Raw genomic sequence first — 229,797 nt, forward strand, 5'->3', positions numbered from 1 at the left:
GTACGTTATCGGGCGTAATAAACTTGTTGCGATAGCGGATCCAGGCACCGTTAGGCCCCGGCGCAGGTGTGTAGCTCGGCGCCTGACGATCCATCAGCCGCAGCACATAATCCAGTCGCTTAGCCTGACCGATGATGTTGTGCAGCTGCTCACGATCAAAGTCATGCTTCTCCACCATCTTATCGATAAATTGCTCTGCTGCCGGATTACCTGCGAAGTCGCCGAACATCGCCTGTCCGCTGTGAGACGGCTGCAGTAAAAAACCGCCCTGTGGTGCAGCCAGCATCTTCTGCTGGGACGGAACTTCAGGTTTGCTGCTGCAGGAGGCCAGAAGCGGGATGAACGCAAGGAGGGCTAACTTGAGACGCATCGGTTATCCATAAACGAGGGGTAAATTCAGATGCGGTAATAGTAGTCGTTCAGCGCAGTGACATACAGTCCGGAATGTTAAAAAAACGTCAACGCCGCAGTGGATCAGACAGGGCGGCGGGGCGGTATCTCCCCCGCAGCCATCGGGCGTTTAGCGGCGGTTTCTCACCAGCTGATAACGACGGGTCAGATACTCAACCGGCGCGCTCCAGATATGCACCAGTCGGCAGAACGGGAACAGCAGGAACAGCGTCATACCCAGCACCATGTGCACGCGGTAGATAAACGCCACGCCTTCCAGATGCTGCGACGCGCCACCGTGGAAGGTCACCACTGCCTGAGCCCAGCCCACCAGCTTCATCATCTCACTGCCGTCCATATGCTGAGCGGAGAACGGAATGGTCAGCAGGCCCAGCGTGGCCTGAGCCACCAGCAGTGTCAGGATCAGAATGTCGCCGACGCTACTGGTGGCCCGCACCCGAGGATTGGTCAGACGGCGCTTCAGCAATAGCGCGCCACCCGCCAGCGTCAATGCACCAAACAGGCCTCCGGCTATCATCGCCAGCTTCTGCTTCACGTCGATTGGCAGGAACGATTCATACATCCAGTGCGGCGTCAGCATCCCGACGATATGGCCGAAGAAGATACCGATGATGCCGATATGGAACAGGTTAGAGGCAAGACGCATTCCTTTTTTGTCCAGCATCTGACTGGAGCCGGCCCGCCAGCTGTACTGCCCATAGTCATAGCGCAGCCAGCTCCCCACCAGGAAGACCGTTCCGGCAAGATAGGGGTAAATATCGAAGAAAAAAGTGTTAATAAAATTCATGCTGATTCTCCCGTGCTGCGCGCCGTCGCCGCGGCAATATCCAGATACTGCGGCGCAACCGCATCGGCGAAGCGACGCTGATGCATCGCCTGCTGCGCCGAGGCGCAACCCTGTTCGCCGAGAAATTTAATCTGCTCCTCTTCCCAGACCGCATCCAGTGCTGTCGGGGTATCGTCCCGCGCTTCCTGCGCCACCTGGGGCTTGAGGGCCGCAGGATCGACCGCGCTACCGGATAGCGTCAGTAACACCCTGAAAAGGTCAGCATAAGGACTCTGACGCGCTTCCAGCCGCGCAGCCAGCAAAGCCAGGATCGGCACGATGTCATCCAGCCCCTGACGCGCGGCTTCATCGCTTTTACAGGCGAGATATTCCAGGTAAAGCGGCAGATAATCGGGCAACTCTTTGCTGTCCAGCTCCAGACCGTCGGCCCGGTACTGTTCAAGCAGATCGACCATCGCCTGACCGCGATCGCGGGATTCCCCGTGTACATGTTCAAACAGCAGCAGCGAGGTGGCGCGGCCACGATCAAACAGCTCGCAGTAATCAGCCTGCACATCCAGTATTGGCCGGGCGCAGAGCTCATGGATAAAGCGCACCAGCCGTGCGCTCTGCTGCAGGTTAAGTTCACTGGCCTCTTCCAGTGCCGCAATCAGGTCGGGATAGTGCGTAAACAACGCCTCGTCCGGGTAGTCCAGCAGGCGTGACAGAACACGCAGCGTCATCATGAGGCCTCCTCGGGACGGCTGGTTTTTTTGCTGACATCGATGGCATCAATACGCCGGCTGTTGAACAGATTGAATTTGGTGTCACTGCCGTGGCAGCCATCGCCAAAGCTAAAACCGCAGCCTTTGCTTTCCGGGAAGGCTTCACGCGCCAGTTCGCGGTGGCTGGAGGGCACCACAAAGCGATCTTCATAGTTTGCGATCGCCAGATAGCGGTACATCTCCTGCGCCTGCGCTTCGGTCAGAGCGACCTGCTCCAGCGCCCGGATATCATGCTCACCGTCCACACTTTCTGCGCGCTTGTAATGGCGCATCGCCAGCATGCGTTTCAGCGCCAGCAACACCGGTGCGGTGTCACCTGCGGTCAGCAGGTTCGCCAGGTACTCAACCGGAATGCGCAGGCTTTCCACATCCGGCAGCACGCCGGTGTGCGCCAGCGCCCCACCATCCACCACCGACTGAATCGGTGACAACGGCGGCACATACCAGACCATCGGCAACGTGCGGTATTCAGGGTGAAGCGGCAGCGCCAGCTTCCACTCCATCGCCATTTTATAAACCGGGGATCGCTGTGCTGCGTCGATCACGCTCTGCGCGACGCCATCTTTCAGCGCCTGCGCAATCACCACGGGATCATTAGGATCAAGGAAAATATCCAGCTGGCTCTGATAGAGATCTTTCTCGTTTTCTGCGGCGGCAGCCTCTTCAATGCGGTCAGCGTCATAGAGCAGCACGCCGAGGTAGCGAATACGGCCAACACAGGTTTCTGAGCAGACGGTGGGCTGACCCGCTTCGATACGTGGATAACAGAAAATACATTTTTCTGACTTGCCGCTTTTCCAGTTGAAGTAGATCTTCTTGTACGGACAGCCGGTCAGGCACATGCGCCAGCCGCGACATTTATCCTGGTCGATCAGCACGATGCCATCTTCGCCGCGCTTGTAGATCGCGCCGCTAGGACAGGTCGCCACACATGCCGGATTAAGGCAGTGCTCACACAGGCGTGGCAGATACATCATGAAGGTGTGTTCAAACTGGCCGTAAATCTCCTTCTGGATGTTATCGAAGTTTTTATCCTGCGCGCGTTTGGCAAACTCGCCGCCGAGGATCTCTTCCCAGTTCGGGCCGTTTTCGATCTTTTTCATCCGCTTACCGGTGATCAGCGAACGCGGACGTGCGATCGGCTGATGTTTACCGGCCGGCGCAGTGTGCAGATGCTGATAATCGAAATCGAACGGCTCGTAATAATCATCCAGCGCCGGCACATCCGGGTTGGCGAAGATCTTCGACAGCAGGCCGACGCGACTGCCCATGCGCGGTTCCAGCTTGCCGTTGATCTTACGGATCCAGCCGCCCTTCCACTTCTGCTGATCTTCCCAGGCGTGCGGATAGCCGACGCCAGGTTTGCTTTCGACGTTGTTGAACCAGGCGTATTCCATGCCCTCGCGGCTGGTCCAGACATTTTTACAGGTCACCGAGCAGGTGTGGCAGCCGATACATTTGTCGAGGTTCAGCACCATGCCGACCTGTGAACGAATTTTCATGGTTTTACCTCCTGCTGGCTGCCCTGGCAGGCATCGTTGCCTTCCCCATCTAACCAGTTAACGTTGTTCATTTTTCTCACCACCACGAATTCATCACGGTTGGAGCCGACAGTGCCGTAGTAGTTAAAGCCCCAGGAGAGCTGCGCATAGCCGCCGATCATATGGGTCGGTTTCGGGCAGGTTCGCGTCACCGAGTTATGAATACCGCCGCGCTGGCTGGTGATCTCCGAGCCGGGGATATTCACGATGCGCTCCTGGGCATGGTACATCATGGTCATACCGGCCGGGATGCGCTGGCTCACGACCGCACGCGCAGTCAGCGCGCCGTTGGCGTTGAACGCCTCGATCCAGTCGTTATCCACAATGCCCAGCTCGCGGGCGTCATCTTCACTCATCCAGACGATGGGTCCGCCACGTGACAGCGTCAGCATCAGCAGGTTGTCGCTGTAGGTTGAGTGAATGCCCCACTTCTGGTGTGGCGTAAGGAAGTTCAGCGCCTTCTCCGGATTACCGTTGGGCTTGCTGTTCAGCAACGGCTTCGCCGCGCGGGTATCAATGGGCGGACGATAGACCATCAGGCTTTCCCCGAAGGCGCGCATCCACTCATGATCCTGATAAAGCTGCTGACGGCCGCTCAGGGTGCGCCACGGGATCAGCTCATGAACGTTGGTGTAGCAGGCGTTGTAAGAAACGTGTTCATCTTCAAGACCTGACCAGGTCGGGCTGGAGATAATTTTGCGCGGCTGCGCCTGGATATCGCGGAAGCGGATTTTCTCGTCTTCTTTGTTGAGTGCCAGATGCGTGTGGTCACGACCCGTAATAGCGCCCAGAGCCTGCCAGGCTTTCACCGCCACCTGACCATTGGTTTCCGGTGCCAGCGCCAGGATCACTTCTGCTGCATCGATCGCCGTATCAATATTCGGCCGTCCTGCCGCCGGGCCATCCGCTTTGACGTAGTTCAGCTGTTTGAGGAAATCGACTTCTTTGCTGGTGTTCCAGCTGATGCCTTTGCCACCGTTACCCAGGCTATCCAGCAACGGTCCCAGCGAGGTAAAACGCGCCCAGGTCGCCGGATAGTCGCGTTCCACCACCATAATGTGTGGCGCGGTTTTGCCTGGAATCAGGTCGCACTCCCCTTTTTTCCAGTCTTTAGTCTCAAATGGCTGCGCCAGTTCGGCTGGCGAATCATGCAACACCGGCAGCGTAACCACGTCAGTTTCAACGCCTAAATGGCCAGGACAGAGATCGGAGAAAGCTTTGGCAATGCCTTTGTAGATCTCCCAGTCGCTTTTTGAATCCCAGGCAGGATCGACAGCGGCCGAAAGCGGATGAATAAACGGATGCATATCCGAGGTATTCATATCGTCTTTTTCATACCAGGTGGCGGTAGGCAACACCACGTCGGAATAGAGACAGGTGCTCGACATGCGGAAGTCGAGTGTGACCACCAGATCCAGTTTGCCTTCGGCGCCCTGGTCCAGCCATTCAACTTCTTCGGGCTTCACGCAGCCCTGCTGGCCCAAATCTTTGCCCTGAATACCGTTTTCGGTACCCAGCAGGTATTTCAGCATGTACTCATGCCCTTTACCGGAAGAGCCAAGCAGATTGGACCGCCAGACAAACAGGTTGCGCGGGAAGTTCTGCGGGTCGTCCGGCTGTTCAGCGGCGAACCGCATGGTGCCCTGCTTCAGGCTCTCCACGGTATAATCCAGCGGTGACTGACCGGCGGCTTTCGCCTGTGCCGCGATGTGCAGCGGGTTGACGTTAAGCTGAGGCGCAGACGGCAGCCAGCCCATACGTTCGGACCGCACGTTAAGGTCGATCAGGCTGCCGCTGTAGCGGCTTTTGTCCGCCAGCGGTGACAGCAGTTCGCTGGTGGCCAGGGTTTCATAACGCCACTGACTGGAGTGGCTATAGAAGAAGGAGGTGCTGTTCATCTGACGTGGCGGACGCTGCCAGTCGAGTCCAAAGGCCAGCGGGGCCCAGCCGGTCTGCGGACGGAGTTTTTCCTGGCCGACATAGTGCGCCCAGCCACCTCCGCTCTGACCCACGCAGCCGCAGAAAATCAGCATGTTCATCAGGCTACGGTAGTTCATGTCCATGTGATACCAGTGGTTCATACCGGCACCGACGATGATCATTGAACGGCCACGGGTTTTCTCGGCGTTTTCGGCAAACTCGCGGGCAATGCGGATGATGTTCTGACGGGAAACGCCCGTAATCTGTTCCGCCCAGGCCGGGCTATAGGCCTTGATCTCATCATAGTTTTGCGCGCAGTTGGCATCGTCCAGACCGCGATCCAGACCATAGTTTGCCAGGGTCAGGTCGTAAACGCTGGTGACCAGCGCTTCGCTGCCATCGGCCAGCTGCAGGCGTTTCACCGGCAGTTTGTGCAGCAGGATCTCATCCAGCGCGACGCTGTTGAAATGCTCACTGGTGATGCCGCCAAAGTAAGGGAAACCGACCTCAACCACCTCATCGTGGCTGCCGAGCAGGCTAAGCTGCAGTTCCACATCTTTTTGTGACAGACCGTCGCGCTGCTCCAGGTTCCATTTGCCTTTTTCGCCCCAGCGGAAGCCGATAGATCCCTGCGGCGCGGTAAGCTCGCCGGTCGCCTCGTTGATTGCGACGGTTTTCCATTCCGGGTTATTTTCCTGACCCAGACCATCCACCAGATCGCTGGCGCGCAGCTGACGGCCTGCCGCGAAGTAGCCGCCCTCGCGCGGTTCCAGCATGACCAGCATCGGCATATCGGTATAACGTCGCACGTAGTCGCGGAAATAGCCAACCTCGCGATCAAGATGAAACTCTTTCAGCATCACATGGCCCATTGCCAGCGCCATCGCGCTGTCGGTGCCCTGCTTCGGACTCAGCCACTGATCGCACAGCTTCGCGACTTCAGCGTAGTCCGGGGTGATCGCCACGGTTTTCGTTCCCTTATAACGGACTTCGGTAAAGAAGTGGGCGTCCGGGGTGCGGGTCTGCGGCACGTTAGAGCCCCAGGCGATGATGTAAGAGGAGTTGTACCAGTCAGCCGATTCCGGCACGTCGGTCTGCTCGCCCCAGGTCATCGGTGACGCTGGCGGCAGGTCACAATACCAGTCGTAAAAGCTCAGGCAGGTGCCACCAATCAGCGACAGGTAACGTGCGCCTGCCGCATAAGAGACCATCGACATTGCCGGAATCGGCGAGAATCCGACAATGCGGTCAGGGCCGTAAGTTTTCGCGGTGCAGATGTTCGCAGCGGCGATCATCTCATTGACTTCCTGCCAGCTGGAACGAACAAAGCCCCCGCGGCCACGCGCCTGCTTATAACTTTTTGCTTTTTCCGGATTGCTGATGATGGATGCCCAGGCCTCCACCGGATCGCTGTGCTGCGCTTTCGCGTCGCGCCACAACTGAATCAGCTTCTTGCGCATCAGCGGATATTTCAGGCGATTAGCGCTGTAGAGATACCAGGAGTAGCTTGCACCGCGTGGACAACCGCGCGGCTCATGGTTGGGCAGATCGGGACGGGTACGTGGATAGTCGGCCTGCTGGGTCTCCCAGGTGACCAGACCGTTTTTCACGTAGATTTTCCAGCTGCATGAGCCGGTACAGTTAACACCGTGGGTGGAGCGCACGATTTTATCGTGCTGCCAGCGGCTGCGATAGCCATCTTCCCAGTCGCGGTTGCTGTTTAAGGTCTGGCCATGCTGGCCGGAAAACGGCTCGGCCAGCTGTTTAAAATAACGAAATCGATCAAGAAACTTGCTCATCCGGAATACTCCTGAAGGCGTTGTATGACATTGCTGACTCTGCATCTGTCGTGACACAGAAAGGAAAATTTTGCCGGTGTGCCACACCGGCTTTATCGTTATCAGGCGCGGGCTTTTCGTCCGTAAACCAGCCAGGTCACTGCGATACAGCAGAGGTAAAAGACCAGGAAGATTTTCATCGCGCCAGCGGGTGAACCGGTCATCGCGAGCGACAGGCCAAAGGTCTGCGGAATAAAGAAGCCGCCCAGCGCGCCAATGGCGGAGATAAAGCCGAGCGCAGCCGAGGTTTCCGTTCCAGCTTCACGCTGCGCATGCGCATCGTCGCCGCCTTCAGCTTTGATACGTTCCAGCGTCAGCTTGCGGAAGAGCACCGCAATCATCTGGTAGGTAGAGCCGCTGCCCAGACCGGAGGTCAGGAACAGGCCCATAAATACGGCGAAGAAGGCGATAAATGAGCCGTCATGTCCGTCACCCGGCAGGGTGAGGAACAGCAGCGCGGTAAACAGCGCCATCAGGATGTAGTTGACCAGCGTGACGCGGGTGCCGCCGAGACGGTCAGAGATGATGCCACCTGCTGAACGGGCCAGCGCGCCAATCAGCGGGCCGAAAAAGGCGTAATGCATGATCACAACATCAGGGAATTGAGTCTTCGCCAGCATGGCAAAACCGGCCGAGAACCCAATAAATGAACCGAAGGTCGCCAGATAGAGCAATGCCATAACCCACAGGTGTGGGCGTTTCAGCACCGGCAACTGTTCACGCAGCGAGGATTTCGCCGCTGCCAGGTCGTTCATGCCGAACCAGGCCGCCAGCGTGCCGAGTGCCAGAAACGGCACCCATATCCAGGCCGCATTTTCCAGCCAGATGCTGTCGCCGGTGACGGTGGTATGGCCTGTATCCGCAAAACCAAAAATGGCGCAGGAGATGGCCAGCGGTGCAACAAACTGCATCACGCTGACGCCAAGATTACCCAGACCGCCGTTGATGCCCAGCGCGCCGCCCTGACGGGCTTTGGGGAAGAAGAAGCTGATGTTGCCCATGCTTGAAGCGAAGTTAGCACCGCCAAAACCGCACAGCAGAGCAATCACCATAAAAGTGGTGAATGAAGTCTGGCTGTCCTGTACAGCAAAACCAAGCCACAGACAGGGAATGATCAGGATGCCAGTGCTGAAGGCTGTCCAGCGGCGTCCGCCAAAGATGGGAATAACAAAAGAGTAAGGAACACGCAGCAAGGCGCCAGAAACCGACGGCAGTGCGGTCAGTAAAAAGAGCTGTTCGGTGCTGAAGTTAAAGCCCACTTTATTGAGGTTAACCGCGACGGTGCTGAACAACATCCAGACACAGAAACCCTGCAACAGGCAGAAAACAGAAATCCACAGGTTACGGCTGGCGATACGCTTACCGCGCGCCTGCCAGAACGCCTCGTTTTCCGGCTGCCAGTCCTGAATTAATGCGCCGCGCATCGGAGTTTGCAAAGGAGCGGATTGGGTCATAAATTTCTCATCAGCAGAATAATAATTGTGCATATCCTGCGTATCCGGCCTGGCGGCTTGCTTGATACAAATCAACGGCAAGGCAGGTTACAAAGGCGCGGCAATCCCTGACCATCCCGGTTAAGTAGTTAGCTGGCTGCTTATAACCCTTATAAATCATGCGGTTTAATGGCAGCCGCAAGCGCCGTCAGCAAAGGGATGTCTGAATGGAAATAAAGGAGTAGTCCATAAGGGGTATATAGCGACCGGACTTCCCCGTTAAGATAGGCATTGTCGCCCGCCGGGGCTGACGCAGATGACAGGAACAGGAGCCATAGTGACGGACGGGAAATTTACGCTTTTACTGATCGATGACCATCCCATGCTGCGTAGTGGACTTAAGCAGCTGATTGCGCTGGATGAGCGACTGCAGGTCGTTGCCGAAGCAGGTAATGGCATTGATGGCCTGACGCTGGCACAGCTGCACGATCCCGATCTGATCCTGCTTGATCTCAATATGCCAGGCCTGAACGGACTGGATACGCTAACCCAGCTGCGTGAAATCGCCCTCTCTGGCCGGGTGGTGGTATTCAGCGTTTCAGATAATGAAGAGGATGTGATCAGCGCGCTGAAACGCGGTGCTGATGGTTATCTGCTGAAAGATATGGAACCGGAAGACCTGCTGAAAGCGCTGCATCAGGCGGCTGCCGGACAGATCGTGCTGAGCGAAGCGTTGACACCGATTCTGGTTGCCCGATTACGCGAAGCGCAGCCTGGTCAGACGCGCGACATTAATCAGCTGACCCGCCGTGAACGCGAGATCCTGCAACTGATCAGCGACGGCATGACCAACAAAGCCATCGCCCGCAAACTGGACATCAGTGAAAGTACGGTCAAGGTCCACGTCAAATATCTGCTGAAGAAAATGAACCTTAAGTCGCGACTTGAAGCCGCCGTCTGGGCGCTGCAAAACGGGCTGCACTGATCTGCAACACGCCCTGATGCGGCGTGTTGCCGCCCTGCCCGCCGAAAGCTGTCGCAGAAACCGCGAGCTGTCTCGCAGCCCCACATCAGAATCAGGAAACCAGGTACTTTTCTGTCGCCAGCGGCCGCCACATTTGTCAGGATGCCAGCCAGGTTATACCCGGTCAGGAGCGGGGTGATTATCAGGCTGGCATATGCACTGCCCTATTCGTTATCATCTGATCATCCAGCGCGCCTGGAATCCTTTCGGTTTCATGGGCGTTGATCGCCAGAAATTTACCGCATTAAAGATGAGCTAAAACCTTATGCAAGAGCCAACCGAAAAGGACTTTCCTTCTCACACACCCATGATGCAGCAGTACCTGCGCCTCAAGGCAGAGCATCCTGACATTCTGCTGTTTTACCGTATGGGTGACTTCTACGAGCTGTTTTATGACGACGCAAAGCGCGCCTCTCAGCTGCTGGAGATTTCACTCACCAAACGCGGTGCGTCAGCGGGTGAACCGATCCCGATGGCTGGCGTGCCCTATCATGCGGTTGAAGGTTATCTGGCAAAACTGGTGCAGTTGGGCGAGTCCGTGGCCATCTGTGAGCAGATAGGCGATCCGGCACTAAGCAAAGGCCCGGTTGAGCGCAAAGTGGTGCGAATCGTCACGCCAGGCACCATCAGTGATGAGGCGCTGCTGCAGGAGCGGCACGACAACCTGCTGGCTGCAATCGTGCAAAGTCCGCGCGGTTTTGGCTACGCCACGCTGGATATCAGTTCAGGCCGTTTCCGCTTAAGTGAACCAGCTGATGCAGAAACCATGGCGGCAGAGCTGCAACGCACCAATCCCGCTGAACTGCTCTACCCCGAAGATTTTCAGGCGATGTCGCTGATTGATCAGCGACGTGGCCTGCGCCGCCGTCCGCTGTGGGAGTTTGAAATCGACACCGCGCGTCAGCAGCTGAACCTGCAATTTGGCACCCGCGATCTCAATGGCTTCGGCGTGGAGAATGCGCACCTCGGACTGAGTGCGGCGGGCTGCCTGCTGCAATATGTCAAAGATACCCAGCGCACTACGCTGCCCCATATCCGCTCGCTGAGCATGGAGCGGCAGCAGGACAGCATCATCATGGATGCCGCCACCCGCCGTAATCTGGAGATCACCCAGAACCTGGCCGGCGGCACCGACAACACCTTAGCGGCCGTGCTGGATAAAACCGTCACACCGATGGGCAGCCGGATGCTGAAGCGCTGGCTGCATATGCCGCTGCGCGATGCGCGCATCATCAACCAGCGTCAGGAGTCGATTGCTGAGCTGCAAAATCTCAGCGACGTATTGCAGCCAGTGCTGCGTCAGGTCGGCGATCTTGAGCGAATCCTGGCCCGCCTGGCGCTGCGTACAGCCCGTCCGCGCGATCTGGCCCGCATGCGTCATGCGTTTCAGCAACTGCCAGAACTGAACCAGCTGCTGGCCGATGTTGAAGCACCGCAGCTGCAGAAACTGCGCGTGCAGATGGGCGAGTTCACCGCGTTACGTGAGCTGCTGGAGCAGGCGGTGATTGAGTCACCGCCTGTGCTGATCCGTGACGGCGGAGTAATTGCGCCCGGTTATAACGCAGAGCTGGATGAGTGGCGCGCGCTGGCCGATGGCGCAACCGACTATCTCGACCGGCTTGAAATTCGCGAACGCGAAAAGCTGGGACTGGATACCCTTAAAGTCGGCTTTAACGGTGTGCATGGCTACTACATCCAGGTCAGCCGAGGACAGAGTCATCAGGTTCCGATGCACTATGTCCGTCGTCAGACGCTGAAAAACGCTGAACGCTACATCATTCCGGAACTGAAAGAGTACGAAGACAAGGTCCTCACCTCGAAGGGCAAAGCGCTGTCGCTGGAGAAAAGCCTGTATGAGGCACTGTTCGACCAGTTGCTGCCGCACCTTGAAGCACTGCAGCTGAGTGCTGCCGCGCTGGCAGAGCTGGATGTGTTGAGCAACCTGGCGGAACGGGCCTGGTCACTGAACTATTGCCGTCCGGTCTTGCAGGAAAAAGCCGGGATTAAAATCAGCGGGGGTCGCCATCCGGTGGTGGAACAGGTTCTGAAAGAGCCGTTTATTGCCAACCCGCTGTCGCTGGCACCCCAGCGCAGGATGTTAATCATTACCGGCCCAAACATGGGCGGTAAGAGTACCTATATGCGGCAGGCAGCACTGATTGCGCTGATGGCATGGATCGGCAGTTTTGTTCCCGCTGATGAGACGCTGATTGGTCCGCTGGATCGCATCTTTACCCGTGTTGGTGCCGCAGACGATCTCGCCTCCGGGCGCTCGACCTTTATGGTTGAAATGACCGAAACCGCCAACATCCTGCACAACGCCACCGAAAACAGCCTGGTGCTGATGGATGAGATTGGACGCGGAACCTCCACCTACGACGGTTTATCGCTGGCCTGGGCCTGCGCCGAAAACCTGGCGAATCGCATCAAGGCAATGACGCTGTTTGCTACCCATTACTTTGAGCTGACCACCCTGCCGGAAAAAATGGAAGGCGTGGTCAACGTCCATCTGGATGCGGTTGAGCACGGTGACACTATCGCCTTTATGCACAGCGTGCAGGAAGGAGCCGCGAGTAAGAGTTACGGTCTGGCGGTAGCAGCGCTGGCGGGCGTGCCTAAAGAGGTGATTAAGCGGGCGCGCAATAAGCTCAAAGAACTTGAGAACGTTTCAAACCATTCGGCTTCATCGACGGTCGATGGTTCTCAGTTGCCGCTGCTGGTTGAAGAGACCTCGCCTGCCGTGGAGGCGCTTGAGGCGCTGGATCCGGATACGCTGACACCGCGCCAGGCGCTCGACTGGATTTATCGTCTTAAATCGCTGGTCTGACAGTGTGGCGCACCGCGTTATTGCGCGGTGCGCCGTTAATCAACAGCAAAAATTTTCTGCAGACATAAAAAAAGCGATGGTTTTCACCATCGCTTTTTGCATTCTTACTCAGACCATCTTAAATACGATTATTCACGAAACAGTGCTTCAATGCTGAGGCCCTGCGCCTGCAGGATTTCGCGCAGACGGCGCAAACCTTCAACCTGAATCTGGCGTACACGCTCGCGGGTTAAGCCGATTTCACGACCTACATCCTCAAGTGTTGCCGCTTCATAGCCCAACAGGCCGAAACGACGCGCCAGCACTTCACGCTGCTTGGCGTTCAGTTCGAACAGCCATTTGACGATGCTTTGTTTCATATCATCGTCCTGCGTGGTGTCTTCCGGGCCGTTGTCTTTTTCATCGGCCAGAATGTCCAGCAGCGCTTTTTCAGAATCACCGCCTAATGGCGTATCAACCGAGGTAATGCGTTCGTTAAGACGTAACATGCGGCTTACGTCATCAACCGGCTTATCCAGCTGTTCGGCGATCTCTTCCGCACTTGGCTCATGGTCGAGCTTGTGGGAAAGTTCACGCGCTGTACGCAGATAAACATTCAGTTCTTTTACAATGTGAATCGGCAGACGGATGGTACGGGTTTGATTCATGATCGCCCGTTCAATTGTCTGACGAATCCACCAGGTGGCGTACGTTGAGAAACGGAACCCGCGCTCCGGGTCAAATTTCTCTACGGCGCGAATCAGGCCGAGGTTACCTTCTTCAATCAGGTCCAGCAGAGCTAAACCACGATTGCTGTAACGACGGGCGATTTTCACCACCAAACGTAAGTTACTTTCGATCATACGGCGACGGGAAGGGATATCACCCCGCAATGCACGGCGAGCGAAGAAAACTTCTTCCTCTGCCGTTAACAACGGAGAATAGCCAATCTCCCCGAGATAGAGCTGCGTCGCATCTAATACACGCTGCGTCGCACCCTGTGAAAGCAACTCTTCTTCCGCTACGTCGCTATCACTGGCTTCGTTTTCAACGAGTGCCTTCTCGTCAAAAATTTCAGCTCCGTTCTCATCGAATTCCGCGTTCTCATGTAACTCGTTTACTTTCAGCGTATTCTGGCTCATAAGCGGCTCCTACCCGTGATTCCAGGGCAGAACATACATCTGTTTTGTTCTGCCGGATTATCGCTGCGGCAAATAACGCAACGGGTTTACGGATTTCCCCTTGTAACGAATTTCAAAGTGTAATCTGACTGAACTGGTTCCGGTGCTACCCATGGTAGCGATTTTTTGCCCCGCCTTAACTTCCTGTTGTTCCCGAACCAGCATTGTATCGTTGTGGGCGTAGGCGCTCAGGTAATCATCATTGTGTTTGATGATGATTAAATTACCGTAACCCCGGAGTGCGTTACCTGCGTAAACCACTCGTCCTGAAGCAGTGGCGACAACAGATTGTCCGCGCGTCCCGGCGATATCGATACCTTTATTGCCACCTTCGGCGGCAGAGAAGTTATCGATAATCTTCCCGTCAGTCGGCCAGCGCCAGCTTCCGACCGGCGTTGAACTGTTAGTTGTACTGCTAACCGTTGGGGGTGCGGTAACTACTGGAGCTGTTGTCGTTGCAACATTTGCTCCTTTCGAAGGCAACAATTTGCTGCCACCCGAATTACCCGAATCATCAGAATACGTAATAACAGGTTGCTGTGCAACAACAGGCGATTTAATTTGTGGTGCCACAGGGACCCCGCCCTGTGTTGCATCAGCAACGGTAATGGGATTGCCACCGGTAATCGGCTGACCCGACCCATTTCCAATCTGTAAAGTCTGGCCGACATTCAGGCTATAAGGCGCGGGAACGTTGTTGCGCTGGGCTAAGTCACGGAAATCATTGCCGGTAATCCAGGCAATATAAAATAACGTGTCGCCACGCTTAACGGTATATGTTTCACCGGAATAGCTACCCTTAGGAATATTCTGGTAACTGCGGTTGTACACTATCCGGCCATTCTGCGTCTCAACATTACTGCTGGTACTAATCATTCCACCATTGCTGGGGGTAGATGATGAATTTCTGCTTAACATTTGTCCCTGAGACGGCGCGGCTGGAATGCCACCAGAAACCTGGCCTCCTCCCGCCTGACTGTTCATCATGCCGCCCTCATCGCCAACGCGACTGATAGGTGCCTGAGAATTGTCGCTGGAGCTGCAGCCTGCCAGCCAAAAACCTACCAGTGAAAGCGCCGCCAGACGGCGTAACTGAAAAAGTGTGCTTCCCGTGCTCATTAATCCCCCGTGATGGCAACTCTGATCTATCTGCTTCACTGTACCTGTCAGCAGAATGCTCTGCGTGGCGCGATAATTTCTGCATTTTTGTTGAATAAACTGGATAGTAACAACATCAGGTACGTGGTGCCATGAAACAGTTGTGAAGAAATACGAAGAGCGTCAGGCCAGATCGCCCTGTACCAGCGGAACAAAACGCACCGGCTCGATGATCTCCTCGATAACCTCCTCGCCCTGACGACGCAGCCGCTTGAGTACCTGCTGCTCTTCGCCAACCGGCAGCACCATAATGCCGCCTTCTGCCAGTTGTGCTATCAGCGCAATCGGAATTTCCGGAGGTGCGGCAGTGACAATAATGGCGTCGAACGGCCCCCGTGAAGGCCAGCCCTCCCAGCCATCGCCATGACGGGTAGAGACATTGTGCAGATCCAGCTGCTTCAGGCGGCGTTTAGCCTGCCATTGCAGGCCTTTGATGCGTTCCACTGAATAAACATGGTCCACCAGATGGGCAAGAATCGCCGTCTGGTAACCAGAACCTGTGCCAATCTCCAGCACACGCGAATGCGGATTAAGCCCGAGCAGCGCGGTCATCCGCGCGACCATGTAAGGCTGTGATATCGTCTGACCGGAGCCGATAGGTAAGGCAACATTGTCCCAGGCTTTATGCTCAAACGCCTCGTCGATAAAGCGTTCACGCGGCACCTCGCTAATGGCTTTCAGCAGGTTTTCATCATCAATGCCCTGCTGACGCAGTTGTGACAGCAATGTCTCAATACGCCGATTCACCATGCCAGGTTCACCTCAGCTTTTGCCAGCCAGTCGCTGAGCATGTTCTGCGCGCTGTGCGCCGTTAAATCAACATGCAGCGCGGTGACAGAAACGTAGCCCTGATCAACGGCAGCGAAATCTGTATCCGGGCCTGCATCGAGTTTTTCGCCCGGTGGACCTATCCAGTAGAGGGTATTGCCGCGTGGATCCTGTTGCGCGATCACCTGATCAGCCGGATGGCGACTGCCACAGCGCGTCACGCGGATACCTTTCAGCTCGGAGAGTGGCAGATCGGGGACATTGATATTGAGAATGCGGCCAGTGCGCAGGGGTTCATGCGTCAGCGCCCGGAGAAGCGCGCAGGTCACTGCCGCTGCGGTCGCGTAGTGCTGATGGCCATTGAGCGACACAGCGATTGCAGGCAGGCCAAGATGCCGCCCTTCCATCGCTGCTGCCACCGTACCGGAATAGATCACATCATCGCCCAGATTGGGACCGGCATTAATGCCTGACACCACAATGTCAGGGCGTGGCTGCATCAGCGCATTCACCCCCAGATAGACGCAATCGGTCGGCGTTCCCATCTGAACCGCGATATCGCCGTTTTCATGGGTAAAGGTACGCAGAGGTGTTTCCAGCGTTAATGAGTTAGAGGCACCGCTTCGGTTACGATCGGGGGCAACAACCTGCACGTCAGCAATCTGCCGCAGGGCTTTCGCCAGAGTCTGAATACCCGGTGCATGAATGCCGTCATCGTTGCTGAGCAATATCCGCATTTCGTTCTGACCTTTTTTATTCGACTGGTCGCCGTGACTGAACCTGTTTTAACGGCATGGCAACAGGTGAGGAATGGACAGCGATTTTTGCATTCTAACGAGGCGCGCAAGGAAGTGGTAGGCGTAAATCACACAGCGGTGGGGGTTTGCCGCAACATTACCCACACTGCGGGTAATGTTGCAGCGAAGATTACTCATCAATCTGATCGAGCGAGTCTGCGGAGGTCAGCAGCTCCCGGACCACGCTGGTCGCAAAGCTCCCCGCGGGCAGCCAGAATGTCAGTTCCAGCGTGACGTCATCCCACCAGCGCCACTGCATATCCCGTGGCACCACCAGCATGGCGCGGCGGGCTGCATCGACCTTCTCACGTTCAATGAGGCTCAGCAGCGGCGTATCATTAGCCAGCGTCTGCTGTTCAAACGCCAGCGCATCAGCCTGCGTGCCAGCGTCCCCGCGTCCCGGCAGCGGCGCGGTAATCCGCAGCTCATGGTGATCAACCCGCCGCTGTGAGTCGGCCAGTTCTTCAGGCTGTGCCACAAACCAGCTGCCTCGACCGGTCAGCTGCAATGCATCGCCGTTGAGCACCTGAGTCAGACTGCCCTGCTGCTGCAGACGTGCACTGGTCACCTGATTAAACAGCGCACTGCGCGCGGCAGAGAGCATCAGGCTGCGCTTGTTGCGGTCACGGACAATGATCTCATTGCGCGCCCACTTTTCTGCCATCACCAGGTTATTGCCGCCGCGACCAAAACGCTGCTCACCAAAATAGTTGGGCGCGCCCGCATCGCGGATCTGCGCCAGACGCGCTTCAACCGCATCACGATCGCTGATCTGACGTATGACCAGCCGGAACGCATTTCCGGCCAGTGCGCCGATGCGCAGCTTACGCTTGTGGCGCACCGCCTGCAGAATCTCAACCCCTTCCAGCGTAAAACCGCGCAGGTCGGGCATCGCATTGCCCGGCAGGCGAAAACAGAGGGTCTGTTCCGTCACCGCATGGCGATCTTTCATTCCGGCATAACTCATGTCGCGCGGATGAATACCCAGGTACTTAGCCAGCGCTTCTGCCACAAAACGGGTATTCGCACCTGTTTTACGGATCCGCACCAGCAGATGCTCACCTTCACCATCCGCGCCATAGCCGAGATCTTCAACCACCACGAAATCTTCGGGACTGGCTTTGATCACGCCAGAGGCCACAGGAGTGCCGTGCAGGTAATTCAGACTCATTGGCTGTCAGCTTTCAGGACTAACGCGACCGCTTCACAGGCAATGCCTTCACCGCGCCCGGTAAAGCCGAGTTTCTCGGTGGTGGTCGCTTTGACGTTGACCGCATCCATATGGCAGCCCAGATCTTCTGCGATGTTGATGCGCATCTGTGGCACATGCGGCAGCATTTTCGGTGCCTGAGCAATAATTGTGACGTCGACATTACCGATGCGATAGCCTTTGGCTTCGATACGACGCCAGGCCTCACGCAGCAGGCCGCGGCTGTCCGCCCCTTTAAAGGCCGGATCGGTGTCGGGGAATAACTTGCCGATATCGCCCATCGCCACAGCGCCCAGCAGCGCGTCAGTCAGCGCATGCAGCGCCACATCGCCATCCGAATGGGCGATAAAACCGTGTTCAAATGGGATCCGCACACCGCCAATCACTAACGGACCCTCTCCGCCAAAGGCGTGAACGTCAAAACCGTGACCGATACGCATCATGCGCTCTCCTTTAATTGAATCTGACTCAGATAAAAAGCCGCCAGCGCCAGATCTTCTGGCCGGGTGACTTTGATGTTATCACTGCGTCCGCTGACCAGCAGCGGATGATAGCCGCAATACTCCAGCGCCGATGCTTCATCGGTGATGGTTGCGCCTTCTGTCAGCGCCCGCGTCAGGCAGGCAGTGAGCAGCGCATGCGGGAAAAATTGCGGCGTTAAGGCGTGCCAGAGATCGTCGCGTTCCACGGTATGGGCCACTGCGGCTTTGCCCGGCTCGCCCCGTTTCATGGTGTCGCGCACTGGCGCAGCCAGAATTCCGCCCACGTGGCTCTGTTCACGCACGTTAAGCAGTTTCTGAAGATCGTCGGGATGCAGACAGGGACGCGCAGCATCATGGACCAGCACCCAGGCCGAACCCTGTGCGGCCTGTAATCCGGCCAGCACCGATTCAGCGCGGGTCTCGCCGCCTGTGACCCTGAGCACACGCGGATCGCGTGTCAGCGGCAATGAAGCGAAGTGCTGGTCATCGGGACTGAGGGCGACAATCACCTGTCTGATGGCTGGATGGGAAAACAGACGTGCAATGCTGTGTTCCAGAAGGGTGTGCTGACCAATCGTCAGATACTGCTTCGGACAGGTTGCCTGCATGCGGCTGCCGATTCCGGCAGCGGGCACCACGGCAATCACATCCGCAAGGGAGGCCAGAGTGTTCATGTTTTATCGTTGTAGGTTTTGCGCTGATTGTTGCGCGTTACGTTTGTTCTGGTCAGGCACCAGACGATAGAAGGTCTCACCGGGCTTAATCATGCCCAGTTCATTGCGTGCACGCTCCTCGATCGCTTCCGAGCCGCCATTGAGATCGTCAATTTCGGCAAACAGCTGATCGTTTCGCGATTTAAGTTTGGCATTGTTTGCCTGTTGTACCGCGACATCATCATTGACGCGCGTATAGTCATGGATGCCATTTTTCCCCAGCCACAATGAATATTGCAGCCAGCCAAGCAGCACCAATAACAGTAACGTCAGTTTTCCCATCCCGCCCCCTAAAAACGGCCCAATCATCCCATAACTTTGCACAGGACTCCACACCAGCAGCGAAAATGGCGCGCTTTGCTGCGCCTCTGCGCAATCAGTACCGATTCTGACGGGAAAAGTTTTGTAACCTGCCGATGCGTTTGCACATCAGCACGGACGCCGTTAAGGCTTACCAGCCGGAAAGAAAGGAGAACATTAACCAGAAGAGAGTCACCACCATAATGACTGTGGCGAGGGCGGCCCAAATCCAGTGTCCGCTCAGCAGCGTATTCAGTGCGATGCCCGTGACCACGGCAACCGGCAGCAGCGCCAGAAAGAATGGCCAGGTATAGAGAAAGAAGAACAGCGTGTTAGAGCCGAACAGCAGGAAAGGAAGCGCCAGCGCACACCAGTAAGCGAGTAAGCCGATAACACCGCCCGGCAGCAATGAGCGTGGCTCATCCTGGGAGGAGTCATCTTTACGAGCGAGCATGGGTGTGATGTTCTGCATAGGCATCCTGTTGTTGCGAGGGCGGCAAACCCGAAGCGATTTGCCGCTGTCTCTTCAGGATCTGATGATATCGCGGTCGCGCAGCACGTCTAACAATTGGGCGGCCAGTTTTGTAACCAATTGTTCGCCATCCAGCTGGATTTCCGGGCTGTCGGGCGCTTCATAGACGCTGTCAATACCGGTGAAATTACGCAGTTCACCGGCACGTGCTTTGCGGTATAACCCTTTCGGATCGCGTGCTTCACACACCGCCAGCGGCGTATCGACAAACACTTCGATAAACTGACCCGGCTCCAGCAGGTCGCGCACCATCTGGCGCTCGGCGCGATGCGGTGAAATAAAGGCAGTGAGCACCACGAGCCCGGCATCCACCATCAGTTTCGCCACTTCGCCGACCCGGCGGATATTCTCTTTGCGGTCATCGTCGCTGAAGCCGAGGTCACGACAGAGGCCGTGACGCACATTGTCACCATCCAGCAGATAGGTACTGACGCCAATACGGTGCAGCGCCTGCTCCAGCGCGCCTGCGACTGTGGATTTCCCCGAGCCCGAAAGCCCGGTGAACCACAGCACCACGCCCTGATGGCCATGCTGCTGTTCGCGTGAAGCACGAGTTACCGGATGGTCATGCCACACCACGTTATCATCGTGCTGAGCCATTATTGACCGCCCAGCAGGTCGCGCGCGTTCCAGTGTGGGAAGTGACGGCGCACCAGTGCATTCAGTTCCAGCTCAAACGCGCTGAACTCGCCGGTATTAACCGGAGCGTCATGGTTTGGCTGATGGATCATGCCGGCACCCACGGTCACGTTGGTCAGTCGATCGATAAAGATCATGCCGCCGGTCACCGGATTCTGCTGATAGCTGTCGAGCACCATCGGTTCGTCAAAGGTTAATTCAATGCGACCAATACCGTTTAGCGGCAGCGCATCGACCTGACGTGTCTCCAGCGAGTTAATCTCCACCTGATGCAGGACTTTCTCTACCCGTCCACGGGTTTTCTTACCGGCGATTTTCAGATCATAGCTCTGACCGGCCTGCAGAGGCTGTTCTGCCATCCAGACCACGTCAACGCTGGCAGACTGAACCGCAGCCAGCGTTTCGCTGGCATCAACCAGCAGATCGCCACGACTGATATCAATCTCATCCTGCAGCACCAGGGTGATCGCTTCACCTGCGCCCGCTTCCTGCAGATCGCCATCAAAGGTCACTATGCGGGCAATAGTCGACTCTACGCCAGACGGCAGCACTTTAACGCGCTGGCCCACCTGCACGCTGCCTGACGCCAGGGTACCGGCATAGCCACGGAAATCCAGGTTAGGACGGTTAACATACTGCACCGGGAAACGCATCGGCTGGTGATCCACCACGCGGTTCAGTTCCACTGTTTCCAGGACATCCAGCAGCGTCGGGCCGCTGTACCATGGCATGGTCTGACTGGCGGATGCTACGTTATCCCCTTCCAGCGCCGACATCGGCACAAAGCGGATATCGAGGTCATCCGGTAACTGGCCTGCAAAGTCCAGGTAATCCTGTTTGATCTGCTCGTAGCGCGCCTGATCGTACTCAACCAGATCCATCTTATTAATCGCCACGACCAGATGTTTGATCCCCAGCAGCGTCGAAATAAAGCTGTGACGGCGGGTCTGATCCAGAACGCCTTTACGCGCATCGATCAGCAGAATCGCCAGGTCACAGGTTGATGCACCGGTCGCCATATTGCGGGTGTACTGCTCATGGCCCGGCGTATCGGCGATGATAAATTTACGCTTTTCAGTCGAGAAATAGCGGTAGGCCACATCAATGGTAATGCCCTGCTCACGCTCAGCCTGCAGACCATCCACCAGCAGCGCCAGATCGAGTTTCTCGCCCTGGGTGCCATGACGTTTGCTGTCGTTATGCAGCGATGAAAGCTGATCTTCGTAGATCTGACGGGTGTCATGTAGCAGACGCCCAATCAGGGTACTTTTTCCGTCGTCAACGCTGCCGCAGGTCAGAAAACGCAGCAGGCTCTTATGCTGTTGCGCGGTCAGCCAGGCTTCAACGCCGCCCTGGTCGGCAATCTGTTGTGCAATTACGGTATTCATCTGGCGTCTCCTTAGAAATAACCCTGACGTTTTTTCAGTTCCATCGAACCGGATTGATCGCGGTCGATCATGCGGCCCTGACGCTCACTGGTTGTAGAGACCAGCATCTCTTCGATGATCTCAGGCAGCGTCTGCGCGTCGGACTCTACCGCGCCGGTCAGCGGCCAGCAGCCGAGCGTGCGGAAGCGAACCATCCGTTGGGTGATCTCTTCACCCGGCTGCAGGTTGATGCGATCGTCATCGATCATCATCAGCATGCCATCACGCTCCAGCACCGGACGCGGCGCGGCGAGGTAGAGCGGCACGATCTCGATGTTTTCCAGGAAGATGTACTGCCAGATATCCAGTTCAGTCCAGTTCGACAGCGGGAAGACGCGGATGCTCTCGCCCTTGTTGATCTGGCCGTTGTAGTTGTGCCACAGCTCAGGACGCTGGTTTTTCGGGTCCCAGCGATGGAAGCGGTCGCGGAAAGAGTAGATACGCTCTTTGGCGCGAGACTTCTCTTCATCACGACGTGCGCCGCCAAAGGCCGCATCAAAACCATATTTATTCAGCGCCTGCTTCAGCCCTTCGGTTTTCATGATGTCAGTGTGTTTGGTACTGCCGTGGACAAACGGGTTAATCCCCATCGCCACGCCTTCCGGGTTGCGGTGAACCAGCAACTCTGCGCCCATCGCTTTCACGGTGCGGTCGCGAAACTCGTACATTTCACGGAATTTCCAGCCGGTATCCACATGCAGCAACGGGAACGGCAGCGTGCCAGGATAAAAGGCTTTACGCGCCAGATGCAGCATTACCGAGGAGTCTTTACCGATGGAGTACATCATCACCGGATTGCTGAACTCGGCCGCGACTTCGCGAATGATGTGGATACTCTCCGCCTCCAGCTGACGCAGATGAGTGAGTCGTTTTTGGTCCATGATTTTCCCTCAAGCCAGATTGACAACGGCGGACTCGCGAGCCCCCTGCTGTGCCGAATGTTTAAACCAGGCGAGTTGCCCGTGCAGATTAACCACCTCTCCGATCACCAGTAGCGCCGGAGTAGGTGCCGAGGCGGCCAGCGCCTCAAGTTGTTCTAAGGTGCCGGTCAGCACCTGTTGATCCTGACGGGTGCCGCGACTGATCACCGCCACCGGCGTTGATGGCGCGCGACCATGCTGAATCAGCGCCGCGCTAATGGCAGCCGCTTTAACCGTTCCCATGTAGATCGCCAGCGTCTGACGCGCACGCGCCAGTGATGGCCAGTCAATGTCATCCCCATCGGGACGGCAGTGACCGGTAATAAACATTACGCTCTGCGCGTAATCGCGGTGGGTCAGCGGAATCCCGGCATAGGCCGTTGCACCGGCAGCCGCGGTAACGCCCGGCACCACCTGGAACGGAATGCCTGCCTGCTGAGCCGCCTGCAGCTCTTCGCCGCCACGGCCGAAGATAAAGGGATCGCCGCCCTTGAGGCGGACAACGCGCTTGCCTTTCAGCGCCAGTGAAACCAGCAACTGATTAATCTCTTCCTGCGGCAACGTGTGCGCGCTGGCTCGTTTGCCGACGCAGATGCGGTCGGCATCGCGGCGCACCAGGTCCAGCACCTCTTCACTGACCAGATGGTCGTAAAGCACCACATCCGCTAACTGCATCACCTGCAGGCCGCGCAGCGTCAGCAGGCCGCTGTCGCCCGGTCCGGCACCCACCAGGAAAATCTCGCCCTGACGGGTTGGCTCTTCCTGCAGTTCACGGTCCAGGGTACGTTTCGCCTCTTCGACGTTACCGGCTGACATCTCACTGGCGAACCGGCCATCGAAAGCGCGTTCCCAGAAGCGTCGACGGTCAGACATGCGGCTGAAGCGTGCTTTAACTTTATCGCGCCAGAGTCCGGCCACCTCAGCCATCTGGCCGAGACTGGCAGGCAACAGCGTTTCGATTTTTTCGCGCAGCATACGTGCCAGCACCGGTGCGGTGCCGCTGGAGGAGATCGCCACCACCAGAGGTGAGCGGTCAACAATCGAGGGGAAGATAAAGGTGCATTTTGGCTGGTCATCAACCACGTTAACCAGCTTCTGCCGCGCGTTTGCAGCATCAAAGACCTGGGTGTTGAGATGGTTGTCGTCGGTCGCGGCGATCACCAGGAAAACCCCATCCAGCTGGGCCGGGTCAAATTCAGTCGCCAGCCACTCCAGCTCCTGCTTTTCCAGCAGTGCCTGCAGTTCAGGGCAGAGTTCACGCGAGGCGATCAGAACGCGCGCACGCGCACGGCGCAGTAGTTCAATTTTTCGCGCCGCAATATCTCCACCGCCGACAACCAGAACCGGGCGGCCAGAGAGATCGGCAAAAAGAGGCAAATAGTCCACGTTAACCCTGATGTTTTAACTTTGTATTAACGCGACTATACGTCGCCGGGTTTATGCAGTTGAAATTACGAATTGGAATGAGTAGTTACCGAATGGAATAAAGACTTCGCAAAGCACAGAACAATTTGGTCTTAGCAGATGAAATATAATGGCTTTTTCGTGAACAGGTTCACAGATTCGCCTCTGTGCCTGTAACTGTAAAAGCAGATAAGTGCCAGCAATAAACACGCGTTACCCCATTATGTTAAGGCAGCAACTTATTCCGTTAACCAGGTCGCAGAACAAAGAGGGTATAATACGCGCGGCATGACTGACTCAGGTCCGCATGTTGAATGCCTATCGAATAATGAAAAAAGGACGCATTATGTTTTGTTCCCTCCGCCTGAGGGTAGCGACAGTTTTGTTTAGCGCACTCATTTCCCCGCTGGTTTTAGCCACGCCGACAGGTCAGTTTGCCGAACAGCAGGTCCGGCACATCGCCACTTATTTTCCTGGCCGCATGAGCGGCAGTCCGGCTGAATTGATGGCCACGGACTATCTGCAGCAACAATTTACCGCGCTGGGTTATAAAACCGATACCCGCCAGTTCAACACGGGCTACAAATGGCAGGAAGATGACGGCACGCAGCGCTGGCATAAACTGACGGCAACCTCCGTCATTGCTGCGCGCGCAGGCAGCGTGCCACAGGAGATTCTGATCGTGGCGCACCTGGATACCTGGACGCCGCAAAACAGCAACCAGGTCCATCACAATCTGGGCGGCTTACGCCTGCAGGGTGTTGATGACAATGCGTCAGGTCTTGGCGTGATGCTGGAACTGGCGCAGCAACTGAGTCGCAAACCGCTTCACTATGGCATTCGCTTTGTGGCGCTGAGCGCCGGAGAAGCGGATCTGCACGGCCTGGATGATTATGTTGAGCGAATGAGCACCCGTGAGAAGAAGAACACGCTGCTGGTCATCAATCTGAATAGCCTGATAACCGGCGATCATCTCTATTTCAACAGCGGCATGAACACGCCCCGGGCGGTGCGCAAACAGACCAGCGATCGCGCCCTGCTACTGGCGCGTCAGCAAGGCATTCCCGCTGCCAGTCATCAGCTGAATCGCAAGGACTTCAATGGCCTCAATGCCTTTGACAAGGCAGGCTTTCCGCTGCTGAATGTTACTGCCAGTAACTGGTCGCTGGGTAACAAAGATGGCGCACTACAGCGTCATCGTAGCCCGCACTTTCCTGATGGCGTGACCCGTCATCAGACTGACCTGGATAATCTGAACTATCTCGACCGCTGGCTGCCGGGCCAGATAGCCCTGCGCACCCGCGACAGTATCCGCGTGCTGCTGCCGCTGATCAGCGAACTGACCAATCCCAAAGTGTGAGGATCTGACATGTACGTGGTCTTTCTGAATTACGTTCGTCCGATAGAAGAGGTTGAGGCGCTGCTGGCAGGCCATATTGAATGGCTTGACCGCTATTTTGAGGCAGGCAGTTTTATTGCCGCAGGACGTAAAGATCCACGCACAGGTGGCATGCTGCTGGTCAGGGAGATGGCGCGTGAAGCGCTGGATGCGATCTTAGCGGAAGATCCGTTTGTGACGGTGGCAGAGTATGAGGTGACGAAAGTGAATGTGACCCGTGCAGCGGAGGCGTTTGCCGGATTAAAAGGCGTTTAACTTTCCGCCTGAGCGTCAAGAAGCACTTCTCTCCCTGATTTCAGGGAGAGAAGCTCGGTATTACCCTTCGTGCAGACCACACTCGCGCTTGAGACCGAAGAAGCGTGTCTCTTCTTCTGCCATACCCGGCTCCCACTTGCGGGTGGTGTGGGTATCGCCCACTGAAAGATAGCCTTCATCCCACAGCGGATGGTACTTAAGCTTGTGCTGCTCCAGGTACTGATGAATCTGGCGGTTATCCCAGTCGATAATCGGCAGCAGCTTAAAGACGCCACGCTGTACACCCAGCACCGGCAGATTCGCCCGGCTGCCTGACTGGTCGCGGCGCAGGCCAGCAAACCAGGTCTGCGCGCCCAGGGTTTCGATGGCGCGGTTCATCGGCTCGACTTTGTTAATCTCGTTATATTTCTCAATCCCCTCGACGCCCTGCTCCCACAGTTTGCCGTAACGCGCTTCCTGCCAGGCCGGTGAGGTTTCGGCGCGAAACACTTTGAGGTTGAGATTGAGCTGGTCCGCCAGCTCATCAATAAAACGATAGGTCTCCGGGAACAGATAGCCGGTGTCGGTCAGGATCACCGGAATATCGGGCTGCTGGCGCGTCACCAGGTGCAGCGACACCGCGGCCTGAATACCGAAACTGGAGGAGAGCACATAAGCACCCGGCAGATTCTCCAGCGCCCAGCTGACCCGCTCTTCCGCTGAAGACTTCTCCAGCTGCGCATTGGTCGCGGCCAGCGCCATAGCACGCTGGACTTTGGACATCTCATTCAGTGCTGCGAGGTCGGGCTGACTCATTTTGCTTCCTCCCAAAAATCGCGTGCCGGGTCCAGCACCGGCGCAACAATGCCCGCGCGGATGGTGAAGTCACCAAAGCCTTCTGCGGCCTGGCGCTCGGTGGCCCAGCGTCCCACCAGCTCATCAATCGTGGCGAGAATTTCGCTTTCGTTAATGTTTTCACGGTACATACGGGGAATACGCGTTCCGCTGCGGTTTCCGCCCAGATGCAGGTTGTAGCGGCCTGGCGCTTTACCCACCAGACCCAGCTCAGCCAGCATGGCACGGCCGCAACCGTTCGGACAACCGGTAACGCGTAACACTATGTGCTCATCGCCGACGCCATGCGCGTGCATGATGCCCTCTACTTTGGTCACAAACGCTGGCAGGAAACGTTCGGCTTCTGCCATCGCCAGCGGACAGGTCGGGAACGCGACGCAGGCCATCGAGTTTTCGCGCTGAGGCGTAACCTGATCCATCAGACCATGCTCACGGGCGATCGCTTCGATCTGCGCTTTCTCACTTTCCGGCACGCCTGCCACAATCAGATTCTGGTTGGCGGTCAGACGGAAATCACCCTGATGAATTTTCGCAATTTCAGCGATGCCGCTTTTCAGCGGTCGGCCCGGATAATCGAGCAGACGGCCATTTTCAATAAACAGCGTCAGGTGCCATTTGTTGTCGATGCCTTTGATCCAGCCAATACGATCGCCACGGGTGGTGAACTCATACGGACGAATCGGCTCAAACGTCACACCAGCACGTTTTTCAACTTCCGCTTTAAACGTCTCGACGCCAACGCGTTCCAGGGTGTATTTGGTTTTGGCGTTTTTACGATCGGTACGGTTGCCCCAGTCGCGCTGAGTCGTCACAACCGCCTCGGCCACATCAAGGATCTTCTCTACCGGGAAGTACCCAAACTCGCTGGCGGTGCGCGCGTAAGTCGCTTTGTTACCGTGCTCGATCGACAGGCCGCCGCCCACCAGCAGGTTGAAGCCCACCAGCTTGCCATTCTCAGCGACCGCAACAAAGTTCAGATCGTTGGCGTGCAGATCCACATCGTTGTGCGGCGGAATCACGACTGTGGTTTTGAATTTACGCGGCAGATAGGTTTCACCGAGAATCGGCTCTTCATCAGTGGTTGCGACTTTTTCTTTATCCCACCAGATCTCTGCATAGGCACGGGTGCGCGGCAGCAGATGCTCAGAGAGCTTCTTCGCCCACTCATAGGCTTCCTGATGCAGCTCAGACTCTACCGGGTTCGAGGTACAGAGCACGTTACGGTTTACGTCGTTGGCGGTCGCCAGCGCATCCAGTCCCACTTCATGCAGCATCTGATGCGTTGGCTTGACGTTCTTCTTCAGAATGCCGTGAAACTGGAAGGTCTGACGGTTGGTCAGACGGATGCTGCCGTAAATGGTTTTATCGGTAGCAAATTTGTCGATAGCCAGCCACTGGGTCGGCGTAATGATGCCGCCTGGCAGTCGGCAGCGCAGCATCATTGCGTGACGCGGTTCCAGCTTCTGCTCGGCACGTTCGGCGCGAATGTCGCGATCATCCTGCTGGTACATGCCGTGAAAGCGGATTAGCAGGAAGTTGTCGCCGGTGAAACCGCCGGTCAGACCTTCTTCCAGATCTTCTTTGATGGTGCCGCGCAGATAGTTGCTCTGCTTCTTCAGACGCTCAGCGTCTGTTAATTTGCCTTCGACAACCAGCGGTCCAGGGTGTTTATCGCTCATTAGTAAACGTCTCGCTGATAACGGCGCTCAATGCGCAGCTCACTTAAAAATTCGTCGGCCGTTTCACGATCCATTCCGCCGTGTTCGACCACCACATCCAGCAGTGCCTGCTCGACGTCTTTTGCCATACGGTTCGCATCGCCACAGACATAAAGATGCGCGCCCTCTTCAATCCAGCGCCAGACTTCGGCCCCTTTCGCACGGATCTTATCCTGTACGTAAATCTTCTCTGCCTGATCGCGTGACCAGGCGAGGTCGATATTCGTCATCAGGCCATCCTTCACATATTTCTGCCACTCCACCTGGTAGAGGAAATCGTCGGTGAAGTGCGGATTACCAAAGAATAGCCAGTTTTTACCGCTGGCACCGTCGTTGTCGCGCTGCTGCATAAAGGCGCGGAACGGCGCGATGCCGGTGCCCGGACCAATCATGATCACAGGCGCGTCCGGATTAGCCGGCAGGCGGAAATTGTCGTTGTGTTCGATGAAGACCCGGACCTCGCCCTCTTCTTCGATGCGATCGGCCAGCCAGGTCGAAGCCCCGCCGCCGCGCTGGCGACCTTCAATATCAAAGCGCACCGCACCTACGGTGATGTGTACTTCGGACTCGGTTTCGGCCTGCGAGGAGGCAATAGAGTAGAGTCGCGGCGACAGCGGTCGCAGCAGGCCGGTCAGCTGTTCTGCGGTGAGTTCAGCCGGGGCCAGACGCACCATATCCACAATCGGATAGTGCTGCGCATACTGCTGCAGCCTGGCTTTATCATCCACCAGTGACAGCAGCTCGGCGTTGCGGGACAGTTGGGCATACTGCGCCACGATCTGCGCAGTATTCACCGTCAGCTCGAAATGTTTCTGCAGCGCCTCCGCCAGCGGCAGGGTTTTGCCCTGAACCTCTACTGACTCATCGCCTTTCAGCCAGACCAGCTCCAGCAGCTCGCTGACCAGCGCCGCGTCATTTTCATACCAGACGCCCAGCGCATCGCCAGGCTGGTAGCGGAGACCCGAGTCGCCCAGATCGATTTCGATATGGCGCACATCTTTGTCTGAGTCACGTCCGGTGATTTTCTGATTTACCGCCAGACTGGCGCTGAGCGGAGACTCTTTGCTGTAGGGACTGGTGGTGACTTCGTTGACGCTGCCTGCCGCTGTCGCCGCAGCCTGCGCCGGGGATTCGGTCGGCACGCGCTTTTTCAGAATTTCCGTCAGCGCACTGCGCCAGGCGGAAGCCTGCTCAGCATACTCAACATCCGCATCGACGCGATCCAGCAGACGCTCGCCACCCAGCTCTGCCAGACGGTTGTCAAAATCTTTGCCCGCCTGACTGAAAAATTCGTACGAGGTGTCGCCCAGGCCAAACACCGCAAAGGCTGCACCGGCCATTTTCGGTGCCTTTTTCGACATCAGGAATTTATGCAGTGCCACCGCCTCTTCCGGCGGCTCACCTTCGCCCTGGGTGGAGGTCACTACGACCAGCATTTTTTCCTGGCCAATCTGTTTGAACTTGTAATCACCGGCGTTCACCAGGTTTACGTTGAGCTTCGCGGCCAGCAGGTCATCACGCAACTGCTCAGCCAGACGACGGGCATTGCCAGTCTGGGAGGCAGAAAGCAGCGTAATGGCGGGCACGTCTACCGGAGCGGGTGTACTGCCTGCGACGGCGCTACCTGGCGTCTGTTCTACCCGACCCCAGAAATAGCCGGACAGCCACGCCAGTTGAGTCGGGGAATAATCTGTCGTCGCCGCCTGTAAGCGGGCGAGTTGTTCCGGTGAGAGCGGAAGCATAGAACCAGGTGCCTGAGTCGTCATCGCGTTAAAAATTCCAGTATCAGAAGTCCGGACCGTAAATGGCGGAAGAGTGCGTAGGTTACCGGTCTGTATATTAACGATTAAATACACCTTCGACATATCAAATAACCAAAATGACTAAATGGTTTTCCAGGTAGGCATAATCGTTAAAAGTGGTAAGCAAAGCGGTGATATATCAGTTGATTAGCTGGTTACCGGGAATTAACGCCGCGGGAAACGTATCGGTTTGTGCGGTGCGGGTGCGAAAAAAGCGGTAATCAGGTAGAATTCAGCGGTTTTTTAATGTCTGAGAACCACTATGTCTACCACCTTGTTTAAAGAGTTCCAGTTCGAAGCCGCGCACCATCTACCGAATGTGCCGGCCGGACACAAATGTGGCCGTCTGCACGGTCATTCGTTCCTGGTTCGTCTGGAGATTACCGGCGAAGTGGATGCGCATACCGGCTGGGTTATGGATTTTGCTGAACTGAAGGCGGCGTTTAAGCCCCTCTATAATCGGCTGGATCACTACTATCTGAATGATATTCCTGGCCTGGAAAATCCCACCAGCGAAGTGCTGGCAAAATGGATCTGGGATCAGATGAAGCCAGAACTGCCGCTGTTAAGCGCGGTGATGATCAAAGAAACCTGCACTGCAGGCTGCGTTTACCGCGGCTAAGCCTGTCGGATCGAACCCTTCGATCCGACGCTATTTCCTCTCCGTCCCGCCCTTCACGCTCGTTTCCCCGCGATTAACCACGCAATACGCTTAATCAGGCAATATTCAGGTACTTATGGGTTTGCATCGACAGACGCCAGTTACGTGCAATGCAGGTCTCGATGCAGAGTCGGGTGGCATCATCTTTGCGGCTGATCGGCTGTAACGCGATGATCCGGGCTTTAGTGTCGTCTATTCCTGCCAGCAGCAGATCCAGCGCGTCCACATCACGCTCGCGCGCCACCGGATGCTTGATTTCATCGGCCCGGCTCAGCGCCTGAGGCAGCACATCATAACCGCCGCGCATGTTGACTTTCGGGGAGACGGTCACCCAGGTCTGTTCGGAACAGTGAATCTCGTGCGTTCCGCTGGTCTCAATCTGGCACTGGAAACCGTGCTGTTCCAGCGCAGTCGTTAACGGACGCAGATCGTAAATCGCCGGTTCGCCGCCGGTAATCACCACGTGCCGGGCCGTCCAGCCCTGCTGTGCAATGGCATTCACCAGGGTCGCCGCGTCGGCATCACCCCACGCATCGCTTTCCACTGTCTTGATCAAAATATCGCCCAGCGACGTTTCCCGATCTGTCCGCTTTTCCCAGGTGTGTTTGGTATCGCACCAGCTACAGCCCACCGGGCATCCCTGTAAGCGAATGAAAATGGCAGGCACGCCGGTGTAATAACCTTCGCCCTGCAGTGTCTGGAACATTTCATTGATCGGGTATTGCATTACGGACTCGCTTGAAAAAAACAGGGCGCTGATTATGGCAGATTTGCCGCACAGCTCAATCACGCGTTGTGCCTTTTATCCGCGCAGGACTAAAGCAAAACGTCGCAAGGGAGGGACGTCAGACAGTTAACAGGCTCAAAACGTGGCTGACGGGGATGCTACTTTTATACCTTTGCGATCGGGCCCTGTCATCTGCGTCTGCACACTGTTCCCAACAAAAAGCCCCGCACAAGGCGGGGCTTCAGAGGCCGATGATGTCACTTAGCGCGACATCAACGCACGGTCATTACTGACCTTTAACTTCTTTCAGACCGTTGAATGGCGCTTTAGAACCCAGCGCTTCTTCGATACGGATCAGCTGGTTGTACTTAGCAACACGGTCAGAACGGCTCATTGAACCGGTTTTGATCTGGCCCGCTGCAGTACCTACCGCCAGGTCAGCGATGGTCGCATCTTCGGTTTCGCCTGAACGGTGAGAGATCACGGCAGTGTAGCCTGCGTCTTTCGCCATTTTGATCGCAGCCAGGGTTTCGGTCAGAGAACCGATCTGGTTGAATTTGATCAGAATGGAGTTAGCGATACCTTTATCGATACCTTCTTTCAGGATTTTGGTGTTGGTGACGAACAGATCATCGCCCACCAGCTGGATTTTGTCGCCCAGCACTTTAGTCTGGTAAGCGAAGCCGTCCCAGTCAGATTCGTCCAGGCCATCTTCGATAGAAACGATCGGATACTGTTTAGTCAGATCTTCCAGGAAGTGGGTGAACTCTTCAGAGGTAAACGCTTTACCGCCTTCACCGGCCAGAACATATTTGCCATCTTTGTAGAACTCAGATGCTGCACAGTCCATTGCCAGGGTGATGTCTTTACCCAGCTCATAGCCTGCTGCTTTTACCGCTTCAGCGATAACGGCCAGGGCTTCTGCGTTAGAACCCAGGTTAGGCGCGTAGCCACCTTCGTCACCCACTGCAGTGCTCATGCCTTTGCTTTTCAGCACTTTTGCCAGGTTGTGGAAAACTTCAGAACCCATACGGATGGCTTCTTTCAGGTTTGCTGCACCAACCGGCTGAATCATGAATTCTTGGATGTCGACGTTGTTGTCGGCATGCTCGCCGCCGTTGATGATGTTCATCATTGGCAGTGGCATAGAGTATTTGCCTGGGGTGCCGTTCAGTTCAGCGATGTGCTCATACAGCGGCTGACCTTTAGAGGCTGCAGCAGCTTTAGCCGCTGCCAGTGAAACGGCCAGAATGGCGTTAGCACCGAAGTTAGATTTGTTCTCAGTACCGTCCAGGTCGATCATGATCTTATCGATGTTCGCCTGATCTTTCGCGTCTTTGCCTTTTACCGCTTCAGCAATCGGACCGTTTACTGCAGCAACGGCTTTGGTTACGCCTTTGCCCAGGAAACGTGATTTGTCACCGTCACGCAGTTCCAGCGCTTCGCGTGAACCGGTAGAGGCACCTGATGGCGCAGCGGCCAGGCCAACGAAACCGCCTTCCAGATGCACTTCAGCTTCAACAGTCGGGTTACCACGTGAGTCGATAATTTCGCGACCGATGACTTTTACGATTTTGGACATTACGATTTTCCTCAGTACAAGTTAGTCAATCCTAAGACAGGCAACGCGCGAAAAGTTCGCGCGCTGCCTGTGAAACTTACTTCGCTAAACGCTTCTGATGCTCATGCGCGGCTTTAACAAAGCCGGCAAACAACGGATGGCCGTCGCGTGGGGTCGAGGTAAACTCAGGGTGGAACTGGCAAGCCACAAACCACGGATGGTTCGGGAGTTCGATAATCTCAACCAGTTGATCATCACCCGAGCGACCTGCTACGCGCAGACCGGCTGCTTCAATCTGCTTTAACAGCATATTGTTCACTTCATAGCGGTGGCGATGGCGCTCAACGATGGTGTCAGAGCCGTAGAGCTGGCGAACCTGACTGCCCGGCGTTAACTGACACTGCTGGCTGCCCAGACGCATAGTGCCGCCCAGATCGCTCTGCTCGCTGCGGACTTCGACGTTGCCATCTTCGTCACGCCATTCGGTGATTAATGCCACCACCGGATATTTACAGTCTGGCACAAATTCAGTGGAGTTGGCGCCAGGCATGCCAGCGACATTGCGGGCAAACTCCATCAGCGCGACCTGCATACCCAGGCAGATGCCGAGGTAAGGCACGTTGTTTTCACGTGCGTATTGCGCGGTCATCAGCTTGCCTTCCACGCCACGGTAACCGAAGCCACCTGGAATCAGAATCGCATCCAAATCTTTCAGTAATTCGACACCACGTGACTCAACATCCTGCGAATCGATCAGTTTGATGTTCACAGTGACGCGATTTTTCAGGCCGCCATGTTTCAGCGCTTCGATGACTGACTTGTAGGCATCCGGCAGCTCAACATACTTGCCCACCATACCGATGGTGACTTCACCACCCGGATTGGCTTCTTCGTAAATCACCTGCTCCCACTCAGCCAGGTTGGCTTCCGGTGCATTCAGGTTGAAGCGCTTACAGATATAGTCATCCAGGCCCTGCGACTTCAGCATGCCAGGAATCTTGTAGATGGAATCAACGTCTTTCAGCGAAATAACCGCTTTTTCAGGGACGTTACAGAACAGGGCGATTTTGGCACGTTCATTGGCCGGTACGGCACGGTCAGAACGGCAAATCAGCACATCTGGCTGGATACCAATCGACAGCAGCTCTTTTACAGAGTGCTGAGTCGGTTTCGTTTTCACTTCACCCGCCGCCGCCATATAAGGCACCAGCGTCAGGTGCATATACATCGTGTGTTCGCGGCCCACATCAACGGCCATCTGGCGAATCGCTTCCAGGAACGGCAGTGATTCGATATCCCCTACCGTGCCGCCGATTTCAACCAGCACAACATCATGACCTTCACCGCCTTCAATGATGCGTTCTTTGATGGCGTTGGTAATGTGCGGGATAACCTGAATAGTTGCGCCCAGATAGTCGCCACGGCGTTCTTTGCGCAGGACTTCTGAGTAGATACGGCCAGTGGTGAAGTTGTTACGACGCGACATTTTGGTGCGGATGAAGCGTTCGTAGTGACCCAAATCCAGATCGGTTTCAGCGCCGTCATCAGTGACGAAAACTTCACCGTGCTGTGTCGGGCTCATGGTGCCTGGATCCACGTTAATATACGGGTCCAGCTTCATGATGGTCACGTTCAGACCACGCGCTTCGAGAATGGCTGCGAGGGAGGCTGCGGCAATGCCTTTACCCAGAGAGGAAACGACCCCGCCGGTCACAAAAATATAATTCGTTGTCATGCTGAACCTGAGAGTTTAGGTTTAAAGACGGTGGAATAACCAGGACGGGAAAACAGTATACTGGAAACCGCTATCAGCCACAATTGATGAATCACAGCCATCCTCCAACGCATTGCTGCGTCTTAACATAGCGGATAGCTGCCGATGAAATGTTGATGTGCATCACAAAGTTGCCGCCGCGCTGAATCGAGTAAGCGTAAACGGCGACTTTATGCACAGCGGTGGAATAATCAGCGCTTCTCGTCCTGTTTCACCTGCTGCCAGGCAGCCTCCATTTGCTCCAGTGTGGCGCCCGGCATGCTGAGACCTTGTGCATTGATAATCGCTTCCACTTCACGGAACCGGCGCTCAAACTTGTCATTCGCCTTTTGCAGTGCGGTTTCCGCTTTGCTGCCAAGATGACGCGAGAGGTTAACCGTGGCAAACAGCAGGTCGCCAATCTCCTCTTCCAGCTTCTCGCCATCCACCACGCTCTGCTGCGCCTCGTGCATCACTTCATCAATCTCTTCGTGCACTTTCGCCACCACCGGTCCCAGCGTAGTCCAGTCGAAGCCGACGTTGTGACAGCGCTTCTGAATCTTGTGGGCGCGCATCAATGCGGGCAGCGCTTTGGGGATATCATCCAGCGCGGAATGCTGGGCTTTGTCCGCACGCTCGGCAGTTTTAATCGCTTCCCAGTTTTTCAGCACGTCGCTGCTGGTTTCTGCTGTGGCATCGCCAAAAATATGCGGATGACGTCGCTCCAGCTTGTCGCTAATCGCGTGACAGATATCCTCGAAATTGAAGCGTTCCTGTTCGCTGGCCATCTGCGCATAGAACACCACCTGAAACAGCAGATCGCCCAGTTCGCCGCGCAGGTCTTCAAAATCTTCGCGCTGAATGGCGTCCAGCACTTCGTAAGTCTCTTCCAGGGTATAGGGCGCAATAGTGGCAAAGGTCTGTTCACGATCCCATGGGCAACCATGCTGTGGATCGCGCAGCGTTTTCATTATGCCAAGCAGGCGCTCAATAGCGTTCATTCAGGCGGTTCCTTGATGAATCAGGTGATGGGCAACGATCAGAGAAGCAAGGCGTGTAACCCGGCCGGATGTGGTGAACAGCATCCGGCCGGGTTTCAGGGTGCAGAAAACGCCCGCGCAACCTCCTGTTGCCGGTTGCTTCAGAGCCTGACTGAATATCAGTGCAGGCGGCGGGCGTCAATGATATCAGAGACCTGGTTCAGTCGCGCCAGGACACGTCCCAGAACCTGGTGGTTGTAGATCTCAATATCCATATCGATAGTCGCCAGCTGCTTTTTGGTGTCGCTGCGGCTTGAGACGCCCAGTACATTCACTTTCTCGTTGGCGAGAATGGTGGTGATGTCGCGCAGTAAGCCGCTGCGATCGTTGGCGGTGACACGCACCACCAGCGAGTAACCGCTGGAGTAGCTTTCGCCCCATACCGCATCGACGATACGTTCCGGCGCGTGCGACGTGAGTTCAGCCAGCTGGTCACAGTCCGCGCGGTGAATGGAGATGCCGCGCCCCTGGGTGATGAAGCCGACAATGTCATCCCCCGGAATCGGCTGGCAGCAGCGGGCGATGTGGTGCATCAGATTGCCTACGCCCTCCACGACCACGCGACCACTCTCTTTGCGCGCAGGCTGAGAGTAGGCTTTCTGAGTCAGCTGGCGCAGCGCTTCGCGATCTTCCTCTTCAGCACTCGGCTTGTTCAGCTTCGCCTGCAGGAAGTTAACCATCTGATTCAGACGAATATCGCCGCCGCCAATCGCCGCCAGCAACTCTTCAAGCGAGGTCACGTTATAGCGCGGCAGCAGCAGTTTTTCCGCTTCGCGCAGGCTGATATCAAGCTGATTCAGTTCGTTATCCAGAATCTGCCGTCCGGCGATAATATTCTTGTCGCGATCCTGCTTGCGGAACCAGTTGTGGATCTTCGAGCGTCCACGGCTGGTGGTAATGTAGCCCAGGTTCGGGTTGAGCCAGTCACGGCTCGGGTTCGGCTGTTTCTGGGTAATCACTTCAACCTGGTCGCCCATCTGCAGCTGGTAGGTGAACGGCACGATGCGGCCACCAATTTTTGCGCCGATGCAGCGGTGACCGATGTCACTGTGAATGTGGTAGGCGAAGTCGAGCGGTGTCGAACCTGCGGGTAGATCCACGACGTCGCCTTTTGGCGTAAAGACGTAGACCCGGTCATCAAACACCTGGCTACGGACTTCTTCCAGCAACTCGCCGGAGTCAGCCATCTCTTCCTGCCAGCTGATCAGCTTACGCAGCCAGGCAATGCGCTCTTCGTGACCCGCTGCGCCACGCGCGCTGCTGGAGGTGGGGCCCTCTTTGTACTTCCAGTGTGCCGCAACGCCCAGTTCGGCATCTTCGTGCATCTGTCGGGTACGGATCTGGATCTCCACCGTTTTGCCCTGCGGCCCAAGCACGACGGTATGAATCGACTGGTAGCCGTTGGGCTTGGGGTTGGCCACGTAGTCATCGAACTCGCTGGGCAGATGGCGATAAAGCGTATGTACCGTACCCAGTGCGCCGTAGCAATCCTGCAGGCGGTCGGCGACGATACGCACCGCACGCACATCAAACAGCTCATCAAAGGCCAGCGACTTTTTCTGCATCTTGCGCCAGATGCTGTAGATATGTTTCGGACGACCATAAACTTCGGCGCGCACGCCCTCTTTCGCCATCTCTTTGCGCAGGTTGCTGACAAAATTGTCGATGTACTGCTCACGATCAATTCGCCGCTCATGCAGTAGTTTGGCAATGCGCTTGTATTCGTCGGGATGGAGATAGCGGAAGCAATAATCTTCCAGCTCCCATTTGAGCTGACCGATGCCCAGACGGTTGGCCAGAGGTGCATAGATGTTGGTGCTCTCTTTGGCCGCCAGCACCCGCTCATCTTCCGGCGCATCTTTCATTTCGCGCAGGTTCATGATGCGTTCGGCCAGCTTCAGCACTACGCAGCGGAAATCTTCCACCATTGCCAGCAGCATGCGGCGGACATTATCCACCTGTTCAGAGGCCATGGAGTCGTTGTGAATCGCTTTCAGCTGGCGAATGGCGTCCATGTCACGCACGCCGTGCACCAGCGAGACAATGCCTTTACCGACGGCGGTTTCCAGCTCTTCTTCACTGACCACTTCATCGTTAGCCAGCGGGAAAATCAGCGCTGCACACAGGCTTTCAATATCCATGCTGAGCATTGAGAGGATTTCCACCATCTCGATACCGCGCCACAGAAGCAGCGACTGATCGGGATGGCCCTGCGTCTGCGCTTCGCAGTAGCGCCAGGTCTCGGCAACGCGTTGACATGATTGCGGGTTGGCAATACCGAGACTGGCGATCCACTGGTCGAGGGCGAAATCTCCCTCGGTATTTAAATGCGCACTTCTGACCGCAACCATAACCTCTCCTGCACAACGACATTCATCGCTTATGTTTTTCTGAACAGCACCATGGATTCGAGATGACGGGTATGAGGAAACATATCCAGCATCGCGACCCTTTCCAATTGGTAGCCTGCTGACAGCAATATCTGGCTGTCGCGGGCGAGTGTTGTGGGATTACACGAAACATAGACCACACGTTCTGGTGCAAGTTTAACCACATGCGCCATTACGCCCGCAGCCCCGGCGCGTGCCGGATCGAGTAATACCTTGTTAAACCCCTGTGTCGCCCACGGCTGGCGCGACACCTCTTCTTCCAGATTATGCTGAAAGAAACTTACATTTTTAAGATTATTCAAATCAGCATTATACGCTGCCTGCCGCACTAATGCTGCAATCCCCTCCACACCAACCACATTTTGTACGAAGATTCCTACAGGAAGTGTGAAGTTTCCCATGCCACAAAACAGATCCAGCACGCGGTCTTCCGGCTGCAAATCCAGCCAGGCGATCGCCTTCGCGACCATCTGCTGATTCACCCCATCATTAACCTGGATAAAATCCTGTGGATTGAAGGTTAGCTTAAGTTGATGAGAGTGATAAAAGGGCATCGATTCACTTAACGCCGTCAGATTTTCATCGCCCGCATCCAGGAACAGCATCAGCTGATGTTTATGCGAAAACTGTTCCAGTTTTTCACGGTCATCTGTATGCAGCGCATCAAGATGGCGCAGAATCATCAGCGGGCCATTGTCCGCCAGCACCAGTTCCACATGCCCGAGACGCCTGACAGCTCGCAGGTCGCTGAGACACTGGTGCAGCGGAACCAGCAATGCCTCAAGTTCGGGCACTAAAACGGGGCAGTGCTGTATATCGACCAGATCGTTGCTGGCTTCCTGCCGGAATCCCATCTGCAATCGCTGCGCTTTATTTTGCCATTGCAGACCCAGACGCGCACGACGGCGGTAACCCCAGGGCTGACCGGCGATCACCTCATCCACCGCGACACTCTGTGAGGCGGCCTGGCTCAGCATCCGGCTCAGGGCCTGCGCTTTGCTCTGCTGTTGCAGTGCCACATCGGCATGCTGCTGCTGGCAACCGCCGCAGCGATCATAGTGCGGGCAGCGCGGTGTCACCCGAGCCGGACTGCGGCTAATCAGCCGTGTCACTTTCGCCCGGGCAAATTGACGTTTATCCTCTGTCAGCACAATCTCAGCCTGTTCACCCGGCAGGGCACCCGCGACAAACAGGGTTTTGCCCTTGTGGCGTGCCACACCTTGTCCAAACGGGTCAAGCTCCTCAATGGTGACGGTAAGGCGTTGTTGCGTCGTCACGCGCTGTTTTGCAACGTAGAATTGCGCCATAGTGTTATTTATTCTCTTTATCGAAAAACGACCTGCATAGCTTTATCGACAGCATGCACAGGGACGTTAATGCCGGAGTAGCCAGGCGACTATTATGACCAAATACAGCCTTCGGGCGCGAATGATGATTTTAATTCTGGCACCCACGCTGATGGTTGGCCTGCTGCTCAGCTCATTTTTTGTGGTGCACCGCTACAATGAGCTACAGCGACAGGTAATCGATGCCGGGGCCAACATCATCGAACCCCTGGCGATTTCCAGCGAATACAGCATGACCTGGCACAATCGTGATGCCATGCGTGAACTGGTCAGCCTGCTGCATCGTCGCCACTCCGCCATTGTTCGGGCGATCTCGGTGTTTGATAACCACAATCAGCTCTACGTCACCTCCAATCACAAGCAAAACCTCAGCCTGTTGCAACAGGATGACATCCGCGGCCTGCCCGACGATGTTTCAATGGAACGTCACGGCAGCATACTGATTCTGCGCACGCCGATTACCACCGAACGTTACGATGTGGATGAATTACCGGATGAAGATGCCAAGCCATCGGGCAATCCGCTGGGCTATGTGGCAATAGAGCTGGATCTGCAGTCGGTGCGTTTACAGCAGTATAAAGAGGTGTTTGTCGCCACGCTGATGCTGCTCTTCTGCCTCTGCCTTGCCATGCTGTTTGCTTACCGTCTGATGCGCGATGTCACCGGCCCGATCCGCAATATGGTCACCACCGTTGACCGCATCCGTCGCGGCCAGCTTGATAGCCGCGTTGAGGGTTACATGCTGGGTGAACTCAGCATTCTGAAAAACGGGATTAACGCGATGGCCATGTCGCTGACCGCCTATCACGAAGAGATGCAGCACAATATCGATCAGGCGACCTACGATCTGCGGGAAACACTGGAACAGCTGGAGATTCAGAACGTTGAGCTGGATCTGGCGAAGAAACGCGCCCAGGAAGCGGCGCGCATCAAATCTGAGTTTCTGGCCAATATGTCCCATGAGCTGCGAACGCCGCTGAATGGCGTGCTGGGCTTTACCCGCCAGATGCTGAAAACCCAGCTGCGCACGACGCAGCGCGACTATATGCAGACCATTGAACGTTCGGCTAATAACCTGCTCAGCATAATCAATGACGTGCTCGATTTCTCGAAGCTGGAAGCGGGCAAGCTGATGCTGGAGGCCATCCCCTTCCCGCTACGCGCCACGCTGGATGAAACTCTGGTGCTGCTGGCGCCGTCGGCACATGATAAAGGGCTGGAGCTGACGGTGGTGTGTGACAGCAGCGTGCCGGACAACGTGATTGGCGATGCGCTGCGCCTGCAACAGATCCTGATCAACCTGATCGGAAACGCCATCAAGTTTACCGAGAAGGGATACATCGGCCTGCGCGTCGGACAGCGGGTGATTACGCAGTCGCGCGTCGAGCTGGAGATTCAGGTTGAGGACAGCGGCATCGGCATCTCTGAGCAGCAACAGACCCAGATGTTCCAGGCGTTTCGTCAGGCTGACGCCAGTATTTCGCGCCGTCATGGCGGTACCGGGCTGGGGCTGGTCATCACCCAGAAACTGGTACGGGAGATGGGCGGCGAAATCACCTTTAGCAGCCAGCCGGATCAAGGCTCTGTCTTTGTCATTCGCGTACAGCTGGATCTTAATCCTAATGCACCCGGCATGCCGCGCGTGCTGGATGCGCTGTCACATGCGCGCATTGCCTACGTGGAACCGGATGCTTATGTTGCCAGCGCAGCGCTGGAGATGCTGAGCGCGACACCGTTGCAGATTGACTACAGCGAAACGCTGGAGGGATTAAAAGCACCTCACTATCCGCTGCTGCTGATGGCGATGCCCGTCGATATCAGCCAGCCCGAACTGCTCAACGAGCGCAGGATTAATGGGCTGCTGGATCGGGCTGACAATGTGCTGATGGCGCTTCCCAGCCCGATGATGTTGCTGGCTGATGAGCTGAAGGCGCGGGGCATTGACGGCTGCATTGCGAAACCAATCTCTCTGACGCGACTCCTGCCGATGTTACTGGATCTCCATACCCGTCAGATGAGTGAACTGCCGCCATCTCCCCGCCTGCCGCTGACGGTGATGGCGGTGGATGATAATCCCGCCAATCTTAAACTGATTGGCGCGCTGCTCGAGGAGCAGGTGCAGAATATCCTGCTGTGCAGCAGCGCTGAACACGCTATTCGCGAGGCTCGCCAGCAGCCGCTGGATGTGATTCTGATGGATATTCAGATGCCTGAGATTGATGGCATTCGCGCCAGCGAAATTATCCGTAGCCTGCCTCAACACGCCAGCACGCCGATTGTGGCAGTGACCGCCCATGCCATTGATGGCGAGCGCGAGCAGTTGATCAAGGCAGGCATGAATGACTACCTTGCGAAGCCAATTGATGAGAGCAAGTTAAGGCAGCTTCTGGCGCGCTATACGCCGCCGCCGGTGGTCCCTGTGCCTGAACTGCTGCCAATATTACCCACGCTCGACTGGCAACTGGCACTGCGACAGGCGGCGAATAAACCCGATCTGGCACGCGATCTGCTGCGGATGCTGCTGGAATTTTTACCGGAAGTGCATGCGAAGATGGCGCAGTTTATGGCGACCAATGAGGTCAACGCCCTGCGTGAGATTATTCACAAGCTGCACGGCAGCGCCAGCTACAGCGGCGTACCGCGCATGAAACAACTCTGCCATCAGCTGGAGCGAGGACTGCTGGAGGCCAGCGACATCGCGGCACTGGAACCGGAGCTGCTGGAGTTGCAGGATGAGATGGAAAACGTCGCCAGAGAAGCCCGTCAGCTGTTAGGAATTGGATAAGGCTGGCGGCAGCTGCCGCCGAACCTGCCACTGTCTCAAACGCTAACCGGCTTGCAGGGCTAACTTACAGCGCGCTGGCCAGAAAAGAGCGTGGTGCTTAAACAGACATTCTGAATATCAACGCCCTTTTCAGTCTGCTCAATGTCCGCTCAATCCGGCTGGGCTTAATAATCAGGTGCGCCTGCCGGTTACCTGAATCCGGCCAGTTTCAGCGTGGCAGCCACGTTACGTGCCGTCATCTCAACATTTTTTCCGGCACTGGCCAGTGCTTCATCCAGCGAACAGATGGTGTAAAGCACGCTGAATACCGCATCGATTCCATGTTGATGCACCACGCCAACATCCGCCGTCAGGCTGCCGGCAATACCAATCACTGGCTTGTTAAAACGTTTTGCCACGCTGGCGACACCAATTGGCACCTTGCCATTAATACTCTGGCTGTCGATACGCCCTTCACCGGTAATCACCAGATCAGCATCTTTCACCTGGTCAGCCAGCCCCAGCGCCTCTGTGACAATTTCAATGCCGCGTCGCAGTTCCGCCCGACAAAAGGCGTGCAGTGCCGCCCCCATCCCGCCCGCTGCGCCGCCGCCAGGAATGTGCAGGACATCAATATCCAGATCGCGATGAATAATGGCGGCGTAATGCACCAATGCCTGATCGAGCTGCTGCACCAGCGCCGGTGTCGCGCCTTTCTGCGGACCGAAGATGGCCGATGCGCCCTCTTTTCCGGTGAGCGGATTAGAAACATCACACGCCACTTCAATGCGGCACTGATGAATGCGGGCATCCAGTGCATCAATATCAATGCTGGCAAGCGCAGAGAGCGCACCGCCTCCGTGACCAATCTCGCCGCCCTGGGCATCCAGCAGTCGGGCGCCGAGCGCCTGCATCATCCCGGCACCGCCATCATTGGTGGCGCTGCCGCCGATACCAATGATGATATGGCCGACGCCCTTATCCAGCGCATGCCTGATCAACTCGCCGGTGCCGAATGAGGTCGTTATCAGCGGGTCACGCTGTGCTGCCGGAACCTGTTCCAGTCCGCTGGCCGCGGCCATTTCGATATAGGCCGTGGACTCATCGCCGGACAGGCCATAAAAGGCATCAACCTGCGTGCCCAACGGTCCGGTCACCTTCAGCCTGACGATTTTTCCCTTCGTCGCCGCCACCATCGCTTCTACCGTGCCTTCGCCACCGTCGGCGACCGGTATTTTCACGTAATGTGCATCGGGGAAGATGTCACGGAAACCCGCTTCAATCGCCGATGCCACATCCAGGGCGGATAAACTCTCTTTATATGAATCCGGTGCGATTACGATTTTCATAGGCAATCCGAGCGCAGTTGAGTGATTGAAACGGCTCTGAACCAGTCCGGTGTTGGGGAGACCGGCATCGGGTTTTAGCGGGCGATTTCAACCTTCGCTAACTTCTCATAATAGCAGGCCAGTGCACTGTGGTCGGCGTTACCCTGCCCGTCATTGCGCAGCGCCTGCATCATCTCCATCACTGCTGCCGTCAGCGGCAGATGCGCGCCGATGCTGTGCGAGGTATCCAGCGCGTTCGCCAGATCTTTGATGTGCAGGTCAATCCGGAAGCCGGGCTTGAAGTTACGATCCATCACCATCGGCGCTTTGGCATCCAGTACCGTGCTGCCCGCCAGGCCGCCACGAATCGCCTGATAAACCAGATCCGGATTCACACCCGCTTTGGTCGCCAGCGATAACGCTTCAGACATCGCCGCAATGTTCAGTGCCACAATCACCTGGTTAGCCAGCTTAGTCACGTTGCCCGCACCGATGTCGCCGGTATGCACCACCGAGCCCGCCATCGCTTTCATGATGTCATAGCAGGAATCGAACACGGCTTTGTCACCGCCGACCATCACCGAAAGCGTTCCTTCAATCGCTTTGGGTTCGCCGCCACTGACCGGCGCATCGAGCATTTTGATCTGCTTTTCTGCCAGCGCATCGTGTACCTCACGGCTCGCCAGCGGCGCAATGGAACTCATGTCGATGACCACCAGACCTGGCTTCGCCCCTTCGATAATGCCGTTTTTCCCCAGGCAGACGTCAATAACCTGCGGTGAATTGGGCACCATGGTAATCACCACATCGCACTGCTCAGCCACCTCTTTTGGCGTTTTCGCCACAGTTGCGCCCAGTTTAGCCAGTTCCGCTTCGTTTTCGGTGTTGTTGTCGCGCACTACCAGCAAATACCCGGCTTTCACCAGATTTTTACTCATGGGTTTGCCCATGATGCCCAGGCCGATAAATCCAATTTTCATGACGTTTCCCCTTAATCGATTAGCGCTTAAATTTGTCGCATAACGCCTGCGAGGCGTTGCGGAACATCCCGACATCGCTGCCGACAGCCACAAAGGTGGCGCCCCACTCCAGATAGCGACGCGCGTCCGCTTCTACCGGTGCCAGAATGCCGCTCGGCTTACCGGCGGCTTTGGCTCGTTCAAAAATGTGCTTAATCACTTTCAGTACTTCGGGATGTGCGGGCTGACCGAGATAGCCCAGCGCAGCGGAGAGATCGCCCGGCCCGACAAAAATGCCGTCGACACCGTCCACCGCTGCGATGGCATCAATGTTGTCAACCGCCTGCTGAGTTTCGATCTGCACCAGCACCGTGATGTTGTCATTGATGGTGCTGTTGTAATCCGGCAGCGTGCCGTACATGTTGCTGCGATGCGACACCGAAACACCACGAATCCCGGCTGGCGGATAGCGGGTTGAGGCAACAGCCCGCAGGGCTTCCTCTTCGGTTTCGACAAACGGCACCAGAAGATTGTTAAACCCGATATCCAGCAGACGCTTAATGATCACCGGCTCGTTGCAGGGCGGACGCACCACGGGCGCACTGTGGCTGCCTTTCAGCGCCATCAGCTGCGGTACAAAGGTGGTGATGTCGTTGGGCGCGTGCTCTCCATCCAGGACCAGCCAGTCGAAACCGGCCAGCCCCAGAATTTCAGTCGAGATCGGACTGGCCAGCGCGCACCAGCTGCCAATCAGGGTATCGCCCGCTAACAGGCGACGACGAAATCCATTGGGCCAGGCTGCATTACTCATGGTTGAACTCCTGTGACGATGGCTCCGCTTGGGGAGCCGAAAAGGTTAACGAACCAGGCATGGGCGCTTATTGTCGAACGTCCATCCCGGCACTAAAAACTGCATCGCTTCAGCATCGTCACGTGCACCCAGTCCCTGCTTCTGATAGAGCGCATTGGCCTGCATCACCTGATCCATATCCAGCTCTACGCCGAGACCCGGTTTCTGCGGCACCTGCACCATACCGCCTTTAATCTGGAACGGCTCTTTGGTCAGACGCTGATTGCCCTCCTGCCAGATCCAGTGGGTATCAATGGCGGTAATCGCACCCGGCGCGGCAGCGGCAACGTGGGTGAACATCGCCAGCGAAATGTCGAAGTGGTTATTGGAGTGCGAGCCCCAGGTCAGACCGAAGTCGTGACACATCTGCGCCACGCGCACCGAACCCTGCATGGTCCAGAAATGTGGGTCAGCCAGCGGAATGTCGACTGACTGCAGCGACAGGGTATGGCCCATCTGCCGCCAGTCGGTGGCGATCATATTGGTGGCCGTTGGCATGCCGGTGGCGCGGCGGAACTCAGCCATCACTTCGCGACCGGAGTAGCCCTGTTCGGCTCCACAAGGATCTTCTGCGTAGGCCAGCACATCTTTAAGCTGTTTGCCGAGCATGATCGCCTCGTTGAGCGACCAGGCTCCGTTGGGATCGAGGGTAATACGGGCTTCAGGAAAACGTTTTGCCAGCGCGGTAACGGCTTCAGCCTCTTCGCCGCCGCGCAGCACGCCGCCTTTGAGTTTGAAATCGTTAAAGCCATATTTCTCATAAGCCGCTTCCGCCAGACGCACGACCGCATCCGGCGTGAGCGCCTCTTCATGGCGCAGGCGATACCAGTCGCACGGATCGTTCTGCTGGTTCTGATAAGAGAGCGAGGTTTTATTGCGGTCGCCGATGTAGAACAGGTAGCCGAGCATCTCCACGCGGTCGCGCTGCTGACCGTCACCCAGCAGCGAGGCGACGTTGACGCCCAGGTGCTGACCCAGCAAATCAAGCAGCGCCGCTTCGATACCGGTCACCACATGGATCGTGGTGCGCAGATCAAAGGTCTGGTTACCGCGCCCGTTCGCATCGCGGTCAGCAAAGGTGCTGCGCACCAGGCTGAGGGTATTTTTGTACTCACCCAGCGTTTTGCCGATCACCAGCGAGGCCGCATCTTCCAGCGTCTGGCGAATCTTCTCGCCGCCCGGAATTTCGCCAACACCAGTGTGTCCGGCGTTATCTTTGATAATCACAATGTTGCGGGTAAAGAATGGTGAGTGAGCGCCGCTGAGGTTTAGCAGCATGCTGTCATAGCCTGCGACCGGAATAACCTGCATGGCGGTCACTTTCGGTGTTGAACTCATCTCTTGCTCCTTATGCTGTTGCACGGCCAAATGCCGGACGCTTGCGATCAAAAGTCCAGCCAGGGACCAGATACTGCATCGCCGTGGCGTCGTTACGCGCACCGGCGGGCAGTGACTGATAAAGCTGATGGGCTTTGTTTACCTGCTCCCAGTCGAGCTCAATGCCCAGGCCAGGCGCATCCGGTACGGCAATTTTTCCGTTGCGGATTTGCAGCGGATTTTTCGTCAGGCGCTGATCGCCCTCCTGCCAGATCCAGTGGGTATCAATCGCGGTCGGGTTGCCTGGCGCTGCTGCACCCACATGGGTAAACATCGCCAGCGAAATATCAAAGTGGTTATTGGAGTGACAGCCCCAGGTGAGGCCCCATTCATCGCACAGCTGCGCGACCCGAACAGCACCGCTCAGCGTCCAGAAATGCGGATCGGCCAGCGGAATATCGACCGCATTGACCATCACCGCGTGGTTCATCTCGCGCCAGTTGGTGGCGATCATATTTGTGGCGACGGGCAGGCCGGTTGCGCGCCGGAACTCAGCCATCACTTCCCGGCCCGAATAGCCCTGCTCCGCGCCACAGGGGTCTTCGGCGTAGCTCAGCACATCCTGCATTCCTTTACACAGCGCGATGGCTTCATCCAGCAGCCAGGCTCCATTGGGATCGACGGTGATACGGGCATCGGGAAAACGCTGCTTGAGCGCCGCCGCCGTGGCGATCTCCTGCTCACCCGGCAGCACGCCACCTTTGAGCTTGAAATCTTTAAAGCCATATTTATCCTGTGCCGCTTCAGCCAGGCGCACGACAGCATCGCTGGTCAGTGCTTCCTGATGACGCAGGTGATACCAGTCGTGGCTGGCCTGATCACCGCTCAGATAGGGAAGATCGGTTTTACGGCGGTCGCCAAGATAGAACAGGTAGCCCAGCACCGTGACTTCATCACGCTGTTTGCCCGGCCCCAGCAGTTCAGCCACCGGTACGCCCAGACACTGTCCCAGCAGATCGAGCAGCGCGGCTTCAAGTGCGGCCACCGCATTGACCCGCAATTCAAAGGTCCATGCACCGTTACCGAAAGTGGTGAAGTCGGCGGACTGATTGCCTTTGTGCACCTGCTGCACCAGACGATTCATTCGGGCAATCTGCTGGCCTTTCACCTGCGGAATCGCCTCCACCAGCGTCTGATAGATGGTGTCGCCGCCCGGCGCCTCACCGACGCCGGTGTGACCGGCACTATCAGTGAGCACCACAATGTTGCGGGTAAAACAGGCGTTGTGTGCACCGCCAATATTGAGCAGCATACTGTCGTAACCGGCGACCGGGATAACCCGCATGTCAGTAATCACCGGCGAACTTTGCGTATTCATGATGCATCCTTACCAGGCCAGGTTTTCAGTTCGACACGTTTGATATCGCCGGCAATGACCAGGAAGCTGAATGCCGCGACAAAGGCGTGAATCCCCACATAAACCAGCGCGCCTTCAAATGAACCGCTGGTGGCAATGATGTAACCGATGGCGATAGGCGTGACGATGCCGGAGAAGTTACCGAACATGTTGAACAAACCACCGCTCAGGCCGCTGATCTCTTTCGGCGCGGTATCTGCCATCACCGCCCAGCCCAGCGCGCCGATGCCTTTACCAAAGAAGGCCAGTGCCATAAAGAACACCACCATCCATTCGGTATTGGTGTAGTTACACATCACCATTGAGATAGAGAGCAGCATGCCGAGAACGATTGGCGTTTTACGTGCGATATTCAGCGAGCCGGTTTTACGCATCAGCCAGTCAGAGATCACCCCGCCCAGTACGCCGCCGAGGAAGCCGCACACCGCCGGAATCGACGCAACAAAGCCCGCTTTAAGAATCGACATGCCGCGCGCCTGTACCAGATAGACCGGGAACCAGGTGATAAAGAAGTAGGTTAAGGCGTTAACACAGTATTGACCGAGATAGATGCCCAGCATCATGCGTGACGTCAGCAGCTGTTTGATCTGGAACCACTTCTCGCTCCAGCTCACTTTTCGGGTGTTCTTTTTGACATCCATGTTGATGAGCGCGCCGCCCTGTTCCATGTACTCCAGTTCAGCTTTATTCACGCCAGGATGATCGGTGGGATCGTGTATCACTTTGAGCCAGATGAAACTGAGGATGATGCCCAGGCCGCCCATGAACCAGAACACGTGCGCCCAGCCCACGGAAGAGACCAGCCAGCCCATAATCGGTGCGAAGATCACGGTGGCAAAGTATTGGGCCGAGTTGAAGATCGCCACCGCCGTGCCGCGTTCCTGCGCCGGGAACCAGGCTGCGACTATGCGGCTGTTGCCCGGGAAAGAAGGTGCTTCAGCCAGGCCGACCAGGAAACGCAGAATAAACAGCGACATGATGATGCCAAAGCCGCTGAACAGATCGACGAACCCTTGCAGAAAGGTAAACAGCGACCAGGTGAAGATGCTCCAGAAGTAGACGCGTTTTGAGCCGAAGCGATCGAGCAGCCAGCCGCCCGGAATCTGACCAATGACATACGCCCATGAGAACGCTGAGAAGATATAGCCAAGTCCGACTGAATCAAGGCCGATATCTTTGGACATCGCCGAACCGGCAATTGAAATGGTTGCGCGGTCACCGTAGTTGAATGAGGTGACGATAAATAACATCACCACAATCCAGTAACGGGCATTGGTGCGCTTCTGCACCGTTTCCGCGGTCTGGCTGAAACTATTCATGATGCACTCCTGAAATATAGCGTGAGCTACATCCGCTCTGACTGCATACACATCGCGTTGGGTATCAGAGAGAAATTGGGTTAAACACGGCGATCTTTTTGTTTTGGCAAACTTTTATTTATTCATCCGGCTGCTGACAGCTGCGGTCATTAACGCGCCTTTGCCCCTGCATCAGATGAGGAATACGTCGTGACAGATAACCTGACTTTGGCTAACGAAACTCAGTATAAGAACAGCCCGTAGCGATCACATTGGCGTATCGCCCTGGAATAAACTGATTAATGAAGTGATTATCTTGCGGATGCACAAAAGGCTGCGGTGTGGCTCACGAAAGTGGCAAATACCATGGCGAAATTAGCCGCTGACAACGCTTTACCCCGCTGTTTGTGAGGCTCTTCACTTGCTTTTGGATAAGCGACCCAAAACAACGCGGTGAAATACCTCAATGGTGGTCATTTGCACAATGCGCCACGTGCGACGCCTCCCTATACTGAAGCTGGCAAACACGCGTGTGACAGATCAGAACATTACAACGTGCCGCACAAGTACGGCACGACAGACAGGAAGGTGAGCGATGAAACCCAATACAGATGAACAACCGCTCTATATCAAAGTCCATGAGCATGACAATGTCGCGATTGTGGTCAACAGCATGGGTCTGCCAGCCGGCACGCAGTTTGCGGATGGCCTGACGCTTACTGAACATGTGCCGCAGGGCCATAAAGTGGCGCTAAGCGCCATTAACCAGGGTGCAGAGATTGTGCGATATGGTGAAGTTATCGGCTATGCGCTGCGGGATATTGCCCAGGGCAGCTGGATTGATGAATCTCTTGTTGCGCTGCCAGAAGCCCCTCCGCTGGAGAGCCTGCCGTTAGCCAAGCAGGTTCCGCCTGATTTGCCGCCGTTAGAAGGTTACACCTTTGAAGGTTACCGGAATGCGGATGGCAGCGTGGGTACGCGTAATCTCCTCGGCATCACCACCAGTGTCCACTGCGTGGCGGGTGTGGTGGATCATGTCGTGCAGATCATTGAACGGGATCTGCTGCCACGCTTTCCGAATGTGGATGGCGTCGTCGCCCTGAACCATCTTTATGGCTGTGGTGTGGCGATCAACGCGCCTGCTGCGGTGGTGCCGATTCGCACCATTCATAATCTGGCACTGAATGCCAATTTCGGCGGCGAAGTGATGATCGTCAGTCTGGGTTGCGAAAAGTTGCAGCCTGAGCGCCTGCTGACCGGCACGCCTGACGTGCAGGCCATTTCACTGGACGACCATGACATCGTGCGTTTGCAGGATGAAAAGCTGGTGGGTTTCGGTGCGATGGTGAATGAGATTCTGCAGGTCGCAGAACGTCATCTTCAGCGGCTCAATGCGCGCCAGCGCGAAACCTGCTCCGCTGCAGAATTGATTGTGGGTATGCAGTGTGGAGGCAGCGATGCGTTCTCAGGCGTAACGGCGAATCCGGCGGTGGGCTTCGCCTCTGATCTGCTGGTGCGCTGCGGGGCGACCGTGATGTTCTCTGAAGTCACTGAAGTGCGTGATGCCATTCACCTGCTGACGCCACGGGTGATCAATCAGGAAGTTGGTAAGCGCTTACTGGAGGAGATGGCCTGGTATGACAATTACCTCGACCAGGGCCAGACCGATCGCAGCGCTAACCCGTCTCCCGGCAACAAAAAAGGCGGCCTGGCCAACGTAGTGGAAAAAGCACTGGGATCGATCGCCAAATCGGGACGCAGCGCCATTGTCGAAGTGCTCTCGCCGGGTCAACGGCCTACGCGGCGTGGATTAATTTATGCGGCGACGCCCGCCAGCGATTTTGTCTGCGGCACGCAGCAACTGGCATCCGGTATCACGTTACAGGTGTTCACGACCGGGCGCGGAACGCCTTACGGTCTGGCCGCGATTCCGGTGATCAAGATGGCGACGCGCAATGCGCTGGCAGAGCGCTGGCACGATCTGATGGACATCAATGCCGGAACGATTGCGACGGGTGAAGAGAGTATTGAGCAGGTGGGCTGGCGACTGTTTGAGTTGATTCTGGACATTGCCAGCGGCAGGAAGCAGACCTGGTCCGATCGCTGGGGTATCCGTAATCAGCTGGCTGTGTTTAACCCGGCACCTGTCACCTGATATTGCACTCAACTGACATCGCCGTGCGCGCAACACAGGCTTATCTCAGCCAGGGCATAGATAAGCCTGCCGTTGCAATCAGAGCTGTGCGCCCCAGGCTTCAACCCATGGAGAGGTGACCGCTTCCGGCTCAGGGTTTTCAGTGGCATCAACCAGTAATACTTCGCCAACCCGCTGAGCGCCCTGCTCCTGCAGCAGCGCATCAAACGCTTTGCCCGCGCCACAGAAATGGTCATAACTGCTGTCACCCAGCGCAATCACGCCGTAGCGCAGCGCAGGCTGATGACCCAGCTTATCTTTGATCGCATGGAACAGACCGGAAATCGAATCGGGCAAATCGCCCTGGCCGGTGGTTGAGGTGACGATTAACGCCACATCGCCGGCACTGTTCTGCCAGTCTGCCAGCGTCGGATCATCAAATACGGTGACGCTGTGCCCCTGCTGTTGCAGTAACGGCTCCGCTTCTTCCGCCACCAGCAATGCATTGCCGTATACCGTACCTACAAAAATACCAATCTTTGCCATCTGCTTTCTCCCTTATTCTGAAACGCTATCCTGTCCTGGCGCTGCGTTAAACTCAACCCGCGGCACCTCAGGAATCTGTTCCTGCCAGCCAAACTGATTCATCAGATTCTGCCAGACGCCATCCAGTCCGGCGCGTATCAGCAATGGTTCACCGGTCACCGGATGGGTCAATGCCAGGCTGCTGGCGTGCAGCATCAGTCGGTTAGCGCCGAAATGTTCGGCAGCACCCCGGTTCTGACGCAGATCACCGTGCGCAGAATCACCAATAATCGGATGACGCAGGTGTGACATATGGCGGCGTAGCTGATGCTTACGACCGGTTTTAGGGGCCATCTCTACAAGGCTGTAGCGCGACGTGGGATAACGACCAATGCCGACCGGCATCTCAACGGTGGCCAGTGACTGATAATCGGTGACGGCGGGCTGTGCGGTGCGCGCTTCAGTGGCGTGTTTATCGGCAATTTTATCCAGCTCTTCCACCAGCGGATAATCGAGCGTTCCACTGCTCTCCAGCCAGCCACGCACCACGGCGTGGTAGGTTTTCTGCATCTGGTGCTGTTCAAACTGCAGGGAAAGCAGACGTCCGACTTCACTCGAAAGCCCCATCAGCAGCACGCCTGACGTAGGTTTATCCAGCCGATGCGCGGTAAAGACATGCTGTCCGATCTGATCACGAACAGTCTGCATCACAAACACCGTTTCATGGCGATCCAGCCAGCTGCGATGAACCAGCCAGCCGCTGGGCTTGTTAACGGCAACCAGCCACTCATCCTGATAGAGTATCTCCAGCATCAGTGGGCAGCATCCTTCATCAAGGCATCCAGCTGACGCAGGGTCAGCAGCAGCGGCGCAATGCCGGGCTGGTCAGGTACCAGCGCCACTTCATAATAAGGGGCAACGGCAAAGTTTTGCGGCAGCGGATGTCCCGCGGCAATCAGGGCATGCATCCGCGGGACTAAGACCCACTGGAGCCACTGCAGCGGTTCCAGTGTATCCACGCAAAAAGGTTCCTGGCTCTTAAGCGCACCCTCGGCCGGAGGAGTACTTTGCCAGAGATGGTGCTCACGCATCACCGCTTCCAGTTGCTCCAGCCGTTGCGTAATCAATTGTTCAGGCGTCATGCGCCACCTCCAGCGAGCAGTCAAAAATGGGCGGCAAGCATATCACTTGTTGGCACAGGCACAAAAAAAGGGAGCACTGTATAAACAGTGCTCCCGGTTCGTTTGCAGCTATCCTGCTACGTTTATGCTCCCTGCTCTTCCATGACAACTTGTCCAGTGCGAACTCCTGTCGCGCATCGTCCTGATGTATCCTTAGCCTCCTGGCCCACCGCCTCTTCTGAGGGGTTCTCATTCTCCATCCTGGAGGTGTCCCTTACTCAATCCTGAGCGATCCTGTTTCGTCCTGAAACCTTCACTGTGCCGTAAGCTCCGTTACGTTCCTGCCTCATGGCTTACCATCATCCTGACGATATCTGTTTCCTGAGCATCCTGCAGTGAGAAACATTTTGACAGAAACCGTTACGCAAACAAGGTACTCAGAAAGGAACTTTACGAAATGTGCTGCAGATATTCAGATAAACGCCATTAAGTTTATGATTCACAATATTTTTACATTTCAGTTTTCCGAATATCTCATCTGTTATATGGCGATCTCTCACAGAAGATGTAAGAGATATCTCACAAGGTCAGCAGCCGATCACTGCAAATCAGTTGATAACCGGTTGTAATGACTTAAGAAATATCTCAAGACTTTCGGCTAATACCGCACGCTGTTTGCGGCCAGGCTGCTCCAGAATCACTTCACCACTGAGATTAGAAAGCGAGATGATCTCCTCTTCTGAATCGGTTGTGGCAATAAACAGCGTAGGCGACTGCCTGAGGCGGCGCTGCATCACCAGATGGCCAATCAGGTTCTCCTGTAACCGCAGGAAATCCTCTTCACTCCACACCTGCAACAGTGTCAGCTGATTCTCGCCAAAAGTGGCCTGCATATCCCCGGCAAACTGCGCGGTATAGAAATCTGTGACCGACGGCTGAAGCTGGATATCGACTGCCCGTTCAACGGCATCCAGCGTCGGTGGCAGACTAAAAGGCTGCGGCTGCCAGAGCACACGCTGATCGCGATCCTCAAGTGCGCAGGGCGAGGGAACGCCATAGAGATCGCTGCTGGCCGGCGCATGTCCCGCCTGCTGAAGCCAGTGCTGGCAGTATCGGGTAGTAAAGTCGCGCAACGCGGCGGCAGTTTGCTGCATCATTCATATTCTCACTTCTGATGGGTTACACTTAGCCACTTTGATTAATTTTGGTGGTAACCGCAATGACTACTCACGAACAGGATCAGGCGCTCAGTAACCTGACGCTGGGCAAACCCACAGCCTATCACGATCAGTATGACAACAGCTTACTGCAGTCGGTGCCACGCAGTCTGAACCGTGAACCGCTGGGCCTGTTTCCCGACAGCCTGCCCTTTACCGGCAGCGATATCTGGACCCTTTATGAACTCTCGTGGCTCAACAGTAAAGGGCTACCCCAGGTTGCCGTCGGGGAAGTGGTGCTGGATGCACAGAGCCGCAATCTGATCGAGTCGAAAAGCTTTAAGCTTTACCTTAACAGTTTTAACCAGACCCGCTTTGCGGACTGGGGCGAGGTCCGTCAGACGCTGGAGCGGGATCTGAGCGCCTGTGCAGAAGGTGAAGTGCAGGTTGCGCTGTTCCGTCTTAGTGAAATTGAAGGTCAGCCTGTCGGTCATTTTGACGGTTGCTGTATTGATGAGCAGGATATTGCTATCGACGATTATCGCTTCAATGCCGACTATCTGGCGGATGCCGCAGGCAGCGAAATCGTTGAGGAGACGCTGGTGAGCCACCTGCTCAAGTCAAACTGCCTGATCACCAATCAGCCTGACTGGGGCTCGGTGCTGATCCGCTACACAGGCCCGCGTATCGACCGTGAAGCGCTGCTGCGCTATCTGGTCTCATTCCGCCAGCATAACGAATTTCACGAGCAGTGCGTCGAGCGCATCTTTAATGATGTGATGCGTTTCTGTCATCCTGAAGCGCTGACCGTTTATGCACGCTACACCCGCCGTGGCGGACTGGATATCAACCCGTGGCGCACCAATGTGCCCTTCTCACCCGGTTTTTCACGGCTGGTTCGTCAGTAGTTTGCGAGACTTCTCGCAGGCTGCGTGCTGTATGCGCAGTTCCGCTTGAGCTGTGCAGGCCGACAAGGCTACTCTGATGAAGGCGGCAATCTGCGGATTGCCGACCAGGGATTTTCGTCACTGCGGTTGCAGTGCCAACAGGCACCCAGGCGGGTGTAAAGGAGTTCATTTGATTACCCATATCAGTCCACTTGGCTCAATGGATCTGCTCTCGCAACTGGAAGTCGATATGCTCAAGCGCACAGCAAGCAGCGACCTCTACCAGCTGTTTCGCAATTGCTCTCTGGCAGTACTCAACTCCGGCAGCCAGACTGACAGCAGCCACGAACTGCTCTCCCGCTTTGAGAATTTTGACATCAACGTGCTGCGCCGTGAGCGCGGCGTCAAACTGGAACTGATCAATCCACCGGAAGAGGCGTTCGTTGATGGCCGCATCATCCGTTCCCTGCAGGCAAATCTGTTTGCGGTGCTGCGTGACATCCTGTTTGTCAGCGGCCAGCTCAACATGCCGGGCCGTTTCACGGCAGCCGAAGAGAACGATTCCGCCACGATCACCAACACCGTGTTTTCCATTTTGCGTAATGCACGGGCACTGCACATTGGCGAGTATCCCAACACCGTAGTGTGCTGGGGTGGACACTCAATCAACGCCGTTGAGTACCAGTATTGCCGCAATGTTGGTACGCAGTTGGGACTGCGCGAGCTGAATATCTGTACCGGCTGCGGGCCGGGCGTGATGGAAGCGCCAATGAAAGGGGCCGCCGTTGGCCACGCCCAGCAGCGCTATCGTGACAGCCGTTTTATCGGCCTGACAGAACCCTCGATCATTGCGGCTGAACCGCCAAATCCGCTGGTGAATGAGCTGATCATCATGCCAGACATCGAAAAACGTCTGGAAGCGTTTGTGCGTATCGCCCATGGCATCATTATTTTCCCGGGCGGGGTCGGCACGGCAGAAGAGCTGCTCTATCTGCTGGGCATTCTGATGAATCCGCAGAACAACGACCAGGTACTGCCGCTGATCCTGACCGGACCAGAAGAGAGCGCCGATTATTTCCGTGTGCTGGATGATTTCATCGTCAACACGCTGGGTGAACAGGCGCGTAAGCATTATCAGATTATTATCGATGATGCGGCAGAAGTGGCGCGTCTGATGAAGAAAGCGATGCCGCAGGTTAAAGAGAATCGTCGCGAAACCGGCGATGCTTACAGCTTCAACTGGTCGATTCGCATTGAACCCGATCTGCAGGTGCCGTTCCTGCCTACCCATGAAAATATGGCGAACCTCAATCTCTACACGAATCAGCCTCCTGAGAAGCTGGCCGCCGACCTGCGCCGCGCCTTCTCAGGCATCGTCGCGGGTAATGTTAAAGAGATGGGCATCCGCGAAATCCGTGAGAAGGGACGCTTTAAACTGCATGGCGACCCCGACATCATGCACCGCATGGATGAACTGCTGCAGGGATTCGTTGCCCAGCAGCGCATGAAGCTGCCAGGCACTGCTTACATCCCCTGCTACGAAATTATCAAATAAACCAGGAGGCAGCCCCCGGGCTGCCCATACTCTCATGGCTTTTCATCTTGTTATTGTTGACGCATTGAATCTGATTCGCCGTCTGCATGCGGTACAAGGCTCCCCCTGTGTCGACGGCTGTGTGGCTGCGCTGCGCCAGGTACTGGGTCACGCCCGCCCGACCCATGCCGTGGCGGTATTTGATGGCGAAGCGCGTCATCAGGGCTGGCGGCATCAGCTGCTTCCCGACTACAAAAGCGGTCGTCCGCCGATGCCAGACGATTTGCAGGCAGAGATGCCGGCGTTACAGGAGGCTTTTCGCGCAGCAGGCGTAAGCTGCTGGATTGCGGGCGAGGATGAAGCGGATGATTTAGCGGCGACGCTGGCGGTTAAAATGGCCCAGGCCGGACATCAGGCCACCATTGTTTCCACTGACAAAGGCTACTGCCAGCTGCTGGCACCCGAGATCCGCATCCGCGACTACTTCCAGAAACGGTGGCTCGACCTGCCTTTTATCGAGGCAGAGTTTGGCGTGGCGCCCCAGCGGTTACCTGACTACTGGGGATTATGCGGCATCAGCAGCAGTAAAATTCCGGGCATCACCGGCATCGGCCCTAAAAGCGCAAAGCAGCTGCTAACAACGTTTCAGACGCTTGAGGGGGTCTACCAGCAACTGGACCAGGTGCCCGCCAAATGGCGGGAAAAACTCGCTGAAGGGCAGCATATGGCAGAGATTAGTCGTCAGGTGGCCACACTGAAGCAGGATCTGGTGTTGCAGGGAAATCTGAACACGCTGCGTTACACCGGCTGAGTGCAACGGCACTCAGCCAGTCGATTAACGCTCGTCGCGACGGCCACCGGTCGCAGCCCACATACGACGCACATGAACCGTTACCTCTTCGCGGTCATGATAGAGCTGACGGGCGCGAATCTGCACGTTGATGCCATTCTCATCAAACCGCTCCTGCATCATGGCCAGATTCTGCGTGACCTCTTCATAGCGCTTTTTCATCGGCAACTTAAGGTTGAAGATCGCTTCGCGGCACCAGCCGTTGACCAGCCAGTCGGTCATCAGGTTAGCCACGCGAACCGGCTTCTCTACCATGTCACACACCAGCCAGCTGATGTTGGTGCGAGGCGGACGGAATTTAAATCCATCCGCTTTCTCATGCATCACCTGGCCGGTATCCATCAGGCTCGGTGCCATTGGTCCATTGTCCACCGCATAAACCATCATGCTGCGCTGGACCAGTTGATAGGTCCAGCCGCCCGGACAGGCTCCCAGATCCACCGCGTACATGCCGCTGGCTAAACGCTCATCCCACTCATCCGCAGGAATAAAGACGTGGAATGCCTCTTCCAGCTTAAGCGTGGAACGGCTTGGCGCATCAGAAGGAAACTTAAGGCGTGGAATACCCATATAAAACGGCGAGCTGTTTTCCCGAATGGAGTAACCGACGTAACAGGTGCCAGGTGCGATGAAAAACACATGCACAACCGGGCGTTTCGGGCTTTCATAGTTCAGCAGGATTTTGCTTTCACGCAGTGCTGAACGCAGCGGCACGGTGAACTTGCGGCAGAATTTGGTCAGCTCTTTGGCTTCGTTGGTGTCAGGCACTTCAACACGCAGTTCGCCCCCCTTCTCCACCACGCCGGTCAGCATGCCGACAATCGGGGTGATACGATCTTCCTGTGGCAGGTCACGCAGCATTTCGCCGACGACCAGCATCTGACGGGCAAAGATCAGCTCGTCAAATGGCAGCTCACGCGCCAGGCGATCAGCATCTTCGAACTGATAGCACTCAAACAACACGTAGCCGGAGTCATCTTTAACGCGGGGAAAGCCGTAGATTTCGCGTTCCGCCGCTTTAGCGCTGATTTCTGCCGCGCACTCTTTTTCAAAACCGGCGCGACAATAGAGTAAAACTTTATTCATGGCGTTCTGCCTTTCGTTTAAGACGCAAAGCGCCAATCAACATCAATACCCAACCGGCGAGGAAACAGACTCCACCCACAGGTGTGATAAAAACCCAAAACTTAAGATGTGACAGCGCCAGACAATAGAGGCTGCCACTGAACAGCACGGTGCCGAGCGCCATTAACGCACTGCTCCAGTAAAACCAGATATTGGCGCGACGTAACATCGCAGCGCCCAGCCCCATCACCGCTAAGGTGTGATAAGCCTGATACTCCAGCCCGGTATGCATCCAGGCCATTTCAGCCGCACCAAGCGACTGACTCAACACGTGGGCACCAAATGCGCCAAAAGCCACCAGCAGAAATCCGCTGATAGCCGCAAAAACAAACATGGCACGACTGGACATGAACTGACCCTCAGGGTGCTTTTGCATCTGAATGCAAATAAATCAATACGTTATTGTTGATAGCGAAAGCGGAATTTTTCTTGTTCGGTTGCAGCTTTTTCCAGAATCCACTGTCGGAAGGCGGCTATTTTACCCAGTTCTGCCTGACTGTCATGACAAACCAGATAAAAAGCGTTTTTACTGACTAATACATCATTAAATGGGCAGATTAATCGTCCGGCTTCTATTTCACTCTGCGCCATAACATTGTTGGCCAGCGCCACGCCCTGACCATGAATCGCCGCCTGCAGAACCATCGCGCTGTGGCTGAAAATTGGCCCCTGCTGCACATTAATATGCTGCAGGCCCAGCTGCCGGATATAGGATTGCCAGTCGCGGCGGGAGGCATCATGCAGCAGGGTAAAACGCGACAGATCCATCGGCGTTTTCAGCGGATTATCCCCGGTCATCAGTGACGGCGAGCAGACCGGCAACAGATATTCGGCATAGAGTTTTTCCACCCGCAGTCCGGGCCAGTTGCCCCGCCCGTAAAAAATCGCCACATCGACATCGTCTGCCAGTTTCTCTTCGTCACGGTCAACCGCCTGGATGCGCACGTCAATTCCCGGATAAGCCATATTAAAGCTGGAGAGGCGGGGAACCAGCCACTGAATGGCAAAGCTTGGCAGTAAACTGACCGTCAGCGCCCCCTTGGCACTGCGGGCCTGCAATTTGCGCGTCGCTTCGTTTATCGCCGAGAAAATCTCTTTGATGTCGAGATAGTAGCTTTGTCCTTCCTCGGTCAGTAACAGCGAACGATTCCTCCGGCGAAACAGCTTTAACCCCAGAAAATCTTCCAGAGATTTTATCTGATGGCTTACAGCAGCCTGGGTGACAAACAGCTCTTCAGCCGCTTTGGTAAAGCTTAAATAGCGTGCAGCTGCATCAAAAACACGCAGTGCGTTAAGAGGAGGAAGGCGTTTCGACATGGTTTTCCGTATCCGGATCGGCGAAAAATACGCAGGCTAATACAAACCGTTTACGTATTAGAATTTTTAATCCGAGGCATTATAATTTGTCCGTTGAGGAACCTCCAGCAAATACCTATAGTTGCCACACTTCCTGAGCCGGAACGAAAAGTTTTTAGATTTGTGAGTGAGTTCGCAGATTTTCTGAAAGCTTTTGGCTTGTGGTCGTGATGTTGTGTTTGCAAATTTTTGATCCGACGATTGCGGATCGAGCGCTTAATTCCTGTAGATTTACCCTGTCTGTCCATAGTGATTTTTAAATAGCACCGCAAATTGCGGTGCTTTTTTTTTGCTACTTACTTTGACTCGACCATTTCTTTGACGTCTGAGCGGTTAATCTGCTGCTCGTTGCCATTCGCATCTTTATAGCTGATCATGCCGGTATCATTATCAACTTTAGGCTTGCCGGCAGCCACGATAGTGCGGCCATCGTTGGTATGCATCACGTAATTACTTGAACAGGCACTCAGTGTAAAAGCAAGAGTACACACGGCCAGAACTGCGGTAAGTTTTTTCATCTGCTATCTCCTTGTAGATTGATTGCATCAAACCACCCGCGCTACGCTAACCAGAGGCAGCCGATAAGTGAGATCGACTATTAAACGTCCACTCGTTATGCGGGTTTGGTTCAAACCTTGCAATATTCAGCATAACGCGCTTTTCCAGCTTTGCCAGACGCAGACCATTCTTTCAGTGTGGTCCTAATTTTTCTTATCATGGACCCGGCATGATCCCATTTAACCCTAGCGACTTTCGCCAGCAGTTTCCCGCGCTCGCCGACGCCGGCGTTTATCTCGATAGCGCCGCGACCACGCTGAAGCCGCAGGCCGTCATTGACAGTACACAGCAGTTTTACAGCCTCAGCGCAGGGACGGTTCATCGCAGCCAGTTTGCCGCTGCGCAGGCCTTAACCCATCGCTATGAACAGGCGCGTCATCAGGTTGCCCGCTGGCTGAATGCCGCAGACGATCGTGAGATTGTCTGGACGCGCGGCACCACCGAAGCGATAAACCTGGTGGCGAACAGCTGGCTGCGCCCGCGCCTGCAGCCCGGCGATGAGATTGTGGTGAGTGAGGCTGAACACCACGCCAACCTGGTCCCCTGGCTGATGGCTGCGCAGGCATGCGGTGCCCACGTCATAAAATGGCCGTTAGGGCCAGATCGCCTGCCCGATATCAGCCTGTTACCCAACCTGCTCAACAACCGCACCCGCCTGCTGGCTATAGGCCAGATGTCGAACGTCACCGGAGGATGTCCCGATCTCGCCAGAGCGATTCCGCTGGCACACGCCGTGGGTGCGAAAGTGATGGTCGATGGCGCGCAGGGGGTGGTGCATTGCCCGCCTGACGTACAGGCGCTGGATATCGACTTTTACGCTTTTTCCGGCCATAAGATTTACGGCCCGATGGGCATTGGCGCGTTATATGGCAAAGCGGACCTGCTGGAAGCGATGTCACCCTGGCAGGGTGGCGGAAAAATGATAACGGATGTCGATTTCAGTGGCTTCACACCACAGCCAGTGCCCTGGCGTTTTGAGGCAGGTACTCCGAATGTGGCGGGCGTAGTGGGCCTGAGTGCAGCACTGAGCTGGCTGGCGCAGTACGATCTGGCCGAAGCGGAGCGCTGGAGTCAGCATCTGGCGACACTGGCGGAGGAGCAGCTGGCAGAATTGCCTGGCTTCCGCAGCTTCCGCAGTGGCAACGCCAGCCTGCTGGCCTTTGAATTTGCTGGCCTGCATCACAGCGATCTGGTGACGCTGCTGGCTGAGCAGGGAATCGCTCTGCGCGCTGGCCAGCATTGTGCGCAGCCGTTGCTGGCAGCGCTGGGCGTCAGCGGCACGCTGCGGGCTTCTTTTGCACCCTATAATAGTTTGCAGGATGTTGATGCGCTGGTGCGCGCCATGAAAGGTGCCATCTCGCTGTTATCGGAGTTTTGATTATGTGTTCACCGCTGTTAGCGCCACACCCGTTTGGCGAACAGATTACTGTTGCCAGCCTGAAAGAGAGCTTTGGCCGCTTTCATCAATGGGAGGATCGTTATCGTCAGCTGATTCAGCTGAGCCGACAGTTACCTGGGTTGCCGGAGGAACTGAAAACCGCAGAAATTGAACTCAGCGGGTGTGAAAATCGGGTCTGGCTGGGCAGCCAGTTATGCGAGGATGGCACGCTGCATTTCTATGGTGACAGTGAAGGACGGATTGTGCGCGGCCTGCTGGCCGTGCTGCTGACTGCGGTTGAGGGCCAGACGCCACAACAGTTACTGGCCAGCGATCCCTTAACGCTGTTTGACGAACTGGGCCTGCGCGCCCAGCTCAGCGCTTCCCGCAGCAGCGGCCTGCAGGCGCTGGCTACCGCCGTGGAGCACGCCGCGCGTCAGGCGCTGACGGCATCCTGACGAACAGCGCGCGCCAGAAACTTCTTCAGCGCATGTGAAACGGCAACAAAGCCGAACGTAGCGGTAACCATGGTTGCCGCGCCAAAGCCGGATGTGCAATCCATCCGCTTCGGACCTTCCGCCGTGCTGCGTGAAGCACAGACGCTGCCATCTGCCTGCGGATAAACCAGCGCTTCAGTTGAAAAAACACAGTCGATGCCGAGTTTACCTTTGCTGTTTTTCACCACGCCCAGGCTTTTCAATCGTTCGCGCAGCTTCGCCGCCAGGGGATCCTGAATGGTTTTCGCCAGATCGGCGACCTGAATTTGCGTCGGATCAATCTGCCCACCCGCACCACCGGTGGTGATTAACGGGATCTTATTCCGGCGACACCAGGCGATCAGCGCCGCTTTAGGCCGCACGCTGTCGATAGCGTCGATCACGTAGTCAAAACCGGCAGCCATCAGTTCAGCAGTGTTCTCCGGCGTAATAAAGTCATCTATGCAGATCACTTCGCAGTCAGGATTGATCGCACGCAGCCGCTCTGCCATCACGTCCGTTTTGGCTTTGCCCACGTTGCCCTGAAGCGCATGAAGCTGCCGGTTGGTGTTGGTGATACAGACATCATCCATATCAATCAGGGTAATTTTACCAATCCCGGTGCGCACCAGTGCTTCCGCCGCCCAGGAACCGACGCCGCCAATACCGATGACGCAGAAGTGTGCGTCAGCAAAACGTTGCAGCGCATTCTGACCATAGAGACGCGCCGTGCCGCCAAAGCGCTGATGCCAGGCGTCGTTTAACACTTTCATAGTTGAACCTGTTACGTCGTGCGGGCCCGAAGGCCCGCAGAGAAGAAATTAGTTAGCGCCGAGAAGCAGTGAACCATTATTACCGTTTTGCGTGCCGGAGAACAGCGGCTGTCCGGCACCCGGTGCAGCTTTGAGTACCCAGACGCGGCCATAGTGATTATAGAAGCCGGCGAGATGCGCAGCGTCCGGGCCGATACCCTGATAGATATCAAAGTGCTGGCCTTTAATCGCGCCACCCACGTCGAGTGCGACCATCAGGCGCATCTCATATTTGCCGTTGAATTTGCCCTTCTCATTTAACTGCGGCACTTCAGCCAGCAGTACGGTGCCCGCCGGAATAATTGAGCGGTCAGAGGCAACCGAGGCTTTTGCTACCAGCGGAACGGCGCTGGCTCCACGCACCGGCGTAAACGGTTCAGCTTTAAAGAAGACAAACGATGGGTTGGTTTCCAGCAGTGCGCGAACTTCCTGCGGTGAGTGCTCCTGCGCCCACTGGCGAATGGCCTGCATCGACATATCTTCGCGTTTCACTTCGCCGCGATCGATCAGCTCTTTACCAATACTGTGGTAGCCCCAGCCATTTTTACCGGCGTAACCGAAGAAGGTCATCGGGCGGCCATCGCCAAAGTCGACATAACCACTGCCCTGCACATCCATCATGAAGTTATCAATCAGCGAGTTGCTGTAGGCAATGACATAGCGGTCATCGAGTCCGCCACTATAGATAGAAGCGCGGCTCGGTAATTTTTCTCCGCGTTTGCGCGGCGGCATGCGGTAGATCGGATACTGGAACTCACCCTGACGGGTGTAGCGCGCTTCCACGACCGGCGTGTAGTAACCCGTGAACTGCACGTTACCGTAGTTGTCCGTGCCCTCCATCTGCCAGGCGTTCAGGCCATACTGACGAAGCTGTCGGGTATCGGCTCCCGCCATAAGCCAGCTTTCAATTGCACTATAGGTGCCGTTCTGACGACTATAAAGGGCAGATGAGGCGGACTGAATCTGGCGCACCTGATCGCCAAAGTCTTTACCATTAACTGGCGCACCTTTGGCATTGGGCTGATTTACCAGCGCCAGCGGCTGTTCCAGTTTGCCATCTTTATATTGCTGACCGCGATCGGTCGGTTTAGAGCTACAGGCCGCCAGCAGCGTAATTAACGCGCCAGTGAGTGCATACTTCGCCCAATGTGATTTCATTATCTTCTCTTTTTATAACTGTTCGCCCCGCGACGATAGCAAAGCCCCCGACAGAATGAAATGCATCCGCTTTGACCTGGTGCATATCAGTTCAATAATTAATCAGATGGTTGAATCCTTCAGCAACTGGCTGTTAATTTGGCTTTTATCTTCAAAAAGGGGTTGCATGAATTAGCGCGGAGAGTATAGTGCGCTTCCACGGACGCGGGGTGGAGCAGCCTGGTAGCTCGTCGGGCTCATAACCCGAAGGTCGTCGGTTCAAATCCGGCCCCCGCAACCAATACTTCTGCAGCAGTTTTACAGAAGTCACAGTGTGAGAAGTAAAAGTAATAGAAGCAATACGGACGCGGGGTGGAGCAGCCTGGTAGCTCGTCGGGCTCATAACCCGAAGGTCGTCGGTTCAAATCCGGCCCCCGCAACCAATACTTCTGCAGTTGTTTTACAGAAGTCACAATGTGAAAAAAGTATGATACGGACGCGGGGTGGAGCAGCCTGGTAGCTCGTCGGGCTCATAACCCGAAGGTCGTCGGTTCAAATCCGGCCCCCGCAACCAATCATTTAAACACCTGAAAGGGTGTTTTTTTGTTTCTGACGTTCCTGAAACCTCGTTAGTCTCTCTCCTGCCCTGAAAAGTGCACGGATAGCCGTAACTACCCGCAAACCGTTACCGATGGGCCAGCGCCGCCCCACTCTTCACATAAGCCTTAATGCCGTCCAGAATCGCCTCCGCAACCTGATGCTGATAGCGGGTGGTTCGCAACTTACGCTCCTCTTCCACATTACTGATAAACGCGGTCTCGACCAGAATAGACGGGATATCCGGGGCTTTCAGCACCGCAAATCCAGCCTGATCCACGGTACGTTTGTGCAGATGATTGATGCGCCCCATGCGATGCAGCACCTCTTTGCCAAACTTCAGGCTGTCATGAATCGTCTGGCGCTGCACCATATCGAACATGGTGTGATCAAGATAGCGGTCGCCGCTTTTGCTGACGCCACCAATCAGATCGGATTCATTCTGGGTCTGCGCCAGGAAACGGGCTGCCGCCGAGGTCGCACCGCTGGTTGATAAGGCAAACACTGACGAGCCGCGAGCTGCACGGCTGGTAAAGGCATCCGCATGGATCGAGACAAAAAGATCAGCGCGCTGTTTTCGGGCTTTCGCAACCCTGACGCGCAGCGGAATAAAGACATCTTCATTACGCGTCATATAGGCTTTCATATTGGACTCTTTGTCGATCAGCGCTTTGAGCCGCCGTCCAATCTTCAGCACAATATCCTTCTCGCGGGTCTTATATTTGCCGTGCGCACCCGGATCTTCCCCGCCGTGACCGGGATCGATCATGATAATGATCGGACGATCGCGCCCCGCTTTACCTGGCAAGGGTGCCTGCACGCCTTCATCTTTCTCCAGATCACCCTGGTTATAGTCTTTCAGCAGGGCCAGAAGAGGATCATCTTCTATCGGGTTCTGACTCGGATAGAGGTCGACCACCAGCCGGTGATTGATCCCGGCGACCGGCGAAAGGTTAAAAATCTTTGGCGCAACGTTGCGCTTTAACTCCAGAACGACGCGCACTGTATTGCTGTCGAACTGGCCGACCCGGGCATTTTTAATAAAAGGATCGTCGACCCGTACCTGCTTATCCACCCCTTTCAGGGCCGAATTGAGATGCAGGCCCTGAATATCTATTACGAGCCGTTCGGGATTGCTCAGCGCAAACTGCTTGTATTTCAGCGCGACGTTTGACTCCAGCGTCATCCGCGAGTAAGTGGATGAGGGCCAGATACGCACCGCCACAATGTGGTTTTTTGCCGCCAGTCCTGTGCGGCTGACGCTTAACAGCAGTAAGGCGCCCGTCCCCTGTAAAAATCGTCTGCGTGAAAAATGGGAATTAACGTCTGACATGCCGCTCCAGCTGCTGTGTTATGTCTAAAAAAGCGCCAGTTAATAAAATGGCGGCGAAAACTTTATCCAATCCGTAGCATGATGTCACCCCGGAAACCCTAAATAATGCAGGCTGTTAGCGGCTTTGACACCCATAAAAACGTAAATTTTCGTCAGGATTAAGACTTGCAAAACCGGGCGTAAAAGCATAAAAATACAAAAAATACGAATAAACATTCACTGAGGGTTGGCCGTGAAGGAACGTAGTACCGAACTGGTTCAGGGTTTTCGCCATACCGTTCCCTATATCAATGCCCACCGGGGTAAAACCTTTGTCATCATGCTGGGTGGCGAAGCGATTGAGCATGAGAACTTCTCTGGCATCGTTAATGACATCGGCCTGCTGCACAGCCTGGGCATCCGCCTGGTGGTGGTTTATGGTGCCCGGCCGCAGATTGATGCCAGCCTGGCGCAGCAGCAGCTGGAGCCGGTTTATCATAAATTTACCCGGGTAACCGACGCGCAATCGCTGGAGCTGGTCAAGCAGGCCGCAGGCCGGCTGCAGCTGGATATCACTGCCCGCCTCTCTATGAGTCTCAACAACACCCCGCTGCAGGGCGCACATATCAATGTGGTCAGCGGCAACTTCATTATTTCACAGCCGCTGGGCGTGGATGATGGCGTGGATTACTGCCATAGCGGGCGTATCCGTCGTATCGATGAAGAGGCGATTCATCGCCAGCTGGATAACGATGCCATTGTGCTGATGGGCCCGGTGGCGGTGTCTGTTACGGGCGAGAGCTTCAACCTCACCTCGGAAGAAGTGGCCACGCAGCTGGCGATTAAGCTGAAAGCGGAAAAAATGATCGGCTTCTGCTCTGAGCAAGGCGTCCTGAATAGCGAAGGTGAAATTATCTCTGAGCTGTTCCCGAATGACGCGCAGGCCCGTATCGACGAGATTGAAAAGGAAGGCGATTATCTTTCCGGCACGGTTCGCTTTCTGCGTGGCGCGGTGAAAGCCTGCCGAAGTGGTGTGCGCCGCAGCCATTTAATCAGCTATCAGGAAGATGGCGCACTGTTGCAGGAACTCTTCTCACGCGACGGTATCGGCACGCAGATCGTTATGGAGTCGGCAGAGCAGATCCGCCGCGCCAATATCAACGATATCGGCGGCATTCTCGAACTGATCCGGCCGCTGGAGCAACAGGGCATTCTGGTGCGTCGCTCTCGCGAGCAACTGGAAATGGAGATCGATAAGTTCACGATTATTCAGCGCGACAATCTGACCATCGCCTGTGCCGCACTCTATCCGTTTATGGATGAGAAGATTGGCGAGATGGCCTGTGTGGCGGTTCATCCTGATTATCGCAGCTCCTCACGCGGAGAGATGCTGTTGCAGCGCGTGGCGTTGCAGGCAAAGCAGATGGGACTGGAAAAGCTGTTTGTGTTGACCACGCGCAGTATCCACTGGTTCCAGGAGCGCGGCTTTACGCCGGTTGATATTGAGTCACTGCCCGAAAGTAAAAAAGAGATGTATAACTATCAGCGCCGTTCAAAAGTGCTGATGGCCGACCTCACCTGATTTACCGCAGAAGGGACAATCACCCACATCGTGATCTGTCCCTCTCTTCTCAGCGCGTTTCCGCCAGTCGCTCTACCAGACCGCTGCGCCGCTGCGTTTGCTGCTGCACGGCACGCTGAAACACGCCAGGTTCACTGTAAATAGTCAGTTGTTTACGCGCACGGGTAATCGCGGTATAGACCAGTTCACGGGTCAGAACCGGCAGAAACTGCGTGGGCATCACCAGCGCGGTGTGATCAAACTCCGACCCCTGCGATTTATGCACCGTCATCACCCAGGCGGTTTCATGCGAAGGCAACCGGCTAGGCTGAATTGCCTTGATCGACCCATCGGGTAGCGGGAAAAAGACTTTCAGGTTGCCCCCTTCATCCCGCAGCGTAATGCCGATATCGCCATTAAACAGGCCGAGTGCGCTGTCGTTTCGGGTAATCATCACCGGACGACCTTCATACCAGCGGCTACCCATGCCAGGACGCCGGATGCGCTGCAGTTGCATCAGTCGCTGCTCAATACGCTGGTTCAGACCCTGAACGCCAAAGGGTCCGTCACGTAACGCGCACAACAGCTGATAACGACCAAAAGCGGTTATGATCTCAGCGGGTGGTGCGTGCTGCCTGATGAGCTGCAGGAAGGGCTGGTAGCCCTGTGCGACTTCGTCCAGCATCCCCTGATAGGCTTCTGCGCTGTTCAGCGGCTGGTAACTGACATCTTTATGGGCCGCTGCAAACACCGCTCTGACCTGGTCGGCATCACCCTGATTAATCGCTTTTGCCAGCTGGCCGATGCCGGATGCGGCGTCAAACCGATAACTCTTTTGCAGCAGGCAGATGCTGTCGCGCACTGCCGGTGCCTGCGCATCATCACTGCCCTGTAACGTGCAGCCGGTCAGCAGGGCGAGCTGTTCTGCCCGCGCCAGGCTATAGCCGCTTTCCGTGCAGCGGCAGATATCGCCCAGCACCGCACCGGCTTCAACAGAGGCCAGCTGATCGCGATCGCCCAGAAACACCACGCGGGCATGGGCAGGCAGCGCGGCGATCAGTTTTGCCATCATTGAGAGATCGACCATCGACGCTTCATCGACAACCAGCACATCCAGATGCAGCGGATTACCGGCATGGTAGCGTAGCCGCTGGGTATCCGGCTGAGCGCCCAGCAGGCGATGCAGCGTAGTGGCTTCGGCAGGAAAACGCTGCCGTTCTTCGTCGCTGACGGCCAGATCCTGCAGTGCCCTGCCCAGCGACTCGGTCAGCCGCGCGGCGGCTTTGCCCGTCGGTGCCGCCAGCTGGATGCGCAGCGCGCCCGGATTCAGGCGAATCAGGGCGGCGAGCAGTTTCGCTACGGTGGTGGTTTTGCCGGTGCCTGGCCCGCCGGAAATGACTGCTGTTTTGCGGGTCAGCGCCACTGCTGCAGCAATTTTCTGCCAGTTCTCTGGCTGGTCGTCAAACAGGCTGTTAAGGACATCTCCTGCGGCACGGATATCAAACGCGGTTTTCACTTCATGGGCAGCAAAAAAATCGACAACGCGGCCTTCGCTTTGCCAAAGCCGATGCAGATATAAACGCTGGTTGCTGAGCACCAGTGGTGTCACCCGGCTGCCATCACTCACCGCCGGCCAGTCAGCGAAGTGTGATAACCAGTCATCCGGCGCGCCAGCAGCCTGCCAGATCGCCTGGGCCAGCGCAGGCTGACGTCCGGCAAACAGGTGCGCTTCACAGAGATTGCTCAGCGGAAAACAGACGTGCCCTTCACCTGCCTCAGCGCTGACGCAGGCGGCAGCGAGCAGCCGCGCAGGCTGTGATTCCGGCACCACGAGTTGTGCAAACTGAATATCGAGCGGGCGCAGGAGACGCTTCTCTACTGCCTGCTGCAGCAGACTCAGCATGTCACTCATAACACCTCTCCGGTTTCACCAAACAGTGCATCGATCGCTTCCACAAAGGCTTCGTCAGGTCGGGTGGCAAAAATGCCGTTGTCCGGCGAGCTGCCGTCCATCCCGCGTAAAAACAGATAAAAGACGCCGCCAAAATGTTGCTCATAGTGGTAGTCCGGCAGGCGATGTTGCAGATAGCGATGCAGCGCCAGCGTATAGAGCTGGTATTGCAGATCATAACGGTGGCCGATCATGGCCTGCGCCATCGCCTCGGGTGTGTAAGCGGCATGGCTATCGCCCAGCCAGTTCGATTTGTAATCGAGCAGATAATATTTTCCCTGCCAGCGGAATACCAGATCGATAAAACCCTTGAGCATGCCGCGCACCTGACGAAAATCCAGCGGGGCGGCCTGCAGAGAGAGGCTGTCGTGCTGGCGCAGCAGATCGTCAAGATCGGCCGCCGTCAGCAGATTGTTGATCGGCAAATAGAACTCCATTTCGATCAGTCGTTCGCTGCTTTTAATTGCCGATAGCGTCAGCCCTTCCGCGTTAAGCGGCGTATGCAATACCCGCTCAATCCACTGTTCCAGGACCGGTAACCAGTCTGACGGATAGCCATTATGCTGCAGCTGATCCTCCAGCCAGACGCGATCCGGCAGTTCGGTAAAGTCGATCGACTCAAACAAACCGTGCAGGAAGGTGCCCGGCGCCGCACCGCGCGGAAAATGGTGCGGTGTCAATGCAGCCTCTTCACCACTCTCGTCCTCGCCCGCCGCATCAATATCGAAGTTTGGCAATGCATCAAGAAGTGACGAGCTGTGATGCTGTTGCAGGCCGGAATAGCTGGTGACCCGCCAGGCATCCGCCAGTGCGCGGGTCACGTCGCGACTGCTCAATACCTCATTGCCGTGCTCAGCGTCCTGCCACCTTTCTCCCGGCATCAGATCGGCTTCAACCAGCGCAATCCCCTCACCGGTCAGCGCATTCAGTTTCTGGCTGAGCTGCTGCGCATCCGCCGCCTCACCCTGCTGCACCAGATACCCGAGCGCGCTTTTGTGCAGATCGCTTTCGCCCTCTTTTTTTCGCGTGCCTTTAATCAGCGGTGCAATGCCGACGCTGCAGTGATAGATTGAGCGGGTCAGCGCCACATAGAGCAGACGCAAATCTTCCGCCAGACGCTCCTCTTCGGCTAACGCCAGACTCTGTGCATCGCCCTGCACATCAAGCAGCGCCATGAAGTTGTCACGATCGTGATAAAGCGCGCTGGCCGCCTCGCGGAATCCGGCAGCAAACGGCAGCCATACCAGGGGATACTGCAGCCCTTTCGATTTGTGGATGGTGACGATTTGCACCAGATGGCGGTCGCTTTCCAGACGCAGCTGCTGGCTGGCGGCCTGGCTGTTTGGTCGGGCAATCTGCTGCGCCAGAAAACGCACCAGGGCGTGAGGACTCTCCAGCTGTACTGAAGCTTCCTGCAGCAGTTCACCCAGATGCATCAGGTCCGTCAGGCGACGTTCCCCGTTCTCCGAGGCCAGCATATTTTCCGCCAGCTGCCGCTTGATCATGACATCACGCAGCATCGGTAACACGCCGCGCTGGTGCCACAACTGCTGCCAGACGGCAAACTGCTCCACCAGCGCATCCCACTCGCGTTCATTCTGTGTCAGCGCATCCAGCGTCGCGGCATCAATAGCAAAAATAGAGGTGGCCAGTGCGCTACGCAGCAGCCGTTCCTGTTCAGGAGCCTGAATCGCCTGAAGTAACCAGAGTAATTCGCGCGCTTCCGGCGTGGTGTAAACGCTGTCCCGGCTGGAGAGATAGACCGAGGGAATTGACAACGCATTCAGCGCGTCGCGGATCAAACCGGCCTCATTGCGACTGCGCACCAGCACGGTAATATCAGAAGCCCGCACTGGCTGTAGCGCGTCGCCTTTGCCCAGGCAGGCACGTCCCTGCTGTCCGGCCACCAGCCAGCGGCTGATATCCGCCGCACACTGTTGCGCCATAAACTGCTGGTAATCGCTGTTGCCGACGCCCTCACCGGGCTGCAGCCAGAACCGTAACGCCGGTTGCTGCTGCTCGTCAAAAATCAGCTTCAGTGACTGGTTGGGCGCAGCGGGCATTACCGGCTGAAAGGGGATCGCCGAAAACAGAAAAGGCGAATCGATCTGAGAAAAGAGGCGATTGACGCTCTCGACCATCTCAGGTGAAGAACGCCAGTTAGTATCAAGTGTGTAGTGAGCACTGACTTCGTTTCTGGCCCGCAAGTAGGTAAAAATATCCGCACCGCGAAACGCATAGATGGCCTGCTTGGGGTCACCGATCAGAAACAGTGCCTGTTCTGGCTGATTAATGTAGAGCGTACGGAAGATGCGATACTGCTGTGGATCGGTATCCTGAAATTCATCAATCAGTGCCACCGGGAAACGCGCCCGGATAGTTTCAGCCAGCAACACGCCGCCCGGCTGCTGCAACGCTTCATCCAGCTTACTGAGCAGGTCATCGAAACCTAACAGCGCACGTAACCGTTTCTCGCGCTGAACTGTGGCTCGTACATCGGTCAGCGCCTGCGCAATGATCACATCCCGCAGCGACAGCGGTTCTGCCAGAAACTGATCAACAGCCTCAAACAGCGAATGGCGCGGTGCTTCACCCTTTTTCGTTTTCTCATCAAGCACCTGCTGTCCAAAACGCTCCAGCTCTTTAGGCAACTGATAATCACGCGTTTCGCTGCTGGCCCACTGCGTGACGCGGGCGACCCAGTTGGGCAGGTGTTTACTGCTATAGCTACGCTTATCAACGCCAGATGCGCTGATCATCCCTTCAACATCGGCGCTCAGCGCCTGCCACTGCTGCTTCATGGCGTTGATGCGCGCCAGATTGCGGGCGTGACGTGACGCCAGATCCTCATCGGCAGCGGGCGGCCGTTTGAGCACTGGCGACTCACCCTGTAGCCAGGGGCGCAGTGTCGTCAGCAGGCTGTCGGGTCCGCTCCACTCTGCGGCGATAATCCGTGCCACATCCAGACTGAGTGGATAGCACTGACGCCGCCAGAAATCGGCAGTGGACTGCTTGAGCAGTGCCTGTTCATCTTCTATCAACTCCTGCTCGAATAGCATGCCCGATTCAAACGCGTTGAGATTCAGCATTCGCTGACAGAAGCCGTGAATGGTGAAGATGGCGGCTTCATCCATCTGGCGTTCGGCCGCCAGCAGCTGCGCAGCGGCCTGACTCAGATCGGGCATCTGCGCCAGCAGCAACTGGTGCATCGGATTGCGGCTTTCGCCGCGAATACAGGCCAGCCGCAGCTGATGAATATTTTCGCGGATGCGGCCGCGTAACTCCGCCGTCGCGGCCTCGGTGAAGGTCACCACTAAAATTTCTTCTACCGAGAGTGGCCGGCTATACGCGTTTTCGCCGCCCAGCCCCAGCAGCAGGCGCAGATAGAGCAGACCAATGGTAAAGGTTTTTCCGGTGCCTGCTGATGCCTCAATCAGCCGCTCGCCTCTGAGCGGCAGCGTTAAGGGATTCAGCGATACGGGCGGTAACTGCGTCATTGGGTCTCACTCTTAACCGGCAGCGACTGCTGCAGTTTCGCCAGTTCTTTCCAGGTTTTCCAGCCAGGCTGGCGGGCAAATTCAACCTTGCCGTTGCCGGTGCCGGCAATCTGTGACGTCATCACCATGCCCTTGTGTTCGATCACCGCCTGCCGGAAAAAGTCAGCCAGGCTGGCCGGGGTTAACCGCGCCACCTGCTCGGCCATTTTTTGCCGGGTGTTAAACAGATCATTCTGTCGATCAAAGTCGCGGCTATAACGGTCCGCTTCCTCAAAGAGCGTCTGAGGACGCTGCTGCAAATCATTGATCATCGCTTGCTGATACTGAACAAAGTCTGCCTGACTCATGCTGCGAAGACGCTTTTCTGCCTGCGGATAGAAGGCCTGATAGCGCTGCAATAGCCAGCCCGGTTGCTTGCTATTACTCTGCAGCAGGAAACCGATGCCCCACTGACGGCCCACTGGCATCTGGAAGGCAAAGACGGCATAACCGAGCTGTTCTTTGGTGCGCAACTGATTGTAGAACCAGGGCTGCACAATCTGACTCAGCATAGAACTGTGCGCCATGCTCTGATATTCGCTGTATCCCAGTGGAACATAGAGCGCGGCAAGGGCGGAGTCAGTGCTGCTGCCCTGCTGTTGCAGGTTGGCTTTCAGCGGTTTTTTAATGGCCACATACTGGCTGTGCCAGTCGCGGGTCGCATTACTCTGCACCTGCTGTTTAAGCTCATGTCCCAGCTGCGTCACGCTGTCAGCACTGAGATTACCCACCACCAGCATCTCCGGGGTCGCGTCGCGGAACAGCGAGTCGCGATAGGTCGTTACATCCTTCAGTGTGAGCGTGCTCACCAGCTTGCGACGGGTTTCGCGCTGGGTATAAGGCAACTGTGAGAGCAACTGCATCGGCTGAATCGCCTGTTCAAACGCCTTGCCTTTCTCCGCCGCGTCCAGCCGCTCCAGATACCAGGATTTAGCCTGCGCCAGCTGCTGTTCTGTCGGCTGGAAGGTGGCATAACCTTCTACCAGTTTCTTCAGCAGCGTCGGCAGGCGCTGAGTAAAGCCACTGGCGCTGAACACCAGCCCGTCATCCTCACCAGTTGAGAAGCTGATGCCGCCCACCGAGGCCTGTGAGTTTAACGTGTCCAGTGCCAGACTTGAGAGGTAGTCATTGAGGCCAAACAGCACCTGCTGACGGGCATCGCTGATAGCATGCCGGTTACGTAACGCGAGGGTTATGGCCGCTTTGGGCTCGCTGGCATAATAGCGGCTGGGCATCCAGTAAATGCGCATACTATCTTCGTTATCCAGCTTCACCGGATGCTGATACGTTTTACCGTCTGATGGCAACAGGGTGAAGTCATCCGGGATATAGGGGTTCAGCACCGGCATCGCCAGCGAAATCTGACTGGCGCGCTGCTGCCAGTCGGCAAACGTTTGTGGCGTGATCTTCTCAACCTGATAAGGCGCTTCCACAAAATAGGCGGTTTTATTGTGCGGCTCCTGCGGACTGATGTACCAGATTCGCGCATGCTGCGGGGTCATCTCTTCAAGCCGGGATTTGATCGCCGCGGCATCGTACTGATCCGCCAGATAAGGTGCATCCAGCGTATCTTCCACCGGCACGCGCAGCATGGTATCAACCAGCCATTCAATATAATCCATATCGCGGGTAATAGAGGGGTAGCGGAAGTCGAGTGCCAGCACGTGTGAAACTTCGTCGAAATAACGCTTATCATCGCCCTGCTGACGCAGCAGATTGATGTAGCTGAAGATCGCCGCCACCACTTCATCACGCTGTGCCAGGCCTTTATCCGTGAGTGAGACGGTAATAGCAAACACGCCGCTATTACGCTCGGTCATTGGGTCCGCGCCTGCATTCACTCCATCGGCCAGTCCCTGTTTTTGCAGCCAGTCGGTGAGCGTGTTTTTACTGCGATTACTGATTAAGTAGCTAATCAGCGTGTCGGTTTTACTGCGGAAGCGATCGCTGTTGTTGGCAATGCGGAACTCAATTTTAAGCTGCTTGCGCGGCTGTGCAGGAACGTAATGAATAATGACGCCCTGCTGGGCATCGGTCACCACCGGCACCGTAATGTCTGGCACGCTGGCATTATGATTTTGTACCCGCCCAAAGGTTTTAGCTGCAATTGACGCCATTTCCGGCAGCGGTTTATTGCTGTAGATCACCGCCTTCATCAGGTTGGCGGAGTAATGAGTATGGTAAAAATCGAGCAGCGCCTGGTGCAGTTTGCTGCCGGGTTTATCTTTCAGGGTTTCAAGATTGCCGCCCGAGAAACGTGATGCCGGATGTGCCGGGTTCAGGGTTTCAGCACCGACCTGTGCCATACGCAGGCCATCACGCGAGCGGGCCATGGTCAGCTCCGCATTCACAGCATGGCGCTCACGGTCGGCATTAACCGGATCCAGCAGCGGCTCGGCCACGGCATCCGCCAGGCGATCCACCGCAGGCTCCAGCGAATCGTTTTCCACTTCCAGATAAAAAGCGGTGCGGTAAGAGGCCGTGCTGGCGTTGTGGCTGCCGCCATGCTTTTTCAGGAATTCAGCCAGATTGTCGGGTTGCGGATAATGTTTTGAGCCCATCAGCACCATATGCTCAAGGTAGTGCGCCAGCCCCGCCTGCTGATCGGGATCGTCCAGCGATCCTATCGGCAGCGTCAGCGCCGCCAGCGATTTCGGCGCCACAGGATCGGAAACCAGTAATACCGTCATCCCGTTGTCCAGCCGGATAGCCTGATAATGACGAGGATCCTGTTCACTTTTGTGAATGGTGTCGTTAACTGGCTGCCAGCCTGAAGATGTCTGCGCCTGTGCCGTGCAAGCCACCAGGCTTAACATTAGCGCCGCTATCCAGCGTGCGTGTACCCGCATGTAAACCCCTTTCATTTCCCGATAAGCCGCCAATATCGGACGCGGCGGCTCAAAGCAGAGCAAAATTGCTGTGTAATGAATCAGTTAGCAAAACGCTTTCTGATGGCTATTCATCATCCTGATGTGCAGCCAGCACCGGTAAATACCAGCGCTGTGCCGCCTCAGTTATCTGTTGTAATTGTGGCACATCCAGTACCCGGCAAAGACGTTGCAGATAGGGATCGCTGCCTTCACCCTCAACCTGATAGTTGCCAGACCAGGCCGTCAGCAGGCGATTGCGCGCCTTGAGCTGAGTCGCCTCATCAGTCAGCAACTGCTGACTTTTTTTGTCGTAGCTGGCGGTGAGCCATGCGCCGCCGCTCCTGTTAAGCAGCATCAGCGGCTGACGCATACCGGAAAGATAGCCAGCGACATACTCATTCAGGGCAGCGATCGCCTCTTGTTGCGATACGGCAAGGAAACACCAGCGGCTTTGCTGCCGGCCAAACATCCGGCTGCTGCCGGTGCCTCCAAGCGCGCAGTAAACCAGGTGCTCCAGCCAGAGCAGCAGTCCGTCGTTTATATTGAGCACGCCAGGTCGCCAGCGCAGTAATCCATCACCCTGCACCTGTGTCAGCCAGCCGGTTAAGCTGACCTGCTCAAGTTGCAGATTCACTTCCCAGCTCTCGCCGTCGCTGCGTTGCGTCACGACTTCTGCCGCCACTTCCTGCATCTCATCACGCTGCGCCTGCCAGAACAGCTCACCGAAGGCGCCATAAGGCAGATTGCCGGCCGCACGATGGTATGTATAGAGCCGCTGCGTATCCTCGCCTTCGACCAGAGCATTCAGCAATTGTGCGTTGATCTGATAACGTTCCAGGTTGTCGAGCGCAAACGGCTCGCTGTCGGGCAGTTCGTCCTCCTCCAGCCAGAAGCTCACGCCAAGCCGCTGATGAAACCAGGCACGCACCGGATGCCGCCAGAAGCGCAGAAGCGCCTCCAGTGTCAGCGCATCCGTTACCGGCGCCTCAAGTGGCTGAACAAAATCGGGCTGGGGCTGCCCCATCCCCTGCGCGGCAGGCAGCCATTCACGCGCGAAACTCTGCATTCTGGCCGCCGGCTTAAAGTTCTCCGCAGCAAAGGGCATCCGGCTGTGCAGGTGCTGCAAATGCATCCGCACCCGTTCAGCACTCTCATCCAGCTCAAGGTGCCCATCACCGTCCAGATAAAAACTTTGTCCGATGTACTCCAGTAATTCTGTGACCAGCACCGAAGGGTAGCGTTCCGTATTATCCTGAATCGCCCGGCCGATATAGCTGATATAGAGCTGCCGCTGTGCCGAAATCATCGCTTCCAGGAAGAGGTAGCGGTCATCATCGCGGCGACTGCGATCGCCTTTGCGGGACTGTTGCTGCATCAGATCAAAGCCTAATGGCGCCAGGGTGCGCGGATAGACGCCGTCATTCATGCCCAGCAAACAGACCAGCTGAAAAGGGATGGAGCGCATCGGCATCAGGGTACAGAAGTTAATCTGTCCTGCCAGGAATCGCTGGCTGATGCGTTGCTGATCAAGCCGGCTACGCAGATCATCGCGCAACAGCGCCACCGGAATCGCCTCTTTAAACCGTGCATCCATGCCATATTCAATCAATTGCTGCCACTGCTCTTCCACCAGCAGCAAGGCGGCCTCGGTTTCTGCATCGGGGCTGAAAAAGGCGTTCAGCAGTTCCCGGCACAGGGGCAGCCAGGCCGCCAGTGGCCGCGGTTCAGCCAGCCGCTGTCGCCAGTGATTAAGCCGGGAGAGCAGCTCTGCCAGATGGCCCGCCAGTTCGCCTGCCAGACCACCCGACTCGTCATAAGGCAGAATCCCCTCCCAGTCTCCATTGTGGCTCTCCATCGCATAGCCCAGCAGCATACGCTGCAGGCCAAAACGCCAGGTGTGCTGCCCGGTGACAGGAAGTGAAAGGGCTTCAACACTGGCATCATCCAGCCCCCAGCGCACACCCGATTCGCTGACCCAGCGCCGCAGTAAGCGCAGACCGCTTTCATCAATGGCGAAGTGGGAGGCCAGCGCCGGAACATCCAGCAGCGCCAGTACATCCTCTGAGACAAAACGGCTGTCCGGCAGTGCTAACAGATGAAGAAACGCGACAATGGCAGGATGCGCCTGACTGGCACGGCGATCTGAAATGGCAAACGGCAGATAGCGATCGGCAGGTGCGTTGGCGAACACAGCCTGAATAAACGGGGCGTAGGCGTCGATATCCGCCACCATGACGATGATGTCACGCGCTTTCAGCGTCGGATCGGCCTCCATCATCGCCAGCAGATGATCCTGCAATACTTCAACTTCACGCTGCGCACTGTGACAGACCTGCACCGCAATTGAGCGATCCGCCGGATCCAGGCAGCGCTTCTGATCGCTGTGCGCCAGTTCCGCCGCATTCAAGCCGATAACGGCGTTATCCTGCAGATTGAGAAGATCGTGCTGCATGCAGTGCAGCAGGTTGTCTGGCTCGACATCCACAAACGCATCGATATCGTCGTTAGAGTCCATCTGACTGAGCAGAAACAGGTTATCGCGCCCCAGCTTGCCCCATGAGGCGAGCAACGGATTGGTCAGCTGCTGTTCACCCGCGTCGTTAAACAGCGCGGGTGCCTGCTCTGCATCCCGGAAGAGTCCGCGAGATTCATCAGCACCATGACGCCGGCGCTGACGGCTTTGCAGTTTTGCCAGAAACGCATAGTCCTGAATGTCGCCCCAGTAATCGCGGCAGGGATTGGTGAACAGCAGATGGATGTCGATGTGCCGTCCCAGCGCCTGCAACGCCTGCAGGTAAACCGGCGGCAGCGCAGAGATGCCACAGATGAAGACGCGTTTGGGCAGATTTTCCGGCGTGCTTTTCGCCTGCTCAAGCGTCTGGATAAATCGTGAATAGAGGTTGGCACGGTGCCATTCAGGCTGCCCCAGCGCCTGGGTATAACTCACCAGATCGCGCCACAGTGCGGCCTGCCAGCGCTGCGCCTCGCCCAGCCCCTCAATGGTTTCGCCACGCTCCCAGCTATTGAGCCAGTCGGCGCGATAGACCAGATACTGGTCGAACAGATCGGCTACGCGGGCGCTGAGCTGAAACAGCTTTCGCTTATCCCCGTCGTCATGGAGATAGTGGCGTAAAGAGGTGAACTCTTCCTGCTCCAGCATCACCGGCAGCCGGTGCATCAGCTTCCAGCCCATGCTGGCCTTACTGAAGGCACTTTCAACCGGAACATCAGGCAGAACGCGGACGAACATCTCCCAGATAAAACTGGCAGGCAGCGGGAATTCGATATTGGCCGCAATACCAAAGGTTTGCGCCAGCTCCATTTGCAGCCACTGCGCCATCCCCGGGCTCTGCACCAGCACCATTTCTGAGGCGAAAGGATCATCAAGAGGATCATGTTTAATCACCGCAGCCGCCAGAATTTTCAGAACATCAAGCTGATTTGAGTGATAAACGTGAAACATGAAAACTCCTGTGATAACTCAGAACATGACTGCGGTATTGCGGCACTCTCACTTTACCGCGTATCGCCGTTGAAACCCATCAAAAGGGCGACCCGCGACGTTTAACAACGCAGGCGTGTCAGGCTGGCACTACGCTGATAAGGCCCCGTTACGTCAGCCCGCTCCAGAGTGCAGCCTGAGGGACTGCTCTGCTCTTGCAGCGTGGATTTCCAGCCTGCCACTTCATGCCCTGCCAGACGTTGCTCAGCAACCCGCCATGCCTCACGCTGATACCATTGCTGGCTGAATCCCACTGCCAGTGCGCGATGATAGTGCAACAGGGTGCTGCTGCTTAATGCCATTAACAGCAGAGCAAACAACACTTCCGGCAGGCTGAATCCATCGCGCTTACAAACAGGCTGCCAGAGGCGTGAGCGGGCAATAGTCGATCCAGCCATGCGGCAACGCGGTAATCTGATTGCCCTGTAGCCGGACCCAATGCCAGACCGCCATGCCACTGCCGCTTGCCTCACCTTTAAGCAGACCTTCATCCTTTTCTCCTCGTTGTAAACAGCTGCGCCAGCCCTGGCGATCATCCTGCTGACAGCGGGCCGCCTCACTGGCTGGCCAGTTCAGGGATAAACCCCATTGCAGCGCCGACTGCGCCCGCCAGAAATCCTGCACAAACTGCTGCTCATCGGCCAGCAGTCGCATTCCCTGCTCTGACATCTTTCGGCTGGCGTGCAGCGTAAAACTCCCGATGACCATAATCATTAACACCATGCCCATGGCGCTGCTGCCTCGCTGCTTCACAGGTTCTCTCCCTCAATCCAGCTCTCCACGGTTTCAAGCCAGCGACCAGCCCGACCCTGCAACACTATCCTGACCTGCCTGCCCTGCTGGCTCACGCTGAACTGCTCCAGCGTCATAAACGCGGGATCGGAGAGCCGCTCCCAGCCTGCTGACTGACACTGCTCAACACCACGCTGCATCTCAAGCTGCTGTTGTCGCAGGCGATAACCGTAATAGTCACTTTCTGCATGGCTCACCCCTTCCCATTGACCGTTGCTGTTTTCATCCCAGCGCAGCAGCAGGCAATTTTCACTGATTTTCAGTGCCTCCCTGGCACATTCACCGTGACAGTAACCCGCACGCCGCACCGACTTTCCCCCGTTGCCATCATCTGCTGTAACTCCTGACGCAGCTGTGCCCGTTGCAGCACGCCAGCGTTCTCTGCCAGCAGCAATGGCAGAAAACGGCCAACACTGAGCATGATGACGGCGCTGATTGCCATGGCGATCAGCATCTCCAGCAGGCTGAATCCTGCGATTTTCAACGGCATGTTTCCTCATCGATCATGCAGAGGCGAATACGGGCTCTGGCTGAGATAATCAGACGTATGCGTCCGGCGCGATTTCCCAGTTCAATGCTGCCCGCTCTGGCGACATTGCGGCGGCCATAGAAACCCGGTTCACCCCGGATGCCATAGAGCACAACATCCGGGTGCGGCGCGATGAAATGCAGCCGTTTCCCGTGACCGCAACCCGTCACAGGGCGGCTTCCGGCACCGATACACCAGGGCTCGCCAGGCTGTGACCATAGCACCAGGTCGCTATTCTGCCGGTTGGCCTGGGCGCGCAGCCGTAGCAGGAATCCCTGCAGTTGCTGAGCGCTGTCAAGTAGCGCCTGCCGCTGTTGCCAGCGCTGCCAGCCATTCATCGCGGCAAGACTCAGCATGCCAGCAATGACCATCACCAGCAGCAGTTCCGGCAGAGTAAAACCACGTAAGTATGCTGTTTTCATCACCGCAGAGTGCGGGGTACAAAAAGGTGAAACAAGGCGTGTTGTAGCAGACTGGAAAGCGCATTGCAGAGAATATGCCCCATCAGCAGACAGTGGCAAAAAAGAACGAGCGGTGCCGCAGATTTGCCGGTTTGCAGGCAAAAAAAAGCCCCGGCGAGGTTGCCAGGGCGTTATTTTCTATCTATCGCAAATCAGACAGCGACAGGGGCTTTGATCGCAGGATGGGGATCGTAGCCTTCAATCTCGAAATCGTCGAACTGATAATCAAACAGTGATGCCGGTTTGCGTTTGATAACAAGTTTTGGCAGCGGACGTGGCTCACGAGTCAGCTGCAGACGCGCCTGTTCCAGATGGTTGCTGTAGAGGTGCGTATCACCGCCGGTCCAGACGAAATCGCCCACCTGCAGATCGCACTGCTGCGCCACCATATGCACCAGCAGCGCATAGCTGGCAATGTTAAACGGCAGGCCCAGGAAGATATCGCACGAGCGCTGATAAAGCTGGCAGGAGAGCTTGCCGTCCGCCACGTAGAACTGGAAGAACGCGTGGCAGGGAGCCAGCGCCATCTCACTGAGTTCACCGACGTTCCAGGCTGACACGATAATCCGGCGAGAGTCAGGATCGCGCTTTAGCTGCTCCATCACCTGACTTAACTGGTCAATTTCCTGACCGCTGGCTGTTCCCCAGCTACGCCACTGCTTACCATAGACCGGGCCGAGATCGCCGTTCTCATCCGCCCACTCATCCCAGATTGAGACCTTGTTTTCCCTGAGATAAGCGATGTTGGTGTCACCTTTCAGAAACCACAGCAGCTCATGAATAATGGAGCGGATATGGCATTTTTTGGTGGTGACCAGCGGAAAACCATCCTGCAGATTGAAACGCATCTGGTGGCCAAAAATTGAAAGCGTACCGGTGCCGGTACGGTCAGCTTTTGGTGTGCCTTCGTGCAGCACATGTTGCATTAAATCCAGATACTGTTTCATTTTTCCTCGCGAAATTGTGGCTGCGGGCGACGACGATACGCCCAGATCATCATAATAATACCGGCAACAATCATTGGCACAGAGAGGATCTGTCCCATACTGATTCCGCCTTCAAACAGGCCAAGCTGGGCATCCGGCTGGCGGAAGAACTCAACGATAATACGGAAAGCGCCGTAACCAATCAGGAACAGGCCAGAGACGCTACCCATCGGGCGTGGCTTACGGATAAACAGGTTCAGGATGATGAACAGCACCACGCCTTCCAGCGCCAGTTCATAGAGCTGGGAAGGATGACGCGGCAGTACGCCATAGGTGTTGAGCAGCGCCTGATATTGTGGATTGGTGGCGGCCAGCGCGACATCTTCGCTGCGAGAGCCCGGGAACAGCATAGCGTAACGGAAGCCCGGATCGACACGGCCCCAGAGCTCGCCGTTAATGAAGTTACCGAGACGACCAGCACCCAGACCAAACGGGATCAGCGGCGCAATGAAATCAGCAACCTGGAAGAAATGTCGTTTGGTACGGCGGGCAAAGACCAGCATCACCACAATCACCCCGATCAGGCCACCGTGGAACGACATGCCGCCATCCCAGACTTTAAACAGATAGAGTGGATTTTCCAGAAACAGCGGTAAGTTGTAGAAAAGCACATAGCCGATACGTCCGCCCAGGAATACACCCAGGAAACCTGCATAAAGCAGATTCTCAACTTCCTCTTTTTTCCAGCCGCTGCCAGGCTGATTGGCACGACGTACAGCCAGCCACATGGCGAAAACAAAGCCCACCAGATACATCAGACCGTACCAGTGAAGCGAAACCGGTCCGAGCGAGAAGATCACTGGATCGAACTGCGGAAATGCAATATAGCCGTTATTCATCATTCACCGTCTATTTTTCAACCCTGAAAAGGGGCGTTGTCAGGCACATAAATTAAGGCTGCGCATAATAGCACAGCCGGTTTTCTGAATTGTCTTGCAAATGTAAAGGCGGATAACGCGCAAAGCCTGAGCCGGTGTGGTACTAACGACCACCGCGAATCAGCCCGCCTAATCCACGCCGCTCCATAAAGGCCGAGACCAGATGGCGCACTTCCGTGGCGGTGTCGGCCTTCATCCCCTGCTCGCTGAGCTTCTGCGCTTCTTCGTGATCCAGATGGCGCAGCAGGTATTTAACGCGCGGTACGTTTTTACCGTTCATGCTGAGATGGTGATACCCCAGGCCAACCAGCAGTGCGACACACATCGGATCGCCCGCCATTTCACCACACAGGCACAATTCCAGATTGGCCAGGCGGGCTTCCTGTGCAATCGCATTCAGCGCGCGCAGCATCGCCGGATGCAGCGAGTCATAAAGGTTTGCAACACGGGTGTTATTGCGGTCCACCGCCAGCAGATACTGCGTCAGGTCGTTGGTGCCGACCGAGACAAAATCGACGCGTGACGCCAGATGCGGGATCATAAACAGCATCGACGGCACTTCGATCATGATCCCGATACGCGGTCTGGGAATCGGGAAGCCCAGCATCTCTTCCACTTCGCGACCGGCGCGATCGATCAGCTCTTTTGCATCATCGATTTCGTCGATATGACTGATCATCGGCAGCAGAATACTGAGGTTGCCAGAGGCGGCGTTGGCGCGCAGCATTGCGCGTACCTGCACCAGGAAGATTTCCGGCTGATCCAGCGTCAGGCGAATGCCGCGCCAGCCCAGGCAGGGATTCTCTTCACTGATCGGCATGTAAGGCAGCTGTTTATCGGCACCCACATCCAGCGTTCGCAGCGTCACTGGCTTGTTGCGAAACAGCTGCAACATACCCTGATACTGAGCCACCTGCTCCTCTTCCGACGGGAAGCCATTCTGCAGCATAAACGGGATTTCGGTGCGGTAGAGACCGATGCCATCCACCCAGTCGCCCACCGTCTGCTCATGTTCCGGGCTTAAGCCAGCGTTGAGCATCACCTGCACGCGCTCGCCACTTTTCAGCTCACCCGGCTGATCGACCACGCCTTCCGCCATTTTGCTCAGCGCGTTCTCTTCGCTGATCAGCCGCTGATACTCCTGGACCAGCACCGGCTCAGGATCGATCAGCAGCTCACCGCGATAACCGTCGACGATCAGCAGGCGTTTGTTGAGCTGATGAGGCTGGATGTCAGCGCCCATGACTGTCGGGATCCCCATCGCGCGGGTCAGGATCGCCGCATGGGAGTTGGCTGCACCGTCACGCACCACTACGCCCGCCAGCCGCTCCTGCGGCAGCTCAGCTAAGGTCGTGGCGGTCAGCTCATCGGCCACCAGCACAAAGCGTTCCGGCCAGGCATTGGTGCCGACCAGGGTGTCATCGAGGTGGAACAGCAGACGCTGGCCCAGTCCCCGCAGATCGCCTGCACGTTCACGCAGGTAGTTGTCAGTCAGGCTGGCGAACTGTTCAGCAAACTTCTCGATCACCTGTTTCACCGCCCATTCCGCAACCGATCCGCGCTCGATCTCATCGAACAGATCTTTCTTCAGACGGGCATCGGTTAACAGGTGAGAGTAGAGATCGAAAATGGCCGCGCTCTCTTTTTGTGCGCTGGCGCTGAAACGTTTGCTGAAACGGCGAAATTCATTGGTTGCTTCGCTCATGGCGAGCGACAGACGCTCACGTTCACGATGAACATCCAGCGTTGAGGCGGCTGAGACCTGATCAAGCAGTGGCTGCGTCTCATCGACCCAGCCTGGTGCTACCGCCACGCCAGGCGCTGCCGCAATCGCACGCACCCGGGTCTGTCGGAACTGGCCAAACAGTTGGCCCATTTGAGATTGCGACAGCAAAGCCGCCATCTGCGTAGCCAGCGTGACCAGAAATGACTCTTCGCTTTCATCAAACTGACGGTGTTCGCGCTGCTGCACCACCAGCACGCCAAGGAGCTGGCGGCGGCTGATAACAGGCACACCGAGGAAGGAGCGATAGCGCTCCTCTTTCACTGCGGGGATATATTTGAAGCTGGGATGGCTTTGGGCGTCAGCAAGGTTAATCGGTTCGGCCAGACGGCCCACTAAACCGACGATACCCTCGTCAAAAGCCAGCGTTACGGTGCGGCCACGCGGTTTTTTGAGTCCGCGCGTCGCCATCAGGTAATAGCAGCGACGGTCCTGGTCGGCGAGGTAAACGGAACAGACTTCCGTATCCATCGCCAGACAGATTTCATTGACCAGGATGTCGAGTGCTTCATTGAGACGCGGCGCACTCGCCACTTTTTCTACAATTTCACGCAACTGAGTGAGCATAAAGGGCGTGGCCTATCCTCTCTTACGACGATGGGCAGGATTATTTCGCTGCCCCGCACTCTCCTGCATAGACATCACCACGCCAGCGAATTCCTTCATTACCCGACGATAAACATCGCGCTTGAAGGAGACAACCTGACGCACCGGATACCAGAAGCTGACCCAGCGCCAGCCATCAAATTCAGGCGTGCTGCTGCGCTGCACATTGATATCCGCGTCATTACACATTAACTGCAGAAGAAACCACTTTTGTTTCTGGCCGATACATACCGGCTTTGTGTCCCAACGCACCAAACGTTTTGGCAACTTGTAACGTAACCAGTTGCGGGTAGAAGCAAGTATTCGAACATCTTTCCGATGCAATCCGACTTCTTCGAACAGTTCGCGATACATCGCCTGTTCTGCGGTTTCACCGGGATTGATGCCTCCCTGAGGAAATTGCCAGGAGTGCTGTCCAAAGCGCCTGGCCCATAACACTTGTCCCTGCCGGTTACAGATTACGATACCAACATTCGGGCGGTAGCCATCATCATCGATCACCGGACTACCTCAAAGCAAAATTTGAATGGGCTGATTGTTTCACACTCCTTACAGGCGGTAAACCACTGGATTCATGGGGTATCAGACCATCAAATGCGGGATAACTCACAGAAAACGGCAAAGTTATAAACAAACAGCGTGAAAAAGATCAATCTTATTCACTTTTTCTGTGGATAGCTTTGTGCAGAACGCGGGAGTTAACTGAATAACATTTTCACTGCTCGCAGAATGACTCAAAAGAACCAGCAACGCATCATTATGATATTTAATGAAAATAAATCATTCTGGCTCTCCCTGAGACTTTCCTAAACTGCCAATATTCTCGCGACAACTGACAATTGATTAAAAGATAACCACACTCTTTTTTATCCACAGATAATCGCTCAGGGTTAGGTCAGAGCGGCGAAATTATGCTCAGACAAAGAAAAGTCAAGGCTGTAAATGGAACCAGTACCGCACCAATACGGGGGTTATCCCATTTTTCTGTGGATAACCGGGATGGAGATCCTGTTCATTGTTGCGCGTAAGCTGGGATAACAATGCCTGTCTCATGATGGCGCAAGGGTTATCCGTTAAAAAAAGTGCGATCTATCATGTTATTATCGATCCCTGATGCGGTGAATTTTAGTGAAAGGATTTCCTCACCCTCAACTGTATAAATTTTAATCATTGCGAGTTATCAACATGAGTTACCTGCCAGGACCACCTGAAGATGAAGCCAGCCTGCTGGCGCGTGCGCAGGATTTAGCCGGCTTAACACTGGAAACGCTGGCCGCTCGCGCCGGGCTAACCATGCCTGCGGATCTTAAACGTGATAAAGGCTGGGTCGGCATGCTGCTGGAGTTACATCTTGGTGCCAGCGCGGGCAGCAAAGCGGAACAGGACTTTGCCCATCTGGGTATCGAACTGAAAACCATCCCGATTGATGCGCAGGGAAAACCGCTGGAAACCACCTTTGTCTGCGTCGCCCCGCTGACCGGCAACAGCGGCGTCACCTGGCTCACCAGTCATGTGCGCCATAAACTGGCGAGGGTGTTGTGGATTCCGGTTGAAGGTGGGCGTGAGATTCCGCTGCGGGAACGTCGTGTGGGCGCGCCGCTGTTATGGAGCCCGGATGCAGAAGAAGATGAGATGCTGCGTCAGGACTGGGAAGAGTTGATGGATATGATTGTACTGGGACGCGTTGAGCAGATTACCGCACGGCATGGTGCCTGGTTGCAAATCCGCCCGAAAGCCGCCAACAGTAAGGCGCTGACAGAAGGTATTGGCGATCAGGGCCAGCCAATTATGACCTTGCCGCGCGGCTTCTACCTTAAAAAAAGCTTCACCGGGCCACTGCTGGCGCGGCATTTTCTCCTGTGAATCGCGCCACTCGCGCTGAGCAATCGCAATTTTGTGGGAGATCGGTGAATTGAATGCGTATAATCGCCGTTTACTTTTCGTTTAGGATTGAATGTCGGTATGTTTGAGTGGATTGCTGATCCCAACGCCTGGCTGGCGCTGGGCACCCTGACCATCCTTGAGGTGGTGCTGGGTATTGATAACATCATTTTCCTGTCGCTGGTGGTCGCTAAACTGCCAAAGCACCAGCAAGCCAGCGCACGTCGCATTGGTCTGATGGGCGCGATGCTGATGCGTCTTGGCCTGCTGGCCTCTATTGCGTGGGTTGCCCGTCTGACTAATCCGCTGTTTACGCTGATGGATCATGCGTTTTCAGCGCGCGATCTGATTCTGCTGTTTGGTGGACTGTTCCTGCTGTGGAAATCGAGCATGGAGATCCATGAAACGATCGAAGGCAGTGAAGGCGAACATAACACCCGCGTTCATTCGTTCCTCGGCGCGATTGTACAGATTATGATGCTCGACATTATTTTCAGTCTCGACTCTGTTATCACCGCTATCGGCCTCTCCGATCATCTGTTCATTATGATGGCAGCCGTCGTCATTGCGGTGCTGATGATGATGTTCGCCGCGCGCGCCATTGGTGAGTTTGTTGAACGCCATCCGTCGGTGAAAATGCTGGCCCTCTCCTTCCTGATTCTGGTCGGTTTTACCCTGATTCTGGAGAGTTTTGCGGTCCATGTACCAAAAGGTTACATTTATTTCGCGATGTTCTTCTCGATGGCGGTTGAGTGTCTTAACCTGATGCGCAGTAAGAAAAAGCACGCCTGATAAAGTCAAGGGCGAGCCTGCTCGCCCGGTTACTTTCAGATTTCTGCGATTAACCCTGCCGGCAAAAACATTTATTACTACACTGTTTGCACGTGACCATTTGTGAGGATAAGGCGTGATGAAAGGGTTGGCAGGAGTAGCACTGGTGATGGTAACCGCAGCATTCTTAAGTGGATGCAGTTCTGATTATGTCATGGCGACTAAAGATGGTCGTATGATTATGACCGAAGGTAAGCCAAGCATTGATAAAGAGACCGGTCTGGTTGAGTACACAGATCAGACGGGTCACATGGTGCAGATTAACAGCGATGAGGTTTCAACAATCATTGAACGTTAAGTGCCCTGTTTAATCGCCTGCCATCAATTCCCCGCTGGCAGGCGATTTCCCCGACTTTTCCCCCTTCCTTCCCCGCCATTGCTCGCGCTATAGTCCCTGAGAACACAACATTCCATTCCATAAAGAAAAGGAAGCTGGCAATGCACTATCATCGTATTCCTCACAGCACGCTGGAAGTGAGTCAGCTGGGATTGGGTACCATGACGTTTGGCGAACAGAACAGCGAAGCCGACGCCCATGCTCAACTGGATTTAGCACTCCGTTCCGGCATCAACTTTATTGATACTGCCGAGATGTATCCAGTGCCACCGCGCCCGGAAACCCAGGGTCTGACCGAACAATATATTGGCAGCTGGCTCAAACAGCGCGGCAGCCGCGACAAAATCATTCTGGCCAGTAAAGTCGCCGGACCGTCGCGCGGCAATGATGCGTCCATTCGCCCGGATATGGCGCTGGACCGTAAAAATATCCGTGCCGCGCTCGATGCCAGTCTGAAGCGCCTGAATACCGACTACCTTGATCTTTACCAGCTGCACTGGCCTCAGCGTCAGACCAACTTTTTTGGCAAGCTTGGCTATCAGTACAGCGAAACCACAGCACAGGTCACACTGCTGGAGACGCTGGAAGCGCTGGCCGAACAGGTGCGCGCCGGTAAGATTCGTTATATTGGCGTGTCGAATGAAACGGCATGGGGCGTGATGCGTTATCTGCAACTGGCAGAGAAGCATGAGCTGCCGCGCATTGTCAGCATTCAGAACCCCTACAGCCTGCTGAACCGCAGCTTTGAAGTGGGTCTGGCCGAAATCAGCCAGCATGAAGGCGTGGAACTGCTGGCCTATTCCAGCCTGGCGTTTGGTACGCTAAGTGGCAAATACCTGAATGGCGCGCAGCCTGCGGGCGCACGTAACACGTTGTTCAGCCGCTTTACCCGCTACAGCGGCGAGCAGTCACAGCAGGCCGTTGCAGAATATGTGGCGTTAGCGCAACAGCATCAGATTGACCCATCGCAGATGGCTTTAGCCTATGTGCGTCAGCAGCCGTTTGTGGCCAGCACACTGCTGGGTGCCACCACGCTTGAACAGCTGCAGATTAATATCGACAGTTTCAATCTGACCTTAAATGCCGAGATTCTGGAAGGCATTGAGGCGATTCATCGTCGCTATACCTATCCGGCGCCATAAGTGTGTCTTTGCCAGCTGCCGCCCTGGCGGCTGGCCTCTTTTACAGATCGAGATAATAGAGTTTTACTGGTTTATCCGGATACTCCAGCGCCTCTCCCTGGGGCAGCCAGCCAGACCGTTCGTAGTAGCCCTCAAACGTTGACCAGAGCCACAACCGTGGATAGCCCCGTGCCTGTGCATAAGCAATGACATGCTGCTGCAGCGCCTCGCTGACACCTTTGCCGCGCGACGACTCATCAACATAGAGCGCCGCCAGCCACGGGAAAAGATCCTGACGGCTGATCAGGTCGCAGCGCCAGAATCCCGCGGTGCCGACCGCCCTGCCCGCCTCCAGAGCGACAAAGGTTACGGGGAAGTCAGCACCGTTCAGGCTGCTGTTCACCACACTGGCAAAGAACGCGTGGCTACTGGCTTCACCAAATGCGCGCCACTGCCAGTCAATAATCTGATCGGCAAACTGTGGGGCATCACTGAGCGAGACAATCTCAATCACATCAGTTTCCCCTGAAAGATCGGGACTGAATCAAACAGGTAGCCATCAAAATCAGGCGCATCGGCGTCGGAAAGCTCCAGCAGCGTATTTTTGACATTCTCAAGGTGCTGCCAGGTCGACTGCCAGGCCCCCATCACATCGCGCCGACGCAGAGCAGCCAGGATAGTCTGGTGATCGCCGAGCCACTTCAGGCGATAGGCGCGGGTTTCAAACTGCGGGCGCAGCTGCTGCCAGAGCGGGCTGCTGTCGTGATGCCGCCAGATACTGGTAACGGTATCGAGCAGCATCTGATTCTGACTCGCACCCGCCAGCAGCAGATGAAACAATTTGTCGTTGTCCTGACTGCTGTCGTTGGCGGCGATGGCACGTTGCTCCTGTTCCAGCGTACGTCGCAGATTTTCAATGTCCGCTTTAGTCGCCATTTTTGCGGCAAAGGCGGCAATATTGCTCTCCAGCAACTGACGCGCCTGTAGCATTTCAAACGGGCCTACGTCGCTGCGGAAAAAGGCCTCTTCTTCATCATCACTGGCGGAAGGAATACGCATTACATAGACGCCGGAGCTCTGACGGATATCCACCGTACCTTCCAGCTCAAGCATCAATAATGCCTCGCGCACGATGGTCCGGCTGACGCCCCAGGTTTCAGCCAGCTGACGTTCAGGCGGCAGGCGCGATCCCACCGGATAGTGTCCGTCACTGATCTGCTGACGCAGGTGCTGACCAATTTCCTGGTACTGCTTTTTTTCTTGCGGCGCTTCGGCTTTGTCCACACTTTTACCCTTTGCAATCAACGCGCTAACGGCATTGCCGCCGTTCCCTGCGCGACAATGCCCGCGAACCGGAGAGGCTGGCTCGCAAACTGGGGCTCAGTGTATCAAAGCCAGCGCCTGATCGAGTACCTTTGCACCATTCAGCGTGCCGTAAGCAACCGTATCGATTACCGCGATAGGCAACTGATAGCTGTCAGTGAGTTTTCTGTTCTCCTCCAGTTTGAAGCGCACCTGAGGCCCGAGCAGCACCACCGCCACCTCGCTGCCGTAGTTTTGCAGCTCTTCACGCAGGTTTTGCTCCGGAATAGCGTAGATCTGAAATGCCAGTCCGCGAGCGGCGACCTCTTTTTCCATCCGCGTGACCACCATTGAGGTCGACATGCCCGCAGCACAGGCCAGAACAATTCGTTTCATGCTCGTTTCCTCGCGTTATTTCGGCTCATCATCAAGCCACAGGGTAAATTGCTGCGTGTCACGGAGCGTACGGAACCAATGGGCAGATTTCTTCATACGGCGCTGACGGTGCTTATCTAAGTCGATTTCGATCAGACCATAGCGGTTTTTAAAGGCATTCATTGGTGAGACGTTGTCGGTAAACGCCCACAGCATGTAGCCCTGACAGTTAATGCCCGCCTGGCTGGCGCGTATCGCCTGATGCAGGTGTTCGCTGATAAACGCGATACGGTAATCGTCCTGAATTTCCCCACCGGCATCTTTGAATTGGGTTTCGTTCTCAATGCCCATACCGCTTTCCGCCACAAACCACGGGATATTGCCGTACTCATCGCGCATTCGTTGTGCCATATCCCAGATAATTTCAGGCTGAATTTCCCAGCCGCGCGAACGATTCATCCGCCGCCCAGGCAGTTCAAAGTGTTCGTAATACCAGGCAGGATGAAAGGGTGTCTCGGGATGCCAGGCGCGGGACGGCGCCTTAACGCGATGGGGATAGTAGAGATTAAGGCCGACCTCATCGACGGTATTGGCAGCAATAATCGCCAGCTCTTCCGGCGTGGTTTCCCACTCAATCTGATGCTTATCAAGCAGCGCCAGCAGCTCCGCCGGATACTCGCCTTTAATCGCGGGGTCGAGAAACACCCGGTTGTAGAACAGGTCATAAATATGCGCCGCCTTCTGGTCGTGCGGGGCGGATGATCGCGGATAGGTGACCTCCGGGTTAAGAATGGTACCAATGCGACCGGCATAGCCACGCTTGCGGAAAAGCTGCACTGCCCGGGCAGTCGCGAGATTTTTATGGTGGTTCCACTGCATCCATTTATGCGTGTTCTGCTCATAAGGCCAGCGCAGCGCGTCGAGATAGACGCGGGTCTGCACCACAATGGGCTCATTAAACACAAACCAGCGTGTGACCCGACCGGCATAACGTTTAAAAACCTGTTCGACATAACGAATAAACAGTTCAACCACATGCTTTGACTGCCAGCCTCCATATTGCTCAAGCAGCAAGGCTGGCAGCTCGTAATGCTCCAGACAAAGCATCAGTTCAATGCCCTGACGCTGCATTTCATCAATCAGCCGGTCATAGTAAGCGGCATATTCCTCATCGACCGTGGCGGTTTCATAATCAATCAGGAAACGCGACCAGTTAATGGAAGTCCGGTAGTGGGTCAGCCCGCTGGCCTTCATTAGCGCCACATCTTCACTAAAGCGATTGATAAAGTCAGTGGCAACCGCCGGGCCATAGCCGTTGTGCCAGACGTGACGATCCTGCTGATACCAGGCGTCAGGCCAGGAGTCCTGGCCCGGCTTTTTTCCGCTCCAGCCTTCCGTCTGCCAGGCGGAGGCAGCAGCCCCCAGAATGAAATTCTCAGGTATGTGGACAGTCTGACGACTCATAACACCTCCGTTCGGTTGGGGTTCAGCTCAGGTTGCAGGCTCTTTGCTTCCGCTGCATCCGCGCGGCGGGCTGCGACTTTCACAAAGGGCAGATAGATGAGTACTGACACCAGAATGCAGACGATCTGCGTCACCACTGCGCCCATCGATCCAGCCGTTGAAAGCCAGGCATTGATAATCGGAGGCGTGGTCCAGGGCACCATCACCACGGCTTTCCCGGCAAAGCCCATCACCGTCGCGAAGTAGCCAATAGAACCTGTCACCAGCGGTGTGATGATGAAAGGGATAGCCAGAATCGGGTTAAGCATAATCGGCATACCAAATATAACCGGTTCGTTGATATTGAAAATGCCTGGGCCGAACGACAGTTTGGCAATTTCACGCATCTCTTTGCGTCGCGTCGCCAGCATTACGGCAGTGAGTAGCCCGATGGTCAGGCCGGAGCCGCCGATGCTCATATAGACATCCCAGAACGGCATGGTGATGATGTTCGGTGCCTCTTTTCCCTGCTCAAAAGCGGTCATGTTGACCAGAATTGCGCCCAGCAACAGTGGCTCACGAATCGGTTTCACCATCTGGTTGCCGTGAATACCAATCACCCAGAACAGCTGGGCAACGAACATCAGAATCAGAATGCCCCACAGACTCTGCACCACCGACTCCAGCGGCTGCTGCACCACCTGGTATACCGCGTCGTAGAGGTACATGCCGGTAACGCGATGGAAGATAAAGCCAAAGGTCGCTACCAGCGTCACAGTAATAATTGAGGGGATAAGCGCAGAGAATGAGGCGGCCACATTGGGCGGCACAGTGTCGGGCATTTTGATTTTCAGCCGCTCAACCTGTTCAAGGCGGCAGTAGATCTCTACCGACAGAATGGCGATAAACATGCCGAGAAACAGGCTCTTGGTATCGGAGAATTGTTTGGCCAGCACATCGGTGACCAGATGCATCTGCCCATCGACCATCATCTGTAAGGTGGTCGGCGTCACCGATATAAAGCAGATGATTGCCAGCAGACCGGGAAACAGCGTTTTTATACCGTTGATGCGCCCAAGCTCAATACCAATCAGGAACAACGCACCAATGTTAAGAAAGCTGAGCGTGGCGTAATTGATACTGCTGGTGATGGGCTTGAGGTCAGCTAAGAAAGCCAGAGCGGCAAAGCTGGCAAGGCCATTTTTGCTGTCCAGCACCATGTTAGAAATCAATACCGAGAAGGCGCCAACAATGATTACCGGCATCAGTGTAATGAACGAGGCTTTAATCGCCATGATGTAGCGATAACTGTTAAAGCGGGTGGCGAAGCTGCCCAGGGAATCGATAAGGCGGTCCTGTAAAGACATGATCAATCCTCAGAGATGTAAGATCGGTAGTCCTGTAATCATCATGATCTTCCTTGTTAGTGGCATACCAAAATGACGAATACCCGCGTTTTTTTCTGTGATGAATCTCCCGGAAATGTTTTTTGGCATTCCAGTATGATTAAAAAGGCCAATTTGGCATACCAATAACGGAGGCGTTATGGATTACGAACAGACTATGATGGAATTACTGATCAATGCGGGAGAAGCACGCTCGTCGGCGATGATGGCGATTCAGTGCGCGCGCAAACGCGACTGGGCCGGGGCTGATGCCGGGCTGGCAGCCTCTGATACTGCGGCAAAAGCGGCACATAAAATCCAGACCGCGTTGATTGGCGCAGACGAAGGAAGCGGAAAATTACCGGTCACGCTGATTCTGGTGCATGCGCAGGATCACCTGATGAATGCAATGCTGTGCCGCGAGCTGGCAGAGGAATTGATCATGCTGCGCAAAGAGATCTATGGCTGACAGGCGGCGGCCTCGCCGCCCGAGTGAGGTGATTAGCTGATTTCCAGCGCCAGTAATGACTCAATCGTCTGCGCGCGGCGGATTTCGCGCGGCTGGCCCTGCTCAAACAGCACTTCCGGGATCAGCGGACGGCTGTTGTAGTTAGAAGACATGGATGCGCCGTAAGCACCGGTGTCGTGGAACACCAGATAATCGCCCACTTTCGCCGCCGGAATCGCGCGCGGTTCGACCATGCCGCCCTCCAGCTGGGTAAAGACATCACCCGATTCGCACAGCGGACCTGCAACCACCGTGTCGATCGTCTGCTGCTCATCAATGGCCCGCTCATCGCCCGCCATCAGCGAGATATGGTGATAGCTGCCATACATGGATGGGCGCATCAGATCACTGAAACCGGCATCAACCAGCACGAAGTGACGGCTGCCCATCGACTTCACTGCCCGGACCTGCGACACCAGTACGCCAGCCTCGGCCACCAGGAAGCGGCCTGGTTCGATCTCCAGTTTGACCGCGTGCCCCAGATGCTGAGCAATGCGCTGCCGCGCTGCGTCCCACAGGCCGAAATAGTGATGCGTATCGATCGCCTCTTCACCGTAGCGATAAGGAATAGAAAGGCCACCGCCCGCAGAGATTGCTGACAGATCCTGACCTGACGCCATCACCAGTTCCACCATCGCATCACAGACCTGCTGCAGATGCGCATAATCCACACCTGAACCGATATGCATGTGGATGCCCACCAGCTGCAGACCGTACTGTTTAATGGTTGCCAGCGCCTCGGCTAAGTCACCGTGCCAGATACCGTGCTTGCTGTTTTCGCCACCAGTATTGGTTTTCTGACTGTGGCCGTGACCAAAACCAGGGTTGACCCGTAGCCATACCGCGTGTCCCGGTGACACCGCACCGAGTTGATGCAGCATATCGATCGAACCGGCATTCACCGGCACCTTTAACGCAGTCACCCGCTCAAGTGTCGGTTGATCGAACAGATCAGCGGTAAAGACGATCTCATCACCACCAGGCTGATAACCGGCGGCCAGCGCACGTTCGATCTCACCCAGCGATACCGAGTCCACTTTCACGCCCGCCGCGCGCATCAGGCGCAGGATATGCGTATTCGAGCAGGCTTTCTGCGCAAAGCGCACCACATCAAAGGCCTGCAGCTGAGCAATACGCGCCTGAATAATCTGCGCATCATAGGCCCAGAACGGTCCACTATAACGACGTGCCAGTGGCAGCAGGTTAGTGGCGTTGAGTGCGGTTTCGGTATTCTGTAAGGAACGTGGCATAACAATTCTCCTGTGGCGTTAACCGCATTAAGCCAGATTCGTGTCATAGCGAAAAATATCTGTTTTAATAGCATCTATGCAGAATTGATATGGATAAACGGCGTGGCAAACATTAACTGGCGGCATATCGAAATTTTTCATGCGGTGATGACCAGCGGCAATCTGACGCAGGCCGCCACGCTGCTGCACACCTCACAGCCTACCGTGAGCCGGGAGCTGGCACGTCTGGAGCAGCAACTGGGATTAGAGCTGTTCGGGCGGGTACGCGGTCGCCTGCAGCCGACGGTGCAAGGGTTGCGTCTGTTTGAAGAGGTTCAGCGCTCCTGGTATGGCCTGGACCGCATCATGGAAGCGGCAGAAGGCCTGCGCCAGTTTCGTCAGGGCGAGCTGTCGATCGCCTGTCTGCCCGTTTTTTCGCAGTCGCTGCTGCCGCCGCTGTGTCAGCCCTTTTTACAGCGTTACCCGGATGTGAGTCTGAATGTGATTCCGCAGGAGTCGCCGCTGCTGGAGGAGTGGCTGTCGGCGCAGCGCTACGATATCGGCTTAACCGAAACCCAGCACGCGCCGGCCGGAACTGACCGCCTCGCCCTGCTGACCTGTGATGAAGTGTGCGTGTTGCCGCAGAATCACCCCTTGAGTCAGCGTGAGGTGCTGACGCCGCACGACTTTGCGGGTGAAAAGTATGTGAGCCTGTCGCGCAGCGACAGCTATCGTCAGCTGCTGGATGCGCTGTTTCAGGAGCAGGGAGTGGAACGGCGGCTGGTGATGGAGACACACAGCGCCGCTTCGGTATGCGCAATGGTCAGGGCGGGCGTGGGGATTTCGATTGTGAATCCGCTGACGGCGCTGGATTACGCCGACAGCGGTGTGGTGATGCGTAAGTTCAGCGTGGCAGTTCCGTTTACCGTCAGCCTGGTGAGACCGCAGCACCGCCCTGCGTCGGCGCTGGTGGATGCCTTTGTCAGCCATCTGCAGCAGCAGGTGGCTGACTTTCCGGCGCGAATCGCCGCCCGTCTGGCTTAAGCGCGAACCCTGGCGGTCGTATGGCCCGACTTACGAAAGGTAATCAGACAGACCAGCAGACCGATGGCGGCCAGCGCAGCCGCAGCAACCGGCACCGCCGTCAGGCCGAATCCCCGGCCAATCACTGCGCCACCGACCCAGGCACCTAACGCATTACCCACGTTGAATGCTGAAATGTTAAGGGTTGAGACCAGGTTCGGTGCTTCTTTGCCGTGACGCACTACGTTAATCTGCAGACCCGGCACCGTGGCAAAGGTTGCCATCGCCCAGAGGAACAGGGTGATCTCTGCCAGCCACAGCGCATGGCTGGTCCAGCTGAACAGCAGCGAGAAGATGGCAATCAGTGAGAAGCTGAGGATCAGGCTGAAGGAGACTTTCCAGTCAGCCAGTTTTCCACCAAGGATGTTACCGACCGTCAGGCCCGCACCTATCAGGAACAGCGTCCAGCTGACGCCGCGGTCGCTGATGCCCGTCACCTCTAACAATAGCGGCGCAATGTAGCTGAACAGTGCAAACATCGCCGCCGCAAAGCACACCGTCATCAGCAGCGACAGCCACAGTTTGCCGTTGGCCAGTGCGCCAATTTCACTCGCCAGATGAACCGGTTTTTCCTGTTTGTTGTTGGGCAGACTGACGATCAGGGCGATAAATGCCAGCACGCCGATCACCGCCACGCCCCAGAATGTCGCTCGCCAGCCAAACATCTGTCCGAAACTGGTTCCCAGCGGCACGCCCAGCACGTTAGCTAAGGTCAGCCCTGTAAACATCAGTGCCACAGCCGAAGCCTGACGCCCGGCAGGCACCAGACTGGCGGCGACAACCGCGCCAATCCCGAAGAAGGCACCATGACAGAGTGCGGTAACGATTCTGGCCAGCATCAGCAGGTTGTAGTTGTAAGCCAGCGCACACAGCAGGTTGCCGACAATAAAGATCACCATCAGCAGAATCAGCGTTTTTTTACGCGGTAGTCTGGCGGTCAGCAACGCCATTATCGGCGCACCAATTGCTACCCCCAGCGCATAGCCGCTGATTAGCCAGCCCGCCGACGGAATCGACACCTGAAGGTCACGCGCCACCTCCGGCAGCAATCCCATAATGACAAACTCGGTGGTTCCGATGGCAAACGCACTTAACGCCAGCGCCATTAATGCTACAGGCATAACACTCTCCCGGTTTCATTTGCAGGTGAACCGCGCGGACACGCAGCCCCTCGACGCTTATTAATTTTGATCTGCGTCACAGTGAGTATTACAGCATAGCGCTGGTGCACGACATAGCCTGTATGCAGCAAAGGATTATTGCTGAGGCCGCAATAATCGTGTCGCTGTGCCTGTCGCAACTTTCTTTCTCTGCCTGCGGACCCTACCTGAAAGACCCTCGCGAACCCGGGTCAGGTTGTCATTCTCCGTGAACCGATTACGCTTTTTAGTGCGTATTTAATTAATAAATCCTTAACGTTGCCGATATATCCCTAATGAATTGCCAGGTGATGTAATCAACTGCTGACGCAGGGAGAGAGAATGCAACGACTCATAGCCTTAATGGTTTTAGGCTTAACCGGCTGCTCGGTGGGGCATTATGAGTACAGTAAAGAAGCGGAAAAACGCGTTGATATGACCGTGACCGGCATTCCTACCGTGCTGGGGTTAGGCACGCTGGGTACTACCATCCCGCTGACGCCGGAGTACAGCCTGACCGCTGCGCACGTGGCGAAGTTCTCTCTTTACCGGGTTAAAGCCTGGCATCCGCAATGCGATCTGGCCGTGGTCTACCATAAAAACAGCGAAATGAATCTGCCACCCAGCTTTCGCAACAGCCATATTGGCGACCAGGTGAATCTCTATGGCTACAGTTTTATTTCGGCCATGCCGGTCAGCTCCAGCGGACAGAACCTGATTAATACCACGCTGGCGAACAGCTGGAATAAGCCGGACTGTGTTGTAGTCGCGGCGAATGCGGGTGTGGTGAAAGGGATGTCAGGCGGTGCGGTTTATAACGCCTCTGATGATACGCTGGCGGGTGTGATTATTGGCTACAGCAATAACATCAATGACAATGTCAGCGGTAAGACACTCTATAAAAACGTTGCGCTCTATGTGCCCTATTCCCGCTTTCAGAGCTGGTTGAATCAGGCGATTAAGTCCTGATGTTTGCTGAATGGACAGTGGTAAAAAAGGCCGGAACTTCCGGCCTTTTTCGTGCTGACAACGCCGAATCAGAGTGCATCTGACAGCAACGGATAAAGTAAGCGCGCAGGGAAGACGGTCAGATCGGAAAGACGCAAAAGCCGTCATCCATGACCGCTCGGCCCGCGCCATCCCTGGCGCGGGACGCTTTCCTTTTCTGACCGTATTCCCTGAGCAGGCTCGATCTCATAGCGAACCGGGCCATACTCTTTCAGCAGACATAAAAAAGGCCGGTATACCCGGCCTTTTCTGAGAACAGTCAGACTTACTTGCTACCTGGACGCAGTGCCGGGAACAGAATCACATCGCGGATCGTGTGGCTGTTAGTAAACAGCATCACCATACGGTCAATCCCGATACCCAGACCGGCGGTTGGCGGCAGGCCATGTTCCAGCGCGGTAACATAGTCTTCGTCGTAGAACATCGCTTCGTCGTCACCGGCATCTTTGGCATTCACCTGCTGCAGGAAACGCTCAGCCTGATCTTCCGCATCATTAAGCTCGGAGAAGCCGTTACCGATTTCACGACCGCCAATGAAGAACTCAAAGCGATCGGTGATTTCCGGGTTCTCGTCGTTACGACGGGCGAGTGGCGAGACTTCAGCCGGATATTCAGTGATGAAGGTTGGCTGAATCAGATGCGCTTCAGCCGTCTCTTCGAAGATCTCGGTCACGACGCGGCCCAGACCCCAGCTCTTCTCCACTTTGATATGCAGGGATTGTGCAATCGCCACCGCTTTATCAAAGTCTTCCAGATCGGCCAGATCCGTTTCCGGACGGTATTTCTTGATCGCTTCACGCATGGTCAGTTTTTCAAACGGCTTGCCGAAATCAAACTCCTGCTCGCCGTAAGGCACGACCGTGCTGCCTAACACATCCTGCGCCAGAGTACGGAACAGGCTTTCGGTCAGTTCGATCAGATCTTTGTAATCCGCATAGGCCATATAGAGTTCCATCATGGTGAACTCTGGGTTATGACGTGGCGAAATACCTTCGTTACGGAAGTTACGGTTGATCTCGAACACGCGGTCGAAGCCACCCACCACCAGACGCTTCAGGTAAAGCTCTGGTGCAATGCGCAGATACATGTCGATATCCAGCGCATTGTGATGGGTGATGAACGGACGCGCGGACGCGCCGCCCGGGATCACCTGCATCATCGGGGTTTCCACTTCCATAAAGTCGCGGCCTACCATGAACTGGCGAATGCCGGCCATGATCTGCGAACGAATTTTGAAGGTGTTGCGTGACTCTTCGTTGGCGATCAGATCAAGGTAACGCTGACGGTAACGGGTTTCCTGATCGGCCAGGCCGTGGAATTTGTCCGGCAGCGGGCGCAGGGCTTTGGTCAGCAGGCGCAGTTCTGAACAGTGAATCGACAGTTCGCCGGTCTTGGTTCTGAACAGTTTGCCACGCGCACCCAGGATATCGCCGAGGTCCCATTTCTTGAACTGCTCGTTGTAGATGCCTTCAGCCAGATCGTCACGAGAGACGTAAAGCTGAATCCGGCCGCCCACATCCTGCAGAGTAACGAAAGAGGCTTTACCCATGATACGGCGGGTCATCATGCGTCCGGCGACGCTGACTTCGATATCCAGCGCTTCCAGCTCTTCATTGCTCTTCTCGCCATAGCTTTCCAGCAGCTGGTTTGAAAGGCTGTCACGACGGAAGTCGTTGGGAAACGCCAGACCGTTGGCACGCAGCGCACTCAGCTTTTCGCGGCGCGTTTTCAGTTCGTTATTTAACTCAACGGCGGCATCAGCGCTCTGCGGTTGTTGTTCAGACATGTCTATAACCCTGCTTTTAAACTTGCTTCAATGAATCGATCCAGATCGCCGTCCAGCACCGCCTGGGTGTTACGCGTCTCTACGCCGGTGCGCAGATCTTTGATGCGTGCATCATCGAGAACGTAAGAACGGATCTGACTTCCCCAGCCAATGTCGGACTTGTTGTCCTCCAGCGCCTGTTTCTCAGCATTTTTCTTCTGCATCTCAAGCTCATACAGCTTCGCTTTCATCTGCTTCATCGCCTGATCTTTGTTCTTATGCTGAGAACGGTCATTCTGACACTGGGTGACAGTACCGGTTGGAATATGGGTAATACGGACCGCAGATTCCGTCCGGTTAACGTGCTGGCCGCCCGCACCGGACGCACGATAAACGTCAATGCGCAGATCGGCTGGGTTGATGTCGATATCAATATCGTCATCCACTTCCGGGTAGATAAAGGCAGAGCTGAATGAGGTGTGACGACGACCGCCGGAGTCAAACGGGCTCTTACGCACCAGGCGATGCACGCCGGTTTCGGTGCGTAACCAGCCAAAAGCGTAGTCGCCTGACACGCGAATAGTGACAGACTTGATGCCTGCAACTTCACCTTCAGACTCTTCGATAATTTCAGTTTTGAAGCCTTTCGCTTCGGCCCAACGCAGATACATACGCATCAGCATGCTGGCCCAGTCCTGCGCTTCGGTGCCGCCGGAACCCGCCTGCAGATCGATATAGCAGTCGGCGCTGTCATACTCGCCAGAGAACATGCGGCGGAATTCCAGTTCGCCCAGCTTGCCCTCAAGGACATCCAGCTCGGCAACCGCTTCGTCGAAAGTCTCTTCGTCTTCCGCTTCTACAGCCAGTTCAAGCAGACCCTGCACATCTTCCAGGCCCTGCGACATCTGATCCAGCGTCTGCACGATCGCTTCCAGCGAGGAGCGCTCTTTGCCCAGCGCCTGAGCGCGCTCAGGTTCGTTCCAGACATCGGGCTGTTCCAGCTCGGCGTTTACTTCTTCGAGGCGTTCTTTCTTGGCATCGTAGTCAAAGATACCCCCGAAGAACGTCGCTGCGCTCACTGAGGTCCTGAATACGGTTTTTGACCGGGTTAATTTCAAACATGGCTTTGGCGTCTTTCTTATGTTCGATGGGACAGGAAAATTAACGCACAAGTTTACCCGAAACTGGCGGCAGATTGTAGCGCTGAGACAGCGGGCTGATGCCGGGGTTGCGTGACGTGTCGCATTTGCTTATCGGATCGCGGTGACATCCTCACGCGCAGCAGAATAACGCAGAAAACAATCGGGCGGTCGCGCATCTGCCGTAACCGGAGACGCGCGCACCCTGTTTAACTCAGTTCAGCGGCCAGATATGGTCGATGATCAGCTGCACCGAGCGGTTACCGCGATACTCATTGATATCCAGCTTATAGGCCAGCTCAACCTGACGAATGCTGCTGTCGGGCCACAGCGTGGTATCGACATTAAAGGCGATACCGTCGATCAGCGGACCGCCGTCCAGCGGCTCGACCATGACTTTAAGATGTCGCTCGCCCACCAGCCGCTGTTGCAGCAGCTTAAATTTGCCGTCAAAAGCGGGTTCCGGGAACGCCTGGCCCCAGGGCCCGGCTTCGCGCAACATCTCGGCGGTCTGCAGGGAAAACTCCTGCGGCTGCAGGGCGCCATCTGACCAGATGATGCCCTGCAGCGATTCGCCATCCAGCCACTCACCGACCAGGTCAGCAAAGCGCTGACGAAACTCCTCGTAGCGTGCGGTCTCCAGCGATAAGCCGGCTGCCATGGCGTGACCGCCAAACTTTAGCATCATACCAGGATTCAGGGTATCCAGACGCTCCAGCGCATCGCGCAGATGCAGTCCGGCAATCGAGCGGCCCGACCCCTTCAGCGTGCCGTCGCCTGCTGGCGCAAAGGCAATCACGGGACGATGGAAGCGCTCTTTAAGACGTGACGCCAGAATCCCCACCACGCCCTGATGCCATTCGGGATGATAGAAGGCCAGCCCCAGCGGCAGATCGCGCTGCTCGCGCTCCAGCGCCTGACACAGCGCCAGCGCTTCGCTCTGCATGCCCTGCTCGATCTCTTTACGCGTCTGATTCAGCGCGTCCAGCTCGCTGGCCAGCATGCGTGCCTGGCTGAGATCGTCGGTCATTAACAGCGCAACGCCCACCGACATATCGTCGAGCCGGCCTGCAGCGTTGAGTCGTGGTCCCAGCGCAAAGCCGAGATCGCTGGCCGCCAGCTGACGGGCATCGCGATTAGCAATCTCCAGCAGCGCGCGGATGCCTGGCCGGCATTTTCCGGCACGGATGCGGCTGAGCCCCTGCCACACCAGAATGCGGTTATTGACGTCGAGCGGCACCACATCGGCTACCGTGCCAAGCGCGACCAGATCCAGCATCTCCGCCAGATTCGGTTCCGTGCGGGTGGTGCCAAACCATCCCTTAGTGCGCAGATGGGCACGCAGCGCCAGCATCAGATAGAACGCGACGCCCACGCCCGCCAGCGCGCGCGAGGGAAAGTTGCAGTCCGGCAGATTGGGATTCACGATCGCCTCAGCGGCGGGTAAGGTCTCGCCGGGCAGATGGTGGTCGGTAATCAGCACCGGAATCCCGTGCTGATGAGCAAAATCAACGCCAGCGTGGGAGGAGATGCCGTTATCGACGGTCAGGATCATCGCCGCGCCGCGCGCACGCGCCTGCTCAACCACTTCCGGGCTAAGGCCATAACCATCTTCAAAGCGGTTAGGGACCAGATACTGCACGTTGCCGCCGCCCATGCTGCGCAGCGCCATGACAGTCAGCGCGGTACTGGTCGCGCCATCGGCATCAAAGTCGCCCACCACCATAATGCGACGCCCATCCAGCAGCGCCTGATGCAGCAGTTCCACTGCACTCTCAATTCCGCTTAAAGACTGGTAAGGCAGCAGGTTTTTCGCACCGCGCTCCAGCTCTGCGGCGTCACGCACGCCGCGTTGCAGATAGAGCCGCTTCAGCAACGGCGGCAGCGTGGCCGGTAGCGCATCGTCAACCGTCACCTCACGGCGACGCAGTTCCACTTCCTGTTTTACCACCGATTAACCACCACGCTTCTGATTGTCCAGCACCTGCTTCAGCTCCTGCGGCGACTGATAACCCGGGATCATCATGCCGGTGTCAGTCAGCATCGCAGGGGTGCCCTGAATGCCAAACAGCACGCCCAGTTTGTAATGCTGAGAAATATCGATTTTGCAGCTGTCTGGTGCGGCCATCTTCGGCGCATTGCCTTTCATCGCCTCATCAAACGCTTTATTGCGGTCAGCGCTGCACCAGATCGCCTTCATTGCCGGTTCGATCTGACCATTCAGTCCCTCTCGCGGAAACGCCAGGTAGCGCACGGTAATGCCCAGCGCATTGTAGTCCGCCATCTGCTCGTGCAGCTTGTGGCAGTAACCACAGGTGATGTCGGTGAAGACGGTGATCACATGCTGCTCTTTCGGGGCTTTGTAGACGATCATCTCCGGCACCAGCGCCTCGACTTTTTTGTCCAGCAGCTGGTTGGTGACGTTGACCGGCTGTTTGCCGCTGACGTCATAGAGCGGGCCCTGGATCATATGTTTGCCGTCATCGGTAACATAGAGCACGCCGCTTTCCGACAGCACGGTTTTAAAGCCAGGCAGCGGGGATGGACTGATCTCCGTCTGGTTCAGACCGAGCTTTTTAAGGGATTGCTGAATGGCGCTGTCATCGGCCTGTGCGAGACCGGAAAAGGCGCTGGCTAACAGGGCCAGCATGGCAAAATGCTTGTTCATTTTTATCCTTATGGCCGCGAATCAGGCTCGCGGATGGTGTTGTTGATGCAACTGACGCAGGCGCTCAGTGGCGACGTGCGTATAAATTTGGGTGGTGGAGAGATCGCTATGTCCCAGCAGCATCTGTACGACACGTAGATCCGCACCGTGGTTCAGCAGATGGGTCGCAAAGGCATGACGCATTACATGCGGCGATAACTTTTCGCTGTCGATCCCCGCCAGCGTGGCGTAATGCTTGATGCGATGCCAGAAGGTCTGGCGCGTCATCTGCTGCGCCCGATTGCTGGGAAACATCACGTCCAGCGTCTGCCCATTGAGCAGCCACGGACGACCATGTTCCATATATTGCTCCAGCCAGTAAACCGCTTCTTCACCTAAAGGCACCAGCCGCTCTTTATCGCCTTTACCGATAACCCGGACAACGCCCTGCCGCAGGCTGATGTCGCTGAGCGTCAGGCCAATCAGTTCGGAGACACGCAGGCCGGTCGCGTAGAGCAGCTCCAGCATTGCTTTGTCGCGCAGCTCCAGCGGAATATCGATATTCGGCGCCTGCAACAGTCGTTCGACCTGCGCTTCACTGAGATCTTTCGGCAAACGCTGCGGCAGTTTTGGCGCGGACAGCAGTGCGCTCGGATCGTCCGGTCGCAGCTTTTCGCGATAAAGATACTGGAACAGGCGACGCATGGCGCTGAGCAACCGCGCTGAGCTTGTCGCTTTGTAACCGCCCTCCAGCCTTTCGGCCAGGAACTGCTGCAGATCCAGTGGCGTCACGCTGAGCAGCGTTAGCTGATGATGCGCCAGCCAGCCGGTCAGCGTCTGAAGATCCTGACGATAAGAGGAGAGAGTATTCTGCGCCAGATTGCGTTCAATCCAGAGCGCATCAAGAAACTGTTCTGTCAGATCGCTGTCCTGCACGTTGTCTCCGCCGTCTGGTGTAAAATCATGCTCATTATGCCTGATTCAGCAGCGCTTCTGGTACAATTGCGCCAAAGCCAGTATTTACAGAGTGTTATCTGCATGAAAATCGGTCTATTTTGAGTGCAGCATGAAATATTGTTATTTTTCAATATAATATACATTTTTTTATTTTTGATTGGCGGCAAAATGGCGGCACAATTCTTAACTTTCAGGCAGAAAAAAACCCGCATTTGCGGGTGTTTTTTTTCGCTTTTTTTTATAGCCAAAGCATTTGCTGATGATTTCTGCCTGGATGCGGAGGCACTGGCTTCACATCACCCGGAGTCATTATGATTGATGACACAGTTTCTAAAGACTTAAAGGTGCAACTGCAGTTGATATTCTGGCACTGGTTATAACGCTCTTTAGTTTCCTTAGAGATCTGAGTGCTGCTGCGAGTATGAGCCGCATTCCCGCATATTGGACAATTCATCATTATTTGATACACCTCGCAGTTGAACTCTTTTACGAACTTTCCGATGGATTGTAATGCTTTTGAGTACTTTTGAAAGTGTTATTCCATTTCTAATGAGTCAATTTTGACTTCCAGTTCGATACTGGTAGTAAATCCACTATCGGCGCTCAGGCTGTGCGTCAACGTTGTGATGATCCATTCCCCGGCATCAATCTGCTGCTTGAACCCGCTAACCTTCACCGGCATTTCCGTATATAGCTCCGCGCGCCCCTTTGCCAGCTGAATAGAAAACGTCGCAGCACCGCGCTGCAGGCGTTCCCACTGCATTTTGGCAGCACGCTCTGCGTTGCCCCGGTTTGCGTAAGTGCGGCTCAGTACCAGCACGTTTTCATCCGTGCCGATCAGGTAATCCCCCTGCTTCGCCTCCGGCTCTTTCTTCTTCTTCGCCGTGGTTTTACGTCGCCTGCGCTTCACCTTCGCCACCGGCTTCTTTGCCGGTTCGCGGGTGTGCAGCCAGCTGGCGATCACGCCGGTGTAAGAGTCGCGGTCCGCCAGCGTGAAGCGGTGGCTGTCCCCGTCCCTGCGCTGAAGGGTGATCACCGGCAGTGCCTTACCGCTTGCCGTCTTCCCCTGCCCCTGCCGGATAAACAGCAGATTGCCGTCCTTGACGCAGGCGACTGCGCCACACTGTTTAGCCAGGCGCATCAAAAAGCTGGCATCTGATTCGTTGGTCTGATCAAGATGGTCAATTTCTGCGGCGGCCATGTCTTCACCAATTGCCGCCTTTAGCTTATGGCGTCCGGCGATGTCCCGGACAATTTCGCCTGCGGTGGTTTTGTGCCAGGACTTCTCCCGCTTCGTGTTCAGGGTCTGCCGGAAGTCCGCGCTGCGTGCCCGCAGCGTCAGGCGGTCAGGCGTGCCGCTGTGCTCGATTTCGTCAACCACATAGCTGCCTTTCGGAAAAAGCGCCTCTCCCTGCCAGCCCAGCGACAGCGAGAGCACGACGCCCCGGCGCGGCAGTTGCAGCTGGCCGTCCGCATCGTCCAGCTCGATGTCCAGCTGATCCGCCTCAAAGCCCCGGTTATCAGTGAGCGTCAGGCTCAGCAGGCGCTTTTCCAGCTTCTGCGTGATGTCTGCCCCGTCCATCGTCAGACGGAATGCGGGGGAATTTTGCTGGCCGTTAATCCACGGGCTGGTCATCATGAAAATAATCCTCCCGCTGCGGCGCTCACCTTACCGGCGGCGGTTTCGGCTGCGCCCTGCATGGCAGACAGCTGATCGCTGAGGCTGCCAAACATCTCGCCCAGCGATTCATCGGTGCGCTTCAGCGTCAGCGTGAATTCGATGCGGCGGCACACACCGCTGCTGAAGAACTCCGCCTTGGTCTGGCTCAGGCTTTCAATCACGAACATGCCGTAAATCGTCCCGCTGCCCTCGATAAGCGGCCACGCGCGGCCCAGCTCCGCAATCTGCTCCAGCGCGAACAGCGACAACCTGCCGCCGGTAATCTCCGGCAGCAGCACGCCGGAAAGCGTCAGCGTGTCGTTGTCCGGGCCTAAGAACTGCAGCGATGGCCTCACGCCCACGCGGCTGTTTGACGGGAAACGCCAGCTGCGCTGATACTGCAGCTCCTGATAGGGCACCGTCCTCAGCATGAAAACAAATAAGCCCAGCGTCATCATCATTACTCAAACCCTCCCCTGTCCCGGTAACTGCTGCGGGCGCGGGCCTGCGCCTGCCGCTCTTTTGCCTCTATCCTGCGCATCACCTCATCAACCAGATCCTGCTGGCTCTGCCCCGGCTGCTGCACAATGGTGAAGGAGGCGTGAATCTGCGGCGCAGCTCCCTGTGCAGCACTGCCACTCATGCGCGGTGCTTCCTGCCGGTACGCCTGAACCGGCAGGCTGAGCGGGTGCAGCGGCTTAGCCTCCGCCGTCGCTCCGGCACCGCCCAGCGTCAGCGCAGCCAGTGCTGCCAGCCGTGCGGTGCTCCGGCGGCTGGTCACGTTCGCCGGACCGCTGACCAGTTCCGGCCCGTTCTCACCGGCAACGCCGAACTGCCCGGACGGAATAAAGCCGCCGCTGTCGTACATGCCCGCAAATCCGGGGAACCCGCCCGGCGGCAGGGATACACCACCGCCCGTTTTTACTGTCGCCGGTTGCGGCAGCTGCGGCCCGCCGGACTTATCGCCGCCCGGCTTCAGAAAGTCCGGCAGGTAGTCGGTCAGTGACGACAGCTTGTTTTTGATGGCTTCCCACTTCTGACTGATGCCCGCCATCAGGCCGTCAATCATCTGTGAACCGGCCTCCTGAAACCGTGCGGGCAGCGCCTTCGCGTCGGCTACAATCTCTCCCCACTTTGTGCTGATATAGGAGCGAATCGCGTTCCAGACGCTGCTGACCTTTGTGCTGATGCCGTCCCACAGCGCGGCAAGTTTCGGCCCCAGCGTGTCCCAGTTCTGCCAGATAAGCAGCGCCCCGGCGGCAATCAGCCCGATAACGGCCAGAATAGGGTTTGCCATCATCAGCCGCCCCAGCCCCAGCACGCTTTTTCCCAGGATGCCGATGCCACTTTTAATCAGTCCGAAGGCGCTGAATGCTTTTATCCCCAGCACGTTAAAGCTGAGTCGAAGCAGCGCCATCGGCCCCAGCACTGCCGCAAGGCCGATCATGAACGTACCCAGCGCCAGCACAATAACCGATATAACTGCCGCCGCTTTTACCAGTGTGCCCGCCAGTTCCTTGTTATTTTCCACCCAGCGGCGGGTCACGCCAGTGACTTTCTTCACCATATTCATGATGTCCATCAGCGGCGTGCGCAGTGAATCGCCCAGGCCGCTCATGGTGTTTGATACGCCGGTTTTGGTCAGCATCCACTGTGCGGAAAGTGAGTCCTTGTTAATGTCAGATTCTTTCTGCATCGAACCTTTTGCAGCATTCCCTTGTGTCAGTGTCAGCTGCCTGCGCAGTTCCGGCATGTTATTGACAAGCTTTGCCGCTGCAGGGCCGAACTCTTTGCCAAAGAGCATCGTCAGCGCGGGCACTCTCTTGCTGTCCGGCAGTTTTTTAACCTTTTCCAGAACGCGCATGATGGTGCCCATCGCATCCGTGGTCATCTGCTTTTCAATTTTTGCCGGGTCCAGTTTCAGCAGGTCCATGCCATCCATAAACCGGTTACTCTGCATCGTGGCTATAGACAGCTCGCGCACCATGGCATTAGCGGAACTGGCCGCAATCTCAGAGGTGGCGCCCAGCGTCAGGAATGTTGAACCCAGCGCCGCTACCTGTCGGAAGTTCATCCTGTCGGCCACGCCACCCATACGCTGCAGCACATCAATGATGTCCGCCCCTTTGGACATGGCGTTATCGTCCAGGTAGTTCAGCGCGTCGCCCAGCTGCTCGATGTTGCGCGTGGGGATTTTGTACAGCTGCGCAATCTTGCCCAGCCCTTCGGCCAGCTCACCGGCAGGCAGCTCAAACGCGGTTGACGCCTTCGCCGCCGTGGTGGCAAAGGCCATCAGGTCGCGTTTCTGGTCCTCATAGGAGTCGTTCTGGTTCGTCACGCCCATGCGCGCGCCGCCCTCAACCAGCGCGGCGTAGTCAATCGCGCCGTTTTCCATCGGCAGCTGCTCACTGGCGGCTTTGATGGCGGCCTGCATGTCATAGAACTGTTTTGTGCGGTTTCCTTTGTCGTCGCGCAGCCCGTTAACCTGCTTTGCCACGCCCTTCATGGCGTCTTCCATTGCCGCTGATGCATGCACGGCAGCAGCAACAGGCGCAACCATCGCCAGCCCGGCGGCAGACGTTGCCGCACCGGCGCCGGCCACGCGATCGCGCACCTCAAGTGATCGGGAATATCGCTCACGTACGGCGCTCAGCTTTGCCTGCCGTTCTCCCAGCTTTTTAAGCGACTGCTGCTGCCGGTCAATGGCGGCGCGCGCCTCGTCCGACTGACTTTTCAGCTCGCGCTGTGCCTGGCTCAGTTTCTTCGTGTCGATACCGGCAGCACCCAGCGCCTCACGCTGACGCTGCACTGACAGGCGCAGTCCGTTGTAAGTTTGCTGCAGCTGGCTGGCGCGGTTTTTTGCCTGCTCAAGCACGCGGGCCTGTGCAGCTGTGGGCTTGTTTGTTTCCGTAAACTGCACGGCCAGTCGCGCCGCTTCTTCACGCGCGGCCTTCAGGTTATTTGCGGTGATGGCAAGCTGTGAGCGGGTTTTACGAAAGCCGTCAATGCGCCCGGCCTGTGCGTCCAGCGCCTTGAGGGTGTTGCGCGTGTCGCGCAGCGTGCCAGCCAGCTCTCGCGTGCTGTCGCGGGCGTTGCGGAAGGGGCGCGTCAGCTTATCGACCGCGCCCAGTACAACCTGCAAACGCAGATTTTTATCACTCATCGCTGGCCCTGTGTCGCAGGATTGCTTTGTGCCGCCACTCAAGAACCTCTGTCAGCGTCATGGACTCGGTCACGGAAGGCGGCCAGTGAAATACGGTAGCAATGTCCGCCACCAGATCGTCTACCGTCAGGCCGTCGCTAAATCCGACAGGACCGACTTCTTCAGCAAAAAAGTGACCACCTCTACCGACAGGCTCACCAGATCGGCGGGGTCCATTTCATTGATTTCCTGCGTGGTCAGCGCCGGGGTGGTGATACGCGGCAGCACGGTGATCAGTGCGTTCACGTCCATGTCCAGTAGCGCCTGCAGGCGGGTACCGCGCAGCGCACCGGACTGCGGCTTGCGTACGGTGACGCAGGTGATTTCGGTTTTGCCGCGCAGGATCGGCGTGTCCAGCTCAACGACTTTTTCATTTGGCGTGGTTTTGTCAGTCATGATTTGATTCCGTTAAAAAGAAAGATAAGCGGCAGGCGCAGCGCCTGCCGGTATGATTACAGGCCCAGCGCGTTGCGGTGCGCTTCCATCAGGTCGGTGCCGCCCACGATTTCGATCATGTTCACCAGATCGCACTCATAGAGCACTTCGCCGTTGATGGTCAGCTTTGCGTAACTGTTGGTGCCGGACACTTTGGTGGTGCTGGATTCGCCGGTTTTCCATTCGCCGGAGTCCAGCTCCTTATAGCGTCCGCGCGTGACCAGCTCGACCGCCTGCACTTCGCCGGTGTCGTCGCGCTGAATGGAGCCGGTAAAGCGCAGCTGAATACCGTCCACGGTGGTGGTGCCCATCTGCTTAATCAGCAGCGATTCAGTGCCGCCGATGGTGAATTCCGTATCCAGCGCGCCGTCGTCCAGGCCCATGTCGATATCCACTGCACCGGCCATGCCGCCGCCGCGATACTTCTCAAACTTGCGGGTGAATTTCGGCAGCGTCACGGATTCAACCAGCCCCTGCCAGTTGTTGCCTGCGTTGAACAGGTTCAGATGCTTGAGTTTGCGGGGTAATGCCATTTTTCCGTCTCCTTATGCGCTGACGCGGCTGCTGAAGTCGACCAGATACTGGTCAGTGATGCGCTGGCGCAGCAGCAGGTTTTCCAGTGGCGGAACCGGCGTATAGTCGTAATCGATCAGCAGCTTGCCCGCCTTGAGCGTGTCCTTGTCGTTCACGCTCTCGTCCAGCCAGCAGTCCGCGCCAATTAGATAGCCCTGATTCACCAGGCTGCGCAGCTTCGCGCGGATGCTCTCGATGATGTCACGGGCCAGTGACGGGTTCAGCGCGCCGTCAACGGACCACATCTGCGCTTCTGCCATCGTGTCCATGAGCACCTGCGCGGTTCGGGTGTAACACTCAAACTGAAAGAGCGGGTCATCACTGAGGCAGCGGGAACCCCAGAAGCGGAAGCCGTCTTTACGGATCAGCGTGGTCACATCGTTCTGGTTCAGCAGGCCCGCATCAGTGGCCGGATCCTGCAGGTCCCAGAAGACGTCTTTTGAAATGCCGGTGACGCCGTTCACACCGACGTTTGACAGGGATTTATGCCAGCCGGTTTGCTCGTCGATTTTGGCGCGCAGGCCCAGCGCGCGGGCGGTGGCGTAGGCCGTCGCGTCCGCCTTCAGCACGGTGTCAAAATTGATGAAGTCAGGCCAGATCAGCATCCCTTCGCGCTGGCTGAAGTTGCTGCGGTAGGCAATAGCCTCTTCAACGCTCTTGCAGCCATACGCGGACAGGTAGGCAAAGCCGCGCAGGCTCTGCGCCACGCTCAGCAGCTCGGTGGCAACGGCTTTTGTGTCGTGCCCCGGCACGCCCAGAATGCGGGGCTTTACGCCGCAGACAGACTGCGCGGCCAGTAGCGCCTTCATGCCGGTTCGCTGGCCGTCGGTCACGCCGCCGATGATGTTAGCGGTAGTTTCCGCTTCGGTTTCGCCCTGCGGCACGCGCACAACGACGGTGACGGGTTTGGACTGATCGGCGATGGCGTCCAGTGAGCGGGCCAGCGTACCGGATTCCCCGGCCTTACCGCTGGCGGTGAGTACGTCGGTTAACAGCACCGGGCGGTTAAGCGGGAAGGTGGCCGCGTCAGCGTCGTCGCCGGTGCAGACCAGCCCGACAATCGCGGTGCTTACGGTAGTGATGGTTCGGGTGCCCTCGTTGATTTCCTCAACGTGCACGCCATGGTGATAATCCTGTGCCATGTGGCGGTTCTCCTGTGAAGGGGTTCCGCTATGGTCCTTTTATCTTACGTTTCAATCATGCAAATATCGTTGTATCTTAAATGGCACAAGATTTTAAATGGAAGGAGCCCAGATGTATTTCAGCGATATGACGGTTTTTACTTTTCAGGTTACAGCTGCATTGATGATGGGATGGGACTATCTGATGCCTGCCAGATTGAGAGAAAAAATGAATAACAAATTAAAAAACCGATTTTTAACTATTCAGAGCAATGTTGATACTAAGATGAAAGATTTCATCAAAGAAATCACATCAGATTATAAAGTAATAATAATATCAGCGATCATGATAATCTTAGGATTGTTTATGATTAACAATATCAACGCACTGATGAACATCGGATATCCTTCTGTAGCTTTTTTTATATCTTTAATTGGTACCATTAGTTTAGCTTTAGGTGGGTTTTTTCTTTTAAACTTAGTGAGCAATATAATAACGCACTTTTTTATTAGTGGAGTTATACCTAGAATGTTACTTACATTTCTGACCTTGACTGAAAAAGGCCCATTCGCGGGAATGGGCTTTATCGTTCTGTTGATTTCGTTCTTTATGAGGTATCAGAACATTATTCATCAACCAATTAAGTAATTATTAAATTTCCGGGCGAGGCGGCCAGCTAATTTTTGACGTGTGGGAGATGTCGATATTTTGTAAGGCCTGAATATATTTCATCCATGAGACGAGCGAGGCCTTATCCTTATCGGTGATCATGTCTAAGCGAAGTTGCGTTTGCCATGCCTGAGTAATGCTGTTCGCTTCGGCAATCAGCAGGGCCTGCCGTTCTCCGGCTTCTTTGACTGCTGCCGCTTTCTCTTTAACTGAATCAGTTACCCACTTTTCACCGTCCCATTTATCCCAGGCAGTTACAGGTTTCTGCGGCGTAGTGCCTACCGGATAATCGCCCGGAGCACTGATCACTACTGCTGAACCGTCATTAACTGAATAGACTGTTTCCCCGCGATGATCAGCAATGACCTGCCAGCTGCCATTAAGATAAAGCGCCACGCTACCTGCTTCAGCGGCGGGCGGCGCTGTAATGCAGGCATTAGCGGGCAGGCCAACGCCCTGAGCCAGATACTCATCATTTGAGCCGGTGAACTCTCCGCTTACCGCATCAAAGTTATAAACCGTCAGTGTGCCGGCCGATTTAGCGAGCCCGTTTTTATCAAGCGTTACCTTTGCCATTAAGCAGCCCTCACGATGTAGTTAAACGCGACGTTGCGCGGGCGCGTGGTGATCCATACTGAGCCGCCCTGAATGCCTGCCTGCAACTGAGTTGCCTGAATTGAGTTGTCGCTGAGTACCGCTCCCAAAACACCGTTATCAGGTGTTTTCGCATCGCCGGGCTGAGCCTTTGTGACTGAATCAGGCTGGTTAAATGCTGTGCCTACCGTTGCGCCTGAAGTTGTTGCATCAATACCCGGATAATCCACCGCTGCAGTTCGCAGGCCAGTTGATGACTGCGCGCTTCCTAAACTACGCCCTGAATCTACGCCGCGCCCGTCATCCCAGCCCCTGATAAATTCGCCACGCAGATCAGTCAGTTTCAGCCCCGGATAAGCCAGCGCCAGCTTTGGATATAACGTGCTGCTGAATGTCGCTCCGTTACTTTTCAGAAAGACCATGCCAGCCATAGAGGGAAAGATTTCATTAGGCATTTTGGCGTGAGGCCAGGGGAAAGGTGATCCTATGACCGGCCCGCCTTCGCCTAAACCGAGGTTTTTGAGAACGTCAGCAACCAGCCCGGCGTCTTTGATTTCTGCCAGGGCGCTTGCGATCTGCAGGTACTGGCTGTGTGGGTTTTTAGCATCGGTGTGAGTTTTCATTACGCTGTCAGTGTAGGCTTTCACCTCGATCACAGCATCATCAACATATTTACGCGTTGCCAGCACCACGGACGGGTCAATCTTCAGCGTAATGGCGTCGGTGCTGTTAATGATCAGAATCATGCGCACGGTCTGCGTGCGGCCGCTGCCTTCCTGCAGCGCGGGCTTGTAGGTTTCGGGCGTGTTACAGACCGCAATCAGCGTACCGTCCGCGTCAAACAGTCCCATTTCCCGGATCCAGAATCCGCCCTCCGTTTCAGGGATCACCTGCTCAGCAATCACCTGGCTGGCATTGGCCGCATCAATGCTCAGCGAATTGATAGCGGCGCGGCGCACCTCGTTAACCAGCTTCGTCTGGCTGGGGTTCGGCGTCGGCAGCGTGCCACCGCCATCCCCCACGGCCATCTGTGTGATGTTCAGTTTTGTGCCAAGTGCGGCGGCGTTGGCAATCTTCGCCGCGCCCAAGTTGGTTACTATTGCATAGTATTTTTGTGTCATGGTCCCACTTCCATCAGATCAATAACGTGAACCGCCGCGCCGCCATAAACTGCGCCGCTGACGGAAATAAGTTCCGGGGTATACGGGTAAACGGTCAGGTCATCACCGTCATAGCTGGCCGCCGCTATCCGCATTTCGCCACTCACCTGCAGGTTAATGGACATCCCCAGCAGGTGACGGCTGCAGGGCTTCGCATCGCTGATCAGGCGCTCAAGCTCCTGATATGTTTCTTCAGTTATGCCCTGATCCTGCACGCCGATGTCCAGCCGGAACGTGCCCGGCGGCTCACTGGTTTTCCACCACTCAATAACCCGGATCAGGAAGCCGAACGGCTCCACCACGCGACGGATGGCGCTGATAGTGCCTTTGTGCTGATGGATGAAAAACGCATCGCTCACCACCTGCCGCTTAACGCTCTCCGCCCAGCTTTCGTCCCAGCGGTCCACAGAAAACGCCCAGGCCAGATACGGCAGAAAACTCACCGGGCATGTGGCCGGGTTCCATAAGTCGCGCAGCGGCACGCTCAGCCCGGAAATGCCGCTGCAGGCTTCTGCCAGACGGCGCTCCAGTGCAGAAGAACCGGGCGGCATCAGGCTGCTGTTGCTCATGTCACCCCCTGATCGCCCGCCACGGACACATCTGTGCCGGTGCAGTAACCCGCCTGGGTGCGGTCCATGATGATGTCCTCCGCCGGTTCGGTGACTTCCACCCAGTCCACACCGGCCACACGCATCACCGCCCCGTAAGACTCACGCCGCACGCTGCGCCCCAGCTTTTTCTGTTCAGTAAGGTAAGCGGCCAGCGTCGCGTTTGCCGCCTCAAGGCAGGGACCGGCGGCCACGCCGTCAAACAGATGTAGTCTGGCCTTCACGCTGTAGCTGAGTATTGTTGCGCCCTGAACCGTCACGCGGTCTGCCACCGGGCGAACGCTGTCGGCGTTCAGTGCCTTGTCCACTGTAGTCAGCAAATCCGCTGCCGCCGTACCGTCGCCCTCACGGCTCAGGACGGTGATCAATACTGTCGCCGGTGACGGGCTGATGGCGGACACGTCCTGCACCCGGCCATCGGCACTTTTAGCGTGAAACTCATACGCGCCCGTCGGTCCGGCCACGCTCAGCCCCTCAAACGCCTCCGGCACGCGCACGCGCAGGGCATCGTCCGATTCCATTACTGCATCCACCGGCGGCACCGCGTCAGGATTCGCAGGCGTAATGGTCAGGCGCTTCACGTTATTGCGGGCCGCCTGCTGTTCAAGATCGCTGCCGATTGCGTAGGCCACCATCACCGCCTGCGCCGCCTCATTGATGCGCTGGCGCAGCAGGATTTCCCGATAGGTGCTTTCCTGCAGGCATTTCACAATCGGATCGGACTCCAGCGCCAGCACGCGGCGCATGGCGGCCTGTGCATCCGCCGGATAAAGCGCAATAAGCGCCTCTTTGCGCTCTGCCAGCAATGTTTCAAAGTTCGGCACCTCAATAATCTGCGGTGCGGGCAGCTGGGAAAGGTCAATTACTGCCACTGTTCACCCCCGTTGGTACAGACATAGCAACCGGCGAGCCGTCATCCCGCTGACCGGTCATTTCAACCACCATAGAGCCGTCAAAGTCGCTGGTAAGGTTTACGGTGCTCAGCCTTACGCGAGGTTCCCAGCGGCTGATGGCGACATACACCGCCGCCATTACCTGCAGGCGGATCACGTCGTTCTGCGGCTGGTCAATCAGAACCGACAGCAGCGAACCGTAATCACGCCGGGCGATACGGCTGCCTTCAGGGGTGATCAGGATGTCGCGCACGCTCTGCCGGATGTGATCGATGTCGGTAATAGCTTCGCCGGTGTCGCGGTTCATGCCGAGGTACATCATTGCGGGCCTCCTGACATATCGGTGCCGTTCTTCACCTTGCTGTGTAAGTGCTTATCAGCAATCACGCCGTTAGAACTCATTGAACCGCCGCCGTGGGTGACATCGCCGTTCATCGTGGTGTCACCGTTAATCCGTGTCTGGCTGGCCTCTATTCCCAGCGCGTCAGTGATCAGCTGAATGCCGTCTGCCGCTTCAATGCGCACGCTTTTGATGTTCTTTATCAGCAGCTGGCCGGTTTCCGGCTCGTACTGAACCAGCCACCGTCCTTAAACACGGTAGTGGTGCCGTCTTCCGAGTAGTCAGGCGGTGGGAAGGCTTCGGAATAGATGGCAGGCAGCGCAAAGGCAGTTTCGAGGTTGCCGCCCAGGCTCAGCAGCACGACCTGTTCCCCCACGGTGGGCTTCCACCATGTGCGTGTATTACCGGCGCGCAGGGTGAGCCAGTTGATCCAGTTGGTTTCGAGGTCGCCCGTTTTCACCCGGCACAGCCAGTTCACCGGGTCCACGTCGGACACAATGCCGGTGCGGATCAGGTTGGTGATAAGGCGCATAATTTCGGTGAGTTTCTCGTTCATTCGCTAAGAGTGCATCACCTCTTTGCGCTCTTGATACAGGTCTAATATGTGTGGTATTCCATACAATAGCGGGGCGGGGTCAAAGGCCTAAACTGCCCATCAATTGCTGATTTTATTGGAGAGACAGTGATTCTTTATAAATATGTCGATTTAAATACAGCTGAGACGATAATGGAGAGGTCAACACTTAAATTCTCTAAAGCGTCCTCACTAAATGATCCTTTTGAACTAACTAGTTTATATTACGACCTCGAAGAACCGAATCAGAAAGATGGAATAAAACATATCGCAGCATCACAATCTTATGGCATTTTGTCTCTAACTCGAAATCCATTGAACCCATTAATGTGGGCGCACTATGGCAGAGGAACTAAGTTTTTAAGCAATAAAGGGATTGAATTAGATCGTGATAATAACTCCCATGCCGGTATGGTCTTCGGTATTGATGTTAACTTGGCCGAATTGAACGTAACCGGCTTAAATGTCATACCGGCCAAATACGGAAGCGTTATTTATACGGCAACAAAACCTAATAACACCTTTGATAATTCTGAAAATCATCACGTATATGAAGGAATGCTATATACTTTTCAACCCGAGTTGCTTGAAGCGCTGCAGCGAGTTTTTTTATATAAATCATCTCACTGGTCCTACGAAGAAGAAGTTAGAGTTGTAAGGAATGTAAGCAGGAACCAAAAAAGTGAAATTCAAAGTGTGAATAGAGCTTGTTTCAAGGAGGTTTATCTTGGTTACAGAAATTCATTCAATAAAAAATATCTTGGAGAAATGAAAGAGAAACTAGAGAGGTCTTTTCCTAATTGCTTGATTTATGTTTGTGGATTTAAAAATTCAGAATGGTCTTTTAATAGAATATCCATTGACGAAGCTATCAAATAAATATTGATTATACGTATTTCACAGCATCAAACTGATAGCCACCTTACAAGTGTTTCTCTCACATTCTCTTCTGTCGCATCATTTATGCCCAAAAGTGTGCGCTCTGCATATTTCACCATCGGGCCGCGACGGCTTACCCGGTCCCGCAGGCCGTAGTGATGGACGCGGGCCAGCTTCTGAACCCCCGGCACAAAGGCAACCTCAGCGGCGTCTGCATTCGCCTGCGCCTTCAGATACTTTGCTGTTTTCAGCTTCGCAAACATGCCGCGACGTATGCGGCCCTTTTTGCTGCGGGCACTGACGCGGCGCGGCTCCCATGCGGTGCCGTCCGGGGAACGTTGCGCGGTGATGTTCGCCTGCTGAATGCGACGTACATCGCGCGCCACTTCCCGCAGCATCTTTTTCCGGGCCGCCGGTTCCAGTTGTGAAAGCAGCGCCGCCAGCCAGGCATCCACTTCATGCAGTTCAGCCACGTTTCACCGCCCAGAACTCCTCCGGCGCGTCCGGCTCCGGCACCGCCTCAATCCGGGCTTTACCATCCTCTTCAGTAACAATCACACGCTCTGTCAGCTTCAGATCCATGCTGATGTCACAGCGGTCATTCGCCAGAATATCCACCTCAAAAGTAAACAGCCTTTCGCGCGCCTCACTGTTCTGCAGCGCATCGGGCTGATTTTCCCGCAGCCACAAAGCCACCGGGGCCATCAGCAGATTTTGATCGCCGGTGAAGTCGGTGATCACCACGTTCAGGGTGTAGCGATACTCCCACGACAGGGACGCGGCGGACGTGGCGACCAGCTGGCCGCTGTCCACGAACAGGTGCAGGCGGTCCGGGTTGTCGGCCACATATTGGACCGACTTATTCAGGGCGCTGCGTAAGGACTGCGGCTTGTTCATCGTCTTTTTCCTGACAGCTGATGATGGTATCTACCTTACCGGCACATGCCGCCCAGGCGGCCTCCGTTTCGTCCAGCAGGGCCAGAAGGTCGCCGTTAGTGCGCGGCGCTGCCGGGTCCAGCTGGCAGCGGGTGATTTTCGGACAGCCACTCACGGTAAGATTCACCTCCTGCGAGGGCCGGTCGCTGCCGCAGCCGGACAACAGGATCAGGCAAAGCGGTATCGCTCCAGCGGCGAAGGTTTTCATTTTCACGTTTCAGCTCCTCAATCTTTCGCTGCCGGTCACGCAGCAGCTGGCCGTTGCGTTCGGCGGCGGCGTAAAGCTGCGTCTGCGCCTGGCTGCTGGTCTGCATCAGGATATTCAGGGCAATCAGCTGACTGTTTTTCTGGCTCAGCTTTTTCCCCTGGCCCGCAATGGTTTCCTGCTGTGCATCAATCCTGCCGTGGGCGCTGCTAAGCCGGTAAGACTGCACGCCGGTGATGACCATCAGGATCAGCACGATAGCGATCAGTACCCGAATCATGCTGCGGCCTGCTTAATCTCTGGCCTGATCATCCAGCGATAAAACAATGCGTTCAGGCTCATGAGCACCGTCAGCTTCCAGCCCGCTGTCCACATCACCACTGCGATAACTACGCGGTGATACCACCTGAGCGGCACGCGGCCAGCCAGCTGCGCAAACCGCAGCAGCCAGGCAAAAGTCTGCCTGCGCTCCCTGCCGGTGAGGGTTGCGGCGCAGCACAGCCCGGAAAAACCGATGAAAGCCCATGCGATGAATTCCGCCCACAACATCGCCGCCAGCGGATAGCCCGCAAAGCTGCCGTGACTGATGCTGACCAGCGTCAGCAGGACGGTGAGTAACGCCGTAAACCACCATGTTTTAACCATCTGCATTTCAGACTCCTTTAAGGCACCAGGCCAGCTCGCGCCCGCGCCGGTTATCCAGCCCCTGATTGAATACGCCTTTCACGTACACCCAGCGCGGCAACTGGTAACACGCCTCGCGCCACTGCCCCTTTTTCAGCAACGCCACCATCGTGGAGCCGCACACGTTGCCGGTGCCAACGTTGAACGCCAGCGACACCAGCGCGTCATAAACCTGCTGCGGCATAGAGACCGCCACGCAGCGCGCCAGTGCCGCCTCAGTGCGTAACACGTTGGTGATGAAATTCCCCGCCGCCTGCCGTTCCGTGATGGACTTACCTGGCACAACGCCGGACGTGTTGCCGATCCCGTCGGTCCACTTTCCCGCGCTGCACTGGTACGGCTGCAGGCGGCAGCCCTCATAGTCGGCAATCAGCCGCAGCCCCTCCACGGAGGTATGCAGCAGCTGAAAACCGGGCATCGTGGTGGCCAGCGCCAGCACCACGCCAACGGCGCAGCGTTTAACGGTCTGCAGATTCATATTCACTCCGCGTAATGCGCCCGCTTGCCAGAAGCTGATAGGTTTTGTGTTTGTAGTACCAGCTGATAAGCGCCATCAGCAGGCCGATAAGCACACCGGCCACGGTGGACATGTCTTTCAGGTCCATGCCGCCCAGCCACGCCATCACCACCGCAATGCACCAGGTTAAAAAGGTGCTGATTTTTTCCCACATGATTCAGTCCCAAAGCTGGACGGCCTGCACGGTGGCCGTCGCTGTCACGTCCGGCAACTCCACCTCCAGCCCGTGCGGTAAGAGGGGGCCGTGCTCCGCCAGCCCCGGATTTGCCTGCAGCACCTGTTCCGTCGTGCCCTGCGTGCGCCCGTAGTGACGCCAGCAGAGTGCGTCCACCGTGTCATACTGCTGCGCACGCACTTTCATCAGATAAGCTCCACGGTGCAGTGCGGCATGTCCTGCACGCGGCTGATAGCCCAGCGCGCATCGCGCCAGAGATCGCCGCTGGCATCACTCAGTTCTTCGCCGCGCTTAACCGCTGTCGCGGTGGCGTCAAAATCCTGATAACGCTCGTTCAGCACCGCGCGGGTCCAGCACCACACCGCGTTCATGTAGTGATGCAGGCGCACGCTCTCACCGGCCAGCTTCTCAGCCGGAACGTCGGCCAGGCCGTTATGACCGGCCAGCTCCTGCCGCTCACGCCACGGGTAAAGCTCCGCGTTAACTTCCGCCATCGCGGTCAACACCACCTGACGCAGACGCTCCGGCGTCACGGTGCCGTCAACGCGCATGACGCTGCGGAACTTCGCCAGATCAACGTCCGGCCAGAATGAGTTATTGGGGATGATGTCCGGCGTTCCCGTCGCCTTCTGTGGCGCGATAAATTCCATTGCTCTGTTACTCCTGAATAGGTGGGCGGTGGACGGGGTTTTGATGCGGCGCTGCCTGTCGCCACCCCGTGCCGCCCCGCGCGTGGGCACGTCCGGTTATCAGCTGGCGTTACGGATTTTCCGCTCCAACTGCTCAATGTCTTTTTTAACGCCGCATTTTTCGTCCAGCTGCAGGGCGCGCTTCAGATGGTTCAGCGCGGACGCCGGGCTGCTTTCCGTCAGCACCCAGCCGATGGACTTGTGCAGGCGGGCGCGTGACTGATCGGGCATGTCGTGCGCGTCCACAACTTCCAGCGCCTCCAGCAGCAGGGCCGGTTCAAAAGGCGTCTTTGCCAGAATGGCGGCCTTTGCCGCGTCGGCAATTTCTTCAGCCAGCACCGTCGCCGTGGTGCGTTGTCCCAGTGGCATCGCCCAGCCGTGCTTCAGTGCGTGGCGGCCAATCGCCAGCGCACCGGCATAGTCACCGGCATCAACGCGCCACAGCATCACGTACATCAGCACGTCGTCCTGTTGTGCGCCGTCAGCACTCAGCACGCCCTCAGCCCACGCGGCGTACTTTGGCAGCACCTCCACCTTGATTTCGGCCTTACGGACGTTGGACTGAATGCCCTTGAGGCGGCGACGGTCTTCGTTCAGCTGCAGCAGCATCAGGTCATAGCCCTTTGTGCTGCGGCCACTGCCGCCCGACCGGGCGGCCTCCTGTGCCTGAATAAAGCGCGTATGCGCGCGGAAAGGGTTGGTCACGGGTTACGCTCCGCCTTTGCTGCCATCACCGGCATCACCGGTCTGCGTGGTGTTCGCGCTGGCGGCTGAACTGTCCGCGCCGCTCATGGACTTGACCACGCTGGCCGCCACGGCGGCGATGCGTGCAATTTCCGCGTCGCTCATTTCGCCCGGCTCTTTTTCCGGCTCCTGCTCCAGCAGCTCGATGTTTTCCACCAGGCAGGTGCAGTCGTAGTCCTCGACCACGTAAGCCTCGTTGACCGACTCAAGGTTTTCGATGCGGTCACGTTTCGGGTTGTCGATGATCGAGCGGCGGCGGGTTTCTTCCTGCCAGTAGATGGACAGGTTATCCAGGCGGGTGATAAGCAGCGCATTCGCCGGGAAGTACGGGGCGCGCACGGCCTGCAGGCCGCCGATGCGCTTCTGGCTGATGATCAGATCAGCGGCCAGCGCTTCGGTGTTGGGCTGGCTCTGATTGACCAGCGGGAAATACTTGTCAGCCAGCAGCTGGCGTCCGCAGATAACCACCAGTTCGGTGTCGTCCTGGTACTGCACGCCGATTTTTTCCGATACCGCACCCATCACCACCGCGTCCAGGTTACGGAACAGGCCGTTTTTACCCACGGTGATTTTGTCCGACACCACCTTGCCGTCGTCACCGATGTGCTGACCCAGCACCTGCGCCGGTTTTTCCTGGCGGATTTTTTCCAGCCAGCCGATATTCACATCCTGCAGCAACGGGTTCTGCACGCGGTTGGAGGTCTTTTCACGCTTCAGGCCGTTGAAGCCGATCATGATGCGGTCCAGCGCCTGACGCTTCACGATGGCGTCACGGATGCGCACCTGGAAATCGCTGAACTTCGCCCACATGTCCAGCTTTGAATACGGCAGCGCCGTGTCAAAGTTGGTCTGCGTGCATTTGTAGCCATCGCCGTCAATGTAGGTCGGATCGGTCGGCTCGCGCTCTTTCTGGGTGGTATCGGTGGTGCCCGCAATGGTGGTGCCGATCCCCAGCCCCAGCCGTTCGCCGCTCTGCTCACTGACCGGCATGATATTGATGGCCTGCAGGAACGCGGACGACTCCTGAATTTTGCTTTCCAGCGTCTGCGATACGGACGCCTCAATGGTGAATTTGCTGTTCAGCGCGGACAGGTCAATCTTGTTGATTTCTGCCAGCACCGACATATAAGCATTCAGCTTAAAACGGGTAGTATTTTTCATCGCTTTGCTTTCTCTGTTCGTTAAAAAGGTTTGCCGCCGCTGTATCAGCAGTCGGTGCGCACTTCGCCGCCGCTGCCGTTACCCTGCGTACGCGGGCGGACCTGCTGGCGTCCATCTTCCCGGCTCAGCTGCTGCTGCAGTTCGGTGAAGTCCGCCTGCAGCTGTTCGCGCTTCAGCACTTCCTCACCCAGCGCACTGCTGAAATGTGATTTCAGGCTGTCGGCCTGTTCGCTCAGCGCCGTTTCAATGCGCGCGCTCAGGTCCTGCTGCTCGGTGGCGATAAGTTCAACGGCCTGATGTACGTCGCTGAAGCGGGCCGCGTCGGTCTGCTGCTGCTTGCTGAACATCGCCTTGATGCGGGTAAACAGGGCGGGTTTTACGTCGGCCACGTCCTCAAACTCGATCAGGGTTTCTTCAGCGGCAGAGAAAACGTTGTCAGGATGCTGCTTGCGGTTTGCCAGCGGGTTCGCCCCGGCGCTGGCGCTGAACTGCAGCATTTCGGTGCCGAGGCTGGCCGGATCGTCGGTCACGGCCAGGCCAATCAGATAGGCTGCGCCGGTGTCCGCGAACTCCGGGCGGATTTCCATAGAGGTGAAGATTTTCTGCATGGTGCCGGTCAGCGTGACCAGCTCGTCAGTCGGGTTGATCAGGGCATACAGTCCCAGCTTGCCCTTCAGCGGGCCGTCGCTGATTTCTTCGGTGTCCAGCGCTTCCACTACGCCAAAGCGGCGAAACGGGCTGTCAGGCGTATAGCCCTTGATGTGCTCCATGTTGATCACGGCGGTGTACAGCTCAGGGCTGTAATTTGCCGCCATCTGCTCAAGCCAGCTGCGCTCGATGGTGCGCCCGTCCGTGGTGGCACCTTCCACCCCGATACGAAAACGCTTTGCTTTCTTTGCCATTGTCCAGGCTCCGGTCAGTAAAACTTTGTGAGGCACTATGTTTGCGGCGGCAGGGGTATCGAAACAACGCGCGGACATTGTGCGGGAAACCACACAATGAGGGATGGCGGAAAAGGCGGCGGCGGGGCCGTATTTTGGCTGCATGAATATGACACCCGCCCCCGACGACCTCGATCCCCGCAGGCAGGCTTTACTGCTGTACTTTCAGGGATACCGCATCGCCCGCATTGCTGAAATGCTGGGAGAGAAACCCGCAACCGTTCACAGCTGGAAGAAGCGCGACAGGTGGGGCGACTATGGCCCGCTGGATCAGATGCAGCTGACCACCGCCGCACGTTACTGCCAGCTCATCATGAAGGAGCAGAAGGAAGGGAAAGACTTTAAGGAAATTGACCTGCTGGCGCGTCAGTCTGAGCGCCACGCCCGGATCGGTAAATTCAGCAACGGCGGCAATGAAGCGGACCTGAACCCGAACGTGGAGAACCGGAACAAAGGCCCGCGTAAGCCCCCGGAAAAAAACCTGTTCAGCGACGAGCAGATTGAGAAGCTGCAGGAGGTTTTCCACGGCTCGATGTTCGGCTACCAGCGCCAGTGGTGGGAGGCCGGAAATAAATACTCAGTCCGCAACCTGCTGAAGTCGCGCCAAATTGGGGCCACCTTCTTTTTTGCCCGCGAGGCGCTGATCGATGCGCTGACCACCGGACGCAATCAGATATTCCTGTCGGCCAGCAAGGCGCAGGCGCACGTGTTCAAGCAGTACATCATTGAATTTGCCCGCGAGGTGGACGTAGACCTGAAGGGCGACCCGATGACGCTCAGTAACGGCGCGTGCCTGTATTTCCTGGGCACTAACGCCCGCACCGCGCAGAGCTATCACGGCAATCTGTACCTGGATGAATATTTCTGGATCCCGAAGTTTCAGGAACTGCAGAAAGTGGCGTCCGGCATGGCGCTGCACAAGAAGTGGCGAGAAACCTACTTTTCCACCCCGTCCAGCCTCACACACAGCGCCTATCCGTTCTGGTCCGGTTCGCAGTTCAACAAAGGCCGGGCCAAATCGGACAGGGTTGATATTGACCTCAGCCATCAGTCACTGGCCGCCGGTCGCCTCTGCGAAGACGGCCAGTTTCGCCAGATTGTCACGGTTGAAGATGCGGTGCGCGGCGGGTGTGACCTGTTTGACCTGGAGCAGCTGCGCACGCGTTACAGCCCGGAGGATTACCAGAACCTGCTTATGTGCGTCTTTATGGACGATCTGGCGTCGGTGTTCCAGCTGGCCATGCTTCAGAAGTGCATGGTGGACAGCTGGGAAGTCTGGACCGATTTTGAAGCGCTGGCGCTGCGGCCGTTCGGCTGGAAAGAAGTCTGGATCGGCTATGACCCGGCGAAAGGCACGCAGAACGGCGACAGCGCCGGATGTGTGGTCATGGCACCGCCTGCCGTGCCGGGCGGCAAGTTCCGCATCCTTGAGCGCCACCAGTGGCGCGGAATGGACTTCCGGGCGCAGGCCGACGCCATCAGGACGCTGACGCAGCAGTATAACGTCACCTATATCGGCATCGACTCCACCGGCGTCGGGCTGGGCGTGTATGAGAACGTCAAAGCGTTTTTCCCGCAGGTGAAGGAGTTTGTCTATAACCCGAACGTGAAAAACGCCCTGGTGCTGAAGGCTTACGACACCATCGCCAGCGGGCGGCTGGAGTTTGACGCCAGCCACCTCGACATCGCGCAGTCGTTCATGTCTATCCGCAAGGCCACCACGGCCAGCGGCAACCGTCCGACCTATGAAACCAGCCGCAGCGAGGAAGTCAGCCACGGCGATTTAGCCTGGGCGACCATGCACGCACTGGCAAACGAGCCGCTGCAGGGACAGGCGGCACACACGCAGAACATTGTGGAGATTTATTAATGAGCAAAAGCAGGAACCGCACCCGCACGCAGCCCGTGCCGCAGCCGGATAACATGACCAGCGGGGCAGCGTCGGAGGCGTTTACCTTTGGCGACCCGATCCCGGTGCTGGACCGCCGCGAACTGCTGGACTACGTGGAGTGCGTCATCAATGATCGCTGGTATGAACCGCCCGTAAGCGTTGACGGGCTGGCGCGCACGTTCCGCGCCGCCGTGCATCACAGCTCACCCATCAGCGTGAAGTGCAATATTCTGGCGAGTACCTTTATCCCGCACCCGCTGCTGAGTCAGCAGGCATTCAGCCGCTTTGCGCTGGATTACCTGATTTTCGGCAATGCCTACCTGGAGAAGCGGACCAGCCGCCTCGGTAACGTGCTGAAGCTGGAGCCGTCACTGGCAAAGTTCACCCGGCGCGGCCTCGACCTTGATACCTACTGGTATGCACACTATGGAATTAACACGGAGCCGTATGAGTTTGAGAAGGGCAGCGTGTTTCATCTGATGGAGCCGGACATCAATCAGGAGATTTACGGCGTGCCGGGCTACCTGTCGGCCATCCCGTCGGCGCTGCTGAATGAATCTGCCACGCTGTTCCGACGCAAGTATTACCTCAACGGCAGTCATGCAGGGTTTATCATGTACATGACCGACCCGGCGCAGAGTCAGCAGGACGTGGATAATATCCGCAGCGCCATGAAAAGCGCGAAGGGCCCTGGCAACTTCCGCAACCTGTTTATGTACAGCCCTAACGGAAAAAAGGACGGCATCCAGATTATCCCGCTGTCAGAGGTCGCGGCAAAGGATGAATTCCTGAACATCAAAAACGTGAGCCGCGACGATATGCTGGCCGTGCATCGTGTGCCGCCGCAGCTGATGGGGATTATCCCCAGTAACACGGGCGGGTTCGGTGACGTTGAAAAGGCCAGCAAGGTGTTTGTGCGTAATGAACTCATGCCACTGCAGAGACGCTTTGAGGAACTTAACTCATGGTTAGGAGAAGAAGTAATCCGCTTTGTTCCTTATCGGCTTGAGCAGGACGACAATTAACAAAACAACTCTAAAAGAAAGTGCTTTTGGCACTTTCTTTTTATGTCAAAACTGGATGAAAAGAACTAGCCAGTTTTTACATTAAGACCTTTCTCGTTAGAATAAAAAAAGTTACCTTCTCTAACATCTTCCCCTGTTATGTCAGCATCGAATATTTCATGTCGGCTATATCCACCCATATATACAGGATGCCTGACGGGAACCTTTATCTCTTTGCCATCGTGAATGCTACTCAAGTAATAACAACCAAAAATATCACAACCTGAGTTTTCGCCAAGATGAACTTCTATCGAAGCATTAACATTATGCTTAGCATCTAAACGATAACTGACGTTATTCATAAGGCACAATATAGCACAAAATATCTCCCTTTTTTTGTCAATTAAAGGTTGGGTGTTTATAGTGCTATCCTCTTCCAGCATTAAATTACACATGTCATCGATTAAGTCATCATGTTTAATAGCATCATTGGCTAGCAAATATGACAAACATTCATTTATTACTTTGTTTTCATTATCTGAAAGAGGACGCTGTAATTCTGCATATCCATCAACTTGTTTGAACGTGCTTTTAGAGTTTAATTTATCAATGGTTAATTTTATTTTTCCAGGGCTAAGGTTAGTTTTCTTGGCTATAAAGTCAGTGGTTAAAGCTTGGCTCTGAAGCTTAATAAATTCAGGAAAGTAAAAAGGGAATTTTGTAGCCCCGGGAACTAATAAGTCCTTATCCTTACCAAGTCGCAGGTTAATAATAGCATGATTCCTTAGCATGATATCTTTAATTATTCCTCTATCTCTTAGTTCTGAGTGCGCTACAAAGCTACCAACTTCAAATATGCTCCTTTGAGATTTAGGTAGTTCTCTCATGGTAACTAGCAGGACAGATATATCACTATCAGTAAACTTACTATTTTCAATTCTAGAAATTATTGTCTCAATTCTTTTTAAAGCAGCTGAACGTCTCATTAACCATCCTTAAATTAATAATATCCCTTAAGAAGTTACTCTTCAATTTGGGCTTAAATACTTATGATCCGCGCTTGAAAGAGCATGCCGACTCATACATTTTTTTCCAATTGCTGATAACAACAATATACCTGAAAAATTTTAAATTTATAGCTCATACAAACGCATAAAAAAATTGACACAGGTTGAGAAGTCGAGACCTTTACATAGAGGTCCAAGAGAGTTACGCGCGCTCGTAGCCCCGCCACGCCTGCCCGCTTTATGTAGTGGTTTTCATGCAGGTGCATGACATAGGCGAATGCCCTTCAGTACTGGCGGACTTGAGCAAAAACGATCCTTTTGCGATCATGCATTTTCATGCGTTATAGTCGTGCAAGCACGCATACGAACTATACGTTTAAATGACACATCATATCAGATGCATTTCTGGCATTTTGCCACAGCAATTTTAAAGGAGCAGGATTGACATGGGTGGAGAAACCTCGGTAATACAGCGAGTTGCTGGTAAGATTTCTGATGAAATTTTCTCAGTGTTCAAATGGGAACGAGCGGCAAGAGCAGATATGAATTGGGAGTGCTGCCAAAAGGCGCATTCCAAGAAAACACATCCAAGCGATGTTGTCTTTTTCTACATAGACCCTTATGAAGAGGAAATGGTATATCTCAATACAGATCTCAAAAGCTATGCAGAAGGTACTATTGGAAAAAAAATTGTTGAGGGAGCTTTAACCTCCCTTGCTTTAGCTACAGAATGTGCGAATGTAAGCGAAGAGTGGCATCTAAAATATGTCCATGATGATTCTTTAGGCTATAACGTGAGAGGGTTATTATTCTTATACAATCACGATAATTTATATGACAAAGATTTTTATGAGAATATTACAAAAAAACTAGACCATAGCGCTATAAATTGCCCTCCTAATATCAAATTACATTTGCTTGACCCCTTTAAAATCTCTGATTTAATAAACATATCTTCTGACATTACAAAGTTAATAGGCTCTGGCAAACTGCCACAACCTGATAAGTTCACATACTATTATCCAGACCTTTCTCTTACAAGAATTAAGCACCCTATCAATCAAACAACACCTGCAACAATTGAATTATTAACATCACCGTATATTATAATAAAGCATGATTCCTTTAGCTGGATGAGAGATAAAATCACTGAGGGTTATATTATTTATTATAATCAACCTGGAGATTCTGTCGATGAATTCGTGTACTTTTTTGATATGTTATCAACCTATCAGATATTAACTGAAGGCAAGCCAATTGTATTACGCCATTGCCATATTCACCCTAATGAAAATGCCGTTCATAATTTCGAAAGAGCGAAAAAGAAATATAGCTCTGACTGGCTTTTAGGCGAGGATGAAAGACTTTTCCTTAAGATAGATTTCGAAAAAACTGACAAAATCGTAGTTGAATATAACCTTGAGCAAATTGGCATGGAGCAAAGATAATGGCAAAGAAACTATATTTTGCAACAGACAAAAATATTTACGATGCTTTGCATCACAAAAGAATAACCCCTGCCAAGCTACATGAACTCTTAATGAATAGAGGTGTGTTTTTATCACAGAAAATTGATAAGGAAGTATTAATTGAAGAAATATCTAAACTTCCTCATGGATATAACGAATTAGAGCACATAAAAAAACTAGTCAAAACATATGATCCAAGAGAAAGCACTACTAGTTTAAGTTTTCAAACCTCAACAAATCAGGTTGAATTAAAAAGTGCTGCTGAGGCATTGAAGAAATCATGCTCGGCAAGTAAAGGTCAAAGCCTAAATATTGTAGCAAAAAAAGACGGCTCACTTACAGTTGAATATAAATATGAAGAAATTGATCTATCAAAAACAGCATTACGTCAAATCGACAAAAGAAATATAATAATCGAACTGCGACCAGGAACTGATAAGGTTGAAGTACGTATGCCCCAAAATACCGAAGCTAAAAAAGTCATCGAAAGTCTGCAAAATGAACTATCTAAAATCAAGTCTGAACCTATTGAACGTTTCGAAATTTCTTTGCTAGCAATAACTGACCCATCATTGCGAAGCCAGTTTTTCCAAGAATTAATGAACGGACTGCATGGTTATGAGACTGATGATGTCACAAAAGTGGAATTAAATCGCAGTACTGATGTAGGCGATGATGAAGAAGGAGTTGAGACTATTGATACCGGATTTGTCAAAAAGGCCGTTCTTAATGGCGAAGGAGTGAATAGCTCAGCTATATTCTCTCAGCTTCATCAGAAAGGTTACTATATCGGCCGTATTGCATGGTCCTCTAAACCAAAAAATGGAATTGGAGACAGAATTAACGCTGAAGCTTTTTTCAAAGACTCTGAAAAATGCTGTGATTTCGCCTATCAGATTAAAGGAATTAATAATCAAAAAGAAGATGGCTTTAATGTAACCATCCGCGCGGCAACAGCACAAGAGAAAAAACATATTGGTGCATTAATTGAGTCAGCCGCTGAAAACGCCTATAATATAATAGTGGGGTCAGAGGTGAACGAACATGAAAAAAGTTAAATGGCTTAAGCTAAATATACACCTTGAGTTTGAAAAAGCTGTTAGGTGCCTTTCTCTTGATTCTTTTACCGAGGAAAAAGGTAAAGGCTTTATTTTTGATAAGATACGTAATGATTTTGCAAATGGGCGCTTTGTTGAACGTATAATTTTTCATGATAAAGTATCAAATTTTGATGGAAGCGAAACTACTGTAGAAAGGCTAGAATATCGCACTACAGATTTTAGTATAGCCCTAGATTCTCTCCCTATAATGCAGATTACTAACCCCCCTCGGACATTAAAGCCATTTTCACAAGCTTTGGTTAAGAATCTTGGTTTGGGAGTTAGTCTCGAAGAGATAGATATAAACCCGATGAATTGGCTTAGCGAAATATCTTCAAGCGTTAATATCAATTTGACTCAGCTAGATGTTTCAAGGGTCAGAGTCGCTGATTACGCCACAGCTAAAATGCAAATTATCGGCAGTAGCGATCTTAGAAAATATTACAAAGAGGAACTAGTAGCTAAGAAAATAAGAATTGACAGGCTTGTTTGCACTGTTAATTCATTAGAGTATTCTGGTAAGCTTAAAATTACTAACAGCGGCCTTGCTTACATTGATGTTAGAAATGAAAATGAATTTACAAAAATTGTATTTGAAACATTGAAAAAAGTGGCTCTGCAGTCATAGATTGCTTATTAGGAGTTACTTCACCTTACAACTCACTCATTGTTCAACCGCGCTGGCGTCAAAACCAAATTCTGACGCCAGCAACGTTATCAGTGTTGATACTGCCAGCTGTCGTCTTCCCATACAGCCTGCAGAATATCCATAACATTCCTTTTATCGTCATCCTGTCTGACGCCGCTCAGTACTACGCCATTAGCAGAGCCTTTACGGATACGAATACTTGTATCGGGATAAGTTGGCAGGAAATTTCTGTAAAGCTCAGCCTCAAGGGCACTGAGAATGTCTTCACTGATTTTTTGTTGTTTATTAATCATGATTTCGATTTGCATAAGTCCCTCTCAATGACGTTCGGCTTCAGATTTGAATGATTTAGCCTTTCTAACTTCAGCCATCAATTCACCTGATAACTCCACTAACCAGTGAATTGCCAATTCCTTTTCCTCAAAGTCGCACGTATCAAAAGCAACTTTTTTAAGAATAAAATCAATGCGCTGGAGTTTAATCTCTTCCAGAAGATAATCGCTCATTTGTCCTCCCTCGACGTAACAACTGTATATGTGTACAGTATCGTATGGTCTTAAAAATGTGAAATGATTTTTACGTTCAATAAGGGCTTATCCTAAAAATTATCGACTAGGTGACGCTTCCAACTCGTTATTTTTATTGAATAAAGCGAAATCAGGCTTGACACTCACGGCTTCGCTTATCGAGACTGAACCTCAATCAGCTCCATTTCCGCCACTTATCATCTTCCTGCAACCGTCCGTTCTGGTAAAAAATGCGCATCCCCGCGCCTGAATTGAGACTGCCACCGCACAGAAGCAGATTTATTTCAGTTTCTTCACCGGTAAAGCCCCTCGTTTTCAGCTCTGCAACAAGAGCAGCCCCCTGAACATCGTCAATTACCTGCTTATAACTTTTCTTCTGGCGCGGCTTAACCACCCGAAGACGCGCCAGCAGATCCCGGCGCTGTTTTCTGGTCATATTGTCGAAGTCTGCCGGGCCATAAAGAGGCGTTTCACCAGATTCTATAGGTTCAACAGATACCGGACCGCCCCCTGAAATGTTCAGTTTTTCATCAGGGGGACAGTTATTGCCACGAGTCCAAGGGGCGCTAGCGCCCTGGTCGGCTGTCGCCTCCTGAACGTCAACGGCTTTACGAACCATTTTCCACTTCGTTGCGTGCGTGCAGATGCGGCCAGCCACTAAGGGGGACCAGATGCCATAAATTCGGGTGCCGTGATCGCCGTAAGGGGTTGGCTCGTCGTTAAGCTCGTAAGCAGTTCTGACGATGTGATGTTTACGTGGAACCAGAACGCCGCCCTGCTTCATGATGTAGGTGGCGAAGCAGCCAACATCTGCAGCGGCCAGCACGGCGTCCAGCTGCGCATTTTCAAGCACCGGCGCACCTGCTTTTTTATCGCTCTGATTTCTCAGCGCCTGACCGGCGAGCAGGCGCAGTTCCCGGTAAGCCTGACGGCCCGGAATGCCAAAGAAGCGGAACTGCTGAACGCGATGAAGTGACGCCCACGCCCCGACGTTCTCTGCGCTGTCACGCAGTGATTTACCTGTTTCTGCACTGATTTCATCAGACAGGCCACGGCCATCAATATTTTTACTGACGTATTTAGCGATATAACTGGTCGGTGAACCTTTACGCGGGTTGATCAGCTCAGCTTTAAAGCGTGGCCCGGTGTTGTTGCCAAGCTCTTCGCGATCTTCGCGAATGGCAAATTTCCGCAGCAGTGCGGTGACTGAACGACGTTCCTTTTTGCGCATGAAGCACAGCAGGTGCCAGTGTACGGTGCCGTCATGATGCGGCTCAGCAACCCGCACGCCATACCAGCGCATCCCGGCTTTATGCATGGCCTTGCGGAAGGCAGCAAAGGTATCAACCAGATAATCACTGCTCTGGCGAACGGTGGCCGTGGTCCACTTCGGATTGGGCCTGCCATTGTTAAGCGTTGCGTGGAAACGCGACGGACAGGTGATGGTGTAAAACACTGCGCAGTCCCCACGCATTTCCGCGATAAGCTCCAGCCCCTTAACGCAGGCCATCATTTCATTACGCCGGTGTGCCGGGTTGCTGCTACTGGCATTCACCACGTCTTCCATATCCAGCGTATCGCCTTCATCGCTGATCAGCTCATGTGAGCGGAAGAACTCCAGAGACTTCCTGCGCTGCTCACGCTTCTGGATCACCGCTTCAAAGCTGACATAGGGGGATGCTTTTTTGTTGACCAGGCAGACAGCGCGCAGCTGCTCTTCACGCCATTCACAACGCAGCTGCCATAACTTGCGATACCACCAGTCAGCGCAAAGCATACGTGCCAGCGAGGCCGGGATCAGATCATAGGGTACGGGCTTGCGGCGGCGCTTTTTGCGGCGCAGCTGCTCAAAGGCCGGAGGGATTACATCCAGACGCATCGCTTCCGCTGCAACAAGTTCCCATGCCTGGCGGACCTGCTCCGGCGTCACGTCGTCACTGACGAACAGATGGCCGCTGGCCTTATCCAGACACATGCTCATGTGCGCAGCGACCAGCGTAGATAAACGCTTGACCTGATTCTGATTCATTTCAGGCAACGCAAGCAGGCCGTCAAGCCCGTCATGACCGGCCATAAAACGGAATGAGGCTGAAATCTGGCTTTCGCGCACGCGGGCCAGCCTCTCAAGGCAGGGGCGGATAGTTTCGCGCAGGTAGCGGGAATAAGCCTGCGGCCTGCCGAGATTGTGGAAAAACTTAACGCGCTCCATGAGTGGCTTACTGATGTGCGAAGGCTGGGCGCTGACATCGGCCACGATAACCAGATCGGGATTGTGTTGCTGCTGTTCGCGGGCCATCTTTGCCCGGCTGACAATTCTGTCCTGCACAATTTCACGCTGGACAGGATCGCGTGACTCGTTGAAAAAGTAGCGGTCCCAGACCTGATCGCTCACTGCCTCACGGCGCAGCTGCTCCTGCTCATTATCCGCAGCATAGAGAGCGATCAGGTTTGAAAGCGCGGACACCGGCGCAACTTCCGCCGGGTCCAGCTGTGGATTTATTGCCTTTTTAGGGGCGTTCCAGGGGTATGCGAAAGCCTGAGTCATTACACCGCCAGACTCATGTGACGTACTGCGATGATTTCAGGCGCGCGCTTACCTTCACCGGCGGCCACGCCAACAGAGCGGGCGGCAGTGATTTTGGTCAGGCCAAATTCGCGGTAGATACTGCGGGTAAACATTGTGTCGCTGTTTGAAACGATGACCGGGTTATGCTCAGAGATACCCAGCAGGATGCAGGCCAGCGAGTGCTGATCGTCATCGCTGAACCCATCGGTGTGATAAGCGGTGAATGTGCCGTGATACGGTGGATCGCAGTACACGACATCACCGGCACGGACCATGCTCAGGGTTTCGCTATACCCCAGACATTCAAACGTCGCGCGCTGAGCCTTTGCGGCAAACGCTTCAATTTCGGCCAGCGGGAAATATGGCTCTTTATAATTACCGTAGGGAATATTGAATTCACCGCGTTTGTTATAGCGGCAAAGGCCACGGTAGCCGTTGCGATTGAGGTAGAGGAATTGCGCGGCGCGCTCCAGCAGTGGCAGCGCCGCGTTGAAGTTAAATTCTTCGCGAACCTGCTTATAACTCTCTTCCGTTTTATTCTGATGAAAGAGCGATGCCGCCAAGACAATAAACGGGCGCGTATGCTCTTTAACCTGCCGATAAAGGTTAATCAGATCGGGATTAACATCCGCCACCAGATAAGCCGGGTAATCCGTATTCATCATGACAGCACAGGAACCGGCAAACGGCTCAACCAGACGATTACCGGCAGGCAGGTGTTTAACCAGCTCAGGCATCAGGCCGGACTTGCTGCCGGCCCATTTCAGGATGGTCTTCATAATGCCGCCCCTTTGTAATGCGCGCTTTTCAGCTCACTGACTTCTTTACAGGTCACGCAGAGGGAAACGCCCGGCAGTGCGCGGCGGCGCTTCTCCGGGATTGCTTCGCCGCACGAAAGGCAGAAAAACTCACTCTCCCCTGCCGGGCGGTGAGTTGCGTTAGCCAGATTGCGCGCCAGTTCTTCCTGCACGCGCTGCTGTACCATGTCCATTGAATCAGCCATCAGTGCAGCTCCTGCGCCTGGCTCTCAAAGCGTTCCGCCTCTTTGTCCAGCAACTCGATGATTTCCGCTGCGGACATTTCATTTTTACGGGCATGAATTGCCAGTGCGGCCAGGCGGATAGAAACGGACAGCGCATCATCAGAACGCTGCTCAGTTTTTGCCTTGCTCAGCAGGGCATTAAGCGCGTCGTCGTCAGCTTTAAAATTACGGGTCTGGATGTTTCGCATTTCTCTTTCTCCTGAATTCGGGCAAAAGAATGCCCGGCGGGTTTACGCCATTTAATTTCGTTGGGTTAATTAATTAGGTAACGTCAGATTCTTTGGAAATAAACTCACGACTGCTTTTAAGTGATTCATTGCACTAATCAGCGCCTTAACTTCGTCACTCGTCAGTTCACTGAAATCAACGCTGTGACGTTCTTTGCTGATATTAGCCAGGAAGAAAATTGCGCTCAGTGCGCGGCTATTTTGTTCAGCCTGATGATCACGCTTATTACGCATGTCTGCGATAAAGCGTTTGAGTTCGTGGCTGCAATCGCCGTACATCATGGTACGAAGTACTGCTATGTGATTAAGCGCACTAGCACGCTGCCCCGCGTTCATCTGAACAGTGATACTTTCAGCTTTGTAACCCATGATTCTTTCCTCTTACCGGTTAATCCTGCCAGCAGTTCGGCCTGTGAAATTGCCGGGTGCCAGCGCCTGCCCTTTTCTGCCGCAATCCAGCCGTGGCCGTAAGCGTGGGACGGGCTTTGCCGCTTCAGAAGCGGAGCTACTGAAAACGCCATATCTCAGACCATCCCCATTGATGCACCGATACCGCTTAACACATCAGCAGTACCTGAAAGTGCAGGGTTAGAATGAACGCGACTCTGTACAGCGAGAGCCGCCAGCATCATGCAGCGAATGCCGGTATTGGCTGCTTCAATAATCCCGCGACGACATGAAGTGGTAATGCTGGCGTGATTAGCAGCACTGGCAGCAAGGGTCCCGACCTGAGCAGAAGCATTGAGCACATAAGCAGAAAACTTTTCAGCGGCATGTTCATTGACAGGAACACATGGCAGGCAGTGAAGTTGCGCCAGCATTCCATCCATCAGCGTTGCGTCTTCTGTTAAATCGGTAAGTAGCAGCACTTCAGGTACAGTCAGCTGATGAGCCTGTTCTGGGTTCAGCTTGTTGCGAAGGGTCTGCACCTTCATCCCTGCGCGCTGAGCCAGCTCAGTCATATTATGTGTAAGCGCAAACTTGCGGCACGCTTCGTCATAGTCGTTATGTGTGGAAGTCTTAAAATCAAACATCGCTTTATATATCCCTATTCCGATATTGTTTTTTCAGGCACTTCTTAAAGTTCCAGAACGCGAACCAGAATCCGAAATCGCGAACTTAACTTCATGTGACGTCAGAGCATCGATTGCTAACGCAGCTACGTTGATCAGGATAAGTTCACGTTTGCCATCCTTACGAAGACGATGGCGGTAGGAAGAAAGACGACCATCCTTGAGCATGAGATCGATTGTTTCAGCGTCAATCCCTGTCTCCTGACTGTATTTCTCCTTAGTCATATGCGGAACAGTGAGCGCAATTGAAATGTTTGCCTGCATCAGTCAGAATCCTCAAAATTTGGCGGTGGAACGCCAATTAGCCCGATTTAACAGTAATGAACGGTAATGAACCCAATTTCGTACTTATGAGGCGAACTTTAGATCCGATATTGGGTACTTGTCAAAGGTATTTTAGAACCCGAGGGGAATCATGGAGTTTACAACTGGAGGCAAAGAGGTGGTTCACCGCTTGCTGGAAGCTTATGGCTTTAGAACGAGGCAGGCGCTATGTGACCAATTTGGCGTTTCAAAAAGCACCATGGCGTCTCGCTATTCAAGAGACATTTTTCCGGCAGATTGGATCATACAGGCTGTTATTGAAACAGGTGTAAATATTGAATGGCTCGCTTTTGGCAGAGGCGTCAAGTACTCAAATGAGAACCACGCTGCAAAAAAAATCCCGAGTGTAAGCCTAGAAAACGGTGTTCTTTCCAATGGCGAACTTCTTTTTGTTGATAAAGAGTTGTTCCCCGATGTCTTACGTGATCCGCATGTGCTGTTCATTGGTAATGGTCGCTATATCGTTGATTTAGCGCCTAGCAATGTTGTTGACGGCTTATGGTTGGTTGAAATAGATGACAAAGCATCACTACGCGAAATAATGCGCTTACCCCAACAGAGGATCAGAGTAACCAATGAGAGCGGCACATTTGATTGTCACATCAATGACATCAAATTGAAGGGTCATGTGGCTCTTGTAATGCGTAAAGAGAGTGCATAAGCAATGACTGTTCGTAAGTTAAATACAGGTAAATGGCTTTGTGAGTGCTATCCGCAAGGACGCGATAAGAAGCGAATCAGGAAGACTTTTCCGACAAAGGGAGAGGCCGTTGCTTATGAACAGTATGTGATGAATGAATCTGCAATCAGGCCATGGGTTATTGAAAAAAGCGACAAGCGAACTCTTTTAGAGCTAGCACAGCTTTGGTATGACCTACACGGGCAAACTTTATCTTCTGGCTTAATGGTTTTTCGAAAACTTAAGCTTATCGCTAACGCTATGGGAAACCCCCGCGCCGCTGAATTCACTGCCAATGACTTTGCCCACTATCGCAAATTGCGATTAAGCGGAGATATTTATTTAGATAAGCGATTTCCATATGGTGCTTCAAACACCACATTGAATATGGATCACTCTCATTTGAACAGCATGTTTAGCGAGCTAAGCAGGTTGGGTGAATGGTCTTTACCTAACCCACTTGAGAAGCTAAGAAAGTTAAGCACAACTGAGCGAGAAATGGCCTGGCTTGATCAGGATCAGATAGAGCGATTGTTGAATGTCAGCCGCGCAGATGTCGATTTAAATCGCGTTATCAGAATATGCCTATCAACTGGCGCACGATGGAGTGAAGCTCAAAACCTCCGCAAGTCACAACTAAGCCCAAACAAAATCACGTTCACTAATACCAAAAGCAAGAAAAATCGTACTGTGCCGATCACTAAAGAGTTTTACAAAGAGCTGTGCGGCATCAAAAAAGAAATTATGTTCGATGACTGTCATTACAATTTTCTGAGGGCAATCAAGAACTCATCTATACACCTGCCCAAAGGCCAGATGACACACGTACTGAGGCACACTTTTTCTGCGCATTTTATGATGAACGGCGGCAACATTTTGGTGCTTCAGAAAATCTTAGGGCATCATGACATCAGTATGACGATGAGGTACGCACACTTTGCCCCAGAACATTTGGAAACAGCGGTAAAACTCAACCCAATAGAAATGGCAAAAAATGGCGGCAAATTGGCGGCAGAAGTTACCCCTCATTAACCCTTACTACCCTTTAACATGGTTGTAAGTTACTGTAAAATAATCAAACTATTGTTTTTGCTAGGTAAATATGAAAATCGGTCTTTTTTACGGTTCAAGTACCTGTTACACCGAAATTGTAGCGGAGAAAATTCGCGATTTTATTGGCGAAGAGTTAGTGACGCTGCATAACGTGAAAGATGACGACCCACGCCTGATGGAACAGTACGATTTGCTGATCATGGGCATCCCGACCTGGGATTTCGGTGAGTTGCAGGAGGACTGGGAGGCGATCTGGACGCAACTGCCCGCGCTGAATCTGCAAAACAAGATTGTTGCGCTGTATGGCATGGGCGATCAGATTGGCTATGGCGAGTGGTTTTTAGATGCGCTCGGCATGCTCCACGATTTGCTGCAGCCCATGGGCGTGCGGTTTGTCGGCTACTGGCCGCTTGAGGGCTATGAGTTCACCAGTCCTAAACCGCTGAGTGCCGATGGCTCGCAATTTGTGGGTCTGGCGCTGGATGATGTGAATCAGTTCGAGGTCACCGATGAGCGCGTTGAGCAGTGGTGCGAGCAGGTATTAACCGAAACCGCTGCACTGCTCTGAACGATTCCGTGCTCTGGATTGCCGCTCTAGACACGAGCGCCTGCAGATGCCGGCAGATAATAGTCTGCCCTGTTGCCATTAATGTCGCGCTTTGCTGAAACAGCAGGCGCGTAATGCTCGCCATTCGCCGGGCTGCATATTGTCCCGCATCAGCCACCATCGTAGCGTAGCGCCCTTTTCACTCCTGGCCACCAGCAAGACGCCAATCGGTAACCAGCGCAGCGGCTGGGTCGGTCGCCAGCGTTTTCCCTGCCAGATCCAGCAATGACCGCCTTCCCGCTGTAACTCACCGCGCCGCTGACGCAATCGTCGGAAGCTGCACCAGCCTTCAGCCAGCAACAACAGAATAACCGGCACTTTAATCAGCCAGCCGCCCACCGGCAGCGGCATCAACACGACGCCAGTCACGGCTGCCACCAGCCAGGCGCACAGACATCCGCACGCCAGGCGGGAGGGCTGCAGCTTACATTGCCACGGGGCCGCGATCATGGTTACGCTGCTGGATCAAATTCACCATCCGCTTAAGCTCTGGATCTTTTGGCTCACCGTGATTCATCAGCCAGTTAAACAGGTCGGGATCGTCACTCTTCAGCAGGTTAACAAAGACCTGCTTATCAGTGTCATTAAGCGTGTCATACTCAAATTTGAAGAACGGCATAATAGCCACATCCAGTTCCAGCATGCCGCGACGGCAAGCCCACTGAATACGTGATTTATCATTAATATCCATGCATCAATTTCCACAATTCACAACGTGGCCGCTAGTGTAACCTGGTTTAATGCAGCTCGCAGGCGCAGCGTCGCAGGCTGTGCAACCTGCCACATTTCAGATTGTAGCTTTTCAGGGTTATCACGCCTTTTGTGCGCCGTTTTCCGTAAACAGGTTGCATTGCCAGTCGGCTCTTTTAACATTGAAGACAATGTTCCGGATGAACCTTCTAATACAGGATATCTCCATGCCCACTTTTACTTTACCGCCGCGCCAGCCTGCCGCGTCGTCTCGCCTGCCATTAACCCTGATGTCACTGGATAGCTGGGCGCTGGTTTCCATTACCGGTGCTGACAGTACCGCTTACCTGCAGGGTCAGCTAACGCTAGATGTCGCGGCGCTGGATGCAGACCACCATTCGCCCGCCGCACACTGCGATGCCAAAGGCAAAATGTGGAGTAATATGCGCCTGTTCCATCGCGGCGAAGGCTATGCCTATCTGATCCGCCGTGAACTGCGCGACACCCAGCTGACTGAGTTAAAAAAATACGCGGTGTTTTCGAAAGTGACGATGGCAGCTGACGATGAGTGCGTGTTGCTGGGCCTGGCCGGTTTTCAGGCCCGCGCCGCGCTGGCAAATCTGTTTGATAACCTGCCCGACAGCGAAAAACCAGTGGTGCAGCAGGGAGAAACCACGCTGCTGTGGTTTGCCCAACCCGCCGAACGTTTTCTGATTGTTACCTCGCTGTCACAGGCAGAAGCGCTGAAACAGAAGCTTAATGACGATGCTCAGTTTAATGACAGTCAGCAGTGGCTGGCGCTGGACATTGAAGCGGGCATTCCGGTAATCGATCCGGCCACCAGTGTGCAGTTTATTCCTCAGGCCACCAACCTGCAGGCACTGGATGCTATCAGCTTCAAAAAGGGCTGCTATGCCGGTCAGGAGATGGTCGCCAGAGCGAAATATCGCGGTGCCAATAAACGCGCGCTCTACTGGCTGGCGGGTCAGGCAAGTCATCTGCCCGAAGCCAATGCTCCGCTGGAGTTACAGATGGGTGAGCGCTGGCGTCGTACCGGAAGCGTGCTGGCTGCGGTGCAGTTAGATGATGGAATCAGCTGGATTCAGGTGGTGCTGAATAACGATCTGGAGCCGGACAGCGTGCTGCGGGTTGAAGGTGACGAAGGCGGGCATCTGACCATTCAGCCGCTGCCCTACTCGCTGGCTGAAGAGTGATGTAACCGCATGGCCCTTTCATTAACGGAAGGGCCATGCCGCAATCTACTCAGCGCACATAAAAATAGATGGCGCAGAAGTGGCAGAGACTGCCGCCCAGCACAAACAAATGCCAGATGGCGTGGTTAAAGGGAATGCGGCGTGCCACATAGAAAATCACCCCAAGCGAATAGATAATTCCGCCTGCGGCCAGCAGCCAGATGCAGCCCGGCGGCAGGATCATCGCCAGCTGATAAACCACAATCAGCGACAGCCACCCCATGCAGAGATAGGTCACCAGCGACAGCGCTTTAAAGCGATGTGCAATCGTGAGCTTGAACACAATACCCGCCAGCGCCAGCCCCCAGATCACCGCCATTAAGCCATACGCCAGGGGCGTCCTCAGTCCGACCAGCAGAAACGGCGTATAGGTCCCCGCAATCAGCAGATAGATGGCACAGTGATCGAGCTTTTTCAGCCAGGGTCTGGCGGGCCCATCCGGGATTGCGTGATAGAGCGTTGAGGCCAGAAACAGCAAAATCATGCTGCCGCCATAGAGGCTGTAGCTGATAAAGGTGATGGTGTCAGCCTGCCTCTCAGTGGCCTGATGGAGCATCAGCACCAGCCCGACGATGCCAGAGAGGCAGCCAAGACCGTGACTGATACTGTTGGCAATCTCCTCGGTAATGGAATAGCCCGCAGAGGGTCGATGTTTTTGAGAGAGTGTGGTGGTCATATTAGTTTCCTGAACAGCGCCATAGCAGTAGTCACTGTTACCCAGCCTACCCAATAATTTTTTCAGTGTACACGTGTACGCTAAAAATGCTCACAGAAATTCACTATCCCTTAAACCACGTACTGAATCTGGTAAACTGACCTTCGGTCAACTGTTCAATGAGTCATTCATGTTTTCGCATCGCGATCTCGCCCGCCTTAACGATCTGGAAATGCAGGTCTATCAATTCATCATTAAGCACCGCGAGGGCGTCAGCTATATGACGATTCGCGAGCTGGCTGAGCAGGCTGCCGTCTCCACCACCACCGTGCTGCGCTTCTGCCGCAAGATGGATTGTGAAGGCTGGTCAGAGTTCCGCATCCGCCTGCGCTTAAGCGAACAACAGCGTGCACCGCTGCTCAACACGGCGGGCGTCAGTGAAATGCTGAGTTTTTTCAAGAGTATTAATAACCCGGAGTTTGAACAGCTCATCACGCAGGCTGCGCAGAAAATTAATCAGGCGGATCGGGTTTTCTTTATTGGCGTCGGCACCTCCGGCAGTCTGGCAAAATATGGCGCGCGGTTTTTCTCTAACCTCGGTAAATTCAGTCACGCCATTGACGACCCCTACTATCCGGTCAGCACTGACCTGTATGAAAATGCCGTCGCCATTATTTTATCGGTCTCCGGCGAAACGGAAGAGATCCTGCGCATTGCCAGTCAGTTCAGCCTGAAGAAGTGCAAAATCATTGCGATAACGAATACGGAAAGCTGCTCTCTGGCGAAGATTGGTGATTTTAACCTCTGCTATCACGTGCCGATTATTCGCATGGCCGACAATTCTGACATTACCACTCAGGTGCCGGTGACCTATATTATTGAAGCAATAGGCCGCCAGCTGGGGAAATAAAACAGCGTGTTTTTTGGATGTAACAAACGTAATTCCAGGCGCGCTGTTATATCGTGACTTTCAATATTGCCTTGCTACACTCAGCTCAATTTCAATATCCGTAATGGAGTAAAGCATGAGTGCAGAATTGCAGTTACCAAAAGGCTTTCTTTGGGGCGGTGCGGTCGCGGCGCATCAGGTTGAAGGTGGCTGGGATCAGGGCGGCAAAGGCGTCAGCATTGCTGACGTGCTGACCGGCGGTTCACACGGCGTTGACCGCGTGATCACCGACGGCGTACAGCCTGGTCATTTCTACCCGAACCACAAAGGCGTGGAGTTTTATTCTCATTATAAACAGGATATCGCGCTGTTTGCCGAGATGGGCTTTAAATGCTTCCGCACCTCCATTGCCTGGACCCGCATCTTCCCCAATGGAGATGAGCAGCAGCCTAATGAAGCGGGCCTGCAATTCTATGACGATCTGTTTGATGAACTGCTGAAGTATGGCATTGAACCGGTCATCACGCTTTCGCACTTCGAAATGCCTTATCACCTGGTCAAAGAGTATGGCGGCTGGCACAACCGCAAAGTGGTCGACTTCTTTGTGCGCTTCAGCGAAGTGGTGCTGAACCGCTATAAGAACAAAGTGAAATACTGGATGACCTTTAACGAGATCAACAACCAGCGCAACTGGCAGTATCCGCTGTTTGGTTACTGCTGTTCAGGTGTGATCTTTACCGAGCATGAGAAACCTGAACAGGCAATGTATCAGGTCATGCACCACCAGTTTGTTGCCAGCGCTAAAGTGGTGAAGCTCGGTCACGACATCAATCCTGACTTCCAGATTGGCTGCATGATCGCCATGGTCCCTGTCTACCCGTTCTCCTGCCACCCGGACGATGTGGTGCTGGCGCAGGAGTCGATGCATCAGCGCTATGTGTTCAGTGACGTGCAGATGCGTGGCTACTATCCGGCCTACACGCTCAGGGAGTGGGCACGTAAAGGTTATGACATTCAGATGGAAGCGGACGATGCTGAGACGCTGCGCCAGGGCTGTGCAGACTATGTCGGTTTCAGCTACTACATGAGCAACGCCGTGAAGAGCGATGCCAGCGGCGTTGACGATCCCATCACCGGCTTTGAAGGTGTGGTGAAAAACCCGCATGTGAAAGCGTCAGACTGGGGCTGGCAGATCGATCCGGTCGGCCTGCGTTATGCCATGAACGAGATGTATGAGCGTTACCAGAAGCCGCTGTTTATTGTCGAAAACGGCTTTGGTGCGATCGATAAGCCCGGCGCTGACGGCCTGATTGAAGATGATTACCGCATCGACTACCTGCGTGCGCACATCGAAGAGATGAAGAAAGCCGTAGCGTATGATGGTGTGGATTTAATGGGCTACACACCATGGGGTTGCCTGGATTGTGTCTCTTTTACCACCGGCCAGTACGATAAGCGCTACGGCTTTATTCATGTGAATAAAAACGATGATGGCAGCGGCGACTTTTCTCGTGCGAAGAAGAAAAGCTTCAGCTGGTATCAGCAGGTTATCGCCAGCAACGGCGAAAACCTCTGATTCCTGAAGCCGCATAAGCTACGAAGTGAGTTAACGACCACCGGCAGCGTCAATGATGCTGCCGGTGACGTATGAGGCCGCATCGCTGGCCAGCCAGACAATCGCTTCCGCTACCTCTTCTGCCTCACCGCCGCGCCCCATCGGAATCGCGCTGGCAAGTCTGTCTACCCTGCCCGGCTCTCCACCATCGGCATGCATCTCTGTATAGATAAATCCCGGACGTACGCCATTGACCCGAATCCCCTGCTGCGCCACTTCCAGCGACAATCCTTTGGTCAGCGTATCCATCGCCCCTTTTGAGGCGGCGTAATCTACATATTCGCCAGGCGCACCGGTACGCGATGCGGCCGACGAGACGTTTACAATCGCGCCGCCCTGACCGCCGTGATGCGTGCCCATCCGCTTAACCGCCTCACGACAGCAGAGAAAGGATCCGATGACGTTGGTCGCAAAGACCTTTTGCAGTCGCGCCGCCTCAAGCTGTTCGGTGCGGCATTGCTGAAACAGAATCCCGGCGTTGTTCACCAGCAACGCCAGCGGCATAGAGTGCTTGTCGAGCTGCGCAAACATCGCCATCACCTGCGCTTCATCACTGATATCCGCCTGAACCGCAAAGGCTTCACCGCCCTGCTGCTGGATCTGTGCCACCAGCTGTTGCGCTTCGGCCTCGCGCTGACGATAGTTCACTGCAACCCGATAACCCCGGGCTGCCAGTAACAGTGACGTGGCCCGCCCGATACCGCGGCTGCCACCCGTAACCAGTGCCAGTTTCATGCTGATTCTCCATAACAAAGGGCCGACGAATCGGCCCCTGATGATTAACGCTTGCCCGTAGGGAGATTACTGATAATCGCTCATCGGCACGCAGGAGCAGAACAGATTGCGGTCGCCAAACACATCATCCAGACGTTTTACGGTCGGCCAGTATTTGTTATGGCTGCCTGCCGGGAAGACCGCCAGTTCACGGCTGTAAGGATGTGACCACTCACTGACGATTTCCAGCTGGGTATGCGGCGCATTAACCAGTGGGTTATCGTCCAGCGGCCATTCCCCTGCCGCCACCCGGTCAATTTCCATACGGATCGCCAGCATTGCGTCAATAAAGCGATCCAGTTCGATTTTACTCTCTGACTCGGTCGGCTCCACCATCAGCGTGCCCGCCACGGGGAAGGACATGGTCGGCGCGTGGAATCCATAATCGATCAGGCGCTTAGCAATATCCAGCTCACTGATGCCGGTCTGCTCTTTCAGCGGACGGATGTCGAGAATACATTCGTGCGCCACACGGCCATCGCGGCCGGTATAGAGCACCGGATAAGCAGACTGCAGGCGGCTGGCAATATAGTTAGCATTCAGAATCGCGACCGAACTGGCCTGTTTCAGCCCTTCGGCTCCCATCATGCGAATGTACATCCAGCTGATCGGCAGAATAGAGGCGCTACCAAACGGCGCTGCGGAGACCGCGCCCTGCTGCGTCAGCACACCGTCGATCTGCACCACGCTGTGTCCCGGAACAAACGGAGCCAGGTGCGCTTTCACGCCAATCGGTCCCATACCCGGACCGCCGCCGCCGTGCGGAATGCAGAAGGTTTTGTGCAGATTGAGGTGCGAGACATCTGCGCCGATGTAGCCTGGCGTGGTGATGCCGACCTGCGCATTCATGTTCGCGCCATCCAGATACACCTGACCGCCATACTGATGCACGATCTGGCACACTTCACGGATGGTCTCTTCATAGACACCGTGTGTGGAGGGATAAGTCACCATGATGCAGGAAAGTTTGTCGCCCGCCTGCGCCGCCTTTTCACGCAGGTCGCCAAGGTCGATGTTGCCCTGTTTGTCGCACGCGACCACGACCACATCCATACCCGCCATCTGGGCTGAGGCCGGGTTCGTACCGTGTGCCGAACTCGGGATCAGACAGAGATGACGATCGCCCTCGCCGCGACTTTCGTGATAGCGGCGGATCGCCAGCAGCCCGGCATATTCCCCCTGCGCGCCAGAGTTAGGCTGCATGCAGAGTGCATCATAGCCGGTGAGCTGCACCAGCCACTGCGACAACTGGCCGATCATCTGCAGATAGCCGGTAGCCTGTTCAGCCGGGCAGAATGGATGCAGCTCAGCAAACTCCGGCCAGGTGATCGGGATCATCTCAGCGGCAGCGTTGAGCTTCATGGTGCAGGATCCGAGCGGGATCATCGCCTGATTCAGCGCCAGATCCTTTTTCTCCAGGCTGTGCATATAGCGCATCATCTCGGTTTCGCTGTGATGACGGTTGAACACCGGATGGGTCAGGATCTCGCTGTGACGCTGCAGGCCCGCAGGAATCGCGTGGCTTTCACTGGCGACTTCGCTGTCGAGTTTTTCCAGATCCTGGCCATGTTCATCACCCAGCAGAATAGCAAACAGCGCCAGAATATCTTCGCGGCAGGTGGTTTCATCCAGCGTGATGCCAACGGCATTATGGATGTCGCTGCGCAGGTTAACGCCAAAGCTCAAAGCGCGGTTCAGCACAGCGGCTTTATCCGCCACTTCCACCGTCAGCGTATCGAACCAGTGCTGATGGCGCAGTTTCAGGCCGCCCTGCTGCAGTCCGGCTGCCAGGATGCTGGTGAAGCGGTGAATGCGTGAGGCAATACGTTTCAGACCAGCCGGGCCGTGGAAAACTGCATAGAGACCCGCAATGTTTGCCAGCAGTACCTGCGACGTACAGATGTTGGAATTAGCCTTTTCACGACGGATATGTTGTTCACGGGTCTGCATCGCCATGCGCAGTGCTGTGTTACCTGCGGCATCACGTGACACACCGATGATGCGGCCTGGCATAGAGCGTTTATGCTCGTCGCGGCTGGCGAAGAAGGCAGCGTGCGGACCGCCGTAACCCATCGGCACGCCGAAGCGCTGAGCGGAACCAAAGACAATATCTGCGCCCTGCCTGCCTGGCGCTTCCAGTAACACCAGCGACATAAAGTCTGCCGCCACGCTTACCACGACTTTGCGTGCTTTCAGCCCGGCAATCAGCGCGCTGTAATCGTGCGCGTTGCCCGTCGTTCCCACCTGTTGCAGCAGCACACCAAACAGGTCGTCGTGATCCGCTGCCTTGTCGGCGCTGTCGATGATCAGTTCAAAACCGAACGTCTCTGCACGAGTCCGGACCACATCCAGCGTCTGCGGATGAATATCGTCGGCAATGAAGAATTTATTGGCGTTTTTGAGCTTGCTGACGCGTTTTGCCATCGCCATCGCTTCGGCTGCAGCCGTGGCTTCATCCAGCAAAGAGGCGGACGCAATATCCATGCCGGTAAGATCCAGCGTCAGCTGCTGGAAGTTCAGCAGTGCTTCCAGGCGGCCCTGCGAGACTTCAGGCTGATACGGGGTATAGGCAGTGTACCAGCCCGGATTTTCCAGCATATTACGCAGGATAACCGGCGGAGTGATGACCGCGCTGTATCCCATACCAATCCAGGATTTGTAACGCAGATTCTGACTGGCAATGGCTTTCAGTTCGGCCAGCGCCTGCTGTTCAGTCGCGGCTTCGCCAACGGCGGGTGGACCCGGCAGCTGAATGTCTGCCGGCACAATCGTGCTGATTAACGCGTCCAGCGAACGGGCACCAATCGCGTCAAGCATCTGCGCCTGCTGCTCAGGTGAAGGACCGATATGGCGCTCAATGAATGCACCGTTGTGTTCAAGCTGGCTGAGAGTCTGAGTCATTAGCAGTAAATCCTGAATCGGGCTGGGGGAACCGGAGAGCAAACAGAAATCTGCGGCCTCTGTCTGAGGCCGCCTGACGATTACTCGTCGATGGAGGCTTTATAAGCATCCGCATCCAGCAGCGTGTCGATTTCAGACGCGTCACTGGCTTTGATTTTAAATAACCAGCCGCCGTCATAAGGCTCGCTGTTGACCTGCTCCGGTGAGTCAGTCAGGGCATCGTTGACCGCCACAATCTCACCGCTAATTGGCGCATAGATATCTGACGCCGCTTTAACGGACTCTGCCACCGCGCACTCTTCACCGGCGGCAAACGTCGCGCCCACTTCAGGCAGATCGACAAATACCATGTCGCCCAGTAACTCCTGCGCATGTTCAGTAATACCCACGGTGTAGCTGCCATCGGCTTCTTTGCGCACCCATTCATGGCTGTCGCGGTACTTCAACGTATTCGGCACATTGCTCATTGGCCATTTCTCCTGAATAAAATTTACTGAGCGACCGGTTTACCGGCGCGGACAAAAACGGGACGGGTAACCTGGACGGGCATCTGGCGGTTACGGATCTCAACGATGGCGGTGCTGCCGACCGAGGCCGGTACGCGCGCCAGGGCGATGCTGCAACCCAGCGTCGGTGAGAAAGAACCACTGGTGATGATCCCCTCCTGTGGCTGCCCCTGGTCATCGGTGAAACGCACCGGCTGGCCGTTACGCAGCACCCCTTTTTCTGTGAGGATCAGCCCCACCAGCTTTTCTGTGCCGCGTTCACGCTGCAGTTCCAGCGCTTCCCGGCCTATGAAATCGCGGTCAGAAGGTTCCCAGCACACCGTCCAGCCCATGTTGGCGGCCAGCGGTGAAACGCCTTCGTCCATCTCCTGACCATAAAGATTCATTCCGGCTTCCAGGCGCAGTGTGTCGCGTGCGCCCAGTCCGGCAGGTTTTACGCCAGCTGCCAGCAGGCGCTGCCAGAAATCGGCTGCCTCACCGGCGGGCATCGCAATTTCATATCCTGCTTCGCCGGTGTAACCAGTGGTCGCGATAAACAGGTCACCTGACTGCACACCAAAAAACGGCTTCATGCCAGCCACAGCCTGACGCTGCTCCTCGCTGAACAGCGTCTGCGCTTTCTGCTGCGCCTGCGGACCCTGCACAGCAATCAGCGCCAGGTCATCGCGTTCCGTCAGCGTAATGCCATAACCCTGCGCATGTTGTGTGATCCAGGCGAGATCGTTTTCACGGGTTGCGGAGTTCACCACCAGCCGGAAGAACGATTCGCTCATAAAGTAAACAATCAAATCGTCAATGACGCCACCCGACGCATTCAGCATCCCGGTGTAAAGCGCTTTGCCTGGCTGCGTCAGTTTTGCCACATCATTCGCCAGCAGATAGCGCAGGAATTCGCGGGTACGCGGTCCTGTCAGGTCGACGATGGTCATGTGAGAGACATCAAACATCCCGGCGTCAGTGCGCACCACATGATGTTCATCCATCTGGGAGCCATAGTGCAATGGCATCATCCAGCCATGAAAATCCACCATGCGGGCACCGCAGGCCTGATGCTGTTCAAACAGAGGTGTTTGCTGAGTCATAACCATCCTGTGCAGAAGCGAGTGAGGGCAAAATTGCGCCGGAATTGAGTGCCGACGCAAACGTTCTCTTACGACTGACGTTACCACCGAATCTGACGATTAACCATAAGCAAACCGGGGTCGAACGCAGATGCACAGCCTAACCAGAAACAGCCTGTGACAGGATAAAAAACTGCAATTTTGTGATTAATCGCGCAATAAATGCAGGGACTTTAAATATACACAGCAAATTTATGCGGCAAGGCGTTCAGGATGTTAAAAAAATCCCGCTGACCGCGAAGAGATGAATGAGAAAAAGTAATGCGAAATTGCTAGCAAAATTAGAATAAATCAAACGAAGACCCGGACTGGTGCAGCATTGCCTTTTGGTGGTGCAGAGGGATTCAGACATAAAAAAAGCCAGCAGACGCTGGCTTATCAAAAGGCGAGAATTTAGCGAAGCCAGGCGGGCAAATCATTCAGGCCCATCGCCTGCTTCAGCATCATAGGTTTTACCCCTGGCAGACGATCAGCCAGTTTCAGACCGACGTCACGCAGCAGTTTTTTCGCCGGATTATTGCCAGCGAACATCTCCCGGAAGCCCTGCATGCCAGCCAGCATCATTGCGGCGCTGTGTTTACGGCTGCGCTCGTAGCGACGCAGATAGAGGTGCTGACCAATATCTTTGCCCTGCTGATGCAGGCGGCGAATCTCGCCAATCAACTCGGCGGCATCCATAAAGCCAAGGTTTACGCCCTGCCCCGCCAGCGGATGAATGGTGTGAGCCGCATCGCCCACCAGCGCCAGACGGTGTGCCGCAAAGTTGCGGGCATAGCGCGCTACCAGCGGGAACGATTTGCGCTCGCTTTCCAGCTGACACAGGCCGAGGCGCATATCAAACGCCACTGAGAGCTGCTGATTGAACAGCGCTTCCGGCATGGTTTCCAGACGGCTCGCTTCCTGTGGCGAGAGCGACCAGACGATGGAGCTCAGATGCGGATCCTGCATCGGCAGGAAAGCCAGAATACCGTCGCCGTGGAACACCTGGCGGGCCACCGCGTCGTGCGGCTTCTCAGTGCGGACGTTAGCCACTAACGCACGGTGATCGTAATCCCAGAAAGTCAGCGGAATATCGGCTTTGTTGCGCAGCCAGGAGTTAGCACCGTCAGCGGCAATCAGTAATCGCGCGCTTAACATACTGCCATCCTGCAGCGTAACAAAGGCTTCGTTGTCACCAAATGCCACCTGCTGTAACTGCGAAGGTGCCATTATCGTCACGTCGCTGCAGGCGCTGGCACGTTGCCAGAGCGCAGTGTGAATCACCGGGTTTTCGACGATATGGCCCAGATGTGACAAGCCCTGCTGCTCATCATCAAAAGCGATGGAGCCGAAGCTGTCCTTATCCCACACTTCCATGCCGTGATATGCGCGGCAGCGCAGCGAAAGAATGGTCGACCAGACATCCAGCTTCTGCAGCAGCCGTTCGCTGGCGGCGTTTATCGCCGACACGCGAATCGACGGTGACGCACTCAGCGCCAGCGGTGGCTCCGGCGATTTTTCCAGCACGGCGATGCGCAGTCCGCTGCCCTGCAAGCCGCAGGCCACCGCCAGCCCCACCATACCGCCACCGGCGATCACCACATCAAAACTTTGCATCTGAGCCTCTTTATTAACGCTTAACCCAGCCAAGCGTACGCTCAGCCAGTTGATTTCGTAGCCACGGCAGATGATCCATTGCCAGCAGGCCCAGGTTACGTCCTGCCACCAGTGGACCATACTGGTTTGCAAAAACGCGCACCAGTCCGTCGGTGATGCCGATAGTGGCGGCGCGATCGGGCTGACGACGCTGCTGATAATGATGCAGCACGGCATAGCTGCCGGGATCCTGCTGATGACGATGGGCGGCTGCCAGCGTTTCAGCCAGCGACATCACATCGCGCAGGCCAAGATTGAAACCCTGCCCGGCAATGGGATGCAGCGTCTGTGCAGCATTACCCACCACCGCCACACGGTGCGTCACCGGCGACATCGCCCGGTGTAGCGCCAGCGGGTAGTATTCTCGCTGACCCGTGTGAGTGAATTTGCCCAGTCGCCAGCCAAAGGCACGCTGCAGCTGACTCAGGAATTCAGCCTCGCTCCACTGCTCAATGCGTTCGCGCTGCGAAAGCGGATGACACCAGACCAGCGAGAGACGGTTGCCAGACATCGGCAGTAGCGCCAGCGGGCCATGCTCGGTGAAACGCTCGAAAGCGCGGCCCTGATGGGGCAGCGCAGTGGAGACATTGGCAATTACCGCGAGCTGCTGATAGTCGTCTCTTTGCCACTGAATACCGCACGAGGCGGCCAGGGCAGAGCGCGTGCCATCCGCGGCCACCAGCAGCTTGCCGCTGAGTTGTTCGCCACTGTCCAGTGTCACCTCAACCTGCTGGTCGCTTCGGTGAGCCTGGGTAACGCGTGCAGGACAGCGCAGCGTCACGCCTGGCGCTTTTTTCAGTTCCGCAAACAGCCGCTGACCGACATCAAACAGCTCGACAACCTGCCCCAGCGCCGGAATGTCATAATCAGCCGCCGCCAGTGACACAAAGCCCGCGTGACCGCGATCGGAGACATGGATATGGGTAATCGGCGTGGCACAACTGGCAATGCGCTGCCACAGGTTGATATCCGCCAGTTGCTGGCAGGTTCCGGCCGCGAGGGCAATCGCGCGGCCGTCAAAACCGGGATGCGCCCGGCTGCCTGGCTCGCTGCTTTCAATCAGCGTCACCGGCAGTGTGCCCTGGGTGAGATGGGAGATCGCCAGCGCCAGCGTCGCCCCGGTCATGCCGCCTCCGGCAATCAGAATTGTCATGCCTGTTTTGCCGCCGCCATCAGTGCTTCAATCTCATCGGCTTCTTTCACGACGCTGTCGGTGAGATTCTCAATGCCCTCTTCCGTAATCACAATGTCATCTTCGATTCGGATGCCAATGCCGCGATATTGCGCGGGTACATCCGCATCCGGCCCGATATAGAGACCCGGCTCAACGGTTAACACCATGCCCGGCTCCAGAATCCGATCGCGACTCGGGGTGCCGTAGTGACCTACGTCGTGAACGTCCAGCCCCAGCCAGTGGCCCAGGCCATGCATATAGAACTGGCGATGTGCGTCTTCGGCGATCAGGGTATCGATGTCACCCTCCAGGATACCCAGCTCCACCAGACCGGTGATCATAATGCGCACCACTTCGTCATTCACTTCGCGAATGCTGACGCCAGGCCGGAACATCTCAAGCGATCGCTTCAGCGAAGCCAGAACGATGTCATAAATCGCGCGCTGCGCCGGGCTGAATCGGCCGTTAACCGGGAAGGTACGGGTGATATCACCGGCATAGCCGTGGAATTCACAGCCTGCATCGATCAGTACCAGATCGCCGTCGCGCATCTCACTTTCGTTTTCGGTGTAGTGCAGAATGCAGCCGTTCTCGCCGGCCCCCACAATGGTGTTATAGGAGGGATAACGCGCGCCGTGACGGGTAAATTCGTGATGGATCTCCCCTTCCAGCTGATACTCAAACATGCCCGGCTGACAGGTTTGCATCGCGCGAGTATGCGCCAGTGCACTGATTTTCCCGGCGCGGCGTAACAACTCAATTTCATCCGCATCTTTAAACAGGCGCATCTCATGCACCCATGGACGCCAGTCAGTGACGGTGGCTGGCGCGCTAAGATTCTGGCGGAAACCGCGACGCAGTTTATCCAGTGCGCTGAACACCAGAGTGTCTGCGTGAGCATATTCGCCCTGCGCATGGTAAATCACATCCAGGCCATTCAGCAGCAGGTGCAGCTGTTCACCAATAGCGGTCCAGGGTAAGGCACGATCCACGCCGAGTTTATCGGGCGCGGCCTCCTGACCCAATCGACGACCAGACCAGACTTCCGCTGCGGGGTCACGCACGCGGTTAAACAGCACGCTGTGGTTGTGATTTTCATCGCTTTTGATCAGCACCAGCAATGCCTGCGGCTCATTAAAGCCGGTGAAATAACTGAAGTCGCTGCTCTGGCGGAAGGGATATTCGGTGTCGTTACTGCGCGTCACTTCAGGCGCAGCAAAAATCAGCGCTGCGCTGCCAGGCGCCATCTTCGCCAGCAGCGCCTGACGACGCTGCAGGTATCGTTCCAGTGAAATCATCTCTGCACTCCCTGTAAACTGACCGGTTAAACGCGTTGACCTGAAATTAGTGTAGCGTCGGTTTTTGCACTTCTGGCGCGGTTGGCTGCGGACGAGTGAAGGTATCGTGGCACAGCAGTGCAGCGACACGCACATATTCAATCACCTCTTCCAGCGACTGCTCCAGTTCTTCCTGGTCTTCATCCTCTTCGTAACCGAGTTGGGCAATCGTACGCAAATCATCGATTGCTTCGCCGGTTTCGCCGGTGACTTTATCCAGTTTAGGCTGTGTTACGCCCAGACCGAGCAGAAAATGGTTAACCCAGCCTGCCAGCGCATCGGCACGGTCAAATACGGTGATGTCGTCGTCCGCAGGCAGCATGAGCTGAAACAGGAAACCCTCATCTTCCAGCGTAGTGGCCGTGTGCTCGTGCAGCGCCGCCAGCGGGACCGCAAGCGTGTGTGAAAACGCCATGCCTTCGTTAGCCAGATCGTGTACCAGCGTCTTCCAGCTGGTGTCCTGGTTACCGCCGCAGAGGATGCCGCTTAGCAGGCCATGCATTTCTGCAGGCGTCATACCAACACCCTGCTGTGAGAGCACTGCCGCGAGCGCGTTGTAATCGGGGGTTGCGTTCTGTAAGGACATAAGTTTTCATCGTCGTTGGCAGAATAAGTTCGTGTTATGCTACCACTAGCTGCCTCAAGGTTTCCAGAAAAGGGGTTGTATCTTATTTCGTGGGTCTATATAGTTGCCCGCCTCCCAAGCCATTGACAGCTAAGGGAGTTGCGAGCGAAGTAATCAGTCAGGAAGGTGGCATGTCTGCACAACCGGTAGATTTACAAATTTTTGGTCGTTCGTTGAGAGTGAATTGTCCGCCAGAGCAGCAAGATGCGCTCAATAGCGCGGCTGAAGATCTCAATCAACGGTTGCAAGATCTAAAAGTTCGCACTAGAGTCACCAATACAGAACAACTGGTGTTCATCGCCGCGTTAAACGTCTGCCACGAGCTGGCGCAAGAGAAAGTGAAAACGCGCGATTATGCTGCTAATATGGAACAGCGTATCCGTATGTTGCAGCAGACGATTGAACAGGCATTAGTTGAGCAAGGTCGCATCTCTGAGCGTGAGGGTGCGAAGTTCGAATAAAACTTCATGGTTGCTATACTAAAGTAACGGTGAGGTAAATTTTCTCTGAGATGTTTGCATGTGGGCCAGTCCCCTGAGCCGATATTTCGAAAAAACAGAATGTGACGCTCGTAACCTGTGTGCATGCTCGGTTCGTCCGAGAAGCCTGATGGTTATGACGGCATGTTCACCTTGAACCAAGGGTTCAAGGGTTACAGCCTACGGCGGCATCTCGGAGATCTCTCTTCCTGCAGTCCTGCTTTCATCCCCATACCGACATGTTATAGTCGCTGTTCAGCGACTTATCAGGCGGGGAAATCATGTCTGAATCTTCCATGTCATCACCTTCAATGATACAGCGTCAGGTTATCCGTCAGCAGGTACGCCATTTGCGCCGTGCAATGACTGAAGATCAGCAGGCCCAGGCGGCCGAACAGCTCGCTGAACTTGCCCTTAACTATGCGCCGATTACTCACGCGCGCAACATTGCCCTGTTCCTGTCAGTTGATGGTGAGCTGAATACCCGTCCGCTGATTGCCAGGCTCTGGCATCTGAAGAAAGCGGTCTATCTGCCCGTTTTGCATCCCTTCTCGCCCGGTCATTTACTGTTTCTGCGCTACACGCCCGATACCCCATTGCATATCAATAAACTACGTATTCCTGAACCGCCGCTGGATATCCGGCAGTTGATCACGCTTGATCAGCTGGATCTGATGATGGTGCCATTGGTTGCGTTTGATCAGCATGGGCAGCGTCTGGGCATGGGCGGCGGCTTCTACGATCGCACCCTGCAGAACTGGCGACAGCACGGCTTTTTGCCGGTTGGTCTGGCCCACGATTGTCAGCAGGTCGATAGCCTGCCGGTGGCAGAATGGGATGTACCTTTGCCGGCGGTAATGACGCCGTCAAAGCTCTGGCAGTGGGAGTAGAAGAGCCGCTGTTATGGGCTTTTTCAGACGGATCAGCACCCCGAATCAGGGCGAATTTTGCAACAATGAAATAGCACCACGCGAAGGGGACACGGTAAGAAGAGGAAAGCGGCCCCCGCGCGGGCCAGGCAGTCAGGAATGACGTGTTTGCGACTTTCCGATCTGACCGTTTTTCCTGAGCAGGCTCAGCCTCACAGCAGATCGTACCTGATAGCACGAAGTGGCGCTATTTAGCGCCACTTCGTGTCTGCATCGCTTAGTAAAGCAGACGGGCGCGGATAGTACCCGGAATCGCCTTCATCAGCTGCAGCGCGTTCTCGGCCACTTCTGGCTCGGCATCAATGTCGATAACCACATAGCCCATAAACGGCGAGGTTTGCAGATACTGGGCGGCGATGTTGATGCCCTGCTCTGCGAAGATCTGGTTGATGGCTGTCAGCACGCCTGGACGGTTCTCATGGATGTGCAGCAGACGACTGGCGCTGATACCGTGAATCGGCAGTGAGACTTCCGGGAAGTTAACAGCTGACAGCGTCGAGCCGTTATCGGAATATTTCGCCAGCTTGCCCGCCACTTCAATCCCGATGTTCTCCTGCGCTTCTTCCGTCGAACCGCCAATGTGCGGCGTCAGGATCACGTTGTCGAATTCGCTCAGTGGAGAGATAAACGGCTCGCTGTTGGTGGCGGGTTCTGTCGGGAAGACGTCGATGGCCGCGCCACCAACATGTTTACTGGCCAGCGCATCACACAGCGCCGGGATATCGACTACGGTACCGCGTGAGGCGTTAATCAGCAGCGCACCGGGCTTCATCTGCGCCAGCTGTTCTGCACCGATCATATCCTGTGTTGAGGCAGTTTCCGGCACGTGCAGGCTGACAACGTCGCTCATGTTGAGCAGATCGGCCAGATGGCGTACCTGGGTAGCATTCCCCAGCGGCAACTTGTTTTCAATGTCGTAGAAGAAAACATGCATGCCCAGGCTTTCTGCCAGCACGCCCAGCTGCATCCCGATATGACCATAACCGATGATACCCAGCTTTTTGCCACGTGCTTCAAATGAGCCTTTGGCAATCTTGTTCCAGATGCCACGGTGCGCTTTCGCGTTCGCTTCCGGGATGCCACGCAGCATCAGCAGCATCTCACCAATCACCAGCTCCGCAACCGAGCGGGTATTGGAGAACGGCGCGTTGAACACCGGAATACCCCGGCTGGCAGCAGCCTGCAGATCAACCTGGTTGGTGCCGATACAGAAACAGCCAACGGCGACGAGCTTTTCAGCCGCCGCAAAAATCTCTTCAGTGAGCTGGGAGCGGGAACGGATACCAATGAAGTGTGCATCGCGAATCGATGCTTTTAACGCGTCGGAGTCCAGCGCGCCCTTGTGGAATTCGATGTTGGTATAGCCTGCAGCCCGCAGGTTATCCAGCGCGCTCTGATGGACACCTTCCACCAGCAGGAACTTAATCTTATCTTTTTCCAGTGATACCTTTGCCATTTCCCAATCCTATTCAGCATTCAATGAGGACTACCATAAGCCAGCCTTCTGTCAAAATATCAAAAAAATCGCGTCCGGCAATACAAACGATTGCCCGGCAGCCAGCACGGCAGCGGCTGCCAGCAGTACATTGCCGGACAAAATCATGAGAGAGGCAAAGAAGAGAGAACGAACCCGCTGCCGATGACGCTTATGTGACATAAGTCACCAAATTTCACCAGTGTGAGAAAAGATGATTTTCAGGCAGAAATAACTGACGCCTTTACGGCGCCAGACAGATCATTTTTTGATAGTTTTGACCCCATCAGGTCCGCCAATCAGTGCAATATCGGCACCGCGCGCGGCAAAAAGGCCGACAGTGACGACGCCAGGCAACGCATTGATGGTTTTTTCCAGCTCAATCGGATCCAGGATACGCAGATTATGCACGTCGAGAATAATGTTACCGTTATCCGTTACCACGTTCTGACGATACTCCGGTAAGCCGCCCATTTTCACCAGCTGACGCGCCACATAACTGCGTGCCATCGGAATCACTTCAACCGGCAGCGGGAAGCGGCCCAGTACATCCACCTCTTTCGAGGCGTCAGCGATACAGATAAAGGTTTCAGCCACTGCAGCCACAATCTTTTCACGCGTCAGCGCCGCGCCGCCGCCTTTAATCATCTGCATCTGCGGGTTGATCTCATCCGCGCCATCGACGTAAACCGACAGCACATCAATCTCATTCAGGTCAAAAACCTGAATGCCCAGGCTTTTCAGCTTCTGGGTGGAGGCATCTGAGCTGGAGACGGCACCGTCGATCTGATGCCTGACCGTGGCAAGCGCATCGATAAAGTGGGCAGCGGTGGAGCCGGTGCCTACGCCGACAATGGTGCCCGGCTGCACGTAATCAAGTGCAGCCCAGCCAACGGCTTTTTTCAGTTCATCCTGGGTCATGGTATGTTTAAAACCTGTGCGACAACGAAGTGCGCGTAGTATAAAACAAGGCTTGCTGAAAATGCTCGGCTGACCGACGTGGATTTATCGCTTTGCAAGCCAGTCCACAAAAACAAGAGAACCATCACAGATAACAGTTTTGTGGCATAGTGACGTCCATCCTGAAGGAGAATGAATATTAATGAAACGCCCGGATTATCGAACGCTTCAGGCGCTGGATTCAGTGATCCGCGAACGCGGATTTGAGCGTGCCGCACAAAAATTGTGTATCACTCAGTCTGCAGTTTCACAGCGAATCAAGCAGCTGGAGAACCTGTTTGGTCAGCCGCTGCTGGTGCGCACTGTGCCGCCGCGCCCGACCGAACAGGGCCAAAAACTACTGGCGTTACTGCATCAGGTGGAATTGCTGGAAGAGGAGTGGCTGGGCGATGAGAACAGTGGCACCACGCCGCTGCTGCTGTCGCTGGCGGTCAACGCCGACAGTCTGGCGACCTGGTTGCTGCCTGCGCTAAAAGATGTGCTGGCTGACTCCCCCGTTCGCCTGAATCTGCAGGTTGAAGATGAAACACGCACTCAGGAGCGTCTGCGTCGGGGTGAAGTGGTGGGTGCGGTGAGTATTCAGCCGCAGCCGCTGCCGAGTTGCCTGGTGGATCAGCTGGGTGCGCTCGACTACCTGTTTGTGGCGTCACGCGACTTTGCTGAACGCTTCTTTCCAAACGGCGTTACCCGCTCTGCCCTGCTGAAAGCGCCTGCCGTGGCTTTTGATCATCTTGATGATATGCACCAGGCTTTCCTGCAGCAGAACTTTGACCTTTCACCTGGCAGTGTGCCCTGCCACATTGTGAACTCGTCTGAAGCCTTTGTGCAGATGGCCCGACAGGGATCGACCTGCTGTATGATTCCACATCTTCAGATTGAACGTGAGCTGGCGAGCGGTGAGTTAATCGATTTGACGCCGGGATTGTATCAGCGCCGGATGCTCTACTGGCATCGGTTTGCGCCTGAAAGCCGGTTAATGCGTCGGGTGACCGATGCGCTGATTGCGCATGGACATCGGGTGCTGCGTCAGAATGACGTCGCGGCCTGAAAACAAAAACGGGGCAAAAGCCCCGTTTTTTTATTGTGCCGCGTTGGGCTTAATCTCAAACACTACATCAACCTGATCGTCAAAGTTGATGCTCTGCTGGTCATAAGTCTCCTGCGCCGAGGTATCTGCCGCTGCCGCCGCTTTGTACATGCGGTTCATCGGCATTGGCTGATAGTTGGCGACCTGATAACGGATGCTGTAGATCGATCCCAGCTTCGCGTTAAAGCCTTCAGCCAGTTGCGATGCCTGCTGAGTGGCGTTTTTAATCGCCGCTTTACGCGCCTGCTCTTTATAGCTTTCCGGGTTTGCCACGCCTAACTCGACGCTACGCACCTCATTCAGACCGGATTTCAGTGCTCCGTCCAGCAGATCATTCAGCTTGTCCAGCTGACGCAGGGTGACCTGTACCTGACGCACAGCACGATAGCCTTTCAGTACGGATTTACCCTCTTTGGTGTAGTCATACTCTGGCTGCGTGCTCAGGTTAGCCGCATCGATATCTTTTTTCTCGATGCCATTCTTCTGCAGAAAATCGAAATATTGCGCAACCCGGCTATCTGCCTGTTTTTTCGCATCTGCGGCATCTTTCGATGACACGTTCACAACGATAGAGAGGGTCGCGATATCGGGACGAGCATCGACCGTTGCCTTGCCTGAGGTCACCACGTGCGGTCCGTTCGGTAACTCATCAGCGTGTACGCCAGGCAATGCCCCGGCGCTCATGATTGCGGCCAGAGCCAATGCTTTCAGTTTCATGAAAGTCCTCCTTGAAAAGGTCACTATGACGGCTTCCAACCGGCGAAGCCCAACAGCGCATCGGTATGCGCCATGCTTTGAGTGGTCATTATGCCAAAAGTTCGTCCGCAGCGCGGCAATTACCGCCCGGGATCGAGGCTAAGATCAAAAACCGGCAATACCCTGACGCGCCAGTTGCAGGGCGATAAACCACATTACCGCGCCGACCAGCAGGTTAATCACACGCTGTGCTTTCGCGGTGCGCAGGCGCGGTGACAGCCACGCGGCCAGCAGCGCCAGGCCGAAAAACCACAGGATCGACGCGCTGACGGTGCCCAGCGCGAACCACTGACGCGCCGTGGTGCTGGGCAACTGGCCGCCAAGACTGCCCAGCACCACAAAAGTGTCGAGATAGACGTGCGGATTGAGCCAGGTTACCGCCAGCAATGTTGCGATAATGCGTCCCCTGCTCTGCTTCAGTGGCTCGCCATCCGCCAGATCGGCGTTGCCACGAAAAGCGCTTCGCAGCGCACCCCAGCCATACCAGAGCAGAAAGGCTACGCCTGCCCAGGTGATGACCATCAGCAGCAGCGGAGACTGGCTTAGCAGGGCGCTGCCGCCAAAGATGCCGCCGCATATCAGCAGAATATCGCTCAGTGAGCAGAGTGCCGCCGTCATCAGATGATACTGACGTTTCACGCCCTGATTCATCACAAATGCGTTTTGTGGCCCCAATGGCAGGATCAGCGCAGCGCCCAGGGCAAGCCCCTGAAAGTAGAGAGATATCACAGAATTACGTCCTCACATGGTCAGATGTGGGGAAGTATAAAGAGAGGAGATGATTAGCGGAAATTGAAAGAATTAATCCACGATTAGCAAAATTAATGGGCGACAGACGCCGCCCATTGAACAAATTACTGCGGCTGTGTCTCTGGTGCAGGTGTATCTGACGGTCTGACGCGGTGCAGATGCACATCCATCTGCGGATAAGGAATACCAATTCCTTTGCCATCCAGCGTACGCTTGAAGTTCTTCATCAGATCCCAGTAGACGTTTTGCAGGTCTCCACTGTTGCTCCAGCAGCGCACGACAAAATTCATTGAGGATGCGGCTAACTCATTAAGCCCAATCTGGATACCCATATCTTTTAGTACACGTTCATCTGCTTCAACGACTTCCCGCAGCAGCGTCAGAACCTGATCCACATCGGCATCGTAGGAGACGCCGATAATAAATTCATTGCGGCGTACCGGCTCACGGGAAAAGTTAACGATGTTTCCGGCAAGGATTTTACCGTTCGGCACCACCACGCGCTTGCCATCCGCTGACTTGAGCGTCGTAGAGAAGATCTGCACGTTCATGACTGTGCCCATGATGCCACCCAGATCCACAAACTCACCGGTGCGGAAGTGGCGGAAGATCACCAGCAGTACGCCGGCAGCCAGGTTTGACAGTGAATCTTTTAAGGCCAGACCCACAGCCAGACCGGCCGCACCGAGGATGGCAATAACCGAGGTGGTCTGTACGCCAATGCGACCCAGCGCCGCGATAAGTGTGAAGGCGATAATGCCGTAGCGCACCAGCGCCGACAAAAAGTCAGCAACGGTCGTATCAATATGACGTGCGCACAGCAGACGATTAACGGTGTTGGAGATGATGCGTGCAACAATCATACCCACAAAGATAATCGCAATAGCTGCGACAATGTTCACCGCATAGCTTATCAGCAGCTCCTGATTGCGTACTATCCAGTTACCTGCGTTGTTAAGCTCATCAAACATACCCGTATCCTGCATGGAACCATCCTGTAATTAAATTCCCAAGGGAAGTAACAACAGATTGTCAGAACAGCTCTGACAATCCCTGACAAAAGGGTAAACAATAAATGCCGGTGTGCCAAACCTGCATGACCTTTGACGCAAATCCGGCGAAAAAAGATCAAAAAAAAGGCCCTTTCGGGCCTTTTTTATACAGAAGACAGTTTATACCGTAACTCAATATCAGTTACAGAACGTCGACAGCGTTGAGCTCTTTGAAAGCCTGCTCCAGACGCACGACCATTGAGGCCTGGGCTGAACGCAGCCAGACGCGTGGGTCGTAGTATTTTTTGTTTGGCTTGTCGTCGCCTTCCGGGTTACCCAGCTGCGACTGCAGATAGCCTTCATTCTTTTTGTAGTACTGCAGGATGCCGTCCCAGGTTGCCCATTGGGTATCGGTATCGATGTTCATCTTGATCACGCCGTAGCTGATAGACTCTTCGATTTCTGCAGCTGAAGAACCTGAACCGCCGTGGAAAACGAAGTCCAGCGCGTTGTGCGGCAGGCCATGTTTTTCACACACGAATTTCTGCGAATCACGCAGAATGGTTGGGGTCAGTTTCACGTTACCTGGCTTGTAAACGCCGTGTACGTTGCCGAATGAAGCCGCAATGGTGAAGCGCGGGCTGATAGCATTCAGTTTTTCGTATGCGTAGTTCACATCTTCTGGCTGGGTGTAGAGAGCAGATGCGTCCATATGGCTGTTATCCACGCCATCTTCTTCACCACCGGTGCAGCCCAGTTCGATTTCCAGCGTCATGTCGAGTTTCGCCATGCGCGCCAGATACTTGCTGCTGATTTCGATGTTCTCTTCCAGTGACTCTTCTGACAGGTCGATCATGTGAGAAGAGAACAGTGGCTTACCGTTTTTCTGGAAGTACTCTTCGCCCGCGTCCAGCAGACCATCGATCCACGGCAGCAGTTTCTTCGCGCAGTGGTCAGTGTGCAGGACAACCGGCACGCCATACTGCTCTGCCATCAGGTGAACATGGTGTGCACCGGCGATAGCACCGAAGATTGCCGCGCCCTGTGGTTTGTCAGTCTTGAAGCCTTTACCGGCGATAAATGCAGCACCACCGTTAGAGAACTGGATGATGATTGGCGCTTTCACTTTCGCCGCCGCTTCCAGTGCCGCATTGATGGAGTCGGTGCCGACGCAGTTCACGGCTGGCAGTGCGAATTTGTTCTCTTTCGCAACTTTGAAGATCTTCTGTACGTCATCACCAGTGACAACGCCGGGTTTTACGAAATCAAAAATTTTAGACATGATTGTGTCCTGTTTCGTGACCGTTGTTCCCTTAAAGGAACGTCGATTTAAACGCCCAGATGGGCAAGACTTCAGACGATGCCGCGAGGCATCGCCCCCAAAGGATTACTGCTTCGCACGCTCTTCCAGCATGGCAACTGCTGGCAGTTTTTTGCCTTCCACGAACTCCAGGAACGCACCACCGCCGGTAGAGATGTAGGAAATTTTGTCTTCAATGCCGAACAGGTCGATAGCCGCTAAGGTATCGCCGCCGCCTGCAACAGAGAAGGCATCACTGTCTGCAATCGCGTTAGCCACGATCTCGGTGCCTTTACGGAAGTTAGGGAACTCAAACACGCCCACCGGGCCATTCCACAGGATGGTTTTAGCCTCTTTCAGTATGGCAGCCATGGCCTGAGCGGTTTCATCACCGAAGTCCATAATCTCTTCGTTATCTGCTACTTCCGAAACCTTTTTCACGGTCGCTGGCGCAGTTTCAGAGAATTCTGTGCCGACGCGAGAGTCAGTTGGAACCGGGATACCGTGCTGATCGCGCAGGCCTTTAGCCGCTTCAACGAAGTCGGGTTCATACAGTGACTTGCCGACATTGTTGTCGATAGCCACGAAGGTGTTCGCAATGCCGCCGCCGACAATCACGGTGTCCGCGATTTTGACCAGAGACTGCAGCACATCAAATTTGGTAGAGACTTTAGAACCACCAACAACAGCCACCAGCGGACGCTCAGGGTTGCTCATGACCTTACCCAGCGCTTCCAGTTCTGCAGAAAGCAGCGGACCGGCACAGGCGATAGGGGCAAATTTGCCAACGCCGTGGGTAGAAGCCTGCGCGCGGTGCGCAGTACCAAACGCGTCCATCACAAATACGTCGCACAGGGCGGCATATTTTTTAGACAGCGCTTCGTCATCTTTCTTTTCGCCTTTGTTAAAGCGAACGTTTTCCAGCACAACCAGTTCGCCAGCGCCCACTTCAACGCCATCGAGGTAATCTTTTGCCAGGGTCACAGTGGTGCCGCTCAGCTTCTCTTTCAGGTAGTTAACTACCGGCAGCAGCGAGAACTCTTCGTTGTATTCACCTTCGGTCGGACGACCCAGGTGAGAGGTAACCATTACTTTCGCGCCCTGTTTCAACGCCGCTTCAATGGTTGGCAGAGAAGCACGGATACGTGCATCAGACGTCACTTTACCTTCTTTAACTGGTACGTTCAGATCGGCACGGATCAGAACGCGTTTACCAGCCAGATCCAGATCGGTCATCTTAATTACAGACATGGTGAATCCTCTCGTTGATTCTCATAAGTTTTGCCAGACGCAAACCGCGTCTTACCTGAAACCGCTTGCGGCCATCGCTAACGTCGTGTCGAGCATTCGGTTAGCAAAGCCCCATTCATTGTCACACCAGACCAGTGTCTTGATAAGGTGTTGACCGCTGACCCGCGTTTGTGTTCCGTCCACAATGGCACTGTGCGGATCATGGTTAAAATCTACTGAGACTAACGGTAATTCCGTGTAGTCAACTATACCACGAAATGCCCCTTCTGCCGCGCTTCGCAACAAGGTGTTAACGTCACATGCCGTTACCGCGTTATACACAGAAACGCTGAGATCAATGGCCGTCACGTTAATCGTCGGGACGCGAACGGCTATCGCCTCAAAGCGATCGTTGAATTTCGGAAAAATACGGGTGATGCCTGCCGCCAGACGCGTATCCACTGGAATGATGGACTGACTGGCCGCACGGGTCCGGCGCAGATCGCTGTGATAGGCGTCGATCACCTGCTGATCGTGCATCGCCGAGTGGATCGTCGTGACGGTGCCGGATTCGATACCAAACGCATCATCCAGCAGTTTAATGACCGGAATAATGCAGTTTGTGGTGCAGGACGCATTGGAGACGATGCGATCGCTGGCGGTGAGATCCTGCTGGTTAACACCGAACACGACAGTCGCGTCGAGATCGTTTCCGCCAGGATGAGAGAACAGCACTTTTTTGGCACCCGCCTGCAGATGGGCTTCGCCATCAGCCCGTGAGCCATAGACGCCGGTACAGTCCAGCACCACATCCACATCGAGTTCACGCCACGGCAAATCGGCTATGTCTGCACGGTGCAAAATGCGCAGGGTATCGCCACCCACCCACATAACATCGCGCTCCTGACGAACGTCGAAAGCAAAACGGCCATGGCTGGTATCGTATTTCAGCAGGTGCGCCATACCGGTGGCTTCAGCCAGCTCATTAATCGCGACCACGGTAATCTCTGCACGTCGGCCCGTTTCATAGAGCGCGCGCAGGACATTGCGTCCAATCCGGCCAAAACCATTTATCGCTATCCGTACCGTCATTTCTCTCCTGCCACGTCAGACTGAAAAAACGTGCCGTTAGCCTGAGCGCTTCACTGCATTTTGTACAGGAGATTCTTGCCCGGCATTGTCCGAAATCAGGGCGGCTGGCCCGACGACTGAAACGGTTCAGCCAGAATAATAGAAGGAAGGAATAACAGGAATGATTGCGATCAATCTGACTGCATAAATTTGGATCTGCGTCACAAATTTAAGCCAGAAAGTGTTATTACTGCAGGAATAAAAGAGCAAAAGGGACGAAAGGATCGCCCCTTTAATTTCACAACCAGGCGGGAGCAGACCCGCCTGGCCAGTTATTACGCCAGCAGCGCTTTCGCTTTCGCGACGACGTTGTCAACGGTAAAGCCAAACAGCTCGAACAGCTGATCTGCAGGTGCAGATTCACCGAAGCTGGTCATACCCACGATAGCGCCATTCAGGCCCGTGTATTTGAACCAGTAATCAGCGATGCCCGCTTCAATAGCAACGCGAGCGCTGACGGCTTTAGGCAGCACAGATTCACGGTATTCATCGCTCTGCTTGTCGAAAGCATCGGTTGACGGCATCGAGACCACGCGCACTTTGCGGCCTTCGCTGGTGAGTTTGTCCCAGGCACCGACAGCCAGTTCAACTTCTGAACCGGTTGCGATCAGGATCAGCTCAGGGGTGCCGTCGCAATCTTTCAGCACGTAACCACCGCGCGCCACGTTAGCCAGCTGTGCAGCATCACGTTCCTGCTGCGCCAGGTTCTGACGGGAGAAGATCAGTGCCGTTGGGCCATCCTGACGTTCGATAGCATATTTCCACGCCACCGCAGATTCTACCTGGTCACATGGACGCCACAGGCTCATGTTTGGTGTGGTGCGCAGGCTCGCCATCTGCTCAACCGGCTGATGCGTCGGGCCATCTTCACCCAGACCGATTGAGTCGTGAGTGTAGACCATGATCTGACGGATCTTCATCAGTGCCGCCATACGCGCTGCGTTACGCGCATACTCAACGAACATCAGGAAGGTAGCGGTGTATGGCAGGAAGCCGCCATGCAGTGCCAGACCATTGGCGATAGCGGTCATACCGAATTCACGCACGCCGTAATGGATGTAGTTACCCGCAGCATCTTCGTTGATTGGCTTAGAACCAGACCAGATAGTCAGGTTGCTCGGCGCCAGGTCAGCTGAGCCGCCCAGGTATTCCGGCAGAATTTTACCAAAGGCTTCGATAGCATTCTGTGACGCTTTACGGCTGGCGATCTTCGCCGGGTTCGCCTGCAGCTGTTCAACGAACTTCTGAGACTCTTCCTGCCAGTTAGCTGGCAGTTCGTTGCTCACGCGACGTTTAAATTCAGCAGCCAGCTCAGGATGGGCCTGCGCATACGCAGCGAATTTCTCATCCCATGCCGCTTCTTTCGCCTGGCCCGCTTCTTTCGCGTCCCACTCAGCGTAGATGTCTGAAGGAATAACGAACGGTGCGTGGTTCCAGCCCAGCTGTTTGCGGGTCAGTGCCACTTCGTCATCACCCAGCGGCGCGCCGTGTGAATCATGGGTGCCCGCTTTGTTCGGTGAACCGAAGCCGATAACGGTTTTGCACATCAGCAGTGAAGGCTTGTCGCTGACGCTCTTCGCTTCGTCGATCGCTTTAGCAATCGCATCTGCATCATGGCCGTCTACGCCGCGCACGACATGCCAGCCGTACGCTTCAAAGCGCTTAGCGGTGTCATCAGTGAACCAGCCATCAATGTGACCATCGATGGAAATACCGTTGTCATCATAGAAGGCAACCAGTTTGCCCAGCTTCAGCGTACCCGCCAGTGAGCAGACTTCGTGAGAAATACCTTCCATCATGCAACCATCACCCATGAAGACATAGGTGTTGTGGTCTACGATGTCATGACCCGGACGGTTAAACTGCGCGGCCAGTGTGCGTTCAGCAATGGCGAAGCCGACGGCGTTGGCGATGCCCTGCCCCAGCGGACCGGTGGTGGTTTCAACGCCCACGGTGTAGCCATATTCAGGGTGACCTGGAGTTTTTGAGTGCAGCTGGCGGAAGTTTTCCAGTTCGCTCAGTGGCAGATCGTAGCCGGTCAGGTGCAGCAGGCTGTAGATCAGCATTGAGCCGTGACCGTTAGAGAGGACGAAACGGTCGCGGTCGGCCCACAGCGGGTTGGTCGGGTTGTGGTTCAGGTAGCCGCGCCAGAGTACTTCAGCGATGTCCGCCATGCCCATTGGGGCACCCGGATGTCCCGATTTCGCTTTCTGTACTGCATCCATACTTAACGCACGAATGGCGTTGGCAAGCTCTTTACGAGAGGGCATTTTCTACTCCAGGTCGGATTAATGCTTCGCACCTTAACTGATTGTTATTAATGAGTTACCGGGCAAAACAAGGAAAAAGTTGCCCATCAATGTACATGAAAGTCAGGTCAAAAGTACATGTTGTAAAACGCTAAATGTCACCGCTTCGTATGGCTTTTTCGGCCAGGTCTGCTAGCAAAGTGCAGACTGGCACGCTATAACCAAATCGTTTATTCATCTGAGTGAGTTTCAGGTGTTTGTTTTTCTTACCTTGTTATGGATGGGATACAGCATGAAAACCAAAAAAATGGTGTTAGCACTTGGCCTGACAGCGATGCTCAGCGGCTGTCAGGGTTTAGACAATAATGCACTGATGCAATCTGGCGCGCAGGCCTATCAGGCTTATAGCCTGAGCGACGATCAGGTAAAGCAACTGAGCGATAAATCCTGTGAGCAGATGGACAAGGATAATCAGCTGGCGCCCGCTAACAGTGAGTATCAGCAGCGCCTGAATAAGATTGCAGCCGCGCTGGGCGATAATATCAATGGCGTTCCGGCGAACTATAAGGTTTATCAGACCAAAGATGTCAACGCCTGGGCGATGGCAAACGGCTGTATCCGCGTTTACAGCGGCCTGATGGATATGATGACTGACAATGAGGTGGAAGGCGTGCTGGGCCATGAGATGGGCCACGTTGCATTGGGTCATACGCGTAAAGCGATGCAGCTGGCGTATGCCACAACCGCCGCCCGCACGGCAGCCGCATCAGTTGGCGGCGTGATCGGTTCACTGTCTCAGTCGCAACTGGGTGAGATGGGTGAAAAACTGGTTAACGCACAGTTCTCCCAGACTCAGGAATCGCAGGCAGATGATTACTCCTACGATCTGATGAAGAAGCGCAACATTAATCCGGAAGGTCTGGTGACCAGCTTTGAGAAACTGGCGAAGCTGGAACAGGGACGTCAGAGCTCGATGTTTGACTCGCACCCCGCTTCTGAAGCGCGTGCCGAGCACATCCGTGAACGTATTGCGGCAGACGCGAAGAAGTAATGCCTGATACAGGCGCATGCACACAGCATGCGCCTGCAGTACGGATCAGGTCAGAATCACTGGCCTAACGTTTGAATATCTGATCCACCATCGAACCTAAATCGAGTTTATTCTCGTGCAGCGACGCCTCATCCATATGCCCCTGAGGTGACATTTTGTCGATCAGCTGCGGCAGAATAACCGCCAGCGTGCCCGCGGCGCCCTTAACGTCGGTTCCCAGCTTATCTGCCAGTGACTGTAGCTCAGCCTGACCAAATGCAGAGTGGATATCGCTGTGTTCTACCGGCTGATTCGCCCCGGTGCCGATCCACGAACCAAACACCTCGCCCAGCCCGCCCTGCTGGAATTTTTGTAGCAGCACTTCAATACCGCCCTGCTCCTGCACCCAGTGCCAGACCGCCTGAAGTTGTCCGGGCAAATGCCCATCACTCTGCGCGCCCTGTAGCGATCCCGCCAGTTCATCAAGAAAGCCCATGATTGTCTCCACGTTGAGAATTGATATCAATGAGTTTAGCTGCTGATGCGCGGTTACGCCTGAGCAGCGGGCGTTGTGATAAAGGGAAACAATCCTGAGGAGGAAAAGCGGATGGCGGTCGTTACTGGCACTGTGCCGCATTAGCCGGCGGCGCAAAACCTGCCAGGTTAACCCGGCAGGCTCATGACAGGATTAACCTTTGTTTGCAGCCTGAACATGCAGCATATCCAGCGCCAGCGTCGCCGCCGCCAGTGCTGTCAGATCAGCATGATCGTATCCCGGTGCCACTTCCACCAGATCCATGCCGACAATGTTCATGCCCTGCAGGCCACGGATCAGCTTGGTCGCTTTATCCGTGGTCAGGCCGCCAATCACTGGCGTGCCGGTGCCAGGCGCATGCGCCGGATCCAGACAGTCGATGTCGAAGGTCAGATAGATCGGCAGATCACCAACGGTGCGTTTCACTTCCGCGAGGATATCGTCAACGCTGCGGTCGTTGACCTGCGCCGCATCCAGCACGTTGAAGCCAAGGCTCCTGTCGAATTCGGTGCGGATACCGATCTGCACAGAATGCTGTGGATCGATCAGACCTTCTTTCGGCGCGGTAAAGAACATAGTGCCGTGGTCGAAGGTCGGGCCGTTGGAGTAAGTGTCGGTATGCGCATCGAAATGCACCAGCGCCATCTTACCGAAGTGTTTTGCATGGGCGCGCAGCAGTGGCAGCGTAACGTAGTGATCGCCGCCAAAAGTCATCATGCGCTTGCCACTGGCCAGCAGTTTTTCCGCGTGAGCCTGCAACTTGTCGGAAAGATCCTGCGAATCACCGAAGGCGTAAACCAGATCACCACAGTCGACCACGTTCAGACGCTGACGCAGGTCGAAATCCCACGGCCAGCGGCAGCCTTCCCAGGCCAGATTGGTGGAGATCTGACGAATCGCGCCCGGACCCAGGCGGCTGCCCGGACGGCCCGATGTTGCAGCATCAAATGGCACGCCAGTGATAACCCACTCGGCGTCGCTGTCGTAAGGCTGGAAATTCAGCGGAAAACGCATGAAACCAAAGGCGTTAGAAACCAGGGAGTTGTCATACTGATTGCCAAGGGTGTTATACATAATTGCTCTCTCTATGTGCGTTAGTCAGGCCAGGCCCGCAAGCCATTAAGGTTGAGATGAAAAAAATCCCCTCCGCGTCGTTAGGCCCGACGAGGAAGGGATTGAGTGGGTCAGATTATCGGCATAGTTAACGGCAACTGCAATATGCGATTGCAGGCTGCCAGCGCCGATTATTCATCTTCTAAATAGGTGTAACCGTAGAGGCCGCTCTCAAACTCTTCCAGGAACTGCGCGCGCAGCTCTTCGTCGACATCGGATGCCTGCACCTGATTACGGAACAGCGCCATCAGCTCGTTGGGATCAAGCTGCACGTAACGCAGCATGTCCGCCACGGTATCGCCTTCATCAGAGAGCTGGACTTCCACATCGCCATTTTCGCGTGCGTAGACATCTACCGCCTCGGTGTCACCGAACAGGTTGTGCATGTTGCCCAGAATTTCCTGATAAGCACCGACCATGAAGAAGCCCAGCATTGGCGGGTTATCCAGGTCATATTGCGGCATCGGCATGGTCGTTGCGATACCGTCGCCATCCACATAGTGATCGATGGTGCCATCGGAGTCACAGGTGATGTCGAGCAGCACGGCGCGGCGCTCCGGCTTCTTGTTCAGCCCTTCCAGCGGCAGTACCGGGAACAGCTGGTCGATACCCCACGCATCCGGCATGGACTGGAACAGCGAGAAGTTAACGTAGATCTTATCTGCCATGCGCTCCTGCAGTTCGTCGATGATCGGACGGTGCGCACGGTTACTGGGATCAAGATGCTGCTGAATATAGTGGCAGATGCTCAGATAGAGCTGCTCAGCCCATGAACGCTGCTTCAGATCGTATGTACCGGAGGCGTAGCCGGTATGGATATCAGACAAATCCATCTGACTGTCGTGCAGCCATTCACGCAGCGAACGGCGGGTGCTTGGCTCATGCATCTCCTGCCAGGTTTCCCACATGCTGAGAATCGGGCGCGGCGCATCCGCATCCGGCGTTTCAGGTCCGCTGAACTCGTTACGCTCGACACCAATGATATTGGAGACCAGTACCGTGTGGTGCGCGGTCACAGCACGACCCGACTCGGTAATGACGGTCGGATGCTCGAGACCGTGCTCATCACAGGCCGCACCAATCGCCCAGATCACGTTGTTGGCATACTCATTCAGGCCATAGTTTACCGAGCAGTCAGACTGCGAGCGCGTGCCTTCGTAATCGACGCCCAGACCACCACCGACATCGAAACATTTGATGTTAACGCCCAGCTTCGCCAGTTCGACGTAGAAACGCGCCGACTCACGCACGCCGGTCGCGATGTCGCGAATGTTGGACATCTGCGAACCCAGATGGAAATGCAGCAGCTGCAGGCTGTCGATGCGACCCGCTTCGCGCATGATCTCAACCAGTTTCAGCACCTGCGTGGCGGAGAGGCCAAACTTCGATTTTTCGCCGCCGCTCGACTGCCATTTACCGGAGCCTTGCGAAGCCAGACGCGCACGGATGCCAAGACGCGGCACGACATTCAGACGCTCCGCTTCTTCCAGCACCAGCCGCACTTCCGTCATCTTCTCCAGCACCAGATAGACCTTGTGGCCCATCTTCTCGCCAATCAGCGCCAGACGAATATATTCGCGATCTTTATAGCCGTTACAGACGATCACTGAGCGGGTCTGACCGGCATGCGCCAGCACGGCCATCAGCTCGGCTTTCGAGCCGGCTTCCAGTCCCAGCGGCTCGCCAGAGTGAATCAGCGACTCAATAACGCGTTTGTGCTGGTTAACTTTGATCGGGTAAACCAGGAAGTAGTCGCCTTTGTAGCCGTAAGATTCGCGCGCACGTTTAAACGCGGCGTTAATCGAGCGCAGACGGTGTTGCAGAATCTGTGGGAAGCAGAACAAGGCGGGGAGACGCTGGCCCTGTGCTTCGCGCTCTTTAACCAGGCGGGCTAAGTCGACGCGCACATCCGGACGATCCGGATCGGGGCAGACACTGATGTGGCCCAGTTCGTTAACGTCATAATAGTTGTTGCCCCACCAGGCGATGTTGTACGTACGCAACATTTTGCTCGCATCCTGATCGTTCATTGCCACCTCCTGCATGGAGCGGAGTGCACCCTGTTCGCCAGCTGACGAACCTTTGATATTCTTCATGTCGTCAGACATCGCGAACCTCAATTTTCCGTTGAAAGATAGAACTGCTAACCGGCTTTATGGCCGCTAATCTGAAAACCTGTTGCCACATTAAACACAATGTCCTGTTCACCTGACGTTGCCGTCAGCGCGATTCACGCATGAGAGTTAAGTGTAAAACACCCTGGCCATCTCCGTTTAAACAGAGAACATTTAGTTATGTATTGACCATGGATAACCTGCGTCGTTCCGCTACGCGGGCGCAGAGAAGAGACCAAACCAGCAGAACAGAGATAAAGATTAGCCGGCGCCTGTGTCGGTAAAATTACCGCATCGGACATAGTGTCGGCAGGACAAAGAAACAGATGGGAGGCAGGAGAGAGCCAGTGCAGCGCCGCAGCGCAAGGAACCGGAAGAAGAAAAAGCGTGGTTCATTACTTGTATCACCTCCGCATATGCCAGGGGCACATGGAAAACAACCTGGGTGAAAGCCAGACCAGAGTCTGACAGGCGCGACGCAAACAGTGGCGTCATCCTTGCTGCTGCTATCGAAGCAGCGGCGTTTTATACAGTTTACAGCGCTAAAATGCAAAAAGATTATCCGGGAATTGCGTGCAGTGTCAGCAAATTATGCCGATAACGGTTACAGGTTAAGCGCTTAAACAGAAAAAGGGCTGGTAATTGGTTTATCCTCTATCCTAAAATAGCCGTCCAGATGGTTTTCCATCTAAACAGGTTACTATCCAGGCGGTGTCAGCCTGCTGTGCTGATACTACCTCACTGCTCGCGGCTTTGCCTGAAGGGGCGTCAGGTCAGACAACCTCACTGGCGCTATGCAGTCGTACTCAAACCATATTTAAGGTAAAGAACAGAATGGCTAAACACCTTTTTACGTCCGAGTCCGTATCAGAAGGACATCCCGATAAAATCGCCGACCAGATCTCCGATGCTGTGCTGGATGCGATCCTCGAACAGGATCCTAAAGCGCGCGTGGCCTGCGAAACTTACGTTAAAACCGGAATGGTTCTGGTTGGCGGTGAAATCACCACCAGCGCCTGGGTCGATATTGAAGAGATCACCCGTCAGACCGTACGTGACATCGGCTATGTTCATTCCGATATGGGCTTTGATGCCAACTCCTGCGCGGTATTAAGCGCCATTGGCAAACAGTCTCAGGATATTAATCAGGGCGTTGACCGCACCGATCCGCTGGAACAGGGCGCGGGTGATCAGGGTCTGATGTTCGGCTATGCCACCAACGAAACTGACGTGCTGATGCCTGCGCCGGTGACCTATGCGCACCGTCTGGTTCAGCGTCAGGCTGAAGTACGTAAAAACGGGACCCTGCCGTGGCTGCGTCCGGATGCCAAAAGCCAGGTCACTTTCCAGTATGACGATGGCAAAATCGTTGGCATTGATGCAGTCGTCCTGTCTACCCAGCACGCTGAATCCATCAGTCAGAAAGATCTGCAGGAAGCGGTGATGGAAGAGATCATCAAACCGGTTCTGCCAACAGAATGGCTGAGTGCCTCGACCAAATATCACATTAACCCAACCGGTCGCTTTGTCATTGGCGGTCCGATGGGCGATTGCGGTCTGACCGGCCGTAAAATCATCGTCGACACCTACGGCGGTATGGCACGTCACGGTGGCGGTGCGTTCTCGGGTAAAGATCCTTCTAAAGTTGACCGCTCTGCCGCCTATGCAGCGCGTTACGTGGCAAAAAACATCGTGGCGGCGGGTCTGGCTGACCGTTGTGAAATTCAGGTCTCCTACGCTATTGGCGTGGCTGAACCGACCTCCATCATGGTGGAAACCTTCGGCACCGAGAAAATCTCAACTGAACAGTTGACGCTGCTGGTACGCGAGTTCTTCGACCTGCGTCCATACGGTCTGATTCAGATGCTGGACCTGCTGCACCCAATCTATAAAGAGACCGCAGCTTACGGTCACTTTGGTCGCGAACATTTCCCATGGGAAAAAACCGACAAAGCTGCCCTGCTGCGTGAAGCAGCTGGCCTGTAAGGTTAGCGGCTGCTGATAAAAACCCTGCCCCGGTGGCAGGGTTTTTTATCGCCCGATCAGCCCCATTGCTCACCTGAGAATGTCTGCCTCCGCCCGGCACCGGAATACGATAACCCTGCTGTTTATTCCAGACATCTGAAGACGAAAAAAACGAACCTGAATGACATCCTCTTTACTCTGCAGCAAATTTTCAGTTCTCAGCTACACTTCCTTTCGCTTTTTCTGACGACAAAATGTTAACGATTACAAATCGAAATGCTTTGTATATCTGACATTTAAGAATTAACGCACGTAGTTATTATGCTGAAAATGCGTTATTTTCAGCGTCGTCTGATAGCCACTAAATAGAGCATTGTCAGAAACTTAATGAGTGCTATACCTCACTGGTTAATTAATCTTTCCGGGAAAAATATGCTGAATTTCAGGGTTTCAGCGTGTGTAAGCGATTACACTGATGTGATCAGGCTCACTTTTTTCCCGCAAATGGTTTTTTAACATTGATAAAAACAATGATGGATAAACCTGGAGGCTACAATGCCTGGCAATACACACAAAAGCAGAACTTCAAATAAGGCGATGACCTTATTTGTCTGCTTTCTGGCGGCCCTTGCGGGACTGCTGTTCGGTCTGGATATCGGCGTTATCGCCGGTGCTCTGCCGTTTATCGCAAAGGACTTTAACGTCACCCCTCATCAGCAGGAGTGGATCGTCAGTTCCATGATGTTTGGTGCGGCGGTCGGTGCTATCGGCAGCGGCTGGATGTCATCCCGCCTGGGCCGTAAGAAAAGCCTGATGGCTGGTGCGATTCTGTTCGTGATCGGTTCACTCTGGTCAGCAATGTCGCCAAACCCGGAAATGCTGATCAGCGCCCGCGTTCTGCTGGGTCTGGCTGTCGGTATCGCCTCTTATACCGCCCCGCTTTATCTTTCTGAGATCGCACCGGAAAAAATTCGCGGCAGTATGATTTCGCTTTACCAGCTGATGATTACTATCGGTATTCTGGGTGCTTACCTGACCGATACCGCATTCAGCTTTACCGGCAACTGGCGCTGGATGCTGGGTATCATCACGATTCCGGCACTGCTGTTGCTGGTCGGTGTTTTCTTCCTGCCAAACAGCCCACGCTGGCTGGCGGCGCGAGGCAACTTCCGCGATGCACAACGTGTACTGGATCGTCTGCGTGACACCAGCGAGCAGGCAAAACGTGAGCTGGAAGAGATTCGTGAGAGCCTGAAGGTCAAGCAGTCTGGCTGGGGTCTGTTCACCAGCAGCAGCCACTTCCGTCGCGCGGTCTATCTCGGCATCCTGTTGCAGGTGATGCAGCAGTTTACCGGCATGAACGTCATCATGTACTACGCGCCAAAAATCTTTGAAATCGCAGGCTTCACTAACACCACCCAGCAGATGTGGGGCACGGTGATTGTGGGTCTGGTCAACGTTCTGGCCACCTTTATTGCTATTGGTCTGGTGGATCGCTGGGGTCGTAAACCTACCCTGATTCTGGGCTTTATGGTGATGGCAGCCGGTATGGGCGTGCTGGGTACAATGCTGCACTTCGGTATTCACTCAGCAGGCGCACAGTACTTTGCGATCGGTATGCTGCTGATGTTTATCGTTGGCTTTGCCATGTCAGCCGGTCCGTTGATCTGGGTACTCTGTTCCGAAATTCAGCCGCTGAAAGGCCGCGACTTCGGTATCACTGTCTCTACGACCACCAACTGGATCGCAAACATGATCGTGGGTGCAACCTTCCTGACCATGCTGAATACGCTGGGCAATGCGAACACCTTCTGGGTCTACGCGGCGCTTAACCTGTTCTTCATTCTGCTGACGCTGATGCTGATTCCTGAGACCAAAAACGTCTCGCTGGAGCACATTGAACGTAATCTGATGGCAGGTAAGAAACTGCGCGACATCGGTTCTCGCGACTAACGTTACGTCGTAAAAATCGCGGTAATAAAAAGGCGGGGTTTCCAGAGAAACCCCGCCTTTTTTATAGGTTCAGACAGAGACTATGCAGCGGTGACCGGCAGCGGCCGCCGTATACAGCAGAGCGCCAGAGCCATAATAAAAATGGTGGCGGTCTGATTATAAGGCAGTACCGAATCGGTCAGTCCGCAGATAAACAATCCCAGCATCGGCAGCGCAACACCGCGCAGATCGCACTTCTTCAGCACGCCTGCCAGCACGGTCAGATAGAGCAGCGCCAGCGACAGCGCACCCAGCCAGCCCTGCAGTGTCGTCACTTCCAGAAACTCGTTGTGCATGTTGTATTTAACGTTGGTATAGCCCTCAGTATTGTGAGGATAGTGCGCCGTGATGAACTGTCGGGCCTCGGTGGTGCGCGCATCCGGCGTCGCAAAACCGCCATGATGCTCAATAAAATTCATCGCCCCGCCCCAGATAGCCACACGTGCGCCCAGGGAGGTTGAGCTGTTTGAGCCATAGTTCTCGATATCCTGCACACCCTCCACCCAGCGGTTACTGGTCATCAGGATCAGCACCGCCAGCACGCCCACCAGCAAAGCACTAATCCGCCAGTTGGTCAGCAACGACAGCCGATAAGTCTGCACCAGGAACAGCAATCCTGCGGCAATCAGCGCAATCAGGGTCACCCGGGTGCCACATAGGTAGAGCAAGGCAAAGGTCACCGCCAGCGCAACGACATCAGCCACCTTCCAGTACGAGTGCGTCTCAAAGCGGCTCAGCCATAGCCAGGCACAGTAGATAAAAAGAATCATGTAGGAGGACATCGAGGCCGCTTCGGTGGTGAGTTTGATGCGGATATTTTCGGTATAAAGATGCTCGTGAATACCAAAGCCCAGCGTAATCAACAGTCCCACCAGAATTAACACTTTTCCGATGCGCAGCGTGGTAGCAGAGACCCGATGACCATAAATCGCCAGACTGAGCAGCACAAAGGCGCCCAGTAACAGTCGCTTCGCCCCCAGCAGATAGTTGCCGATATTGGTGATGGCATCTTTTGAGGGCGCGGTTTCGATCCCTTTAGCGTGTATCGCCCAGAAGAGACGGATCAGGGCAAAAATAATCAGTACAGCAAACAGGGCGATATAAAAACCGTTCTCTTTAAAGTCCTCTCGCCTGCGCACCAGGCCATACAACACGGAGGCAACGGAGAGATAAGAGACCAGATAGAATATTTTTTGCGGCAGGCCGGTAACAAACATATTCAGTGACAGCGCCAGACAGAGCGCAATAACTGAAAAATTAACCATTAACGTTAATCCATCGCGACTGGTTCTATTCGTCATGCTTAACCTCAGTTAGGCGGTTAAACACACTCATCAGGTGCTTCATATAATTTTCCTCATAAAAACCGGTAATGCTCGCTTTAATAACCTGATGATCAGGAAAGTGAAAATCCCCGCTCATGGTGTTGAGAATAGCGGCCAGTGCCATGCTGTCATTAGTGGGATAGAGCTGACCATTGAGACCATTCTGAATAATTTCTGACGGGCCGCTGATGCAGTCGGATGAGACGCAGTAGACGCCACGTGATATCGCCTCCAGCAGAATCAGCGGGAAGCCTTCGAAGTTAGAGGTCATCACCAGGCAGGTGACCTGTTTAATATGGCGGCTGACATACGCCCAGGCGTTCTCCTGCCAGCCATGCCAGGTAATGCGATCCTGAATCCCGAGTTCCGCCACGTAGTGCTGACAGCGCGTCAGATCTTCGCCGTCCCCCACGATCTCCAGCGTCCAGGGCGTATCGAGTTTCTGCAAGGCATCAAACAGGTCTTTGAGCTGTTTCTGTCGCTGAAAATGGACGCGACCAATATAGAGAAACTTCAGCGCCTGCGGTCTGCCGATAACCTCATCATTGCGCCTGATGGGGTTATAGATGACATCAACGTCAGAGGCATGGGCGCCTAACTCAACCAGCTGCGCTTTGATCTCATGACTGATAGCAAAATGGTGATCGGCCCGCAGCAGATAATGTGGGCGATATCGTTCGCGCGGTGGCAGGTGCATCCAGCTCGAAAGCACGATTTTGCGGCCTGAAAGCGTAATAGCCCGACGCGTCATCAGACAGGGAATGGTGTTGAGGGTCAGAACATGATCGGGTTGATAGCGACGAAAGAAAGCAGCCATTCTCAGCGTGTGAATAAGATTTTTAATTTTCTTATTCCGCAGCGTGCAGACGCTCTCTGCCAGTACGGCATTGGCGGTCCAGGCGCGGGAGTGGCTCTCCTCTCCGCTGTTAATAATAAACAGCCCCGCTTCCGTTCCGGCTTCCGCATTCAGGGCGGTGATCAACTGACAGGTCACATTTTCCATACCACCGCGACCGGCCATCAAATCCGTCACCAGCACAATCCGTTGTTTCCTGACGTTATCATTATTTTTCATTGCTTTATCCATGCTCTGTGCCGTTCGCTTTTCATCCATTCACTCGCCAGTGAATGTCTGCAATAGAATATTCTAAAAAAGGCCATAACTATATTTAATCCAGCAATTTCAGCCGATGGGCTTCGCCATTCCCCACCATCGACAGGACGGCGTATTGCTTATCCGGAGACAGCTGGCGAAGTATAGACTCTGCGCCGCCCTGTTTGCGGCTAACGTTGAGTTCCTGCGCGGCGGCGATTATTCTGAGCACCATGAAAACACCTCGTCTCCCCATTGCCCTGCAGCAGGCCGTTATGCGCTCACTGCGTCAGTCGCTTGAGCGCGCAAATCAGGTACTGAAAACCGCTTATCCGGAACCGAAACTGCTCTATCAGCAACGCGGAACGGCGGCGGGCACCGCATGGCTGACTGCCTGGGAAATCCGCATCAATCCGGTGCTGCTGCTGGAAAATCAGCAGGCATTTATCGATGAAGTGGTGCCGCACGAGCTGGCGCATCTGCTGGTCTGGAAGCAGTTTGGTCGCGTCGCACCGCACGGCAAAGAGTGGAAGTGGATGATGGAGAATGTGCTGGGCGTTCCGGCACGACGCACCCATCAGTTTGAGATCGCCTCCGTGCGCAGCAACACTTTCGCTTACCGCTGTCAGTGTCAGCAACATCAGCTGACGGTGCGCCGCCACAATCGGGTGCTGCGCAAAGAGAGTGAATATCGCTGTGTGCACTGTGGCAGCCTGCTGGTCGCAGGCGAGTTTATCGCCTCCTGAGAACACTCCCCATTCCGCCCTATTCCACATTCTGTTAACCTGCCGCCCTTTTTCGTATTAGGTAGAAGCTGGAATATGTCTCGCATTTTAAGTCTGGCGGTTGCACTGCTGTTTGTCCCCGCCGCTGACGCCCTCAACCTGAATAACTATCATCAGAATAACTTTCAGCAGGCCAAAACCTTTGCGGCGGCGATCAATGCCGATGCGCCAGGTTCGTTTTATTGCGGCTGTAAAATTCAGTGGCAGGGAAAAAAAGGCACGCCCGATCTCAGCAGCTGTGGTTACCAGGTGCGCAAAAATGCGAACCGCGCTGCACGTATTGAGTGGGAACATGTGATGCCGGCATGGGAATTCGGTCATCAGCGCCAGTGCTGGCAGGAGGGAGGCCGCAAAAACTGCAGTAAAGATCCTGACTATCGCCGCATTGAAACTGACCTGCACAATCTGGAACCTGCGGTGGGTGAAGTGAATGGCGACCGTGGCAACTTCGCCTACAGTCAATGGAACGGCAGCGAGAAGCAGTACGGCCAGTGTGAGATGAAGATCGATTTTAAACTCAAACAGGCAGAGCCACCCGCTCGTGCGCGTGGCGCCATTGCCCGCACCTATTTCTACATGCGCGACCAGTATCATCTGCGCATTTCGCGCCAGCAGACGCAGCTGTTTACCGCCTGGGACAGGCTCTATCCCGTCACCCAATGGGAGTGCGAACGCGACCAGCGCATTGCAAAGGTTCAGGGCAATCACAATCCTTATGTGCAGCAGGCTTGCCAGCGCTAAAATCCCTGCCCTACACTAGCTCTTTTTCCCATGACGCCGCTGCAGCGCGGCGTCCGGTCTCAGGAATCTTATGCGCATACCTCGCATCTATCACGCCGAACCCCTGGACATCGGCAGTGAAATTACCCTGGATGAAGATGCATCCAATCATGTAGGCCGCGTGCTCCGGATGACGGCAGGTCAGCGTCTGGAACTCTTTGATGGCACTAATCTGACTTTTGCAGCAGAGATCACGCATGTTGATAAAAAGCGTGTAAAAGTATCCGTCACAGAGAGCCAGCCGGACGATCGCGAGTCGCCTTTACATCTGCATTTAGGTCAGGTGATGTCGCGCGGTGAAAAAATGGAATTCACTATCCAGAAATCGATCGAACTGGGCGTGAATATCATTACACCCTTGTTTTCCGAGCGCTGTGGCGTAAAGCTTGATGCTGAGCGTCTGGCGAAAAAAATCCAGCAGTGGCAGAAAATTGCGATTGCCGCCTGCGAGCAGTGCGGACGTAATCGCGTGCCGGAGATTCGTGAAGCGATGACACTGGAAGCCTGGTGTGCGGAAGCTGACAGCGGTTTAAAGCTCAACCTGCATCCCCGCGCCAGTCACAGCATCAACACGCTGCCACAGCCTGTTGAGCGGGTACGACTGCTGATTGGTCCTGAAGGCGGTTTGTCTGCGGACGAAATTGCGATGACGGCGCAGCACGATTTTACTGACATTTTGCTTGGCCCACGGGTATTACGCACCGAAACTACCGCGCTGACGGCCATTACGGCACTTCAGGTGAGGTTTGGCGACCTGGGTTAAGCGATACTTTCAGCGGTCCTGACTCATCGGCCCACTGCAGACCGAACCAGACGAGGCGGTCAATGCCGCCTCACCGAGGAGATAATAATGATTAAACTTGGCATCGTGATGGACCCTATTTCGTCCATCAATATTAAAAAAGACTCCAGCTTCGCCATGCTGCTGGAAGCACAGCGCCGTGGTTACGAAATTCACTACATGGAGATGCACGATCTCTCCATGCGTGGTGGCGTGGCGTCTGCCCGCACCCGCCTGCTGACCGTTGAGCAGAACCCTGAGAACTGGTTCCAGTTCGGCAGCGAGCAGGTGATCCCGCTGGCTGATCTGAACGTGGTGCTGATGCGTAAAGATCCGCCATTCGATACCGAGTTCATCTATGCGACCTACATTCTGGAGCGTGCTGAAGAGCTGGGTACGCTGATCGTGAATAAGCCGCAGAGCCTGCGCGACTGTAACGAAAAGCTCTACACCGCCTGGTTCGCCGAGTTTACGCCGGACACCCTGGTCACCCGCAGCAAAGCGCAGCTGCGTGATTTCTGGCAGGAGCATGGTGATATCATCATGAAGCCGCTGGATGGTATGGGCGGTGCGTCTATTTTCCGCGTGAAGAAAGACGATCCTAACTTTGGCGTGATTACCGAAACCCTGACCGAGCATGAGAGTCGTTTCTGCATGGCGCAGAACTACATTGCGGCAATCAAAGAGGGTGACAAACGCGTGCTGGTGGTGGATGGCGAGCCGGTGCCTTACTGCCTGGCACGTATTCCGCAGGGCGGTGAAACGCGTGGCAACCTCGCGGCTGGTGGGCGTGGTGAAGCACGTGCGTTAAGCGAAAGCGACTGGGAAATTGCACGTCGTGTTGGCCCGACGCTGAAAGCAAAAGGACTGATTTTTGTCGGTCTGGACATCATCGGTGATAAACTGACAGAAGTTAACGTGACCAGCCCAACCTGCATACGTGAAATTGAGGCTGCGTTCCCGATCTCCATCACCGGCATGTTGATGGATGCCATTGAGAAACGCCTGGGCTGAGCAAAACGCCGGGGCGAGGCTCCGTGATCAACCCAATACCGGTGCGGTCGTCGCGTGCCGGTTATTTTTTTGGTACATCGTGTGACAATGAATTTACAACATCACTTTTTGATTGCCATGCCTTCATTGCAGGATCCTTTCTTCAAACGTTCCGTAGTCTATGTCTGTGAACATAACGAAGAGGGTGCAATGGGACTGATCATTAATAAACCCATGGAAAACCTGACGGTTGAAGGCATTCTGAAGAAGCTGAAAATCTCTGCTGAAGATCGCGATCCGTCGATCAAGCTGGATAAACCGGTGTTTACCGGCGGGCCGCTGGCAGAAGATCGTGGCTTTATCCTGCACTCAGCCCAACGCACGTTTACCTCCAGCATTCGTGTGTCCGATAACACGATCATCACCACGTCCCGTGACGTGCTGGAGTCCATCGGCACGGCGTCTCAGCCCACCAATGTGCTGGTCGCGCTGGGTTACTGTGCCTGGGAAAAAGATCAGCTGGAGAATGAGCTGATGGAAAATGCCTGGCTGACGACGCCAGCTAACAGCAACATCCTGTTCCAGACGCCGATTTCAGAGCGCTGGCGCGAAGCGGCGCGCAGTATTGGCGTCGATATTCACAACATGGCCAGCGACGCCGGACACGCCTGATGTCAACTCAAACTCTGTTAGGTTTCGATTTCGGCACCAAAAGTATTGGTGTCGCCGTAGGGCAGCAACTCACTGGCAGCGCCCGACCGCTGACCGCCCTGAAAGCGCAGGATGGCATTCCGGACTGGCTGGTGATCGAAAAGCTGCTGAAAGAGTGGCAGCCCGATTTCGTGGTCGTCGGCTTACCGCTCAATATGGATGGCACTGAGCAGCCGTTAACTGACCGCGCGCGTAAATTTGCTAACCGTCTGCACGGTCGCTTTGGCATTCGTGTAGAGCTTCAGGATGAACGACTCAGCACGGTAGAAGCGCGTGCTGGCCTGTTTGAACGTGGTGGTTATCGCGCGCTCAATAAAGGGTCGGTTGATTCACAGTCTGCTGCCATCATTTTGCAGGACTGGTTCGAAAACCATTACTGACCTTCCGGCTTAATCAGCCCGTCAGCCTGACGCGCCAGCCTGCTCTGCTCAAACGTCTGCATACCGGCCTGTGCGCCGGTCTGTAGCATTGCCGGGATCTGGTGCATCTTGCCTTCCCTGATCAGATTCGTGATGCCAGGCGTGGCAATCAGTAGCTCAAACAGTCCAATGCGCGACCCGGCAGCAGACGGCACCAGTTTCTGTGCAATCACCGCTTTCAGGCTGCCTGCCAGTTGAGTGCGCACCAGATGCTTCTCCTCCGCCGGGAAGACATCCACCAGCCGATCTACCGCCTGTGCTGCGCCACGTGTGTGCAGCGTTGCCAGCACCAGATGGCCGGTCTCTGCCGCCGTTAGCGCCTGTCTGATTGTGTCGCTGTCGCGCAGTTCGCCCAGCAGAATGACGTCAGGATCTTCACGCAGTGCCGCCTTTATCCCCTGGGCGAACGAACTGCAGTGCAGGCCGATTTCGCGCTGCTGAATCAGCGACTGCTGGCTGTGGTGAATAAATTCAATCGGGTCTTCCAGCGTAATGATATGGCGCGCCTGCTGGCCGTTCAGCGCATCGACCAGCGCCGCCAGCGTGGTAGATTTACCGCTGCCCGTGGCACCGGTCACCAGAATCAGCCCATCCTGCTGCGTCAGTAACGTCGGCACAATAGCAGGCAGTTGCAGGCTCTCCAGCGTCGGGCACACAGAGGCAATAATGCGCAGCGCCAGTGACAGGCCGTTACGCTGCTTAAACAGGTTTGCGCGCAGACGCTGGCCGCAGGCCAGGCTCAGGGCGAAATCGAGCTGCCCTGTGCTCGCCAGTTCCTGACACTGCGGGTCACTGAGCCAGCGGGCCATAAACTGCGCCATCCAGTCAGCAGAGAGCACGGCCTGCTGTGGAATCGCCTCCAGCCGTCCCTGCCGTCGCCAGTAGGGCAAATGTCCGCTGCAAAGGTGCAGATCGACGGCATTATGCTTTACACTAAGCTCCACCATTTCATCCAGATTCATAATTTCTCCTGACTATGACCTCAATCCAGCAGAACCTACAGCAAGTGCGGCAGCGAATCGCCGCCGCTGCCGCGCAGTGCGGCCGCGCACCAGAAGAAATTACCCTACTTGCAGTCAGTAAAACCAAACCTGCGAGCGCGGTCGAAGAAGCCTTTGCCGCAGGCCAGATTGGCTTTGGTGAAAATTACGTTCAGGAAGGGGTTGAAAAGGTCCAGGCACTGGCCGCACATCCTGAGCTGGAGTGGCACTTCATCGGCCCGCTGCAGTCCAACAAAAGCCGTCTGGTGGCAGAAAATTTCGCCTGGTGTCACACCATTGACCGCCAGCGTATTGCGCAGCGGCTCAGCGATCAGCGGCCCGCCTCGCTGCCACCGCTGAATGTGTTAATTCAGGTAAATATCAGTGACGAGAACAGCAAATCTGGCATCATGCTGGAGGCCGTTTCCGGGCTGGCGGAGCAGATTGCTGCGCTGCCGCAACTGCGGCTGCGGGGATTGATGGCGATTCCGGCTGCGGAGAGCGATTATCAGCGTCAGCTGGCAGTGTGTCAGCAGATGGCGGAAGCCTTCCGGCAGTTGCAACAGCAGTATTCGGATATTGATACGCTTTCACTGGGAATGAGCGATGACATGGAGGCGGCAATCGCCGCAGGCAGTACGATGGTGCGTATCGGCACCGCCATTTTTGGCGCACGAGATTATGCGCACAACTCACAACAATAATAGAGGAACTTCATGTTAACACTGACGTTTTTAGTAAAAACGCTGATCGATCTCTACGTCATGGTGCTGCTGTTACGCATCTGGATGCAGTGGTCCCGCTGCGATTTTTACAATCCAGTGGCACAGTTTGTCGTTAAAGTGACACAGCCGGTTGTTAAGCCACTGCGCCGCATACTGCCGGCTCTGGGGCCGATTGATACTGCTTCACTGCTGCTGGCCTTTGTGCTGACCACGCTGAAATACCCGATTTTATTGCTAATCCAGGTGGGTGTGTTCTCGGTCGATCCGACTAATCTGCTGGTCGGCCTGCTGTCGCTGGTTAAATCCGCCGGCTATCTGGTCTTCTGGGTCATCATCGTACGCTCTCTGATGAGCTGGATTAGCCAGGGTCGGGGTCCTGTCGATTATCTGCTGGTGCAGTTAACCGAGCCGATGATGGCACCGATTCGCCGTATTCTGCCTGCGATGGGCGGCATCGATTTCTCAGCGATGATCGTCATCCTGGTGCTGTATGCCCTGAACTTTCTCGGCATGGACCTGTTCCCGGGTCTCTGGTATCTGCTGTAAATGAATCAAACTGGAACTGTTATGCAAAAAGTTGTCCTCGCAACCGGCAATCCCGGCAAAGTGCGTGAGCTGGCGGAGTTACTCTCCGCCTTTGGTCTGGATATCGTCGCGCAGACTGACCTTGGGGTTGAATCGGCGGATGAGACCGGCCTGACCTTTATTGAGAACGCGATTCTCAAGGCGCGTCACGCGGCACAGATCACCGGATTACCGGCCATTGCCGATGACTCCGGCCTGGCCGTGGATGCGCTGGGCGGCGCGCCTGGCATCTACTCTGCGCGCTACGCCGGTGAAGAGGCCAGCGATCAGCAGAACCTGGAGAAGCTGCTGCAGGCGCTGGAAAATGTGCCTGACGGTCAGCGCCAGGCGCAGTTTCACTGCGTGCTGGTCTATCTGCGTCATGCGGAAGACCCGACCCCGCTGGTGTTCCACGGCAGCTGGCAGGGTGAGATTACCCGCTCCGCCTCTGGCACCGGTGGCTTTGGTTACGACCCGATTTTCTTTGTCCCGGCGCTGGGTAAAACAGCGGCCGAGCTGAGTAAAGCGGAAAAAGGTGCAGCTTCTCACCGGGGTAAAGCATTGACGCTGTTGCTGGAAGCCATGCGTAATGCCTAATCTGCCGCCGTTAAGTCTCTATATCCACATTCCGTGGTGCGTACAGAAATGTCCCTACTGTGATTTTAACTCCCATGCGCTAAAAGATGAGGTGCCGCACGTTGAATACGTACAGCACCTGCTGCGCGATCTGGAGATCGACCTGCCGCTGATCGGTGACCGTGAAGTGCGCACGATCTTCATCGGTGGCGGCACGCCCAGCCTGCTGAGCAGCAGCGCGATGCAGATGCTGATGGATGGTGTGCGGGCGCGTCTGACGCTCTCCCCTGATGCCGAAGTGACCATGGAAGCCAATCCGGGCACCGTGGAAGCGGACCGGTTCAGTGCCTATCAGCGCGCCGGTATTAACCGTATTTCGATTGGCGTGCAAAGTTTCAGCCCGCAAAAGCTGCAGCGTCTTGGCCGCATTCATGGCCCGGAAGAGGCCGTCCGCGCCGCTGAACTGGCGGAGTCTCTGTCGCTGCGCAGCTTTAACCTCGACCTGATGCATGGCCTGCCCGATCAGTCGCTGGAAGAGGCGCTTGATGATTTACGTCAGGCGATTGCGCTGAATCCGCCGCATCTCTCCTGGTATCAGCTCACTATCGAACCCAACACCCTGTTTGGCTCACGCCCGCCGGTGCTGCCGGATGATGATGCGCTGTGGGATATTTTCGAACAGGGCGATCAGTTGCTGCAGGCGGCCGGTTATCAGCAGTATGAGACCTCCGCCTACGCGAAGCCGGGTTATCGCTGTGAACACAACCTCAACTACTGGCGCTTCGGCGACTATCTGGGAATTGGATGTGGCGCGCACGGCAAGCTGACGCAGCCAGATGGCCGCATTGTTCGCACGGTGAAAACCCGTCATCCGCGTGGGTTTATGCAGGGCAACTATCGCGAAAAGCAGTACGACGTTGCCGATAGCGACAAGCCGTTTGAATATTTTATGAACCGCTTTCGCCTGCTGGAGGCCGCGCCGCGTGACGAATTCTGCCGCTACACCGGCTTGTCAGAGCAGGTGATTCGTCCACAGATGGATGCCGCGATTGCCGCCGGTTACGTGATAGAAACCGCTGAGCAGTGGCAGATTACGGAGAAAGGAAAACTCTTCCTGAACTCGCTGCTGGAGCTGTTTTTAGCGGAAGAATAGGCGAGGAAGGGTTAAAAAAAACGCCTCAGCCCGGCAGGCTGAGGCGTTTTTTATTTTTTCAGTGCGCCCGTAAGCTGTTTACGCTGATCTTCCAGCGAAATAACGCGATTACACACCTCGTGGCCGAAGTTCTGGAAATCCTGCTCCTGTTTGCTCCACTCAGCCTGAATCGACTGCTGCAAACCGCCAAGATTCCCCATAATCGCCTGCAGGGGATTACTTCCACCGCTGCCCTGCTTACTGCCCATCTCATTCAGACTATCCTGCATCACGCCGCCCAGCGTCGACTGCACCAGCCTTTCACCTTCGGCGCGCACCTGATCAATCGCCTGATGGTGGAACGTCAGCCCGTCTTCACGGTGTTCAATAATGCGATTCATCTGCTGTTTCAGCTGGCCATTCAGTGTGGTCAGGCGATTGCGCACGTTGCTGTCGGTGCCCAGTTTCTCAACGATGACCCGATCCAGTGCCGCCCGCCCTTTCTCCAGACGTGACGTCGCCCCGCTGTCGATCCACGGCAGATCGCGACGCAGCGCGTTCTGATAGTCGATCGCTTTCTGGCGCTCAGCATTATCCAGCGTGACCTTCTGTCCATTGAACTGCACGTCGCCCTGCGGCGAGATTTCCATATTGCCGTTGGCACCGACCACCTGCACACTCTGTGGTCTGATGACCACATCGTCCTGAGGCTTAACGCTGCATTCATAGGCTGCCTGAGCCTGAGTTGCTGCTACCAGCAGCACAGCAAGAAGCGTTTTACGCATCATATCTACTCCCTAAGATCGGGTCTGAAACCCTTTGATCGGGCCTCAGCCCGACACGGTGTGACGACTTAGTCCCACCAGACGTCAAAGAGTTCAGTCATCTGCACGTCCTGCAGCTTGCGGTCTTCAAGCCATTTGCGAACCAGCGCACGATGTTCATCAGTACATTTGCCGGTTTTCTGCAGGCAAACCAGACCTTCCCACACCAGGTAACCGCTGCCATCGAAAGCCAGACCGTTAGGATCGATCGCTTCGTTGATGAACTGGTTCAGCGTCTCATCAATTTCGCTTTCGCTGGTGCCTTCCGGGAAACGCCAGGCAACCGAGAAGCCCAGTTCCTGAAACTCATCGATGTGCAGTTTTTTACGTAAACGGCGGCTGCGTTGTGTGGCCATTATTTCACCCTCTCAAACATTAAATCCCATACGCCGTGGCCTAAACGCTGCCCGCGCTGCTCAAACTTGGTCAGTGGACGCGTCTCAGGACGCGGCACGTAATTGTGTTGTTCTGACTGGTTGCGGTAGCCAGAAATGCTGTTCATCACTTCCAGCATATGTTCCGCGTAGGCTTCCCAGTCGGTCGCCATGTGGAAAACGCCGCCCAGCTTCAGTTTACGCATCACCAGCTCGGCGAAAGGCACCTGAACGATACGGCGTTTATTGTGGCGCGCTTTATGCCATGGATCGGGGAAGAAAAGCTGAACCATACGCAGTGAGTTATCCGGAATCATCTTCTCCAGCACTTCCACCGCGTCATGACACATTACCCGCAGGTTCTGCACATCGGCTTCTTTCGCGGAAGCCAGACAGGCACCTACGCCTGGCGCATGCACTTCAATACCCAGGAAGTTCTGATGCGGCGTGTTCTGCGCCATAGTGACCAGCGAGGCACCCATGCCAAAGCCAATCTCCAGCGTCACCGGGGCTTCGCGGCCAAACAATGCGGGCAGATCGACAGGCTCCGGCTGATATTCCACCCCCATGATCGGCCACAGGGTGTCCAGCGCCTGCTGCTGGCCTTTTGTTAAGCGACCCTGGCGGCGCACAAAGCTACGGATCCGGCGCAATGGCCGCCCGTTCTCATCAAATTCTGGGGTGATGACGTCATTAATCATGTAAAAGCCTGCTGGTTAGCCTGTTCCGGGAAACGGGCATTATGCAAAGTTCATAAGCAGAAGCAAGCCTTTGCAATCTTCCGGTTTACACCCAGGTGCGCATGTGCTGGAATTCCTGCCTGAGTGTAGAGTAAACACGGAAAATTGCCTTCTTATGATGCAAGCGCCGCAGTTCGCGCAACAGGTGCTGGACTGGTATCAGCGCTTTGGTCGCAAAACCCTGCCGTGGCAGCTGGAGAAAACGCCTTATAAGGTGTGGCTCTCTGAAGTGATGCTACAGCAAACCCAGGTTGCCACGGTAATCCCCTATTTTGAACGCTTTATGGCGCGCTTCCCCACGGTTACCGATCTGGCTGCGGCACCGCTCGATGAGGTGCTGCATCTCTGGACCGGGCTGGGCTACTACGCCCGTGCGCGTAATCTGCATAAAGCCGCAAAGCAGATTGTTGAAGTGCATCAGGGCGAGTTCCCGCGTAATTTTGATGATGTCTCTGCCCTGCCCGGCGTTGGCCGCTCCACGGCCGGCGCGATTCTGTCGCTGTCGCTGGGCCAGCACTTCCCGATTCTGGATGGCAACGTCAAGCGTGTGCTGGCTCGCTGCTATGCCATTGGCGGCTGGCCGGGTAAAAAAGAGGTCGAAAAGCGTCTCTGGCAGATCAGTGAAGAGGTCACCCCTGCCGAGGGCGTCAGCCAGTTTAATCAGGCAATGATGGATCTGGGTGCTCTCGTCTGTACCCGATCGAAGCCGAAGTGTGAAATCTGTCCGCTGAACAGCGGCTGTGAAGCTTACGCCAGCAGCAGCTGGGCGAGCTATCCCGGCAAGAAACCTAAGCAGGTGCTGCCGGAACGCAGCGGCTGGTTCCTGATGATGCAGGATGGCGATGATGTCTGGCTGGAGCAGCGTCCGCCTGTGGGCCTGTGGGGCGGTCTGTTCTGCTTCCCGCAGTTCACCACCGAAACGGCGCTCACCGACTGGCTGACGGCGCGTGGCATCCATGCAAAACCGCAGCAGCTAACCGCGTTTCGTCACACCTTCAGCCATTTCCATCTTGATATCGTGCCAATGTGGCTGTCATGGCCTTCTGCCGGGGCGGCGATGGATGAAGCAGGCGGTCTCTGGTATAACTTAGCGCTGCCACCATCTGTGGGATTAGCTGCACCCGTTGAGCGCCTGTTACACGAGCTGCGCCATCCCCGACAACTGGCTTTGGACAGTTGTGAGATTAATGAGGAAGAGTAATGAGCCGCACCATTTTTTGTACTTTTTTACAGCGCGACGCGGAAGGTCAGGATTTTCAGCTCTATCCGGGCGACCTGGGTAAGCGTATTTACAACGACATCTCCAAAGAAGCCTGGCAGAAGTGGATGGCGAAACAGACCATGTTGATCAACGAGAAAAAGCTCAACATGATGAATCCCGAAGATCGTAAAGTGCTGGAGAAGGAGATGATCAATTTCCTGTTCGAAGGTAAAGACGTTCATATCGAAGGCTATACACCGCCAGAAGCGTAAACATTCCGGGCCTCATCACTGAGGCCGGTTATCCAGGTCAGGCTTGCATTCCCAATGAATAAAAAATTAATCGCCCTGCTGGTGATAGCACCACTTCTGGTTTCCTGCTCCGGGTCAAAGAAGCAGCAGACCCACGAGGAGTGGGTAAAAGACACCAACGCCTTTGATATTCTGATGGGGCAGTTTGCTCATAATATTGAGAATATCTGGGGTATCAATGAGGTCCTGATCGCCGGACCAAAAGATTACGTCAAATACAGCGACAACTATTACACCCGCAGCCACATCAACTTTGAAAGCGGTAAGCTGACCATCGAGACGATTTCTGGCACCGATCCGATGGCCAGTCTGCGTCAGGCGATCGTGACCACGCTGTTGATTGGTGAAGATCCGGGTAATGTCGATCTCTATTCTGACGCCAACGACATCGAGATCAGTAAAGAGCCGCTGCTCTATGGTCAGGTGCTGGATAACACCGGTCAGCCGATTCGCTGGCAGGGCCGCGCGGAAGCTTTTGCTGACTATCTGATCCAGAATAAGTTGATGCGTCGCACTTCGGGTCTGCATGTGATTTACAGCATTTCGATTCCGATGGTGCCGAACCACCTGGACAAACGTGCGCACAAATACCTGCCGATGGTGCGTAAAGCTTCCGAACAGTATGGTGTCGATGCCTCATTGATCCTGGCGATTATGCAGACCGAGTCGAGCTTTAACCCCTACGCCGTAAGCCACTCTGATGCGCTGGGTCTGATGCAGGTGGTGCAGCACACCGCCGGTGTTGACGTCTTCCGCATGAAGGGTAAATGGGGCAAGCCGAGTCGCAGTTATCTGCTGGATCCAGAGAACAATATTGATGCCGGTACGGCTTATCTGTCGCTGTTGCAGCGCAGCTATCTGGGCGGCATTCAGGATCCGGTATCACGCCGCTATGCGGTGATCACCGCCTATAACGGTGGTGCAGGCAGCGTGTTGCGCGTCTTCTCCAGCGATAAAGATCGGGCGTTTTCGATGATCAACGGTATGTCATCCAGCAAGGTTTACTCGACCCTGGCGAACCAGCACCCATCGGCGGAGTCGCGTCGTTATCTGTATAAGGTGAGTACTGCGCAGAAGAGTTATCGGGGATTCTGATCGGCCCGCTGAAGCGGGGTTGTTGTTCGCTGCGCGAACGGGGCTTGAGTACGGAGCTGAAGCTGGTGTTTGTTCGCTGCGCGAACGGGCGCTGAGAAGGTTTCGTTCGCCTGGCAGCGAGCTGGCACTGAGCGGGTTCCGACCGCCTGGCCGATGGTTCGCTGCGCGAACAGGCGCTGAGAAGGTTTCGTTCGCCTGGCATGCTGGGCAGTTTCAGTCACGCCTCTGCAGGCGACCAACAAGGGGGCGCCAGTCGCCGCGCCCCCTTGACCCCGGGCTCCGGCCTGCTTCACCGCCGCTTCGCGATCCCTTCGCTTCTTCAGGATTTCTCACGGACCGTCGGGACGCGCCATCCCTGGCGCGAACCCGCCTCTTCGCGACATCCCTGTCGCTCGTCCTGAAATCCCTCATCCGCTCAGCGGTTCTGACGGCCTCCCTTTCCCCGCTTTTATCTCTTCTTTAAATGTTGATTCATTGTCGCTGAAAGTTTTCAAAATTAGCTTTGCTTTCGGTCCATCAGACAGCGCCGCACCACAGAAAGCAAAAAGAAATCGCAGGCAGGGGTTTTACCAGAGGCGTCCGAAGCGCTGAGGAACAACCGGAGGCCAGGATGAGCCGACAGGACGTCGGCGAAAGGACGGAACGAGCCAGGGATGGCGAGTCCGGACGGTCCTCGGGCCGCAGGGCGTGACGAAGGCACCCCGCAAAGCGGGGCGCGCAGGCAGCCGGACGCCGGGATTGTTAAGGGGCGGGCGGACGCCTTTACACGTCCGCCTGCTCAGGCGAACTGAAACTCCCCCACGCCTGGCGGACGGAACCCGCTCAGCGTCAGTATGCTGGCAGGCGAACGAAAAATTCTCAGCGCCCGTTCCCGCAGCGAACAAAAAGGCCCGGCGGGCCGCTACCCGCCTCTGCCCCCGCTCAGATCAGCGCTCCACTATCATATTCGCCACCAGATACTTCTGTCCCTGGTCATCCTCTTCGGTATAAACACCCTGCAGCTCCGGCGAGAAGCCCGGCAGCAGGTTAAGCCCCTCTTCCAGCGCCAGGAAATAACGCTGCACCGCGCCACCCCACACTTCACCTGGCACAACGCACAGCACGCCAGGAGGATAAGGCAGCGCGCCTTCAGCAGCGACACGCCCGGCTGCATCGGCAATGGGGACCAGCTCCACTTCGCCGCGAATATAAGCCTGATGCGCATCCTGCGGATTGACCCTCACTGGCGGGAACTCCGCAGCGCGGAACATCAGACGCTGCAGATCCTTAACGTTGTGACTGACGTAGAGATCGTGCATCTCCTGACAGAGGCGACGCAGAGTATAGCCGGCATAGCGTTGCGCATTCTTGCGATAAATCGTCGGCAGCACTTCGGCCAGCGGCGCATCCTCTTTTACATGCTGCTCAAACTGCGCCAGCATCGCCACCAGATTCGCCATCTTCTCCGGACTCTCAGCCGGGGTCAGCAGGAACAGGATCGAGTTGAGATCGCACTTCTCCGGCACAATGCCGTTCTCACGCAGGTAGTTCGCCAGTATGGTCGCGGGGATCCCAAAATCACTGTATTCGCCGCTGGCAGCATCGATGCCCGGCGTGGTCAGCAGCAGCTTGCAGGGATCGACCCGATATTGATCGCGGGCGTAACCCGCAAAGCCGTGCCACTTCGACTGGGGTTCAAAGCTGAAATAGCGCAGATCGCGGGCGATCGTCTCCGTAGGCGCATCCTGCCAGCGCTGACCCTCTACCGTCTCCGGCACAAACGGCAGGATCATTTCACAGCGGTCCAGGATCGCTTTACGTGCATCAATGCCCACCATGACGCACTCATCCCACATGCGACGCCCCGCTTCGCCCTGATGAATTCTGGCGTTGATATCCAGCGCGGCAAACAGCGGATAGAACGGGCTGGTTGATGCATGCAGCATAAAAGCGTTATTCAGTCGCTTGTGCGGACAGAAACGCCGCTGTCCGCGAATGTGATTATCTTTTTTGTGGATCTGCGAGGTTTGTGAAAAACCTGCCAGCTGCTTATGCACGGACTGCGTGACAAAGATGCCGGGATCGTTCTCATTCAGCTCTAGCGTCAGCGGCGAACAGCCCTCCATCAGGGGAATGAACTGCTCATAGCCGAGCCACGCGGAATCAAACAGGATGTAATCACACAGATGACCAATACGATCTACGACCTGACGTGCGTTGTAAACCGTACCGTCGTAGGTGCCCAGCTGGATGATCGCCAGACGGAAAGGCCGCGCCTCTGTCGCGCGCTCTGGTGCCACTGTCGCTATCTGCTCGCGCAGATAGGCTTCATCGAAACAGTGCGCGTCAATGCCGCCGATAAAACCGAAGGGGTTACGTGCCGCTTCAAGATAAACCGGGGTCGCGCCCGCCTGAATCAATGCGCCATGATGATTAGACTTATGATTGTTGCGGTCAAACAGCACCAGATCGCCGCGGGTCAGCAGCGCATTGGTCACTACTTTATTGGCGCTGGAGGTGCCGTTAAGCACAAAGTAAGTTTTGTCGGCGTTAAATACCTTTGCTGCATACTTCTGCGCATCTTTGGCTGAGCCTTCGTGGATCAGCAGATCGCCCAGTTTGACGTCGGCGTTGCACATATCAGAACGGAAAACATTCTCGCCGTAAAAGTCATAAAACTGTTTACCCGCCGGATGCTTTTTAAAAAACGCGCCGCCCTGATGGCCGGGACAGGCAAAGGTGCTGTTCTGCATGTCGACATAGCGGGTCAGCGTCTCGAAAAAGGGTGGCAATAGCTCAGCTTCATACGCCTGCGCAGCCGCTTCCAGCGCTATCCACTCCTGCGGCTCGCCATTCAGCTCACCGCTGACGCCGGGCAGGTGCATCACCTCTTCTTCAAACGCATTTGCGACAAACACCGGCAGATTAAAGCCGGTATGCCGCAGCAGCGCCAGTACACCGCTGCGGGTATCTGCCAGCGAAACGACAACCGCTGCCACATCAGTAAAGTCGGTGTTATCCAGCGTCACTACGTCACGCGAGGTGTTCAGGGTCAGACTGGGCGCGACAGCGGCGCTGGCAGCAATTTTCAGTGGAGTCATAACAGAATCCCTAACGTCAGGGAGGAAGTGCCTGAGGCACAATCATGGGGACAGCGCCCCGGCGAATTATTAACAGAAAGGCATTACGCAGCCCATGGAGAAAAGCCCCACAACCGCGGCCTGGCTGGCCTCACCGCATGAGAAATAACGAAGCGTTCGGCAATGTGGAAAACACGATGTGCGCCGGAAAAAGCGAACGGTAATCCGGGCGAGTGCGCGGTGAACCGGACATGGCGACGTCCTCTGTGATGAAGAAGCAGGGTCAAAAAGTGGCGGTCATAATGTCATCTTTTTTATACGTGGACAACCCGACCCGGACAATTATTCAGTCACCCTGCAAAAATGTAACAACATGATTTTTATAGCCTATTTATCATAAAAAATTCACAATTCGACTAATTATCTGAATTATATGCAAATTTATGCATCAGCCTCTACACTCCTGTCAGCACGCTTTTCCGCGCCAGCCACCCGCTTCACCTGGCGAGGCGGCCATTGCCCTACCGCATTACTGCTGTCAGGCGTAAACTGATCCCTCTTTCCCACTCTGCCGGAGGCTGCATGTTCAAGGCACTGGTCATTGAAAATGACGAACAAGGTTACCGTTCCCTGCTGAAAGATCTCCCCGAATCTCAACTGCCCGACCACGATGTCACACTCGACGTCAGCTACTCATCCCTGAACTACAAAGATGCCCTGGCTATCTGCAACAAAGGCCCGATAGTGCGCCAGTTCCCGATGGTGCCAGGTATCGACTTTGTGGGGCGTGTGACCGCCAGCCGCCATCCCGACTGGAAAGAGGATGATGTGGCGCTGCTGACGGGCTGGGGCGTGGGCGAAAAACAGTGGGGTGGCCTGGCGCAGAAAGCCAGCGTCAGCGGCGACTGGCTGGTCCGTGTGCCCGCAGCGCTGAGTCCGCTGCAAACCATGGCCATCGGTACAGCGGGGCTGACCGCGATGCTCTGTGTGATGGCGCTCGAAAAACAGGGCATCACACCGGAACGCGGACCGGTGCTGGTGACCGGGGCCAGTGGCGGCGTCGGCAGCTACAGCGTCAGCCTGCTGGCGCGTCTGGGCTATGAAGTAGTTGCGTCGAGCGGACGCACCAGCGACCCTGCATATCTGATCGAGACGCTGGGCGCGGCATCGGTCATTGACCGTGAAGCGCTTTCCCAGCCTGGCAAACCGCTGGCAAAAGAGCGCTGGGCCGCCGCGATAGACAGCGTCGGCAGTCATACTCTGGCCAATGTGCTGGCCGCTACGCAGCGTGACGGCGCGGTTGCCGCCTGCGGCATGGCACAGGGACTCGATCTGCCAGCCAGCGTTGCCCCCTTTATTTTGCGTGGCGTTACGCTGGCCGGGGTCGATAGCGTGATGTGTCCGAAGCCACTTCGTGAGCAGGCGTGGCAGCGACTCGGCGAGCTGATGGATAGTGAACGGCTCAACAAGCTGAGCCGGGTCATTCCGCTGAGTGAAGCCAGAGAAGGTGCGCATGCATTGCTGGATGGCAAAGTACAGGGCCGCCTTATTGTCGACTGCCGCTAACGCTTTTAAAGGCGCGTGAATCGCGCCTTTATCGATCGGCTCGCTGCAGCCGTTTGATCAGCCCTTCCAGCGCGAACTGCGTGCCCTGCTCCATCACCGATTTTGGATCGCCGCTGAACTGATGGCACTCCGCCTCGACCCTGCCGTCGGGCAACACCCAGCCAAACCAGATAGTGCCTGCCGGTGTGCCATCCTCGCCGCCGTCCGGTCCGGCATAGCCGGTGATTGAAAGTCCTACCGGTTCACCAGAGCGGGCGCAGGCTCCCTGCACCATCTCCCTCGCTGTTTTCTCGCTCACCGCCGTGTGCTGTTTCAGCGTGTCTGGATGTACCCCCAGCAGACGCGTTTTGGCATTTTCACTGTAGGTTACGAAGCCGCTGGTATAGAAGTCACCGCTGTTTTCCACGGCGGCCAGCGTCATGCTGATCAGTCCGGCGGTACAGGATTCGGCGGTCGCCAGATGAAGTCCGGAGGAGAGTAAAATATTACCCAGTTGCTCAGCGGTTTGATCTAATGATTTTGCCATTATGGTCTCCTTAAGGCTGCCCGGAACTCCAGGTATAGCGCAAAATCAGCGATTCAAAGCGCGCAACACAATGTTTTTAAAGCGAAACGGTCTAGATACGCAGCTGGATATGCGGCTGTCCACTTTCGGCATGTGCCACTACCTGAAGATCGGCCTGGTACCAGCGCGTCAGCGTCGCTTCCGTCATTACCGCCTGCGGCGAACCTTGTGCCACCAGTTGGCCTGCGTGCAGCAGCAGTATGCGATCGGCCCACAATGAAGCCTGATTAAGGTCATGTAACACGGTACAGACGGTGAGATCTCCGGCGCGCGTCAGCTGGCGTAGTAAACGCAAGGTTTGCTGCTGCCAGAAGAGATCCAGCGCAGAGGTCGGCTCATCCAGAAACAGCCAGCCGCGTGGTCTTCCCTCCAGCCAGAGCTGTGCCAGCACCCGCGCCAGCTGCACTCGTTGTTGTTCACCGCCGGAGAGCTGGCGGTAATCGCGCTGCGCCAGCCTTTCACAACCGGTCAGCCGCATGACCTCAGCCACAATTTGCGTCGTCTGCGCTTCCGGCCAGGGCGCACGGCCCATCGCCACGACCGACTGCGCTGACTGTGCAAAGGTCAGGTTGTTCTGCTGGCGCATCACTGCCCGACGTCGTGCCAGCTGCTCACGCGGCCATGTCGTCAGCCGTCGGTCGCCCAGCCAGCACTCGCCCCGATCGGGCGACAGAAATCCCGTCAGCATCCGCAGTAGCGTCGATTTACCTGCGCCGTTGGGACCAATCAGCGCCACCAGCTCTCCACCTGACAGCGTGACGTCGAGATTATCGATAACGGTTTTGTCGCCGTGCGCGAGACACAATCCCCTGGCCTGTAAAATTTCCATCACTCCAGCCCTCGCTGTTGACGCAGAATCAGCCAGAGAAACCACGGACCGCCAATCAGGCTGGTCAGTAGCCCGACTGGCATCTCGGCCGGAACCACCAGAGTGCGCGCCAGCGTATCGGCCAGCAGCAGCAGAATAGCCCCCGCCAGTGCTGAGCCGGGCAGCAGCCAGCGATGATCGCCGCCAAGGCAAAAACGCATCACGTGTGGCACCACCAGTCCGACGAAGCCGATCACGCCGCTGACCGAGACCGCTGTACCGACAAGCAGCGCGCTGAGGATCAGCAGCTGATGCTGAGTACGCTTCACATCAATCCCCATGTAGTGCGCATCCTCTTCGCCCGCCTGCAGCAGGTTAAGGTGGCGGGCGCGAGTCTGTAGCAGCAGCAAGGCTGGCAGAATCAGCAGCAGGCAAATCAGCAGTGCGGGCCACTGTGTCTGGCTAAGGCTTCCCATGCCCCACAGCGACAGCTGGCGCAGCTGCTGATCGTTGCTCAGCCATGACAGCACGCCTACCGCCGCACCGCACAACGCATTAATCGCAATACCGACCAGCAACAACCGCGAAAGATTGCCGCGCGCCAGCCGACTGAAACTGAAGAGCAGCAGTGTCACCAGCAGACTGCCGATAAACGCAGCGATCATCGGTAGCCACAATGCCAGTGGTGCCGGCAACGCCAACGGAATAATGATTGCCAGCGCCACCGCCAGTCCCGCCCCGCTGCTGATCCCCAGCAGACCGGGATCGGCCAGTGGGTTACGAAAAACACCCTGCATCACCGCGCCAGAGACTGCCAGCGCCATGCCCATCACCACCGCCAGTAGCACGCGCGGCAGGCGGATATCCAGCCAGATCTGCCAGATAAGATCGCTAAGCGGTGCCTGCCATAGCGCCCGCACTGAAAGCGACATCGCCCCCAGATTTGCCGCCAGCACCATCGCCGCCAGCAGGAAGATCAGCATCAGCAACAGGCCACGCAGCGCATTATCCTTAATCATGGTTCAGCGATTCCGCCGCCTGACGCAATTTCACGATTGCCCGCGGTGTATCAAGGCCAAACCCCAGCAGTGCCATGGTGTCGATCACCAGCAGACGGTGCTGCTGCCCGGCAGGTGTCAGCGTCAGACCCGGTAACTGCCACAGCTGCGCTTCGCCGCCCAGCGTTTTCAAGCCATCCTCGCCGATTACCACCAGATCCGGCGCGGCGGCGATCACCCCTTCCTGCGACAGTGCCTGATAGTGCGGCACCGAGCCCATAGCATTCTCCAGCCCGGCGCTGCGAATGGCGCCATCGGCCGCAGTCTGATTTCCAGCCGCCATCGATTTCATGCCGCTGTTCGCCATGATGTAGAGCACTTTTACCGGCAGCGGTTGCTGCGGCAACTGGCGAATCTGCTGCGTCATTTGCCGTGCCAGAGCCTGAGCTTCGCTTTCACGCTGCAGCGCCTGACCCACAGTGATAATTTTCTGCGGGATCGCCTGCAGGCTGCTGTCGCCGCTGACCGTGACCACCCTGACGCCCGCGCGGGCAATCTGTTGCAGTACCAGCGACGGCTGCGCCTGCTCGCTGGCGATCACCAGCGTTGGTTTCAGTGCCAGAATGCCTTCGGCGTTGAGCTGGCGCATATAACCCACGTCCGGCAGTCGGGTGGCCTGCGCCGGGCGCAGACTGGTGCTGTCGCGCGCCACTAGCTGTGACTGGGCATCCAGCGCATAGATAATCTGGGTGACGTCACCGCCAATCGACACCACCCGCTCCGCCGCCAGTGATGGCAGCGTCATGAGCAGCCATAACAACATCACTCTTTTCATGCCGCCGCTCCCGGCGTGTGGAGTGCGCCAATCTGCTCGCGCCAGCTTGACTGCTCTGGCGTACCCTCCGTGCGCTGACCGTAGAGCTGGGCGATCTGTGTGCCGTCGGCGGCGAACAGTTCCAGGCTGGTAACAAAGCCATCGCCCGTTGGCTTGCGTGTTACCCAGCTTTCGCTGATCTGATCAGCCATCAGATGCAGTGTGAACTGCGGATTGAAGATGTTGAGCCAGTTTTCCACTGGCTGCAGCTTCTCTACCCTGCCGGTGAAAATCTGAGTACAGCCACGGTTGCCGACAAAAATCATAATTTCATTGCCCGCCTGCTGTGCCATCTGTAGCAGGCGCTCAAGCGCATCGTTACCGGTCTGCCTGGCGAGATCGTCACCCACCGCGCGAAACGCCTGCGGTCGTGACACCTGATGGCGCTTAAGCAACGCGAAAAATTGATGAACATCGGTCATGGCGCGCCATTCACGGTCGATGGCGGTGGCATCAACCGCCTCAGTCAGGGGAGCTGCAGCAGCCGGCTCAACCACAAGCGGCGTCGCCGCGGCGTCGGTAAAGTCGGCAATCAGCGTCTGCCACGCTGCCATGTTGGTCTGCTCCGTGACGTAAACTTTCAGCACCGCATCGCCATGACGATCAAAGATCTGAATACTGTGACGAACGCCCTGCCCGGTTGGCTCCTGCAGAGCAAAGGCGCTGCACCACTGACCGACGAACAGGCGCAGATCGAGTGCACGGGGATTAAGCACCAGGCCACCATGTGCGCCAATCTGCACATTGTGGTATTCACCCAGATGTTCATGTACCGCATAAGCGTTACGCGTAATGTTTTTGGTTTCGCCGACTGCGCCAAGTGCCTTCAGCAACGCCGGAAAATCGCGTTTCAGCGCCACGGCATCAACGCCGATGCGCGCTTCACACAATTCCGCTTCGCTGATGCCGATCAGCGCAGCCAGGTCGCGGGCATATTTCTTCGGTTGTTCACCTTTAATGGCAAGATAGTGCTGATAAATCGGGTTCATGACTCAGGCTCTCTTAGTAATGCCCTGCATCAGCGCAGGGCGACGGCTATCAAAAATCGACGTTAACACCTAACTGGAAAGTACGGCCCGGCATCACGGCCAGTGCCTGATCGTTGCGCTCCTGCTGAGTGGCGCTGGTCAGTTCACGACTGCTGAGGTAATCCCAGTATTTGCGATCGGTTATGTTGTAAAGCCCGCCACTCAGCCTGACGTTATGTGCGACGCGCCAGTAAGCGGTCATATCCACCATGCCATAACCTGGTACCCGCATGTAATCGGTGCTGGAGTCGGCCAGGCTGCTGCCGTTGTTAGCGAAGCTTTCGCGGTTAGTCGCGCTGGCTTGCTTACCTTTGACAAAGGTAGCGGTAACGGCGGCCCCGTAGCCACGCGCCTCATCATCCCAGGCGAGTCCGACAATCGCTTTCATCGGAGCAACACTCTCCAGATCGATGTAGCGGTCACCAAGGTAGCGTGACTTTGCCGCGCCCTGCGTGTAACCCAACGCCAGATTGGCGCTCAGACCCTCGACCTCATTGAACCAGCTACCGAAGTTCACTTTACTGCTGATTTCAGCCCCGTAGATGTAGGCTTTATCGCGGTTCTCCGCCTGATAGGTGGTGTAAATGTTGGCGGGCACATTAACGAACTGACCCGGATTAGCCGCCCGGCTGTAACGTGTAAAGGCAATAAAGTTTTTATAGTCGTTATAAAAAGCGGCAGCGTTAAGCGTGACGCCTTTTGCCACCTCTCCTTTTACACCCCACTCGTAGTTGTTGCTGGTTTCGGTTTTCAGGTCTGCATTACCAATCAGCGCATACTGTGCGGTGCCGGCATAGCTGGAGCCAAGGTTCCATGAGCCATAGAGCTGGGTATCGTTGGGGAACTGCGCGCCACGGGTATATTGCAGATAAGTCATCAGCTTCGGTGTCAGATCGAACTGGAAGGCGATCGACGGCAATATCTGGGTGTCGCTGTTTGGCGATCCGTAGAGCGCTGAAACTTCGCTGGCGTCAAGCACGCTACTGTTCGTGGTCAGCGTCGCCACATCACGTGGTCGGGTGTTCTGATAGGCCACGCGCGCGCCCGGCACGATAGCCGCCCGATGTCCGTCAGCATCGAAGCTGATAGTATCCTGCAGATAACCGCCCACGCTGTAGCTGCGGCTGTTAGCCTGCGGCTGCATAATCGCAGTAAAAGCACTGGCTGGCGGTGACTGACGGAAAGGTCGCTCAGTATCCACCAGACGCGCATTCAGCCCGGCACTCAGTTCATGTCGCCCGACGCTTTTAAGCGCTCGGGTGTCAAAACCGTAGCTGTCGCTGTTGTAATCGGAATAGACGGTTTGCCTGGCGGTGGCACTCGACGGCATTAGGGTGTTGTCATGCGCCTGGGTCTGCTGCCAGTAAACGCGGGTCGTCAGGCTGTCGATCAGGTCATTGTAAGGGGTGTACTCATCCGCCAGGCTGATGCCCCAGCGGCGGGTATCACTCTGCTGCTGTGCCGTTCCCCAGACGGTATTGCCGGAAGTGCTCCAGCTGTCGTAATGGCTGTGGTGAGTTTTGTGATAGTAATCGACCGTTGCGCTGAGCTTGTGAGCATCATTGGGCTGCCAGATGCCGGAAGTCATAAAGGCATCGGAGTGCCAGTTGGCCGGATAAGCATCGAGCGTATCGCTGTTGTTACGGGTCTGCTGTCCGTCACGACGGCTGTAAACAAAAATGCCACTCAGCGTGTCATCGCCTGCTGCTGCAGTCATGCCGTTGTGCCAGCTGCGGCTGGCGGAGTCGTAGTCACTTTGATAGCCGAAAAAGGTCGGCTTGCCGGAGTACAGATAGTCGTCCGGGGATTTGTTACGGAACGAGACGTTGCCGCCAATTGAGGTGTTCGACTGATCCACTGCTGTGGCGCCCTTCTCAATCTCAATACGCCCAAACATATAAGGATCGATGTAATCGCGGCCAATGCCAAAGCTGTCGAGACCAGCGCGTCCTACATAGCTGCGGCCAGTGGCCTGCGGCAACGGAATGCCGTCCACATCCAGACCGACGCGGTTGCTCTCGAGGCCTCGAATGTTGTAGCCGGTATAACCAGCCCGATCAAAACCGCTCTTACCGGCTGATGAACCGCCACTAGTACCGGTGGCACTGATCAGCGGTTCATAGCGCATAATCGATCCAAAGTCAGTGGCACCACGCTGTTGCAGATCGCTGGCAGAGAGCGAGGTTTTACTGCCTGCCGTTTTCTTAATTTCCGGCGCCGTCACCGTCATTACCTGTTCGGTATTGCTGTCAGAGCGGTCAGAAAGGGCTAGCGTGGCAGATTCACTGCCCGCAGCATAAGTGCAGGTGGTATTGATGAAGGTGGCGAGCAACGCCAGTTGAGTCAGACGCGGTTGCGTCAATCTCCGAAAACGTGGTGACATAGGCGCGAATTACCTGATTAATTGTTAGTATTCGCTCACTTGTTTGCTGGCAACAGTAAAACGGCTCCGCATAAAAGCCGTGAAAAGTCAGAACATCATGCTGGTGTAGTAATTATCGACTTAAATTTAATGCAACTGATAATCATTATCAATCTTATTTACATTTGGATATAAACCACAGCGCACAAATTGTTCACCCGAATGCATTGGCATTTATCAACACGTAAAGGAATAGAGTTATGGCACAAAAACCTGTGGTTGTTATTCACTACTGTATGCAATGCAACTGGCTGATGCGGTCAGCGTGGATGGCACAGGAACTTCTGCATACTTTCGCTGAGGATCTGGCGGAAGTAACCCTGAAACCAGGTACCGGTGGTATCTTTGAAATTACGCTGGATGAGCACCTGCTGTGGGAACGCAAGCGTGATGGTGGCTTCCCGGATGCGACCACGCTAAAACAGCGCGTACGCGACATCTGTTTCCCGGATCGTACCCTGGGCCACATCGACAAAAACAAAGCCGAAATCAGCTGATTAACTGTGAGTGATTTTTTCAGCCGCGTCGTGCAGCGCCTTAATCAGCGTCTGCAGCGCGGTTTCTGAGATATCTTCCTGCGCCAGCCGCTGGTTCAGCGCGACCTTCAGCCCATAAATCGCCTGCTCTACAGCAGGAATGCTGCGGTTATTGACCAGAATCGCCAGCGTAGAGAGCCGCGTGATCAGGCTGGAGACCGTTTCCAGGTTCTCTGCCAGTTGCGCCTCTCCCGTTGCGGTCAGACGATAGGCTTTGCGCGCTGTCTGCGCATCCACCACCTCAATCGCCTCCATCTCTTCAAGCAGCGTCAGATTGGGGTAAATGATCCCCGGACTAGGCGAATACTCTCCCTTCGACAGCACCTCAACCGACTTGATCAGTTCATAGCCGTGCGCCGCATTCTGCGCCAGGAAATGGAGCATCAGCAGGCGGATCTCACTTGCTTCCAGCATCTTTTCGCGTCGTTTGCGTCGTCCGCCGCAGCCGCCTGCGCGCGTACTCTGATCGTCAGATGAGGTGGAATTCGGATGCTGTTTCATGGCCTGCCCTGCGGGAAAAAGTCGGATTGATGGTAGTCCGCCGTCTGGCAAAACTCAATTGGCAGAGCCGCTTACTTCTGGTGCCAGTAGGCCACCGCCCGCACAAAATCACTGCTGAGGCCGCGCTGCACCGTGAAGTAGTCAGCCAGCGCTTTCACAAACTCACCTTCGCCAGTCAGCCAGATAAAGTAATCTTCCGCCGGAAGTGTGAGCTGATCCAGCCGGGCAATCAGCTGGCTGAGCTGTGCTTTCTGCATCTGACCGCTGCCCAACCAGTTTGTCGTTACGCCAGTCGTATCCGATAAATAGCCGTGGCCCGTCGCGTCATCGGTAAAGGCATAGAGATGCAAAGACTGGGCACTTGCGTCACGCTGACGACGCGCAAACGCTGGCAGCCCGGTTTCATCACAGACGTAAAGCTGAAATGCATAATCGGTCGGCACCACCAGCGAACCGCGTGGCCCACCGATAATTAATTTATCGCCCACCTGTGCCTGCGTTGCCCAGTCACTCGCCACGCCCTGCTGGTGAATATAGAAATCCAGGGTCAGAGAAGAGGCACCATCGAATTCAAGCGGCGTGTAGTCGCGCGCCTGCGGACGCAAACCTTCGGGCCAGACAATGCCCGCGTCGGTCATCTGCGGCAGAGCCAGTGTTTCACCTTCAGCGGAAGGGAAAAATACCTTGATGTGGTCATCAAAGCCTGGCGATGTAAAGCCCGCCAGATCGCTGCCGCTGAACCGTATGCGCCAGAATTTACCGGCAATGTTAGTTTTACTGGCGACCTGAATATGACGGAAACGCAGTTCATTACGGACGCGCTGGGGTAAACGCTGATTAGCTGATGCAGTCAAAATATCTCTCCTCAAGCTATGCCCGTGATTCAGGGGCATGCGCACTGTCATGAAAATTTCATGGAATAACAATCATTCTCATCTCAAGCCGGGAGATTAGCTATGATATATCTTAAGTACAAGAACGAAAAATGCGATCGGACTTGTTAAGATATATTTTACAGAGATGCAGGTGTGCGTATCGCAGGCGTGAAGCGACCCTGACAAGCGTTCAGAAAGAGGTATTTGCGGGTTTTTTAAGGCAGGCAGAGAAGGTTAAATCTGACCGACTCCTGACGAGCCGGTCATGTTGCGCCGCCGGGTCTGGCAGCGTATCAGCATTTACAGCGTGTCGTTAAATCCGGAGAGGGAAGCGTTACTGCTGGTGTGTTCCGGCAGCTCACCGTCACCCAGAATTTCATGCTGGGAGGCCTGAGAGTGCGGATGCAGTCCGGCAGGCGGTGAGAAAGGCTCAGCCTGCTGCGCCATTGCCATAACAGGCAATGCCAGAATCAGTGAAATCATTAAGCGTCGCATAATTATCTTCGTTTTTCGTTTTGGCCGGAAAAGGCCTGAAATGCAGATGAATGTTCCAGCCCCATCACGGATGCACGATGATTCCGGTATGACAGGGTTTCGGAAGAGGATTTTACGCCAGAACGGCGAGTTAGTTTATAGAATCGTGCGGTTTGTCACAGTTTACCGCACAAAATATGCACTAACGGGGCCGGGAATCACTCGCCCTGCCCTGCTGGCTACGCCTGCATCACCGGAATTGAAAATACGCCGCTCAGCCAGTCAGGCTTGCAATGTGCAAAGTCGAGACGCAGCAGGTCTTTGCCAGGACGCCGCGCTACACCCAGTGCTGGCAGATGTTGATAATAAATATCCTCAATAAAACGCGTCAGTTGTTCCGGTCTGCCGCTCCAGCGAATCGACGCATAGAGGCCCGCCGCTTCACTCCAACTGCTGGTGTGGTCACTCAGCAGATCGGCATATTGCGGCTCCAGCGCCTGAAACAGGCTGATATTCTGCTGGTCAGCAGAGCTATGCCCGGGGCCATACTGAAAGCCTAACCAGCCATGCGTTACATGGCTTCCCGCCAGCGACACCATCTGACGCGCCAGCCCGGCAACCCGGTGATCGTGGTCGGCAAAATAATCACCGAACTTACACTCCCACTCCAGCTTCTCTCCGCACAGGTGCAACGCTTCCTCGCGTTCAACCAGCGTGGCGCGCTCTGCCAGCGATCGCGCCAGAATGCGTCCATGGAAGTTTTTGACCGGCAAATGGGGAATACGCCGAAATGCGCCAGGCGTCAGCGCAAAGTGGCCTTTGAAAACCCGGGTGAAGTTTTGCTGGTTATCGAAACCAAATCGTACGGCAATATCAATCAGTGTCATGCGCGTCAGTCGCAGTGCCATAGCGGCCATCGTCAGACGCCGTTTGCGGGTATAGGCTGCCAGCGTTTGCCCGGTCATCTCCTTGAACATGCGCTGCATGTGCCACTTTGAATATCCTGATTTCAAGGTAATTTGATCGATATTGAGATCGTCAGTGAGATGGGCTTCAATCCACTCGACCAGATCGTTGATGTGCTTTTTTTTAATGGCCTGACTGAGCATGATGGCGATTTACGACGCGGGTTAAGACTGAGGTTTTAATTAAAAAAGGATAACAAATATGGCGAATCAGTGTAAGGAAAGGGTAAGCCGCGCACGTCCGTTCGGGGCAATTCCGCATTAATTGCTTAGGTTACTAACTAAAAAAGGCTGACTGACGTCAGCCTTCTGATTCCTGATAAAAACTGCGCCTGATAACGGTGAGGCGGAGTCTGCGACAATTAATGACTACGCATACCCGCTGCCGTCATCATCATGCGGAACAGCGAGGCGACCACGCCCAGCGCCAGTACGCTGGCGGCATAGATAAACACCAGCCACATTACCCGTTTCCACCACGGCGCTTTCGTCTCTTCACTGTGATTGTGGTCTTTCATGCTGCTGAGGCTTTTCATATCAATGATATCCTTCATCTGCTTTGATTTTTCCACGGAACACGTAGTAGCTCCAGAAGGTGTAACCCAGAATCATCGGGATAATCAGCAGGCTACCCACCAGCATAAAGGCCTGGCTCTGCGGTGGCGATGCGGCATCCCAGATGGTTACGGATGGCGGAATAATGTTGGGCCACACACTGATGCCCAGACCGGAGAAGCCCAGGAAGACCAGCGCCAGCGTCAGCAGGAACGGTGAATAGTGCGCCTCACGCTTAATGGCGCGCACAATGCCCCATGAACAGAGCAGCACCAGCACCGGAACCGGCAGGAACAGGAACAGGTTTGGCTTGCTGAACCAGCGATGTGCGATGTCCTGATGCGTAAACGGCGTCCACAGGCTGACAATACCAATAATCACTAACAGCGCGATGACCAGTGGCGTCGCCAGCGCGGACATCTTACGGTGCAGCTCATTCTCGGTCTTCATAATAAGCCAGGTGCAGCCCAGCAGCGCATAGGCCACCACCAGACCCACGCCGCAGAACAGCGGGAACGGTGCCAGCCAGTCCAGTGCGGAACCGGCGAAACGGCGTCCCTCAACCGGAATGCCATCCAGAAACGCGCCGACTGCGACGCCCTGACTGAAGGTCGCTAAAACAGACCCGGCAATAAAGGATTTGTCCCAGAATGCCCGATGACCTTCAACCGCCTTGAAGCGGAATTCAAAGGCGACACCCCGAAAAATCAGGCCAATCAGCATGGCGGTCAGCGGAATCGACAGCGCATCGGTAATCACCGCGTAAGCCAGCGGGAATGCCCCGAACAGGCCTGCGCCTCCCAGAACCAGCCAGGTTTCATTACCATCCCAGACGGGTGCGACGGTGTTAACCATCATGTCGCGCTCGCCGGCATCTTTATTGAACGGGAACAGCAGACCAATACCCAGGTCAAAACCATCCATCACGATATACATCAGGGTTGCGAAGACGATAATCACAAACCAGATAACGGAATAATCGATCATCTTAGTGGTCTCCATCCTTAAAGGTGGCAGCGGAAAGCGGACGCGCTGGCGTTTTCTTCTGACCCGGTCCACCTTCTTCGGTGATATGACCTTCGCCGACAACCGGTCCCTGCTTAATCAGGCGCATCATGTAGTGGTATCCCACACCGAACACCGAGCTGTAGACCAGAATAAAGGCCAGCAGGCTGATGCTCATATGCATATCGCCATGTGCCGAGACCGCATCAATGGTGCGCTGCACGCCATACACCACCCACGGCTGACGACCGATTTCAGTGGTAAACCAGCCCGCCAGAATCGCAATCAGACCCGATGGCCCCATTAACAGAGCAAACCACAGGAAAGGACGCGACTCGTAAAGACGGCCTTTGAAACGCAGCCACAGGCTGACCACGCCCAGCGTAATCATCAGCAGCCCCAGCGCCACCATCACGCGGAATGACCAGAAGATCACCGTAGAATTAGGGCGGTCCTCTTTCGGGAACGACTTCAGCGCCGGAACCTGTTTATCCAGACTGTGCGTCAGAATCAGGCTGCCAAGGTAAGGCACTTCCAGCGCATATTTGGTACGCTCCTGTTCCATATCGGGAATACCAAACAGGATCAGCGGCGTGGCCTCACCCGGTGGGTTTTCCCAGTGTCCTTCAATCGCCGCGATTTTGGCTGGCTGATGCTCAAGGGTGTTCAGACCGTGTGCATCCCCAATCATCGCCTGAATCGGCGCAACGATCAGCGCCATCCACAACGCCATGGAGAACATCTTACGGATAGCAGGATTGTTATTCCCTTTCAGCAAATGCCAGGCCGCTGACGATCCCACAAAAAAGGCACTCGCCAGGAACGCCGCCACTGACATATGGAAAAGGCGATAAGGGAAAGAGGGATTGAAGACGATTTTCAACCAGTCCTGCGGCACCACAATGCCATTCTCGATGATGAAGCCCTGAGGCGTCTGCATCCAGCTGTTGGAGGCAAGAATCCAGAAGGTCGAAATCAGTGTTCCCAGAGCAACCATGCAGGTGGCGAAGAAGTGCAGACCCGGCCCCACGCGATTCCAGCCAAACAGCATCACGCCCAGGAAGCCTGCTTCCAGGAAGAACGCCGTCAGCACTTCATAAGTCAGCAGCGGGCCGGTGATACTCCCGGCAAACGCAGAGAAGCCGCTCCAGTTCGTCCCGAACTGGTAAGCCATGACCAGCCCTGATACCACACCCATACCGAAGTTAACGGCAAAGATTTTCGACCAGAAGTGGTAGAGATCGCGATAGGTTTGATCGCGTGTTTTAAGCCACATACCTTCAAGTACTGCCAGGAAGCTGGCGAGACCGATGGTGATGGCGGGAAAGATAATATGGAAGGATACAGTAAATGCGAACTGAATCCTGGCCAGATGAAAGGCATCTAATCCGAACATTGCTTACCTCTTTGCCACATAGAACACCATGTATTTACTTATAATTAACAACTTAAGCCTGATGCGCTGACTTCTCTGCGCTTATTGAAATTCCCGCCGCAAATTTAGAGCTATTTGCGACGAGGAAAAAGAAACAGTGGGGTTAATGAAAACTATAACAGTCTTTATTGATTTTGGTCATTGTTTTTGGCGGGAAATTTTTATTTAAAAATAAGGCCGAAAGGTTAATCAGAGGGTGCGTATGTGTCGTTAATGTTACGTATTTTCTCACTTTAAAAGTCGAACGCGCGAAAGCAATGCCTGCACGTAAAGTATCGTCAACGGCCTGTTTTCAGGCACTTTTTTGCTATAAAAATCGGAGTTATTTAAGGTTATAAGTGAGAAGCAAAGATCTAAATACCATTATATTTTAAGAGGTTAAACCCTTAAACCCACATCTCTGCCGGTTTGTTTTCTTTTTTGTTTAATGCTTACTAATCCTGAGGTGAGTATGGATAAATAAAGTAGAAAACACGAAGTTAAACACACATTAAGATGTTAAATAAATGAGCCAAAAAACGCCTCACTATTAACAGCGCTCAACACACTCTCCTATATTGCGACCCGAAGATTGATAAAACGACTTAATAATCAGCAACAGGACGAAAAGCCTGAAGGATCTATTTCCATTGCTATCGCATGGCTGCGGCATCAGAGAGGCAGTAAACAAAAGTGGGCTCAGAAATTTTCAGGTAAAAATATCGATGCCGTCACATTCTGACGGCTGAGACGGGGTAGCTTTACTCTGCTGCAGATTTTTCGCGCTGCGCCAGAATCCGGCCCAGGTTTAGTTCCAGCCAGTCTGCCAGGCCCACAACCTGCTCACCGACTTCACGTCCAAGCGGGGTCAGGCGATATTCCACGTGCGGAGGCACCACATCGTAAGCAATTCGCTGCACGAAGCCATCTTCTTCCAGGTAACGCAGATTCTGAGCCAGCATTCGCTCACTGACGCCCCCGACCGTGCGGCGCAATTCACTGAAGCGCAGCGTTTGATCCTGAAGGGCCAGCAGAATCAATACACTCCAGCGACTGGTCACGCGTTTCAGCACATCACGCGACGGACAATTAACGTTAAGTAATTCACCGCGACTAAATTTTTCACTCAATTTATCAGACATTTAATCAGCACACCTTAACTAACATTTCTGTAAGTACTTACTAAAAATTAGTTTATATCTTAGTCTGGATTTCAACAACAGCCACAGGAGTCATAGCATGATTGCAATAACAGGTGCCACCGGCCAGCTGGGCCGTTTCGTTATCGAAGCTTTACTGAAAAAAGTGCCGGCAGAAGAGATCGTCGCTGCTGTCCGTACACCCGCCAAAGCGGCCGATCTTGCGGCGCAGGGCATCACGGTCCGACAGGCCGACTACAGTCAGCCAGAAACGCTCAGGGCCGCTTTTGCAGGCGTCGATAAACTGCTACTCATCTCCGGCAGTGAGGTGGGTCAGCGTGAAGCGCAGCATAAAGCCGTTATTGAAGCGGCACAGGCGGCGGGCGTAGGCTTCATCGCCTATACCAGCCTGCTGCATGCGGACACCTCACCACTGGGCTTAGGCGTTGAACATCGCGCCACAGAAGCGCTGCTGAAAGCCTCCGGCATCCCCTTCGCCCTGCTGCGTAATGGCTGGTACACCGAAAACTATGCCGCCAGCATTCCACCTGCGCTGGCGCATCATGCTTTTATCGGCGCGGCGGGTGAAGGTCGCATCGCGTCTGCAGCCCGTCAGGATTACGCTGAAGCGGCGGCTGAAGTCATGTCCCGTGAGGATCAGGCGGGCAAAGTGTATGAACTGGCAGGCGACGACAGCTACACGCTGGCGCAGTTTGCTGCGGAGATTGCCGCGCAGAGTGGTGAGAAGGTTGATTACGTCAATCTGTCTCAGGCTGATTTTGCCGCCGCGCTTAAGGGTGCTGGCCTGCCAGAGGGTCTGGCGGAGATGCTGGCAGACTCGGATGCCGGTGCAGAGAAAGGCGGTTTGTACAATGACTCCCGCCAGCTGAGCAAACTGATTGGTCGCCCGACCACGCCCTGGCAGACAGTCGTTCGCGCGGCGCTGGCGAACACCTGATTCTGCTGTCAACGAGCGGGCAACCAGGCCCGCTTAGTTCCCTGCTCCTTTCTGCGCGGCGTTCCGTTACGTATGCCATTTTCTGCACCCTTTTCGGCCCGGCTATCTTTTACAAAATGTGAATAAACGCCAGTTTTCTTCAGTTTGAATTTTTTTATCCATTCCGTTAAGAGATTCATCTGAAATGTATTTTTTGTGAACACTGCTATATTTGGTTGAATTGTCTGGGATTTATCAAAAAACCTCGATTAATAGACAATTTTTATTACGTTCATAGATATTCTGCATTGTTGTTCCGCTGAATGAGAGGTCTATAATTTGTCTTTTGTGCAACCACGACCGCTCAGGAGGCCGTTATTAATACCCATCGCCAGCAACAAAATGCACTTGAAGAGGTTCGTGCCGGGGCGGAAGTTGAGTATCAATACGATCCCCATGAACTGAAACTGGAACGCATGCAGGATTCTGAGCCCGAGCCGGAGTTGATTGAAGGCTTACCGGCTCCGGATGCACTCACCCCTGCCGATCGTTATCTGGAACTGTTTGAACATGTCCAGATGTCGCGGATTTTCGAGGATAGCAAAACCTTCCCCGACTGTTCGCCTAAGTACGATCCGCTGGATGTGCTGATGCGCTATCGTCGACAGAAACGCAGCAGTGATTTCGACCTGTCGCGTTTTGTCGCCGATCATTTTTATCTGCCTGGCGTAAACGAAAGCTTTTATGTCTCTAACCCGGATAAAACCCTCAACGAGCATATTGATGACCTGTGGCCGGTTCTGACCAAAATGCCGCAACAGCATATGCCGCACTCATCACTGCTGCCATTGCCGAAACCTTATGTCGTGCCAGGGGGACGCTTTGGCGAAACGTATTACTGGGACTCCTACTTCACCATGCTCGGCCTGGCAGAATCAGGCCGCGATGATCTGCTCCGTCACATGGCGGACAACTTTGCCTGGCTGATCGATAACTACGGTCATGTGCCAAACGGCAATCGTACCTACTATCTCAGCCGTTCTCAGCCGCCCGTGTTTGCACTGATGGTAGAGCTGTTCGAAGAAGATGGCGTGCGCGGTGCGAAACGCTATCAGGAACAGCTGATGAAGGAGTATCAGTTCTGGATGGATGGCGCGGGTTCACTGATGCCGAACCAGGCTTATCGTCACGTAGTGCGGATGCCAAACGGCTCCCTGCTGAACCGCTACTGGGATGATCGCGATACGCCGCGTGATGAGTCGTGGATGGAAGATGTTGAAACCGCCCGCGAATCTAAACGTCCGGCCAGCGAAGTCTATCGTGATCTGCGTGCTGGCGCGGAGTCAGGGTGGGATTACTCATCTCGCTGGCTGCGAAATCCGAAACGCCTGTCGAGCATCCGAACGACTCAGTTTATCCCCATCGATCTGAACGCATTCCTGTACAAGCTGGAGCTGATGATCGCGACCCTGTCGCACGCCAAAGGTGAAGAGCTGACGGCGCTGGCGTGGCAGAAAAAGGCGGAAGCGCGTAAACGTGCGATTACCCGTTATCTGTGGGACAGCACCGCCGGTGTGTTCCGCGACTATGACTGGCGTCGTGAGCGTTTCGGTGCCTTTACCGTAGCTTCAGTGGTTCCGCTGTTTGTGGGCCTGGCGACGCCGCATCAGGCGCATCTGCAGGCGATCTCGTTGCGTCATCTGCTGCTGAGCAACGGCGGTCTGCTGACCTCAATGGTCGAAAGCGGGGAGCAGTGGGATCGGCCTAACGGCTGGGCACCCATGCAGTGGATGGCAATTGTTGGCCTGAATAACTATGGCGAAGAGACGCTGGCAACAGAAGTGGCTGTGAACTGGCTGAATACGGTCAATAACTTCTATCAGTTGCATCACAAGCTGGTAGAGAAATATGACATCAGCGGTGAGCGTGCGCGTCCTGGCGGCGGCGGTGAATATCCGTTACAGGATGGCTTTGGCTGGACTAACGGCGTGACGCGTAAGCTGATGACGATGTATGGACATTTAATGGCTGACTGAATATCACCAGCCTGAAAAGCACTAACGCAAAAAGCCGGGAATCCCCGGCTTTTTCATGCGCGCTATTCAGCACTACTTCTTCGCTTCCACGCCCGGCTGTGACGCACGCTGCAGAAACTGCTGAGTGATCTCTGGCAGGTTCTGCAGCAGCCACTCAGCCATCGCCACTTCCTGGTCACGGATCTCGTTAAGTATGCGTACGCCCTGCGTATCACCTACCTGCTCTGCCGCGGCAATCAGGCTGGTGTAGCTGGCGATCTCAGCATTCTCGAAGACATAACCACTGATAGCGCCCTTCACGACTTCATCCGAATTGAACATACCCCCAACAGCCTGACCGGCCGCCGCCATTTTGCCCATCGCATCTTTCATCACAGAGTGATCGATACCGTGAGTGTCGAGCAGCTGCTCCAGCAGTGTCAGCTGATGTTTAGTCTCTTCCAGATGCTGCGCCAGACGCTGTTCCAGCGCCGGATAGTGCTCAAGACGGCCAGCCATCTTGCTCAGCATACTTTCAGCCTGCTTTTCCATGGCATGCGCATCGCGCAGCCAGTCATGATAATGTTCTATCGCAGTCATGTATTACTCCTTAAGAGACGGTAATAGACTCGGCTACCTGGGTGAGTTTCTCATCCGTTTGCTTCTCTTCGTTCAGAGTAGCTTCCAGTAGCTCTGCCGCTTTGGTGTAACCCAGCTTCAGTGCCAGCGCATGCAGAGTGCCGTAGGTCGCGATCTCATAGTGCTCAACTTTCTGTGCAGCACCAATCAGCCCCTGATCACGAACCTCACCTTTTTCAACCGAGTCGATAATTTCCTGTGCTTCTTCAACCAGACCTTCAAGCGCATGACATTTCATTCTTTTAATTTTGACTTCAGGTGTCACTTCCACCAGCTCGTCGAGTCGTTCAATCTGCGCACGGGTCTCTTCCAGATGCTGATTAAACGCAGCGATAAGATTTTCGTCACTGGCTGCACGCGCCATTTTAGGTAATGCACGGGTTATCTGTTTCTCAGCGCTGTAAACATCGGATAGGTCATGGATGAACAGGTCGTTTAACGTTTTCACTGTCATAAGATAGCCTCATTGTTTAAAACGCTGCGTCGGTAATAACGCAACGCCAGTCATATCGTTGACACCTGAAAAGTCTAGTGGAGATTTTTAATATCGCACGCTGCGTCAGTATGAATTTAAGACAAAAGTGGCATGTAAAATGCATTTTCCTTTTTACAGCAGACATTTAGCCGGGGAATGTTTTTATGTTTGCGGCTTCGCTAGCTGCATCGTAATTTGTACAAAGTAATAAAACACTGTATACATTTTTTCAGATTAACTGCATAAAAAAAGAACCAGTCAAAACTTAGTTGTACACGGTTTTATTAAATCGTATAGCTTTAACCTATCGGAAATAAAAAACCGGAAGAGTAAACTCTTCCGGTTCAATTAACAGCTCCCGCTATTGCCAATGATGGAGCAATGACATAATTCAGGGAGTAATTATCTTCGCGAGGAACTAAACAGATTCAAAATGCCCGGCTAACAGAGTAACCCTGCCGTCACAGCAGTGTTAAAGACTTTCAGCTCCGGCGGCTAACCTTACCTCCTTTGCGCCCCGCTTCAATGGCACGTTCAGGATCGTTCTTAAAGTTACCGCCGCTTTTCTGGCCTCCTTTGCGTCCTGCTTCAGCAGCACGCTCTTTGTCGGCCGCAAAATTCCCGGCCCCACCGCGATATTGAGTCATATGCGTCCTCTTTGAATATTAAAAATTGGAATTTGCACAGTTAACACTTCATCAGGCCGATTCAGCAACATAAATGTAGTCAGAAAAACGGACCAATCAAGTGAGATAAATAAAAAACCCGTCACAGTTCTGGTTTATTGCTCGTACTACCCTCAACCGGATTGATAGCGGATTTCAACCAATGCTCCTTTCTATTGATAAAAGAGCCGCGGCATGAAAAAGCTTTATAACTAAAATCGCCGCGCCCTATTAATCGATCATTTTCAAAAAATGTCCAATTGAAAAAAATATAAGCGAAGCGGTAAGTGGATAGTTTAATCAATATCAGGTAGTGAATATGATCAACAAACGATCAATTTCACTAAGCGAAGCGATAAATAGGATTTTAACTTCCCATTCTTATCGTTGGAAATAAGCGAAGCGTAAACCTTGATCACGATAGCTGAAAACAGCCGAAATTGATCATTAAATGATCAATTATCCTGATTTGAATAAATTTTTTAATTTGAAAGAGACTCGGATTTAAGGCGGATATTGCACTTTAACCGAAGCGGTAAGACTTACATATTCTGGCAGTGAAAATTGAATTTTCAGAATAGTACTAAAAGTGATTTTTGCAGCGATACGCGGAAATTGCACACGCAGGCGCAAAACAAAGTACAAAATGTTGTGGGTGAGAGTAGGCAGTAACTGAAGATAAAGTTTTTCAACAGGAGCTGGCAAAGCCTATGCCGGGTTAATCGGAGTCAGAGTGGATCCGGGAAAGCGTGATCAAACGCCACGCCGCGCTTGCCGTTTTTCTTAATGCGGTACATCGCTTCATCTGCGCGCGCAAGGGCAGTATCAAAATCATCTCTTCCCTGTACCTGTGACACCCCGACAGAAGCCCCAATCAGGGCGTGACCATTTGCCATATCAAATGGGGCAAGCACCGCGTCCAGGCAGGCATGGGCCAGTTGTCTGACCTGCGGATGGTCAATCGCAAACGGCAATAACAGCACGAACTCATCACCGCCGAGCCTGCCAATCATCACTTCTGTCGGCGCGAGTTCGGTAAACCGATGGCTTAGCTGGATCAGCACTTCATCACCGCTGCGATGACCCAGGGTATCGTTGACGTGTTTGAAGTTATCCAGATCGATAAAGACAACGCAGAGTGGGCCCTGCGCTTTCAGCTCACAGAAATAGTTTTGCAAAGCATGGCGATTGTTAAGCATCGTCAGGGGATCGTGAAGCGCCAGCAGGGCAAGCTGCTCTTCATATTGCTTCTCTTTGGTCATGTCGATATGCGTGCCAATGACTTTGACAGGCTCGCCATGGGCATTCCACTCGCTGACCCGCCCCCGATCCAGCACCCACGTAATACTGCCGTTTTTGGCAATCATGCGGTGAAGTGCTTCGTAGTAAGGCGCTTTCCCGGCGATGTGATCGTTAAAGGCTTGCAAAACCTCATCGGCATCCTCGGGATGCAGACTCTCCTTCCAGGATTCGAAATTGGCGTCGGTCTCTTTCGGCTGGAACCCGAGCATCGCTCCCCAGCGCCGGTTGAAGATCACCAGCTTGCCACTGGGAATATCAAGCTGCCACAGGAACAGTCCGGTACCATCGAGCGCCGCGTTAAGCTTTGTACGGGCGTCATGCGCTATACGCTTCAGACGCGCATTATGCTTTTTCAGGTTCTGTATCTGCAGACGCAGCGCTTCTTCTGACATGACCGTGACGGAGCTGGAAAAAGGGCTATTGTGCCTGTCAGGTTGATTCTGTAAAGAGTGCCTTATAAAACACGATTAGCCCCGGTCAATTGCAGGCTGGACAGGATTTCAGGCGGCAACGCTCTTGCAATGCAGCACAGAGCCGGGACGGCAAAGTGATTTCGACGTAAAATCTATTTGTGTTGCTACTGAATTAAGAGCCGGAATGGGCGGTTAGAGACCAAATTCGGATTGTTCGGGAAGGTATGGAGTCAGGTGGACCGCATTAGCGCTACAAACGCAAAAACCCGCCAGAGGCGGGTTATTTAAAGATGGTGCCCGAACCCGGACAAAAATGCCGGGAGCATTTTTGCATCGCGTGCCAGCGCGACCCGGAGGGCGAGCCACAGGAACGTGGCGAGTGAATCGAACCTTCGATAACGCGGTTCGCTCTATAAACGCAAAAACCCGCCAGAGGCGGGTTCTTTAAAGATGGTGCCCGAACCCGGAATCGAACCAGGGACACGGGGATTTTCAATCCCCTGCTCTACCGACTGAGCTATTCGGGCAACGGGGCGCATTAAACCAAAGCGGCCCGGCAGCGTCAAACGCTTTTCGCCGAAACTCACTCGATTGACCGCTTTTCCATCAACTCAATGACTGGTTTTGAGCCGCCGCAAAAACCTCACGGCAAGCCGGATAAATTTCACTCAGCGGAGCGAGTTAAGGCTGCATTGTGCCGCGATTTTGCCGATATAGGATGCGAGACCAACACTAATAATAAGGATCGCTATGTTTTCCACCATTACATCAGGCATCGCTTCGCGCCATAGCTGGCAGAAGCGCTCACACTCAGTTGCCACGCTGAGCTCTCTCAACGGCTCCATCGCCATGATTGAGTTCTCTCCCGATGGCACCATTCTCAGCGCCAACGCGCTGTTTCTGGCGCGCATGGGCTACACGCTGGCTGAGATTGAAGGCCAGCACCACAGCCTGTTTTGCACTCCGGAACAGCTGCAGTCGCGGGAGTATCAGGATTTCTGGCTGCGACTGAACCGGGGCGAAAGCTTCAGCAATAAGTTTCTGCGTATGGCAAAAAACAGCCGCCCAATCTGGCTGGAAGCCAATTATGTGCCGGTACAGAACCGTCATGGCCGGGTGATCAAAATCGTCAAACTGGCGACCGACATCACCGGTCATATTAACGATGCGCATGAGCAGCGCGCCATCACCACCGCCATTGAACGGTCAATGGCAGTCATCGCCTTTAACCTTAAAGGTGAAGTGCTGAAAGCCAATGACAACTTCCTGAAAACCATGGGATACCGTCGTGAAGAGGTGGAAGGCATTCATCACAGTCGCTTCTGTTCGCAGGCCCTGCGTGAGAGCCGCGAATACAGTGAATTCTGGCAGCAGCTGAACCGGGGAGAATTTGTCTCGGGTCAGTTTCCCCGCGTGAATAAACGCGGTGAAACGGTCTGGTTGCGTGCCACCTACAATCCGGTATTTGACGAACAGGGCAGGCTCTACAAGATCGTTAAATTCGCCACCGATGTCACCGCGCAGGTGGAAAAAAACCAGCAGGAGCATGACGCGGCACAGCGGGCTTATCACACTGCGCTGCAAACCGATCACAGCACAAAGCTGGGGGCTGATGTTATCGCCAGCAGTGTGCAGACCATGAACGCACTGGCCGGTGAACTGCAGGGGATCTCGGGTGATATCACTGGCCTGAGTGAATCCTCCGATCGTATCGGCGCGATTGTGGAAGGTATCCGCCGGATAGCCGATCAGACTAACCTGCTGGCGCTGAATGCCGCAATCGAAGCCGCGCGTGCCGGAGCTCATGGCCGCAGCTTTGCGGTGGTCGCTAACGAAGTCCGCACGCTGGCGGCGAACATCAACCGCGCCACCAGCGACATTGAAAATCGGGTACAGCAAAACCACCTGCTGGCGAACCGGGCACTGAAAGGGATTGAATCAAACCTGAAGCGCGCCGATCAGGGCGTGCAGCTGGCCCAGGAGGCGGGCGGCGTGATTGCGGAAATCCGTGAAGGCGCAACCGACGTCGTGCGCGCCATCAGTCAGGTGACCAAAACACTTAAAGCCTGACACGTTGAGGGGGCAATCGCCCCCTTTTTACGGTGCAGGCTGAGCAGGTGCTTCGGGTGCTGAAGGTATAAAGATATGATCCAGAATCGCCCGCATTACGGGTGCCGCAACAATCCCTTCATTACCGCCATTCTCCAGAATCAACGCCACCGCCACTTTCGGGTCATTAAACGGCGCAAAAGCGGTGTAGAAGATATGGTCACGCAGCCGCACCGGGATCATCTTCGCGTTATAAGTCTGGTTCTGGCGCAGGCTGAACACCTGCGATGTCCCACTCTTTGCAGCGATGCCATAAGGTGCCGTATGGAAATATTTATAACCTGTGCCATTTGGCGCGTTAGCCATGCCAAACATCGCGTGTCGAACCAGCGACCAGTAGGGTGAATGCGGATCGCCAATCTGCGCCTCGCGCTGCGCGGGATGGTAGTTCTCAACCAGCGTGCCGCGCTGGGTTTTTTCCAGCAGATGCGGTGCAATGACCCGACCATTATTAATCAGCGCCACCATCGCCTTCACCATCTGAATCGGCGTCGCAACCCAGTAGCCCTGCCCGATACCCACAGACACCGTATCGCCCTGATACCAGGTCTTTTTATGGACCTTCTGCTTCCATTCACGGCTCGGCAGTAAGCCGCTGTACTCTTCATCGAGGTCGATGCCGGTCGACTTGCCATAGCCAAACTGGCTCAGCATGGTGTGAATCCGGTCGATGCCCATCATGAATGCCACCTGATAGAAGAAGGTATCGGCAGACTCTTCAATCGCCCGGGTAACATTCAGCATGCCGTGCCCGCTCTTTTTCCAGTCGCGATAGTGCCGGTCGGTGCCTGGCAGCGTCCAGGTCGGCGCGCCAAAGAACTGCGTTTGTGGCGTAATAACATGGGTCAGCAGCGCCGACATCGCCATATAGGGTTTCACTGTGGAGGCAGGCGGATAAAGGCCCTGCGTGACGCGGTTAATCAGCGGCAGGTCTTTATCCTGCAGCAGCTTTTTGTAGGCCTGATAGCTGATGCCTTTTACAAAGGGGTTGGGGTCGTAACTGGGGCTGGAAACCATCGCCAGCACTGAGCCGTCGTGCGGATCTTCAACCAGCAGCGCCGCACGCTGTCCCGCCAGCAGACTCTCTATATATTGTTGCAGATGCAGGTCCAGCGTCAGCGTCAGGTTTTTACCCGCCACTGGCGGCACCTCTTTCAGCACCCGCACAATGCGGCCGTGGTTATCCACCTCCACTTCCTGATAACCCGGCTTGCCGTGCAGCAGCGATTCGTAATAGCCCTCAATCCCCTGCTTACCAATATTGTGGTCAGCGGCATAGTTTTCGGCGATGCCTTCTGCGTTCAGCCGTTTGTAGTCGCTGTCGTTGATTTTCGACACATAACCGAGCACGTGTGCCAGATCGGCGCCATAGGGATACTGGCGATCCTGATAGGTTTCCAGACTGGCACCGGTAAAGCGAAACTGATTAACTGCAAAGCGCGCGACCTGCTCTTCATTCAGCTCCTCTTTCAGCACCACCGGCTTGTAACGACTGGTCTGTTTCAGGGCACGGCGGAACGTATCAATCTCATCGGGCGTCAGATTAATTAAAGGTGTCAGCGCCCGCAGTGTGGCGTCCATATCGGTGATTTTGTATGGGGTCAGCGTAATGGCGTACCAGCTGACGTTGCGCACCAGCGGAATACCGTTGCGGTCATAAATCAGCCCACGTGTCGGGGCGATGGGGATCATCTTGATGTCGTTCTGGTTGGATCGCGTCTGGTAGTAGCTATGATCGCGCACCTGCAGGCGATAAAGGTTTACGCCAAGAATGGTGAAACAGATACAGACCAGAGCAAAGGCTATTGCGGCACGACGGGCAAACAGCTTCTCTTCAGCATCAAAGTTACGAAAGTTCATCAGGAGGCATATCAGGCGATTAATTTTTATCTGTTATTGCGCACTATGATAAGGCCCGGATGCAGAGGTGCCAGCGCGAAGATGCACAAGCCTCAGCAAAAGTGTGTCATTTGATGTGAATGTTACCGGGACGGCGAGGCGGGAAAATCAGATCCTCCCGCAAAGGAGGATCTGAACAGGGGATCGGATAGCGGGCGGGAACGATTACCCGCCGCGCGGATTAATCACCCAGCAGGACAGACTCCAGCGCAATCTTAATCATGTCGTTGAAGGTGGTCTGACGCTCAGCAGCAGTGGTCTGCTCGCCGGAACGGATGTGGTCGGATACAGTACAGATGGTCAGCGCTTTTGCACCGAACTCAGCGGCCACACCATAGATACCTGCAGCTTCCATCTCTACGCCGAGGATGCCATATTTTTCCATCACGTCGAACATCTGCGGATCCGGGGTGTAGAAGAGATCGGCAGAGAAGATGTTACCCACGCGCGCTTCAACGCCCAGGTTTTTCGCCGCATCAACCGCGTTACGCACCATGTCGAAGTCAGCAATCGCAGCGAAGTCGTGATCTTTAAAACGCATACGGTTTACTTTGGAATCGGTGCAGGCACCCATACCAATCACGATATCACGCAGTTTTACGTCGGCACGTACGGCACCACAGGAGCCCACACGGATGATCTTTTTAACGCCGAAGTCCGTGATCAGCTCTTTGGTGTAGATGGAACAGGAAGGGATACCCATTCCGTGACCCATTACAGAGACTTTGCGGCCTTTGTAGGTGCCGGTGTAGCCCAGCATGCCGCGCACGTTGTTCACTTCAACCGCGTTTTCCAGGAAGGTCTCTGCGATGTGTTTTGCACGCAGCGGATCGCCAGGCATCAGTACGACGTCAGCGAAATCGCCCATTTCAGCATTAATATGTGGGGTTGCCATTGTTTAATCCTTATTAAAGTGCTGATTTACAGCATGTTCTTGCCATAGTCCATCTCGGACAGGCCAAAGTAGTGTGCAATTGTCTGACCAATATCGGCGAACGTTTCACGGTATCCCAGTGAACCCGGCTCCACTTTCGGTCCGTAGATCAGAATCGGAATGTGCTCACGCGTGTGTTCGGTGCCATGCCAGGTCGGGTCACAGCCATGGTCAGCCGTCAGTATCAGAATGTCATCTTCGCCAACCAGCGCCATCAGCTCAGGCAGACGGCGGTCAAACAGCTCCAGACCACCCGCATAACCGGCTACATCGCGACGATGTCCCCAGGTTGAGTCGAAATCAACGAAGTTGGTGAAGACTACCGACTGATCCGGCGCGATTTTCATCTCCTGAATCGTCGCATCAAACAGCGCATCCAGACCGGTCGCTTTGACCTTTTTGGTGATGCCCTGCTCAGCATAGATATCCGCGATTTTACCCACGGAGATCACATGACCGCCCTTCTCGTCCACCAGCTTTTTCAGCATAGTGGCAGATGGCGGCTCAACGGCCAGGTCGTGACGGTTGCCGGTACGTTCGAACTGACCCGCTTTGTCACCCACAAACGGACGGGCGATAACGCGGCCAATGTTGTAGCCACCTTCAGTCAGTTCTTCACGGGCAATTTCGCACAGCGCATAGAGACGATCCAGACCAAAGGTCTCTTCGTGACAGGCGATCTGGAACACCGAGTCGGCAGAAGTATAGAAAATCGGCTTGCCGGTTTTCATGTGCTCTTCGCCCAGCTGGTCGAGAATCACTGTACCGGAAGAGTGGCAGTTACCGAGATAGCCCGGCAGGTCTGCACGCTCAACCAGCTTGTCCAGCAGGTCCTGCGGGAAGCTGTTCTCTTTGTCGCTGAAGTAGCCCCAGTCAAACAGCACCGGCACGCCAGCGATCTCCCAGTGGCCTGACGGTGTATCTTTACCTGACGAAAGCTCGCTGGCGTACGCGTACGCGCCAGTGATCTTCGCTTCAGGATCCAGGCCTGGCGGGAAGCGGCCGGTAGAGAGCTCTGCGGCTTTGCCCAGACCCAGCGCGGTGAGATTAGGCAGATGCAATGGACCTTTACGCCCCTTGTCTGCTTCACCGTTAAAACAGGCTTCGGCGATATGACCTAAGGTATCTGAACCCACGTCACCGAATTTATCGGCATCTTTACTGGAGCCAATTCCAAAGGAATCGAGCACCATAATAAAAGCACGTTTCATGCAAGTCTCCTGCGCTATGGCGCGTGACAAGTCAAAAAAAAGCGATCAGATCAGTATACCCGAATGCATCACGGCTGGCACCGGTTACTGGTCAGTTAGCTGATATCGCTCACACGGCGATAGACAACCGGCGTCTCAGCTGGCGCGGAATCCCCGAGTACCAGTGCGGCTTTAACCGCAGCGGCAGCCTGCTGCCATTTGTCTTCGCTGCTGGCGTGAATCATCGCCAGCGGACGCTGTGCATCGGCACGCTCGCCCAGGGTGATCATCTCACTGAAGCCAACGCTGTAATCGATACTGTCGCTGGCACGCTGACGTCCGCCGCCCATCGCTACAACCGCAAGGCCCAGCGCACGGGTATCCATGCTGCTGACGATGCCTGGCTGGTCGGCGTAGACCGGTTTACTCAGCATCGCCTGGGGCAGATAGGTGTCGTAGCGTTCAATGAAATCAGCCGGTCCCTGCTGGGCAGCCACCATGCGACCAAACACCTCGGCGGCTTTGCCGTTATCCAGCACCGTCATCAGCTTCTGACGTGCTTCGGCATCGCTGGCAGCCAGTTTGCCGGAGATCAGCATTTCGCTGCAGAGCGCCAGCGTCACTTCCAGCAGGCGCGGATTGCGCTGTTCGCCGGTGAGGAAGCGAACCGCTTCACGCACTTCAAGTGCGTTACCGGCTGAGGAGGCAAGAACCTGATTCATGTCTGTCAGCAGCGCGGTGGTCTGGCAGCCGGCACCATTGGCGACGCCCACAATCGACTGCGCCAGACTCTCTGATGCTTCATAGGTGGGCATAAACGCGCCGGAACCCACTTTGACATCCATCACCAGCGCATCCAGCCCTTCTGCCAGCTTCTTCGCCAGAATCGAAGCGGTGATCAGCGGAATGGAATCGACGGTAGCGGTGATGTCACGCGTGGCGTAGAAGCGCTTGTCCGCCGGTGCCAGCGAGCTGGTCTGGCCGATAATCGCCACACCGACCTGCTTAATGATTTCGCGGAAGCGGTCATCGCTGGGGAAGATATCGAAGCCCGGAATCGCTTCCAGTTTATCCAGCGTGCCGCCAGTATGGCCGAGGCCGCGACCGGAGATCATCGGCACATATCCGCCGCAGGCGGCGACCATCGGACCTAACATCAGCGACGTTACATCGCCGACGCCGCCGGTCGAGTGCTTATCCACCACTGGCCCGTTAAGGTTGAGTGATTTCCAGTTAAGCACCGTACCGGAATCACGCATTGCCATCGTCAGCGCGACCCGTTCTGGCAGCGTCATATCGTGGAAGTAGATGGTCATCGCCAGCGCGGCGATCTGACCTTCCGAGACGGTGTTATCACGCACGCCATTAATGAAGAAGCGAATCTCCTCTTCAGTCAGCGCATGGCCGTCACGTTTTTTGCGAATAATTTCTTGTGGCAGGAACAAGGTAGCCCCCTGGTCAGGGAAAACAGGATGGGGAACAGGCGGTCACCGACCGCCTGAGGGATCAGTAACCCGCTTTGCTGGTGTCGCTGTCGTGACCCAGCGTGTTAAGCAGGCTCGCCAGCAGGCTTGATGCACCAAAGCGGAAATGGCGCGCATCGGCCCAGTCGGCACCCAGCGTATCTTCTGCCATTTGCAGATAGATCGCGGCATCTTCAGCGGTACGTACGCCGCCCGCAGGTTTAAAGCCAACCTGCTTACTGACGCCTTTGTCACGGATCACATTCATCATGATCTGCGCCACTTCTGGCGTAGCGTTAACCGGCACTTTACCGGTGGAGGTTTTGATGAAATCAGCGCCGGCATCAATGGCAATTTCGGAGGCCTGACGGATCAGCGATTCCTGTTTCAGCTCACCGGTTTCGATGATCACTTTCAGCAGCACGTCCGCTTCAGCACAAGCGGTTTTACAGGCTTTCACCAGATCGAAACCGACCTGACTGTTACCGGCGATCAGTGCGCGGTACGGGAACACCACGTCCACTTCATCGGCACCGTAAGCGATAGCGGCGCGGGTTTCGGCCAGTGCAATGTCGATGTCGTCATTGCCGTGTGGGAAGTTGGTCACCGTGGCGATGCGGATCTCCGGGGTGCCCTGCTCGCGCAGCGTTTTACGCGCGATCGGAATAAAGCGCGGATAGATACAGATTGCCGCAGTGTTGCCTGCCGGGGATTTAGCCTGATGACACAGGGCGATCACTTTTGCATCGGTGTCGTCGTCATTCAGGGTGGTCAAATCCATCAGTTTCAGGGCGCGCAGGGCAAGGTGTTTGATATCGGTCATGAGGCTCTCCAAAGGATTGGGGTGCAACCCACCGGCTTGCCGGCGGAATGTTATAATAATAACACTCTGAAGCGGCCTGATATGTGCCAGCAGTCACATTGGAATAAGAAAATGGTGCAATCCTGCCACATGAAACGTGACTGAAATCGCAAATTACACTACCTGAGGACGATTATACGCCAGCCGGTGCAATGTTACTATTATCACATTTTAGCGCAAGGGGTCGCGTTCAGGCGAAAGGCGGACAGTCAGTTACGCAGCGCCGGGAAAGCGGGATCGAGCTGAAACAGCTGCTGGCTGTTGTGCCATAGCGCATCGGCAATCTCTTCAGGTGACTCATTCCGCAGGCTGCAAAGCACTTCCCACACCTGACGCGCCCGCTCCGGACGGTTTGGCTGGCCCTGGAAACCCTGCAGCGGCATATCGGGTGCATCGGTTTCCAGCAAAAGCGAAGAGAGCGGCAGTTGCGCCACGGTCTGACGGGTCTTGCTGGCGCGTTCATAGGTAATGGTTCCGCCAACGCCAATCGCATAACCCAGCTTAATAAAGGCCTGTGCCTGTTGCAGGCTGCCAGCGAAACCGTGCACCACACCACGGCGCGGCAGATCGTGACGACGCAGAATCTGTGCCAGCTTGTCATGGGTCCGGCGCGAATGCAGGATCACCGGCAACGCATAACGCTTTGCCAGCTTAAGCTGTGATTCAAGAAAGCGCTGCTGCTTATCAAACTGCGGATCGTCGCGATAGAGATCCAGCCCGATCTCACCGATCGCCACCAGTTTACGCGGCCGCTGTTGCAGTAAGGTTTCCAGCTGATCGAGATGGGCGTCCTGATGATGTTCGATGACAATCGGATGCAGGCCCAGCGCCGCGTACAGCGGCGGATGTGCTGCGGCCAGCGCACAGACCCGTTCAAAACGGCTGGCATCAATCGCCGGGATGATGATCTTCTCCACGCCCGCCTCAGCGGCGCGCGCCAGACTGGCGGCGATATCCCCTTCGAACGGTGGAAAGTCGAAGTGACAGTGCGTGTCGATAAACCTCATGCCAGCGATCCTTTGTCGTAATCCGCATCATTGTCCGCCAGCGGAGGTGTGATGATCAACCGGGTATCGGGCGCATTGGCGACCGGCGCAGGCGGCGTAACGACCCGCGCTGAGACCATCGGTTCTGCATCACTCAGCCACTGGCCCAGCGTAGCGAGGAAATAGCGACCACAGCGCCGTCCCAGATGGTAATCCTGATTCAGTGCCGCGATGCTGCTGCCCAGCGCACTGCTGGCCAGTACGTGGGGCGGGAAAATTTCAATGATGCGTAAATCATCGGGGGGATTCTCAATAAACTGCTGAATTTCCCGATAGCTCTGCTCATGCTTATTCAGGACGTTAATCATCGGCTGCAGCGCGCCGGTGCTGAGCCAGCGCTCCATGCGCTTAAACCATTTCGGGGTATAGAACATCTGCGACGGCACGGTGCGGATCACCACAATCGTATCGGCCCCGCGTCGGGCGGCTTCACGCACCGGAATGGCATCGCTGATGCCGCCATCGTGATAACTGATCCCTTCCAGATTGACGCCCAGCCGGTAAAAACCGGGAATGGCACTGGAGGCTTTAATCAGATCCAGCCAGTTATCCGCCGTGGGATTAAAATAACCGGGCGTATAGTCATCGCTGCGGCAGGCGCACATATAGAACTCACGGCCGCTGGAGAACAACGGTTCCGCACTGCTCATCGCCAGCGGGAATTCACTGCGGGTGATATCGATCAGCCAGTCGAGATCGATCAGATTGCCCCCACGCACAAAGCGCAGCGGATCAAAAAAGAGTTTACTGGTTGTGTATCGGGTAATGACACGACGGGCATAGCCATGCTGGCCACAGACAAACGCTGAGAGATTTTGCGCACCGGCAGAGGTACCGAGCATCAGATGAAAGGGATTAAATCGGGCGCGCTGGAATTCGTCTAAAACGCCTGCGGTGAAAATGCCGCGCTGACCGCCGCCTTCACACACCAACGCAATTTTCTGAGATGTAAAGGGTGTCAGGGCCAGAGGTTCAATGGCGCCGAGTGTAACAGGAATGCGTATACCCACTGTGCGAACCTCAAAAAGGGTTCCGGGTATGCTGGAGGATCGATCCGTTTATGACGGCAGCATGCCGGAGAACCAGTCAACTATTCCTTTAACCGGCAGGCCAGCGGTGCTGGCTTACCTTGCAGCGATGTGAAAGTGTCCCTCTCTTCACGTCAGTCGCTACAGATGACTGGTCTCCGCTCTATGCTTTGCGTTGCATTAGACTGCAGAACTCATCGGCTAAAGCTTTTTACGGCCGGTAAACAGGCTGATGAGGAACAGGATAATACCAACGACGAAGACAACTTTAGCTGCCCATGCTGCTGTGCCCGCTAAACCGCCAAAACCTAATGCTGCAGCGATCAGTGCGATCACCAGAAAAATAATGCCCCAACGAAACATAAGCCTCTCCTTACCCTATTTAAAAATCGAACTGCTTAGTTTATCCCCGGATGGGTATCTTTTATTCGTGTGGCCACCTGAGCGGCCACACGTTAGCTATTAAGATTTAACCGTCAGGTCATTCTTAACGCTTTTCACGCCTTCAATGGCTTTAGCGATGCTTTCTGCACGATCTGACTGTGCCTGATTAGCAACATGCCCTGAAAGCTGAACAACACCGTCGGTAGTTTCAACTTTTACGTTGCGTGACGGAACAATGTCATCTGCTAATAGCTTAGCTTTAATTTCGCTGGTCGTTGCGGCATCACCGGCATAACCTTTCACTGAAGATGATTTGCTGTCTCTGACGTGTAGTTTGTCGCTGACGGATTTAACACCTTCGATTTTCTGCACCACAGCGACCGCTTTTTCAGCCTGGTCCTGTGAGGTGACGAAACCGCTTAAGGTCACGACGCCGCTATGCGTTTTTACCGAGATATCCGTGCTTTTAATTGCGTCGTCATCTACCAGCGCTGCTTTAGCTTTGGCAGTGATGCCGCTGTCATCCATATAACCATCGACTTTTTTCATAGAACTATCGATTTTCGAACCCGCGCTGTCGGCTGTCTGTGACGCTTTCTGCGACATTGATTCGTCAGCCAGTGCGCTGCCGCTGATCAGTGCTGAGCCAATCATGGCGGCCATCAGGGTTTTAGCAATCTTAGTCTTGTTCATCGATATCTTCCTTCTATCAGTTAACTCACCCAAAACTGTGGGCGAAACAGAGGCAACAAAGGCCGCTGCGTAACAGGACGTAAGGACAAGAGAAGTCTCTTCCGCCGTCCGATAGAGTAATCATAGACGGCATTTTGCAATTTGCCTGGCTAACTGGTTGATCACACGTCAAAACAGAAGAAAAACAGGGTTTTTAGGAGGAGTCTGGAAGGGGGAAAACAGGGCCATTCCCAGCTGGAATGGCCCGGAAACAGGCGATTAGTGCTCGCGCG

At 55.1% G+C, this 229,797-nt stretch carries 220 protein-coding genes, 4 tRNA genes, 1 other RNA gene and 2 pseudogenes (2 of these 227 cut by a window edge); 61 read left to right on the plus strand and 166 right to left on the minus strand.

Annotation, left to right across the window (positions count from 1 at the left end):
* The 6 genes from mltB to AC6I77_RS14980 form a co-directional block, all read right to left on the minus strand.
* Positions 1-370: the beginning of a lytic murein transglycosylase B gene (mltB, locus tag AC6I77_RS14955; RefSeq protein WP_003849072.1), read on the minus strand. The gene continues 713 nt to the left of window position 1, outside the view; the window shows 370 of its 1,083 coding nt (coding positions 1-370); the start codon lies at positions 368-370; its stop codon lies beyond the left edge, outside the window.
* 150 nt (positions 371-520) lie between these two features.
* Entirely contained in the window at positions 521-1,198 is a 678-nt protein-coding gene (gene narI / locus AC6I77_RS14960; protein ID WP_008927097.1) for a respiratory nitrate reductase subunit gamma, read from the minus strand.
* Positions 1,195-1,923 carry a nitrate reductase molybdenum cofactor assembly chaperone gene (gene narJ / locus AC6I77_RS14965; protein WP_039660779.1) on the minus strand — a complete coding sequence of 243 codons (729 nt, stop codon included), beginning with the start codon at positions 1,921-1,923 and terminating at the stop codon, positions 1,195-1,197. Before narJ ends, narI begins: the two co-directional genes overlap by 4 nt.
* Positions 1,920-3,464 (minus strand): nitrate reductase subunit beta, encoded by a 1,545-nt coding sequence (gene narH, locus AC6I77_RS14970; protein WP_497817080.1) that lies wholly within the window; start codon positions 3,462-3,464, stop codon positions 1,920-1,922. Before narH ends, narJ begins: the two co-directional genes overlap by 4 nt.
* Positions 3,461-7,222, minus strand: a complete 3,762-nt coding sequence (locus AC6I77_RS14975) for a nitrate reductase subunit alpha (protein WP_497817081.1) — start codon at positions 7,220-7,222, stop codon at positions 3,461-3,463. The genes narH and AC6I77_RS14975 overlap by 4 nt, the downstream gene beginning before the upstream one ends.
* 101 nt (positions 7,223-7,323) lie before the next feature.
* Positions 7,324-8,715 (minus strand): NarK family nitrate/nitrite MFS transporter, encoded by a 1,392-nt coding sequence (locus AC6I77_RS14980; protein WP_033761595.1) that lies wholly within the window; start codon positions 8,713-8,715, stop codon positions 7,324-7,326.
* A 295-nt stretch (positions 8,716-9,010) separates the two neighbouring features.
* Here AC6I77_RS14980 and narL point away from each other — a divergent pair, with 295 nt between their 5' ends.
* Both narL and mutS read left to right on the plus strand, forming a co-directional pair.
* Positions 9,011-9,679 carry a two-component system response regulator NarL gene (gene narL / locus AC6I77_RS14985; protein WP_050540861.1) on the plus strand — a complete coding sequence of 223 codons (669 nt, stop codon included), beginning with the start codon at positions 9,011-9,013 and terminating at the stop codon, positions 9,677-9,679.
* 304 nt (positions 9,680-9,983) lie between these two features.
* Positions 9,984-12,545 carry a DNA mismatch repair protein MutS gene (mutS, locus tag AC6I77_RS14990; RefSeq protein ID WP_033761582.1) on the plus strand — a complete coding sequence of 854 codons (2,562 nt, stop codon included), beginning with the start codon at positions 9,984-9,986 and terminating at the stop codon, positions 12,543-12,545.
* 128 nt (positions 12,546-12,673) lie between these two features.
* Here mutS and rpoS read toward each other — a convergent pair whose 3' ends face one another.
* From rpoS to cysG, 13 genes are all read right to left on the minus strand, one after another.
* Complete coding sequence (gene rpoS, locus AC6I77_RS14995) at positions 12,674-13,666, minus strand: RNA polymerase sigma factor RpoS (RefSeq protein WP_003849090.1); 993 nt, start codon at positions 13,664-13,666, stop codon at positions 12,674-12,676.
* A 57-nt stretch (positions 13,667-13,723) separates the two neighbouring features.
* The gene (gene nlpD, locus AC6I77_RS15000) at positions 13,724-14,824 is read right to left on the minus strand and encodes a murein hydrolase activator NlpD (protein ID WP_033743626.1); all 1,101 of its coding nucleotides are present in this window, start codon (positions 14,822-14,824) and stop codon (positions 13,724-13,726) included.
* A 162-nt stretch (positions 14,825-14,986) separates the two neighbouring features.
* A complete protein-coding gene (locus AC6I77_RS15005) occupies positions 14,987-15,613 on the minus strand; it encodes a protein-L-isoaspartate(D-aspartate) O-methyltransferase (RefSeq protein ID WP_003849097.1) in 627 nt (208 codons plus the stop codon).
* Entirely contained in the window at positions 15,607-16,368 is a 762-nt protein-coding gene (gene surE / locus AC6I77_RS15010) for a 5'/3'-nucleotidase SurE (RefSeq protein ID WP_182630088.1), read from the minus strand. The genes AC6I77_RS15005 and surE overlap by 7 nt, the downstream gene beginning before the upstream one ends.
* 190 nt (positions 16,369-16,558) lie before the next feature.
* A complete protein-coding gene (truD, locus tag AC6I77_RS15015) occupies positions 16,559-17,599 on the minus strand; it encodes a tRNA pseudouridine(13) synthase TruD (RefSeq protein WP_008927106.1) in 1,041 nt (346 codons plus the stop codon).
* Positions 17,596-18,078: a 2-C-methyl-D-erythritol 2,4-cyclodiphosphate synthase gene (ispF, locus tag AC6I77_RS15020; RefSeq protein WP_008927107.1), complete on the minus strand. Its 483-nt coding sequence runs from the start codon at positions 18,076-18,078 to the stop codon at positions 17,596-17,598. Before ispF ends, truD begins: the two co-directional genes overlap by 4 nt.
* Positions 18,078-18,794, minus strand: coding sequence for a 2-C-methyl-D-erythritol 4-phosphate cytidylyltransferase (gene ispD / locus AC6I77_RS15025; protein ID WP_497817082.1), 717 nt, complete (start codon positions 18,792-18,794; stop codon positions 18,078-18,080). The genes ispF and ispD overlap by 1 nt, the downstream gene beginning before the upstream one ends.
* 3 nt (positions 18,795-18,797) lie before the next feature.
* Positions 18,798-19,115 (minus strand): cell division protein FtsB, encoded by a 318-nt coding sequence (ftsB, locus tag AC6I77_RS15030; protein ID WP_003849108.1) that lies wholly within the window; start codon positions 19,113-19,115, stop codon positions 18,798-18,800.
* A 169-nt stretch (positions 19,116-19,284) separates the two neighbouring features.
* Positions 19,285-19,605: a DUF3561 family protein gene (locus tag AC6I77_RS15035; RefSeq protein ID WP_003849111.1), complete on the minus strand. Its 321-nt coding sequence runs from the start codon at positions 19,603-19,605 to the stop codon at positions 19,285-19,287.
* A gap of 54 nt (positions 19,606-19,659) precedes the next feature.
* A complete protein-coding gene (gene cysC / locus AC6I77_RS15040; RefSeq protein ID WP_004571202.1) occupies positions 19,660-20,265 on the minus strand; it encodes an adenylyl-sulfate kinase in 606 nt (201 codons plus the stop codon).
* A complete protein-coding gene (cysN, locus tag AC6I77_RS15045; protein WP_004571203.1) occupies positions 20,265-21,692 on the minus strand; it encodes a sulfate adenylyltransferase subunit CysN in 1,428 nt (475 codons plus the stop codon). The genes cysC and cysN overlap by 1 nt, the downstream gene beginning before the upstream one ends.
* Positions 21,693-21,703: 11 nt before the next feature.
* Positions 21,704-22,612: a sulfate adenylyltransferase subunit CysD gene (gene cysD / locus AC6I77_RS15050; RefSeq protein WP_497817083.1), complete on the minus strand. Its 909-nt coding sequence runs from the start codon at positions 22,610-22,612 to the stop codon at positions 21,704-21,706.
* A 9-nt stretch (positions 22,613-22,621) separates the two neighbouring features.
* Positions 22,622-24,037, minus strand: coding sequence for a siroheme synthase CysG (cysG, locus tag AC6I77_RS15055; RefSeq protein WP_039660773.1), 1,416 nt, complete (start codon positions 24,035-24,037; stop codon positions 22,622-22,624).
* A 364-nt stretch (positions 24,038-24,401) separates the two neighbouring features.
* Here cysG and AC6I77_RS15060 point away from each other — a divergent pair, with 364 nt between their 5' ends.
* On the plus strand, positions 24,402-25,415 hold the full coding sequence (locus AC6I77_RS15060; protein ID WP_497817084.1) for an aminopeptidase: 1,014 nt from the start codon (positions 24,402-24,404) through the stop codon (positions 25,413-25,415).
* A gap of 9 nt (positions 25,416-25,424) precedes the next feature.
* A complete protein-coding gene (locus AC6I77_RS15065; protein WP_497817085.1) occupies positions 25,425-25,709 on the plus strand; it encodes a YciI family protein in 285 nt (94 codons plus the stop codon).
* A gap of 60 nt (positions 25,710-25,769) precedes the next feature.
* On the opposite strand, the gene AC6I77_RS15070 is transcribed toward AC6I77_RS15065, so the two are convergent.
* Genes AC6I77_RS15070 through cysJ form a run of 3 tightly spaced genes read right to left on the minus strand, consistent with a single transcriptional unit; the run spans position 25,770 to position 30,027 of the window.
* A complete protein-coding gene (locus AC6I77_RS15070) occupies positions 25,770-26,504 on the minus strand; it encodes a phosphoadenylyl-sulfate reductase (RefSeq protein ID WP_004571209.1) in 735 nt (244 codons plus the stop codon).
* Positions 26,501-28,222, minus strand: coding sequence for an assimilatory sulfite reductase (NADPH) hemoprotein subunit (gene cysI, locus AC6I77_RS15075; RefSeq protein WP_004571210.1), 1,722 nt, complete (start codon positions 28,220-28,222; stop codon positions 26,501-26,503). Before cysI ends, AC6I77_RS15070 begins: the two co-directional genes overlap by 4 nt.
* The gene (gene cysJ / locus AC6I77_RS15080) at positions 28,222-30,027 is read right to left on the minus strand and encodes an NADPH-dependent assimilatory sulfite reductase flavoprotein subunit (RefSeq protein ID WP_497817086.1); all 1,806 of its coding nucleotides are present in this window, start codon (positions 30,025-30,027) and stop codon (positions 28,222-28,224) included. Before cysJ ends, cysI begins: the two co-directional genes overlap by 1 nt.
* A gap of 298 nt (positions 30,028-30,325) precedes the next feature.
* On the opposite strand from cysJ, the gene queD reads away from it, so the two are divergent.
* Positions 30,326-30,685, plus strand: a complete 360-nt coding sequence (gene queD, locus AC6I77_RS15085) for a 6-carboxytetrahydropterin synthase QueD (RefSeq protein ID WP_004571212.1) — start codon at positions 30,326-30,328, stop codon at positions 30,683-30,685.
* A 94-nt stretch (positions 30,686-30,779) separates the two neighbouring features.
* Here the strand turns inward: queD and queE are convergent, their stop codons facing one another.
* The 6 genes from queE to rlmD all read right to left on the minus strand — a co-directional run bounded on the left by queE (position 30,780) and on the right by rlmD (position 39,502).
* A complete protein-coding gene (gene queE / locus AC6I77_RS15090) occupies positions 30,780-31,451 on the minus strand; it encodes a 7-carboxy-7-deazaguanine synthase QueE (RefSeq protein WP_033761597.1) in 672 nt (223 codons plus the stop codon).
* A 286-nt stretch (positions 31,452-31,737) separates the two neighbouring features.
* Positions 31,738-33,033: a phosphopyruvate hydratase gene (eno, locus tag AC6I77_RS15095; RefSeq protein ID WP_008927112.1), complete on the minus strand. Its 1,296-nt coding sequence runs from the start codon at positions 33,031-33,033 to the stop codon at positions 31,738-31,740.
* A gap of 76 nt (positions 33,034-33,109) precedes the next feature.
* Positions 33,110-34,747: a glutamine hydrolyzing CTP synthase gene (pyrG, locus tag AC6I77_RS15100; protein ID WP_003854607.1), complete on the minus strand. Its 1,638-nt coding sequence runs from the start codon at positions 34,745-34,747 to the stop codon at positions 33,110-33,112.
* A 230-nt stretch (positions 34,748-34,977) separates the two neighbouring features.
* Positions 34,978-35,766, minus strand: coding sequence for a nucleoside triphosphate pyrophosphohydrolase (mazG, locus tag AC6I77_RS15105; protein WP_497817087.1), 789 nt, complete (start codon positions 35,764-35,766; stop codon positions 34,978-34,980).
* A gap of 158 nt (positions 35,767-35,924) precedes the next feature.
* Entirely contained in the window at positions 35,925-38,156 is a 2,232-nt protein-coding gene (relA, locus tag AC6I77_RS15110; RefSeq protein ID WP_003854613.1) for a GTP diphosphokinase, read from the minus strand.
* Between the two features lie 29 nt (positions 38,157-38,185).
* A complete protein-coding gene (gene rlmD / locus AC6I77_RS15115; protein ID WP_003854615.1) occupies positions 38,186-39,502 on the minus strand; it encodes a 23S rRNA (uracil(1939)-C(5))-methyltransferase RlmD in 1,317 nt (438 codons plus the stop codon).
* 94 nt (positions 39,503-39,596) lie between these two features.
* On the opposite strand from rlmD, the gene barA reads away from it, so the two are divergent.
* Positions 39,597-42,326, plus strand: coding sequence for a two-component sensor histidine kinase BarA (gene barA / locus AC6I77_RS15120; protein ID WP_008927114.1), 2,730 nt, complete (start codon positions 39,597-39,599; stop codon positions 42,324-42,326).
* Positions 42,327-42,514: 188 nt separating this feature from the next.
* Here barA and AC6I77_RS15125 read toward each other — a convergent pair whose 3' ends face one another.
* The 6 genes from AC6I77_RS15125 to AC6I77_RS15150 form a co-directional block, all read right to left on the minus strand.
* Positions 42,515-43,654, minus strand: a complete 1,140-nt coding sequence (locus tag AC6I77_RS15125; protein WP_003854619.1) for a glycerate kinase — start codon at positions 43,652-43,654, stop codon at positions 42,515-42,517.
* A 74-nt stretch (positions 43,655-43,728) separates the two neighbouring features.
* On the minus strand, positions 43,729-44,613 hold the full coding sequence (gene garR / locus AC6I77_RS15130; protein ID WP_497817088.1) for a 2-hydroxy-3-oxopropionate reductase: 885 nt from the start codon (positions 44,611-44,613) through the stop codon (positions 43,729-43,731).
* A 19-nt stretch (positions 44,614-44,632) separates the two neighbouring features.
* Complete coding sequence (garL, locus tag AC6I77_RS15135; protein ID WP_003854622.1) at positions 44,633-45,403, minus strand: 2-dehydro-3-deoxyglucarate aldolase; 771 nt, start codon at positions 45,401-45,403, stop codon at positions 44,633-44,635.
* A 45-nt stretch (positions 45,404-45,448) separates the two neighbouring features.
* Positions 45,449-46,780: a glucarate dehydratase gene (gene gudD / locus AC6I77_RS15140; RefSeq protein ID WP_008927115.1), complete on the minus strand. Its 1,332-nt coding sequence runs from the start codon at positions 46,778-46,780 to the stop codon at positions 45,449-45,451.
* 10 nt (positions 46,781-46,790) lie between these two features.
* Positions 46,791-48,137 (minus strand): enolase C-terminal domain-like protein, encoded by a 1,347-nt coding sequence (locus tag AC6I77_RS15145; RefSeq protein ID WP_008927116.1) that lies wholly within the window; start codon positions 48,135-48,137, stop codon positions 46,791-46,793.
* Positions 48,134-49,495, minus strand: coding sequence for an MFS transporter (locus tag AC6I77_RS15150; protein ID WP_003854623.1), 1,362 nt, complete (start codon positions 49,493-49,495; stop codon positions 48,134-48,136). The genes AC6I77_RS15145 and AC6I77_RS15150 overlap by 4 nt, the downstream gene beginning before the upstream one ends.
* 574 nt (positions 49,496-50,069) lie before the next feature.
* Between AC6I77_RS15150 and garD the strand changes: the two genes are divergently transcribed.
* A complete protein-coding gene (garD, locus tag AC6I77_RS15155) occupies positions 50,070-51,629 on the plus strand; it encodes a galactarate dehydratase (protein ID WP_497817089.1) in 1,560 nt (519 codons plus the stop codon).
* 78 nt (positions 51,630-51,707) lie between these two features.
* Here garD and AC6I77_RS15160 read toward each other — a convergent pair whose 3' ends face one another.
* The 4 genes from AC6I77_RS15160 to syd all read right to left on the minus strand — a co-directional run bounded on the left by AC6I77_RS15160 (position 51,708) and on the right by syd (position 54,411).
* Complete coding sequence (locus tag AC6I77_RS15160) at positions 51,708-52,154, minus strand: flavodoxin (RefSeq protein ID WP_497817090.1); 447 nt, start codon at positions 52,152-52,154, stop codon at positions 51,708-51,710.
* Positions 52,155-52,166: 12 nt separating this feature from the next.
* Positions 52,167-52,946 (minus strand): tRNA pseudouridine(65) synthase TruC, encoded by a 780-nt coding sequence (gene truC, locus AC6I77_RS15165; RefSeq protein ID WP_283544129.1) that lies wholly within the window; start codon positions 52,944-52,946, stop codon positions 52,167-52,169.
* A complete protein-coding gene (locus AC6I77_RS15170) occupies positions 52,946-53,275 on the minus strand; it encodes a YqcC family protein (RefSeq protein WP_003854625.1) in 330 nt (109 codons plus the stop codon). The genes truC and AC6I77_RS15170 overlap by 1 nt, the downstream gene beginning before the upstream one ends.
* Positions 53,276-53,862: 587 nt before the next feature.
* The gene (gene syd / locus AC6I77_RS15175) at positions 53,863-54,411 is read right to left on the minus strand and encodes a SecY-interacting protein (protein WP_110411046.1); all 549 of its coding nucleotides are present in this window, start codon (positions 54,409-54,411) and stop codon (positions 53,863-53,865) included.
* Between the two features lie 62 nt (positions 54,412-54,473).
* Here syd and queF point away from each other — a divergent pair, with 62 nt between their 5' ends.
* The 3 genes from queF (at position 54,474) to xni (ending at position 57,643) form a co-directional block, all read left to right on the plus strand.
* A complete protein-coding gene (gene queF / locus AC6I77_RS15180; RefSeq protein WP_497817091.1) occupies positions 54,474-55,319 on the plus strand; it encodes an NADPH-dependent 7-cyano-7-deazaguanine reductase QueF in 846 nt (281 codons plus the stop codon).
* Positions 55,320-55,488: 169 nt separating this feature from the next.
* Positions 55,489-56,853 (plus strand): nucleotide 5'-monophosphate nucleosidase PpnN, encoded by a 1,365-nt coding sequence (gene ppnN / locus AC6I77_RS15185; RefSeq protein ID WP_003854629.1) that lies wholly within the window; start codon positions 55,489-55,491, stop codon positions 56,851-56,853.
* A 34-nt stretch (positions 56,854-56,887) separates the two neighbouring features.
* Positions 56,888-57,643: a flap endonuclease Xni gene (gene xni, locus AC6I77_RS15190; RefSeq protein WP_008927122.1), complete on the plus strand. Its 756-nt coding sequence runs from the start codon at positions 56,888-56,890 to the stop codon at positions 57,641-57,643.
* A gap of 24 nt (positions 57,644-57,667) precedes the next feature.
* On the opposite strand, the gene rlmM is transcribed toward xni, so the two are convergent.
* From rlmM to AC6I77_RS15210, 4 genes are all read right to left on the minus strand, one after another.
* On the minus strand, positions 57,668-58,768 hold the full coding sequence (gene rlmM / locus AC6I77_RS15195; RefSeq protein WP_497817092.1) for a 23S rRNA (cytidine(2498)-2'-O)-methyltransferase RlmM: 1,101 nt from the start codon (positions 58,766-58,768) through the stop codon (positions 57,668-57,670).
* Complete coding sequence (locus tag AC6I77_RS15200) at positions 58,761-59,156, minus strand: DUF423 domain-containing protein (protein ID WP_312543970.1); 396 nt, start codon at positions 59,154-59,156, stop codon at positions 58,761-58,763. Before AC6I77_RS15200 ends, rlmM begins: the two co-directional genes overlap by 8 nt.
* A 50-nt stretch (positions 59,157-59,206) precedes the next feature.
* Positions 59,207-60,124 (minus strand): transcriptional regulator GcvA, encoded by a 918-nt coding sequence (locus tag AC6I77_RS15205; protein WP_312543971.1) that lies wholly within the window; start codon positions 60,122-60,124, stop codon positions 59,207-59,209.
* A gap of 335 nt (positions 60,125-60,459) precedes the next feature.
* Positions 60,460-60,681, minus strand: coding sequence for a YgdI/YgdR family lipoprotein (locus AC6I77_RS15210; RefSeq protein WP_003854643.1), 222 nt, complete (start codon positions 60,679-60,681; stop codon positions 60,460-60,462).
* A 209-nt stretch (positions 60,682-60,890) separates the two neighbouring features.
* Between AC6I77_RS15210 and csdA the strand changes: the two genes are divergently transcribed.
* Both csdA and csdE read left to right on the plus strand, forming a co-directional pair.
* Positions 60,891-62,099, plus strand: a complete 1,209-nt coding sequence (csdA, locus tag AC6I77_RS15215; RefSeq protein ID WP_192378118.1) for a cysteine desulfurase CsdA — start codon at positions 60,891-60,893, stop codon at positions 62,097-62,099.
* 2 nt (positions 62,100-62,101) lie between these two features.
* A complete protein-coding gene (gene csdE / locus AC6I77_RS15220) occupies positions 62,102-62,557 on the plus strand; it encodes a cysteine desulfurase sulfur acceptor subunit CsdE (protein ID WP_497817093.1) in 456 nt (151 codons plus the stop codon).
* Here the strand turns inward: csdE and tcdA are convergent.
* Positions 62,536-63,348, minus strand: a complete 813-nt coding sequence (tcdA, locus tag AC6I77_RS15225; RefSeq protein WP_003854645.1) for a tRNA cyclic N6-threonylcarbamoyladenosine(37) synthase TcdA — start codon at positions 63,346-63,348, stop codon at positions 62,536-62,538. The genes csdE and tcdA overlap by 22 nt on opposite strands.
* Positions 63,349-63,396: 48 nt before the next feature.
* A complete protein-coding gene (gene mltA / locus AC6I77_RS15230; protein WP_497817094.1) occupies positions 63,397-64,545 on the minus strand; it encodes a murein transglycosylase A in 1,149 nt (382 codons plus the stop codon).
* Between the two features lie 203 nt (positions 64,546-64,748).
* On the opposite strand from mltA, the gene AC6I77_RS15235 reads away from it, so the two are divergent.
* The 3 genes from AC6I77_RS15235 (at position 64,749) to AC6I77_RS15245 (ending at position 65,098) form a co-directional block, all read left to right on the plus strand.
* A tRNA-Met gene (locus tag AC6I77_RS15235) sits at positions 64,749-64,825 on the plus strand.
* A 65-nt stretch (positions 64,826-64,890) separates the two neighbouring features.
* Positions 64,891-64,967, plus strand: a tRNA-Met gene (locus AC6I77_RS15240).
* A 54-nt stretch (positions 64,968-65,021) separates the two neighbouring features.
* Positions 65,022-65,098: transfer RNA gene (locus AC6I77_RS15245), tRNA-Met, on the plus strand.
* Positions 65,099-65,209: 111 nt separating this feature from the next.
* Here the strand turns inward: AC6I77_RS15245 and amiC are convergent.
* Positions 65,210-66,454: an N-acetylmuramoyl-L-alanine amidase AmiC gene (amiC, locus tag AC6I77_RS15250; protein WP_003853935.1), complete on the minus strand. Its 1,245-nt coding sequence runs from the start codon at positions 66,452-66,454 to the stop codon at positions 65,210-65,212.
* Between the two features lie 232 nt (positions 66,455-66,686).
* Between amiC and argA the strand changes: the two genes are divergently transcribed.
* A complete protein-coding gene (argA, locus tag AC6I77_RS15255) occupies positions 66,687-68,015 on the plus strand; it encodes an amino-acid N-acetyltransferase (protein WP_003853937.1) in 1,329 nt (442 codons plus the stop codon).
* 49 nt (positions 68,016-68,064) lie between these two features.
* Here the strand turns inward: argA and recD are convergent, their stop codons facing one another.
* From recD to rppH, 12 genes and pseudogenes are all read right to left on the minus strand, one after another.
* A complete protein-coding gene (gene recD, locus AC6I77_RS15260; RefSeq protein ID WP_497817095.1) occupies positions 68,065-69,906 on the minus strand; it encodes an exodeoxyribonuclease V subunit alpha in 1,842 nt (613 codons plus the stop codon).
* Positions 69,903-73,442, minus strand: coding sequence for an exodeoxyribonuclease V subunit beta (gene recB / locus AC6I77_RS15265; protein WP_078804923.1), 3,540 nt, complete (start codon positions 73,440-73,442; stop codon positions 69,903-69,905). The genes recD and recB overlap by 4 nt, the downstream gene beginning before the upstream one ends.
* On the minus strand, positions 73,439-76,330 hold the full coding sequence (ptrA, locus tag AC6I77_RS15270; RefSeq protein ID WP_497817096.1) for a pitrilysin: 2,892 nt from the start codon (positions 76,328-76,330) through the stop codon (positions 73,439-73,441). The genes recB and ptrA overlap by 4 nt, the downstream gene beginning before the upstream one ends.
* Before the next feature lie 106 nt (positions 76,331-76,436).
* Positions 76,437-79,814, minus strand: coding sequence for an exodeoxyribonuclease V subunit gamma (gene recC, locus AC6I77_RS15275; protein WP_497817097.1), 3,378 nt, complete (start codon positions 79,812-79,814; stop codon positions 76,437-76,439).
* Between the two features lie 101 nt (positions 79,815-79,915).
* Positions 79,916-80,251: a prepilin-type N-terminal cleavage/methylation domain-containing protein gene (locus tag AC6I77_RS15280; RefSeq protein ID WP_008925652.1), complete on the minus strand. Its 336-nt coding sequence runs from the start codon at positions 80,249-80,251 to the stop codon at positions 79,916-79,918.
* Positions 80,202-80,606, minus strand: a complete 405-nt coding sequence (locus AC6I77_RS15285; RefSeq protein ID WP_033743127.1) for a DUF2509 family protein — start codon at positions 80,604-80,606, stop codon at positions 80,202-80,204. Before AC6I77_RS15285 ends, AC6I77_RS15280 begins: the two co-directional genes overlap by 50 nt.
* Positions 80,603-81,135, minus strand: a pseudogene (locus AC6I77_RS15290) (prepilin peptidase-dependent protein). Before AC6I77_RS15290 ends, AC6I77_RS15285 begins: the two are co-directional and overlap by 4 nt.
* Positions 81,126-81,596, minus strand: a complete 471-nt coding sequence (locus AC6I77_RS15295) for a prepilin-type N-terminal cleavage/methylation domain-containing protein (protein ID WP_003853948.1) — start codon at positions 81,594-81,596, stop codon at positions 81,126-81,128. The pseudogene AC6I77_RS15290 and the gene AC6I77_RS15295 overlap by 10 nt, the downstream one beginning before the upstream one ends.
* Before the next feature lie 191 nt (positions 81,597-81,787).
* Positions 81,788-82,582: a thymidylate synthase gene (gene thyA, locus AC6I77_RS15300; RefSeq protein ID WP_008925655.1), complete on the minus strand. Its 795-nt coding sequence runs from the start codon at positions 82,580-82,582 to the stop codon at positions 81,788-81,790.
* Positions 82,579-83,460 (minus strand): prolipoprotein diacylglyceryl transferase, encoded by an 882-nt coding sequence (lgt, locus tag AC6I77_RS15305; RefSeq protein WP_003853950.1) that lies wholly within the window; start codon positions 83,458-83,460, stop codon positions 82,579-82,581. The genes thyA and lgt overlap by 4 nt, the downstream gene beginning before the upstream one ends.
* Positions 83,461-83,602: 142 nt before the next feature.
* Positions 83,603-85,849, minus strand: a complete 2,247-nt coding sequence (gene ptsP / locus AC6I77_RS15310) for a phosphoenolpyruvate--protein phosphotransferase (protein ID WP_497817098.1) — start codon at positions 85,847-85,849, stop codon at positions 83,603-83,605.
* Between the two features lie 12 nt (positions 85,850-85,861).
* Positions 85,862-86,389, minus strand: a complete 528-nt coding sequence (rppH, locus tag AC6I77_RS15315; protein WP_003853952.1) for an RNA pyrophosphohydrolase — start codon at positions 86,387-86,389, stop codon at positions 85,862-85,864.
* 684 nt (positions 86,390-87,073) lie between these two features.
* Here rppH and mutH point away from each other — a divergent pair.
* The 4 genes from mutH to AC6I77_RS15335 all read left to right on the plus strand — a co-directional run bounded on the left by mutH (position 87,074) and on the right by AC6I77_RS15335 (position 90,079).
* Complete coding sequence (gene mutH / locus AC6I77_RS15320) at positions 87,074-87,751, plus strand: DNA mismatch repair endonuclease MutH (RefSeq protein WP_003853953.1); 678 nt, start codon at positions 87,074-87,076, stop codon at positions 87,749-87,751.
* Between the two features lie 99 nt (positions 87,752-87,850).
* Positions 87,851-88,561, plus strand: coding sequence for a TerC family protein (locus tag AC6I77_RS15325; RefSeq protein ID WP_008925658.1), 711 nt, complete (start codon positions 87,851-87,853; stop codon positions 88,559-88,561).
* A 118-nt stretch (positions 88,562-88,679) separates the two neighbouring features.
* Positions 88,680-88,898, plus strand: a complete 219-nt coding sequence (locus AC6I77_RS15330; RefSeq protein ID WP_003853956.1) for a YgdI/YgdR family lipoprotein — start codon at positions 88,680-88,682, stop codon at positions 88,896-88,898.
* Between the two features lie 140 nt (positions 88,899-89,038).
* Positions 89,039-90,079: an NADP(H)-dependent aldo-keto reductase gene (locus AC6I77_RS15335; protein WP_003853957.1), complete on the plus strand. Its 1,041-nt coding sequence runs from the start codon at positions 89,039-89,041 to the stop codon at positions 90,077-90,079.
* A gap of 40 nt (positions 90,080-90,119) precedes the next feature.
* On the opposite strand, the gene AC6I77_RS15340 is transcribed toward AC6I77_RS15335, so the two are convergent.
* The 5 genes from AC6I77_RS15340 to AC6I77_RS15360 form a co-directional block, all read right to left on the minus strand.
* Positions 90,120-90,572: a GNAT family N-acetyltransferase gene (locus AC6I77_RS15340; protein WP_497817099.1), complete on the minus strand. Its 453-nt coding sequence runs from the start codon at positions 90,570-90,572 to the stop codon at positions 90,120-90,122.
* The gene (locus AC6I77_RS15345; RefSeq protein WP_003853961.1) at positions 90,569-91,342 is read right to left on the minus strand and encodes an FCD domain-containing protein; all 774 of its coding nucleotides are present in this window, start codon (positions 91,340-91,342) and stop codon (positions 90,569-90,571) included. The genes AC6I77_RS15340 and AC6I77_RS15345 overlap by 4 nt, the downstream gene beginning before the upstream one ends.
* A 96-nt stretch (positions 91,343-91,438) precedes the next feature.
* A complete protein-coding gene (locus AC6I77_RS15350) occupies positions 91,439-91,756 on the minus strand; it encodes a PTS sugar transporter subunit IIB (RefSeq protein ID WP_003853964.1) in 318 nt (105 codons plus the stop codon).
* 15 nt (positions 91,757-91,771) lie between these two features.
* The gene (locus tag AC6I77_RS15355) at positions 91,772-93,199 is read right to left on the minus strand and encodes a glycoside hydrolase family 1 protein (protein ID WP_039660749.1); all 1,428 of its coding nucleotides are present in this window, start codon (positions 93,197-93,199) and stop codon (positions 91,772-91,774) included.
* Positions 93,196-94,545: a PTS sugar transporter subunit IIC gene (locus AC6I77_RS15360; RefSeq protein ID WP_497817100.1), complete on the minus strand. Its 1,350-nt coding sequence runs from the start codon at positions 94,543-94,545 to the stop codon at positions 93,196-93,198. The genes AC6I77_RS15355 and AC6I77_RS15360 overlap by 4 nt, the downstream gene beginning before the upstream one ends.
* 178 nt (positions 94,546-94,723) lie before the next feature.
* On the opposite strand from AC6I77_RS15360, the gene AC6I77_RS15365 reads away from it, so the two are divergent.
* Positions 94,724-95,032, plus strand: coding sequence for a PTS lactose/cellobiose transporter subunit IIA (locus tag AC6I77_RS15365; RefSeq protein WP_140034078.1), 309 nt, complete (start codon positions 94,724-94,726; stop codon positions 95,030-95,032).
* Positions 95,033-95,064: 32 nt separating this feature from the next.
* On the opposite strand, the gene lysA is transcribed toward AC6I77_RS15365, so the two are convergent.
* Complete coding sequence (gene lysA, locus AC6I77_RS15370) at positions 95,065-96,321, minus strand: diaminopimelate decarboxylase (protein ID WP_187513001.1); 1,257 nt, start codon at positions 96,319-96,321, stop codon at positions 95,065-95,067.
* Between the two features lie 102 nt (positions 96,322-96,423).
* Here lysA and AC6I77_RS15375 point away from each other — a divergent pair, with 102 nt between their 5' ends.
* Positions 96,424-97,344: a LysR family transcriptional regulator gene (locus AC6I77_RS15375; protein ID WP_008925663.1), complete on the plus strand. Its 921-nt coding sequence runs from the start codon at positions 96,424-96,426 to the stop codon at positions 97,342-97,344.
* Here the strand turns inward: AC6I77_RS15375 and AC6I77_RS15380 are convergent.
* Positions 97,341-98,504, minus strand: coding sequence for an MFS transporter (locus tag AC6I77_RS15380; RefSeq protein WP_003853977.1), 1,164 nt, complete (start codon positions 98,502-98,504; stop codon positions 97,341-97,343). The two genes, AC6I77_RS15375 and AC6I77_RS15380, sit on opposite strands and share 4 nt — an antisense overlap.
* Before the next feature lie 360 nt (positions 98,505-98,864).
* Here AC6I77_RS15380 and AC6I77_RS15385 point away from each other — a divergent pair, with 360 nt between their 5' ends.
* Positions 98,865-99,491: a serine protease gene (locus AC6I77_RS15385; RefSeq protein ID WP_105099879.1), complete on the plus strand. Its 627-nt coding sequence runs from the start codon at positions 98,865-98,867 to the stop codon at positions 99,489-99,491.
* 304 nt (positions 99,492-99,795) lie between these two features.
* On the opposite strand, the gene lysS is transcribed toward AC6I77_RS15385, so the two are convergent.
* The 13 genes from lysS to AC6I77_RS15450 all read right to left on the minus strand — a co-directional run bounded on the left by lysS (position 99,796) and on the right by AC6I77_RS15450 (position 113,050).
* Positions 99,796-101,316: a lysine--tRNA ligase gene (lysS, locus tag AC6I77_RS15390; protein WP_003852896.1), complete on the minus strand. Its 1,521-nt coding sequence runs from the start codon at positions 101,314-101,316 to the stop codon at positions 99,796-99,798.
* Between the two features lie 2 nt (positions 101,317-101,318).
* Positions 101,319-102,417 (minus strand): peptide chain release factor 2 gene (gene prfB / locus AC6I77_RS15395; protein ID WP_099257461.1). Its coding sequence is split into 2 segments (ribosomal slippage): positions 101,319-102,341 and positions 102,343-102,417, totalling 1,098 coding nucleotides; the frame shifts between segments, so codons are not numbered across the junction.
* A 231-nt stretch (positions 102,418-102,648) separates the two neighbouring features.
* Positions 102,649-104,385: a single-stranded-DNA-specific exonuclease RecJ gene (recJ, locus tag AC6I77_RS15400; protein WP_105099880.1), complete on the minus strand. Its 1,737-nt coding sequence runs from the start codon at positions 104,383-104,385 to the stop codon at positions 102,649-102,651.
* A gap of 3 nt (positions 104,386-104,388) precedes the next feature.
* Complete coding sequence (dsbC, locus tag AC6I77_RS15405; protein WP_003852889.1) at positions 104,389-105,102, minus strand: bifunctional protein-disulfide isomerase/oxidoreductase DsbC; 714 nt, start codon at positions 105,100-105,102, stop codon at positions 104,389-104,391.
* Between the two features lie 21 nt (positions 105,103-105,123).
* Positions 105,124-106,017: a site-specific tyrosine recombinase XerD gene (gene xerD / locus AC6I77_RS15410; RefSeq protein ID WP_003852887.1), complete on the minus strand. Its 894-nt coding sequence runs from the start codon at positions 106,015-106,017 to the stop codon at positions 105,124-105,126.
* Positions 106,018-106,276: 259 nt separating this feature from the next.
* On the minus strand, positions 106,277-106,495 hold the full coding sequence (locus AC6I77_RS15415; RefSeq protein WP_437381587.1) for an ogr/Delta-like zinc finger family protein: 219 nt from the start codon (positions 106,493-106,495) through the stop codon (positions 106,277-106,279).
* 78 nt (positions 106,496-106,573) lie between these two features.
* Positions 106,574-107,677 carry a phage late control D family protein gene (locus tag AC6I77_RS15420; RefSeq protein WP_497817101.1) on the minus strand — a complete coding sequence of 368 codons (1,104 nt, stop codon included), beginning with the start codon at positions 107,675-107,677 and terminating at the stop codon, positions 106,574-106,576.
* Complete coding sequence (locus AC6I77_RS15425) at positions 107,674-108,159, minus strand: phage tail protein (protein WP_497817102.1); 486 nt, start codon at positions 108,157-108,159, stop codon at positions 107,674-107,676. The genes AC6I77_RS15420 and AC6I77_RS15425 overlap by 4 nt, the downstream gene beginning before the upstream one ends.
* Complete coding sequence (locus AC6I77_RS15430) at positions 108,159-110,861, minus strand: phage tail tape measure protein (protein ID WP_497817103.1); 2,703 nt, start codon at positions 110,859-110,861, stop codon at positions 108,159-108,161. The genes AC6I77_RS15425 and AC6I77_RS15430 overlap by 1 nt, the downstream gene beginning before the upstream one ends.
* Positions 110,854-110,973: a GpE family phage tail protein gene (locus AC6I77_RS15435; protein ID WP_033786692.1), complete on the minus strand. Its 120-nt coding sequence runs from the start codon at positions 110,971-110,973 to the stop codon at positions 110,854-110,856. The genes AC6I77_RS15430 and AC6I77_RS15435 overlap by 8 nt, the downstream gene beginning before the upstream one ends.
* A 14-nt stretch (positions 110,974-110,987) precedes the next feature.
* Complete coding sequence (locus AC6I77_RS15440) at positions 110,988-111,296, minus strand: phage tail assembly protein (RefSeq protein WP_235764563.1); 309 nt, start codon at positions 111,294-111,296, stop codon at positions 110,988-110,990.
* A 56-nt stretch (positions 111,297-111,352) separates the two neighbouring features.
* A complete protein-coding gene (locus tag AC6I77_RS15445) occupies positions 111,353-111,868 on the minus strand; it encodes a phage major tail tube protein (RefSeq protein WP_497817104.1) in 516 nt (171 codons plus the stop codon).
* Between the two features lie 12 nt (positions 111,869-111,880).
* Complete coding sequence (locus tag AC6I77_RS15450) at positions 111,881-113,050, minus strand: phage tail sheath protein (protein WP_497817105.1); 1,170 nt, start codon at positions 113,048-113,050, stop codon at positions 111,881-111,883.
* Positions 113,051-113,147: 97 nt separating this feature from the next.
* Between AC6I77_RS15450 and AC6I77_RS15455 the strand changes: the two genes are divergently transcribed.
* A complete protein-coding gene (locus AC6I77_RS15455) occupies positions 113,148-113,678 on the plus strand; it encodes a hypothetical protein (protein ID WP_235764565.1) in 531 nt (176 codons plus the stop codon).
* Between the two features lie 3 nt (positions 113,679-113,681).
* On the opposite strand, the gene AC6I77_RS15460 is transcribed toward AC6I77_RS15455, so the two are convergent.
* From AC6I77_RS15460 to AC6I77_RS15485, 6 genes and pseudogenes are all read right to left on the minus strand, one after another.
* Positions 113,682-114,275 (minus strand): tail fiber assembly protein, encoded by a 594-nt coding sequence (locus AC6I77_RS15460; protein ID WP_235764566.1) that lies wholly within the window; start codon positions 114,273-114,275, stop codon positions 113,682-113,684.
* Positions 114,275-115,414: a phage tail protein gene (locus AC6I77_RS15465; protein ID WP_235764567.1), complete on the minus strand. Its 1,140-nt coding sequence runs from the start codon at positions 115,412-115,414 to the stop codon at positions 114,275-114,277. The genes AC6I77_RS15460 and AC6I77_RS15465 overlap by 1 nt, the downstream gene beginning before the upstream one ends.
* Complete coding sequence (locus tag AC6I77_RS15470) at positions 115,411-116,022, minus strand: phage tail protein I (RefSeq protein WP_497817106.1); 612 nt, start codon at positions 116,020-116,022, stop codon at positions 115,411-115,413. The genes AC6I77_RS15465 and AC6I77_RS15470 overlap by 4 nt, the downstream gene beginning before the upstream one ends.
* A complete protein-coding gene (locus AC6I77_RS15475; RefSeq protein WP_497817107.1) occupies positions 116,019-116,933 on the minus strand; it encodes a baseplate J/gp47 family protein in 915 nt (304 codons plus the stop codon). Before AC6I77_RS15475 ends, AC6I77_RS15470 begins: the two co-directional genes overlap by 4 nt.
* Entirely contained in the window at positions 116,920-117,276 is a 357-nt protein-coding gene (locus tag AC6I77_RS15480) for a GPW/gp25 family protein (protein WP_497817108.1), read from the minus strand. Before AC6I77_RS15480 ends, AC6I77_RS15475 begins: the two co-directional genes overlap by 14 nt.
* Positions 117,273-117,850 (minus strand): annotated as a pseudogene (locus AC6I77_RS15485) (phage baseplate assembly protein V). The gene AC6I77_RS15480 and the pseudogene AC6I77_RS15485 overlap by 4 nt, the downstream one beginning before the upstream one ends.
* A 126-nt stretch (positions 117,851-117,976) precedes the next feature.
* Between AC6I77_RS15485 and AC6I77_RS15490 the strand changes: the two are divergent.
* Positions 117,977-118,747, plus strand: a complete 771-nt coding sequence (locus AC6I77_RS15490) for a DUF2971 domain-containing protein (RefSeq protein ID WP_497817109.1) — start codon at positions 117,977-117,979, stop codon at positions 118,745-118,747.
* 26 nt (positions 118,748-118,773) lie between these two features.
* Here AC6I77_RS15490 and AC6I77_RS15495 read toward each other — a convergent pair whose 3' ends face one another.
* The 12 genes from AC6I77_RS15495 to AC6I77_RS15550 form a co-directional block, all read right to left on the minus strand.
* Positions 118,774-119,220, minus strand: a complete 447-nt coding sequence (locus AC6I77_RS15495; protein ID WP_497817110.1) for a phage virion morphogenesis protein — start codon at positions 119,218-119,220, stop codon at positions 118,774-118,776.
* On the minus strand, positions 119,213-119,644 hold the full coding sequence (locus AC6I77_RS15500; RefSeq protein WP_497817111.1) for a phage tail protein: 432 nt from the start codon (positions 119,642-119,644) through the stop codon (positions 119,213-119,215). The genes AC6I77_RS15495 and AC6I77_RS15500 overlap by 8 nt, the downstream gene beginning before the upstream one ends.
* Positions 119,607-119,846, minus strand: a complete 240-nt coding sequence (lysC, locus tag AC6I77_RS15505) for an Rz1-like lysis system protein LysC (RefSeq protein ID WP_497817112.1) — start codon at positions 119,844-119,846, stop codon at positions 119,607-119,609. Before lysC ends, AC6I77_RS15500 begins: the two co-directional genes overlap by 38 nt.
* On the minus strand, positions 119,740-120,168 hold the full coding sequence (gene lysB, locus AC6I77_RS15510; RefSeq protein WP_497817113.1) for an Rz-like lysis system protein LysB: 429 nt from the start codon (positions 120,166-120,168) through the stop codon (positions 119,740-119,742). Before lysB ends, lysC begins: the two co-directional genes overlap by 107 nt.
* Positions 120,165-120,539 (minus strand): DNZ54_00345 family protein, encoded by a 375-nt coding sequence (locus AC6I77_RS15515; protein WP_497817114.1) that lies wholly within the window; start codon positions 120,537-120,539, stop codon positions 120,165-120,167. The genes lysB and AC6I77_RS15515 overlap by 4 nt, the downstream gene beginning before the upstream one ends.
* A gap of 1 nt (position 120,540) precedes the next feature.
* Positions 120,541-121,050 carry a lysozyme gene (locus AC6I77_RS15520; RefSeq protein ID WP_497817115.1) on the minus strand — a complete coding sequence of 170 codons (510 nt, stop codon included), beginning with the start codon at positions 121,048-121,050 and terminating at the stop codon, positions 120,541-120,543.
* Positions 121,031-121,243 (minus strand): phage holin family protein, encoded by a 213-nt coding sequence (locus tag AC6I77_RS15525; protein ID WP_191942352.1) that lies wholly within the window; start codon positions 121,241-121,243, stop codon positions 121,031-121,033. Before AC6I77_RS15525 ends, AC6I77_RS15520 begins: the two co-directional genes overlap by 20 nt.
* Before the next feature lie 3 nt (positions 121,244-121,246).
* Positions 121,247-121,450: a tail protein X gene (locus AC6I77_RS15530; RefSeq protein WP_497817116.1), complete on the minus strand. Its 204-nt coding sequence runs from the start codon at positions 121,448-121,450 to the stop codon at positions 121,247-121,249.
* Positions 121,450-121,914 carry a head completion/stabilization protein gene (locus AC6I77_RS15535; protein ID WP_497817117.1) on the minus strand — a complete coding sequence of 155 codons (465 nt, stop codon included), beginning with the start codon at positions 121,912-121,914 and terminating at the stop codon, positions 121,450-121,452. The genes AC6I77_RS15530 and AC6I77_RS15535 overlap by 1 nt, the downstream gene beginning before the upstream one ends.
* 99 nt (positions 121,915-122,013) lie before the next feature.
* Positions 122,014-122,658, minus strand: a complete 645-nt coding sequence (gene gpM, locus AC6I77_RS15540; protein ID WP_497817118.1) for a phage terminase small subunit — start codon at positions 122,656-122,658, stop codon at positions 122,014-122,016.
* Between the two features lie 3 nt (positions 122,659-122,661).
* Positions 122,662-123,858: a phage major capsid protein, P2 family gene (locus tag AC6I77_RS15545; RefSeq protein WP_497817119.1), complete on the minus strand. Its 1,197-nt coding sequence runs from the start codon at positions 123,856-123,858 to the stop codon at positions 122,662-122,664.
* Between the two features lie 44 nt (positions 123,859-123,902).
* Positions 123,903-124,760: a GPO family capsid scaffolding protein gene (locus AC6I77_RS15550; RefSeq protein ID WP_497817120.1), complete on the minus strand. Its 858-nt coding sequence runs from the start codon at positions 124,758-124,760 to the stop codon at positions 123,903-123,905.
* Between the two features lie 142 nt (positions 124,761-124,902).
* Between AC6I77_RS15550 and AC6I77_RS15555 the strand changes: the two genes are divergently transcribed.
* Positions 124,903-126,669 carry a terminase ATPase subunit family protein gene (locus AC6I77_RS15555; RefSeq protein ID WP_137244598.1) on the plus strand — a complete coding sequence of 589 codons (1,767 nt, stop codon included), beginning with the start codon at positions 124,903-124,905 and terminating at the stop codon, positions 126,667-126,669.
* Positions 126,669-127,715 (plus strand): phage portal protein, encoded by a 1,047-nt coding sequence (locus tag AC6I77_RS15560; RefSeq protein ID WP_497817121.1) that lies wholly within the window; start codon positions 126,669-126,671, stop codon positions 127,713-127,715. Before AC6I77_RS15555 ends, AC6I77_RS15560 begins: the two co-directional genes overlap by 1 nt.
* A 65-nt stretch (positions 127,716-127,780) precedes the next feature.
* On the opposite strand, the gene AC6I77_RS15565 is transcribed toward AC6I77_RS15560, so the two are convergent.
* On the minus strand, positions 127,781-128,680 hold the full coding sequence (locus AC6I77_RS15565; RefSeq protein ID WP_497817122.1) for a hypothetical protein: 900 nt from the start codon (positions 128,678-128,680) through the stop codon (positions 127,781-127,783).
* A gap of 467 nt (positions 128,681-129,147) precedes the next feature.
* On the opposite strand from AC6I77_RS15565, the gene AC6I77_RS15570 reads away from it, so the two are divergent.
* The 3 genes from AC6I77_RS15570 to AC6I77_RS15580 are packed head-to-tail and all read left to right on the plus strand — an operon-like array spanning position 129,148 to position 131,898.
* Positions 129,148-130,149 (plus strand): PD-(D/E)XK nuclease domain-containing protein, encoded by a 1,002-nt coding sequence (locus AC6I77_RS15570; protein ID WP_497817123.1) that lies wholly within the window; start codon positions 129,148-129,150, stop codon positions 130,147-130,149.
* Positions 130,149-131,228: a hypothetical protein gene (locus AC6I77_RS15575; protein WP_497817124.1), complete on the plus strand. Its 1,080-nt coding sequence runs from the start codon at positions 130,149-130,151 to the stop codon at positions 131,226-131,228. Before AC6I77_RS15570 ends, AC6I77_RS15575 begins: the two co-directional genes overlap by 1 nt.
* A complete protein-coding gene (locus tag AC6I77_RS15580) occupies positions 131,215-131,898 on the plus strand; it encodes a hypothetical protein (RefSeq protein WP_497817125.1) in 684 nt (227 codons plus the stop codon). The genes AC6I77_RS15575 and AC6I77_RS15580 overlap by 14 nt, the downstream gene beginning before the upstream one ends.
* 89 nt (positions 131,899-131,987) lie before the next feature.
* On the opposite strand, the gene AC6I77_RS15585 is transcribed toward AC6I77_RS15580, so the two are convergent.
* The 10 genes from AC6I77_RS15585 to AC6I77_RS15630 form a co-directional block, all read right to left on the minus strand.
* Entirely contained in the window at positions 131,988-132,227 is a 240-nt protein-coding gene (locus AC6I77_RS15585; protein WP_497817126.1) for a DinI-like family protein, read from the minus strand.
* Positions 132,228-132,236: 9 nt separating this feature from the next.
* Positions 132,237-132,425, minus strand: coding sequence for a hypothetical protein (locus tag AC6I77_RS15590; RefSeq protein ID WP_497817127.1), 189 nt, complete (start codon positions 132,423-132,425; stop codon positions 132,237-132,239).
* A gap of 196 nt (positions 132,426-132,621) precedes the next feature.
* Positions 132,622-134,991: a replication endonuclease gene (locus AC6I77_RS15595; RefSeq protein WP_497817128.1), complete on the minus strand. Its 2,370-nt coding sequence runs from the start codon at positions 134,989-134,991 to the stop codon at positions 132,622-132,624.
* Positions 134,991-135,791: a DNA adenine methylase gene (locus AC6I77_RS15600; protein ID WP_497817129.1), complete on the minus strand. Its 801-nt coding sequence runs from the start codon at positions 135,789-135,791 to the stop codon at positions 134,991-134,993. Before AC6I77_RS15600 ends, AC6I77_RS15595 begins: the two co-directional genes overlap by 1 nt.
* The gene (locus AC6I77_RS15605) at positions 135,788-136,015 is read right to left on the minus strand and encodes a TraR/DksA family transcriptional regulator (protein WP_497817130.1); all 228 of its coding nucleotides are present in this window, start codon (positions 136,013-136,015) and stop codon (positions 135,788-135,790) included. Before AC6I77_RS15605 ends, AC6I77_RS15600 begins: the two co-directional genes overlap by 4 nt.
* Positions 136,015-136,242: a DUF2732 family protein gene (locus AC6I77_RS15610; protein WP_497817131.1), complete on the minus strand. Its 228-nt coding sequence runs from the start codon at positions 136,240-136,242 to the stop codon at positions 136,015-136,017. The genes AC6I77_RS15605 and AC6I77_RS15610 overlap by 1 nt, the downstream gene beginning before the upstream one ends.
* Before the next feature lie 69 nt (positions 136,243-136,311).
* Entirely contained in the window at positions 136,312-136,650 is a 339-nt protein-coding gene (locus AC6I77_RS15615; RefSeq protein WP_497817132.1) for a DUF5347 family protein, read from the minus strand.
* Complete coding sequence (locus tag AC6I77_RS15620) at positions 136,614-136,802, minus strand: phage filamentation protein Fil family protein (RefSeq protein ID WP_187512418.1); 189 nt, start codon at positions 136,800-136,802, stop codon at positions 136,614-136,616. The genes AC6I77_RS15615 and AC6I77_RS15620 overlap by 37 nt, the downstream gene beginning before the upstream one ends.
* A 3-nt stretch (positions 136,803-136,805) precedes the next feature.
* Positions 136,806-137,315, minus strand: coding sequence for a phage regulatory CII family protein (locus tag AC6I77_RS15625; protein WP_497817133.1), 510 nt, complete (start codon positions 137,313-137,315; stop codon positions 136,806-136,808).
* A gap of 33 nt (positions 137,316-137,348) precedes the next feature.
* Complete coding sequence (locus AC6I77_RS15630; protein ID WP_275102771.1) at positions 137,349-137,618, minus strand: hypothetical protein; 270 nt, start codon at positions 137,616-137,618, stop codon at positions 137,349-137,351.
* A gap of 151 nt (positions 137,619-137,769) precedes the next feature.
* Between AC6I77_RS15630 and AC6I77_RS15635 the strand changes: the two genes are divergently transcribed.
* The 3 genes from AC6I77_RS15635 (at position 137,770) to fldB (ending at position 139,978) form a co-directional block, all read left to right on the plus strand.
* Positions 137,770-138,339: a phage repressor protein CI gene (locus AC6I77_RS15635; RefSeq protein WP_497817134.1), complete on the plus strand. Its 570-nt coding sequence runs from the start codon at positions 137,770-137,772 to the stop codon at positions 138,337-138,339.
* Positions 138,340-138,342: 3 nt separating this feature from the next.
* Positions 138,343-139,389 carry a phage integrase gene (locus tag AC6I77_RS15640; protein WP_497817135.1) on the plus strand — a complete coding sequence of 349 codons (1,047 nt, stop codon included), beginning with the start codon at positions 138,343-138,345 and terminating at the stop codon, positions 139,387-139,389.
* 70 nt (positions 139,390-139,459) lie between these two features.
* Entirely contained in the window at positions 139,460-139,978 is a 519-nt protein-coding gene (fldB, locus tag AC6I77_RS15645; RefSeq protein ID WP_003852885.1) for a flavodoxin FldB, read from the plus strand.
* A gap of 78 nt (positions 139,979-140,056) precedes the next feature.
* Here fldB and AC6I77_RS15650 read toward each other — a convergent pair whose 3' ends face one another.
* On the minus strand, positions 140,057-140,467 hold the full coding sequence (locus AC6I77_RS15650; protein WP_039660742.1) for a protein YgfX: 411 nt from the start codon (positions 140,465-140,467) through the stop codon (positions 140,057-140,059).
* Positions 140,442-140,708, minus strand: a complete 267-nt coding sequence (sdhE, locus tag AC6I77_RS15655) for an FAD assembly factor SdhE (protein WP_003852881.1) — start codon at positions 140,706-140,708, stop codon at positions 140,442-140,444. The genes AC6I77_RS15650 and sdhE overlap by 26 nt, the downstream gene beginning before the upstream one ends.
* 226 nt (positions 140,709-140,934) lie before the next feature.
* Here sdhE and ygfZ point away from each other — a divergent pair, with 226 nt between their 5' ends.
* Positions 140,935-141,921 (plus strand): tRNA-modifying protein YgfZ, encoded by a 987-nt coding sequence (gene ygfZ / locus AC6I77_RS15660; protein ID WP_008925670.1) that lies wholly within the window; start codon positions 140,935-140,937, stop codon positions 141,919-141,921.
* A gap of 49 nt (positions 141,922-141,970) precedes the next feature.
* Here the strand turns inward: ygfZ and trhA are convergent, their stop codons facing one another.
* A complete protein-coding gene (trhA, locus tag AC6I77_RS15665) occupies positions 141,971-142,636 on the minus strand; it encodes a PAQR family membrane homeostasis protein TrhA (protein ID WP_039660741.1) in 666 nt (221 codons plus the stop codon).
* A 169-nt stretch (positions 142,637-142,805) separates the two neighbouring features.
* On the opposite strand from trhA, the gene AC6I77_RS15670 reads away from it, so the two are divergent.
* Positions 142,806-143,525 (plus strand): MurR/RpiR family transcriptional regulator, encoded by a 720-nt coding sequence (locus AC6I77_RS15670; RefSeq protein ID WP_003852874.1) that lies wholly within the window; start codon positions 142,806-142,808, stop codon positions 143,523-143,525.
* A 115-nt stretch (positions 143,526-143,640) separates the two neighbouring features.
* Positions 143,641-145,080: a 6-phospho-beta-glucosidase gene (locus tag AC6I77_RS15675; RefSeq protein ID WP_003852873.1), complete on the plus strand. Its 1,440-nt coding sequence runs from the start codon at positions 143,641-143,643 to the stop codon at positions 145,078-145,080.
* 30 nt (positions 145,081-145,110) lie between these two features.
* Here the strand turns inward: AC6I77_RS15675 and AC6I77_RS15680 are convergent, their stop codons facing one another.
* The 8 genes from AC6I77_RS15680 to AC6I77_RS15715 all read right to left on the minus strand — a co-directional run bounded on the left by AC6I77_RS15680 (position 145,111) and on the right by AC6I77_RS15715 (position 155,153).
* Positions 145,111-145,854 (minus strand): SDR family oxidoreductase, encoded by a 744-nt coding sequence (locus tag AC6I77_RS15680; RefSeq protein ID WP_039660739.1) that lies wholly within the window; start codon positions 145,852-145,854, stop codon positions 145,111-145,113.
* Between the two features lie 66 nt (positions 145,855-145,920).
* Positions 145,921-148,794: an aminomethyl-transferring glycine dehydrogenase gene (gcvP, locus tag AC6I77_RS15685; RefSeq protein ID WP_003852869.1), complete on the minus strand. Its 2,874-nt coding sequence runs from the start codon at positions 148,792-148,794 to the stop codon at positions 145,921-145,923.
* Between the two features lie 80 nt (positions 148,795-148,874).
* Positions 148,875-149,261, minus strand: coding sequence for a glycine cleavage system protein GcvH (gene gcvH, locus AC6I77_RS15690; RefSeq protein ID WP_003852867.1), 387 nt, complete (start codon positions 149,259-149,261; stop codon positions 148,875-148,877).
* Positions 149,262-149,284: 23 nt separating this feature from the next.
* Positions 149,285-150,382 carry a glycine cleavage system aminomethyltransferase GcvT gene (gene gcvT, locus AC6I77_RS15695; protein ID WP_039660737.1) on the minus strand — a complete coding sequence of 366 codons (1,098 nt, stop codon included), beginning with the start codon at positions 150,380-150,382 and terminating at the stop codon, positions 149,285-149,287.
* A 432-nt stretch (positions 150,383-150,814) separates the two neighbouring features.
* Complete coding sequence (ubiI, locus tag AC6I77_RS15700) at positions 150,815-152,017, minus strand: FAD-dependent 2-octaprenylphenol hydroxylase (protein WP_375151046.1); 1,203 nt, start codon at positions 152,015-152,017, stop codon at positions 150,815-150,817.
* A gap of 13 nt (positions 152,018-152,030) precedes the next feature.
* Positions 152,031-153,209, minus strand: coding sequence for a 2-octaprenyl-6-methoxyphenyl hydroxylase (gene ubiH / locus AC6I77_RS15705; protein ID WP_039660734.1), 1,179 nt, complete (start codon positions 153,207-153,209; stop codon positions 152,031-152,033).
* The gene (pepP, locus tag AC6I77_RS15710) at positions 153,206-154,528 is read right to left on the minus strand and encodes a Xaa-Pro aminopeptidase (RefSeq protein WP_497817136.1); all 1,323 of its coding nucleotides are present in this window, start codon (positions 154,526-154,528) and stop codon (positions 153,206-153,208) included. The genes ubiH and pepP overlap by 4 nt, the downstream gene beginning before the upstream one ends.
* Before the next feature lie 46 nt (positions 154,529-154,574).
* A complete protein-coding gene (locus AC6I77_RS15715; protein WP_003852855.1) occupies positions 154,575-155,153 on the minus strand; it encodes a YecA/YgfB family protein in 579 nt (192 codons plus the stop codon).
* Positions 155,154-155,323: 170 nt separating this feature from the next.
* Between AC6I77_RS15715 and zapA the strand changes: the two genes are divergently transcribed.
* The 3 genes from zapA to AC6I77_RS15730 all read left to right on the plus strand — a co-directional run bounded on the left by zapA (position 155,324) and on the right by AC6I77_RS15730 (position 156,561).
* Positions 155,324-155,653: a cell division protein ZapA gene (zapA, locus tag AC6I77_RS15720; protein ID WP_008925677.1), complete on the plus strand. Its 330-nt coding sequence runs from the start codon at positions 155,324-155,326 to the stop codon at positions 155,651-155,653.
* Positions 155,654-155,692: 39 nt separating this feature from the next.
* Positions 155,693-155,875, plus strand: a non-coding RNA gene (ssrS, locus tag AC6I77_RS15725) — 6S RNA.
* 92 nt (positions 155,876-155,967) lie between these two features.
* The gene (locus AC6I77_RS15730; protein ID WP_033743153.1) at positions 155,968-156,561 is read left to right on the plus strand and encodes a 5-formyltetrahydrofolate cyclo-ligase; all 594 of its coding nucleotides are present in this window, start codon (positions 155,968-155,970) and stop codon (positions 156,559-156,561) included.
* 256 nt (positions 156,562-156,817) lie between these two features.
* On the opposite strand, the gene serA is transcribed toward AC6I77_RS15730, so the two are convergent.
* Together serA and rpiA are read right to left on the minus strand one after the other, a co-directional pair.
* Positions 156,818-158,056, minus strand: coding sequence for a phosphoglycerate dehydrogenase (serA, locus tag AC6I77_RS15735; protein ID WP_003852850.1), 1,239 nt, complete (start codon positions 158,054-158,056; stop codon positions 156,818-156,820).
* 279 nt (positions 158,057-158,335) lie between these two features.
* Positions 158,336-158,995 carry a ribose-5-phosphate isomerase RpiA gene (gene rpiA / locus AC6I77_RS15740; protein WP_003852846.1) on the minus strand — a complete coding sequence of 220 codons (660 nt, stop codon included), beginning with the start codon at positions 158,993-158,995 and terminating at the stop codon, positions 158,336-158,338.
* Between the two features lie 181 nt (positions 158,996-159,176).
* Here rpiA and AC6I77_RS15745 point away from each other — a divergent pair, with 181 nt between their 5' ends.
* Positions 159,177-160,082, plus strand: coding sequence for a LysR family transcriptional regulator ArgP (locus tag AC6I77_RS15745; protein WP_008925678.1), 906 nt, complete (start codon positions 159,177-159,179; stop codon positions 160,080-160,082).
* A gap of 30 nt (positions 160,083-160,112) precedes the next feature.
* On the opposite strand, the gene AC6I77_RS15750 is transcribed toward AC6I77_RS15745, so the two are convergent.
* The 7 genes from AC6I77_RS15750 to tkt all read right to left on the minus strand — a co-directional run bounded on the left by AC6I77_RS15750 (position 160,113) and on the right by tkt (position 168,550).
* Positions 160,113-160,838 carry an oxidative stress defense protein gene (locus AC6I77_RS15750; RefSeq protein WP_003852844.1) on the minus strand — a complete coding sequence of 242 codons (726 nt, stop codon included), beginning with the start codon at positions 160,836-160,838 and terminating at the stop codon, positions 160,113-160,115.
* Positions 160,839-160,982: 144 nt separating this feature from the next.
* Positions 160,983-161,606, minus strand: a complete 624-nt coding sequence (gene argO, locus AC6I77_RS15755; protein ID WP_003852843.1) for an arginine exporter ArgO — start codon at positions 161,604-161,606, stop codon at positions 160,983-160,985.
* A gap of 125 nt (positions 161,607-161,731) precedes the next feature.
* Positions 161,732-162,613, minus strand: coding sequence for a small-conductance mechanosensitive channel MscS (gene mscS, locus AC6I77_RS15760; RefSeq protein WP_003852840.1), 882 nt, complete (start codon positions 162,611-162,613; stop codon positions 161,732-161,734).
* 208 nt (positions 162,614-162,821) lie between these two features.
* A complete protein-coding gene (fbaA, locus tag AC6I77_RS15765; protein ID WP_140916629.1) occupies positions 162,822-163,901 on the minus strand; it encodes a class II fructose-bisphosphate aldolase in 1,080 nt (359 codons plus the stop codon).
* A 105-nt stretch (positions 163,902-164,006) separates the two neighbouring features.
* Positions 164,007-165,170 (minus strand): phosphoglycerate kinase, encoded by a 1,164-nt coding sequence (pgk, locus tag AC6I77_RS15770; RefSeq protein WP_003853361.1) that lies wholly within the window; start codon positions 165,168-165,170, stop codon positions 164,007-164,009.
* Positions 165,171-165,221: 51 nt separating this feature from the next.
* A complete protein-coding gene (gene epd / locus AC6I77_RS15775; RefSeq protein WP_192378100.1) occupies positions 165,222-166,241 on the minus strand; it encodes an erythrose-4-phosphate dehydrogenase in 1,020 nt (339 codons plus the stop codon).
* A gap of 314 nt (positions 166,242-166,555) precedes the next feature.
* Positions 166,556-168,550: a transketolase gene (gene tkt, locus AC6I77_RS15780; protein ID WP_008925680.1), complete on the minus strand. Its 1,995-nt coding sequence runs from the start codon at positions 168,548-168,550 to the stop codon at positions 166,556-166,558.
* 271 nt (positions 168,551-168,821) lie between these two features.
* Between tkt and loiP the strand changes: the two genes are divergently transcribed.
* Complete coding sequence (gene loiP, locus AC6I77_RS15785; protein WP_003853364.1) at positions 168,822-169,580, plus strand: metalloprotease LoiP; 759 nt, start codon at positions 168,822-168,824, stop codon at positions 169,578-169,580.
* A gap of 64 nt (positions 169,581-169,644) precedes the next feature.
* Here the strand turns inward: loiP and AC6I77_RS15790 are convergent, their stop codons facing one another.
* The 3 genes from AC6I77_RS15790 to speA form a co-directional block, all read right to left on the minus strand.
* Entirely contained in the window at positions 169,645-170,055 is a 411-nt protein-coding gene (locus AC6I77_RS15790; RefSeq protein ID WP_008925681.1) for a YidB family protein, read from the minus strand.
* 192 nt (positions 170,056-170,247) lie between these two features.
* Entirely contained in the window at positions 170,248-171,168 is a 921-nt protein-coding gene (gene speB, locus AC6I77_RS15795) for an agmatinase (protein WP_003853366.1), read from the minus strand.
* A 170-nt stretch (positions 171,169-171,338) separates the two neighbouring features.
* Positions 171,339-173,315, minus strand: coding sequence for a biosynthetic arginine decarboxylase (speA, locus tag AC6I77_RS15800; protein WP_497817137.1), 1,977 nt, complete (start codon positions 173,313-173,315; stop codon positions 171,339-171,341).
* An 840-nt stretch (positions 173,316-174,155) separates the two neighbouring features.
* Between speA and metK the strand changes: the two genes are divergently transcribed.
* Together metK and AC6I77_RS15810 are read left to right on the plus strand one after the other, a co-directional pair.
* Positions 174,156-175,307 (plus strand): methionine adenosyltransferase, encoded by a 1,152-nt coding sequence (gene metK / locus AC6I77_RS15805; protein ID WP_003853369.1) that lies wholly within the window; start codon positions 174,156-174,158, stop codon positions 175,305-175,307.
* A 534-nt stretch (positions 175,308-175,841) separates the two neighbouring features.
* Positions 175,842-177,239 carry a sugar porter family MFS transporter gene (locus tag AC6I77_RS15810; RefSeq protein ID WP_078804938.1) on the plus strand — a complete coding sequence of 466 codons (1,398 nt, stop codon included), beginning with the start codon at positions 175,842-175,844 and terminating at the stop codon, positions 177,237-177,239.
* A gap of 80 nt (positions 177,240-177,319) precedes the next feature.
* Here AC6I77_RS15810 and AC6I77_RS15815 read toward each other — a convergent pair whose 3' ends face one another.
* Genes AC6I77_RS15815 through AC6I77_RS15825 form a run of 3 tightly spaced genes read right to left on the minus strand, consistent with a single transcriptional unit; the run spans position 177,320 to position 179,931 of the window.
* Positions 177,320-178,543, minus strand: a complete 1,224-nt coding sequence (locus AC6I77_RS15815; protein ID WP_003853373.1) for an O-antigen ligase family protein — start codon at positions 178,541-178,543, stop codon at positions 177,320-177,322.
* 25 nt (positions 178,544-178,568) lie between these two features.
* Positions 178,569-179,717 carry a glycosyltransferase gene (locus tag AC6I77_RS15820; RefSeq protein ID WP_008925683.1) on the minus strand — a complete coding sequence of 383 codons (1,149 nt, stop codon included), beginning with the start codon at positions 179,715-179,717 and terminating at the stop codon, positions 178,569-178,571.
* Positions 179,718-179,772: 55 nt separating this feature from the next.
* Positions 179,773-179,931 carry a hypothetical protein gene (locus AC6I77_RS15825; RefSeq protein ID WP_167518469.1) on the minus strand — a complete coding sequence of 53 codons (159 nt, stop codon included), beginning with the start codon at positions 179,929-179,931 and terminating at the stop codon, positions 179,773-179,775.
* Here AC6I77_RS15825 and AC6I77_RS15830 point away from each other — a divergent pair.
* From AC6I77_RS15830 to ruvX, 6 genes are all read left to right on the plus strand, one after another.
* Positions 179,930-180,442 carry a SprT family zinc-dependent metalloprotease gene (locus tag AC6I77_RS15830; protein ID WP_078804940.1) on the plus strand — a complete coding sequence of 171 codons (513 nt, stop codon included), beginning with the start codon at positions 179,930-179,932 and terminating at the stop codon, positions 180,440-180,442. The genes AC6I77_RS15825 and AC6I77_RS15830 overlap by 2 nt on opposite strands.
* A gap of 75 nt (positions 180,443-180,517) precedes the next feature.
* Positions 180,518-181,222: a deoxyribonuclease I gene (endA, locus tag AC6I77_RS15835; RefSeq protein ID WP_008925684.1), complete on the plus strand. Its 705-nt coding sequence runs from the start codon at positions 180,518-180,520 to the stop codon at positions 181,220-181,222.
* 70 nt (positions 181,223-181,292) lie between these two features.
* Positions 181,293-182,024: a 16S rRNA (uracil(1498)-N(3))-methyltransferase gene (rsmE, locus tag AC6I77_RS15840; RefSeq protein ID WP_078804941.1), complete on the plus strand. Its 732-nt coding sequence runs from the start codon at positions 181,293-181,295 to the stop codon at positions 182,022-182,024.
* A gap of 87 nt (positions 182,025-182,111) precedes the next feature.
* Positions 182,112-183,056 (plus strand): glutathione synthase, encoded by a 945-nt coding sequence (gene gshB / locus AC6I77_RS15845; protein WP_003853383.1) that lies wholly within the window; start codon positions 182,112-182,114, stop codon positions 183,054-183,056.
* Between the two features lie 87 nt (positions 183,057-183,143).
* Positions 183,144-183,707, plus strand: a complete 564-nt coding sequence (locus AC6I77_RS15850) for a YqgE/AlgH family protein (RefSeq protein ID WP_033762926.1) — start codon at positions 183,144-183,146, stop codon at positions 183,705-183,707.
* On the plus strand, positions 183,707-184,126 hold the full coding sequence (gene ruvX, locus AC6I77_RS15855; protein ID WP_003853387.1) for a Holliday junction resolvase RuvX: 420 nt from the start codon (positions 183,707-183,709) through the stop codon (positions 184,124-184,126). The genes AC6I77_RS15850 and ruvX overlap by 1 nt, the downstream gene beginning before the upstream one ends.
* Here the strand turns inward: ruvX and AC6I77_RS15860 are convergent.
* Complete coding sequence (locus AC6I77_RS15860) at positions 184,120-185,127, minus strand: type IV pilus twitching motility protein PilT (RefSeq protein WP_003853390.1); 1,008 nt, start codon at positions 185,125-185,127, stop codon at positions 184,120-184,122. The genes ruvX and AC6I77_RS15860 overlap by 7 nt on opposite strands.
* Positions 185,128-185,141: 14 nt before the next feature.
* Here AC6I77_RS15860 and AC6I77_RS15865 point away from each other — a divergent pair, with 14 nt between their 5' ends.
* From AC6I77_RS15865 to hemW, 4 genes are read left to right on the plus strand one after another with little or no spacing between them, the layout of a single operon-like run.
* Positions 185,142-185,849 carry a YggS family pyridoxal phosphate-dependent enzyme gene (locus tag AC6I77_RS15865; RefSeq protein WP_008925687.1) on the plus strand — a complete coding sequence of 236 codons (708 nt, stop codon included), beginning with the start codon at positions 185,142-185,144 and terminating at the stop codon, positions 185,847-185,849.
* Between the two features lie 12 nt (positions 185,850-185,861).
* On the plus strand, positions 185,862-186,416 hold the full coding sequence (locus AC6I77_RS15870) for a YggT family protein (protein WP_003853395.1): 555 nt from the start codon (positions 185,862-185,864) through the stop codon (positions 186,414-186,416).
* A 21-nt stretch (positions 186,417-186,437) separates the two neighbouring features.
* Positions 186,438-187,031 carry an XTP/dITP diphosphatase gene (locus tag AC6I77_RS15875; protein WP_003853397.1) on the plus strand — a complete coding sequence of 198 codons (594 nt, stop codon included), beginning with the start codon at positions 186,438-186,440 and terminating at the stop codon, positions 187,029-187,031.
* Positions 187,024-188,163 (plus strand): radical SAM family heme chaperone HemW, encoded by a 1,140-nt coding sequence (hemW, locus tag AC6I77_RS15880; RefSeq protein ID WP_003853400.1) that lies wholly within the window; start codon positions 187,024-187,026, stop codon positions 188,161-188,163. Before AC6I77_RS15875 ends, hemW begins: the two co-directional genes overlap by 8 nt.
* 50 nt (positions 188,164-188,213) lie before the next feature.
* Here hemW and AC6I77_RS15885 read toward each other — a convergent pair whose 3' ends face one another.
* The 3 genes from AC6I77_RS15885 to trmB form a co-directional block, all read right to left on the minus strand.
* A complete protein-coding gene (locus AC6I77_RS15885) occupies positions 188,214-188,930 on the minus strand; it encodes a YggN family protein (RefSeq protein ID WP_003853402.1) in 717 nt (238 codons plus the stop codon).
* Positions 188,931-188,995: 65 nt separating this feature from the next.
* Positions 188,996-189,322, minus strand: coding sequence for a YggL family protein (locus tag AC6I77_RS15890; protein ID WP_003853403.1), 327 nt, complete (start codon positions 189,320-189,322; stop codon positions 188,996-188,998).
* On the minus strand, positions 189,322-190,041 hold the full coding sequence (trmB, locus tag AC6I77_RS15895) for a tRNA (guanosine(46)-N7)-methyltransferase TrmB (RefSeq protein WP_003853405.1): 720 nt from the start codon (positions 190,039-190,041) through the stop codon (positions 189,322-189,324). The genes AC6I77_RS15890 and trmB overlap by 1 nt, the downstream gene beginning before the upstream one ends.
* A gap of 154 nt (positions 190,042-190,195) precedes the next feature.
* On the opposite strand from trmB, the gene mutY reads away from it, so the two are divergent.
* From mutY to mltC, 3 genes are read left to right on the plus strand one after another with little or no spacing between them, the layout of a single operon-like run.
* Entirely contained in the window at positions 190,196-191,281 is a 1,086-nt protein-coding gene (mutY, locus tag AC6I77_RS15900) for an A/G-specific adenine glycosylase (RefSeq protein ID WP_003853407.1), read from the plus strand.
* On the plus strand, positions 191,281-191,553 hold the full coding sequence (locus AC6I77_RS15905) for an oxidative damage protection protein (RefSeq protein WP_003853409.1): 273 nt from the start codon (positions 191,281-191,283) through the stop codon (positions 191,551-191,553). Before mutY ends, AC6I77_RS15905 begins: the two co-directional genes overlap by 1 nt.
* Before the next feature lie 54 nt (positions 191,554-191,607).
* On the plus strand, positions 191,608-192,687 hold the full coding sequence (gene mltC / locus AC6I77_RS15910) for a membrane-bound lytic murein transglycosylase MltC (protein ID WP_003853410.1): 1,080 nt from the start codon (positions 191,608-191,610) through the stop codon (positions 192,685-192,687).
* 926 nt (positions 192,688-193,613) lie between these two features.
* On the opposite strand, the gene AC6I77_RS15915 is transcribed toward mltC, so the two are convergent.
* On the minus strand, positions 193,614-195,767 hold the full coding sequence (locus tag AC6I77_RS15915) for an ornithine decarboxylase (protein ID WP_182630105.1): 2,154 nt from the start codon (positions 195,765-195,767) through the stop codon (positions 193,614-193,616).
* 561 nt (positions 195,768-196,328) lie between these two features.
* Here AC6I77_RS15915 and acuI point away from each other — a divergent pair.
* Positions 196,329-197,312 (plus strand): acrylyl-CoA reductase (NADPH), encoded by a 984-nt coding sequence (gene acuI, locus AC6I77_RS15920; RefSeq protein ID WP_078804944.1) that lies wholly within the window; start codon positions 196,329-196,331, stop codon positions 197,310-197,312.
* A gap of 28 nt (positions 197,313-197,340) precedes the next feature.
* Here the strand turns inward: acuI and AC6I77_RS15925 are convergent, their stop codons facing one another.
* The 6 genes from AC6I77_RS15925 to AC6I77_RS15950 all read right to left on the minus strand — a co-directional run bounded on the left by AC6I77_RS15925 (position 197,341) and on the right by AC6I77_RS15950 (position 203,968).
* Positions 197,341-197,838 carry a CinA family protein gene (locus tag AC6I77_RS15925; RefSeq protein WP_078804945.1) on the minus strand — a complete coding sequence of 166 codons (498 nt, stop codon included), beginning with the start codon at positions 197,836-197,838 and terminating at the stop codon, positions 197,341-197,343.
* 91 nt (positions 197,839-197,929) lie between these two features.
* Positions 197,930-198,706, minus strand: a complete 777-nt coding sequence (locus AC6I77_RS15930; protein ID WP_078804946.1) for a heme ABC transporter ATP-binding protein — start codon at positions 198,704-198,706, stop codon at positions 197,930-197,932.
* Positions 198,706-199,704, minus strand: coding sequence for a FecCD family ABC transporter permease (locus AC6I77_RS15935; protein WP_039659324.1), 999 nt, complete (start codon positions 199,702-199,704; stop codon positions 198,706-198,708). The genes AC6I77_RS15930 and AC6I77_RS15935 overlap by 1 nt, the downstream gene beginning before the upstream one ends.
* On the minus strand, positions 199,697-200,518 hold the full coding sequence (locus AC6I77_RS15940) for a heme/hemin ABC transporter substrate-binding protein (RefSeq protein ID WP_004571227.1): 822 nt from the start codon (positions 200,516-200,518) through the stop codon (positions 199,697-199,699). The genes AC6I77_RS15935 and AC6I77_RS15940 overlap by 8 nt, the downstream gene beginning before the upstream one ends.
* Entirely contained in the window at positions 200,515-201,546 is a 1,032-nt protein-coding gene (locus tag AC6I77_RS15945; protein WP_078804948.1) for a hemin-degrading factor, read from the minus strand. The genes AC6I77_RS15940 and AC6I77_RS15945 overlap by 4 nt, the downstream gene beginning before the upstream one ends.
* Positions 201,547-201,595: 49 nt before the next feature.
* Positions 201,596-203,968: a TonB-dependent receptor domain-containing protein gene (locus AC6I77_RS15950; RefSeq protein ID WP_008925696.1), complete on the minus strand. Its 2,373-nt coding sequence runs from the start codon at positions 203,966-203,968 to the stop codon at positions 201,596-201,598.
* Between the two features lie 239 nt (positions 203,969-204,207).
* Between AC6I77_RS15950 and AC6I77_RS15955 the strand changes: the two genes are divergently transcribed.
* Positions 204,208-204,504, plus strand: a complete 297-nt coding sequence (locus tag AC6I77_RS15955) for an Rdx family protein (RefSeq protein ID WP_004571230.1) — start codon at positions 204,208-204,210, stop codon at positions 204,502-204,504.
* Here the strand turns inward: AC6I77_RS15955 and AC6I77_RS15960 are convergent, their stop codons facing one another.
* The 8 genes from AC6I77_RS15960 to AC6I77_RS15995 form a co-directional block, all read right to left on the minus strand.
* Entirely contained in the window at positions 204,505-205,044 is a 540-nt protein-coding gene (locus tag AC6I77_RS15960) for a PadR family transcriptional regulator (protein WP_004571231.1), read from the minus strand.
* A 71-nt stretch (positions 205,045-205,115) separates the two neighbouring features.
* On the minus strand, positions 205,116-205,898 hold the full coding sequence (locus AC6I77_RS15965; protein WP_004571232.1) for a siderophore-interacting protein: 783 nt from the start codon (positions 205,896-205,898) through the stop codon (positions 205,116-205,118).
* 321 nt (positions 205,899-206,219) lie between these two features.
* Complete coding sequence (locus tag AC6I77_RS15970; RefSeq protein ID WP_004571233.1) at positions 206,220-206,414, minus strand: hypothetical protein; 195 nt, start codon at positions 206,412-206,414, stop codon at positions 206,220-206,222.
* Positions 206,415-206,632: 218 nt separating this feature from the next.
* A complete protein-coding gene (locus AC6I77_RS15975; RefSeq protein ID WP_078804949.1) occupies positions 206,633-207,502 on the minus strand; it encodes a helix-turn-helix domain-containing protein in 870 nt (289 codons plus the stop codon).
* Between the two features lie 218 nt (positions 207,503-207,720).
* Positions 207,721-207,894 carry a DUF2474 domain-containing protein gene (locus tag AC6I77_RS15980; protein WP_004571235.1) on the minus strand — a complete coding sequence of 58 codons (174 nt, stop codon included), beginning with the start codon at positions 207,892-207,894 and terminating at the stop codon, positions 207,721-207,723.
* A gap of 1 nt (position 207,895) precedes the next feature.
* Entirely contained in the window at positions 207,896-208,900 is a 1,005-nt protein-coding gene (gene cydB, locus AC6I77_RS15985) for a cytochrome d ubiquinol oxidase subunit II (RefSeq protein WP_008925697.1), read from the minus strand.
* A 1-nt stretch (position 208,901) separates the two neighbouring features.
* Entirely contained in the window at positions 208,902-210,314 is a 1,413-nt protein-coding gene (locus AC6I77_RS15990; RefSeq protein ID WP_008925698.1) for a cytochrome ubiquinol oxidase subunit I, read from the minus strand.
* A 779-nt stretch (positions 210,315-211,093) separates the two neighbouring features.
* Positions 211,094-211,474: a winged helix-turn-helix transcriptional regulator gene (locus AC6I77_RS15995; RefSeq protein WP_004571237.1), complete on the minus strand. Its 381-nt coding sequence runs from the start codon at positions 211,472-211,474 to the stop codon at positions 211,094-211,096.
* Positions 211,475-211,571: 97 nt separating this feature from the next.
* Here AC6I77_RS15995 and AC6I77_RS16000 point away from each other — a divergent pair, with 97 nt between their 5' ends.
* A complete protein-coding gene (locus AC6I77_RS16000; protein ID WP_105099896.1) occupies positions 211,572-212,429 on the plus strand; it encodes an SDR family oxidoreductase in 858 nt (285 codons plus the stop codon).
* Between the two features lie 356 nt (positions 212,430-212,785).
* Positions 212,786-214,444 carry an alpha,alpha-trehalase TreF gene (treF, locus tag AC6I77_RS16005; RefSeq protein ID WP_050540840.1) on the plus strand — a complete coding sequence of 553 codons (1,659 nt, stop codon included), beginning with the start codon at positions 212,786-212,788 and terminating at the stop codon, positions 214,442-214,444.
* A gap of 72 nt (positions 214,445-214,516) precedes the next feature.
* Here treF and AC6I77_RS16010 read toward each other — a convergent pair whose 3' ends face one another.
* From AC6I77_RS16010 to AC6I77_RS16030, 5 genes are all read right to left on the minus strand, one after another.
* A complete protein-coding gene (locus AC6I77_RS16010) occupies positions 214,517-215,023 on the minus strand; it encodes a ferritin-like domain-containing protein (protein ID WP_004571240.1) in 507 nt (168 codons plus the stop codon).
* 10 nt (positions 215,024-215,033) lie between these two features.
* Positions 215,034-215,516 (minus strand): YciE/YciF ferroxidase family protein, encoded by a 483-nt coding sequence (locus AC6I77_RS16015; RefSeq protein ID WP_008925700.1) that lies wholly within the window; start codon positions 215,514-215,516, stop codon positions 215,034-215,036.
* A 503-nt stretch (positions 215,517-216,019) separates the two neighbouring features.
* A complete protein-coding gene (locus AC6I77_RS16020) occupies positions 216,020-216,184 on the minus strand; it encodes a con-10 family general stress protein (RefSeq protein WP_004571242.1) in 165 nt (54 codons plus the stop codon).
* Positions 216,185-216,930: 746 nt separating this feature from the next.
* Positions 216,931-217,896, minus strand: a complete 966-nt coding sequence (locus AC6I77_RS16025; RefSeq protein ID WP_008925701.1) for a sensor domain-containing diguanylate cyclase — start codon at positions 217,894-217,896, stop codon at positions 216,931-216,933.
* Positions 217,897-218,368: 472 nt separating this feature from the next.
* Positions 218,369-218,444: transfer RNA gene (locus AC6I77_RS16030), tRNA-Phe, on the minus strand.
* A gap of 223 nt (positions 218,445-218,667) precedes the next feature.
* Here AC6I77_RS16030 and AC6I77_RS16035 point away from each other — a divergent pair.
* A complete protein-coding gene (locus AC6I77_RS16035; protein WP_003848556.1) occupies positions 218,668-219,987 on the plus strand; it encodes a methyl-accepting chemotaxis protein in 1,320 nt (439 codons plus the stop codon).
* A 27-nt stretch (positions 219,988-220,014) separates the two neighbouring features.
* Here AC6I77_RS16035 and mrdA read toward each other — a convergent pair whose 3' ends face one another.
* The 10 genes from mrdA to prfC form a co-directional block, all read right to left on the minus strand.
* Positions 220,015-221,886 (minus strand): penicillin-binding protein 2, encoded by a 1,872-nt coding sequence (mrdA, locus tag AC6I77_RS16040; protein ID WP_497817138.1) that lies wholly within the window; start codon positions 221,884-221,886, stop codon positions 220,015-220,017.
* A gap of 220 nt (positions 221,887-222,106) precedes the next feature.
* Positions 222,107-222,820 (minus strand): purine-nucleoside phosphorylase, encoded by a 714-nt coding sequence (gene deoD / locus AC6I77_RS16045; RefSeq protein ID WP_003848553.1) that lies wholly within the window; start codon positions 222,818-222,820, stop codon positions 222,107-222,109.
* A 26-nt stretch (positions 222,821-222,846) separates the two neighbouring features.
* Positions 222,847-224,070: a phosphopentomutase gene (gene deoB, locus AC6I77_RS16050; RefSeq protein WP_497817139.1), complete on the minus strand. Its 1,224-nt coding sequence runs from the start codon at positions 224,068-224,070 to the stop codon at positions 222,847-222,849.
* Between the two features lie 95 nt (positions 224,071-224,165).
* Positions 224,166-225,494 (minus strand): thymidine phosphorylase, encoded by a 1,329-nt coding sequence (gene deoA, locus AC6I77_RS16055; protein ID WP_078804968.1) that lies wholly within the window; start codon positions 225,492-225,494, stop codon positions 224,166-224,168.
* A gap of 61 nt (positions 225,495-225,555) precedes the next feature.
* Positions 225,556-226,335 (minus strand): deoxyribose-phosphate aldolase, encoded by a 780-nt coding sequence (deoC, locus tag AC6I77_RS16060; protein ID WP_008925705.1) that lies wholly within the window; start codon positions 226,333-226,335, stop codon positions 225,556-225,558.
* 248 nt (positions 226,336-226,583) lie between these two features.
* A complete protein-coding gene (locus tag AC6I77_RS16065) occupies positions 226,584-227,381 on the minus strand; it encodes a TatD family hydrolase (protein WP_497817140.1) in 798 nt (265 codons plus the stop codon).
* Positions 227,378-228,430, minus strand: coding sequence for a patatin-like phospholipase family protein (locus AC6I77_RS16070; RefSeq protein WP_497817141.1), 1,053 nt, complete (start codon positions 228,428-228,430; stop codon positions 227,378-227,380). Before AC6I77_RS16070 ends, AC6I77_RS16065 begins: the two co-directional genes overlap by 4 nt.
* Before the next feature lie 219 nt (positions 228,431-228,649).
* Complete coding sequence (locus tag AC6I77_RS16075; RefSeq protein ID WP_003848537.1) at positions 228,650-228,811, minus strand: DUF1328 domain-containing protein; 162 nt, start codon at positions 228,809-228,811, stop codon at positions 228,650-228,652.
* A gap of 99 nt (positions 228,812-228,910) precedes the next feature.
* The gene (gene osmY / locus AC6I77_RS16080) at positions 228,911-229,525 is read right to left on the minus strand and encodes a molecular chaperone OsmY (protein WP_003848532.1); all 615 of its coding nucleotides are present in this window, start codon (positions 229,523-229,525) and stop codon (positions 228,911-228,913) included.
* 258 nt (positions 229,526-229,783) lie between these two features.
* Positions 229,784-229,797, minus strand: partial view of a peptide chain release factor 3 gene (gene prfC, locus AC6I77_RS16085; protein ID WP_105099925.1) — the final stretch only. Its footprint extends 1,573 nt past the window's final position; 14 of the gene's 1,587 nt are visible here — the last part of the coding sequence; its start codon lies beyond the right edge, outside the window — the gene reads right to left on this strand; its stop codon occupies positions 229,784-229,786.

The sequence above is a fragment of the Pantoea sp. X-Soil-ISGK-259 genome, assembly GCF_059730705.1.

Excerpts from the sequence above, each read along its gene's own strand:
- narI (WP_008927097.1), bottom strand. The coding sequence starts at position 1,198 with ATGAATTTTATTAACACTTTTTTCTTCGATATTTACCCCTATCTTGCC.
- narJ (WP_039660779.1), bottom strand. The coding sequence starts at position 1,923 with ATGATGACGCTGCGTGTTCTGTCACGCCTGCTGGACTACCCGGACGAG.
- narH (WP_497817080.1), bottom strand. The coding sequence starts at position 3,464 with ATGAAAATTCGTTCACAGGTCGGCATGGTGCTGAACCTCGACAAATGT.
- AC6I77_RS14975 (WP_497817081.1), bottom strand. The coding sequence starts at position 7,222 with ATGAGCAAGTTTCTTGATCGATTTCGTTATTTTAAACAGCTGGCCGAG.
- AC6I77_RS14980 (WP_033761595.1), bottom strand. The coding sequence starts at position 8,715 with ATGACCCAATCCGCTCCTTTGCAAACTCCGATGCGCGGCGCATTAATT.
- narL (WP_050540861.1), top strand. The coding sequence starts at position 9,011 with ATGACAGGAACAGGAGCCATAGTGACGGACGGGAAATTTACGCTTTTA.
- mutS (WP_033761582.1), top strand. The coding sequence starts at position 9,984 with ATGCAAGAGCCAACCGAAAAGGACTTTCCTTCTCACACACCCATGATG.
- rpoS (WP_003849090.1), bottom strand. The coding sequence starts at position 13,666 with ATGAGCCAGAATACGCTGAAAGTAAACGAGTTACATGAGAACGCGGAA.
- nlpD (WP_033743626.1), bottom strand. The coding sequence starts at position 14,824 with ATGAGCACGGGAAGCACACTTTTTCAGTTACGCCGTCTGGCGGCGCTT.
- AC6I77_RS15005 (WP_003849097.1), bottom strand. The coding sequence starts at position 15,613 with ATGGTGAATCGGCGTATTGAGACATTGCTGTCACAACTGCGTCAGCAG.
- surE (WP_182630088.1), bottom strand. The coding sequence starts at position 16,368 with ATGCGGATATTGCTCAGCAACGATGACGGCATTCATGCACCGGGTATT.
- truD (WP_008927106.1), bottom strand. The coding sequence starts at position 17,599 with ATGAGTCTGAATTACCTGCACGGCACTCCTGTGGCCTCTGGCGTGATC.
- ispF (WP_008927107.1), bottom strand. The coding sequence starts at position 18,078 with ATGCGTATCGGTCACGGTTTTGACGTTCACGCCTTTGGCGGAGAGGGT.
- ispD (WP_497817082.1), bottom strand. The coding sequence starts at position 18,794 with ATGAACACTCTGGCCTCCCTTGCGGATGTGATTGCCGTGGTGCCCGCT.
- ftsB (WP_003849108.1), bottom strand. The coding sequence starts at position 19,115 with ATGGGAAAACTGACGTTACTGTTATTGGTGCTGCTTGGCTGGCTGCAA.
- AC6I77_RS15035 (WP_003849111.1), bottom strand. The coding sequence starts at position 19,605 with ATGCAGAACATCACACCCATGCTCGCTCGTAAAGATGACTCCTCCCAG.
- cysC (WP_004571202.1), bottom strand. The coding sequence starts at position 20,265 with ATGGCTCAGCACGATGATAACGTGGTGTGGCATGACCATCCGGTAACT.
- cysN (WP_004571203.1), bottom strand. The coding sequence starts at position 21,692 with ATGAATACCGTAATTGCACAACAGATTGCCGACCAGGGCGGCGTTGAA.
- cysD (WP_497817083.1), bottom strand. The coding sequence starts at position 22,612 with ATGGACCAAAAACGACTCACTCATCTGCGTCAGCTGGAGGCGGAGAGT.
- AC6I77_RS15060 (WP_497817084.1), top strand. The coding sequence starts at position 24,402 with ATGTTTTGTTCCCTCCGCCTGAGGGTAGCGACAGTTTTGTTTAGCGCA.
- AC6I77_RS15065 (WP_497817085.1), top strand. The coding sequence starts at position 25,425 with ATGTACGTGGTCTTTCTGAATTACGTTCGTCCGATAGAAGAGGTTGAG.
- AC6I77_RS15070 (WP_004571209.1), bottom strand. The coding sequence starts at position 26,504 with ATGAGTCAGCCCGACCTCGCAGCACTGAATGAGATGTCCAAAGTCCAG.
- cysI (WP_004571210.1), bottom strand. The coding sequence starts at position 28,222 with ATGAGCGATAAACACCCTGGACCGCTGGTTGTCGAAGGCAAATTAACA.
- cysJ (WP_497817086.1), bottom strand. The coding sequence starts at position 30,027 with ATGACGACTCAGGCACCTGGTTCTATGCTTCCGCTCTCACCGGAACAA.
- queD (WP_004571212.1), top strand. The coding sequence starts at position 30,326 with ATGTCTACCACCTTGTTTAAAGAGTTCCAGTTCGAAGCCGCGCACCAT.
- queE (WP_033761597.1), bottom strand. The coding sequence starts at position 31,451 with ATGCAATACCCGATCAATGAAATGTTCCAGACACTGCAGGGCGAAGGT.
- eno (WP_008927112.1), bottom strand. The coding sequence starts at position 33,033 with ATGTCCAAAATCGTAAAAGTCATCGGTCGCGAAATTATCGACTCACGT.
- pyrG (WP_003854607.1), bottom strand. The coding sequence starts at position 34,747 with ATGACAACGAATTATATTTTTGTGACCGGCGGGGTCGTTTCCTCTCTG.
- mazG (WP_497817087.1), bottom strand. The coding sequence starts at position 35,766 with ATGAACGCTATTGAGCGCCTGCTTGGCATAATGAAAACGCTGCGCGAT.
- relA (WP_003854613.1), bottom strand. The coding sequence starts at position 38,156 with ATGGTTGCGGTCAGAAGTGCGCATTTAAATACCGAGGGAGATTTCGCC.
- rlmD (WP_003854615.1), bottom strand. The coding sequence starts at position 39,502 with ATGGCGCAATTCTACGTTGCAAAACAGCGCGTGACGACGCAACAACGC.
- barA (WP_008927114.1), top strand. The coding sequence starts at position 39,597 with ATGACCAAATACAGCCTTCGGGCGCGAATGATGATTTTAATTCTGGCA.
- AC6I77_RS15125 (WP_003854619.1), bottom strand. The coding sequence starts at position 43,654 with ATGAAAATCGTAATCGCACCGGATTCATATAAAGAGAGTTTATCCGCC.
- garR (WP_497817088.1), bottom strand. The coding sequence starts at position 44,613 with ATGAAAATTGGATTTATCGGCCTGGGCATCATGGGCAAACCCATGAGT.
- garL (WP_003854622.1), bottom strand. The coding sequence starts at position 45,403 with ATGAGTAATGCAGCCTGGCCCAATGGATTTCGTCGTCGCCTGTTAGCG.
- gudD (WP_008927115.1), bottom strand. The coding sequence starts at position 46,780 with ATGAGTTCAACACCGAAAGTGACCGCCATGCAGGTTATTCCGGTCGCA.
- AC6I77_RS15145 (WP_008927116.1), bottom strand. The coding sequence starts at position 48,137 with ATGAATACGCAAAGTTCGCCGGTGATTACTGACATGCGGGTTATCCCG.
- AC6I77_RS15150 (WP_003854623.1), bottom strand. The coding sequence starts at position 49,495 with ATGAATAGTTTCAGCCAGACCGCGGAAACGGTGCAGAAGCGCACCAAT.
- garD (WP_497817089.1), top strand. The coding sequence starts at position 50,070 with ATGAAACCCAATACAGATGAACAACCGCTCTATATCAAAGTCCATGAG.
- AC6I77_RS15160 (WP_497817090.1), bottom strand. The coding sequence starts at position 52,154 with ATGGCAAAGATTGGTATTTTTGTAGGTACGGTATACGGCAATGCATTG.
- truC (WP_283544129.1), bottom strand. The coding sequence starts at position 52,946 with ATGCTGGAGATACTCTATCAGGATGAGTGGCTGGTTGCCGTTAACAAG.
- AC6I77_RS15170 (WP_003854625.1), bottom strand. The coding sequence starts at position 53,275 with ATGACGCCTGAACAATTGATTACGCAACGGCTGGAGCAACTGGAAGCG.
- syd (WP_110411046.1), bottom strand. The coding sequence starts at position 54,411 with ATGATGCAGCAAACTGCCGCCGCGTTGCGCGACTTTACTACCCGATAC.
- queF (WP_497817091.1), top strand. The coding sequence starts at position 54,474 with ATGACTACTCACGAACAGGATCAGGCGCTCAGTAACCTGACGCTGGGC.
- xni (WP_008927122.1), top strand. The coding sequence starts at position 56,888 with ATGGCTTTTCATCTTGTTATTGTTGACGCATTGAATCTGATTCGCCGT.
- rlmM (WP_497817092.1), bottom strand. The coding sequence starts at position 58,768 with ATGAATAAAGTTTTACTCTATTGTCGCGCCGGTTTTGAAAAAGAGTGC.
- AC6I77_RS15200 (WP_312543970.1), bottom strand. The coding sequence starts at position 59,156 with ATGTCCAGTCGTGCCATGTTTGTTTTTGCGGCTATCAGCGGATTTCTG.
- AC6I77_RS15205 (WP_312543971.1), bottom strand. The coding sequence starts at position 60,124 with ATGTCGAAACGCCTTCCTCCTCTTAACGCACTGCGTGTTTTTGATGCA.
- AC6I77_RS15210 (WP_003854643.1), bottom strand. The coding sequence starts at position 60,681 with ATGAAAAAACTTACCGCAGTTCTGGCCGTGTGTACTCTTGCTTTTACA.
- csdA (WP_192378118.1), top strand. The coding sequence starts at position 60,891 with ATGATCCCATTTAACCCTAGCGACTTTCGCCAGCAGTTTCCCGCGCTC.
- csdE (WP_497817093.1), top strand. The coding sequence starts at position 62,102 with ATGTGTTCACCGCTGTTAGCGCCACACCCGTTTGGCGAACAGATTACT.
- tcdA (WP_003854645.1), bottom strand. The coding sequence starts at position 63,348 with ATGAAAGTGTTAAACGACGCCTGGCATCAGCGCTTTGGCGGCACGGCG.
- mltA (WP_497817094.1), bottom strand. The coding sequence starts at position 64,545 with ATGAAATCACATTGGGCGAAGTATGCACTCACTGGCGCGTTAATTACG.
- amiC (WP_003853935.1), bottom strand. The coding sequence starts at position 66,454 with ATGTCAGACGTTAATTCCCATTTTTCACGCAGACGATTTTTACAGGGG.
- recD (WP_497817095.1), bottom strand. The coding sequence starts at position 69,906 with ATGAGTGACATGCTGAGTCTGCTGCAGCAGGCAGTAGAGAAGCGTCTC.
- recB (WP_078804923.1), bottom strand. The coding sequence starts at position 73,442 with ATGACGCAGTTACCGCCCGTATCGCTGAATCCCTTAACGCTGCCGCTC.
- ptrA (WP_497817096.1), bottom strand. The coding sequence starts at position 76,330 with ATGCGGGTACACGCACGCTGGATAGCGGCGCTAATGTTAAGCCTGGTG.
- recC (WP_497817097.1), bottom strand. The coding sequence starts at position 79,814 with ATGTTTCACGTTTATCACTCAAATCAGCTTGATGTTCTGAAAATTCTG.
- AC6I77_RS15280 (WP_008925652.1), bottom strand. The coding sequence starts at position 80,251 with ATGGCTGGATCGACTATTGCCCGCTCACGCCTCTGGCAGCCTGTTTGT.
- AC6I77_RS15295 (WP_003853948.1), bottom strand. The coding sequence starts at position 81,596 with ATGAAAACAGCATACTTACGTGGTTTTACTCTGCCGGAACTGCTGCTG.
- thyA (WP_008925655.1), bottom strand. The coding sequence starts at position 82,582 with ATGAAACAGTATCTGGATTTAATGCAACATGTGCTGCACGAAGGCACA.
- lgt (WP_003853950.1), bottom strand. The coding sequence starts at position 83,460 with ATGAATAACGGCTATATTGCATTTCCGCAGTTCGATCCAGTGATCTTC.
- ptsP (WP_497817098.1), bottom strand. The coding sequence starts at position 85,849 with ATGCTCACTCAGTTGCGTGAAATTGTAGAAAAAGTGGCGAGTGCGCCG.
- mutH (WP_003853953.1), top strand. The coding sequence starts at position 87,074 with ATGAGTTACCTGCCAGGACCACCTGAAGATGAAGCCAGCCTGCTGGCG.
- AC6I77_RS15325 (WP_008925658.1), top strand. The coding sequence starts at position 87,851 with ATGTTTGAGTGGATTGCTGATCCCAACGCCTGGCTGGCGCTGGGCACC.
- AC6I77_RS15330 (WP_003853956.1), top strand. The coding sequence starts at position 88,680 with ATGAAAGGGTTGGCAGGAGTAGCACTGGTGATGGTAACCGCAGCATTC.
- AC6I77_RS15335 (WP_003853957.1), top strand. The coding sequence starts at position 89,039 with ATGCACTATCATCGTATTCCTCACAGCACGCTGGAAGTGAGTCAGCTG.
- AC6I77_RS15350 (WP_003853964.1), bottom strand. The coding sequence starts at position 91,756 with ATGAAACGAATTGTTCTGGCCTGTGCTGCGGGCATGTCGACCTCAATG.
- AC6I77_RS15355 (WP_039660749.1), bottom strand. The coding sequence starts at position 93,199 with ATGAGTCGTCAGACTGTCCACATACCTGAGAATTTCATTCTGGGGGCT.
- AC6I77_RS15360 (WP_497817100.1), bottom strand. The coding sequence starts at position 94,545 with ATGTCTTTACAGGACCGCCTTATCGATTCCCTGGGCAGCTTCGCCACC.
- AC6I77_RS15365 (WP_140034078.1), top strand. The coding sequence starts at position 94,724 with ATGGATTACGAACAGACTATGATGGAATTACTGATCAATGCGGGAGAA.
- lysA (WP_187513001.1), bottom strand. The coding sequence starts at position 96,321 with ATGCCACGTTCCTTACAGAATACCGAAACCGCACTCAACGCCACTAAC.
- AC6I77_RS15380 (WP_003853977.1), bottom strand. The coding sequence starts at position 98,504 with ATGCCTGTAGCATTAATGGCGCTGGCGTTAAGTGCGTTTGCCATCGGA.
- AC6I77_RS15385 (WP_105099879.1), top strand. The coding sequence starts at position 98,865 with ATGCAACGACTCATAGCCTTAATGGTTTTAGGCTTAACCGGCTGCTCG.
- lysS (WP_003852896.1), bottom strand. The coding sequence starts at position 101,316 with ATGTCTGAACAACAACCGCAGAGCGCTGATGCCGCCGTTGAGTTAAAT.
- dsbC (WP_003852889.1), bottom strand. The coding sequence starts at position 105,102 with ATGAACAAGCATTTTGCCATGCTGGCCCTGTTAGCCAGCGCCTTTTCC.
- AC6I77_RS15415 (WP_437381587.1), bottom strand. The coding sequence starts at position 106,495 with ATGATGAATTGTCCAATATGCGGGAATGCGGCTCATACTCGCAGCAGC.
- AC6I77_RS15420 (WP_497817101.1), bottom strand. The coding sequence starts at position 107,677 with ATGATGACCAGCCCGTGGATTAACGGCCAGCAAAATTCCCCCGCATTC.
- AC6I77_RS15425 (WP_497817102.1), bottom strand. The coding sequence starts at position 108,159 with ATGATGATGACGCTGGGCTTATTTGTTTTCATGCTGAGGACGGTGCCC.
- AC6I77_RS15430 (WP_497817103.1), bottom strand. The coding sequence starts at position 110,861 with ATGAGTGATAAAAATCTGCGTTTGCAGGTTGTACTGGGCGCGGTCGAT.
- AC6I77_RS15440 (WP_235764563.1), bottom strand. The coding sequence starts at position 111,296 with ATGACTGACAAAACCACGCCAAATGAAAAAGTCGTTGAGCTGGACACG.
- AC6I77_RS15445 (WP_497817104.1), bottom strand. The coding sequence starts at position 111,868 with ATGGCATTACCCCGCAAACTCAAGCATCTGAACCTGTTCAACGCAGGC.
- AC6I77_RS15450 (WP_497817105.1), bottom strand. The coding sequence starts at position 113,050 with ATGGCACAGGATTATCACCATGGCGTGCACGTTGAGGAAATCAACGAG.
- AC6I77_RS15455 (WP_235764565.1), top strand. The coding sequence starts at position 113,148 with ATGGAAGGAGCCCAGATGTATTTCAGCGATATGACGGTTTTTACTTTT.
- AC6I77_RS15460 (WP_235764566.1), bottom strand. The coding sequence starts at position 114,275 with ATGGCAAAGGTAACGCTTGATAAAAACGGGCTCGCTAAATCGGCCGGC.
- AC6I77_RS15465 (WP_235764567.1), bottom strand. The coding sequence starts at position 115,414 with ATGACACAAAAATACTATGCAATAGTAACCAACTTGGGCGCGGCGAAG.
- AC6I77_RS15470 (WP_497817106.1), bottom strand. The coding sequence starts at position 116,022 with ATGAGCAACAGCAGCCTGATGCCGCCCGGTTCTTCTGCACTGGAGCGC.
- AC6I77_RS15480 (WP_497817108.1), bottom strand. The coding sequence starts at position 117,276 with ATGATGTACCTCGGCATGAACCGCGACACCGGCGAAGCTATTACCGAC.
- AC6I77_RS15500 (WP_497817111.1), bottom strand. The coding sequence starts at position 119,644 with ATGAACAAGCCGCAGTCCTTACGCAGCGCCCTGAATAAGTCGGTCCAA.
- lysB (WP_497817113.1), bottom strand. The coding sequence starts at position 120,168 with ATGATTCGGGTACTGATCGCTATCGTGCTGATCCTGATGGTCATCACC.
- AC6I77_RS15515 (WP_497817114.1), bottom strand. The coding sequence starts at position 120,539 with ATGCAGATGGTTAAAACATGGTGGTTTACGGCGTTACTCACCGTCCTG.
- AC6I77_RS15520 (WP_497817115.1), bottom strand. The coding sequence starts at position 121,050 with ATGAATCTGCAGACCGTTAAACGCTGCGCCGTTGGCGTGGTGCTGGCG.
- AC6I77_RS15525 (WP_191942352.1), bottom strand. The coding sequence starts at position 121,243 with ATGTGGGAAAAAATCAGCACCTTTTTAACCTGGTGCATTGCGGTGGTG.
- AC6I77_RS15530 (WP_497817116.1), bottom strand. The coding sequence starts at position 121,450 with ATGAAAGTGCGTGCGCAGCAGTATGACACGGTGGACGCACTCTGCTGG.
- AC6I77_RS15535 (WP_497817117.1), bottom strand. The coding sequence starts at position 121,914 with ATGGAATTTATCGCGCCACAGAAGGCGACGGGAACGCCGGACATCATC.
- AC6I77_RS15545 (WP_497817119.1), bottom strand. The coding sequence starts at position 123,858 with ATGAAAAATACTACCCGTTTTAAGCTGAATGCTTATATGTCGGTGCTG.
- AC6I77_RS15550 (WP_497817120.1), bottom strand. The coding sequence starts at position 124,760 with ATGGCAAAGAAAGCAAAGCGTTTTCGTATCGGGGTGGAAGGTGCCACC.
- AC6I77_RS15555 (WP_137244598.1), top strand. The coding sequence starts at position 124,903 with ATGAATATGACACCCGCCCCCGACGACCTCGATCCCCGCAGGCAGGCT.
- AC6I77_RS15560 (WP_497817121.1), top strand. The coding sequence starts at position 126,669 with ATGAGCAAAAGCAGGAACCGCACCCGCACGCAGCCCGTGCCGCAGCCG.
- AC6I77_RS15565 (WP_497817122.1), bottom strand. The coding sequence starts at position 128,680 with ATGAGACGTTCAGCTGCTTTAAAAAGAATTGAGACAATAATTTCTAGA.
- AC6I77_RS15570 (WP_497817123.1), top strand. The coding sequence starts at position 129,148 with ATGGGTGGAGAAACCTCGGTAATACAGCGAGTTGCTGGTAAGATTTCT.
- AC6I77_RS15575 (WP_497817124.1), top strand. The coding sequence starts at position 130,149 with ATGGCAAAGAAACTATATTTTGCAACAGACAAAAATATTTACGATGCT.
- AC6I77_RS15580 (WP_497817125.1), top strand. The coding sequence starts at position 131,215 with ATGAAAAAAGTTAAATGGCTTAAGCTAAATATACACCTTGAGTTTGAA.
- AC6I77_RS15585 (WP_497817126.1), bottom strand. The coding sequence starts at position 132,227 with ATGCAAATCGAAATCATGATTAATAAACAACAAAAAATCAGTGAAGAC.
- AC6I77_RS15590 (WP_497817127.1), bottom strand. The coding sequence starts at position 132,425 with ATGAGCGATTATCTTCTGGAAGAGATTAAACTCCAGCGCATTGATTTT.
- AC6I77_RS15595 (WP_497817128.1), bottom strand. The coding sequence starts at position 134,991 with ATGACTCAGGCTTTCGCATACCCCTGGAACGCCCCTAAAAAGGCAATA.
- AC6I77_RS15600 (WP_497817129.1), bottom strand. The coding sequence starts at position 135,791 with ATGAAGACCATCCTGAAATGGGCCGGCAGCAAGTCCGGCCTGATGCCT.
- AC6I77_RS15605 (WP_497817130.1), bottom strand. The coding sequence starts at position 136,015 with ATGGCTGATTCAATGGACATGGTACAGCAGCGCGTGCAGGAAGAACTG.
- AC6I77_RS15610 (WP_497817131.1), bottom strand. The coding sequence starts at position 136,242 with ATGCGAAACATCCAGACCCGTAATTTTAAAGCTGACGACGACGCGCTT.
- AC6I77_RS15615 (WP_497817132.1), bottom strand. The coding sequence starts at position 136,650 with ATGGGTTACAAAGCTGAAAGTATCACTGTTCAGATGAACGCGGGGCAG.
- AC6I77_RS15620 (WP_187512418.1), bottom strand. The coding sequence starts at position 136,802 with ATGGCGTTTTCAGTAGCTCCGCTTCTGAAGCGGCAAAGCCCGTCCCAC.
- AC6I77_RS15625 (WP_497817133.1), bottom strand. The coding sequence starts at position 137,315 with ATGTTTGATTTTAAGACTTCCACACATAACGACTATGACGAAGCGTGC.
- AC6I77_RS15630 (WP_275102771.1), bottom strand. The coding sequence starts at position 137,618 with ATGCAGGCAAACATTTCAATTGCGCTCACTGTTCCGCATATGACTAAG.
- AC6I77_RS15635 (WP_497817134.1), top strand. The coding sequence starts at position 137,770 with ATGGAGTTTACAACTGGAGGCAAAGAGGTGGTTCACCGCTTGCTGGAA.
- AC6I77_RS15640 (WP_497817135.1), top strand. The coding sequence starts at position 138,343 with ATGACTGTTCGTAAGTTAAATACAGGTAAATGGCTTTGTGAGTGCTAT.
- fldB (WP_003852885.1), top strand. The coding sequence starts at position 139,460 with ATGAAAATCGGTCTTTTTTACGGTTCAAGTACCTGTTACACCGAAATT.
- AC6I77_RS15650 (WP_039660742.1), bottom strand. The coding sequence starts at position 140,467 with ATGATCGCGGCCCCGTGGCAATGTAAGCTGCAGCCCTCCCGCCTGGCG.
- sdhE (WP_003852881.1), bottom strand. The coding sequence starts at position 140,708 with ATGGATATTAATGATAAATCACGTATTCAGTGGGCTTGCCGTCGCGGC.
- ygfZ (WP_008925670.1), top strand. The coding sequence starts at position 140,935 with ATGCCCACTTTTACTTTACCGCCGCGCCAGCCTGCCGCGTCGTCTCGC.
- trhA (WP_039660741.1), bottom strand. The coding sequence starts at position 142,636 with ATGACCACCACACTCTCTCAAAAACATCGACCCTCTGCGGGCTATTCC.
- AC6I77_RS15670 (WP_003852874.1), top strand. The coding sequence starts at position 142,806 with ATGTTTTCGCATCGCGATCTCGCCCGCCTTAACGATCTGGAAATGCAG.
- AC6I77_RS15675 (WP_003852873.1), top strand. The coding sequence starts at position 143,641 with ATGAGTGCAGAATTGCAGTTACCAAAAGGCTTTCTTTGGGGCGGTGCG.
- AC6I77_RS15680 (WP_039660739.1), bottom strand. The coding sequence starts at position 145,854 with ATGAAACTGGCACTGGTTACGGGTGGCAGCCGCGGTATCGGGCGGGCC.
- gcvP (WP_003852869.1), bottom strand. The coding sequence starts at position 148,794 with ATGACTCAGACTCTCAGCCAGCTTGAACACAACGGTGCATTCATTGAG.
- gcvH (WP_003852867.1), bottom strand. The coding sequence starts at position 149,261 with ATGAGCAATGTGCCGAATACGTTGAAGTACCGCGACAGCCATGAATGG.
- gcvT (WP_039660737.1), bottom strand. The coding sequence starts at position 150,382 with ATGACTCAGCAAACACCTCTGTTTGAACAGCATCAGGCCTGCGGTGCC.
- ubiI (WP_375151046.1), bottom strand. The coding sequence starts at position 152,017 with ATGCAAAGTTTTGATGTGGTGATCGCCGGTGGCGGTATGGTGGGGCTG.
- ubiH (WP_039660734.1), bottom strand. The coding sequence starts at position 153,209 with ATGACAATTCTGATTGCCGGAGGCGGCATGACCGGGGCGACGCTGGCG.
- pepP (WP_497817136.1), bottom strand. The coding sequence starts at position 154,528 with ATGATTTCACTGGAACGATACCTGCAGCGTCGTCAGGCGCTGCTGGCG.
- AC6I77_RS15715 (WP_003852855.1), bottom strand. The coding sequence starts at position 155,153 with ATGTCCTTACAGAACGCAACCCCCGATTACAACGCGCTCGCGGCAGTG.
- zapA (WP_008925677.1), top strand. The coding sequence starts at position 155,324 with ATGTCTGCACAACCGGTAGATTTACAAATTTTTGGTCGTTCGTTGAGA.
- AC6I77_RS15730 (WP_033743153.1), top strand. The coding sequence starts at position 155,968 with ATGTCATCACCTTCAATGATACAGCGTCAGGTTATCCGTCAGCAGGTA.
- serA (WP_003852850.1), bottom strand. The coding sequence starts at position 158,056 with ATGGCAAAGGTATCACTGGAAAAAGATAAGATTAAGTTCCTGCTGGTG.
- rpiA (WP_003852846.1), bottom strand. The coding sequence starts at position 158,995 with ATGACCCAGGATGAACTGAAAAAAGCCGTTGGCTGGGCTGCACTTGAT.
- AC6I77_RS15745 (WP_008925678.1), top strand. The coding sequence starts at position 159,177 with ATGAAACGCCCGGATTATCGAACGCTTCAGGCGCTGGATTCAGTGATC.
- AC6I77_RS15750 (WP_003852844.1), bottom strand. The coding sequence starts at position 160,838 with ATGAAACTGAAAGCATTGGCTCTGGCCGCAATCATGAGCGCCGGGGCA.
- mscS (WP_003852840.1), bottom strand. The coding sequence starts at position 162,613 with ATGCAGGATACGGGTATGTTTGATGAGCTTAACAACGCAGGTAACTGG.
- fbaA (WP_140916629.1), bottom strand. The coding sequence starts at position 163,901 with ATGTCTAAAATTTTTGATTTCGTAAAACCCGGCGTTGTCACTGGTGAT.
- pgk (WP_003853361.1), bottom strand. The coding sequence starts at position 165,170 with ATGTCTGTAATTAAGATGACCGATCTGGATCTGGCTGGTAAACGCGTT.
- epd (WP_192378100.1), bottom strand. The coding sequence starts at position 166,241 with ATGACGGTACGGATAGCGATAAATGGTTTTGGCCGGATTGGACGCAAT.
- tkt (WP_008925680.1), bottom strand. The coding sequence starts at position 168,550 with ATGCCCTCTCGTAAAGAGCTTGCCAACGCCATTCGTGCGTTAAGTATG.
- loiP (WP_003853364.1), top strand. The coding sequence starts at position 168,822 with ATGAAAACCAAAAAAATGGTGTTAGCACTTGGCCTGACAGCGATGCTC.
- AC6I77_RS15790 (WP_008925681.1), bottom strand. The coding sequence starts at position 170,055 with ATGGGCTTTCTTGATGAACTGGCGGGATCGCTACAGGGCGCGCAGAGT.
- speB (WP_003853366.1), bottom strand. The coding sequence starts at position 171,168 with ATGTATAACACCCTTGGCAATCAGTATGACAACTCCCTGGTTTCTAAC.
- speA (WP_497817137.1), bottom strand. The coding sequence starts at position 173,315 with ATGTCTGACGACATGAAGAATATCAAAGGTTCGTCAGCTGGCGAACAG.
- metK (WP_003853369.1), top strand. The coding sequence starts at position 174,156 with ATGGCTAAACACCTTTTTACGTCCGAGTCCGTATCAGAAGGACATCCC.
- AC6I77_RS15810 (WP_078804938.1), top strand. The coding sequence starts at position 175,842 with ATGCCTGGCAATACACACAAAAGCAGAACTTCAAATAAGGCGATGACC.
- AC6I77_RS15815 (WP_003853373.1), bottom strand. The coding sequence starts at position 178,543 with ATGGTTAATTTTTCAGTTATTGCGCTCTGTCTGGCGCTGTCACTGAAT.
- AC6I77_RS15820 (WP_008925683.1), bottom strand. The coding sequence starts at position 179,717 with ATGGATGAAAAGCGAACGGCACAGAGCATGGATAAAGCAATGAAAAAT.
- AC6I77_RS15830 (WP_078804940.1), top strand. The coding sequence starts at position 179,930 with ATGAAAACACCTCGTCTCCCCATTGCCCTGCAGCAGGCCGTTATGCGC.
- AC6I77_RS15825 (WP_167518469.1), bottom strand. The coding sequence starts at position 179,931 with ATGGTGCTCAGAATAATCGCCGCCGCGCAGGAACTCAACGTTAGCCGC.
- endA (WP_008925684.1), top strand. The coding sequence starts at position 180,518 with ATGTCTCGCATTTTAAGTCTGGCGGTTGCACTGCTGTTTGTCCCCGCC.
- rsmE (WP_078804941.1), top strand. The coding sequence starts at position 181,293 with ATGCGCATACCTCGCATCTATCACGCCGAACCCCTGGACATCGGCAGT.
- gshB (WP_003853383.1), top strand. The coding sequence starts at position 182,112 with ATGATTAAACTTGGCATCGTGATGGACCCTATTTCGTCCATCAATATT.
- AC6I77_RS15850 (WP_033762926.1), top strand. The coding sequence starts at position 183,144 with ATGAATTTACAACATCACTTTTTGATTGCCATGCCTTCATTGCAGGAT.
- ruvX (WP_003853387.1), top strand. The coding sequence starts at position 183,707 with ATGTCAACTCAAACTCTGTTAGGTTTCGATTTCGGCACCAAAAGTATT.
- AC6I77_RS15860 (WP_003853390.1), bottom strand. The coding sequence starts at position 185,127 with ATGAATCTGGATGAAATGGTGGAGCTTAGTGTAAAGCATAATGCCGTC.
- AC6I77_RS15865 (WP_008925687.1), top strand. The coding sequence starts at position 185,142 with ATGACCTCAATCCAGCAGAACCTACAGCAAGTGCGGCAGCGAATCGCC.
- AC6I77_RS15870 (WP_003853395.1), top strand. The coding sequence starts at position 185,862 with ATGTTAACACTGACGTTTTTAGTAAAAACGCTGATCGATCTCTACGTC.
- AC6I77_RS15875 (WP_003853397.1), top strand. The coding sequence starts at position 186,438 with ATGCAAAAAGTTGTCCTCGCAACCGGCAATCCCGGCAAAGTGCGTGAG.
- hemW (WP_003853400.1), top strand. The coding sequence starts at position 187,024 with ATGCCTAATCTGCCGCCGTTAAGTCTCTATATCCACATTCCGTGGTGC.
- AC6I77_RS15885 (WP_003853402.1), bottom strand. The coding sequence starts at position 188,930 with ATGATGCGTAAAACGCTTCTTGCTGTGCTGCTGGTAGCAGCAACTCAG.
- AC6I77_RS15890 (WP_003853403.1), bottom strand. The coding sequence starts at position 189,322 with ATGGCCACACAACGCAGCCGCCGTTTACGTAAAAAACTGCACATCGAT.
- trmB (WP_003853405.1), bottom strand. The coding sequence starts at position 190,041 with ATGATTAATGACGTCATCACCCCAGAATTTGATGAGAACGGGCGGCCA.
- mutY (WP_003853407.1), top strand. The coding sequence starts at position 190,196 with ATGATGCAAGCGCCGCAGTTCGCGCAACAGGTGCTGGACTGGTATCAG.
- AC6I77_RS15905 (WP_003853409.1), top strand. The coding sequence starts at position 191,281 with ATGAGCCGCACCATTTTTTGTACTTTTTTACAGCGCGACGCGGAAGGT.
- mltC (WP_003853410.1), top strand. The coding sequence starts at position 191,608 with ATGAATAAAAAATTAATCGCCCTGCTGGTGATAGCACCACTTCTGGTT.
- AC6I77_RS15915 (WP_182630105.1), bottom strand. The coding sequence starts at position 195,767 with ATGACTCCACTGAAAATTGCTGCCAGCGCCGCTGTCGCGCCCAGTCTG.
- acuI (WP_078804944.1), top strand. The coding sequence starts at position 196,329 with ATGTTCAAGGCACTGGTCATTGAAAATGACGAACAAGGTTACCGTTCC.
- AC6I77_RS15925 (WP_078804945.1), bottom strand. The coding sequence starts at position 197,838 with ATGGCAAAATCATTAGATCAAACCGCTGAGCAACTGGGTAATATTTTA.
- AC6I77_RS15930 (WP_078804946.1), bottom strand. The coding sequence starts at position 198,706 with ATGGAAATTTTACAGGCCAGGGGATTGTGTCTCGCGCACGGCGACAAA.
- AC6I77_RS15935 (WP_039659324.1), bottom strand. The coding sequence starts at position 199,704 with ATGATTAAGGATAATGCGCTGCGTGGCCTGTTGCTGATGCTGATCTTC.
- AC6I77_RS15940 (WP_004571227.1), bottom strand. The coding sequence starts at position 200,518 with ATGAAAAGAGTGATGTTGTTATGGCTGCTCATGACGCTGCCATCACTG.
- AC6I77_RS15945 (WP_078804948.1), bottom strand. The coding sequence starts at position 201,546 with ATGAACCCGATTTATCAGCACTATCTTGCCATTAAAGGTGAACAACCG.
- AC6I77_RS15950 (WP_008925696.1), bottom strand. The coding sequence starts at position 203,968 with ATGTCACCACGTTTTCGGAGATTGACGCAACCGCGTCTGACTCAACTG.
- AC6I77_RS15955 (WP_004571230.1), top strand. The coding sequence starts at position 204,208 with ATGGCACAAAAACCTGTGGTTGTTATTCACTACTGTATGCAATGCAAC.
- AC6I77_RS15960 (WP_004571231.1), bottom strand. The coding sequence starts at position 205,044 with ATGAAACAGCATCCGAATTCCACCTCATCTGACGATCAGAGTACGCGC.
- AC6I77_RS15970 (WP_004571233.1), bottom strand. The coding sequence starts at position 206,414 with ATGCGACGCTTAATGATTTCACTGATTCTGGCATTGCCTGTTATGGCA.
- AC6I77_RS15975 (WP_078804949.1), bottom strand. The coding sequence starts at position 207,502 with ATGCTCAGTCAGGCCATTAAAAAAAAGCACATCAACGATCTGGTCGAG.
- AC6I77_RS15980 (WP_004571235.1), bottom strand. The coding sequence starts at position 207,894 with ATGAAAAGCCTCAGCAGCATGAAAGACCACAATCACAGTGAAGAGACG.
- cydB (WP_008925697.1), bottom strand. The coding sequence starts at position 208,900 with ATGATCGATTATTCCGTTATCTGGTTTGTGATTATCGTCTTCGCAACC.
- AC6I77_RS15990 (WP_008925698.1), bottom strand. The coding sequence starts at position 210,314 with ATGTTCGGATTAGATGCCTTTCATCTGGCCAGGATTCAGTTCGCATTT.
- AC6I77_RS15995 (WP_004571237.1), bottom strand. The coding sequence starts at position 211,474 with ATGTCTGATAAATTGAGTGAAAAATTTAGTCGCGGTGAATTACTTAAC.
- AC6I77_RS16000 (WP_105099896.1), top strand. The coding sequence starts at position 211,572 with ATGATTGCAATAACAGGTGCCACCGGCCAGCTGGGCCGTTTCGTTATC.
- AC6I77_RS16010 (WP_004571240.1), bottom strand. The coding sequence starts at position 215,023 with ATGACTGCGATAGAACATTATCATGACTGGCTGCGCGATGCGCATGCC.
- AC6I77_RS16015 (WP_008925700.1), bottom strand. The coding sequence starts at position 215,516 with ATGACAGTGAAAACGTTAAACGACCTGTTCATCCATGACCTATCCGAT.
- AC6I77_RS16020 (WP_004571242.1), bottom strand. The coding sequence starts at position 216,184 with ATGACTCAATATCGCGGTGGGGCCGGGAATTTTGCGGCCGACAAAGAG.
- AC6I77_RS16025 (WP_008925701.1), bottom strand. The coding sequence starts at position 217,896 with ATGTCAGAAGAAGCGCTGCGTCTGCAGATACAGAACCTGAAAAAGCAT.
- AC6I77_RS16035 (WP_003848556.1), top strand. The coding sequence starts at position 218,668 with ATGTTTTCCACCATTACATCAGGCATCGCTTCGCGCCATAGCTGGCAG.
- mrdA (WP_497817138.1), bottom strand. The coding sequence starts at position 221,886 with ATGAACTTTCGTAACTTTGATGCTGAAGAGAAGCTGTTTGCCCGTCGT.
- deoD (WP_003848553.1), bottom strand. The coding sequence starts at position 222,820 with ATGGCAACCCCACATATTAATGCTGAAATGGGCGATTTCGCTGACGTC.
- deoB (WP_497817139.1), bottom strand. The coding sequence starts at position 224,070 with ATGAAACGTGCTTTTATTATGGTGCTCGATTCCTTTGGAATTGGCTCC.
- deoC (WP_008925705.1), bottom strand. The coding sequence starts at position 226,335 with ATGACCGATATCAAACACCTTGCCCTGCGCGCCCTGAAACTGATGGAT.
- AC6I77_RS16065 (WP_497817140.1), bottom strand. The coding sequence starts at position 227,381 with ATGAGGTTTATCGACACGCACTGTCACTTCGACTTTCCACCGTTCGAA.
- AC6I77_RS16075 (WP_003848537.1), bottom strand. The coding sequence starts at position 228,811 with ATGTTTCGTTGGGGCATTATTTTTCTGGTGATCGCACTGATCGCTGCA.
- osmY (WP_003848532.1), bottom strand. The coding sequence starts at position 229,525 with ATGAACAAGACTAAGATTGCTAAAACCCTGATGGCCGCCATGATTGGC.